This is a genomic window from Anaerolinea thermolimosa (genome assembly GCF_001050195.2).
In the GTDB taxonomy this organism is placed as follows: Bacteria; Chloroflexota; Anaerolineae; order Anaerolineales; family Anaerolineaceae; genus Anaerolinea; species Anaerolinea thermolimosa.
Map to the genome: position 1 here is coordinate 1,789,178 of NZ_DF967965.1, position 181,782 is coordinate 1,970,959.

Here is a 181,782-nt window from a genome sequence, read left to right on the forward strand (position 1 = left end):
GCGTCCCAAAATCTCAAACCTGGCTGGCCAGAAAACGGATGAGAATCCATCTGAAATGGCTCGCTCGTGAATTTCAATCCCTTGCGCCCGAGCCACTTGCAAAGCCGCAAAAGCTGTAGCCGCATTCTGCACCTGATGATATCCGAGCAATGGAATATGCAACCTCATCGGTTGCCAGGGATGGTTACCGCCACTCTCAATGAATTGATCCACGAGCATTTGTTCATCCCTTCGCCAGATCCAAAAAGTTTGCCCCTCCAATGAACGTGACCTCAAAGCAAAGAGATAATCCTGCCCCACTTCTACTACCGGAGACTTCCGTTCCTCAGCGATGCCTCTCACAACCAGTCGGGCTTCTTCCCGTTGTGGGGCTAATACTAACGGCTTACCTGGCTTGACAATCCCTGCTTTCTCCGCAGCGATCTTACCCAGTGTATCTCCTAAAACGTTCATGTGATCCATCGAGAGCGAGGTAATCACACTTACCAGCGGGTCGACCACATTCGTGGCATCCAATCGTCCTCCGAGCCCCACTTCTATGACACCAATATCACACTTGTTCCTGGCAAAGTAAAGAAAAGCCAGGGCAGTGGTGATTTCAAATGTGGTTAACCGCTCGACCTGCATCACCTTAGGTTTAATCTCTTCTACCAGTAAAGTAAACTCATCATGGTCGATGGGTTGTCGATTGATTTGAATACGTTCAGCATAATCCTGTAAATGAGGAGACGTATATAGCCCCACCCGATAGCCTGCCGATTGGAGCACAGAGGCGATCATCGCCGCCGTTGAGCCCTTTCCCTTTGTGCCAGCCACATGAATAACCGGATATTGCAGGTGAGCATCTCCCAGCAAGTGCATTAACTGGTGCATCCGGCCAAGGTCGAATTTTTCCGGAGTATAGCGGAAGTTACGCGTCAGGCTATAATCAACAAAACGGTACAGGTAATCCAGGGCTTCCTGGTAAGCAATTTCATCAACCATGCTTCGTTGCTCTCTATTCATGAACGTCTAACGAGTGGCATTGTAACCGTGCAAATAAGATTATGCAAGAGGAAATTATTGTCCCTGACCTCAGATCATCTCTATTTTTCTTTGGTACAATAATCAGACTGAACTTGGATGAATTGGCATGAAAATTGGCGTACTTACCCTTCATCTTCACCTGCCCGGGTGTACCTCTCTCAAAGAAAAACGCGGCAGGATAAAGCCCGTGTTATCGAGATTGCATCGAGAATACAACCTGGCCACTGCCGAAATTGACCTGCAAGATCAATGGCAGAATGCAGTGATCGCTGCAGTTACCGTCAGCAATGACGCCACTCATGTTCGACAAATGCTGCAAACCGTGGTAGATTTTATGCTTGTTCATTCGGCAGATCTGGAAGTGGTCGATAACCAGATCGAATTGATCTAGGGAGAACACTGTGGATTTAGGACTAAAGAATAAAGTTGCTCTGGTCACTGGTGCAAGCCGCGGGTTGGGATTTGCAACCGCCCACCTTCTGGCACAGGAAGGAGCCGAAGTGGTGATCAACGGTCGCGACCCATACCGTTTGGAACAGGCACGCCAATCTATTGCATCCCATACCGGAGTCAGGGTGCTTGCCCTTCCGGGTGATGTAACCCTGCCTGAAACGCCTGCCACCCTTCTCGATCAAATCACCCGCCAAGTAGGGAGGCTCGATATCCTCATTACCAACACGGGTGGCCCTCGACCCGGGAGTTTTGAATCTCTCGAAGAAACCGACTGGCAACAAGGGATTGACCTTTGTCTGATGGCTCACGTGCGCCTGATCAAGGCGGCATTACCCCTTTTAAAACAATCCCAAACAGGGTCGATTCTCACAATCACTTCCATTTCGGTTAAACAGCCCATTCAGAACCTCATTCTTTCAAACAGCATTCGTGCTGCCACCGTCGGGTTAACCAAGTCACTGGCCCTCGAACTTGGGGCCCAGGGCATACGGGTGAATTCCATCCTACCCGCCTGGACCGAAACGGAACGAATCCGCGAGTTGCTGGAAAACCGGGCCAGGATAAATGGCACCACGTTCAAAGAAGAGTTAGACAAACAATCCAGAGAAAGCCCTCTGGGACGAATTTCAACCCCGGACGAATTTGCCCGTGCCGCCGTTTTTCTGGTCAGCCCGGCAGCATCTTATCTTACCGGAGTTATGTTACCAGTGGATGGTGGCATGTATAAAGGAACTTTTTAATGTTAACGCCCGAACAAATTGAACAGCATCTTCACCGTATTTTATTAAAAGTTCAAAAACCAGGTCGATACGTCGGGGGAGAACTCAACCAGACGCTCAAAGACTGGCAGAGCGTATCTACTCACATCGCTTTAATCTTCCCGGATATTTACGATCTGGGGTTACCGAATCTGGGGCTGGCAATCCTTTATGATCAGATCAACCAGCGCCCCGATGCCCTGGCCGAACGGGCATACGCTCCCTGGACCGATATGGAAGCCGAGATGCGTAAAGCAGGTCTGCCCATTTACAGCCTGGAAAGCAAACATCCGCTCTCGGCTTTCGACATTCTGGGATTTAGCCTGCCCTATGAAAGCCTGTACACCAACGTCCTTACCATTCTGGATCTTGCTGGAATTCCTCTCCTTGCTAACGAACGAGATGAGTCTTCTCCCTTGATCATTGCTGGAGGACACGCGGCCTTCAACCCTGAACCAATGTCCCGCTTCATCGATGCCTTTGTGATCGGCGAAGGTGAAGAAGTCATTCATGAAATAATCAACGTTCATCAGGCATGGAAGGAAAGTGGCACCTCACGAAATGATCTCTTCGTTAGACTTTCGGCTATTCCTGGGGTTTACATCCCAGCCCTTTATACGGTAGATTATCATCCCGATGGAACTGTTCAAGCGATCCGCCCTCTGATTGAGACCGCTCCCATCCCCATCGTCAAACGCATTGTCCCCACGCTCCCCCCTCCCCTTACCCGGTTCCTGGTACCATCCATTGATATTGTGCACAACCGAATTGCCATCGAAATCATGCGGGGATGTACCCGTGGGTGCCGATTCTGTCAGGCCGGCATGATCACCCGTCCGGTTCGCGAAAGGAGTGTGGATGAAATCATTCAGGCCATCGAGGAAGCCCTTGATCTGACCGGTTATGAAGAAGTTGGCCTGCTTTCTCTCTCTTCGTCTGACTACACGCATATTCGGGAGCTGGTCGATCGGGTGAGTCAACGCTTTGGTGACCGGAAATTAACCGTGACCCTGCCATCTCTGCGGATTGAGTCCTTCTCAGTACAACTCATGGATCAGCTCCACGACCTGAGGCCCGGGGGTGGTTTCACCCTTGCACCCGAGGCGGCCACAGAACGCATGCGCCAGATTATTAACAAAGGCATTTCTTCACATCAATTCCTTGAAACCATCCGCGCCGTTTTCGACCGTGGCTGGAACACAGTGAAACTATACTTTATGATCGGTCATCCTGAGGAAACCCTGGAAGACGTCCAGGCCATTGTAGACCTCTGCCACACAGTACTGGCTGAAGGGCACAAACGGGTTGGCGGCAGGGCTCGCGTTCATGTGGGAGTAAGCACCTTCATTCCTAAAGCACACACACCCTTTCAATGGGTGGCCGTAGATTCGATAGAGCAGATCCGTCTGAAACAGGATATCCTGCGGCGAGGGTTGCGCGCTCAGGGTTTCAAACTTACCTGGGTAGAACCAGAGGTTACCCTTCTGGAAGCTTGGCTTTCGCGAGGGGATCGCCGTCTTGGAGAAGTGATCCTTCGCGCCTGGCAATTGGGTGCCAAATTTGATGCTTGGCAGGATCATTTTAATATTCAGCTTTGGCTCCAGGCATTCAACGATTGTGGCCTGGACCCAACCTTTTATAGCCACCGTCAGCGTTCTCTGGATGAAATTCTTCCCTGGTCACACATCAGCACAGCCGTGCGTGCACAGTATCTAAAACAGGACTTCCTGTGGAGCAAAGAAGGCCGCCTGCGAAATGATTGTCGGGATCATTGTTATGCATGCGGAATTTTACCGGAATTTTCTGACCTGCGTTTAAAGACCCCCCCTGAAGCCTGGAAGTGCCCACCCGTGAAAGTGAAGAAACCACTCCAGCGTGAGGCAACCCTATGAACGGGTCTGCTCCTGAGACACTCCATCGATACCGTATAGTTTATGCTCGAGGCGAAGAACTGCGGTATGTTGGCCACCTCGATATGCAGACGGTCTGGGAGCGTACTCTGCGCAGGGCTCGTGTACCGATAGCCTTCAGCCAGGGATTCAATCCACGCCCCCGCTTCCATATTGCTGCCGCACTGCCATTAGGGTTTACATCGCTTTGCGAGATTGCGGATCTCTGGCTTATCGAGGAAATGCCCATACCGAATCTTCTGGAACGACTACAAAAAGCTTCTCCACCGGGGCTGTCCATTCAGTCCATCATGGAAGTTCCACTCGACTGGCCAGCTCTCCAAACCCAGGTATTACAAGCCGAGTACCGCGTTGATTTCTTCAATGACCTTCCTCTGGATGACCTGCAACAAAAGGTCCAGGGGATTCTTTCCCAGGCATCTCTCTCCAGAGTCTGGCGGAACAAATCCTATGATTTACGGCCTTTAATCCATGCAATTGAAATTATTCCCCCCTCTTCTTTAAAGCCATTCCCATCACTCAGGATGCTGCTCTCCGCGCGAGAAGGTGCTACCGGTCGGCCAGAGGAGGTTCTCTCAACCCTGGGCATAGATGCAACAGAAGTGCGGGTGGAGCGCACCCGCCTTCTTTTAAACTAGTTTTTGCCTCAAACCAGCATACCGGTATGGCCGGCTGTTATCTAATAGGCAGCCGATTGGCCTTTTCTCCAATAAATGGGAGCATTTTTACTCTCCCTAAAAGAGCATACACCATTCCCGTCAGCCATACCACTACTGCAACAAGCAGAGCACCGATCACCAGAGAAAAAAGCACCACCCCAAAAAGGAAACCGAAAGGAATCCATGTGAGGAGCCAGGTGATGACCACCCAGCCAACCCCTATACCCAGGATGAAAAGAAATAACCCAATCGATTGGCGCACGTGGAACATCACCAGAGAGCTCTTTCGCTGGAAAAACCAGGCATAAAGCCAGCTCACTACAGGGAGAAGATAAGCCAAGAAAGCCGTGATTCTTTGTGACAGCTCCATCGTTACTCTCCAATTCCCCTCAGTTTCAGCTCACTCGCAAAGTGACAGGCTACAAAATGACCCGGTTTGTTCTCCTCCAGGAGTGGCTCCTGCTGGGAACATACCGGCTTTGCATAATTACAACGTGGATGAAAAATACAACCCGAGGGTGGGTTTGCCGGACTGGGTACCTCACCCTGCAGACGTATCCGATTGGGACGAATGTCAGGATCTGCTGGTGGAACCGCCGAAAGAAGCGCTTCGGTATACGGATGTAAGGGGTTGCGCATGAGCTCGTCAGTATCAGCCAGTTCGACAATCTTTCCCACATACATCACGGCAATCCGATCTGAAATATGCTCAACCACCGAGAGGTCATGGGCCACAAAGATCATGGTCAGCCCCAGGTCTGTTTGTAATCCCTTCATCAGGTTGAGCACCTGCGCCTGAACTGAGACATCCAGTGCTGAAACAGGCTCATCAGCAATGATCAACCTCGGATTGAGTGAAAGCGCACGTGCCAGGCCAATCCGTTGTCGCTGACCTCCTGAAAACTCGTGCGGATACCGACGCATATAGGCCGGATTTAAACCCACCTCTCTCATTAACTGAGCTACCCTTTCCTCGGCTTCTTTTCCGTGAGCCACCCCATGAATCTCTAACGGCTCAGAAATGATATCTTTTACCGTCAAACGCGGGTTAAGGCTGCTAAACGGATCCTGAAAAACCATGCGCATTTCACGCCGCAAGGGCTTCATCTCTCGGAGGCTGATCTTCGCGACATCTACCCACTCACCTGTCTGCTTTCGAAAGCGAACCTCCCCAGAAGTGGGATCATAGAGGCGTAAAATGGTCCGGCCAACGGTGGTTTTACCACACCCACTTTCCCCGACCAGGCCGAGCACCTCCTGTTCCCGCAAAGAGAAGCTCACCCCGTCCACAGCTTTAACATGGCCTGCCACGCGTTGAAGCAAACCGCGGTAGATCGGGAAATACATTTTCAAATTTCTTACTTCCAGAATATTATTATCATCCATGGTTTTGCTTTCGCTCACTTCTCAATGGAGATGGTCGATTCTTCCATCAAAATGTCGGGGTCTGTAAACCCTTTTTCTTCAGCAAGCTTCTGGAATGTCCTGCGGAAAATCACCCTTACTCTCACCTGAGCCGCCTTTCCTGCAGGTAATTGGAAAGTAAACGTTTGAATATCCGTTGCCATCGCAGCTAGACGTGTATCTTCAACCAGAGTAACCGGCCTCCAGTAAGCGGCGGTTGGCATCTCGCCAGTCCACTCATCGCGTAAGACTTTCATGAAAGTTTTCCCAGGCTGTCCGGCATAATTACCCGCCCAGGCCGGATTCACGCTTCCACTGACCAGCTTTAACGGCTGATTGTTCTCGTCCAGCGCCTCGACCACCAGGATCATTTGCCGCATGGGAGCATCCGTAGGTACATGGTGACCCGTTAGATCATTCGTGATCCTCACCTCCACCTGAAGTTTCTCTCCGGTTCTCCTGGCCTGACTCTTGAGAGTAACTGAGTTTTGTAAAAGTTGCTCATCTGCAGCACCGGGCATGGTGTGATCATGAAATGGAACGTAATCCCGTTGAATGCCTCCCTGCTCCGGGAAAACCGTGTAATTCACATCCTTAACCGGCATGTGACATTCCTGACAGGTCTTCCCGGTTTTCGGATCACTGTAAGGGCTATCGAGCCACTCACCGTATGAATTATAGATGACCGTACCACCCGATACCTGCCCAACACCTACAACCCCGCCAAATACACCATAATGACAGGGGGCACAAAATTCACTCTTCGATTCAAGCGGCAGATAACTCACCCGACGATTTACATCCAACAGAGTTCCAAAGAACACCTGCTGCCCTTCTTCGGGACGATACAGGCGATACGAAAGGATCCCGGGCATATCGGGCTTGGGCAGGCCGGTCGTTGAATCCAGGTAAACATCGCCAATTTTATGGCAAAAATCACACGTGATTCCTTCCAGCCCATCTCCACTCAAACCAATGGGTAAGGTAGCCGGGCTAATTACTCCACGAGAGCGTTCAATAGTCAGGTCGGTATGGCATCCTGACCAGCCACAATTCTGGGTGTTCGGCACTTTGGAAGCCACCGGTGTGTGGCAGGTAGCACAATTCCCGGCGCGATTAGGATAATCCAGCCGGAAACCCGGACCGTAATACGGTTGCGATGGATCAGGGGCCTGAGCTTTTCCGTCTATTCCAAGGCGGGTAGGTTGCCCCTGCCGCCCCTGAACATCACTTCCCGTATAAATGGACAAAAAGCGCTGGTTCTTTGCGGCTTGAGAATGAGCATCGGCCTGCCATTCAACATACTCGCGATGACACAACCCGCAACTGGCCGACCCTTTTACCCCTTGAAACGAAAACCAGGGGTAATCAGCATTATCTTTTTCAGGGAGCGGCTTAAGGGTGATAACCAGATGATTTCCCCCTTTCCAGTCAGGGGCACTTGGATTGACTAAAACCCAGCCCACATAATGTCCTTCCGCCCAAGCAGTTATATTCACCGGTGAGGTTCCACTGAGCCCTCTCAAACGGAAAGTACCATCCGCCCCCGTTTTAACCTGGGTGGATGTTCCCTGAATTTGCACAAGAGCTCCTGCCACTGGTCCCTGGCTATTCTCGACCACGCCGGAGACCTCATTGGGCAACGGAGTCAGATTGACCAGGGTTGGTGTACTTGCAGGGGTAGATGTCGCGGTAACTGACATCGTTGCACTAACCCCGGTCGGTGTCGGCGGTGCAGCCGCCTGTCCAGCCTCAATACATGCGACCAACCCGAAAACAACCGCCAGGCTAATAAAGATCCACACCGAAATCCAGTGCTTCATCATCACTCCTACATTGCCGCATAAGGATCGGCAGCATCACGCAACCCATCCCCCAGGAAGTTGAACCCCAGCACTGCAACCACCATAAAACCAATCGGGGATAGAATCCATGCATTCTGACCCAGGGTTTGAATATCCTGGGTATTCCGCATCATTAATCCCCAGCTAATCAACGGCTCAGTAATGCCAATCCCAAGAAAGCTTAAGAAAGATTCTGCCAGGATCACACCGGGGATAGTCAGAGTGAGAATGACAATGATATGACTCAGGGTATTCGGATATAGATGCCGGAAAATGATGCGGGCATCCGACGCCCCCATTTCTTTCGCAGCCAGGATAAAATCGGTCTCTCGCAGCGACATAACCTTGGCTCGCACCTCCCTGGCAAGGGTTGTCCAGGAAAGGAGGGCAAAAATACACGCCATAATGATGAAAACAGTGAACGAGTCCGCAGTTTTGGGCACCAATGCCGCTAAAGCCATCCAGAGAGGAAGATTGGGAAAGGCGCTGATGAATTCGGTAAATCGCTGAAGGACACTGTCGATCCAACCCCCATAGTATCCTGAAGCCACCCCCAGAATTGACCCAACCGCAATACTTATAATAGTCCCGAACAGGCTCATACTCAAAGAAATACGTCCGGCTTCACAGGCCTTTCCCCATAAATCACGACCCATTTTGTCGGTGCCAAGAATATAAACCGTTCCCCCTTCTTCAACCCCATAAAGATGTAAATTGCTGGGAATCAATCCCAGAATCTTATATTCAGGGCCTTTTACAAAGAAGCGCAGGAAATAAGCCTTGGTGGTATCCTCCATCCATAAAACCTTGAAAGTCTTCGGATCTAAGGTGTAGACATAATTGTAAACAAAAGGTCTCAGGTGGAATTTTCCCTCATGGTCGATGAAACGGACCCGTTGCGGAGGAATAAACGACGCCTGCAAATTGATTTCGTAAATGCTGGTCGGAGAGAAAAAGTCAGCGAAGATGGCCAGAATCAGCAGTGTCAAAACCATGAGACTCCCAACAATGGAGACCTTGCTTCGCCTGAAACGCCGCCAGACGAGCTGGAAATAACCCTCATTATGTTCCTGCCCGATGACACCCTGATCGTCGAATAGTTTTTTTCCCAATTCGTCATTCATAATCGTGTCACCCTTTGTTTTAACTATAGCGAATTCGCGGATCAAGAACGGCCAGGAAAAGGTCGGCCAGAAGATTGCCAATCAAAATGAGTGCTCCGTACATCAAAAGGAGCGATCCAGAAATGTAAATATCCTGGTTAACCAGGGATTCGTAAAACAGAGGCCCCATCGTTGGCAGCCCAAGGACAATGGCCGCTTCCAATTCACCCTGCATCATGTACGGAAGAACCGTGCCCTGATAGGCAACAATGGTATGCAGTGCATTGGGCACTGCATGTTTCATAATGACTTCACTCTCCTTAAGCCCTTTTGCCCGGGCAGTAGTTACATACTGGCTATTCAGTACATCGAGTAAATTTCCTCGCATGACACGTAAGTTTCTGGCAACACCCCCCAGCCCGGCGATGAGAATGGCGGGCCAGATATGCTTCAACATATCTACTACTCTGGCCAGGCTCCATGGAGCCATAACAAATTCAGGAGAAAAGAAAGAAGAGATGCTTGGTTGTTTGAGCGTAATTACCAGGACATATAACAAAATAACTGCAATCGAAAAACGAGGCATGGATGTAAAAATAAAAGCCAGTACCGACCAGAAATTATCCCAGAAACCATATTTTCGAGGAGCAACAAAGATTCCCAAACCCACTCCGACGACGGTTGAGATCAGGTGGCAGATAACCGCCAATAACAACGTCTTCGGTAAGCGATCTGCGATTAACTGACCTACATCCTTTCGATAGGCAAAAGAATACCCGAACTTTCCTTCGGTGACGATCCCTTTGATCCAGATATAAAACTGTGTGGTCAGTGGTTTATCAAGGTCATACTGCTCACGGATGATCCTGGCAGCGTTGTCAGCTTCTTCCACCGGCGTTCCACGATCAATTAAATACTGGCGGTAGCGACTGGCAAAATCACCCGGGGGCAGTTTTATTACCACGAAAGAGACAATCCCAATGCCAATCAACATGAAAAAGGCAATAACCAGTCGGCGAATAATATAATTTAGCATGCCACCTCCAGCAAACTTCTTTTCGGCCCAAGAGGGTTGGGCTGAGAAATGGATCATTTCCCAACCCAACCCGTTTTACCAGCGAATTACTTGTAAACCGGAATGGTCTCCGGGCGATTCTGCTTCAACTGCTGATCCACTGGCGTCCAGAGGGTATCCAGCAGAATGGCATCTTCCACCCAAGTGTACATGAACACTGGCGTGCCATCCGGAACATTCTTGACGCGCTTGGCAAGGCCCAAACCATAGCGTCCAACGAAAACGCCAAGGTTGTACACATTTTTCGTGAAAATGTTGTTGTACTGGAACATGATCTTCTTGCGGCCTTCCGAGTCGAAGGTCTTTCGATACTCATTGACCAGGTCAACCAGGCTTTGTTCGAAATCCATCATCTGACGCGGCTGGTCACCTTCACGATGCCAGTTGAACGTCTTGGTGATCGGAGCCAAGGCCGTCACATTGGTAAAGGGCAGAGCAAAGGCTTGCCCACCGCGATCGGCAGACATATCCCAGGTACCAGCATTGTCCACGTCGGAGTGGGTCGCGCTATCGATCACTTTCATATTGATCTTAATCCCTACCGCTCCCCACTGGTTGACCAAAGCCTCGGCAACGCTCTGGGTTTCTTTGGCATCCTGCGAGGCAAGCAACTGTAACACCACGCTCTGACCTGCCATGGGGCCGCTCGTCCATTCCAGAACTCCATCATTATTGGTATCCTTCAGACCAATTTCAGCCAGCAGGATCTTGGCTGATTCAGGGTCGTAAGGATAATAAACCACCGACTCGCGGTCAAAATCTGGAGCACCCGGGTAGAGTCCACCAGCCCAGCCACGCAGGAATGGACCTTTCATAATCGACTGCGCGATACCGTCCCGATCCACCGCATAGCTCAGAGCCTGACGGAAGCGAAGATCACGGAACAGCTCACGTACAGCCTTATCGCGATCATTCTGGACGCCAACGCCGAGAGAGTAGTTGAAGGAAATATAATATCCCAGCGTCTCAGGCCCCCAGGTTACGGTGTATTTCGCATCCGGAGACTGCGCCTGGGTCATGGCCTCAACAAATGTGCTCGGATTTTCCAGGTTCATGTGGTCGCAGTCACCTGCAATGGTGCACAGATCACGGCCAATTCCACTGGGCCCCTTGCGATACTGGATTTCGTCAAAGTAGGGTAGCTGATTTCCTTCCTCATCCACCTTCCAGTAATAGGGATTCCGGCGCATGATCATCAACTCGTCGGTCTTGTATTCCGTGATGACCCACGGCCCCAGGGTGACGAGAGGAAGTTTATCGGGGGGCAGCGCATCCGCAAAATCCTTATAGGTCGGCTTGGGATCTTTCGTGCTCCACTTGGGATGCAATGGTTTCAGTTGGTGTGCCGGCATCACATGGAAGTTGTCTTCGTTCATCAGGTAGAACACATCCAGTGGCTTCTGCACCGGGAAGGTGATTTTCACCGTGTAGTCATCCACCTTCTCCATAGTGGCCGGTTTGCCCTCCCAGGACCAGGCATCCTGGTGACGCGGCGCATTCACGTTGTCATCCAGAATATACCCTTCCCAGGTGAACATCACATCATCCGCAGTGAAAGGCACACCATCCGACCATTTTGCGCCCTCAATCAGGTGCAGGGTTAACACATAGCCATCATCAGACCATTCCCAGCTCTTGGCTACCTCAGGCATCGGTTCGATATCCTGGTCGGCGCGGAATAACGGGCCTGTCTTCACCAGCGCGCCATACCGTGAGGTATAAGACTCGATCCCGAACCAGCCCATCGTCGTACCGGCCATATCGTTATACCCCGCAGTGGGACAGGCAGAGAACCCTCGCCAGAGATCGCCGTATACTCCGATCCCATCTTTCATGCCGGTTTTCATATAAACCGCTGGTTCTTTCGGTAGACGGTCCTTGACCGGTGGGAGTGTCCCATCGTTGACATATTTATCCAGCCAGGGGACTTGATGGTATTCCGGGAGAGCCTTGTAGGTAACGATCTGGCTGATGGGCAGACGCTTAACCTCGGCTCCTCCCACTTCGATCTTATTCGGTTCTGGATAGGGAATAGGAGGTTTCACCTCTGCCTTTGGTGCTGTGGTATCAGTCGGCTTCTCCGGGGCCTTGGTGGCAGTGGCTTCAACAGGTTTTGCCGTCTCTTTGGGAGCTTCGGTTGTGGCAGTTGGGGCTCCACAGGCGGTCAGGACGACTCCTGTGCCGGCTAAAGCGCTCAGCTTTAACCATTGGCGGCGAGACATCTTTTTCATTGGATACTTCTCCTTACTTGACTGGTTGAATGACTCGATTGATCTAATCCTTCATCAATCGTCACAATACAATCGATCCTACAAATAAGGCCGCTAACAATAAAAAGCTGTGATACCTTCCCTTTTCATCACCTCCTTTTCGGAATTCAATCTTCAGGGAACAGCCAGCAGGCCACTTTATGCCCTGGCTGGACCTCGTGAAACACAGGGGTTACTTCTCCGCAGATTTCCATTGCGTTCGGGCAGCGCGGTGCAAACGCACAACCGCGAATATCTTCTGAGGGGGTTGGCACCATACCTTTGATGGGAATGAGCTCCTTTTTACCCTTGCGCCCCAACACAGGAACCGAATTTAACAATCCAATCGTGTAGGGATGCAATGGATGGTGAAACAGCTCACGGGTTTCTGCAAATTCGACAATCTTTCCCAGATACATCACCGCCACCTGGGAAGCCATTTGCGAGACAACCCCCAGGTTGTGGGTGATCAAGATAATGGATGATCCAAAATCAGACTGTAACTGGTTCATCAGATCCAGAATTTGGGCCTGAACGGTCACATCCAGCGCGGTCGTTGGTTCATCTGCGATCAGAATTGCGGGATTGCACGAAAGGGCCATGGCGATCATCACCCGCTGGCGCATCCCACCGCTCAACTGGTGTGGATACTCATGTAAGCGTTGCTTCGGATCGCTTATTTGCACCTTGGTGAGCATTTCTAGCGCTCGATCAAGTGCAGCTTTCCGCCCAACTTTTTGATGAAGCATGACAGCTTCAGCAATTTGATCCCCGACGGTATACAACGGGTTCAATGAAGTCATCGGTTCCTGAAAGACAATCGCAATCTCACCACCACGAATATTGCGCATTTCTAATCCATGAGGATCCAATTTGGTAATATCCACCACGTTTTGAGTATGCTTTTGGCGGAGTAAAATCTGGCCATCTACAATTTTCCCCGGCGGCGATTGGATCAGGCGCATGATGGACATGGCAAGGATAGACTTGCCACATCCACTTTCACCAACCAGACCCAGAGTACTTTGCCTGGGCAGAGATAGATCCACTCCATTAAGAGCCCGAATCGTGGCTTTCTCCAGAAAGAAATACGTCTTTACATTTTTGACTTCAAGGATTGGCTCATTTTTAGTGGTAATTTGTTCATCGGGGATCATGGGTTGGGTTCTGCCCTCCGGTTAGATAGATTCGATCGAACCGCCAACACCTGCTGTACTGTAGTATGAAGCATTACAGGCAATACTGGTTTCACCAGAAAGACCTGAGCTCCCTGACTTAAACCCACCTTCCGCTCATCTTCAACGCTGCAGAGAATAACCGCCGGGGGAGCCACCAGGGCGAATATCTCCCTTAATAGGGTCCATCCTTCGTCTTCATTGCTGGCCGGCTCCAGAATTACTACATCAAATGACACCTCTTGCAGGAAGCGGCGGGTTTCTTCTACACTGGGAGTCGCAGTTACGGCGTAATCCGTTTCCAACTCACGCCTGTACAGCTCAAGCGCAAGTGGATCCTCATCGACCACCAGCACCCTCGGCCTCTCATCAGACATACTCGATGCTCCAAGGCATGATTACTCCTTATGTCAGCCAGGCCTTTTTAAAAATGCTCAATCGCCTGGAAGCCATTACACTGCTGAAAATTCACTTTTCAGCTGTTGACGCCATCCACATCAATATGGAATACTTTTCTAACTATACAGGGGAATTCAGCTTTCGTCTTGGACAAAAAAACGAGTCTTTTGGATTTTAGGGAGAAACCATCTTTCGGGTACTCTGTCTGAATACTCGCGGAGACATTCCCACTATCTTTGTAAATACCCGTGTGAAGTAAGCCGAGTCATTAAAACCAACCCGAATGGCAATTTCCGTAATGCTCTCACTCGAATGGGTGAGCATCTCCTTTGCTTTGACAATTCTCAATCTGCTCAAATAATCCCAGGGAGTCGTATGCATCTCGTTTCGGAATATCTGGCTGAGGTAATTCTCACTCACACAAACGGCTTCAGCAATCTCTTTCCGGCTGATGGTGTGATGAAAATTCTGATGGATGAAAGCCAGCGCTCTCCGTACCACTTCGCTGGTGTGAGATGGGAAGCCCGACTCACATACGGCTTCTGGCTCAAAAATTTTTAACAACTCCTCATCCTCCAGAATTCCCTTGGTTACCAGTCCTGCCTTCAGCCCATTGATACGCCCGATATCTTCAAAGGTTAATAACTTACCACTGCAAATCAGCACTGGAATGTTCTGTGTCCGCGGATTTTTCCGGACCTCATCAAGCACGGTGAAACCATCTACTTCCGGCATCATCAAGTCGAGCAAAATAAAAGCCGGAGCTTCACTCTCAAGCATTTCCAGGGCAATCCGTCCATTCGAAGCGAAGAGGATACGCCTGCCAGGGTATCGACGCTCAAGGAGTTTTTGGTAGTACTTTCGGGCATTCTCATCATCATCCACAACAAGAATAGGTTGTTGTGCTTCTTCAGCGGGAGCCATCTGGCTCACCCACTCGAGAACAGTATTACCCGACACAGGCTTATAAAGGATATTGGTAATCTGCTCGCCCTCAACAGATGATCGGTCTTCCCCGCCATCAAAAAGGATTACAGGCAGAGCTGTCCAATCCTGCTGTTTACTTAATTGTTGAATGATTTGCCAGTCTCGCCAGCACGAACCGTGAAGATCCCAGGCAATAGCCTGAGGCGCACCTTCAGCAAGCATGGCTGATAAATCGCTCATTCCCCGAATCTGCCTGGCGACCAACCCTCGTCGCTGGCATAAACGGATGATTCCAGCTGGAATCTGCTCCCGGGTAGATACCACTAATAGAATCGACGGCGCAGATGAGTTATCCTGACGCACTACTGGGCGAGAAATCCCTGGCAGCGGCAAGTACACATGAAAAGTACTCCCAACCCCGGGCTGGCTTTCAAGGGTTAACAACCCGTCATGCAGGGCTACCAGATGCCGCGTAATGCTTAACCCCAGGCCGATCCCCTCTGGCCGCCTTTTACGATTGACACTACCAAAAGGCTCAAATATCTTCTCCTGTAATTCCAAGGGAATGCCCGTTCCAGTGTCTTCCACCCAGATATGAAGGTACGGCGGTTCCACATCGGCCCCCAATCGGATGACCCCACGTGAAGTGAATTTACGGGCATTGACCAGCAAATTAGTCAACACCTGCCTGAGTCGAACAAGGTCAGCTCGGATGGTCGGTAAATCATCTGGTACTTCTATTTCCCATTGAACGTGAGGATTGGCCGGTTCCGATTGTTGTACTCCGGTAAAAACCTCCCTGAGAAAAGGCGCAGGTTGAATTACTTCAAAATAAAGGTTCAAAGCACCGATCTCCGCCCGCGAGAGGTCTAGAAGATCGTTAATCATATACATGAGGTGTTCACCGCTTTTATATACATTGCGGATATCACTCTGTAATTCTTGCGCATCCTGTTCAGAGGGTGGCGACTTTAAGCGTTGTTCAATGGACTGACTAAACCCAAGAATAGCGTTTAGTGGAGAACGCATTTCATGACCAACGTTCGCAATCAGCCGTGTTTTTAACTGGTTAGCTCGCTCGGCTGCCTCTCGGGCCTGCAGCGCTTCAAGGTACAGGTCGGCGTTTTGGATTGCGATGCCTAGCTGGCTGGAAAGCAACTTTAATCCCATGATTTCCAAAGAGGGTTGTCGTATGGGCTCAGAAGACTGCAAGTCGAGGACACCAATCACAGCCCCTCCGAGGAAAATGGGTAATACGGCCCGTGAACGCACCTTCTGCCACTCTTTACCGAAGCGCCACGAATGTGAGGTTCGCGTATCTGGAATAAAAATCGGCTGATGATGTTCGAAAACCTGTGTAATAAGCGGGTCTTCTGAAGCCGGGACAAGCCTTGCAGAAGGAGAAAGATCACCACCGTAAAAAATCAACCGTTTCTCTTGATCCGACCAGCGAAGGATTCTTACCCATTCGTAACCAAAATGATGCCTGACCGCAGAAGCGAAAACCTCCACCAATTTTTCTCTTTCCAGCAACGAGCCAATTTTCTGAGAAATATCGGTAATCGCTTCCAGTTGCACCAGTCGATCATGTTCCTGTTGCCGGCTATATCCGACAAGATAACTCGGGAGGTCTGCAATCAATGTTAATTTTCGCGTTGCCACATTAGCGACATTGTCCCGGGTAATCAACTGGAAAGTTTGCGGAAGGTGAGGTGGAAGATCTTCACCGTGAGCGGCCTTCCAGGCAAGGTCAACTGCTGCAACCCCCATATCTTCCGCAGCAATATCCACTGTTGCCGACAGAGAACCCTCAGCTACCCCTGAGAGGGCCAGAGGATCGCCATTGAGGCCGACAAGTATGGTTCGATCGTCAACCACACTGGTTTTTCGTCCGGCATCTCTAGCAGCCAGGATCAGAGCATCCGACACCCCAAAAATTGCATCATACCGCTGGCGAGCGTGAGAAAACTTGTCCAGGAGGACAGAATATGTTTGCTGGTAAGTCCAGAACGCGGATATCGCCTCGACCTCAACATTGGAATATTCCTTCAAGCCATCCTGAAATCCCTCTAACCGGCTTATACCCTTAATGGGAATGGCCTCCTGTCCGGCATAGACACAGAGGACTCGTTTTTTATTGCCTAACCTGCTCCCCACATATTCACCTGCCAGTTTTCCACCCGGATATAGATCGGTCATGGCAGTCATTAAAGAATGGATGGGTTGGATCTCAGCCAGACATATTACAGGAATACCTTCGCTAAACATACCGAGGAGAAATTCTTCGGTAGCCAGGGTACAAATCAAGGCATCGATCCCGTAAGCCAGCACCTGATCGACGAGAAAGTCTGAGGGAATCTCGAGTAATTCCTCAATAGTGGAAGCCGGATGAAGCACCACCAGATCTGCCCCTCGCCGTTGATTGGCGTGAATAACGGCCTCATACACCTGAACCCAGAAAGGATCAGTGGGAATGATAATCACCCCAACTCGCGGGATAAATTTCTGACTTTGAGAAAGGTGGTGGGAAAGTGAAACAGTCACAAAGGAATTATAACCACTTCTATGGCTGGTATGCTCTATTTAAAAATTATCGAGGGGGTGATTCCAAAAACCTTCTGCCAGAGACACTGAAAAGTATAAGATCAAATTTCATTAAATAAGAAAACTTTCATTTGAAAGGATAAGAAAGTAGAGTCTTAATTTACCCTATCGGGATTGATCTCAAATGATAGCTTACGTTAAAACCATGATAGCGTGCTGGCAATGCCAGAAAAAATTCGCTTCAAAGGACATCGTCCCCTTTCGGGGGTTCGAACCTCTGCAGGTTTAAAAAAAAGGCTGGGGGGCAAAGGACACCGTCCCCTTCCGGGGGTTCGAACCTCTGCAGGTTTAAAAAAAGAGGCTGGGGGCAAAGGACACCGTCCCCTTCCGGGGGTTCGAACCTCTGCAGGTTTAAAAAAAGAGGCTGGGGGCAAAGGACATCGTCCCCTTCCGGGGGTTCGAACCTCTGCAGGTTTAAAAAAAAGAGGCTGGGGGCAAAGGATTCGAACCTCTACAAACAGATCCAGAGTCTGCTGTCCTGCCATTAGACGAGCCCCCAGAACTCTGATCGGCACCTAGTTTACCACCGATCAGTTAATTCTTCAAGGTTTCCTCTCCCCTTAAAATTGCAATCGCCTTTTCTATCCTCTTCAAAACCTTATCATGCCCAATAATTTCCATACTTTCAAAAAGGGGTGGACTCACTTTTTGACCGGTCACAGCCACCCGAAGAATACCGAACACCTGTCCAGCAGTTAATCCCAGAGACTCCACCAGGGCCCGCATAGGAGGTTCCGCCTCTTCCACCGTCAAACGTGGTAACCCCTTTAACACCTGATAGCATCGTTCCGCCACATCCGCTGATTGTTCAGCGGTCAACCCCTTGGCGATGAGATCCTCTCGGAGAGGGTGAATCTCTTCCTCAAAGAAAAACCCGGCAAACTGCACCACTTCATCCAGAGTACTCAAACGTTCCTGGATTAATGGGATAATCCTCAACAGGAGACTGTCATCTACAAAATAACCTGCTCGCACCAGGAAAGGCTTTACCCTCCTCGCCAGGTCTTCCCGCTCCAGCCGACGGATATGGAGACCGTTAAAATGATCCAGCTTGGTAAAGTTAATCGCGGCTGGAGAAGGGTTAAACCGATCAACAGAGAATTTCTGGATTAAATCATCCATGGTAAAAAACTCTGTCTGATCATCATAACTCCATCCCATCAAAGCAATCCAATTCACCACCGCCTCAGGAAGATATCCCAGCTCCGCAAGGTCTTTAATATAAATTGAAAATCCGTCTTTCATCGCATCAGCGGCATCCCGCTTGCTCATCTTTCCTTTACCGCTCGGTTTAAGAAATACCGATAAGTGATAGAACCTGGGCATTTCCCATCCGAAAGCGCGAATAATTAAACCGTGTAAGGGAAACGTCGGCAACCATTCTGAGCCACGCAAAACATGCGTGATTTTCATGAGATGATCGTCAACCATGGCCGCCAGATGATAAAGGGCAAGCCCATCTGATTTCACGATAATATAATCATCAAGCAACCGGTTTTCAACCGTGATCTCCCCCCTGATTTCATCCATCACTGTGGTCGTTCCTTCTTTGGGGGTTTTAAAGCGAATGACGTGTTTTTCACCACGTGCAACTCTTTCTGCCGCCTCCTGAACATCCAGTGTTCGGCAGAGTCCGTCATAGTGGGGATTCTCTTTACGTTGTTGTTGCTCCTGGCGCAGCTTCTCAAGGCGCTGGGGAGAACAAAAACAATAATAGGCATGTCCACTCTCGATTAACTGCCTGGCATATTCCTGATAAATGGCTTTCCGCTCAGATTGGCGGTAGGGCCCGTAAGGCCCACCAACATCGGGGCCTTCATCCCATTGCAGTCCCAGCCAGTGCATTCCATCAATGAGCTCCTGCTCCGCTGTAGGTACGTAGCGTTTCTGGTCGGTATCTTCAATGCGCAGGATGAACTGGCCGCCAGTCTTTCGCGCCAGCAAATAGTTATACAGGGCCATTCGCCCGCTCGCCAGATGCATACGCCCCGTCGGAGAAGGCGCAAAACGCACCCTCACCGGTTGTTCAATACCTGTCATAACGCTCCGTTATTATTCAAAAGATTTTCTACGAAGGATTACGCTCTCCACGAGCCCAATACCAATGGCTAATGATACCATTGAACTGCCGCCGTAGCTGATAAAAGGCAAGGTTAAACCGGTCACCGGGATCACATTCAGGTTCACCCCAATATTGACCGCCATCTGAAAAAAGAGGAGAACCCCAAAACCATACGCAAGTAAAGCTCCAAAAGGATCCGCCGCCAGTGCCGCTGCCCGAAAACAGCGCAGAATAACAAAAACTAACAATAGAATGACTATCACTGTCCCCACAAACCCAAATTCTGAAGCCATTGCCGAAAAAATGAAATCGGTATGCCGTACTTTTAAAAATCGCAGCTGAACCTGAGTACTATTCCCGTACCCCTGGCCAAATAATCCCCCCGATCCAATCGAGACAAGAGCCTGCTCTACATTATAAGTATTTCCATGGCGTGCATTCGGGTCCGGAAATAGAAAAGTAGCGATTCGCTCCAGTTGATAGGGCTGAATGAAGGGAATTTTCGCCCCGGAAAAAAGCAGAGCCAGCAAGAGGATGACGAACACCGTCCCAACGCCGGCCAGAATCCAGAGATACTTCACTGGCAGGCCGCTCACCCATAACATCGACAACCAGATAACGATAATGACGATTGAGGTGCTCAGGTTGGGCTGAAGAAGAATCCAGAGCACCACCCCAAAAGTGAGCAGGAAGCTGCTGATTACCCATCGAAAGTTACGTGGCCGTTCGCGCGTCTGGGCAAAAAAATTAGCAAGCACGATAATCATAATAATTTTTGCCAGTTCCGACGGCTGAATCAGAATTAAACCGGTGTCTAGCCAGCGCGCCGATCCAAAAAGTGCCGTTCCAAAGATATAAATCATCAAAAGGGAAAAAATAGCCACCCCATACAACAATCTGGCCAATGATGACCAGTAACGGTAATCAATCAAGGAAAGGACAATAATTAATCCAAAGCTAATGAAAACATAAATCACCTGACGGGTCACCAGTTCAGCCAGCACCTCATTACCGGCAATTGCCGAACGAATCATCGCAACGCCGAAGATAGACAGGATGATGACCGCCCCAAATAATAAGAAATCAAACTGTTTCCAGGTTTCACGCCGAAGCATATACTACCGCTATTTTCCAGACCTCTGGATCAGAAACCACTTTATCGTTTGCGCACAGCAGGTTTCAAAGGAATGTCTGCCAGAAGTCGATGCTCGCGGCCATCCTGTGACATACTGATATTTACCCCCGCAGGATCAATAGGAACATATCGCGAGATTACCTCTAAAAGTTCGTTTTTCATCTCTTCCAACTGCATCGGGCTGAGATCAGTGCGATCATTGATCAATACCAGCTTTAACCGGTCTTTTGCCTGCCCGGCGCTGCGATTCTTTTGTCCGGTCAGCCATTCCAGCCAGCCTGCCATATCAATTTCCTCCTGAGCGCATCATCCGGGCTAACTTCTGGAAGAGACCCTCCTTATCATCCAGAGGCAGGAAGGGAACGGCCTCGCCGTTTAACCGACGTGCGATATTTTGAAATGCCTCTCCTGCCTTCGATTTTCCGTCCAGAGCCACTGGCTGTCCTTTATTGGTACTGATCACCACATTTTCATCTTCAGGGATAATCCCAATCAGCTCGATGGCCAGCAACTCAACGACATCCTCCGCCGACAGCATGTCTCCCCGTTTTACAAGCACGGGGTTGAGTCGGTTAATAATTAACCGCGCAGGACCCTTTTCCTCGGCTTCAATCAAACCAATGATACGATCGGCATCACGTACCGCCGACACCTCAGGGTTCGTCACTACGATGGCCAGATCTGCCGGTGCAAGAGCATTGCGAAATCCACGTTCAATCCCTGCTGGAGAATCGATCAGAATCCAGTCAAATTCTCCACGCAAGTCATCCGTCAGCCGAACCATATCACTGGGCGAAACGGCGTTTTTGTCACGCGTCTGAGCTGCAGGAATAAGGTACAGCTCAGGTAAGCGTTTATCTCGGATCATTGCCTGGCGCAACCTGCAACGGCCTTCCACAACATCAACCAGATCATAAACAATTCGGTTCTCCAACCCAAGCACCACATCCAGGTTTCGCAACCCGATGTCTCCATCCAGGCAGATCACCTTTTTTCCGATCCGTGCCAGTGCTACCGCCAGATTGGCCGTCGTGGTCGTCTTCCCGACGCCACCTTTTCCTGAGGTTACCGTGACCACTGTCGCTGACATTCTTTTTATTTACCCCTTCTTATCTTACTTTCGCCTTCCAGGTTTCAGTAACCACCCGGCCATCCTGAATTGAGACCATTTCAGGCTCTGGTTTTCCTCGCCGGGGTGGCAGGGTGAGTGTGTACCCGGCGATCCGTAATTGCATGGGATCCATTTCCATAGCACATACGACTGCCTTTTCATTCCCATCCATTCCGGCGTGGACCATACCTTTAAGACGCCCCCATACCACAACGCTACCCCCGGCATAAATTTCACCTCCAGGGTTGACATCCCCAATGACCACCACATGGCCATTGTGTGAGATTTTAAATCCCGAGCGTATCGTCCGGTGAACAAGAATAGCCGTTTCACCACCCAGGTTGGTATCAAGTGATCGTACGGTTCGTTCTGGCCGGGGGGTATGGATACGTGTCGCCAGCCCAAGGGCTTGAGCATTCTTTTCGGTTACCGGTGAGTTACTGAGAACAGCCCATAGAGCAATTCCCTTTTCGGAGAAACGATCACGAAGCACACCAACTTCAGCTGCCCGCAGGATATGGTTTCCGACGTCCAGTGCTACGCGCGCCCCATTTAAAAAACCGGCTCGTTCTTCAAGCATCTGATACAACGCAGATTCCAGCTCGGGCCACTCTCCTTCTCCCAGGGTAATCAACAGACCATCCCGAATACCTTTGATATTGACAGCCTGTTTATTCTGCATCACCATATCAAGATTGCTCCATCGGTCGATGAATTAAGGAGTACCTGTCTCCTGCCCTGAATCAAATGCTTTGAGCCGGAAATAACTCTCGATCACGTTTCGTACAATCGGAGCCGCTACACTCGCGCCTTCGCCACCATTATACACGAAAGCCACCACCGCAATTTCTGGATCATCATACGGAGCGTAACCAAAATACCACGAGTGAGTTGGCCAGCTTCCACGGTTGCAAAGGTTTTTCTCTCGGGCAATATTGTCACAGTATTCTGCTGTGCCGGTTTTCCCGGCAGAATTCTGCACAGGCGAATTTTCCCAGACCTTTTTCGCCGTACCCTCGGTCACCACCAGGCGCATCCCTTCCTTGGCTAACTGAACTACCCAGGGTTGCACAGTCTTTGTCTCACCGGTTAAAAGGTTATTTTCGTCATACACCTTGATTACCGGATCTTTAGTAATATCCCATTTGAGTTTTGGCTCAAAGGGTTTAACCACATTTCCTTCAGAATCGAGAATGTCATGAATTAAAGTGGGCTGCATGTACTTTCCGTCATTGGCAAGAATCGCCGCTGAAACAAGCACCTGGAGGGGCGTAGCCAGAATATATCCCTGTCCCATGGAAGCAATATAAGTATCGCCCGGCAGCCAGCTCTCCCCCAGGTTGCGGCGTTTCCAGTCCGGGTTAGGAATCAACCCGCTCGCTTCACCGGGCAGCTCAATGCCGGTCCGTTGACCGTACCCGAGCGCCATGGCATATTCAGCCAATCTCCAGGGTCCCAGACCACTCACCCCATCCGGGGCGTAACCGCCACCAATCTTATAAAAATACACATCACAGGAGTTTGCCACCCCTTCTAACCAGTTCATTTCCCCGTGACCTTCCGGTTTCCAGCACACATATGTAAATGGACGTACCGGTTCATTTAACAAATTCCGTTCAATCACCGTAATCTGGCCAGGATCGTTTAATTTTTGCTCCGGAGTGACTACACCTTCATTAAGTGCCCCAATAGCCGTGGGCATCTTAAATACCGAACCTGGCGGGTGCTCTGCCGAGATAGCATGATTGAATAGTGGCTTCCAGGGATCATTTACTAGCTGATTGTAATAATCCCCGGGTATAAACCTGGCCATCCGGTTATTTTCGTACGTGGGATAATTCACCAGAGCAAGGATCTCTCCAGTTTTCGGATTCATGGCAATCACGACACCATTGGATGACCGGGTTTCATGAAACCAGTTATTCCAAAAGTTAATCTCACCAACCAGTGCTTCCTGCGCGGCGTTTTGCAACCGGGTATCGATAGTCAAGCGAATATTATTCCCTGGCACAGGGTCAACCGGGGTGGTCAGATTACGCAGCTCCTTCCCTGAAACATCCACCTCCACCAGGCGTTCTCCGTTTTTTCCCCCCAGGATATCCTGCATGGTTGCTTCGATCCCTGCATAACCCACCTTATCTCTCCCGGGGACAAACCCTTTGTTTCGATAATAAGCCTCATCCACAGCTGGAATCGGGCCTAAAAAACCAATGATGGTGGAAGTAAGGGAACCTGTGGGATAATCGCGTACACTTTCCACTTCAATACCCACCCCGGGTAATTCTGACGAGCGGGCGCGAATCTTCATCGCCAGTTCAGGTTCGATATTGCACTTAATTCGCATGGGTGCATAAGGTGCGTTGGTATCGGCAATATAGACAATCTGCATGATCCCCAGTTCAGTTCGGCATGGAGAAAACAGACGAACGGTTTCTTCATTAATCTCTCCCGCGCTGACCGGTACCCCAATGAGCGCCGACAAACGCCGATACACTGCCTGAACATTTTCATCCAGATCGGTATTTAATTTTCTTGGATCTCCACCTGCTGAAGGATCACCAGGGAGTTCTGCTGGCGTAATCACAACGTTATAAGAAGCAATATTCCGCGCCAGCACATAATCATTACGATCATAGATGATGCCGCGTTGAGTTGGAACACTGATGCGAGTCGTTCGGTTTTCTTCAGCTTGCTCCAGGAATTTTGCCCCTTCAACCACCTGATAATCGAACAATTTATAAATGTAAAAACCAGCAATTAAAACTACCAGCACCATCACACTGATCAAACGCCAGTGTTCAAACCAGAATGAATCAGAACGGCGATATTCCATTAAGTCACCTCCTCAAGCGAAACCGACCGGGTCAGATCGGCCACCAGAGCATACACAGGTAAAGCCAGTAACAGGTTTAATAACAAACCTGGTAAGAGAACCAGGTTAATGCTCTCCACCATGGGCAGAGGTACTCCTTGAACACGTAAGGTTATCCATTGAAAACCTTCTGACAGAACAGTGCCAATCAAGGTTGTAAGAAACATGGCCAGAACAGGCGTCTGCCATACCTGAGAGCTTAAGAACCGCGCTAAAACGGCTACACCAAGATACGTTAACGGAAACACAAACCATGGCACCCCGGAAATGAAACCTACCATTAATCCGGCCATTAATGCCCATGCAATGGAAGTTGTATCATGACGCCGGATTGCCACAGCAATGATCACAAGCAATACCAGATCGGCTGTCCCATGGAGTAAAACCAGAGAACGGAAAACAGAAGTCTGGAAAATGACCACCAGAATCATCACCGGAATTCCAAGGATAACAGCCATATTAAAAATTCAATGTCCTGTTATGGTATGAGAGGGGTAATATCAACGGGATTGAAATCGGTTACCACCAGTACCGCCCGCAACGTGGCAAAGTTCACCGCTGGCTGCACAGATGCCGTCTGAAACAACTCAGTTTCCATCCGTCGTACCGACACCACCTGCCCAACAAGAATATTTTCAGGATAAATTCCCCCAAGAGCGGAAGTAAGAATCACATCACCCGGTTTCAGGGTTACATCCTGAGGAACCATCTCCAGAGAGATATCTCCCGTAAGCGAACCAGTCAACATCGCTTCAATAGCCCCCGAAGCCAATTTTACATTGACTGCTGAACCTGCATCATTGATCAACTGGACTCTTGCTGCATTGGCGATGACAGCATCGATGCGCCCCACCAATCCCTGTGCAGTGACAACGGGCATTCCTCGCCGAAGCCCGTCATCTGATCCCTTGTCAATAATAACGTAATGAAGAAATGGGCTGGGGTCTCTCCCAATCACCGCCGCCGCCACATAGGTATCTTCCGGGCGTGAGCGGGCAAATCGTAACAACTCATAAAGAAGCTCCGTATCTTTGAGCTGTTGCTGTAACTCAACCACCTGGCTTTGCAGGCGAGCATTCTCATTTTGAAGAATGTCCACCTGCTGCCGTAAAGCAGCCAGCTCCTGTGGAGAATTCAGCATCTGGTAGATCGCCGTGAACCGTATTGAAAGCCAGCGTTGTGTGGCGATCACCGGTGCAGAGGCCAGCGAAAAAACCGGCGTGAGGTAACCACCCAGTGCCAGAGCGAGAAGCCCCGCTCCCAGCAACACCAGCACTCCGGCCTTCCAGAACTTCTTAAGAACAAAAATCATAGGTCAACGGGGGAAAAGCGGCCAACATGGATCGACCATTAACCGCGTGAACCGTTACGATCGATACTCACCAGGAATTTTTCGTATCGTTCCAGATCTTCCAGAATCATTCCTGCACCGCGTGCCACACAAGTCATCGGGTCTTCCGCAACCCATACCCTCAAATGGAGTTCCTCGGTCAACCGATCGGCTAAACCCTGCAACTGGGCTCCACCCCCTGCCAGGCAAATACCTGTCTCTATCAAGTCAGCCACAATTTCAGGCGGGGCTTCATCCAGGGCATCTTTGATCGTATCCACAATCACCTGAACCGAACCCGCCATTGACTCACGAATCTCTACCGAGGAAATTTCCAGCGACTCAGGTAAGCCAGAAATCAGGTTACGGCCCCGAACCATCATTGTCTTCTCTTCAGGAAGCCGATATGCAGAGCCAATCTGGATCTTGACCTGTTCCGCCATGCGCTCTCCGATGAAGAGGTTGTACTTGTTGCGAATATAGTTAATAATATCCTGATCAAGCTCATCACCGGCTACGCGCAAAGACCGCGAGACCACAATTTCGCCAATAGACATCACCGCCACTTCGGTGGTACCTCCGCCAATATCCACAACCATGGTACCCCGTACATCTGAGACGGGCAACCCTGCTCCCAGGGCGGCCGCACGTGGCTCCTCGATGAGAAAAACCTCCCGCGCCCCGGCTGCACTGGCCGCATCCAGAACTGCGCGTTTTTCAACTTCCGTAGCCCCAGAAGGGATTCCAATCACCACTCGCGGACGAGGCATCGGGACAATGCTCTGTTGATGAGCCTTGCTGATGAAGTATTCCAGCATCGCGTGGGTAATTTCGAACTCCGAAATGACCCCGTCCCGCAGTGGACGGATTGCGATTACATTCGTTGGCGTTCGCCCCACCATCTCTTTCGCCTGTACACCGATAGCAATGGGTCGGCGGGTACGTTTATCGATCGTCACCCACGAAGGTTCGTTTATCACAATCCCCTTCCCGCGGACGTTTACCAATGTATTCGCTGTCCCAAGGTCAATGCCAATGTCCAGCGAGAATAAACCCAACAACCATCGAAAGGGATCAAACGCCAAGGGAATGTTCTCCAGTGATACTATTTAAGTTGGTTTTCAGGTACATACCTTCGCCCGAATTATACCATTTTTCGGGACTCCTATTTTTTAGTCCTCCTTTCTACCCCATCCATGATAAATGTCACTTGTTAAAGAGATAGGGGGGTCTTAGAATGGTATAGATTTTAACCGGATAAGATTACCTCTTTTATCAAAACCGTGCGGTTTAGCCATTTTTCCACGTGAGGAGTGTAAAAGACGCATGCTCAACGTAACCATCGATGGGAAATCTATTCAGGTTCCCGAAGGGACCACTGTACTGCGGGCTGCGGAACAGGCAGGGATCAAGGTGCCAGTTTTATGCGATCACCCTCATCTCGTTCCTTTCGGCGGTTGCCGCCTTTGTGTGGTAGAGGTCGAAGGAATGCGCACCCTCCAACCGGCATGTTCCTTACCTGTAAGCAATAACATGGTCGTGAAAACCAATTCGGATAAAGTTCAGGCGGCAAGAAAATTTGTCTTAACCCTGATCTTTAGTGACCGCAACCATTTTTGCCCTTATTGCCAGGTCTCCGGTGGAGATTGTGAACTGCAAAATGCCGCCCTTGAGATGGGTATGACTCACTGGGATTACCAGCCCAACTGGAAACCTTATCCGGTGGACGCTTCGCATCCTTACCTGGTCATCGATCATAACCGATGTATTCTTTGCCGTCGCTGCGTCCGTGCCTGCGGTGAACTGGTCGGGAATTTTACCCTTGGGATTGAGGAACGGGGAGCCAGCTCCATGCTCGTCTGTGATCTGGGCGTTCCCTTCGGAGAAAGCAGCTGTGTTTCCTGTGGTACATGCTCTCAGGTATGCCCAACCGGTGCTATTATCGACCGCCAGAGTGCCTATCAGGGGCTTGAGAAAAAAGTCGAACGCACGCCATCTATTTGCGTCGGTTGCTCAGTCGGTTGTGGCGTTGAAATCCTTACCCGAGATAATCGCCTGGTGCGCATTCTGGGGCTTTGGGATTCACCGGTCAATGGGGGCGTGCTCTGTAAAGTGGGTCGTTTCCTGCCGCTGGATGATGATCGCGAGCGAATCACTCGCCCCATGGTAAGGAAAGATGGAAAACTTCAGCCAGTGTCCTGGGATGAGGCGCTTAATGTCATCACCGCTCAGCTAAAACCATTGATCAACCAGAAAACACATGGCGTTGCCGCCATTGCCTCCCCACGGCTGCCTGTTGAAGCGCTGGCATCCTTTAAAAAGCTCTTCAAAGATGGCTTCAAGAGCGATCTGGTGACCAGCCTGGAAGAAGGTGCAACCACAACCTCTGCCTCTCTGGTTGCGCAAGAAATGGGCGCCTTTGAAACCAATCTCGAAGCCCTTCAATCCGCTGATTGTGTGGTAGTCGTTGGAGCCGATCTGTATCATGAGGAACAGGTTGTTGGCTTCATGATCAAGCGGAAACTGCCTGCCAATACTGCTCTCGTTGTCATTGACAGTGCAGATAACGAATTTACCCACCTTGCCCGCGCAACCCTTAACCCCGTTGCCGGTTCAGAATCCTACGTGTTACGAGGGCTTGGGGCAGCTCTGGTAAAACTTGATCTCGCTAAAGGAACTCCGGCAGGAATGAACGCCGAGGCCGAGCTCAAAACAGCCGCAGATAAAGCCGGAATTCGTTTAGAAGACCTCTCGCGGGTTGCCAGCCTCATCGGGATGGCCTCTCGCCCGGTTTTTGTATATGGGCGGAAGGTCAACGCAGACACCCTTAAGGCCCTGGTTGAGCTTTCTCGCCTGGCAGGTGCTGGTCAGAGCCTGATCGGAGTGCGTGGAGCAGCAAACAGCCTGGCAGCTGCCCAGTTAGGATTGGAACAGCCCTTCAAGCGCAACGGCCATCAGGCAGTTTATGTAGCCCTTGGTGACGATCAACCTTCTCAACGTCTCGTTCAAGAAATTGAAGGGGTGCCTTTCCTGGTAGTCCAGGCCAGCCATACCTCACGGCTTACAGCCATGGCTGATGTGGTTCTTCCGGTCGAAATGTGGGCCGAAACTTCCGGGCACTATCTCAACCTCGAGGGACGATTGCAGGCCTCAACACCTGCCCTTAAGCCCATGGAAGGGGTGTATTCGAATACCGCAGCCATTGAAGCAGTAGCAATGAGGCTGGGAATCGATGTGACCGTAGACTGGAAAGCCGAATTACAACAATCTCCCGCACCTGTAACGCTTGCCATCGCCTAAGCGCCCTTCTATTAACGGAGTATTTAGAGGAGATCTTCCATGTCGAAACCAAAAATTTCAACCGATTGGATGTGCGGATGCGCGGGTTGCCACATGTCTCTACTGGATATTGATGAGCGCATCTTGAAAATTGCTGAACTGGCTGACATCCGTGCAACCCCCATCACCGATCTGAAAGAGCCTGACGAGTCCGGAGTGGATGTAGGTATTCTGGAAGGCGGCATCAATAATACAGCCAATGAAGAAGTGGCTCATCGCATGCGTAAGCGTTGCAAAATCCTGGTAGCTCTTGGAGATTGCGCAGTATTTGGTGGTGTACCGGCCATGCGTAATTTCTTTACCCTGGAAGAGACCCTAAAGCGTGCCTACATAGAGACAGAAAGCACCGACTCTGAGGGAAAAATTCCCGATAACCCCGAATTGGCCCGGATGACCAGGGTTCGCGCCGTGCATGAGGTGGTTCCCGTAGATATCTTTGTGCCCGGGTGCCCGCCTGATCCTGATGTGATTTACTACGTCCTCAGTGAACTGGCACAGGGTCGCAAACCCGAGCTTAAAGGTGAACTACTGCACTGGCATTAGGAGGTATCAAGAATGGTCGCTGAAAAAATAACCATCGAACCCGTAACCCGAATTGAGGGGCATGCCAAAGTCACCATTCACATGGGAGACGATGGCCGGGTAAGCCGGGCATTTTTCCATGTCAACGAGTTCCGAGGATTTGAAAAATTCTGCGAAGGCCGAATGGTCTTCGAGATGCCCTTCATCACCCCGAGGATTTGCGGTATCTGCCCTGTCAGTCATCACCTGGCCGCCGCTAAAGCAGGTGATGTAGTTCTGGGTGCTCCCCCACCGCGTCCGGCATCTTTGTTACGCGAATTGATGCACATGGGGCAAATTGTTCAGAGCCATGGAATGCATTTCTTCGAGCTTGCCGGGCCAGACCTCTTGTTAGGTTTTGATGCCGACCCCGCCATCCGGAATGTGTTGGGGATCGTTCAGGCAAACCCCGATTTAGCGGTCAAAGCCGTTGGATTGCGCAAATGGGGGCAAACCATTATCGCCACGCTTGGTGGGAAACGTGTTCATCCCAATTTTGCCGTTCCGGGTGGTGTAAACAAAGCCCTGCACCCCTCTGAACGCGACGCCATTCTCCAGGGGCTGAGCAGTTCCATCGAAACCATCCAGGCGGGAATCGCAGTCATTCGCGATTGGGCCGAGAAGAATATGGAAGACATACAAAAATTCGCAGTCTTCCCCACAGGTTATATGGGTCTCATCACCCCTGATAATGGTCTGGAGCTCTATGATGGCCAGATTCGCCTGATCGATCGCAACGGAACCCAGCTTGAGAGATTCAGCGCTCAGAATTATCTGGATGTCATCGCAGAACACGTAGAAGATTGGTCTTACCTGAAATTCCCCTATTACAAAAAATTGGGGTGGCCTCAGGGAGTCTACCGCGTTGGGCCACTGGGGCGGTTGAATATCTCCGACAAAGTGGATACCCCTCTGGCCAGCGAAGAATTCAAACGCTTTAAAGCCCTGAACCAGGGAAAGCCGGTAGAAAATACCCTCTACTACCACTATGCCAGGATGATCGAATGCCTGTTCGCCGCTGAACGGGTTCAGGTTCTACTGGATGACCCCGATATTCTCAGTACAGACATTCTCAACACTCGCACCGAGATCAAGGGTGAAGGGGTAGGCGTCATCGAAGCTCCACGCGGTACTCTCCTGCACCACTACTGGACCGATGAACATGGCCAAATTAAGAAAGTCAACCTCATCGTTTCTACCGGACATAACAACTGGGCAATGAGCCAGGCGGTCGATTCGGTGGCAAAAACCTATATTCAAGGGCCCAAGGTAACTGAAGGCATGCTCAATCGCGTTGAAGCGGCCATTCGTGCCTATGACCCCTGCCTCTCATGCTCTACCCACGCTGTTGGCCAGATGCCCATGGTGGTAGACGTGTTCGATCCGCAGGGTAATCTCGTCCAGACCATCCATCGTGGCTTGTAAACGTGAAAAAAAGTTAGCCTCTTTGCGGGTGGCTTTCGAGCCACCCGCATTTCATGTGTAAAAGGGTAAAATCAAGCTATGCGAGCACTGGTGCTTGCCTACGGTAATACAGATCGCCAGGATGACGGAGTAGCCTGGCACATTTTACGTGAACTGGCCCAACAATTGGGTACATTTCTTCCCCTTTCCCCCGCGGAAGAATGTGAAAAAGAAATTGGCAATATTCACCTGCGATACATGCTCCAATTAATCCCTGAAGTTGCCGATGATTTTAAACAATATGACCGCGTCGTGTTCATTGACGCCCATACAGGGCACATCAAAGATGATCTTTATCTTGAAAATCTCACCCCGGTCTATCAACCCTCACCCTTAACTCATCACCTTACCCCTGCATCCTGCCTTGCCATCGCCGAAGCCCTCCACCACTCCGCCCCACAGGCTTTGCTTGTCTCGGTGCGAGGGTATGAATTCGGATTCTCATCCACCCTCTCAGAAAATTGTGCCCGATTGGTGCCGGTAGCAGTCAGGGCTATTTTGGAATGGCTTGGCTGAAACTGGTATAATTATGGGTTGCTTGATCACAATGAAAGAACTTCTTGAAAGAAAAGACACATGCTTGAAACAATAGCAGCCATTGAATCACGATACGACGAACTGGGTGAACTCATCGAGAAACACGTCGATGATTATCAAAAAGTAGCAGAACTGGCCAAAGAACGCTCCGATCTGGAAGAAATTGTCAACCGCGGACGCGAATATCGAACCATACTTCAGCAGATCGAAGAGGCCGAAAGCCTGTTGGAATCACCTGATGAAGAACTCCGCCAGCTGGCCGAGGCCGACCTTGAAACACTCAAACCTCGCGCTGAAGCTCTGGAAAAAGCCATAAAACTGCTTCTCGTCCCCAAAGACCCCCGGGATGACCGCAACGTCATCGTGGAAATCCGCGCTGGTACCGGTGGTGAAGAAGCAGCTCTTTTCGCCGGAGACCTTTTTCGCATGTATAGCCGGTACGCTGAAAAACGCCGCTGGCAGGTAGAGATTCTTTCTCAAAATGAAACGGGCATCGGGGGCTTTAAAGAGATTATCTTTCTTGTCAAAGGAAAGGGTGCTTACTCACGCTTGAAATACGAATCCGGTGTCCATCGAGTACAACGAATCCCGGTCACCGAATCCAGTGGCCGCATCCATACCTCAACCGCAACTGTTGCGGTCCTGGCTGAGGTGGACGACGTGGACATCGAGATCCCCGAATCGGATATTCGCATGGAAGTATTTCGTTCAGCCGGGGCCGGGGGCCAAAATGTTCAGAAAAACTCCACCGCCGTCCGCATCATTCATCTTCCAACCGGAATCGTGGTTTCCTGTCAGGACGAACGCTCGCAGTTGCAGAACCGTTTACGGGCTATGAGTATCCTTCGGGCAAAGTTGTATGAGATTGAGGCCAGCAAGCGTCAGCAGGAACTGGAAGAAACCCGCCGCTCTCAGGTAGGCAGTGCAGAGAGAGCAGAAAAGATTCGCACGTACAACTTCCCACAGTCCCGGGTAACAGATCATCGCATCGGGTTATCCTCCTATAATATCTCCGCCGTCCTCGATGGTGAAATTGATCAATTCATCGATGAACTGGCTTTACGCGACGAAGCCGAAAAGCTATCAGGTAATTCCTTTGATGATGACGAATGACCTGGGAAGCTGGCTCAAGAAAGCGAAATCTCTCCTTCAGGGTCAAAGCGACACACCCCTGTTAGAAGCTCAGGTGCTCGCCGCTCATATTCTTCAGAAACCGCGCTCCTGGGTCGTCAGTCATACCGAATGCCTTCTCGATCCGCCACAGCTCCAGGCTCTCGATGAAGCGCTCATGCATCTGTCGGCCGGTGTGCCGCTTCCCTACCTCACAGGAAACCAAGAATTTTATGGTATTCCACTGGAAGTATCTCCTGCAGTTTTAATCCCTCGACCCGAAACAGAGCTACTGGTTGAAACCGCTCTTGAATATCTCCGTTTGAACCCTTCAGCCCGCCGTGTGGTGGATTTCGGCACCGGTTCAGGGGCCATTGCGATTTGCATCGCCATGGAAATTACCGACACCAGCGTTATCGCTGTGGATATCTCCCCTGAGGCTTTACGAGTAGCTCGCAACAATGCCCGGCGCCACCAGGTCGACCAAAGGATTTCTTTTCTTCTGGCCGATCTTGCTGATCCGCTGGTTGGTACATTCGATCTTGTCACAGCAAATCTTCCTTATATCCCCTCCAGGGATGTGAGAAATCTGGCCGTCGCCAAATACGAGCCCGTTATTGCACTGGATGGTGGAGCTGATGGATTAAGCCTGATCACCCGTTTGCTCCATGACCTTCCACGGTTACTGGCTACCCCGGGCATGGCACTGTTTGAAATTGAGTATCGTCAGGGAGAGTCAGCCATTCAACTTGCAAAAGCCCTTTTCCCCATGGCCAGGATTGAAGTTCACCGGGATTACGCCGGAAACGATCGGTTGCTCCAGATCATCACCTGACCCCCCTTTATCTCGAATCGCTGGGTAATCCATTTCTCCTTAAGCTAAACCACAAAAACTGGATGTTTCTTATCTAATATTTAATTTGCTATCATCCATTTTTAAACCTGCATGGATATAGTGAGAGCGTATTCTCCTCTTACAAGTTCTCCCACGCAGATGTGAGTGGCAGCACACCGGCGCGGGAGAACTCTTTTTAGCCAGACTATCTCATCCAGCGTCTATAAAACCAAAAACCAGCCACGAGGATGAGCGGCAACATAATCGTGCTACAAAGGGCGAAAGTATTCTTGCCGGTCTGCTCCGGTGAAGATTTTGTCGGAGTGTAACCTGGAGAAACTCCCTCTTGACCTGCAGAAGGCGTGACAGATGGCGAAACTGTGGTCACAGCTCCGGGTTTATCCGCCATTTGCTCCACTCTGTAAGCCTTCCCGCCAATAACAACCAACACCCGCTCGCCCAGTGCCAGGGCTGGGCCGGCTTCTGGGTATGAATGAGCCAGCTCAAAATATCGGTCGGATAGAAACGGAATGGCCTCTAAAGTCATACTCTCGGGGTCATAGGCTGTATCCACCCAGATTCCATCTCTGAAAAGGAATGTGCGCGCACCCACAATACGGATCATCGCCTGATCCTCATTCCCTACTTCAGGAGCAACCTCCGCCGATTTTAACGCCCCTTCACTGGCCGCTCGTTGAACAGCACCCTCCCCTGACGGGGGCACGACAGTAGATTGTGCTGCCTGAAGAGCCTCAGCAGCAATTTGATTTTGGCTTTCAGCCCCCAGCGGCATAGGTTCTGTAACAAGATAGGAAGTATAAGGCGTCACAATGCCAAAACGGATGGACAGCCTTACAATTTGATCGATGCTTTCCTGATCGGCACCTTTCAGGCGAATCTGGTTGAGTAAATAACCAATTTTCCGGGTGGCCCATAAACGGGGAATTTCTCCAGATGAATCTTTAACCCCCGTAGAATCTTGTACCAGGTTCTGATCTGAATAAGTCAGCTGAGCAATCTCCCCGTTTATCATTCCACGCACCGTGACTGTTGCCTTTCCTCCCTGCCGGTACCGCCCGACAACAAGGATCTGCGTCCCCGCGAATAGATCGGGAAGAGGCTGTGGATAAACATCATAGACCCCGACTCCCTCAAAATGGAGGGATAAATCCGTCATCACAGGGGTTCCAATCCGCTCGTAGAATGCTGATACTGCTTCACCCAGAGATTCCCCCGGTTTCACATAGGTGCTTAACCCATGATGTTCACCACTCAGGGAATCCAGGAGCACCGTATCGACATCATACCCCACACCAAAAGTAAACAGCCTGACGTTCCCAGGTGCTACCCTGGCTACATTCTCTAAAATTTGTTGAGTATCGAGTTCACCAACCGTCGGAAGTCCATCCGTCAAAAAGATCAAATAGACCGGACGTTCCCGATCCGCTTGTGAGAGGGCTTCCAGTAAAGCCCGGTTGATGTCTGTGCTTCCAGCGGCGCTCAGTCCATCGATCCAGGCAATGGCATCCGCGGCTTCCTCCACCGTACGCATCCCTTCACGGAAAATTTCTACGCCGGTAGAAAAAGCAAGAAGGTGAAAACGATCCTCAGGATTCAATTTCCGAATCACATAGCGAAGAGCTTCCTGTGCCTGGCGGAATTTTTCCCCCTCCATGCTTCCCGAACGGTCGATGACGAAGATGACATCTTTTGGAACAATGCGATGGGTTGAACCAGGCCTGGCTGCCATTAATAACAGGAAATAACCATCTGCATCCTGTGGGTCTTCCGGATCTCGATAAGAAAAGAGATGAAAAGCTTCATCCTCCCCGGTCGAGAAATACAGGACAAAGTCATCCTCTGGAAGGACGTTCGTTGCCTCCCATCCGACCAGAGCCTGCCTATCTCCTGTACGGGTGACGTCTACAGGATGAGATGGAGAATAGAGAACGCGTATGGGTTGTTCGCTCCGAATAGTCACCCGCAAAGAGACTTCTTCCAGAGGCCGGGTTGAAAATTTCTCGGTACTGAGAGGGTACGCATATCTGACCAGCCCGTTTTCTGCAGTTAAAACCTGGCTATACTCAAGTTGAATCCGCCGTTCCCCATGGGCCGGGATCGGGAAGATACTCGCTTTCACCGCTCCCTGTCCGGCATACTCGAGGAGAGCCGGGTCACGTAATGAGAGAACAATATCATCATAGGTCTTTCGGGCTTCTTCTGCAGAAAGGACTTTGCCTTCCACGGGCTGGCCATCCACCCACAGTTTAAACTGGCTTACTACCGCATCCCTGGGTAACGGGAAGAGATATGTCCCTTCAATCGGATAGGAGTTCGGATTGAAAAAAACCTGGTCAACCCGGGTCACTGCAATTTGCCTGTCAATGGTTACCTCAACACGGTGATATCGGACTACCAGCTGAGATATGGGCCGTGGTAAATCTGGCGGGCAACGCTCGGGGATGCACGGGGGCGGGATGATAATGCCATCTGCATGAACCGGAAACCAGGTGGCACTAAGGCCAACCAGCAGGCTAATCAGAGCAATCCAAAGCTTCTTCATGGCAACCTCCTCCTGAGGTGTAGACGCAGGAGAAAGTCGCCTGGTTCCTGATTCTTAAAATACCCGTTTTTGGAGCAATAAAGCCTGCTGGTACCATCCCCCGGCCCTTACCAGTTCGGCAGGAGAACCTCTTTCAAGGATTCGTCCTTCACGCAAAACAAGAATTTCATCCATTTCCTCAAGTCCAATAAGATCGTGAGTGATCCATAAAATGGGTTTCCCTGCATAAGCCCCAAATAGGGTCCGTATGACAGACCGGGCAGATTTATTATCCAGATTGGAGGTGGGCTCGTCCATCAGTAATATATCCCCTGCCTTTAACAAAGCCCTCGCCACTGCTACCCGTCTTCGTTCTCCCTCACTCAACTGATCACCTTGAGCTCCTACCCAGCCCTGAAGCCCCCCCGGAAGTCTTCTTAAAAGGTCTTCCAGTCCGGCATCCAGAGCGGCCTTTTCGATTTCCCGATCACTGGCATTTGCCCTTCCAAGACGCAAATTTTCTGCCAGCGAACCGCTGAACAATGTAATTCGCTGGGGGATCACTGCGAATCGTTGACGGATATTTTCTGGAGAGTAATCGAGGAGATCTCTTCCGTTGAGCCAGATTGTGCCTGCTGGAGGATCCCACAGACGAAGAAGCAATTGAACCAGAGTAGATTTCCCGGAACCATTAGGGCCCAACAGAGCCAGGCGTTTCCCCGGGATTAACTCCAGACTCACCTCACTTAAAACCGGGGTAAATTCCCCAGGATAAGTAAATGTCAGTCCCGAAACATGCAATGCCCAATCAGAACCCGCGGATAAAATCGCAGAAGCACCGGGGAGTCGAACCCGAGGTTTTTTCTCCATAAGAGATAAAAGTCGTCTGGCCGATGCCAAAGCTTCTCCCAAAAAGGCAGCCCCCTGTTGTAAAGGTTGGATTGCCTCAAAAGCTGTCAATGCAACCAGGTATAAAACCGCCATAAAGACCCCGTCTATCTGACTCGAACGCACGAGATCAACAGACGACCTCAATACCAGCCACGCAGTCCCATATTGAAAGAGAAGACTTAACGCCGAACCAGTTGCCAGAATTGAGGCGCGTTTTTCCTGTTGCCGATCGTAGGCATGAAATTGTGAGAACAATTCCAGTTTACGCTCCTCATGTTTCCCATAGGCCATCCATTCCCCCAATCCCTGGATAGTTTCCACCAGGCGGCGCGAGGTTGTTTCTCGCATGGAGGCAATGGATATCCCAACAGGTCTTCCCGACAGGTAAAGGAGGGCAGGTAACCCCACCCCGGATAACAGCAAGCCACAGGTGATGATCATACCAAGCCACGGTGAAAAGGCTCCCGTAAACCACACCACGCCCGTTGTAACCAACCCGGCAACCACGGTCGGGGCAATCAATCGAACGTAAAAATTCTCCAACACCTCAACATCCGCAATCACCCGGTTGAGTAATTCACCCCCTGAATACCCGGTCAATCTGGCAGGAGCCATTTCCTCCAGGATGGAATAATATTGAATCCGAAGTTCCGTAAGCAATCGAAAATTCACTGAATGTGTGACCAATCGTTCCAGGTAACGCCACACACCCCGACTCAATCCAAGGAAACGCACCCCCACAATCGCCACCTGTAAGGTTTCAATTCCCGGGTGTAGAGCAGCCGCTGATATTAAATATGCCGAGGTACCCATGAGACCAATTCCACTGGCAATGGCCGCAGTACCTAATAAAACCGAAAGCACTGCCTCTTTCCAAAAAGGACGCAACCAGCTCAACAGGTGGAATAGAACCTTCATTTTTCCTGATTCGCTCCCCATAAGCCGGTAAACCTTCCGTTCCACCCGATCAAGTCGCCCCTGCTCCGCGTTTCTATCACTTTTCCATCTGATAGAACAATGATATGCTCCGCACGTTGAATGGTTTGCATACGGTGTGCAATGACCAGAGTGGTTCTTTGCTTTGAGAGATCTCGTACCACCTCATCAAGGATTGCCTCTTCTGGAGGATCAAGATAGACAGTAGGTTCATCCATTAACAACAGGGGGGAATTACGTAAAAAAGCACGCGCAAGTGCAAGTCTTTGCGCCTGCCCGCCCGATAACCTCACCCCACGTTCACCAACCGGAGTGTGTATTCCCTCTGGCAATGCTTCCACCCACTCTATGAGCTTAACCTTTTCGAGAGCATCGAAATAGGTCTCTGTACGCCCATCGTTTATTGCTATACGCAAATTGTCAAGGATACTTCCCCTGATAAGATAAGGACGTTGGGGTACCCATGTCACCCACTTCCGCCACGCTTCAGGTTCGAGCGTATTTAATGCCCTGTTCCCGACAAGAATTTCCCCTTCGTTTGGATCAACAAACCGGAGCAATAAAGCCAGTATGGTGCTTTTTCCGGCTCCACTCTCCCCAATCAGAGTCGTCATTACACCCGGGAGGATAGTGAAAGAGACCCTTTGCAGGGCGTCTTCTGCCCGATCTGGATATCGAAAAGTCACCTCGCGGAACTCAATTCTCATCGCCCGTGGGTCAAATCGGGGCAAAGATTCCAATCTCTGAGAAGAATTGGACGAGAGCACACTCCATTCAGGCTCTGCAAGCAGGTCATCCATTCGTTTTAAAGCACTTATTCCCCCGATGGCGGCATGAAACCGCATCCCCAGCATTCGCAAGGGCTGATAAAATTCCGGAGCGATCAGCAACAAAAAAAGTGCCACCTCGAAATCCATTTTTGCATACAGAAGACGTAAACCCACCTGTACAGCTATGATCGCCGTACTCAAAGTCGCCAGTAATTCCAGTGCCAGGGCTGAAAGAAAAGTTAACCGCAACACACTCATTGTAGTCTGCCGATAATGCTCGCTTTTCTCACGGACGCTCTCTACAAAGCCCCTGCTCTGACCCAACTCCTTCAAAGCTTGCAGCCCCTGCAGGGTATCCAGGAAAAAGGCGCTCAATTGCCGAAGTGCGTTAAATTGCCGGCGGGTCAGTCTTTCAGCAGAACTTCCAATCAGATACATAAAGAATGGGATCAACGGCCCGGTTACCGTAAGAATGATCCCTGATAGCCAATCCACAGGAAAGACAAAAAGCAACACGGCCAGAGGAACCGTAGCCGCGAGAATCGCTTGCGGGATAAATTGACTGAAATAAGCATCCAGCGTATCCACCCCCTGAAGCAAGACTGCCGAAAGCTCACCCGCTTCATGACGGCGCGTGTAAAGCGGCCCTAGCCGAATCAGCTTTGCCAGAATTTGCTCTCGCAGAATCGTTTTCACCTGCCTCGCTGCTGACGCGCTGAACCGTTCATTTGCAAAGATCCACCCCGATCTGATAACTATTACTCCCAGAATAATCCAAAGCGTTGGTAACACTTCATTTCTTCCACCCCCATGAACAAATACCTGCATTACAACCTGACTGACCAACTTTGCCTGGATTATCAAAAATATTCCTGCTGCAATACCCGCTAGAATACTCATTCCTATAGGCAGGAGTACCTTTCGCAGCAACCGAAGAAGATTTCTATCCAGGTACATGGGCTTAATTATATAATGAGGTCATGGCCACTCCGCCCCGGATTCCCTGGATCGTCAGACGCCCCCTCCTTCAACGCTCTCAACAAATCATTACCACCCTCACCCGTCATGGCCTTGGATGGCTCCTCACCCAGGCGGCCTCTGGAGAAGATGGACGCCTTCGTGGGCTTCGCCGGCTTCTTAAACAATCGGCTCGCACCCAGGCTGAAGAACTGGTTCAGGCGCTCATCGAATTGGGTCCAACGTTTATTAAATTTGGCCAGGCGCTCAGCGCCCGTGCCGATCTTCTCCCGCCAGCTTATATTACAGAGTTAAATAAATTACAGGATCTTGTTCCTCCCCTTCCATTTGACCAGATGGTTGCAGTCCTTCGCGATGAACTGGGTCGCTCCCCTGATGAAATCTTCGCCTATTTAGACCCAGAACCGATTGCTTCTGCTTCGATTGGTCAGGTATATTCCGCCCGATTGTGGGGTGGAGATGAGGTAGTGGTGAAAATTGTTCGCCCCGGTGCGGAACAAACCTTTGAACAGGACCTGGAAATTCTCAATGACCTGGTTGACTGGCTCACCCGTTATACTGCGCTGGGGCAGCTCTACGACCTGCATGCTCTGGTCGAGGAGTTTGCCCACACCGTCCGTAATGAGTTTAATTACATTCGTGAAGGCCGCAACGCGGATACTTTTCGTAAGAATTTTTCGGACGACTCACGCATTTACATACCGGTCGTCTACTGGGACTACACCACGCGAAGGGTCATTACCCTTGAAAAAGTCACAGGGTTGAAAATTAATGACCTTGCTGGTATGGACAGGGTTAAAATTGATCGCCGTGCTGTGGCTGAGAATTTAATGCACTTTGCCTTACGTCAAATTTTTGAGTTCCGCCTCTACCACGCCGATCCTCACCCGGGAAATTTCTTTGTCCAGCCCGATGCTTCATTAGCTGTGGTTGATTTTGGAATGGTAGGCCATATCAATGAACATACCCGGCGTACCTTCCTTGGCATTGCCCGGGCCATAGAACGCCGCGACTCCTTTATGCTGGTTGATGAGCTTCTCGAAGCAGGGATCTTCACCCGTGGAATCAACCGACGATCCTTCGCTCGTGACCTCGAACGATTATTAAATCAACTGAGCGGTATAGCCATCAAAGACCTTTCTGCGGCTGAAGTATTACGCGATTGGATGGATGTCATCCTTCGAAACGGGTTACAACTCCCGGGTGAGTTAGTCGCCATGACCCGCGCCATTGCGATCAGTGAGGGTACAGGCACGCTCTTATATCCCGACTTCAACCTCTTCGAATTTGCAGCGCCCTACCTGAAGTCCTTCTGGCAAGAAGAACAATCCCCATCCACCCTGCTACCTCGCCTTACCACGGCCGCATCTGACAGTTTAGAGCTTGGGCTCGATCTCCCTCGCCGGGCCATTCGCATCCTTTCGCAAATTGAACAGGGGAAACTAGAGGTGAATCTCAACCGGCAGGAGCTGGATGATCTGGTAGGAAAATTTCAAAAGATGACCAACCGCCTGACATTGGGCATGATTCTCTCTGCCGTGATCATTGCCCTGTCATTGATCATGGTCGTCTACCGGGCAGAGACATGGGAAACGCTGGGAAATTATATTTTTGGTTTCGCTCTGATCTCTTCGATCCTTTTTGGGGTCTGGTTGATCTGGTCTATCATTCGTACCGGCCGCACCTGATCCTTACACCACCGCAAAAATCCTTAAAAATCCAGCAAATAGAGCACATCTGCCAGGCAGGCAGCGAAAAGTTCATCCATCACTTCCATCGGCGCACTGTATGCTCCTCCAAATACCCCATCCCCGTAAGCCTCCCGGGTCTCACGGGCATTTAAGATGCCCTTCACATGCACCGAAAGTTTCTCTCCCGGCGGTAAATCAGCCACCCGGGTGAACGGGAAAGCCTCCATCCATGAAGCATGTTCCCGCGACAGCCCATATTTTCGGGCCACAGCTTCCACACTGTCGGATGTCCACCATGCATACCAGCTCAACCGTAGCCCTGACAATTCATTCGCCAGCTCTACGAGTCTGCCACGGGCAGGGTCATTCCCGCCGTGGCCGTTCAATACCAGAATCTTTCGAAACCCCTGCTGGTAAGCCGAACGAACGATATCCTCAACCACCTCCAGAAAAGTGGACAACCGCAGGCTAAAAGTGCCCGGGTAAGCTAAAAAATAGGGTGAAACGCCGTAGGGCACTGCAGGAGCCACTAAAACCCCCGTTTTCTTGCTGGCCGCATCTGCCAGAGCCATAGGGATTTGTACATCGGTAGCCAGGCTCAGATAACCATGCTGTTCGATAGCGCCAAGCACAAGAATGAGCCGATCATCTTGCTTCAGGTACGCTTCTACATCCATCCAGTTTAGATCTTCAATCCGCATGAGGTCTCCTTGTCCATATCCCTATCTTTTGTGTCGCTTTCCTGCCTAAAGGGTGGTCAGATTCCCTTTCAGGTTAATAAAAAGCCGAAAGCGCTGGTCAAGAGCACCAGCGCTTTCTTTTTCTTTATCCAACTATATTGACCAACCTGCCTGGCACATAGATTACCTGACGGGCTGTTCTCCCCTCCAGGAATTTCTGCACCGCAGGGTTTTCCAGCGCCAGACGTTTGGCGTCCTCTTCCTGAATATCAGCAGGTACAACAAGACGATCACGAACCTTCCCGTTAACCTGTAATACCAGGGTAATTTCTTCTTCTCGAGCGGCTTCGGCATCAAAGGAAGGCCATGCCTGAGTATGTACCGAATATGGCTTACCGAGTAATCCCCAGAGTTCTTCACTGATGTGTGGTGCAACTGGAGCCAGCATCTTTAAGTACATCTCAGTCACCTCATTCCAGATGGGCGACCCATACGCACCCGCTTGTTTAGCCTTTACCATTTCATTCATGAGCTCCATCAGGGCCGATACAATCGTATTGAACTCGAATTGTTCAAAGTCACGTGTAACCGATCGAAGAGTCTGATGAGCTTTCCGTCTGAGAGCTTTGAGCAGGGATTCTGAAGCTTTTCCCTCCCCTGGCTCTAACAACGTCAACCAGACACGGCGCAACCAGCGGTTCACACCCTGGATGCTCCCCGGGTCCCATGGCCCCCCTTCAGCCCAGCGGTAACCGAACATCATGAAAGCCCGCACTGTATCTGCCCCGTAGAGGCGTACCTGCTCATCCGGGTCAACGACATTCCCACGTGATTTACTCATCCGCTGGCCATCAGGCCCTAAGATTTGTCCCTGATTGCGCAACTGGAGCATGGGTTCGTTTCCCCGGGTGATTCCCAGATCTCGCAGAGCTTTATGGAAAAACCGGGTGTAGATCAGATGCATGGTAGCATGTTCTGCCCCACCTGTGTATGTATCCACCGGCATCCAGTAATCATATTCCTTCGGATCAAAGGGCCCCTGATCATAATGCGGGCTCAGATAACGGAGATGATACCAGGATGAACACATAAAAGTGTCCATCGTATCTGTTTCGCGTTCAGCTTTTGCACCGCATTGCGGGCAGGTAGTGAACCGCCACGTCGGATGCAATTTTAAGGGGCTTTCTCCAGTGGGTTTCCACTCCACATCGTCAGGCAATAACACCGGTAATTGATCTTCTGGCACGGGCACTGCACCGCAATGAGGGCAATAAATAATGGGGATGGGTGCCCCCCAGTAACGCTGGCGAGAAATTAACCAGTCACGCAGACGGTAATTGACTGTCGCCTTGCCTTTTCCCTGTTTCTCTAACCAGGTAGTGACCGCCCGCTTGGCTTCTGTGCCTGGGGTTCCGCTGAATTCACCTGAATGGATCATGGTGCCATATTCGGCATGGAAGAGCACGTCCTGATAAAACGGCAGGTGACTCAACATCTCCATGACCGTGCGATTCCCTTGAACGGGCGGGTAAAGTTTCTTACAACGCTCGAGAATCTCCCGGTCGGCTTCCACCGAGTCCAGTTCGATCACTCCATCATTGAATATAAATAGCCACTGCGTTCCTACAATCTCGTTCCAATTCTCAGGCTTCAGATATCGCCGCATCAGAGCCACATAAGGCTGCACCTGATCGCGTTGCAGAGTCACAAACAATCCCTCACCCGCTGAACCGACCGGGGCTTTGGTATACGAAATACCGGCTTGCTTTAACCCTGACTCGAAGGAATCATCCACCGATCCCGGGAAGACCAGACTTTTCGAAATCCCGTCCGGGCGCTCAATCACCGGAATTATGGGCAACCCGTATTTAATCGCAAAGGCAAAATCCCGTTCATCATGCGCTGGCACCGCCATAATTGCCCCGGTGCCGTAAGACATCAAAACATAATCCGCAATCCAGACGGGTATACGCCGCCCATTGACCGGATTAATCGCATATCCCCCGGTAAAGACCCCGGTCTTTTCTTTTTCGGTAGACTCTCGCTGGATATCTGTCTGCCGTACAGCCTGAGCAATGTAGGCCTCTACCTCTGCCCTGTGGTCAGGGGTGGTTAAGCCTTCCACCAGAGGATGCTCAGGAGCCAGCACCATGAAGGTGGCTCCCCATAAGGTATCCGGGCGAGTGGTAAAGACCTCGATCGGCTGTCCATCTTCGGTGGTAAAGATGACACTGGCTCCTTCTGATCGGCCGATCCAGTTGATTTGCATATCCCGAACTTTTTCTGGCCAGTCAATGCCATCATAGTTCAGCAATTCTTCAGCATAACGCGTCGTTCTAAAGAACCACTGTTCCAGGTCTTTTTTGATCACCGGGGTACCGCACCGCTCACAATGTCGATCTTCGCCCCATACCTGCTCCCGGGCCAGCGTAGTATTACAATTCGGGCACCAATCGACCGGGGACATTTTTCGATACGCCAGGTCATTCTTGAAAAATTGAACAAAAAACCACTGCGTCCAGCGATAGTATTCTGGATCAGAAGAGATGGCCTCGCGCCTCCAATCAAACATCGCTCCCATGCTTTTTAATTGCCGCCGCATGTTTGCGATATTTTTATACGTCCACTCCTTCGGATGAATATTCCTCTTGATAGCCGCATTTTCTGCTGGCAGCCCGAAGGCGTCGAATCCCATAGGGAAAAGCACGTTATAACCACACATTCGTTTAAAACGTGCCCGCGCATCGGAGGGGGTCATGGCATACCAGTGACCAATATGAAGATCACCAGAGGGATACGGCAGCATGGTCAAGGCATAGTGTTTGGGCCGTGTTGGATCAATATCCGCGTGATACAATCCATCCCGCTCCCATTTTTCCTGCCATCGGGGTTCGATTTCGGCCGGGTTATAAACCGGGATAATCTTCTCAGGCATCACTCCACCTCTTTTTCTCCAGGTAAAAAATAATAAAACCCTCGCCCACCAGGGACGAAGGTTTTCACTCCGCGGTACCACCCTGCTTGTTCATTGAACCAATGAACCGCCTTGGATCGCGATAACGGGCGAAACCCGTCCCTGACTACTTACATTTCACCAGGGCCGCGCCAACCTTTTGGTGCATCAGGCGAGTTCAGTCTCAGCGCTCCGTAGGCGCACTGCCGGGCTTCCACCTCACCCTCCCGGCTCGCTGACGGATGACTTACTACTCCTGATATGCGTTTGGTTGTTAAGTTGATCAGGGCAGGTTTCCTCTCAACCCGAAACCTCGGGTAAAGCTTTCCTGCCCCGGCGCATAAACCAGTGGACCCAGGGGGATTCGAACCCCCGACCTTCTCAATGCCATTGAGACGCGCTCCCAACTGCGCTATGGGCCCGGATTGTTTTGTTAAGCATTCGGTGCGCTCGGTCAGGGCAGATCACCTCTTGCCCAGTGGACCTGAGGGGATTCGAACCCCTGACCTCCTCAGTGCGATTGAGGCGCGCTCCCAACTGCGCTACAGGCCCTCGTTCGTACGAAGGGTAGCGTGATTTTAATCGAACCCCAGGGGATTGTCAAGCCAATGCAAGCCGCAGGAAACTCATCTGTTTCTCATTTCTTAATTCAGCCTCAACCTTGAGAGACTTTCCGACTGTCATTCCCCACTCGCGAAAAAACACGGGATATAATCTTATTATTCCATTCGTCGAGGTGAAATATGCAATATCGCTCTTTTGGTAAATTGGACTGGAAAGTTTCGGCCCTGGGTTTTGGCTGTATGCGCTTCCCAACCACTGATGGAACCCGTGGTGGCGCTTCCATCGATAAAGCTGAAGCCTCTCGTATGCTTTACTATGCCATTGAAAACGGGGTGAATTACCTGGACACCGCCTACCCGTACCATCGCCAACAAAGTGAGGTCTTCCTCGGCGAAGCCCTCAAAGGAGGTTGGCGTGAGAAAGTTCGCCTGGCGACCAAAATGCCTCACTGGTTAATGAGTGGACCCGATCAGTTCGACACGTTCTTCAACGAACAACTACAGAAACTTCAAACCGAATATGTCGATTTTTATCTTTTGCATGGCCTGGATAAAAACAGCTGGCAAAAACTGCAACAATGGAATGTATTCACCTGGGTAGAAAAACGTATCGCCGAAGGACGCATCCGCTATCTCGGTTTTTCTTTCCATGATGACCTGGATACCTTTAAGAAAATTGTGGATGGGTATGATTGGACCTTCTGCCAGATTCAACACAACTATATGGATATCGAAGAGCAGGCCGGTACAGCCGGATTGCGTTATGCAGCATCAAAAGGGCTGGCAGTTGTGATCATGGAGCCTTTACTTGGCGGAAAACTTGCCGCAACCCAGCCTGAGGTACAGGCCATCTGGGATACAGCACCTGTCAGGCGTTCACCCGCCGAGTGGGCACTTCAATGGCTCTGGAACCAACCCGAAGTCTCGGTGGTACTCAGCGGCATGTCCACCATGCAACAGGTTCAGGAAAATATCGCCGCCGCCGACCGTTCTAGAGTTGGTCTACTCACCGCAGATGAAATAGCCCTTGTAGACAGAGTGCGAGAGACTTACCGGAAGCTATGCCTGGTAGCCTGTACTGGTTGCCAGTACTGCCAACCCTGCCCGAACGAAATCAACATTCCACTCCTGTTTGAGCTTTATAACTCGGGACACATGTACGGGGTGTTGGAAGAGGTCCGCCGCGCTTATCGAGACTGGATTCCCCCTGAAAAACGGGCAGATCAATGTGCTCACTGTCACGAGTGTGAAGATAAATGCCCCCAGCATCTGCCTGTGTGTGATCTCCTGGAAAAGGTAGACCTGGTACTTTCTGGTAGTAAAACCTACGCCGAAGTTTTAGCCTGAGTTCATAACCGGACTGCTCGATTTATCTCCGAGCAGTCCGGTCTATTAAAGGGAATTCTATGTTCGTGTTCCTCTCTAAATTCATTCCCCCTCTAATCTATCCTCTCGGATTAGCCATCCTTCTCTTATTGATCAGCCTTTTCTTACAAAAACGCCCTCGCTTCCAGAAGGCCCTTGTAACCTGTGCCATGATCATTTTACTCCTCGGATCGAACCGATGGGTCGCTGTCACGCTCGCGCGATCGCTGGAGTGGCAATATCTTCCTCAGGGAGAGATTCCTTCCGCAGATTGTATCGTCGTGCTTGGCGGTAGTACCGACCCTGCCGAACCTCCGCGTCCAACCGTCGAGTTGAATGGAGCCGCTGACCGGGTTTTTTATACCGCATTGCTTTATCATCAAGGAAAAGCTCCGGTCATCCTCTCCAGTGGAGGCAACATTTCATGGCTGGACTCACGCTCTTCCACCCCGGCAGAGGAAATGGCCATCATTCTTACCCAATTAGGAGTGCCTGAAGAGGCCATTCTAAAGCAAAACCGCTCTCAAAACACCTACGAAGATGCCCTGTATTCAGCCGCCATCCTCAAGGAAAAAGGATTTTCCCGCGTGATTCTGGTCACATCCGCCATGCACATGCCCCGTTCGGTCGCTCTATTCCGAAAGCAAGGCATCGAAGTAATCCCCGCGCCGGCGGATTTCTCGGTGACAGAGACCTCCTGGGGTCAATTAATCCACGCCGACTTTCCCGGTCTGGTCGTATCTCTTCTTCCCAACGTTGGCAACTTGAGCCTGACAACCAACGCCCTCAAAGAATATATCGGCATTCTGGCTTACCATCTGCGAGGTTGGTTATAGCATTCACAATTACTGCGCCACGATTAGATACCAAGCTACCTTTTCATCTCCGAGCTTTCGCTGGTAATCCAGAGTTATAAACTCACCTGCCACTGGAACTTCCTTTTGTTGCAGCATTCGGCCATCCGGAGAGAAGGCCTGAATCAAAAGGTTTTGTTCATTCACCCACGCGGGTAAAGGCTTTATCCTGAGTGGGGTGTCCTTCCCTTTAGGCTGATAGATGGAAATCGCATCTCTTCCTCTTTCTTCAATAATGTAATGCTCCCCTGGGCTGAGCATCTCATCGTTATATCGGTTGAAAACACCTGCCACCAGGCTTCCATCCTTTTTCAGGAGTAAAAACCCATTCCCTGGCACACTGTATTCTCCCAAACTGTACGTTTTACTGGCATCCCAGTTGTAAAAAACCGTGGCGGTTTCGAAATCCGTTTGGGTAACATTGTCATTGAGACTGGTATATCCCCGAACCCTCTCACCTGCATACGAAGCAAAAGCACGAAATTGGAAAGCAGCGACTACCTCCAGCATTTCATCATCTATACCACCCCCGTACTGCGAACGAAACAGGTCATAACTTAACTGATACCCCATGGCAGCATTCCAACCGAGAGTGGCTTTATTATGGGTGAAGGTCTCAGGTGCCAGGTTGTGTTGATAGAAAAATACCCGATCACGAGCCACCTGGGTGACAAAAGGGTAATATCGCCAGTTACCCTCTCCCCACCAGGATGAGGTTTCTCCCCTTCGCTCTGAAAGCATAACACTTCCATGAAAACCCACTTCCGTTTCTACCAGCTGATCGAAACCCCCTTCCGTAGCCAGGTGCATCTCTTCGAAGGTACGGGTATGCTCTATCCACCCCTGCAAATAAGAGTCAGGAGAGGGAGCCGCCTTATTATAGTCATACACCGCCGCTCTTGCACCTATCTGGTCTTCGAAAAGAATATCGGCGATCTTCAAAGTTGAAAAATCATCCATTAATTGCTTTAACCGTTCCTGCACAAACGTTGCATAAGGAGAGACCACATACCCATAATGAGGATCTGCCGGGCATCCATAACATTCTTCCAGATGCATTCCCTGGTCGTTTACCACCACCACATCCAGCAAACGAACTTCTTTGGGTAAGGTGCGCATGGTAGGAGATTTTCCATCCCACCAGGTAGGGTTGGTGTATGGCATTAAAAGCAATCCGCGAGCCCGAATCTCTGCTGCAACTCGCGCCAAATCTTCTGTGGTTCCAAAGTGGGAATCGGGGGGCAGGAAGTCAGGATAGTTCCGATCAAAGCCTCCCTCTTCGAAAAGAATATCGGCGATCTTCAAAGTTGAAAAATCATCCATTAATTGCTTTAACCGTTCCTGCACAAACGTTGCATAAGGAGAGACCACATACCCATAATGAGGATCTGCCGGGCATCCATAACATTCTTCCAGATGCATTCCCTGGTCGTTTACCACCACCACATCCAGCAAACGAACTTCTTTGGGTAAGGTGCGCATGGTAGGAGATTTTCCATCCCACCAGGTAGGGTTGGTGTATGGCATTAAAAGCAATCCGCGAGCCCGAATCTCTGCTGCAACTCGCGCCAAATCTTCTGTGGTTCCAAAGTGGGAATCGGGGGGCAGGAAGTCAGGATAGTTCCGATCAAAGCCTCCCTCCCCATATCCTACCAGATGAATTAACCCCGCTCCAGGTAAACGGTCAAGGAGAGCCGGGTAATCGGCAAACGATAAACCCAATTGACTGGCATCTGCCTTAAGCAACGGAGCACGGCTGACCTTTTCAAACAACGGCCCAAGTTTTTCGCCCAGAGATTTGACCCGTTCGAGACCCGAATCTTTTCGATAGGCATCCGCCGCCTCCTCCCAGCTTCCCCCAATTCGAATATGGAGCACGGGGGAGACCCACGTTTTCTCCGGGGAAATTCTTGGCTTGAACACATGCATCCAGCAGATGGATGTCTGATCAGGACAACCATTCAATTTAACCCCATAAGTAATGGGGGTAAGGGGTGGATTTGCCGGTGTAGTATAAAGAACAACTTGCCCACCAGCAGAGCGAATACCTGTGAAGTCTGCGAATACACCAGGCCATCCCGGATAAACTACCACGGCATCCCTTCCTCCCTGGGCAAAGAATCCCTGGTTAAGGATCACTCCCGGCATAATGGGCAGGAGAACTTCACGGATGGATTCTCTTGAACCCATCCAGCCATCCGGGAATCGAACCTCTGTCACTTCATACCCCTGGTGATTCTGGAGAGTAAGTTGTAGATCAAACTGGCTTTCTCCCACCGGTTTAACCCTTACTTCTACAGAAATGCCTTTTTCTGTTGCTGGATCCGGAACATATTGAAGCAACAACTCGTTTTTCTCAGATAGCCATTGATACCGAAAGGATCTTGTTCCAGTCATTGAATAATCTGTAGATGCCACAGTCTGTGCGCTGTAATTGAAAGCCAGCCTCCAAAGCGCCCCCTGTTCCGAAGAAAAGATCAGCTTTTCTCCACTGCTCCGCTCAATTACAGCCAGCAGATTGCCGTTGGTTTGATCAAAAATAAGCTCTCCGTCTCGAGTTTGAAGCCTGAGCGTATTTTCTGTCGCATTATCCAACACAAGAGGAGACGGGGTTCTAGCTGGACCTGGCGTTTTAGTTTCTTCCATGCGTCTTGCCCGTAAAACCCCAAACACAACCACCACCAGCAGCGCAACGAGAATCCCGCCGACAAGTGCTCCAGCAATCCACCGTAACCTGTGCATACATCCTCCCTCAGTAATCATTGCTATACCTCAAATTCTACTATACCTGAATACAGCGTGTCCCAGAGGTCTATTTCTCCACGAAGGCTCTGACCTCTTGCATAATCAGATAAATATGGTATAATTTTTATTACCCCCCCCCGGTAGGGGGGGATTAAGGAGTATTCAAGATATGAGCGGAAGAGAAGAGGCTATCCAACGTCTAAAAATCGCTGAAGGGCACCTGCGAGGTGTCCAGCGGATGCTTGAAGAAGGCGCCTACTGCATCGATATCATTCGGCAGATCCAGGCCGTACAGGCATCCCTCAATAAAGTGAGTATTCAACTCCTCGATCATCACCTCAACTCCTGTGTCATCACAGCCATTCGGGGTGAAGACCCCAATGAACGTGAACGGGTGCTGAAAGAGATCAGCAGTGTATTCGAGGCCTCTTCTCGCCTGTAAACTTTTCTGGAATACTCTATCACTTTCTTTTTGGAGGTTTTTATGAAAACCGTTACCTATCGGATCCCCAACATTAGCTGTAACCACTGCGTTCACACCATCCAGTCTGAAATTTCAGAACTGGCGGGCGTTCAATCAGTAGTTGCCAATAAAGACACCCGGCAGGCCACCATTACTTTTGATACCCCCGCTACTGAGGAGCTGATCATCTCAACCCTCAAAGAGATTAATTACCCACCCGAACTATCCTGAACGGTAGGCTCCTCCTTTTTGTACCTTTTCGAAGATGCCTGTTTTAGGAAAGCCTGAACTGTACACCAGATCAGGCTTTCCTAAAAAGGAAGGAAAGCTATGCCTGAGACAAAGCAAGTAACCTTACCCATTACCGGTATGACCTGTGCCAATTGTGTGGCAACCGTTGAACGAAACCTCAAAAAGGTCAATGGAGTGCAAACCGCCATTGTAAACTTATCTTCTGAGAGAGCCACGGTGGAATTCAATCCCGCCCTGGTTCAACTCACTGATCTGATCGGACGGGTTGAACGCGCCGGTTATGGCGTGGCAACCGGAGAAGCGGACTTGCTCATCCGCCGCCTCAGTGACGATAACGATGCGCGTCGCCTGGAGAAAGTTCTTTCATCTATTGAGGGCGTAATCTCAGCCCAGGTCAATTTAGCCAGCGAACATGCGCGCGTTCGATACATTCCTACGGTGGTAAGTCAGGCCGACTTACGTAAGGCCATCTCCTCAGCCGGGTTCGAAACCGTTGAGACGGGTAACGAGGTCGATGATGCTGAAGCCCGCGCTCGGCAGGAAGAGATGAATCATCAGTGGCGATTGTTGACTATCGGTTTAATCTTCACCATCCCACTGTTCCTTTTCTCTATGGCTCGTGATTTCGGGTTACTGGGGATGTGGGCTCACGAGCGATGGACTCTCTGGGCCATGCTGGGGCTGGCGGCTCCGGTTCAGTTCATTGTGGGATGGCAATATTACGTTGGGGCTTATAAATCACTGCGGAATGGTTCGGCAAACATGGATGTCCTGGTCGCCATGGGATCTTCTGCAGCCTTCCTTTACTCTTTGGGTGTAACCTTTGGCTGGCTGCAAGGTCACGTTTATTACGAGACCGCTGCAGTCATTATTACCCTGATCCGGCTCGGTAAATTCCTTGAGGCACGCGCAAAGGGTCAAACCAGTGAAGCCATCAAAAAGCTGATGGGCCTCCGTGCCCGTACGGCCCGCATCATCCGCAACGGTGCAGAAATTGAAGTGCCCGCGGATGAGGTTCTGGTAGGCGATGTGGTTATCGTCCGCCCGGGAGAGAAAATTCCTGTGGATGGCGTGGTGATTGAGGGGCATTCCACCGTGGATGAGTCCATGCTCACCGGGGAATCCCTCCCTGTTCCCAAAGGCCCTGGCGATCCCGTAATCGGTGCCACGCTGAATAAAACCGGCCTGTTCCGCTTTGAGGCCACTCGTGTGGGTAAAGAAACCGCCCTGGCTCAAATCATTCGCCTGGTAGAAGAAGCTCAGGCCAGCAAAGCGCCCATCCAGAAACTGGCTGACCGCATCAGCGCGGTATTTGTGCCAGCGGTGATCTTCATTGCAATTGCCACCTTTCTTCTCTGGTATTTTGTAATTCCGGGCCCCACTTCTCCTGACCCCGACTCATTCACCCGTGCCCTCATTCACGCGGTAGCTGTGCTGGTGATTGCCTGTCCCTGTGCCATGGGGTTAGCCACCCCAACCGCCGTTATGGTCGGCACTGGCAAAGGCGCCGAAATGGGGATTTTGTTTAAAAACAGTGAGGCTCTCGAACGCGCGGGCCGAATTACAACCGTGGTTTTTGACAAAACTGGCACCCTCACACGAGGTCAACCCACAGTAACCGATATCGTGACTCTGCCAGACCGGTTTGACTCAAACGAGCTTCTGAGACTGGCGGCCTCGGTCGAGAAAGGGAGTGAACACCCCCTGGGTGAAGCCATACTGGCAGAAGCCAACGAACTTGGACTACCGCTTTCCGACCCGCTGAGATTTCAGGCCGAAGTAGGCCTTGGTGTCACTGCTCAAATCGATGGCAGGCAGGTAACGGTTGGAAATGTTCGCTTAATGCAAGAAAAAGGGTTTTCCCTCAATGGATTATCCAATGAAGCTCAGCGTTTACAAAAAGAAGCCAAAACCGTGATGGCAGTAGCGATTGATCAGCAAGTGCAAGGGTTGATCGCCGTTGCCGACGCGTTGAAAGAAGGCTCTTCTGAAACCGTCCAACAACTTCGACAGCTGGGTTTGCATGTGGTGATGATCACCGGAGATAACTGGCAAACTGCCCGCGCCATAGCACAAAAGGTTGGAGTCGACGACATCATGGCTGAAGTCCTCCCCGGCGAGAAAGCCGCCGCGGTCAAAAAGTTCCAGGGAGATCGAGAGGTGGTCGCCATGGTCGGAGATGGAATCAATGATGCCCCCGCTCTCGCTCAAGCTGATGTTGGGATTGCTATTGGCACCGGCACGGATGTCGCCATGGCTTCGGCGCCGGTTGTGCTGATCAGTGGTGACCTGCGCGCTGTAATCCGGGCAATCAAACTATCTCGACTTACCCTGCGCACCATTAAGCAAAATTTGTTCTGGGCGTTTTTCTACAACGTCATTCTGATCCCTGCCGCAGCTGCAGGCTTACTTAACCCGATGCTGGCCGCAGCTGCGATGGCTTTCAGCAGTGTTTTCGTAGTCACCAACAGCCTCCGCTTAAGGAAGAAGCTCATCTCATAAGGTTATTTTATTAAGTAATCCGGCAGGATGGGCAACGAACCTGCCGGATTCTTTTCTTTTTATAGAGTTATAATAAAAAAAGTGAACAATCATTGACATGGAAAGTGAGGAATACCATGTTCAAACGTATCCTTGTCGCTTATGATGGTTCAGAATGGTCAAAACGTGCCGCCGAATTGGCCGGGAAGCTTGCCCGTGAACAAAAGGATACCCAGGTATGGGTCGTTTGTGCCATTGGAGCTGTGCCCACCACCCTGGGACAAACGATCGCTGATCAGTGGATCGCTGAACAAACACTAACAGGAGGGAAACTTCTGGATGAAGCCGTTAATCTTCTGGGAGATGTTCCAGAAATTCACCGCGAATTACTTTTCGGGCCACCAGCCGAAAGCATCATTGACGTAGCCGAGACACGCTCCTGTGATCTGATCGTGATGGGATCCCGCGGGGTGGGCGCTCTCACCGGACTTCTCCTGGGAAGCCAGTCTCATAAAGTGATCAGTCTGGCCAAGTGTCCAGTCCTGGTGGTTAAATAAAGCTGTGCGAAAGCCAGGGTTTACGGTATAATCAGGGCAATTGCCCCCGTAGCTCAAGTGGACAGAGCGCCTGACTTCGAATCAGTAGGTTGTGGGTTCGAGTCCCGCCGGGGGCGCTGTTACCGCCGCAGGTACGGGTAAATAACCTGCCCTCAGCCTCCATAGTCATAAGACGGAGGCTGAATTTTATTACCTTCGGGCTTCATGACAGAATAGGATTTTAACAAATCTTTTAAAATTCCTCTTATAAAATTCTTACAAAATAGATGTAATAGAGATAACGAGGCAAACGGAAGATCACCGGTTCCATTTTAGCTTACTCACAATACCTGCCAGGATGGAAAGGAGGTGAGAGGCTATGTTGAACATGGACGTGGGAATCTTCGTTCTTCGGTTGCTGATCGGGTTGCTCTTTGTGGGCCATGGTGCTCGCAAACTCTTTGGTTGGTTTGGCGGCAAAGGGTTACAAGACACTACCCGGTGGATGGAATCCATGAACTTTAGACCACCCCGTTTTTGGGCTGTTATAGCGGGGCTGGGTGAATTTCTGGGAGGGCTCGGTCTAACCCTCGGCTTATACACACCCATCTCTTCGGCTCTAATCATCGGGGCTTTGCTGATGGCCATCCTCAAGGTTCACTGGTCTCATGGCCTCTGGGCTTCCAATAATGGATTTGAATATCCACTGGTGAACCTGGTGGTCACAGCCTTCTTAGGTCTGTGGGGGCCAGGGTTGTATGCCCTGGATAGGATCTTCAATCTGAGCTACCCAACGCCAACCACATTTGCTGTTGCGTTGCTGGTAGTGATCGCAGGGGTGATCATTGCACTCGCTACCACGGCCCACCAGGCAACCTCAGTTCGGCATCAAACATCATAAACGGATGATCTCCCCATTCCTCAGCCGGCTTTATAAAACGCCGGCTTTTTTTATTTCGCACCACTGGTCCCTCAGCGAGGCACTTCTTCTCACTTCCCATCATACGGTTGAACGGGAAGGATAAAACGAATGATTGTACCCTGCCCCTCTCGAGATTCGGCCCAGACCCGTCCTCCATGGGCTTCTATGATCGCTCGAACGATGGCCAGCCCTAATCCAGATTCACCAGCCTCGGTATGGCGCGAAGGGTCAGCTCGATAAAAACGCTCAAAGATCCTGGGCAATTCTTCCGCCGGAATCCCTTCTCCGGTATCTGCCACCGCATATTCCACCCCTTCCGGGGTTGGCCGGGCTGAAAGGGTAATGGTTCCTCCTTCAGGAGTATATCGGAGAGCATTACTGAGCAAGTTGTCCATCACCTGCATTAACCGGCCCTCATCCATTCTGACTGACGGAAGGGATGGAGGCAGTTCAACTTTCAGGGTGACTCCCCGTTGCCGGGCATGGTGTTCAAACAATACCGCCGACCTCTCAAGGAGATGACTCGCCGGGAAGAGCTGCATTTGAAGTGCCAGTTCACCGGCATCCGCTTGAGAGAGGGTACGCAGATCTTCTACCATTTTTTGAAGGCGTTCAATCTCGCCATAAATTAATGCAAAGCGTTCAGGCGTAGGAGATAACACCCCATCTCGCATGGATTCGATATATCCACCGATCACTGTCAGAGGGGTACGAAGGTCGTGGGCGATATCAGCGGTCATTTGCCGTCTGCTTTGATTGGCCAGAGAAACAGCCCGGCTCATATGATTGAACGCCTCAGCCAGTTGACCGATTTCATCCCTGGAATCGACCCGAACCTCCTGTTCCAGCGCACCGCCAGCGATTCGCCGAGAGGCCTCCATGAGGGCATTGATCGGTTGCACCAGCTTTCTGCCAAGCCATAACCCGATTATAACTGCCACTATTAGCCCCCCAAACATTGCGAGCAAGATGGCCTGATAGGTGCGGCGGAGGAAAAGAGTCTCTGCCGGGTTGAAATTGAAAATCCTCCCTGCCAGGAATACATATCCCACCGTACTGCCGTCAATGAGGATAGGCTCTGAATTTTTCAGCACATCATTCGGAAGCTTCGTGCCGGGAGGAAACCCCGGCTCAACCGAGACAACCACCACCCCATTCTGATCAGCCAGCCCGAACAAACCCCGTCTCTCGCGCTCGAACCCGGGGCGGCCATCCGGTTCCGGGATTCCTCCATTAGCGGCAGCCGGGGTAGGAGAAGTCAGCCACTGATAACTCCCCCATACCTCTGGAACCTGATCCCAGGAATGGTTTTCGCGATAATAATTGGCCAGCATCTGAGTAAGCGCATTTCTCTGTTGATCAATGATCAACCGGCTGAGCCGATCAGGACTGCTGGCTCGAATGATTAAAGCAACCAATCCCGAGGCAGTGAATGCCACAAGAACAAATGCCAGGATGATCTTCCAATAAAGAGAGATCTTCATTTTTACTCAGGCTTTCGAAAACGATACCCAACCCCAAAGACGGTTTCAATCCAGACGGGGTCTGATGGATTGAGCTCGATCTTTTTTCGCAGGTTACGAACATGAATGTTCAACGTGCTGTTGATTCCAGCGAATCCACTATCAGAAAGCCTCTCAGCCAGTTCTTCGCGGGTAAATACCCGCCCCGGAGAACGCATCAGGGTGGCCAGCAAATCAAATTCAAGTGGGGTTAAAGCGACCTCTTGACCTCGAACTTTCACAGTATGTTCACCGGTATCCAGCCACACCTCACCCACATGAAGAATTTCCGTTGGTTCTTTACCCTCCATGCTCCTGCGCAAAGTCGCCCGAATCCTGGCCGTCAGCTCACGCAAACGAAATGGTTTTACCACATAATCATCCGCCCCCAGGTCCAGACCCAACACGGCATCGGTTTCTTCTTCCCGGGCAGTAATAATAATGATGGGCGTCTGACGTTCCTGCCGGTAAACTCGTAAAAACTGGTAACCATCCATTTTAGGCATCATGATATCTAACAAAATTAAATCGGGTTCTTCGTGCCGGGCAGTGTAGAGGGCAGTTTGTCCATCAGATGCCGTAATGACCTTAAATCCCTGTTCGGTCAAATATTCCTGAAGAAGTTGTCTGACGCTGGATTGGTCATCCACTACCAAAATTGTGGCCGTCATAATTCTCCTGCTTTTTGAATTTTTCGCACTTAGCGTATCACAGGCTCATTTAATTTTAGTGTAGAAAGGGTACATTTTTATCGGTTTGTTTTAGAAAACCCCCGCAAAAATTCACTTCCTCTACACAGGAAATAAATACCTCTCCTATATGATGAGAACAAATTCTAATCTCTTCATGGGAGGAGTCTGGATACGATGGAAACAAATCATTCGGTTCGTAAAACCCCAAACAGAAAGTTCATCTGGATTTTCTTGGGTCTGGGGGTCGTCCTCGGATTAGGGGCCATTTTTGTCTTTTGGTACCAGCCTTCCAGACAGGCTGTAGCGGCTACCCCGACAGCTTACAAAACCACAGTGGTGAGGCGTGGCAACATTATCCTTTCAGCCACCGGCAGTGGTTCCCTGAGCGCCGGGCAGGAGATCAATTTGTCCTTTCCAGTTTCAGGGAAGGTAGCCAGCATCACCGTGCAGGTAGGTGACAGAGTCTCTGAAGGTCAGGTGCTGGCTGAGCTGGCAGATCAGGCTTCCCTGGAAGCAGCCGTGTCTTCAGCAAAGGTTGACCTGATGGTTGCCGAGCAGGAGCTTCAGGATCTGCAAGATAACGCACAGGCTGCACTGGCAGCTGCCAGGCAAGAATTGGTCAGTGCTCAGGAAGCCTATGACACCGCTAAAAATGAGGCCAAACAAAAGGGATGGAGACGCTGTGATGAAGATACCACCAAAGCATATTTAGGATCCTACGAAAAACTGACCGAAAGGTTGGATTGGTATACCAGACAATATGATGGAAACTTCGACCCTGACTATTACCTGAATGTAATTGAACCTCTTAAAAACCAGATCAACACGGCTTATGCCAATTACCTCTACTGTAGCACTTATACCGATGCCGAGATTGAGTCGTCCCAGGCAACTCTGGCAGTGGCTGAAGCCACTCTCAATCAGGCCAAAGCAAAATTACAGAAACTGGAAGCAAATCAGGGAATCGACCCGGTAGAACTGGCTCAGGCACAAAACAAGGTCGCTACCGCCAAACTTGCCCTTGAAACTGCCCAGAAGAACCTGGAAGGGGCCGTACTTCGAGCGCCATTTGCGGGAGTGATCATGGCAGTTAATGGTCAGGCGGGAGACACAGTTTCTGCCAACAGCACTTTGATTACTTTGGCTGATCTGGCCCACCCGATCGTCAACTTTTCCATCGATGAAACAGACATGGACAAAGTGGTAGTAGGGGGAACAGCCGAGGTAACCTTTGATGCCATTCCCGATGTAATTTTCAATGGCACAGTATCGCGCCTGAACCCAAGTCTTGAAACCGTAAGCGGCTACCAGGTACTGACCGGGGTTATTAAACTCGATCCCGGCGATCATGGAAATCAGCTTCTGGAAGGTCTGAATGCCACCGTAGAAATCATTGCCGGAAAAGCCGAGAATGTCCTGATCGTCCCCATCGAAGCCCTGCGTGACCTGGGAGATGGTCAATATGCTGTCTTTGTCGTTGGCCAGGATGGTAAACCCCGCTTGAAAACCGTGGAAATCGGGTTAAAAGATAGCAGTTTTGTGGAAATTAAAAACGGTCTTCAGCAGGGAGAAGTAGTAACCACAGGAAATGTGGAGACGCAATAATGGATACCCCGCTTATCATTCAAACCATCTCATTGAAGAAATTTTACGGTGCAGGAGAGACCCAGGTGATAGCACTGGCCGGAATCGACCTGGAAATTCATCAGGGCGAACTGGTAGCCGTCATGGGGCCCAGCGGCTCTGGGAAGAGTACACTTCTGAATATCCTGGCCTGCCTCGACCAGCCCAGTGAGGGTCACTACTATCTCAATGGCACCGATGTAAGCTCTTTAAATCGTACCGAGCTGGCTTTCATTCGAAGCAGTAAATTAGGCATGGTATTCCAGTCCTACAATCTTCTCCCACGCCTGACCGCCCTCGAAAATGTCATGCTTCCCTTGTTCTACCGCCGCGAGAACCGTTTGTCCCCGGCCCAAAATCGGGAACGTGCCATCGCTGCCCTGGATATTGTTGGGCTTTCTGGCCGCACTCATCATTATCCCAACCAGTTATCAGGCGGACAGCAACAAAGAGTGGCCATCGCCCGTGCGCTAATCAACAATCCGGTGCTGATTCTGGCCGATGAACCGACCGGTAATCTGGATTCGCACGCCTCTGCCGAAATTATGGAGCTCTTCCAACAATTACACGAACAGGGCCGCACTATTCTCATTGTCACCCATGAGCACGAAGTAGCCGATCAAACCGAGCGGATTTTAACCCTGCGCGACGGTGCTCTGGTATCCGATCATTCTAATGGGAAATCAAGGAAGTCGGAGCGTCCTTCATCTCAACCTGCTGTGGAGGTGCCACATGAACTTTCTTGAAATCTTCAAAGAGTCATGGCGGAGTTTAAAAGCTAATAAGCTCCGTTCATTACTCACCACCCTCGGAGTAATCATCGGGGTGGCTGCGGTCATCGTGATGATCGCCATCAGTGCCGGTACCGAAGCTACCATTGCCGAGTCCATTTACAGCCTGGGCTCGAATCTGGTGTTCATCTCCTCTTCCTTCAGCCGGGTGGGCCCCAACCAGGGGCCACAGCCTCAGCAGGGCGGTCTGGTATATGACGACGTGGCGGCAATCAGAGAGAAAGTGAAAGGGGTCACCGGTGCCACGGTTGACCAGCAGGCCAGTGTCACTGTGCGCTATAACTCCACCACCCTCGATGGTGTGACTCTCATCGGTACAACCCCCGATTACCCCACAGTCCGCGGTCTTGAAGTTGCTTCAGGACGCTACTTTAATGAGACCGAACTGGAACGTGCTCAAAAGGTGGCGGTTCTAGGAAAAACCATCGCCCAAAATTTGTTCGGTGAATCAGACCCTATCGGCCAAAGCATCATGGTTAACAAAACTCGACTCACGGTCATCGGTGTAATGGCCGAAAAAGGCCTTGTGGGAGGAACCGACTTTGACCAGTTGATTTACACCCCCATCAAGGTAGTCTTTCAAAAATTCACCCCATCTCAATTTGCCCGTTTCATGGGTGACCGCGTCAGGCAAATTACAGTTTCGGTAGACCCAAAAGCCAACCTCGATGATGTGGTACAACAGATCAACCTTTTACTTGCCACCCGCCACGGGGTTACCCTGGACAGCCCGGATTTCTCTATCCGCACCCAGGCAGATATTGTCAAAGCACGCGAAGAAACCACTCAAACCTTTCGAAACTTGCTCATCTGGGTGGCCAGTGTTTCGCTGATCGTTGGTGGGATCGGCATCATGAACATCATGCTGGTGAGTGTTTCTGAAAGGACCCGCGAGATTGGCCTGCGCCAGGCGCTTGGTGCGACCCCCTGGGATATTCATTTACAATTTCTAACCGAGGCGTTAATGCTCAGCCTGGTGGGTGGAGTAATAGGTATGCTTGCTGGCATTGGCGGCTCCTTCCTCTTTGGAAAACTCAGTGAAATGCGTACGGTCATCGTCCCTTCAGCCATCGGGCTGGCGTTTGGCTCGGCGGCTCTGGTGGGAATATTTTTCGGTTTCCTTCCCGCCCGGCGTGCTGCTATGCTAGACCCCATTGTTGCCTTACGACACGAATAACCCCAATGAATAAGGATCCCTATGAAAAAACTTTCCTTAACTCCTCTCTTAATCATCGTCTGGATATTAACCGCCTGTTCAGCAGGCAATACCACTGCCATGGCCAATAACAATACCTCTGGTGTAGCTGGAACACCTCAACCCTTCGATCCCACCAGCCTGCCTCTGGAATCCAAACTGGCTATGGGTACTCTTAAACTGGAAGGGACCGATCTGGCTGTCACCAGAGAACAGGCCACCAATCTCCTTCCTCTCTGGAAAGCTGTAAAGTCCCTGGCAACCAGTGATACAACCACTCAGGACGAAATTAACGCCCTGTATCAACAAATTGAGGAGACCCTCACCCCTGAACAGATTAATGCGATCAAAGCCATGACCTGGACCAGCCAGGAAATCCAGTCTCTCATGCAAAATTTCGGGATCGATACCTCTAATTTTGCTGGTACCCAGGGAGCAAACGGTCTTACCCAGGAACAACGGGCAACTCGAATTGCACAGTTTCAATCACAAGGCGGTGGAAACTTTCGGGGTGGCGAACCCGGCTTCCAGCCGCCAGCGGGGGGTGGTGAAGCGGGTTTTGCTCCACCTCCAGAATCCAGCGCTCAGCAAACCCCCGACCCCACCCGCATGGCCAGTCGGCGACGGACAAGTATGAATCAGCTCTTCATCGACCCACTGATCAAACTTCTCGAACAAAAAATCTCCGGTTAAAAAACAACCCGAACCATTCCCATCAGAACAGGCATGGTTGCCTGTTCTGATTTTTTAAGGGGAACACATGTATTTTTTCGATCCATCTTCTGGTCATTTTTCACACCCAAATAAAGAGAATGATTATCCGATATATCTCACGAATGAACCTTCTCTATATCAAAACTAAAGGTTCATTTCTGATAATCAGGCCATTGAATTCCTTCCAACAAGGAGATCCCCATGCATAAAATTAATCTTTTTCTGGATGGACTTCTGCTCACGGCATTCCTGGTCATCATGGAACCCCGTCTCACAGGTGTTCCATGGCACGAATGGCTTTCCATTGCCCTGGCCGTGGCTTCGGTGATCCACCTGCTTCTTCACTGGCAATGGATCGTCGAGGTTGGGAAATCCCTTTTCCGAAAATTCTTCCATCGCTCTCGCCTGAAATGGATCGTAGACAGCCTGTTATTCACATCCTTCACCATTACAATGTTTACCGGGCTTCTCATTTCCGAGAGCTTCCTGCCTGCCCTTGGCCTCAGAGGTTCACGTGATTTCCTCTGGAGAGGCCTTCACGGTACTACAGCCAACCTGACCCTTCTTCTGGTTGGATTGCATTTTGCCTTGAGTTGGGACTGGGTAGCTACCATGTTCAAACGGTACCTTCTCAACCCTATCCGGAAACGCTTCTCTCCTCGCAGACCGACTCCCATGCCGGCTCCATCCCAATCCATTCCTCCCCTCTCTAAATCTTCTTAACCGGGTGAGCAAAGATGGCTATAAAAGTTTCTCTAAAAGTTTTATTGAAGTCAGTCATCATTCTCCTGGTAGCAGGGATCATTGCAGGTGGTTTTTACCTTCTGGTAACCCGATCCCGGGCTTCCTCAGCCATACAAGGAAACAGCTCCATCCGCTTTGAACAACGCTCACAATACCCGGGTGAAGCCCCTTCCAGGTCGTCTCTATTGGGTAGGTCCGAAAGTGAGTTTGGTGACAGGGGCTTCGAAGGGCGGCATGGTCGAAATGGAAGCCTGGTTGCCTGGCTTGAGATAGCCCGTAACCTCGGGCTGATTGCTCTGATTACCTTCTTTGTGGTGGGCCTTCAGTGGGTCCTGAAGCGTTTGAGGCGACGGCCCATCCCATGATGAAACCAGGCTCCCGATCATAAATCGGGAGCTTTTCATGATTCCTCCTGCAAACAGGGAATCTGAAGCTCATCTCCCCGTAACCTGAGAGGACGTTTGACGACAAAGGAAGTGAAATGACTACTTTTCGTCGTATTTTACTCATTTTCACAGGTCTGATCGTATTATTGAGCAGTCCGGCACTGCCAGCCCGATCAGCACAGGCCATTTTGTCTGTTCCGTTTTCTCAGGTTTACCAGAGCGACACCACCAGAGTATTTCTCCCCCTCATTTCAAAGCCCGCCCCCATCGCCGCTGGCGAATGGACACAACATGCCCACGATGCCCTTCATACCAGCTACACCAGTCAGTCCGTTCCCACTCCCTGGCGCTGGAAGTGGTCATGGAATGGCCCCGACTCCCTGGGGCGGGTGAGCAGTGGAAAGTTCTCCCTTCCGCGGAACACCCAGCCGGTGACCGGTGGTGGGCGGGTGTACATCGCGGCTGGTAGCCGCGGTGTGTATGCACTCGATCAACAGAATGGAGGGCAATTGTGGAATAGAAATCCCGGGGGGGCGATTAACTCCACTCCAGCATACGACCCTTCCAGCGACTCGTTATTTGTGGTATCCAGCAATGGCCGTTTATACCGCCTGAATGCATCTACCGGACAAACTACCGGGGAATTTAACAGCGGCGCTGCCAGTGACCTGCCACTCCCCCCTGCTCTGTATGCTGGGCGGGTATATTTCAGCATGGGAACGCGCGTTTACGCGATTGATAGCAATTCCATGCAACCTTTTTGGAGCTATAACGCAGCCTCCAATGTCCATACGCCTCCTGCCTTTTCTCCCTCAACCGGCCTGGTGGTAGCCATCAGCGAAGACCTCTACGTTCATGCCATACGCGATGCCGATGGTTCCCGTGCCTGGCGATCAAAACCCACACCTTTGAACCCGGGAGAACCAGGGAGCAGTTCGAACAACGCCGAAGTAAAATATGGCTGGCCAGTGATCGCCGAAGGGCACGGGCTGGTTTTAATCAAACTCCGCCTCGACTGGCAAACCATGTGGACCTGGAGCCCCTGGCCCACTTCCAATGCCACCATGCGTTCCAACCTGTCCAGTCGTCCCGACGAACAGGCCCTCTTCGCCTTACGTCTTTCTGACGGCAATATTGCCTTCAGAACCAATGTAGGGCACGGTGGTTTCGGCGATGGAGGTTACATGCCCATGGGGCCTCAGCCAGTGGTGAAAAGATTCGATGACGGCACTGAGGTAGCTTACGTGGTCATGCGCGGCTCTCCCTGCCTGGTGAGCGGATGTGACGGGCGGGGGGACTCGCGCCTGGGTGAAATGCTGCTCGACGGGCAAACCATTACGGGCTTCCAGGCTGGCGATGTTCGTTTCATGCAGAATACCTACTTTCCCACCGATGAGCAGGCCAATTTATCCATGGCCGGAAACGACATTTTCGGCGGCCACTGGATGTTCGGCCTTGCCCATCGTATTCTCGACCGCTCCCCATCCCGTGGAAGTTCTGCAAATAACGCCATCACCGTGTCTAATTTGCCCCATATCATCACCTCCGCCAGCAACTGTGGATTCAGTTCCACCCATTACTGTTCGACCTCTCTGGTTCAGGATGGCGATCCTCGCAACATTCCCGCGGGTTTTTATATTTACTACAACCAGGGTAAGGTCTACGATCAATACTGGGGGGCCTATGCCGTCTGGGTAGTCAGTAACAACCTGGTCCTTTTCCGCTCCAATGACGGTGCCGTAGTTGCTCTGGAAACGGGAAATCCCACCTCGCTGGAGACCCTGGCTGAAACCAATTCTCTCCCATCTCTGGATAGCACCCCTCCAACGGATATTCCCCCTTCTTCGCAACCCGAGCTCATCAACGTTTCGCAGGCTCAGGAGTATGCTGGAAAGGTCGCCACCGTCGAAGGTGAAGTGAAGTACATCTTCAACAATGGCAAAAATTACCTTCTGGGTTTTGCCTATCCCCACCAGGGTGTATTTAAAGCACTGATCCCTATACCAGACTGGCAAAACTTTGACGCCCCTCCCGACACCCTTTTCACGGTTGGGCAGCAGATTCAGGTAAGCGGCCTGATCGAATGGTACCAGGGTGACCCGGTCATTTACGTTCACCGGCCAGATCAAATCCAAATCCTCCCCTAAAGTCCAGAACCATTTTCCTGTTCAACCAAAGACACCCACCAGGATCAATCTTCAGGGTTGGTGTCTTTTCAGCCTTGCATTCCTCAGTACCCATCGGTACAATTGCCACGCATACCCATCATGAATCCAGTCACCCGCATACTCACCATCTCCGAAAGAAACCCCGACCCCTCTATCATCGCTGTGGCCAGCCAGGCCATTTTAGAGGGGAAACTGGTGGCCTTCCCTACCGAAACCGTGTATGGCTTAGGGGCAAACGCCCTCAACCCCGAGGCAGTAGCCCGCATTTTCTCGGCTAAAGGGCGCCCGGCTGAAGATCCGCTGATCATCCATCTGGCATCTCCAAGCGATCTTCCCCGTGTAACGTTGGAAGTTCCCCCCATGGCATTACTTCTGGCACAGGAGTTCTGGCCAGGGCCGTTAACCCTGGTGTTACGGCGTCACCCGGCCGTTCCTCCCTCTGTCTCCGCAGGCCTCGACACAGTTGCTGTTCGAGTGCCCGCTCATCCAGTAGCCCTGGCCCTGATTCAAACAAGCGGTGTTCCCATTGCCGCCCCGTCAGCCAACCTGTTCGGTCATTCCAGCCCTACCACTGCCCGCCATGTATGGGAGGATCTTTCCGGACGGATCGACCTGATTTTAGATGGCGGCCCCACACCGGTGGGGGTTGAATCCACCGTTCTGGATCTCACCTCTTCCATACCCACCATCCTACGGCCTGGTGGAGTAACCCTGGAAGCCTTACAGGAAATCATCGGGGACGTACACACGCTCAAGAACTCCCCTCTTGACAGAGGGAAACCTCAGGCATCTCCCGGGTTACTCGGAAAACATTATGCTCCTCATGCCCGGCTTATCCTACTAAAAATGGTCAACCCCACCTCTCTGCATCAAACCTTAAGGCGCCTTGTGAGCGATGAAACCAGCAAGGGAAACCGGGTTGGGCTCCTCATTGCCTCAGAGGATCTCCCTTTTGTCCAGGATCTTCCTGCTAAACTGGCGGTGATTGGCTCTCTGGATGACCTGGCAACAGTTGCTCGGAATTTGTATGGCGGAATCCGCCAGCTGGATCAGGAAAACGTCGATCTCATCCTGGCACGTGATTTTGGGAATTTTGGTCTGGGAATGGCTATTCGAGACCGCCTTTCTCGCGCCTCATCTCAGCAAATAACGGACGATGAGCAACCCTGATCTACATCATGAGACACAAACGGGAGGGCACCTTTGGACATCGAAATCCTGCATCCTGAACGGCTGGCCTGCTGGTGTAATCGTCTTCAATTTCCTGGGCCGGTCATCGAAGATCTCCAGAAGCTGGCAGAGCAAATCCAATCCAGCCCGTTCCTTTTCGATAAATTCGCCTCTATCTATACGAAAACAGTCCTCAGGGGTGAATGGCACCGCGAGTGGACTCCTTTGCCCATGGATCCGGATGTGGAGACAGTCCTTGGCGAGGCCACTGTACGTTTCTATTTTCTGGCTTACCTGGCGGCTTTACCCCTGGCTCATCAAGAGTATCTCCGACGTGGCATTTCTGAAGCGATCTTTGATGCCACCATGGCTGATATACGCTTCTGGCTCTGCCAGGAAATTTCAGAAAATGGCACCTGGCGGTTTGACCAGTTTAACTGGATCTGGAGACACCTCTCCTGTGAACTCTTTCGTCTCGGGCGTCTGCAATACATGCTGATCCTGTTCGACTCAGGAATCACCGCTTTTCGCCATCGCCAGAGCCAGCGTATCCTGATACTCGCTGATCCAGACATGCTCCTTCGGGCAGATGGTTATGCGTTTGAAGCCGGTAAGTATCCTCCAGAGTTTAAACATCTTGAGCCAGAAAGGAAGCCGGAGGAACCCTGGCGACCTGACTTCAGAGAAGAACCCGATGGCTGGTTCGGATACCCTGTATCACCTTATGGGTTTGTCCTGCGCCATCCCAGGTTTTTAAACCGCACTGAATGGGAGCTAATGTTACAACGGGGAGATCCTGTATTGGATATTCACATTCCTCGGGGTGATCCTTTCCACCCCGAGGCTATTCGCGACTCGCTCTACCAGGCACAGGCTTTCTTTTCCGAGCAATACCCCCACAAACCCTATAAAGCCCTGTTCTGCCACACCTGGTTTTTCACCCCTCAGCTCCAAAAAATTCTACCTCCAACAAGTAATATTGTTCGTTTCCAGCGAGAGTTTTACCTTTACCCTCACGATGGAGGTCCGGGCTTTCTCTGGTCTTTTGTGTTTGGCGAGAAAAATACCGACCCCGCATCCGCACCACGAGACACCTCCCTGCGCAGAGCCGTGCTGGACTGGCTGGCGGAAGGAAAAGAGCTGTTCGACCTGCCCGGAGTGGCCTTTCATGGGCCACAAAAGTGGGGAGAGCAACCTTACATGCGGCAGTGGGATGAACACGATCCTGAAGTTTAAAGAACATTTTCTCCAAATGAATCCATTGGGGCTGCCTGGTTTTCAGGCAGCCCCAATTCTTCACTTACCAGAAGGCTTATGGTTGAACCGTAACCGCAATAGCCTCTTTCCCTTCAGGGTTGCCATTTTTAATACCCCCACGGGAGCCATCGAACATCAACAGCACACCAGACTGTGTCACCGGAGAGGTGACACCGGTATGCACAACAGTCAGGGAGCTGGAACCACCCGCAGGAATATCGTTAATCAACCCAATGTAACGCTCTCCACCCGGGACAACCACAATACCATCAATGTAGCTCATCACATTACCGGTAAAGTAGTTATCTTCAGATTGAACCAGAACATCCAAAGGCTGGCCAATTGAAGGTACCGGGATAGGCCCACCCAGGGCCGCCGGACGGGTTGGGTCAGAAAGCTGGCTGCCACAAATAGTCAACACCATATTGGCCGTATTGGAGCCATGATCGGTGAAGAAAAAGGCACTGGCACTTCCGGTGCGCAAGTTCACCACCCATGCCAGATTCCGACCATCGTTCAAAGTATTCAAGGTGAAATCGGCATTGACCACGGCGAAGTCAAAAACTCCGTCCCGATCAACGTCGATGTAAACCCATGCCTGGTAGGGTGTCTCTGGTGTGGTACTTCTCTGATAGGCATGAATGGCAAACTGCATCAGGAAGGTATTCCCCGGGCAAATTCCGGTGCCGTCATAGGTTATATAACCGACGTTTTTAAGCACCGTCACCGGTTGACCTTCGCCTGCGAACCCGCTTGCCAGGTTGAATGGATTCACGCCAACCAGCGCATAGGTATCAACCTGAGCCGTTGCCACCCCTTTATTGGTGAAAGTAACAGGTGTGTTGAGCTTCACGCTTGATACCCCTGTTACACTGGCTGCCTTTCGAGGTAACACATGCCAGGGCAGATTAATATTGTTGAAAGAACCCGAGTTGGGGGTCAGAACAAGGTAGCCATCATACTCAAAGGTCGTTAGCGTGGTTGCGTCACCTCCCTGAGACCCCAGGTTTATACCCCAATCGCGTAAGAGGGCGCCATTGATCGTAAGGGTCACAGTGAAGCTCTTGCTACTCCTTTTGGGAACATTGATCGACGGAGGCGCATCCACCGAGACCGCACCGGTTGCCTGATCATCCGCAAAGCGGAAGGTAGGAGTGATCGTGTATGTAACTGCTTTATCTGAGTAGTTCTTTACCATTACCGTGCGTTTGATCTTGGTAACCCCCGTTACATCTACAAAACCAAAGGAGAGTGCCCCAATTTGGCTAACGCTCTCCCAGGCTGCAGCTTTGGCCGCGGCTGCACGATCAACCCGCACCTCACCGCTACCGATCCGCGAGATCGGCGCCAGACCATCTCCAAAGAGAGCCGGCTTGTTCATGATATTGGTTTCTGCATTGTTCATCAACCAGGTTTTTATTTCCTGAGGAGAAAGGAAGGGGTTGACATCCTTGATGAGAGCAGCGGCACCTGCCACCATCGGTGAAGCCCCAGAGGTACCTCCGAAAGCTTCGGTTCCCGTGCCCGAACCCGCCACAGCGGAAACGGAGGCGCCCGGTGCGCCAATTTCCGGTTTAATCATCTGGCCGTACATTACAGCGTTCCCATAAAACATTTTCCCCATCGTCGGCCCACGGGAAGAGGAACCCACTACTGTACCCACCAGAGAAGGGCGGTTAGCCGGATCAAGTCTTGCGGTCACGCCCACAGCCAGCTGGCTTTTGATTCGGTTGGCATCTACCTGACGGATCATGTACCCCGGGACATTCGGTGTACCTCCACCAAAGCCCCCTTCAAAGGGGTCTCCAGGGGCAACCAGCCCGATGATCCCGGCAAGACCGCCTCCTGCCGCAATATTGCTGATTTTCACGCTAAAACCACAGGTACCCCGGTCAACCAGCACAATTTTACCGGCCAGCGAGCCAGGCGCAAAAGCCGAGCAACCAAGCAAATTACCGCCGGCCCCATCCCCGTACTGTACGGGCGCTTCAATAACCGCGGTCAATGGAGCTGACCATGGCTGGAATACCGCTCCATAGGTACCTGCAATCACAGGCGGGGTCAGAACCTCAAGCCCTTGAAGAGCCGCAGAAGGCACTTCCGTTTGAGCGACCGAAAGAGCAGTTCGTGCTCCACTGGGTGTGCCCACAATATACGGTTTATCTGCACTATTTCCTGCCGAAGATACGGTCAGAATTCCAATGGCTGTGGCATTATCTACGGCAATCGCAGTTGCATTATCGTAGTTCTGCCCGTATAACGCCCCCAGAGACATGTTGATGATATCCACATGATCTGTGGTATCCCCGTTCTGATCCGGATCAACTGACCAATCAATGCCCTGGAGGATGGCGACCCCACTGCAAGAACTGGATACAGCCGAACAGACCTTCACGGCATACAGACTCACCTCCGGGGCAACCCCCTTTTTCCCTCCAATAATATCCGCCACGTGGGTTCCATGCCCACCGGCGCACAACCCGCCAATTACCGCCGGCCCACAATCAATAGGGTCTTCATCCGGCGCCAGAGGGCCATTCGGCCAGACCTCGCCCACAAAATCATATCCACCTACCACACGAGCTGTTGGGAAGAGACCATCCCGGGTGGTGTTTTTCGGGTCATTGGTCGAGGTACCGTAAGCATCCAGATAAGCCTGGAGAGTACCCGGCCCGCCGAATGCCTCATGGGTGTAATCAATCCCACTATCCAGCACCGCCACCCTGACATCACGTCCACCATATCCAGCCGCCTGAACCGGAGCAGTCGCCCCAATATAAGGCACTGTTTCCGAAAGATCCACTTCATAAAGACCAACCGGATTAATGGCTATCACGCGCGCATCACGAACGATCTCTGCCAGTTTGGTGGCATCCACCTCCATCATCACCGCGTTCAACACCATTCGCGTCCGACCCAGAACCGTTGCCCCGGGATCAATTGCCTTAACCAGGTTGATTACCTCATTCTGCTGAGCGTCAATAGCCGCTGCCTGCCTTCTTTGTGAAGCAGGATCAGGAGCGAGGCCTGCTGGAGCAGCCGAGAGACGAATGACCACCTGACGATACCCTGCCTGTGTGGCAAGCCCTGGGTCCAGTCCCAGATACTCAGTTTCGGCTGGGGTCTGAAGCAGAAGATCGTCAGCACGGGTGAAAGATGGCAGTGGAACATCGGCTCGAGCTGGTGACACTGTCGAAAACCCAAGGCCGATGATAAACAGGGCCGCTATTACCCAACGGCCAACCAATTGAAGACCTTTCATAAGACTCCCTCCTAAGAAATCAAGAACAAAGAATAAGAAATCCTTTTTCAAGAAAATATCCCTATAACCACCCTCCTTTCCAGAAAACCTTCACGAAACCCTTTGGCGGCTGATGGATTAATTCCAAAAAACCTCGTTCAGGTAGAACCTGCCAGGGCACTATGGAAAAGTCGTAACACCCCTTTTTTCATCTAATCCAAAGAAAAAAGCCGCCAGATCGATAGTACAATTTTAGATATTAAATGTCAAGGAACAAGACAATTCATTCTGGAACAATGAAAACCTTTTTCCGAGTGGAACATTTCATAACCTAAACGCGTCTTTTCTATAAAGGTTAGAAAGAACAGCTTCTACTCGAATACCCATTGACCTTCTACCGGTATTTCCATGAAAGGATTGACCCATGAAAATCACTGCGATACTCTTCACAACTCTTCTGCTATTCATCCTGTTTGCCTGTTCTCCCCTCACCAACACCCCGCAACAGGCTTCTCCCACTTCAGTGAATACCTCAACTCTCCCCCCAGCTCCAACCCACACCCCTTCCCCGGAGGAACCAATCATGTCTCCCGTCACGAATGCGCCTGTTACTGGTGAAGCCCCTCAGGATGTACTGGATAAGGTTCTGACCGACCTTGAACAACGGCTTGGGCACAAACCATCCCGGATTGAAATTCTCCGCAGTGAATTTGTCACCTGGAATGATGGCTCGCTGGGTTGCCCAAAACCAGGGGTGTACTACACCCAGGCAACCGTCGATGGTTACTGGATCATTATCAAAGCTGATGAAAAGACCTATGATTACCGTGTGGCCAGCTCGCAATCCACGCCAGTCTTATGTTCTGAATCGTAAATAACCAATCAGGCGTATGGGGTTATGCTCCCATACGCCTGATTTTTCGGTCTGAGGTGTTATTTTCTTAAAATGGTTTCCAGAACATCCAGAGCCCGGGTTACCAGCTCCATATTTGCCTGGCTGCCCATGTGCCCCAATCGGAATACCTTGCCTGCCAGTGGGCCATAACTTCCCCCCACAACCAGTCCATGTTGACGGGCTCGCCGGTCTAGCGCTTCCCACGGGATAAACGGTGGCACTTTCACCGCCGTCACCGTTGGAGAAGGAATCGCCTGCGCAGCCGGAAATAATTCATAACCAATTTCCTGCAACCTTTGCCGGCAAAACCGCGCAACCTGGTCATGTCGGGTAAATACTGCATCCAATCCTTCTCTTAATATCAACTCAGTCGCTGTATGCAGCGCGGCCACTCCATGCCAGTAAGGCGTGTAGGGGAAGTAAAAATCACGTTGGGCGGTTGAGAACGGTTGCAGGGCATCATACCCGATATAACCCACTTCATGGATAACCTCCCAGGCTCGTTCGCTGACCACAACAAACGAGGTAGAGGGGGGAGCTGAAAGGGCTTTTTGTGAACCTCCCAGCAACAGATCAATCCCCCAGGCATCTACCTCTACGGGTGCACCAGCCACACTGGAAACCGCATCTACGTAAAGTAAGGGTACTCCATGTTTTTTCTTCAGCCTTCCCAGCTCTGCCAGCGGGTTGAGCGTCCCTGAAGGCGTCTCACAGTGAACTACGGTGATCATTTTGGGTTGAAACGTCTGGATGACCTGATCGATATCCTCCCAGTCTCGAATGGTTTCATCGTAAGGCAACCCAACCGTCTTCACTTGAGCCCCCAGGTTGCGGGCCATATCTGCGATCCCATACCCAAACACGCCGGTAGCAATGGAAAGTACCCGGTCTCCGGGCCTCAGAGTGCTTTTGAGCGCCCCCCAAAGAGCCAGCATTCCTTCACCGGTCATGATCACCACCCGATTCTGGGTCTGGAGAATCTTCTGAAGGTTGGCCTCCGTCTGGTTATACAAATCCAAAAATTCTGGTTCAAGATCCCCGGATCCATAATCCTTCAGGTAAACCTGCCTGATCTCTTCAGGCACACGAACGGGCCCGGGAACCATTGGAATAGGATATGTTTCCATTATCTATAATCTATCTCCTTTCTGGCGGAAAAACCTCAGCTTCTGCAGGATACCCGTGGTAATCCCCCAGAACCTGTACCGCAGATGCCCCCACCCTCGCCCCCGCTTTCAGGCAATCGATAACCGGTAGGCCGCGTAACCAGCCTGCTAAGAAGCCAGCATCAAAACCATCCCCTGCACCTACCGGGTCAACCACTTTCTCCACCGGATAAGCCGGAACATTCACAATTTCTCCGGCATCCAACACAAACGCACCTTCCTCCGCTTGTTTAAACACCACAATCGAAGGCCCCAGAACAGACGCAGCTCTCAGGCTCTCTTCTGCCCCTTCCACCTCCAACAACGCCCGTGCATCCTCGTGGCCCATCAGCAGAAAATCAGCCTGTTTCATCAAAGGGAGGAGGTTTTTTCGGGCGGTTTGTTCATCCCACAGGCGTGCCCGATAGTTAGGATCAAATGAAACCTTCATTCCTCGTTCCCTGGCCATCTCAATGGCTTTCTGACAGGCATCCGCACAGGAAGCACTTAATGCCGGGGTGATTCCGGTCAGGTGTAAAATTTTAGCCCCGGTAAACCACTCCTCCCGGAGATCCTCCACGTTTAACCGTGATGCCGCCGAGCCATTTCGATAATAATAGACTCGCCGCTGACCATCGAGAAAGTGTTCTCGAAAGAAAACACCCGTAGGAGCGTTTGGGTCTGTGCTTATCGCCCGGGTATCAACTCCTTCTTTCTGAAGCGTTTTGTAAATACGCGCCCCCAAAGGGTCAGCTCCAACCCGGCTAATAAACAAAGCACTGTGCCCCAACCTGGCCAGCCCGATACACAGGTTCGACTCAGCCCCGGCGATATCCATGCGCAAATCCGAACAGACCTCAAGGCTCACTGCTTCTGCCGGGTAGATTAACGCCATACATTCACCGAGCGTCACCACCTCAGCCATGATTCTCCCTCAAGTACCCTGCTGAGGGGTCCCTTCGGCTGAATTTTGGTGACCAACCGAGCAGGCGTTTTGCCTTGGTACAATCAACCAGGCTTCGATAGGGCTGACCGTTGAAATATTCCTCGCGGCTGATCCTCGACCAGGGCAGGGAAGCATAAAAGGTCTCTACCAATTCCTCCGATGGTCGGTCTGAGGTGGTGTCATCAGCTGTCAGCAAGAACGCCTCATGACCCGAAACAGGCGCAACCAGGCTGAGCAACACTGCCTCACACACATCACGTACATCTACATAAGAAAAGAAATCATTTTTTCCAATCTGTTCTTTCTGCTCAGGAGGTAGCCAGCTCCACCAGTGGTCCCTGGAAGAGCCCGGATGCCAGACCGCAGTAGGTCGCAGGCTTATCACAGTCATATTACTCCGTAAAGCGAAAGCCTGGCATAACTCTTCGCCGATATGCTTTGAAAGGAAGTACGAACGAGTCACAAAGTGGGGAATTTCATCGTCCAGGGGGAGATAAAGCCCGGTGTGATGTGGCTCGGCCTGTCCCAGGGCATTAATACTCGAAAAATTCACCACTCGCTGTACTCCAGCTTCGGCACATGCCAGAAGCACATTCCACGTACCACGAATATTAGTCTCTAATACCAGATCATCCCGGCCAGGAACATCATAAGCAATGGCCGCCAGATGCACCACCGCATCTACTCCCTGAACCAGACGCCGAACCAGAGTTAAGTCGGTAATATCACCAGGGTAGTGCTCACGGCCTTCTTCTGGTTTTTGAGCCTGTAAGTCGGTGGTGATTAAAGAATGCCCGGCTTCTAATAATCGTTTTGTCAACCAGCGTCCAATACCACCATTACTACCTGTGACAAGGATTTTCATACCCACAACCACCTCACCATTTGTCCACCAATCCCACCACGGAGCGCTTATTTCAAGACCAGCTCCACCACCGTATCCCACTCATCGGGTAACTCAGCGGTTGGGAAGGAAAGAAAGGCATCTTCTGGATATTCAGCCGCATTCCATGGACGCTCAAGGCGAATCTCAGAGTCATCGGCCAGAAGTCTGGCATAGGCAATCTTTCCTTCCAGACCACGCAGATTAATCGGGCCAATCCCCCGCTCCAAAATATGAGCGTAGAGCCTGTTTCCTTTACGCGTCCAGCGCCCCCACTCCGGGCGTTCTAATGTCGCATGCCCACAACCATAAATACTTTCCCCATTGCGGTGCATCCATTTTCCTACCTGATGGAGAATATCCACGCATTCTTCAGGGATTTCTCCCTTGGCAGTGGGCCCCACATTGAGCAATAAGTTGCCACCTTTTGATACACATTCCACCAGCGCCCTTACCACCGTACGGGGTGACTTCCAGTTTTTATCCCAGGCGGCGTACCCCCAGTGGTCGTTGAGAGTAATACACGCCTCCCACGGAATGGGCTCTCCGGCTTCGTTGGTTACTCCCTCAGGTGGGATAATTTGTTCTGGAGATGCAAAATCACCGGCATAAATCTCTGGCTCACGGGCTTTGATATTTCCACCCAGGCGGTTATCAATCACAATACCGGGTTGCAGCCGCCGCACCATCTGCACCAGCTCGGTAGCCCTCCAGGCTTCTCCTTGCATATCATCATAGGAAAAGTCGAACCAGATAATATCGATCTTCCCATAATTGGTCATTAATTCTTCCACCTGATGGTGCATATATTCCACATATCGCGGCAGATTCCCTCGATGATCCTGATATTCGGGGTTATTCCGATATGGGTGGATGCGATCTCCCGCAACCGGGTAATCAGGATGATGCCAGTCGAGCAGAGAATAATAGAAACCAACTTTCAGCCCTTCAGCTCTGAAAGCTTCCACATACTCCCGTATCAGGTCTCGTTTTGCAGGGGTGTTGGTCGCTTTATAATCAGTATACTGACTGTCAAACAGGCAAAATCCATCATGGTGTTTAGCCGTCATGACAGCATACTTCATTCCAGCCGTCCGAGCCAGGTGCGCCCATGCTGCCGGGTCATAATGGATGGGGTTAAAGGTGCCAAAATAAGATTGGTATTGCCACTCCGGAATACTTTCCTGTTGTTTCACCCATTCGCCCCGGGCAGGAATGGCATAAATCCCCCAGTGAATGAACATACCAAAGCGCGCCTCAAGAAACCATTTCAGATATTCTTTTTCCATGATCTCCTCCAGGTATTCAGGGATGATCGAAAACCCGACTATTGCTTATCCGAAAGTATTTATAGCATTAATCGATCCATCCAACCAATGAACCCCGTACCAGAATCCTGTGCACTCGTGTCCTGTAACGTACCTTGAAAAGCTTCCCGAGGGCTTTCAATGATTCAGATTATAATTGATACAAATATCACCCTGGCGATGAAGCTCGCCATAATTGTCCTCTGACTGATAGCTTCTACTTTATGACTCGAAAAAGTAGAGGCACATTTTTTATTCAGGATAAAGAAATGGCATTTGCCCTCTCCATCGTCACCCTTGAAGAAGCCCTGGAAAAACCCGGTTGCGCCATTTGCCGACTGGAGCATGAAGCCGCCATTCGATGGATCGACACCCTTCTTTGGGAAAATACCAACGACCCGGCAACCCGAAAACCAATCAATAATGCGTACGGCTTCTGCCCGGAACACACCCGAATGCTTGTTGCCATCGAAATATCCAATAGCGGTCCAGTTTTGGGCGTGAACATTATATATTCCCTCCTGGCAAAAATCGTCAGCCAGGACTTAAAGAAAGTCAGGAGCCAACCCCAAGCCCAAACACGGTTTTCTAAAGTCCTGCGAAAATGGGGAGAAAAATTTTTTCAGCGAAAAATCTCCATCATCCTTCAGCCCCAACAACGATGCCCCGTATGCGAAATGGTAGAACAATCCGGGAGAAATATCCTTTCCATTTTGTTTGAGGTCATTGAAGCTAAAGATCAAAAGTTAATCGAGGCTTATCAGCGTTCGAATGGCATCTGCCTCCAGCATTTACGCATCGGGCTGGAAAATTACATGGTTCGATATCCAAAATCAGCAGATTTCTTGATCCAGGACACGATTAACCGCCTTGACACCCAACAGCGCCAGATGTTGGAGTACATTCGAAAACATAACTGGGCTTATCGGGACGAGAAGCTAACTCCTCAAGAGCGTATAGCATGGCTCCGCACGCTCACTTTTTTTACAGGTTATCCGGCAGAAAAGTTTAATCACCGGATAGATGAGTTTTAAGGGAAATAGCTTAATCGAATACAGCAAAAACCCTGGGATTCCACATCTATCCGGTATGGCGATCCCATCGCTGTACATTAACGTGCCCTTCATTCAGGTCAACCAGCAACTCTTTTGCCAGATCAGAAACCAGTCGAGAAGGATGCTGGCTGGCCCGTTGCAAGATCTTGATCCGATCAGGATGAGGTATTTTTACCACCGCCAGTAAAACTGCACGAAGGAAAAAATAATCCTCCTCATTTCCCTCAATAATCTTTATAAATTCCGGTAAAGCGCGTTCGCTCTTTAAATTTCCGAGAATTTGGGCAGCCATGATCCTTCTCTCAGGCAATGTGTGATGCAATGCAGCCAACAGCTTATCCTCAAAAGCCTGCTGTCGAAATTCGTCAAGAGGGTATCCACAATGAGGGCAGACGCGTTCATTCGCGGCAACCTCCGACCAGCATTGAGGGCAGTAATAAGTCAACATCAGAACACTCTTCTAAAAGATAACCAGCATTCTATCATTTGCTCCCTATCATAACCCTAAACGAAATAAAAGAACAAGTTTGTTGATCAAATAGCGATTCATTACACGCCGGTTAAGAAGCATGACCGGTTAAACTCCTGCTCCATGAAGGCTTGACATCGAAATTAAGCCGTATACAATCAACATAGCGATGAGGCTCGCTGGAATTAAACGAACCGCCGACCACGGCTGATAGCCTCTGTCTTGAGAATTCACAGACAGAGGCTTTTTTAATATCCTGTCATACCCGTCACTTTATCTAAAAGGAGTAACCATGAATAGTATCATCGCTCGTGTCCACGCTCGAGAAATTCTTGACTCGCGCGGCAACCCAACAGTAGAGGTGGAAGTAACCCTGGAAAGTGGTACTTTCGCTCGTGCGGCAGTTCCATCAGGGGCCTCTACCGGCATTCATGAAGCGCTGGAAATGCGGGATGGAGATGCATCACGATTTGGCGGCAAGGGCGTACTTCAGGCCGTAGCTCACGTTAATCAAGATATCGCCGATGCTCTCTTGGGGCTGGATGCCCTGGATCAGGCCCTGATTGATAAAACCATGATTGATCTGGATGGAACTGCAAACAAAAGCCGTTTGGGTGCCAACGCCATTTTAGGCGTTAGCCTGGCTGTAGCCCGAGCCGCGGCAAATGAATTGCACCTTCCTCTTTACCGCTACCTGGGAGGTGTAAGTGCCAAAATTCTCCCGGTACCTATGTTTAACATCTTGAACGGGGGCGTGCATGCCAACTGGCAGGGAACCGATTTGCAAGAGTTCATGATCGCCCCTGTGGGCGCTCCAAACTTCCGTGAAGCTCTTCGCTGGGGAAGCGAAGTTTATCAAAACCTGAAGAGCGTAATCAAGAAAAAAGGTTATTCCACCGGCGTAGGCGACGAAGGAGGTTTTGCCCCTGCTTTGAAGTCCAATGCTGAAGCGATCGAGATCATTCTTATGGCCATCGAAAAAGCTGGTTATCGCCCCGGGGAGCAAATAGCCCTTGCCCTCGACCCGGCCTCCAGCAGTTTCTACGAAGATGGTGTTTATCATTTACGTACCGAAGGGAAAAAGGCTACCTCCGCTGAGATGGTAGCCATGTATGCCGAATGGATTGACAAATACCCTATCGTTGTCCTGGAGGATGGGCTGGCAGAAGATGATTGGAGTGGTTGGAAGCTCCTCAACCAGACGGTTGGCGAGAAAGTCGAGCTGGTTGGGGACGACCTTTTTGTGACCAATGTTGAACGCGTTTCCCGGGGCATCAACGAAAACGTTGCCAACGCTGTCCTCATCAAACTCAACCAGATTGGCACCCTCAGTGAGACCATTGCCACAATTGAGCTGGCCAGAAAAGCCGGTTGGGGAGCCATGGTTTCTCATCGATCCGGAGAAACGGTTGACAGCTTTATTGCCGATTTTACCGTTGCCATGGGCACTGGCCACCTCAAGACCGGCGCCCCCTGCCGCGGGGAACGGATCGAAAAATACAACCAGCTCTTGCGCATCGAGGAAGAACTTGGCGAAACTGCCGTTTATGCTGGCAGAAAAGCTTTTGTCAGGTAATAAACTTTGTCTCTTACCTGAGTGTTTCAGGGGCATCCAGCCATTGGGCTGGATGCCCTTTTAGTCCTCATTTCATATTGCCTCAGGTAGCAATTTCCTGAGTAGCTGACTCGGGTACCGGTGAAGTGTTTCCAAAGACGGAAGAATAGATATCCTCCCCAAAACTTGTTGGAAGCGGCTCTCCCTCGATCAGCTTAAATGTGCGCTTTCCACCCGACTTCCTTTCAGCTCGCAAAAACAAAAAGCGCTTATCTCGCTGAGTGTAGAAATTATGGGCAAACTCGTAGAAATGCGTCACAAAAAATACCTTGATCTGCCTCTCCAGAAACGCAGTAGTGATCTGCCTCCCAATTTCTGATCCTTCACGCTCATTGGTGGACGCAAAGGATTCATTGAATAACACGACGCTATGTGGAATGAGATGATCCACAATGTCACTCATTCTACTCAGCTCTTCATCCAGCTTTCCACTTTTCATCGAGGCATCTTCTTTACGCTTATAGTGTGTAAAAAGATGAGCGCATACATTCGCAGAAAATTCATCAGCCGGGACAAACATACCGCATTCCATCATCAGTTGAGCCAGACCAATGCTCCGTAAAAAAGTAGATTTTCCCCCCTGGTTGGCCCCCGTGATGATGAAAAGCTCCTTACCATCTCCCTTTCCATCATTTCCCACCACTTTCTGCTTCATAGTCAGGGCCAGACAAACATCATATAAGCCACGAAAGGAATGCTTCCGTTCGGTCATTGGCGCAGGAGAAGGGAATGTAACCGGGCATCCCATCTCATTTAGTTTTTCATATAAATTTAAGCACCCGATGTAGAAAGCCAGTTCGGTTTGCAGCATACGAAAGAAACTATCTACATGGTCAGCAGATTGAGCAAGGGCATTAGCCACCAGGTTAATCCCTCTGTCTTTTAATTCAGACAGGGCCCTGTTTCCTGCATCATCCCGTTCACTGATATAAAAACTGTAAACTGGCTTTCTCCGAAGAAGAATATCACTCACACTCCGCCTTTTCACAGGCATTTTCAACAAAACATAATCCATTCCCTCGTTACCCATTCCCAGTCTGGCACCCAGCAAAACACCTTGCCGAAACCTCAAAGCCTTTAGATGCTGAACAGCCTCCATGAAAAAACTATCGTCAAGCTCTTTTTGAATCATCTCAAAAAAGGCCTTAAAGCCTCTGGAAGCAAATACCGCCCCATGTTCTTCGGCGATATGACGTAATTTTCTTAACTCATCTAAAAACATCTCCATCATTTCAATAGAGCTACTCAAAATACCACTTGGGTAATAGGTAAATATACCCATCCAGTTCTTCCTTTTGTTTTCCATCGCCTCAATGGGAATTTGATATATTTCTCTGATCACCTCGGGATGGTTCAAACAATCTTGCAAAATTTCCTGGCGGTAACGAATTTCTTCTGGATCTTTTAAACCCGTCAGAACCACTTGCCTGGCTACTTTGTACAGAAATTTATCCCCTCTAGCCATAGCATTCCATAAAGTGTTCAATTCCAAATCCTGAACCAGGTCCTCCTCATTAAAAGGAAGAGGTTGTTCAAGGTCTAGATCTCTATCTGGGTACATTAAGTAAGCTTTCATCCTGGAATCCGCTCCTTAATCTGTTCATAGGTCAACCGATATTTCTTTGCAATATGAATGGCGAACGAAAGGCCATCGGCCGGTTTTCTTATCACCTTAAAGGTCCGAATCATAGGGTTATCTGGTAATACAGTGCTGACCATACTGACGGTTTTCTTGTGATAAGAAGTCAGTTCATCGATAAACGTTACCCAGACGCAAAATGCATCCAGCTGTACAATGGCCTCCATCACTCGCTTGCTTAAAAAGGTGGCATCCTTCAAGGAAGTCGAAGTAAAAATCTCGTTCATAATCAGGATGCTATCTGAGGTAGCATGTTTCAGGATTTCGTGAATCCTGACCAGGTCATCCTGCAACTTACCCCGAAGGTTGCGGATATCTTCCTCTTTTTCGAAATGGGTATAAATCTGGTCCCACAGGAATACATGGGCTTCCTCCCCGGGGACGGGAAGACCCAGGCTGGCCATATAGTGGATTTGCCCAAACATACGCGCAAAGGTGGTCTTTCCACCCTGGTTGGGCCCAGTGACCACAATGATCCTTTCATTTTCTCGGAGCTCAAAATCATTGGTGACAACGGGCAGTGCCCCGGTCACACATTGATTGGCCAGTGCAATATCGAAAGCTTCGTAAGCCCAAACCGTTTTCTCCGTGTTTGAAACCTGCGGGTAACAGAATTTCAGGCCAGCCTGTTTCAGCCTGGAAATGAATTCAAAATAAGCCAGATAAAACTGAACTTCACGGTCGAACACCCGAATCGTCTCATCCATAAAATCGAGATGATCCTGGCAAAACCGGTCTAAGGCACCAAAAATCTCCGGGTAGAGTTTCGCCACACAATCTAAAATCTGGGCCTCAACATAACTCATGCCAGCTCCACCGAGCTTAAGACGATAATCCTTCACCGCTCCTTGTTTAAATTTCAAGAAGGTCTGTTCTACCTCCTGACTGTAATCAGGTTCCGACTCATAAGCCCGAACTTGCACCCAATTCCCTTTGATGTGAACGCAATATTGAATAGTGGCCAGTTCATCTTTTATTTTTCTTGCTTCCGCCATCATGGCGGTGAACCGTTCCGATTCCACATAATGATGCAGATAATCACGCAGGGCCTTTAGTCCTCGTGATTGGAGATCTACCGATGAAATACCTGCAGCAAGTCCTTCCACAGCCTTACCATAGGCTAAAATCGACTCCAGGAACCACCCCTCTTTATGATTTTTGAAATAAAGCTGATCAATCAAACCCAGATATCGGCGTGCCAAAACCATTTGTTCAGCAAACGCCTGAACCTCTTTTATCAAGAGCGGGTTTTCCAGGTCTTTTCCCACCTCTTGTCGATAGAGAATCTGATCGATATCATGGAGAGGGGTATAGAAAAAAGGCTTAAGCCTGTAATCCTGCCGCCCAGATACAATTTCTTTAACTGCCTGATCCAGGTTTAAGTCCGGAAAGTAAACGGGTTGTCCAGCAGATTCTGCCTGTTCGGCAATTCCCCTGTCTAGAAAAAGAACACTTAGAAAAACTGTCATTTACTCTCACCTCAATAAAAAAGCCTCTACCGGCGTAAGCTCCAGTAGAGGCTATCAGTCTGCCACAGACATTGATCGCGAGCCTCATCGCTCTATTGGACTTCTTTCAAAAAAAATTATACCACCAATCTATGATAGAAAGGTTAGAAAATAGGTCGGGCAATGGTGTCACCAGCCATCATCCAGCATCTGGTTTTTACACAGAACTGATGGCGGGAAAACAATTTCATTGTCAGCGTCTCTATCCTTATCCTTGACAGTCCCTTTTTTAAGTGATAACCTTGCGGACGTGTAAGACGCTTGGAATTCGCCTCAAAATCGCTACAGCCTTGCCCGGGTGGGCATCTGCAAGAGGGTTTGTTGGCGGGACTGCGTCGCCGAATTCATTTCTAGATGGAGTGTGTAAGAATGTCTGATCGTTATGTTGGCACCGTCAAATGGTTCAATGCCACCAAAGGTTATGGCTTCATCGGCCGTGACGACAACAATGGAGATGACGTTTTCGTGCATTTCTCAGCCATTGAGATGGAAGGTTACCGTTCCCTCAAGCAGGGCCAGAAGGTAGAATTTGAGATCGAACAAGGTCCTAAAGGACTCCAGGCGGCTCACGTTACCCCCATCAGCTAATTCACAGCATTAACCACGTTCAGGGGCGTCTAAAAACGCCCCTGATTTATTTTAAAAAGCTCATCGTAGAGCATTCTTTGATTATTTATCCAGACCCAGCAAGGTGGCAAAAATTCTTAAATACTCTTGAAACATGGCCTTCCAACCTGCCCGGTGCAAAAACCAACCCCTGACGGTATACCAGTGCCCACGCACCGAATGCACCTGAACAGATAATCCGGAATCACGAAAGACATTCGAAAAAATAATCTGAGCCCGGCGGCTGTGGTAGGGATCTGTCACCACAATACACGAACGCCACCCGCGTTCTTCCATCAACTGACGAATAGCGGCAGCCTCTTCTCGGGTATTGGAAGCTGTGTGACGGGTAATATCTATTTGTGGAACAGCCAGCCCCCGGTTAGCAGCCTCGCTGAACAGATAATCTGTCATCCGACGTCCACTATCTGCCATTGCATCCGTATCGGTGAGGATTAAATAACGGGCATACCCTTTCTGGATTAACTGAACGGCCTCGTCAATCCGATCAATTTCTCCCCCGCTCAACACCGCTACCACATCCACCTGGCTCAAAGGAGGTTCAGAAATGATTAAAAATCGACCCGCGCCCCACAACCCGGCCAGGATAAGAAAAGCCACCAACGGCAATACTAAAATGCTAATCGCGAAAGCCCCTGCGCAATTCCGCAGAGTCCTTTTGTTCATTTTCTCTCCAGAGCCGCGCGCATCCTCTCCAGAGCCTCCAGGAGAACTGCCCGCCGGCACCCAAAATTTAACCTCACAAATCCATCTCCACCTTTTCCAAAAACCTCCCCATCGACAAGTGCCACCCGCGCCTCTTTTAAGAAAAATTCCCCTGGCTTTTCATGGATCCCTGCTGAACGACAATCAATCCATGCCAGATAAGTGCCCTCAGGCAAGGCCATCTTCAGATCAGGCATGGTCTCCCGGATGACATCATACAGAAGGTTACGGTTCACCTGTAAATAACGCAACACCTGGGCAAGCCACTCGTCCCCCTCCCGATAAGCTGCCTCTCCAGCCACCATACCCAGGATATTCCCATGCCCCACCAGACCACGCCTGGCTGCCTGAAAGCGCCTGCGTAGTTCGGGATTCTGAATGATCGCATAGGAGCAATATAAACCGGGAATATTGAAGGCTTTACTCGGCGACCCGAGAGTAATGGTCATTTGGCCAATTTCCGGGCTCAGGGAAGCAATGGGAACGTGTCGGTGTCCCTCAAAAACAAGTTCCCCATGAATTTCATCTGCACAGATTAAGACATTTCGCTTCAGGCAAATTTCTGCCATTGCCTGCAATTCTTCGCGCGTGAACACTCTACCCACCGGGTTGTGCGGATTGCACAACAGAAAGAGACAGGTAGTAGAATCCATCGCGGATTCAAACCGCTCAAAGTCGATTGTATACCGCCCATCAGGTTGGCGGCATAACTCCATTTCCTGGCGCAACGCCCCTGCATTGAGAGGAGCGCTCAAGAATGGCGGGTATACCGGCGTCTGAACGAGCACACCCTCTCCCGCTTTCGTAAATGCCTGGCAAGCCAGGTTGAAGCCCGAAATAACCCCCGGGAAGAGCACCACTTCGTCAGGATTTACCTTCCAGCCGTACAATCTTTCCATCCGTTCGCTTACTGCTTCACGCAGGCCCGGCCCATCTTTTCCATAACCAAACACCCCATGAGACAACCGATCGGATAAAGCGTGCACAATGGGTTTGGCCACGCGAAAATCCATATCTGCTACCCACAGGGGAAGCACATCCGATTCATATTGATTCCATTTTTCGCTATCGCTTGAGCGACGATCGATAACTTCGTCAAAGTCATATACCATATCGCCTCCACATGCGGAGGATTATACTCCAGCCTTTTCTTCTAAAAAACAATCCACCTCCGAAGGTGCCATGATATACTTCATCGATAGATGATCGCAAAACCCATCTCCCCCCCTCAAATTCTGCTGCTCCCTTCCCCCGATTGGGAAGATTACGAGTTACTTGATAGTGGAAACGGCGAGCGCCTGGAAAGATTTGGCCCGGTCACCTGCATTCGCCCAGATGTCGAAGCCATCTGGAAACCGGCCCTCCCCGAGACAGCCTGGCAAAAAGCTCAAGCCCGCTTTGTCTCTACCCCCGAAGAAAACGGTGGGCACTGGGAATGGCGGGTTCCCCCTCGCGAGCGCTGGGCGATGCAATACCGTAACCTGCGGTTTTGGGCCCAGGTGGGTGGCTCCAAACACCTGGGGGTTTTCCCGGAGCAGGCCAGTCAGTGGGATTGGATCACAGAGCAGGTTCAGAGTGCCAAAAGGCCGCTCCAGGTTTTAAATCTTTTCGGGTATACCGGCCTGGCGACCCTTGCCGCCGCTCAAGCCGGGGCACGGGTTACCCATATTGATGCCTCCCGAAAGGCCATTGCGTGGGCGCAAGAGAATCAACGCCAATCCGGTTTGACAGACGCCCCCATTCGCTGGCTGGTAGACGACGCCATGAAATTCGTCCGTCGCGAACAACGGAGAGGTTCCAAATATGATGGAGTTATTCTCGACCCCCCAAAATTCGGCCGGGGGCCTAAAGGTGAAGTTTGGGAATTCTTCAAACTCCTCCCTGAACTGCTTCAGGAGGTTGGGAGGATTCTTGGGCCTCATCCCCGGTTCATTTTACTCACGGCTTATGCAGTTAAGGCGTCAGCAGTTACGCTGTATTACGCCGTTCAAGAATTAATGCAAACCTGGCCCGGAGAAACTGAAGCCGGAGAAGTTGTGTTAATTGAAAAAAGCGCAGGACGATACCTTTCAACCGCAATTTTCGCCCGCTGGCACGCTAAAGGAGGAAAAACCTAACTATGAATCAGACCCCAATCATTGCATTGATCGGACCCGGCGCCATGGGTGAAGCCATCATTGGTGGCCTGCTTCGGAAAAACATCATTACACCGGAACGTATCCGCGCCTCTGGCCCGCTGGCCACCCGGGTAGAGGCCTTGCATGAGCGCTATGGCATTCAACCATACACCGATAATGCCCAGGCTGTGCAAGGCGCTGATATGGTGCTCCTGGCTGTAAAACCTCAGAAGCTTTCCCGCGTCATCTCTGGCCTGCGCGGAAAAATCTCTCCCAGTGCAGTGGTTCTCTCCATTATCGCAGGGGCAACCATCCAGATCATTTCAGAAGGGCTACAGCACCAGGCGGTCGTCCGCGCCATGCCCAATACCCCGGCCCAAATTGGCGAGGGTATTACCGTCTGGACAGTCTCTCGTTACGTAACCCCTGAACAGATGGAATTCTCTCGACAGGTATTGCTGGCTCTGGGCCAGGAAGTCTTCGTTGAAGAGGAAAATTACCTCGATATGGCAACTGCCCTATCGGGCACCGGGCCGGCTTATGTTTTCCTTTTCATGGAAGCCCTCATCGACGCCGGCGTTCATATGGGTTTCCCTCGACGTATCGCCGAGCAGCTGGTCAACCAAACGATCCTCGGATCTGTTTCATATTATCAAAAAATCGGAGGGCACCCTGCACAGTTACGCAATCAGGTTACTTCACCGGGTGGTACCTCTGCCGAAGCTTTGTATTACCTCGAGAAAGCCGGTTTTCGCACCGCTATCTCACGCGCCATCTGGGCAGCCTATGAACGGTCACTGGAGCTTGGGAAAGGCCTGAACAGTAAGCCACCGGAAGAATAACGATCTTATCCTTCCCCCTCTGTCTCTCTTCTCGCCGGGATGTACATCCTAAGACACCATCCCCTCGTTTATAAACAGGAGATGGTGTCTTTTTCATATCAAACCGAAAGCCTGTACAAGTCTAAACCAGTCGGTGTCAAAGATGATCGAGACCAAGAGAAGGATGAAAAGGATAAACAGGATTACCCCGCATCCACAACCCAGGCAAGAGCCGCTCTTCCAGCCGAAAGTCCGTTGTAATCCATCGTAGACCCAGCGAAGAAGCCCAATTTTCAACAACCCGATTAAACAACCGGGACGTTCGTTCATAAAGGACACTCCTTTCAAAAGTCTTTACGAAAACAGGAAAGAAAAGTTTCTCTGATTCCTCACCAGGATGAATAACCGCCGGGATGATTTCTTGCTTCTTCTTCCAGTTGGTTGTAAACCACCCATACAGTATAATGAGATAGATTTTCCTGACATTAAGGGGTTCTCTACGGGAGGACAGGCATGACCAGCAGCCTGAAATATACCCAGCCAGTCAATGCTCCCATATCCCAGCTCTTCCGCGCCTTTACCAATGCCACAGCTCTGCGCGAATGGCTGTGTGATATCGCTACGGTCGAACCTAAAGCCGGTGGGCGTTTTTACATCGCCTGGCACAATGGTTATTACGTATGCGGTGAATTTACTTCCATCGAACCCCAGCATCAGATATTCTGGACATGGCATGGCCGGAATGAGCCTGCACCGACCCGGGTTGAAATAACTCTCCAGAATTCAGGCGAGCGTTCCACCCTCCTCACCTTGGAGCATCTTGGTCTGGGCAACACAACGAAATGGGAAAAAGCCCGTGAAGAAATAGCTCGCGGATGGACCAATGCTATTAAAAACCTGGTTTCGGTTCTAGAACAGGGGCCAGATCTTCGGATTATCAATCGTCCCATGCTTGGTGTTTCCTTTGGTGAATTTGACGCTCGGCGGGCTGCCATGCTGGGTATACCTGTTGAGACCGGTATGCGAATCGAGGGAGTTTTTGAAGGGTTTTCGGCTCAGAAAGCCGGGCTGATGAAAAACGATGTTTTAATCACCCTGGGAGGACACCCCTGCAACGATTTTCCAGGTGTCCTCCGCATTCTTGAAAAATACCAGGCCGGTGATGCACTCGAAGTGGTTTTCTATCGAGGAGCCGAAAAAAAACAACTGCTCCTCGAGCTGTCTCGCCGTCCGCTCCCAAAAATCCCCTCCACCCCGCAAGCCTTAAGCCAGGCAGTTCAATCCCTTTATACCCGTGCCAATGACATGCTTGAAGAAGCCCTCCAGAATGTTTCAGAGTCAGAGGCTGAATTTAAACCCGCACCTGAGGAATGGTCGATTAAAGAAGTCATTGCCCACCTCATTCATGTCGAGCGCGACACTCAGGCTTATATCAACGATGTCGTCTTCAGCCAGGAGCGGGTCAGTGATGGTTACTCTGACAACCTGAATGCCAGGGTAGCTGCAACTGCCAGCGTTTTTCGAACCATCGCTTATCTTCTGGATGAGCTTAAAAGAGCAGAAGACGAAACGATCTTCCTCCTGCGCGAGCTTCCCGAGAATTTTGTGGCCAACAAAGGTAGCTTCTGGCGACTGGCCTTTCAACTCCTTCAACTGGAGTTTCCCGCTCACACCCAGGAGCATGTTGACCAAATTCGCGCGAACCTGAAAGCCGCCCGGACGGGTTAGTACACTTCCTCATCCCGCGAGCTCCCGCATCACCTTTAAGGCCTGCTGACTCTCTGGTTCAAAGTTTACATATCCTGCCTCCAGACTTACCCGGCCGGTATATCCACTCTGGATTAACGCCTCGAAAAAGGCTCGCCCCGTCTCATCAATAACAGCAGGGAAAGTTCTTCGGTTTGGTTCAGCAAAATGTGCATGAGCTACCCATTCGCGTGCTGTCCGAGCCACCCCAAAATCCTCATTCTCTTTTACCATGTGGTAAATATCAAGCAACAGGCGCACAGAAGGGTGATCAACCAGTCTGGCCAGGGCAAATCCCTCGGCCGCGGTATGAATAAGGTTCGTTTCATCTCGGTTAAGCGGTTCAATCGCAATCACAATTCCAAAACGCCGCGCAATTTCTCCCGCTGAGCGTAACATCTCCACCAGTTGAACCCAGGCCTGTTCTTTTGGAAACCCCTCAGGCACCCGGCGAGCGCCACCACTTCCAAACACTACCACCTGTACCCCCAACTGGCCAGCCCTGCCAAGTGCATGTTCCAGATAATCTTTTACCGCCTGACGATTCACTTCCGCACCTGTGAGCCTTAAAGTTCCGGGGAAGAAAAGGTTACAGGCCTCACACACCATTCCACTGCCCTTTAATTTCCTGACGGCCTCTGAAAAATCCTCTTCACTCAAGCCCGCCAGTGTGGAAAGCGGCCATTCTACATAATCAAATCCAACGTGTCTGGCCAGGGATAAAAAATCAAATTCGTGACCATTCGCATTTTTTCCACTCAAAAAACCACAAATTCCCAGTTTCATTTCCTCTCACCTCCTCCCGACTTGCTTCACTGACGCTTAATTCCCTGATAGTCTTTTTAGAGCATCCATTACTTCAGGCTGGTCGGGCTGAATTCGTAGAGAAACCAGATAAGCATTTCGCGCCAGATTCTTTTCGCCCCTTTCACTGCGCCACCCGGCCCAGGTGTTCAACTCCTCCTCAATCCGGGCAGTTTGTTTCAACACCTGTGCTGCTTCCACAGATTGACCATTCCAGGTATAAGCCAACCCCAGCGCCTTGATTATTGCCGGGTTTGCCGGGTCGGCTCTCACAGCGGCTTCAAATTCACTGACCGCTTCAGGAAAACGTTCTTCGTCTTCTAAAATCATTCCAAGATAAAAATGTGCGCTCCGTTGGTTCTCTCTCCGAAAGACTGAGTCTCTCAATAAGCGCTCGGCCTGGCTTTTCCAATTTACCCTTTCTACCTCCGATACCCCGGGTTGTAATTCAGCCCTCATATAACGCAACACCCCCATATTACCATCCCAGGTGGCACGATCCAGCGGTATAACCAAAGCCATGATGCCCCAGAAGAGAACAGGGAAGACGAAAGGAATCCACGTTCTCGATCTGGATACAGGTTCCAGGTTCTTCAAACGTCCGACGATTAATCCAGCCAGCAGGAAAAAGGGAAACCAGCACCACGCATCCACAAATGGTCTGGCATCGGTTACCCCGTGGATGAGAAAGGCAAGCCACCCCGCAAAAGCTCCTTCCAGCCATGGGTCATTCCGTGCTTTCAGAGCAGGAAATGCCACCCAAATCACCGCAAAAATCATCCAGACGAAAGCACCCAATCCCAGTATCCCTGTCTCTAACCATGTTTCAAGAAACAGATTATGCGAATAAGTGAGAAAAGGTACCTGAATGAGTAGCACGAAACGAGAATAAATCATCGCGAACTGGCCGCCCAGCCCAATACCGGTGAAAGGCACGTCCTGCAAAAGCGAGATACTCCCCTGGTAAACTTCTATCCGGTCAGGTCGCATCAATAAGGGCACCAGGGTTTCGTTAACCACCGGAACCTGCGCAAGAAATTGCCAGTCGTGCCGTACCAGGACAAGACCCAGGGAAAAGACCAGCAACACAATCCCACCCAGCAACCCCCATCGTGCCGCACGGTAATGCCAGGCCAGCCATAACACACTTACAAGCACAATGGCTACCCAGGAACCTCTTGACTGACTGACCAACAGTCCCAGACCGATCCATCCCGTAGCGACTCCTGCGGTAATTTTCCACCCCCTGGCTCTTTCAAACAGTACCCATCCCATTCCCAGAAAGAAGAGCCCTTCAAAAAACATCGCCGCGCTATTGGGAAAAGGCTGCCAGAATGGGAAAGGAGGCAGGAATCGCCCCAGCCTCTCGATGATTGTGGATAGAACCACCGCTTTATCCTCAGGTGGATGATGAGAAAGCCCCCATATAAAAAACAGGCTCATCACACCACCTGCCAGGGTTACCAACCTGAGAATCCACTCCCACCGCAGAGATGCTCCCGTCTTCCAGGATACCAGACCATAAATCCCACCGCTGATCCAAATCATACCCAAGAGATACCACGATTGACTGCGATCATAAGCCACCCATACACCCAATATTGTTGCTACCAGATACAGAATCAAAGGTGCATCTACGAGGGTTCGGCTCTTAAAAAACCGGGGAGGGATCATATTGAGAGTCCAATCGGGCTTCATAGAATTGTTGACATTTTACCAGAGCCCATCTAAACTTACCTCATGCTCGCTCGCATCTATTCTTGCGCGGTAGTTGGACTGGATGGCGTTTTGGTAGAAGTAGAAGTAGACACCAGCCCCGGGCTTCCAGGCATGGTCATTGTGGGTTTGCCTGATGCCGCCGTCCAGGAAAGCCGTGAACGAGTACAATCAGCTATTAAAAATACCGGGTTAGCTTATCCCCGTAAACGCGTGACCGTCAACCTTGCTCCGGCGTCGGTACGAAAGGAAGGCCCCGCCTATGATCTCCCCATCGCTCTCGGTGTGCTGGCGGCCAGTGAGCAAATTCCATCTCAGGCGCTTGAAAATAGCCTGGTAATCGGTGAATTATCTCTGGATGGAAGTGTTCGTCACGTACGTGGTGTGCTCCCCATGGCAGCAGTGGCTCGCGAACAGGGTATGAACCGGGTTTTCGTCCCTCAATCCGATGCTGCCGAAGCAGCACTAATCCCTCACCTTGAAGTCATCCCTGTAGCTTCTCTTTCCGATCTAATCGCTCATCTTAATCAAACCCGTCCTATCTCTCCATACCCACCTACCAACCCTGGCGATATCTCCGTAGAAGTCGTTACCGATTTCAGCGAAATCAAGGGACAGGAACACGTCAAACGGGCCCTGGAAGTGGCCGCCGCCGGAGGGCATAATGTTCTTATGGTCGGGCCACCCGGCTCTGGCAAGACCCTGCTTGCTCGCGCTCTCCCGGCCATTCTTCCACGAATGACGATCGATGAAGCGCTCGATGTCACCCGCATCTATTCGGTAGCAGACCAGCTTCCTCAGGATGTGCCGCTCATTCGCTCCCGACCATTCCGCGCCCCCCATCATACTATCAGTCATGCCGGGCTGGTTGGCGGAGGTAATCAGCCGCACCCGGGAGAAATCTCGCTGGCTCACCGTGGAGTACTTTTCCTTGACGAATTGCCCGAATTTGGCCAACGCGTCCTGGAGGTATTACGCCAGCCCATGGAAGACAAAATAGTAACCATTTCTCGGGCAAATGGGTCCCTTACTTTTCCGGCCAATTTTATGCTCGTGGGCGCAATGAATCCTTGCCCGTGCGGTTACTGGAATGATCCGGTGAGGGCCTGCACCTGTTCTCCAGGCACTGTGATCAAGTATCAAAAACGGATTTCCGGTCCCCTCCTGGATCGCATTGATATTCACATCCAGGTTCCCCGGGTGGAGTTCGAAAAACTCAACGATCGGCGTGCTGGAGAACCTTCTGAGAACATCCGTGAGCGCGTCGAAGCAGCCCGTGCTATCCAGAGAGAACGCTTTAATCGGTCCGATTCCATCCGCTGTAACGCTGATATGCGCCCGGCTGAAGTGCGGAAATTTTGCCAACTGGACGAAACCTGCGTCCGTCTCATGCGCGCCGCCATGAACCAGATGGAACTTTCAGCTCGTGCCTTTCATCGGACGTTGAAATTGGCCCGTACCATCGCCGATCTTGCCGGCAATGCTCAGATTACCCCTCAGCACCTGGCCGAGGCCCTTCAATACCGGTCTACTTTCACGTTGTAAAGACGAATAAATAAATCAAGGTGAACCTCAAACAGCCTGTTCGATAAGCCTTACGGCCACCTTAACGCCATCTGGTTCGCCAATGATGATTCCTTAGAAGTACTCTCCTCCGAACACACAAGGGCTTCTTCAGAAGCGATCAAACACCTTCGGGACCTTCCTGTTCATCCTCTAACCGATCAAGAATCTTGCGTAAACTCTCTTCCCATACATCATCCAGGGGAATAAAGGGCACTTCTTCGAACTCTGCAGAGAGACGGGCGAAGTAATCCCGAATACCTGCCTGAGGTGCCAGCCGATCCAGTTCCTCCACTTTTTTCTCCAGCGTATTGAGCAAGCGTTTACTCTTCTGCATTAAATCGGTGAGATTAACATCTATTTTGAACAGGTAATTTACCCGTCGCATGATCCCCAGCCATGCCATAAAATCATTCTCGATTTGAATGGAACGGCCAATCTGCGGGATAGAGGAAAAATCAAATAACGGCACCATGGCGTACATACCAATATATTCCATCCCCCTTTCGCCAGCCCGCTTACACAGGTATGATCCAATACTTACGCCCCCATGGTAATCGGTGGGGCTTAGCGCCAGTTCATTCATCCGACCCTGGATTTCAGGGAGACTGTAACTCCCGGATACGAGCCTTTCTTTTTCATAAGGAAATTCACCATACACCCCCCCAATTCCCACAATCAGCTTAACACGTAACTGCCGGGCAGCATCCAGGATTGCCATAATATACCTTTCAGCATCCAGATGCGGCTCATCACCGAGCAAGATCACCACTCCTCGTTGATTGCTTTCAAAATAATACAAGGGATTTTCTGGAGTCTGCAAAGATTCGGGGAAACCCTCCCGAAATTTAATCACCGGACGAATCAAATCATGCGTCCCGGGAATTTGAAACATATAAAAACCATCAGGACGAATCTGACCAATGCGGCGTGCCTTTTCTCTTTGAATGACATACTGCGGTAAACCTGAGGAAACCGAACCGGCATCAGCCCATTGCCGCCATCCCACCAGCATATAAACATCCCGGGTTCGCGGATGTTCCAGAATCTCAACGGCATCTGAGGCCATAATTCTTACCTCCTAACCTGGCTTGCCCACTTCTATCGCCTGGAAACAATACAACCCACAAACTCAGTATACTATAAGTTTGTTTCAACCCTGGATGAGCCACCCCGATCATGAAAACAGACCACTAACAGAGTCATATCATCAGTCTGCTCGGCTCCTCCTTGAAAATCCTCTAATATCTTCAGAGTAGCCTGACAAATCTGCCCCGCATAATTAACCGGTAGTCCGCGCCAGAAATGTGTTAACCGCTCAAGGCTAAATCGCTTCCCTTCTGGTGACTGCACATCGATCAGTCCGTCAGTATAGAGGATCAAACGGTCATCTGCCTGTAAGGGGACTTCCACCTCCGTGAGGTGAAAATCATCACCATCGGTCACCCCAAGGGCCATTCCCCCTCCAGATAGAAAAGTCATTTCGCCCTGATGCAACAACACTGGATAATCGTGACCAGCACGAGCATAGGTTATTTTCCATGAGTCACGATCTACCACGCCATAAAAGACGGTCACAAACATTCCCCCTTCGCCTAACTCTAATAAAAGGCGGTTCACGCTTCTTAAAACCCGGCAGGGTGATAACTCTCGATGGGCTTCTGCCAGAATCAAACTTCGTGCCAGCGCCATGTAAAAAGCCGCTGGTAATCCCTTATCTGAAACATCCGCGACCACTACCCCAAAATGATTTTCATCCAGGGAAATCACATCGTAAAAATCTCCGCCTACCTGACGGGCAGGTTGATTAAGGACGGCAAATTCCACCCCCGGAATAGATGGAAATTGGCGGGGAAGTATGCTCTGTTGCACCTGCCTGGCCAGTTCCAGTTCATGCTCCATCCGCTCTTTTTGAAGCAGGCTGACCTGCGCGGCTTCAAGTTCGGTAATTTTTGCCTGTAATTCCTCGATTAACCTTGCGCGCTGCATGGCAACTGCAACCTGATTGGCAAACATCCGCAGGGTTGAAATTTCCCCCGGGGTGAACATTACTTTTTGGGTAGACTGAACAATCATTCGTCCCACCAGCCGAGCATCTGCCAGAAGAGGAACGTCGTACCCAACATGAATCGGTGGAGGTTCACTCTCTTCAAGGATAATTCCCGGCGGAACTGCTCGCCAGGGCCGCATCTCTTCAGCCTGCTGCCAGCCCGCAAATAAGTTTGCTGGAACCTCTCTGGATAACTCAACCCCCTCCCATCCGCCACAAGCCAGCACAACCAGCTTCTCTTCATCCAGCTTTACATACACAATGCTGCGGTCTGCGCCACAAATATCTCTACTGTAACGACATACCCGTTGCGCCAGTTCGGCCAGGCTGGTCGATTGAATCAATGTGCGCGCAATCTCCTGAAACGAGATGATCGCCTCTGTACGCTGTACCAGAAGTCGATTCGAAACTTCCAGCTCCAGCACCTTTCGCTGAAGAGCCGCATTCGCCTCTTTTAATGCCTTTTCCTCGAGCTCAAGGATAGCGTAAGTATCATGCAGAAGTGCTGTATCAAAATCCAGCACATCCTCTGGGGCGAGTAATCCCTGTTTCATCAAATCCAGCAGGTATTCCTGAGCAGAGAGGAGACTGCGTTGAGATAACCAATCAGGCCGATTGGGATTCACACGAAAGAGGTCAAAAACAGTAAGTTCCCCTTGCCTGCCCGTAAAATGACATTGCTCACACCCTGCCGCGCGGAAGAGTTTCCATGTTGCCAGATCTGAACTCATCGAGTACAGAGCCGTTAATCGATCATCTGGCTCAACGGGTTGTTTACACACCGGGCACAGCATGGGTTGTCGGAAAACCGAGACTACCCAGGTTAATATTTTTAACTGGTCAGAGGTGAACCCAAGCGATTGTAAATGACGGATCACCGCAGAGCCACGAACCATGGTATTCGCCGGGCATAAAACCCGTACACCTTGCCGGACAGCTTCCACCACGAGCGGGATGTTTTCCGAAGTTAACTGGTCCAAAACCATAAGACCAGGCCGGCGTTGCACAGCATTTTGCAAGCGCCGCAACCGCACCTCGGGCAGAGTTGCCTGAATCCATTCACACCGTGAACGAAGTTCACGCGGCGCCCGAATAGGGTTCTCACCTTCCGTATAAAGTATGCAATGCATTTGGGGATAAAAAGTGAGGATTTCGCGCATCAGCAGGCGGAGAATGGTAGTTTTACCGCTCACCATGCGCCGGATATTCAACCCATCATTGGATATGGCGTTTGGTTCAAGCCCGGCGACCACAATCAACCCGGGAACATCCTGCACCAGAGAGTTAATGAGCTGATTTAATCTTGGAACATGAAAAAAATCTTTCAGGCTTAACAAAAATCACCCCTCTTCCAGAGGTGGAACCAATGGAAAATCAAGTATATCTAGATTGTATTCCGAAGAGGGAAAAAAAGAAACAGGTTGCGTTTTTTAGATTAGACCATTAATCATTCATGACGTGTTCCGTCGGGCATGATGGCCCCACTGAGTGATTTGGCCCGGAGTAATTTATAATCTGGTGCATTGGTACCCGTTAAATCAGCATCCGTGAGGTTAGCATTGGTCAGGTCCGCGGCACCCAGGTTGGCATCAATCAGGTTCGCATTGGTGAGGTTCGCTTCCGAAAGGTCAGCCTCTGCAAGATTGGCTTCTCGCAAGTCTGCTCCTCGTAAATCACAACCGCGCATGTGAGCCCGCCGCAAGTCTGCACCGATCAGGACCGCCCCCCGCAAATTAGCTCCCCCCAGGTTAACGTCCACCATCGTTGCTCCGCGCAAGTCCACACCGCTGAGATTGGCGCCTATCAGCGTGGCTCCGTTCAATAACACGCCACGCAAATCCATTCCGCTCAAATCGATATGGCTGAGCCAGAGAGGTTTAGGCTGGTTCAACAGGATGTATATTTCATATCGAGAAAACTCGGCCATAGGGTTTACTCCTGAACGCACATAATCTAATTATATTCACATCCGAATAGAAAATGCAGTCTGCACCTTACAACCGCTCTACTATTTCGCATCATCCTGTTCCAATCCGAGGTTCACCCCTGCGTTCCCATAGACCCGGCTCAACCTCTTTCCAGCCGGGTTCATCGGGCAGTAAAGGTAAATGGTCCCAACCGTTCTCTATCCGTCTGAGAGTCTCTTCCCACGAACGCACCCCACTCAGAGCATCCGCGGCCTCCACATTACATGCCCCCACGGCCACGCCAATTTTAACCGCTTCAGCAGGTGAAAAACCGCGTAAAAGAGCACTTAGAAACCCAGCAATGGTTGCGTCGCCCGCCCCCGTCGTTCCAACCACTCTGGTTTTATAGCACGCCGTCCATAATTCACGTTCGGCCCAGTCCAGAGGGTTGGTCGGCGCTGCCCTCCCCATTCTTTGGAGAGAAGAGAGATCGGCTGTGCGCAGATAAAGGCCCCGGTCGCCCAGTTTGATCACGGCTATTTTCACCCCCATTTGTAAGAGACACGCACTGAATTCAGCCAGCCGTTGGGATGTTATTTCTCCTTGCATGTTGCCATCCGGCGCCTTCTCGCGCAAACGGAGAAATTCTTCTCTCCTTAGCATAAAAAACAACTCGTCGAAACTGGGCAAGAACACATCCACATACGGCAACAATTGCTCGAAAATCTTCAACCAGTTAACCTGCCCCCCTTCAGTATCAGCATCCGGGTAAGTCATATCCAGAGAGGTCGTTACCCCGGTCTCTTTTGCGCGCTGGAATAGCTCAACCAGTTCTCTGCCTTCATTTTGATACATCCGCTTCATCACTGGCGGATATCCAAAATGCATCAATCTGGCGTTTTTCAGCAAGGCGTAATCTACATCTTTTACGCCAAAAGTATCATTCGCACCCGGGCAATGAAGAAAAACACGATCCACCCCCGGCGCAGATAAAATGATGGAATATGAAGTGGGAGATTTCTCATCCACCACCAAACCCGCTGATAACCTTGGATCAAAGCGGTCGATAATTTCCCGAACGATTCTCCCCAGGGGATCTTGGCCTATTTTCGCAATCAATCGCGTAGGGATACCCAGCCTGTGAAGCGCCAGACCTGTATTGGAAACTGGCCCTCCTGTGCTGAATGTTGCCGGCCCGGTGATCAATAAATGCCCCGGTTGAAGTAACTTACTCAATTTGCCTTCTGGAAGGTGATCCATGGTAGGGATAATATCCAGGCAAATATGCCCGACCACTACTGTGAGACACGTTTCCATTCAAAACCCCTCGGGATAGGATAGAATCATTATAAAACAGCTCTTTTTTAAGGCGTGCTATAATTCTGGGGATGAATCTCGATATCCACAGTGGTGTCATCGTCGCTACTTTTCTGGCTCTGGTCACCGGTCTACTCGCACTGATCTCCGGAATTCGTTCCATTCGTTCCGGCTCACGATTGAATTACTTTCGCAAACGGAGAGAACGCCTGGTGCGTGGCTGGCGGCTCATTCTGTTCTTCGTTTTCATGCTGGCTACAGCAGGAATGATCAATCGTTTTGCCGAGCCGGTAGCCTATCAATTTTTTCCCCCTTCCCCCACAGTAACCCCTACCCCTACCATCACCCTCACACCCACAATCACCCTGACTCCTACCATTACCCTCACACCTACCATTACCGAAACCCCGTCTATCACCAATACCCCATCACTGCCGGGGGATATCGAATCAAAATTCGAGTCGACCATCACACCTAATCCTTCAGCGGTCTTCAGCCCGCTGGTTTTTGCCACCCGGTTGGATAAAAACTTTCAACCCATCGATCCAGCAGTTGAATTTAAAAACCCTCTCTCCACTGTCTATGGCGTTTTCTCGTATGATCAGATGACCGTTGGCGCTCAGTGGAGTGCTCTCTGGTACCGGGGAAACGAGCTGGTGTGTTATGAAACTCTCCCCTGGAACGGAGGCACAGGTGGGTTCGGTTACACGGAATGCAGCACACCTGTAGGCGGCTGGTTACCAGGCGAATATGAAGTTCAAATTTTTACCGGCTCAAGCTGGAAGATATCCGGGCGTTTCACCATCACCGGTGAACCACCCACCCCCACAGCCACCGCAACGGCTACCCGCACTCCCATCCCCAGCCCAACTACAGGGCCATCGCCTACGCAGCCATCTCCTACCCCTTCACCTACTTTGAGCCCAACCTCTACACCGACCATTACACGCACACCCCTTCCCACCCAGACTCGCCGCCCGACGGATACCCGCCAGCCCACAGCTACTGAACTACCAACCGGTTGAAGCCAGGCAGTAATCTCTACCCGCCCAGGTTACCTCCAATCAAATAGCCAATACCAAATGTGACTGCCGCGGCTACCACACCAAAGATAACCATTCGCATTCCCGAATAAAGTACCGTCCGGCCGGTAAACAGTGTAATAGCCGCCCCCAACCCGAACAGTCCCACCACGCTGAATGCAACACTGACTATCACGGCTGTCAACCCACTTAAGAAGGTGAATGGAATCACCGGGATAACCGCTCCAAGCATGAACAATAAAAAGGATGTGATAGCAGCCTCCCAGGCCGACCCGCCCAGTTCTTCTGGGTCCACCCCCAGTTCTTCACGTGCCAGGGTTTGAATGGCGCTGTCTTTGTTTTCCAGGATTTGCCGCGCCAACTGGCGCGCCTGATGCGGTTGCAGGCCTCTTGCCTCATAGATCAGAGCCAGTTCCTCTGCTTCCTCTTCTGGAGCATTCTCAATTTCTTCTTTCTCCACCTCGATCTGATGTCCGAAAGATTCGCGCGCGCTCTGCACCGAGAGCCATTCGCCCAGCGCCATCGAGATCGCCCCGGCAAGCATCCCCGCCAGACCGGTAATCAGAATACTGCGATTGGCCACGCCAGCCCCGGCCACCCCCATCACCAGGCTAAGGTTCGAAACCAGCCCATCATTGGCCCCCAGAACCGCCGCCCGCAGCGCATTTCCACCTCCGCTTCGATGTCGTCCCTCCAGCTGGGCCAACACGCCTCCTTCCACCCCTCCACGAATACTGAGTTTTAACTGGCTCATTAAAAATGCATGCGAATTTTCTTCTTGTTGCATTGAACTCGCATCTTGAAATCCGGCATAACCAGCGCTCCCCTGTCTTTCCATATTTTGAATACTGGGCAAAATAAGCCCCGTACCGAATCTATGCGCCAGCCAGATTAACATCCGGGTTCGCAAAGACGGCTTAAATTCCGGCACAGGTAACCCTGCGTCGCGCATACGCTTTTCCCAGACCTGCGCATGCCGGGTTTCAGTCTCAGCAATCCTTTGAAACACCTTGACCAGGCGTTCATCTTTCTCAACTTCCGCCATACATTGATAAAGGAGAGCGCTGTTCATCTCATCGAGGTAGAATTTTATAAATTTATCTTCAGTGGCCATTTTAAAAACCTCTCCATTCTTTTCCCGGTCGTTATGAATCTATATGTTCCAGGCTTAATATACACCACCTGGGAAAAAACACCTTACAACGCGGGGTGAAAGAAGAGATTTCTATCACCCATTTGCTCTTCTGGAAAACCGAAGACTCTGTATAATAGAGAGAACTTTGCATCTCATCAGGAGAATTCCATTCATGTCCCCAGCTGATTATCTCAATCCCGATTTACCCATTCCGCAACGTGTTCAGGATTTACTTTCACGTATGACGCTGGAAGAAAAAATCAGCCAGACTCGTAACAATTGCTCAGCAATACCTCGACTTGGCATACCAGCCTACGATTACTGGTCAGAAGCACTCCACGGAGTGGCGCGTAATGGCCGGGCTACCGTGTTTCCCCAGGCAATTGGGATGGCAGCTACCTGGGATCGAGCGTTAATTCAACAGGTTGCTTCCGCCATTGCCGACGAAGGCCGCGCTAAATACCATGAAACCCTTCGAAAGAATGGTGGGAATCAAATTTACCAGGGGCTGACTTTTTGGTCACCCAATGTGAATATCTTTCGCGATCCTCGCTGGGGGCGCGGGCAGGAGACCTGGGGTGAAGATCCATTCCTGACCGGCGAAATGGGGTCAGCATTTGTTAGAGGGTTACAGGGAGATCATCCCCGCTATCTTAAAGCCGCAGCCTGTGCCAAGCATTATGCAGTTCATAGTGGCCCCGAGAAACTACGCCATACCTTCAACGCCATAGTCAATCAGCGTGACCTTCGAACCACCTATCTGCCTGCCTTTAAAAAGCTGGTCACCGAAGCAAAAGTTGAGGCCGTTATGGGAGCCTATAACCGCACCCTCGGCGAGCCCTGTAACGCCAGTAAGCTCCTCCTCGAAGATATCCTGCGCGGTGAATGGAAGTTTGAAGGGCATGTCGTCTCTGACTGCGGTGCTCTTCAGGATATTCACGCCCATCACCACTTTACCAACAGCGCTGTAGAAACCGCCGCTCTGGCTCTAAAACGGGGATGTGACATTGGCTGCGACTGCGTTTATTATGATCACCTGATGGAAGCAGTTCAGCTTGGATTGGTATCCGAAGCCGATATCGACCGTGCCCTGGCACGCACCTTAACCACCCGGTTTAAACTGGGTATGTTCGATCCTCCCGAAATGGTGCCTTTCGCTTCCACTCCGATGAGTGTGGTTGGCTGTGAACAGCATCGGCAACTTGCTTACGAAACTGCGGTTAAATCGGTAGTTCTCCTGAAAAACAAGAACCACATCCTTCCCATCCAGGATTCCGTAAGAAGCATCCTGGTGGTTGGCCCCAATGCCGGCACTACAGACGTCTTGCTCGGTAATTATTACGGTCTGAACAACACCATGACCACTTTCCTGGAAGGTATCGTAGGCAGGCTACCCGAAGGCGTACGGTTAGAATTCAGGCCTGGCAGTTTACTCGCCCATCCAAAGCGCGTCGAAAATGATTGGTCCATTCCTACTGCTGGATCCGTGGATCTGACTATTGCTTTTATGGGGCTTTCACCCCTGCTCGAAGGCGAAGAAGGAGAAGCCATCCTTTCGGACAACGGCGACCGAACTGACATTCGCCTGCCACAAAACCAGTTGGATTATTTGCGGCGCCTGGCTTCATCAGGCGGCAAGATCATCCTCGTCCTGACAGGAGGAAGCCCCATTGCTCTGGAAGGGATTGAAGAGCTGGTGGACGCTATTTTATTCGTCTGGTATCCTGGCCAGGAAGGTGGTCGGGCTGTGGCTGAGGTGCTCTTTGGTGACCATGCCCCGTCTGGAAAACTCCCACTCACCTTCCCCCGTTCACTGGATGACCTTCCTCCCTTTGAAGATTACGACATGGCAGGCCGCACTTACCGTTACGCCACTGCTGAACCCCTCTTTCCTTTCGGGTTTGGCCTCAGCTACACCACCTTTGCCTATACCCATCCCGAAATTTCAGAAAACGAAGTTTCATCAGGCAAACCCGTCCAGGTGGCTGTGACCGTTACCAATACTGGAACTCGCGCCGGAGAGGAGATTGTTCAGTGTTATCTGCGCGATGAGGAAGCCAGTGTACCTGTTCCTCAACAAAGCCTGGTGGGATTCGAACGGATTGCCCTGAAACCCGGCGAATCACGGCGCGTTGAATTTACGATTTCTCCTGAACAAATGCTCGTTTATGATGATGACGGACTTCCTCGTCTGGAAAGCGGGCGCTTTACGGTAACCCTGGGTGGTTGTTCTCCATCCCATCGCGGGGAGGTTCTTGGTGCACCCCGGCCAGCGACCCTGTCCTTTGACCTCAAATAACTCGCGCTTGCTTTCTTCCGGGTGATCCATGATCATCGACGCCGATACTCATATTTCACCAACCGGCGAAGATGCCCATACTATTACCTACGACGAATTGATCCGTCGCATGGATGATGCCGGAGTCGACCGCGCTCTTACCTGGCTCAGGCCTCCCTATATGCGCGACATAACCCCATCCAACCGTTATGTTTTTGAAGCTGTTCGTGCTCATCCCGATCGGTTGCTGGGGTTTGGCTGGGTAGATCCCCACTTCGGTCTGGAGCGCGCCCGCGATGAGATCAAGCGCTGCCTTGAAGAATTCCAATTTTTTGGCGTGAAATTGAATGGAGCACAAAATTCTTTTTGTATAGATGATCCCCACCTGTCGATCCCGCTCATTGAAACCATCGCCCGTTATGGCAAATGCGTCGCCTTCCATGTTGGCGCTGATGCCTTTGAATACACTCACCCTTTTAGGGTGGGGAAAATTGCCTCAATGTTCCCGGAATTGACCATTCTGATGGTTCACATGGGCGGGGTCGGCTTCGCCGATCTGACTTCGGCCGCTATTGAGATCGCCGCACAGCACCCCAATCTTGTCTTAATTGGATCAGGGGTGCGATTTGAGGCCGTATTGAAAGCCATTCGACAATTAGGGGCCGAGCGGGTTTGCTTTGGCAGTGATACCCCCTTCAGCCTGATGCACGTATGCGTTGCCGCGTATCAGGCCCTTCTGCGAGACCTCACGCCTGCTGAACAAGCCCTGGTGATGGGCGGAAACCTGGCAAGAGTTCTCGGAGTAAACTTTTAATCACCGGCGAATCGCTCAACTCGTTCAAGGATCTCAAAGCACATCCGGCTGTTATGATAGGGGCACTTCCAGAAACCAGCGAGCTCTCGCTGGAGGGGGTTCCCCTTTTGATCGGTTCCCCACCACCATTCACCGGTTGGGTGCCTTAGTTTTGTTTGGATCCAATTCCATGAGCGCATGGACTGCTCCAGATATTTTTCTTCTCCGCTAAGCTGATAAGCATTAAAGAAGCCCACCACAGCCTCAGCCTGAGGCCACCAGTCCTTATTCGTTTGAACCCATCCGTGAGAGTCTGCTTCATACACCAGCGCCCCATCAGAATCGAGGCCGCCTTTCATCACTGCCTCCACCATTAGAAGGGAACGTTTATGCGCTTCTCGGAGAATTTCAACGTTCCCTAATAACTCGGCAGCCTCAACAAGCAACCAGCTGGCCTCGATATCATGGCCAAAAGATATGATCTCACTCAACGGTGTCCAGTCCCGATCCAGGAACAAAATCAACTGATGTCGGCTGGAGTGAATGATATGCTCCAAAAAGAGCCTTAACATTTCAGCCTGCCGAGTCTCCAGGAGGGGGTCTCTCCATACTCGCAACAGGTTGGTCATAGCCTCCATCCAGTGGAGATGTGTATTCATCGATTTGGGAGCATTGTGTTCCCCTTCAGCCAGCCGGGAATCAGCCAGCGGAGACCAGTCTCGTTCGAATGATTCCAACCACCCGAGGTGCTCAGAGTCATGGGCAAATTGTTCCACCAGCCGGAAAATTTCCTTCGCCTTTTCCAGGGCTTCCTGATTACCTGTTGCCCGATGATACTCTACCAGAGCATACATAGAAAAGGCATTGGAATAGAGGTGTTTTTTCGTGTCCAGAGGAATCCCCCGCCAATCGACTAACCAGTACGTTCCTCCATACTCTGGATCCCAAAAATAATCCATTAAAAAACGAAAGGCTTCATCAGCTGCTTTCTTATAAATATCATCATGGAACAACATCCATGCATGAGAAAACGTCCATAAAATACGCGCTGTCAGAATCCCCCCCTTGGGAGCCTGATGCAGTGAATTGCCCTTTGAGTCAACTTCTCCTGCAAAAGTATGGTTTTCAATATCCATCACGCGGTTCAACCAGAACGGAGCGATATACTGGCGAAATTCCACCTCAAACGTACGGCTCCATGCCAACAGATTCATTTTCCCTCCCATCCTCTCACCTCGTTTCTTAAAAATGCCGCACAAGGGTCACCTTGTGCGGCAAACAATCATCACAAATCAAGAAAGCGAATGCAAACCGGGCTCGGCACGGTGGCTAATTCACCTGTTGGGGTTAAATCGCCAGTGCGTTGACTGACCTCAAACCCAACCAGGGAATCACTATACTGGTTGGCAACAATTAAGAAACGGCCCTCAGGATCGAGGCTGAAGTTTCGCGGCCACTTTCCCAGGGTCTCCTGATGCCTCAGGAAGGTCAATTGCCCGCTGATCGAGTCAATCTCGTAAATAGCCAGAGAATGGTGACCCCGGTTTGAGACGTAAACCAGCCTTCCATTGGGATGAATATGGATATCCGCCACGATATTTTCCCCCTTAAAGCTCTCCGGCAGGGTGGAAAGCGTCTGAAAGGCGGTCAGGACTCCCGCATTTCCATCCCATCGGCAGGCCGTAATCGTACTATCCAATTCATTGGCAATGTAAACGAGCCGCCCATTCGGGTGAAAATCGAAATGACGAGGCCCCGAACCGGGATGGGTGGAAAGCTTGCTGTGAAGCTGAAGCTTTCCCGTCCGCGTATCCTGAGAATACACACGCACTTCATCCAGGCCAAGGTCTGCCGCCAGAATAAAATGCCCTTCGGGGGCAAACCGGATGGAATGGGCATGAGCTCTTTCCTGACGCATCGGGTTTGGACCCTTCCCTTCGTGCTGGATGAAATCCGCCATAGGTCCAATCTGACCGTCGTGGATTGGATATACCGCCAGGCTACCGCTGGAGTAATTGGCCACCAGCAGCCATTGCCCACCCGCATCCGTACTCACATAGCATGGAGCAGCCCCCTTCGTAGGCTGCCGGCTCAGGAAAGTTAGCTCGCCGGTTTTGGGTTGAATGGAAAAAGAACTCACCTCACCTTCCTGAAGTTCATTGACCGCAAAGAGGTATTTCCCGGTCGGATGGATTGCCAGGAAAGAAGGGTTCTTCCCCCCATCAAAAGCCTGCTGAAAAGTCAACTGGCCTGAAACCGCATCCACGGAATAGAGAAATATCCCCTCCTGCCGATGCGCTTCGTGGCCGCTCTGAGTATACGTGCCAGTATATAGGTAACGTGTCATGGTCTTGCAGGGCTCCCATCAGGTAGTCTTGTCTGCGTCCACCAGTCCACCTCGTCTTTAGGTGGATATTTGGACGCAAGATTCTCGTCAAAATCAATCCCCAAACCGGGGCGGTCATTCGGATACATGTATCCATTTCGCACTACCGGCAAACCAGGGAACATATCATACACCAGGTTATCAAACCGGCACCACTCCTGAATGCCAAAGTTAGGTGCCCACAGGTCTAAATGCAGGTTGGCAGCATGCCCAACAGGTGAGGTATCTCCCGGGCCGTGCCAGGCTGTGCGAATACCGTAAATCTGGGCATGGATAGCCGCGTTACGGGCGGCAGTAATTCCGCCCATCTGGCTGACATGCATACGTATAAAATCGATCAACCGTTCCTCGATCAAGAGACGCCACTCCCTCGGGTTGTTGAACAACTCTCCCATGGCAAGGGGTGTGGCGCACACTTTTCGAATATGCCTGAACCATTCGATATCTTCGGGGGCAAGGGAGTCTTCCAGGAAAAAGAGATTATATGGCTCTAAATCTTTAGCGAATTTAACCGTGTCAATCGGTGAGAGGCGCTCGTGTACATCGTGTAACAACTCCACCTCATCCCCAACATGACTGCGGACATACTCAATCATCCGAAGCATATTGCGAGTATACGCTCGCGGATCAAAGTACGCCCCCGGAAGCGCCCCCTCTGGGCGGTGCATGGTGTCCTGTTTACCACCGTACCCGCCCATTTGCACTCGAATATAGCTCGCCGGTTTTGGGTTGAATGGAAAAAGAACTCACCTCACCTTCCTGAAGTTCATTGACCGCAAAGAGGTATTTCCCGGTCGGATGGATTGCCAGGAAAGAAGGGTTCTTCCCCCCATCAAAAGCCTGCTGAAAAGTCAACTGGCCTGAAACCGCATCCACGGAATAGAGAAATATCCCCTCCTGCCGATGCGCTTCGTGGCCGCTCTGAGTATACGTGCCAGTATATAGGTAACGTGTCATGGTCTTGCAGGGCTCCCATCAGGTAGTCTTGTCTGCGTCCACCAGTCCACCTCGTCTTTAGGTGGATATTTGGACGCAAGATTCTCGTCAAAATCAATCCCCAAACCGGGGCGGTCATTCGGATACATGTATCCATTTCGCACTACCGGCAAACCAGGGAACATATCATACACCAGGTTATCAAACCGGCACCACTCCTGAATGCCAAAGTTAGGTGCCCACAGGTCTAAATGCAGGTTGGCAGCATGCCCAACAGGTGAGGTATCTCCCGGGCCGTGCCAGGCTGTGCGAATACCGTAAATCTGGGCATGGATAGCCGCGTTACGGGCGGCAGTAATTCCGCCCATCTGGCTGACATGCATACGTATAAAATCGATCAACCGTTCCTCGATCAAGAGACGCCACTCCCTCGGGTTGTTGAACAACTCTCCCATGGCAAGGGGTGTGGCGCACACTTTTCGAATATGCCTGAACCATTCGATATCTTCGGGGGCAAGGGAGTCTTCCAGGAAAAAGAGATTATATGGCTCTAAATCTTTAGCGAATTTAACCGTGTCAATCGGTGAGAGGCGCTCGTGTACATCGTGTAACAACTCCACCTCATCCCCAACATGACTGCGGACATACTCAATCATCCGAAGCATATTGCGAGTATACGCTCGCGGATCAAAGTACGCCCCCGGAAGCGCCCCCTCTGGGCGGTGCATGGTGTCCTGTTTACCACCGTACCCGCCCATTTGCACTCGAATATAGTGGTATCCCTGTTCCTGGAATTTCCGCACATTATCCAGAACTTCTTGAGGATCTCTTCCGTCGGCATGAGCATACACCGCGGCAGCCTCGCGTGTCTTTCCTCCAAGGAGATCATAAACGGGCATATTGGCCATTTTCCCCTTGATATCCCACAGCGCCTCATCGATTCCAGAAATCGCGTTGTTGAGAACCGGCCCATTTCGCCAGTAACCATTCACCAGGTTCATCTGGAACAATTCTTCGATCCTGGAAACGTCTTTTCCGATCACGAAGGGTTTGACATGGTGCTCAATGGCCGCATAAACAGCGCGGAAACGTTGTGTGAATGTGGCGCATCCCAGCCCATACAGGCCCGGTTCAGACGTGATCACCTTGACGATGATGAACCGCGTTCCCGGACCGGCCGTCTGAACGAGGAAAGTTTTCACATCCTCAATTACCACCGGTTTTGCCATACAAACCTCCATAAAAAATTGAAATTGGCAGTTATCCAAAGATCGACTGCACCAGCGCCCCAACTCCGAAGACACATAACCCGACGACAAAGCCCTGAATTCGCCCGTCGAATCGGGATTCCACCTGCTGACGCACAGTTATATTAAATTCGATGAGATCATTCACGTGAGCTGACCGAACAAAAGCCCCCGGTAATTCATAATCTCTACCACCAACCGTTGACCCAAAAACAAGAAAGCCCGAAATCAAAGTAATAATCAATCCACTCCAGACAAGGCGCTCACTCAAAACAGGAATAGTGAACCCACCGGTTACAGGAAAAGAAGCGCACACCAACCCGCAGATAATCACAACAAAGAGCAAAATACGCCTGAAGAGAATGCGTAAAAAAGCGATCAGGTAAGCACGCACCTTCTGCCAGGTGGTCATCTCTTCCTCCTAGGGAATGAGAGCAGTTAAAATCGGTTCATTCCAGGATTGTTTCTCTCGATTATAAACTCCAAACCCGGCGCAGAATTCCCAGTACGCCCAGCTAAATCCCCTCTCTTCTGCCGCACGCGCCACCGCGTTCGTCCATAAATGCCTGGAGGTATCATCCGCTTTGGAGTAAGCCCCAAACTCTCCCAGGAAAATAGGGCGTTGATTTTTTTCACTCCATTGTTTCACGATGTCAAAGTCACGCCGGATCTTCCCAATCGAAGCCTCATCGTCACTCCATTTCGTGCCCAACCATGGGGTTGAATTCTCCACCCACTCTGCTCCCTGATGGGTGAATTGGAAGGGCTCGTAGTAATGAAAGGTAACAATTAAATTTCGATCCTCTTCAGGCAACTGCAATTCGTTCAATTTCCACAAAGAGTTCCAGTCCCCAGGCCCAACGATGATTGTCCTCCGTGCATTCGTTCGCCGAATGGTGCGAATGGCTTCTTGAGCGTAGTCGTTCCAGTATAACGCTGAAAGAGTATTGTTAGGCTCGTTGAGCAGTTCAAAGTACACCGAATCGGGTGCCTGCCGGTAATGGTCTGCAATTTGCTCCCACAGCGCCAGAAATCGTTCTTTATGAGGGCGCGGCTCTTCCATCAATTCATTGTAATGATGAATATTGAGAATAACATTGAGGTTTCGCGCCAGGGCCTGATCCACCACCCAATCCACCCGGGCAAAAAAATCAGCATCAATGGTATAAGGCGGTTTTTCCAGTGCGTGGGCGTTCCAGCGGATCGGTACTCTGACGGTATCAAAACCCGCCTGTTTGATCAGATCAAAATATCCTTCCTCCAGCACCACCCCCCATTCACCCTCATTCGGGGCTTCCAGCGCATTCCCAAGATTAACCCCTCGGCCAAGTCGGGCCGCCTGCTCAAAAGCGAACTGGTTTTCTAAGGAAATCGGCCCTGGAGTGAGAGTCGGGGTCGGGGTTGGTTTCACAGGTAACGTGGAAGTAGGAAGTTCGGAGATAGGAATTTCGATAGTGGCCGTTGGCAACTCGACTGTGGGAGTTGGAATGGAAATACTTCCCCCACACCCGGCCAGAAACAGGCAAAGCCCTAATACAAGCCAGCAGCGGCGGATTCCTGAGCCGATCATCTCGATCTCCTTCTCGGAAGTCTTTATTCCCACGGGGAAAATCTCGAATCATTATACTTTACAAAAGTAAGTACCGCTGTAATAAATCACGGCTGTGGTCATCGAGCAGCCTCCAGTCATAAATTTCATAACGAGTCTGATTAATATCGATGACCAGCCAGCGCCCTTCAGCGACCCGTCGGACCGAGCCAATGATACTATCGCGCATGATAAATTCTTTCTCCCCGCGGTCTGTGATCACCTTCCAGTACAGGAATCCGAATTCTTCGTGAATGTGCTGAATTCTCAAGATCCTTGGAACGAAGTAGTGCTGGCGCAGTTCCCGTTCCACTGCCTCTCGCGACTCCTGATCCAGGGCATTAAGGTCTCGGAGGACGCCAATCTCCCGCCCACGCTCCACTTCTGAGTCGGGAGTGCGAACCAGAATGTAATGGTTTTCAAGAGAGAGCGGGAACGCCCTGCGCAATGTAACCCTCGGGTAAAACTCGCCCTGCTCATTGGTAAAAGTTAAATTTTCACCTCGATACTTGAAATGAACCTTTCCCGCTTCCAGGTAAACGGTTTCAAACACTTCAGGCATAGATGGAATTCCATCACCGTACATCGTTTCCTCCTCAAACCGCCACCACACCGTCAAGACGAGCAAATTGAGACTGAATTTGAACCAGGTTGTAGAAAAGCCCCCGGTGCTCCATCAACTCCTGAGGCGATCCCATCTCAGCAATGCGTCCATGATCCAGTGCAATGATTCGGTCCGCGTTGTACAGCGTAGAAAGCCGATGGGCAATGGCAATAGTAGTTCGTCCTTGAACCAGTGTATCCAGGGCTTTTTGAATTTGCCGTTCGGTTTCAGTATCAACTGAAGATGTCGCTTCATCAAGAATGAGAATTTTTGGATCCAGAAGAATCGCCCGCGCGATCGAGATTCGCTGGCGTTCACCGCCCGAAAGACCGGTTCCTCCCTCGCCAACAATCGTGTCGTATCCTTCAGGGAGGTTAGATATAAATTCATGAGCATTGGCCGCCTTGGCTGCCCGGATCACATCTTCCATGCTGGCCTGTGGTCTGGCATAGGCAATATTTTCTGTAATGGTTCCCGAGAAGAGGAACGGTTGTTGTAATACAATACCTACATTCTTTCGGAGATCTTCAATCGCCAGGTCACGCACATCGACGCCATCAATCAGGATGTTGCCTGCTGTCGGATCGTAGAAGCGGCAGATCAGATTCACCAGAGTCGTTTTACCGGCTCCGCTTGGCCCAACAACCCCGATCAGTTCCCCCGGTTCAATTGAAAAAGATACGTCCTTGAGCACCGGGAAGTAGGGATTATAACCAAAAGTCACATTTTGAAATTCGATACGCCCCATAGCCGGGCGGATCCGTTTTTTCTCGGCCTTTTCCTGAACACGCGGTTGTTCATCTAAAAATTCAAACGTGCGCTGGGATATGGTAGTGAAGCGATTGAGCGCCTGGCTAATTTGCGCCATATTGGAGAGCGGCCCGTAGAACATACCCAGGTAACTCAGAAAAGCCATTAAAGTACCCAGTGAAATCCGGTGTTCCAGCACAGCTCTCCCCCCGGCATACCAGATGAGCAACCCACCGGCGGAAAAAGCAAACGAGATCATCGGAAAAAATCTACCCCATGCCTGATCCACCCTCAAACGCGCATTCAAAGAATGGGTGTTCAATGCGCGGTAGCGATCCTCTTCCTGATCATCCTGTCCAAAAGCCTTGACAACCTGAATACCCGAAAGAAAGGTATTAAGCATGGAATTTAATCGCCAGCGGGTGATCCAATATCGCCGGAAGTGAGGGTTCATGCGACGGTGATACATCAAGGTAGCCACCATAACAAATGGCGCAGGGATTAATACAAATAACCCGAGTGTAGGCGCCATCGAGAAGAGCACAACACCAATCCCAATGACCAGCACAGCATACAGCAGGAAGCTTGCCATCTGGTTAATCAACCCTTGTAATTCTTCTGTATCCTGATTGATCCGGGTCAGCAACCTTCCTGTCTCGTTACGATCGAAAAACTCCTGCGAAAGCTCCTTTAAATGGGCAAACATTTTCTCACGTACACCTGCCGCAAAACGGCTGCTGATACGATTGGTCAGGAGTGCATCCGTAATCGTAATGACGACCCGAATGACCTGCAACCCTAACAAACCGCCCACCAGCCATCCCAGCCAGTTGGTGTGAATCTGAGAAGTAAGCACATCATCGATCAAGACACGCGTCAGATAAGGGGGCATTAAATCAACCACCACACCGGCCAGCATCAACAAACCGTGAACCAGGCCAGCTCCCCAGTATGGGCGTGCCAGTTGCAACAATCGTCTCATCACCTGCCCACGTTTTATACAACTGGGACACACCTTCAAAGAGGGATCAAGCAACCGTTTACCACAAGAAAGGCAACGTTGCCCTTCTGATTCAAAATCCGGAGCCGGAACATCCTCCCCCTTTTCAATACGCAACCGTAGATAATGCGCCACAAGCGCAAATCGTTCCGTCAGTTCGTTGCTGAAATGAATCAGAACCAGTGGTTGCTCCTGGACCGTGACCCTCAACAGGGCATTTCCAACGCAGGGCTCAACCTGAGCGTCCGAAATGTCCTCGAGAGCAAGTCTGGTCAGGCAATGGGGTCTTCCCTTCTCCAGAGCCACCACCGCCAGAAGGGTACGATCAATCAAGAGCCACTGTTCACCGAAAGACCCATCCTCTGCCATATCACTCGCAAGAGCTACCTTGAGCTCATCGCTGTGACCACTCTGTTTTTCAAATTCCTCCAGCACCGGCAGGGGAACCGAATCAAAAAGAGCGGTTGGATCTGGATGAGAATCCGCCTGTTTCATAACACCCGTCCTCTACCTGTACTCGCAAACCTGTTGAAGCAATATCTTTAACCACCCGGACTGCTCCGAGTGTACCCATTGTCTTCAACGCCTGCGAGGTTAGTTGACGGGCTCGAACCGAAGACTGGCTCTACAGGATTTCTGGCCTGGATTCGCCCCAGAAGGAAAATCCCCCGCTCCGCAGATTCGGCGCTTTTTTATGCAATTAAAAATGATTATACAACAAATCGACAATCATGAGCATCCACACCGCCATTCATTCTTTCCGCAGTAGAGCTCCTCCTCACGGATTCGGCATACGTACTTCTTTGATCTGTCCATCTCCCAGCTCAAACACGATGTGCGCATATTCCTCAACCATCGGGTCATGCGTTGCCATCAGGATTGTAATCCCTTCTTTGACAGCAATATACCGAAAGAGGGCCATAATTTGCCGTCCGGTTGAGCTGTCTAATTCTCCAGTTGGCTCATCGGCAATAATCAATTCAGGATGCGTCGAAAGTGCACGGGCAATGGCTACCCGTTGCTGCTGGCCACCTGAAAGCTCCCACGGACGATGGTGCGCCCACGGCCCCAGCCCCACAATTTCAAGTGCGCGCATCGCCAGTTGGCGACGGTTTTCAGTGTACCCGGCGATGCGCAACATCAATTCAACATTCTCAACCGCCGAGAACATCGGCATGATCGCAAAGGATTGAAATACAAACCCTATTTTTTTTCTTCTCAGTTCGATTAATTCTTCGTTGGCCATCTCCGAAATTTTATGACCGAAAAGGAAAACCTCACCCTCTGTCGGCTTATCCAACCCCCCGATGATGTTCAGCAGAGTCGTTTTCCCTGAACCTGAACGGCCTTTCAATGCCGCCAGTACACCGTTTGGTACCGAAAGGGTGACCCCACGCAAAGCCATCACGCGACTGGCGCCCACCTCATAGATTCTCTTCACATTTTTTACTTCTACTGTTGGCGGGGTGGTCACCGCTGACTCTGCCACGGCGGTCAACTTTGTTTCACTAGATTCCTGGTCTGACATTCCAACCTCTACTTCTACTTCCAACCGGGAAGTTTGAGCTTTTTTACACTTCCTGGTTTCTTCTGGGGAACATGTTCACTGGCAAACAACAGGTTGATTTGTTCCTCAAGGGTCAGATGTTTTGCCATCTGCTCCTCTTCTTCTGTAGGCCGAATGATGATGCACCCATCGCCGGCTTCAAGGTACGCCCGCTTCCCAATACCCAATTTTTCTCTAAGCTCTTTAGGGATCTGCAGTCGCCCTGCCGAATCAAGCACTACATATTCCTTAAAGGAGATCTGATGGCCTACGGTTTTATTGGTAATTTCAGGCTTTTCTCCGTCTTTTGGCTCACCGGCCATCACATGTTCAAGCTGGTTCACCTGACGAATGGTTTCAGTGCTGATCTTGCCATCCCGAATGGCCACTACCCGGTCTACCTGCTCTGCAATCCGCGGGTCATGGGTCACAATAATGATGGTCAGGTCCAACCGCTCACGTAACGAACGGAAGGTGTCCATAATCGTCTGGGCGGTTACCGAGTCCACTTCACCGGTAGGTTCATCACCCAGGAGCAACACAGGTTTATTCGCCAGAGCCACTGCAATGGCTACCCGTTGCTGTTCCCCGCCCGAGAGCTCGGTTAACTTATGGTGTCGGCGTTCATATAATCCCACCGCCGAGAGCAACTCCTCAGCCCATTTACGCCTATTCCGCCTGTCGGTAATGAATGCCATCGTCATCGGCAATTCAACATTTTCAAGGGCCGTCAGATAAGGGATCAGGTTTCGAGAAGTTTGTTGCCAGACAAACCCCACCTTTGATCGTTGATATTGGTTGAGTGCAGCGTCAGATAGACTGAGAAGGTCGATCCCATCCACAAACACTTTCCCTGCTGATGGGCGATCCATCCCCCCCAGAATATTCATCAGGGTAGTTTTTCCGGAACCGGATGTACCGACAATTCCCAGCATCTCTCCACGGTTTACAATAAGATCTAACCCCTGGAGAGCCACCACTTCGAGCTCGGCCACCTTATATATTTTGACCAGGTTCTCACACGAGATGATCGGTTCGTTTATAGCAGCCATGGTTGTCCTTATAACGTTTCGCCCATCTTAACCGCCTGGAATACTTTCATACGGGCCAGGTACCAGATTGTGCCCAACATGGTCAGGAAAAGCACCACAGCAAAACCCAGGCTTAACCAGGCGGATTCAGACCAGCCAATCAACACTTCAAAGGGTGGAATGGGTTTGCCGGGTGAAGCCCCGATCTGCAGGAAAGGCACGAAAAGGTTGCTGGTAACCAGGCCAATCAACGCGCCTGACCCGATAGCCAACCCCATCAAAAGCGATTGTTCCAGCGCCAGATAACCGATGAGTTGGCGAACAGACATCCCCACTGCCTGAAGGATCCCCAGTTGAATGAACCTCCGGCGTAAAGAAGCATATGAATAAAGCACAAACCCAATTCCGGGCATTAAACCTGTGGCTATAAATCCCACATTCAACACCCCAAAGAGGCCTACACGCTCTGGCTGATCCATCGATTTGCGCACCTCTTCCAGAGCATTTCCCTGCACTTTGACCACGGCTCTTTCCTGCCCGATCAACTTCCTTAACTGGAGAAGGAGAATATTCACATCGGCATCGGGCCGCAATTTCAGCCAGATGTCATATCCTAACACTGCATCAGGGATATCAAACAGCGATTCAAGGTTAACAATCAGAGTGGGATCCTGGCCCGGGAAGACGGTAGGGAAATAATCATACGTTCCCACAATAACCAGATCTCGCTCAACAGCTTGATCGAGAATAGATACACTCGAAAGCAAGTGATCGCCAGTTCGAAGCCCTACTTTTTCCGCTAAATCTCTCGGGACAATCACCCCCATCGGTTCCAGGGCGAGAGCATTCATCAACTCTCCCATAGATTGTCTGGCGAAATCATCCCGTAGAAACGCTACTTTCGGAAAATCAAGACGATCGATCCCCATGAAGATTGCACGCTGTTCCCCGACCCCGTAGGAAAAGGTGCCGGGGTACTTCCCCACCCTGGTTACTGCTTCAACACTGGGCAGGCGTAAATGTTCTTCCATACTGATGTAATTGTCTACATTCAAATCCAGCTCGGAGAGCGTTGTCGATGAGGATTGTCCGCTAAACACATTTTGCTCCCCACCTTGGACCACATACTCGTGAACCGCAAGATCAGAACCGGCTTTGTAATATTGAGAGTCGTGCAGCCACTGGTCGAGCGTTTTGGCAGAAGATGCCGAGAAAATCGCCAGGCTGAGCGAAATCATGATCAATAAAAGGGCACTGGCATGATCCTGCGGACGACGGGCGATTTGCTGAATAGAAAGATAAGCCCATACTCCAGGAATGCGGTCGAAAGCTATGGCCAGCAACCGGGTTATTAAGGGAAGCACCCGCAGAGAGATCATGCACAGAGCCATCGCAAACAGTGCTGGCGCCACAAACAGGAGCATGTCCCGATATTGTTCTCCACCTGCGGTTTCCAGATTGGAGAGGAATTTCACCGGTTTTGCAATGCCGCTCTGAGTCAGATAGGCATAAATCCCTGGAAGGAGGAGGGCAAAATCAAGATAGAAACGTTCCCAGAGGGGTTTTCGCGCCCCGCGGGCCTGTTCCTGCTTCAAGCGAACGATAGTGGTGCGTGAGATACCCAGCATCGGCATAAAACGCGCCACAAGGATCAGCAATCCTGCCAGGAATAACCAGAGGAAATTAACCCCCTGAAAGGTTAATCGCAATTCATGCCGGGTGGTGAACCTCAGGAAAGACAGCGTGCTCCCCATAATCCCCGCCGCCAGCCAGCCCACCAGGAGCGAAGGAAGAATAGCCGCCACAATCAGAATGACACTTTCGATGATGTTCAAACCGGCTACCTGCCCCCAGCTGGTACCCCGCCCACGCATGGTAGCAATTTCCTGCTCATATTGCTGCATCGAAATACTTGCAGTAAGGGAGATGAAAAGCAGTGCCAGCACTACCATTGGCCCCCCGACGGCGTAGAAGAGGGTGGTAAGAGCATCTGCTCTCTGCTGGTATGTAACCAGTGCCTCCTGGGGAGAATAATCCGTAGTGATTCCGGGAAGTACGCGCACCAGTTCATTATTCAGCTGTACAATTCCACGAGCATACTTTGGCGCATGAGTAAACTGGACTTTCTTCTCGTCAATGACCACATACCAGGAGGCATAAAAGATAGGCCGCTCAAACAGGGCACTAAGCCTCGTTTGATACGTTTCTTCCGGAATCCACATGCCATTGGCAAACCCCGTCGTAGGCAATTCAAACCATTCAGGGTTGTTCGGGTCAATCGGCCGCCAGATTCCTGCAATCTCAACTTCCACCGGCCCATACCGGAAACGATCACCAATGTTCAGGAAATACTCGTCCGCTGTGCTCTCCATCACCGCCACACGGATAGGGCCGCTCGTCGATGTGTCAGGGGCGGGCCATTCCCCCTCCACGATCTCCGCCAGTTTCGGCACGTTCTCCTGAGTGATGAAGGACATCACCATCCACGGATCATCGGGTGAGGCATTTCCTCTTGGCTTGACCGAACGAAGCCCAAGTGTGCCCGATTGCACTTTGATGATCATCTTCTCAACTGGCAAGCCCATCAGGCTGCGAGTCTTATCCTCGATGAATCGTGCGATGGAATGCACTTTTTCGATATCTGAACGGGGAGCAGACCGCGACTCGATGTAATACATGTGCATGCTGAACAAATAACGGCGTGTGGTGAGCGCTTTCTGCTCCAGTTGCTGGCGTAACACCTGGCCTGATACCGAGTGTGAAAAGATAGGCACACAGACCACCATCCCAAGTACTGCCACAATTCCAAGGATGGCGCTGATGCTTAAACCGAGGTTGTGCCTGAGGCGTTTGACCACCACCAGCATCATCGAGACGGAAATCAAGGCATAATCCACCAGCCGGTTAGCCAACCCCGCAAGCAGTACGGGAGAGGCAATGATAAAAACTCCTGCTGTATGCAGAAACCTTCTAAAGGCCCGCACCGTGTGGTGGGGCAAAGAGCGAAGAGCCTGTATCAACCGTCCAGGTAATTCCCTGATTTTCCCGCCTGACCGGAGACCATTCTGAACCGCATGGAAACTTTGTCTGAGCCAGCCCGTTATCTCGGGGAGGTTTACCTTCGATTGGAGCACCCCGCGAATGGCCTGGAGGGCTTGTTTCAGCTTTTCTGCCAGCCTTTTCATCATGGCGGTCTCCCCTATGGCCCCACAACTTTATCACCAGGTTTGAGATCGGCTACGATCTCCCATTTATCGGTGCCTTTCAAACCAATCTCATTAACTTCAACGCGACGCCTTTTTTCTCCATCCTGCACAATGACAAACCGCAGTCCTTTGTACTCTCGAATGGCAGAAGGCGGCAGAAGTAACGCTTTTTCTTTACGGCCAAGAATCACTTTAAGGAAAACTGTCCTCCCCACCTTTAAATCCTGTTGTTGGATTTCTTTCGGCAGGCTGAAGTAAAAATAATCGCCAGAACTGCGGGTAGTAGTGGCTTCTTTGTTGGTCGTCACCGGGAGGAAATTGGGTAAATAACTCACGGTATACCCTTTCTCATCCTTAGAGTCGAAATATAGATTCACCTCGATCTTATCGGTCATCTTGCTGGCCAGGTCAAAATCGTAGGGGCTGCGTACAATCAACTCCGATGGGTCTCCGACCACAAAGACCACAAAAAATGCATCCACCTGTTGCCCCGGACGAATGATCGCGCGCAATACCACGCAATCGAAAGGTGCCACGATCTGACGTTCGGCCAGTAACCCCTCCAGGCGTTCCACCGCCAGTTGACTGCGTTTAACCGCCTGTTCCATATACGGATTGGTGTTCTCCTGCACCAGTTTGAGGGCTGCTTCAGCCAGCGCCAGGTTTTCTTTAGCAATATTCAAATTGAGCAACGCTTTTTCTTTCTGGATACCCACCGCACGATCGTAATCAAGCTGGGCATCGGCTACGCGCATTTTCCAGATTGTTACTTCTGCAGTTGCTTTCTGAATGTCATATTCTCGCTGAGCCTTATCCTTGGCCAGGTTCGCCTGCGCTACCTCCAGGTCAATGCGCGCCTGTTGCAGCTGGTTGAGTAAATCATCCACCTGCATTTCCGCCAGCACCGTGCCTTTCTTTACCACGTCCCCCTGTTTCACCGACACTCGCGTCACAAAACCAGAAGCGCGGAAAAACAATTCTTCCTGTCTGGAGGGAACAATCTCACCCATGAGCTGCTTTTCTTCCACAATTGGCCCCTCTTCGACAGTAAAAATGGATTTTTCATAACTGGAAACGGGGGGTAATGGTGTTGGGGTTGGTGAACCTCCTGAACCCGGAGCACACGCTACCATAACGAACATGGCACAGAGAACGCTCACAATAACCCAGATTTTCGACTTCTCCATTCGATCTCCTCATTTCATTGGATTGAATCTGCCATAGGTTGAGGAATCAGCCCATTCCTGAAACAAACAGCACCTCTACCAGGGCGCCAATTCCAATCAAACTCATCCCGGTCAACCAGATTAACAGAGCTGCGTCATATCTTTTTTCGAGCTTCTCTCGAATTTCGAGATTGTTCTCCATCAGACGCCGCGCTTCGGCCGGGCTTCGCACCATACTGCTTACCCCGAACTCTTTTCCCGTAGACATTTGCGCCATCAGAATGATCAAAGCTACCATGTTCAGCGCAATTCCGGCCCACACCAACCGTTCACTGAAGGCCACCCAGGTAAATCCGCGAGTGAATAAAAAACTTACCCCTACCCCCCCAATGGCAATTCCAAGACTGATCGACAACCGTCGATACAGGTATCGCACCCCATCCTGAAATAACTCCAAAAGTACTTTAAGCAAATGCAAACGTGACATCTTTATAATTTTACCAGCTTGGTGGAATGGGCCACCAGCTGATTTCTTTTCCTGTCCTTTCGCGATCCCACCGATTGGCCATCGCTTCCACCGAGCGATCTCCCGGCTCATCGAGTACAAACCCACGGTAAAGGTCAGTTCGGGCTGCCGGATCGCTGAATTGGGTGTTGAAACAATAAAGATAATAATCTTTAAAGGATTTCATAGAAGATTGTATCCCAAATTTTTCGGCGTTCACATTCATTGGCGCCAGAGGGTCAATAGTATGCACCGTATTTAATATTTTCAAAAGTGAATTCGGGTAAAACTCATACACTGCCTGAGCCAGCTCAACCGTCTCTTCAAACGTTTCCCGGGTTTCTCCCGGAAGGTTTAGCGAGAAATACACAAACAAATAAATCCGATTGCGGCTTAAAACCTCCAGTAAATCGAATAGCTCCTGGTTGGAATAATGTTTCCCATTTAACCGCCGAACTTTCTCATTACCCGAAAGCGGACTCACGGCCAGGCAGGAATGTTCTCTGGGTACCGTTTTGGCAAATTCGTCAACAAAGGCTACATCGGGCATCTGGAAGAATTCATTGTAAATTCCAATCCTTACCCCGCTGTGGCGGATTCGATCAAACAATTCACGCCAGTAATCATCGCTGATTTCAGCAATATCGTACGTCATCGAAGCCTGAATCACCCCCATTTTTTCCAAACGGCTCAGGTCTTCCACCACCTTTTCAGGCGACCGCACCACCAGACCCACGCGGTTAGCCAGTCGTTTATGAGCTGACCGGCCACCTCCGCAATAGGAGCAATTGAACTTACAACCGCGCGCTGTTGTAATCCAACGGCCAAGGTAAGGAGATGTATCGATCTTCTCTCTTGCCTTTGCCAGGTCAGTTACGATGTATTCATGCACAAAATAGGCCCGATGATGTTCAAGAAAACTCAGGTCAACAAAATCCAGAGAATCCAGGTCTTCGCTTGTAGCAGTATAGGTGAGTGGGTTTTCAATGATCTCATTTTGGTCCCGATACGTCAGGTTTGGAATCTCCCTCAAATATGCCCGTAAAGCTTCCCGGTCCTGTACATCAAGCAATAATCGCACCAGAGAGGTTAATGGTTTTTCTGCATCTCCCCGTACAACGAAATCCACAACCTCAAATTGCTCCATAATTTCTCTGGCAAACCCTGAGGCAGACAACCCGCCAAGGATTGTCCAGGCTTCAGGGAGTGCTGCCTTCACGGCCCTGGCTGTATCCACAGCACCAAAGCAATGCTCGTACCAGTGCATATCAATCAGCACCACTTTAGCGCGTCGGTGCGAGGCCAGCCACTTTTTCAAATTAAAAGAGGGATTCAATTGAACTTCCAGTGGATGGCTCACACCGCGAACGGGAATTCCCTGTTGCCGTAAGAGGTTAACCAGAGCAGGCAATCCTACCGGTATGAGACCGTATGGGCGCCCCATGCCGCTATTCGCAGTAAAATTCAAACCCTGCTTGGATGGATGAACGTATAAAACTTCTACCTCGGCCTCAGGCTGACTCCCTTTTCCGGCGACCTTTTTGGTTCGCTGTTCTATCATCATACCGATATTCTCCCATAAACCATCCCCTCCGCAGCCACGGAGGGGATGGCAACCACAAACTGGCCTTCATTCAGTAAACCTCAATCACACCAGTTGAGCCACCCGCCAGCCCGGCAGCATCATTTCTTGATAAACAGCGTTCCCAGATCTTTCCGCTCCAGTTTATCATTACTTTGATACAGGAAACACGCTGCTACCTGTGATCCATTGGTGCGATAGAGCTCTGGCTTTTCTTTCCAGCACAGATCAAATGCATGAGGACAACGGTCCGCAAACCGGCAACCTGCCAGGACGGCCGTTCCGGCTCGTTTGGCTTCAGCAGCCTCACCCCATAGATGATTGGGATCTGGCCAGGGAATCGAATTCACCAGAAGTTGCGTATAAGGATGTTTCGGATCGCGGATCACCCGCTCCACATCCCCTGCTTCCATTACTCCACCCCGGTAAAGCACCACAATGTAATCACTGACATGATAGGCTGTCGTCAGGTCATGGGTAATGTAGAGGATGGGAATGCGCAGCTCCTGATTCATATCGCGGATATGCTGAAGCAGGGTCGCCCGCAACGAAGCATCCACCATCGAAACTGGTTCATCGGCGATCAACAGCTTGGGTTGCAAAATTAACGCCCGGGCTACCGCAATCCTCTGGCGTTGCCCACCGCTTAACTGGTGTGGATACCGCCCCAGGGTCTCTTCCGGCCGCAGCCCCACCCGGCGTAACGCACTTTCCATGAGTGCCTGGGTTTCATCCTTGGTCCTCGCCAGCCGGAAGTTCTTAATCGGGATGCTCAGCAGATTGTCCACCTTGTAAAAGGGGTTATATACCGCAAAAGGATCCTGGAAGACGGCCTGCACATTTCGCCGGTAATCCATCGTTTCCTGGCGTGACATCTTTTTCCAGATATCTTTGCCGTTATAGAGAATCTGTCCGGCTGATGGCTCATAGAAAGCCAGGATCAGCATCATCATCGTGGTCTTACCACTCCCCGATTCCCCGGCGATTGTGATGATGTGGGGGAAGTCCGAGTCCACCGCAAAACTGAAATCATCCAGGGCCACAGTTGCCTTGGGACTACCGATTGGACCTCCAAACACCTTGGTTACATTGCGCATTTCGATAATCGGGGCCATGTTAGTTCACTCCCTCGTAAAGGTGGCAGGCTACCCACCGACCGGGTTTAATTTCTCGGAACGGCGGCATCTTTTGAATGCACAATCCCTCAATCACTTTTGGACAGCGATCGTTGAAGGGGCAACCAGGTCCAGGGTTGATCACCGATGGAGGCACACCCGGAATGCCATTGAATACACCACGTTTCCCAAGCACCGGTAAGCTATTGATGAGCGCCTGTGTGTACGGGTGAAGAGGCTCGGCAAAGATATCACGAACATCTCCCACTTCCATGAGCTTCCCGGGATACATCACTGCAATTCGGTCCACGCTTTGTGCCATCAACCCCATATCATGACCAATTAAGATCATCGAGAGGTTCAGATTCTTCACCAGACGGGTGATCGTTTCCATCACCTGACGTTGAATCACCACATCCAGCGCACTGGTCGGCTCATCTGCGATGAGAACCTTCGGCCTCATTGAAATGGCAATGGCCACGCACACCCGTTGTTTCATACCACCCGAGAGCTCGTGTGGATACATGCGAGCCACCTTCTTGGGGAGCTCAACAATATCCAGCAGTTCTTCAACCTTCTGGTTGGCCTCCGACCGGCTCATTCGCACCCCATGATCGATCATTCCATCCAAAATCTGATCGCGGATACGCATCACCGGATTGAGTGAATTCATTGCACCCTGGGGGATCATTGCCAGCTCGCTCAATCGCACCCGGCGCATTTCTTCTTCACTCAACTTCAAAATGTCTACTCCATCGAGAAACAACTCACCCTCGATCGTGGCCGGAGGTCGTACCATACGCATCAACGCCAGGGCCATGGTGGTCTTTCCGGAGCCCGATTCTCCCACCAGACCGAGCTTAACCCCGGGTTCTATCGCCAGGGTAACTCCATCTACCGCTTTAACCGTCCCGGCCTTGACGTAGAAATACACTTTAAGATTGCGAATATCGATGACAGGTTTGACGTTCGTGTTCACGCTTTCCTCCGCGCTCTGGGATTGGCGATCTCATCCAGGCCAAAGGATGTCAACACCAGGGAAGTCAGCACAAGGACAATCACAATCACCGGCTCGATAATCCACCACCACATCCCCACCATGAAGGCCGAATAGTACTGCACATAATAGAGCGTCATTCCCATGGTCGGTTCACGGCGGCTACCGATCCCAAGCGCCTCCAGCCCCAGAGAAGACATGATTCCACCATAGACCGATTGCGATAGGCTCATGACCAGGAACGGCAACAGGTTCGGCACCAGTTCTTTCATCACGATTTCAAAGTTGCCCATCCCGTTTAATTTGGCCATCATCACGAAGGGGCGTTCACGCATTGACAGTACCTGAGCACGGATCGATCGCGCTGGCCCTGCCCAGGAGACGATGGCCACAATTAACCCCATTTCAGTCACCCCCAGTTTCACATTTCTGAATGTGGAAGCAACCAGTACCAGAATCAGAAACCCTGGAATGCTCATGTAAATGTCAATGAAGGAGGTGATGATCGTATCAATCATGGTGCCGCCATAGTAGCCAGCCACAAAGCCCAGCACAATCCCAACCGAAAGGCCAATGGCTCCAGCGATGGCACCAATTTGCAGGGTCATTCCGGTGCCCACTACCATCACTGCTAAAAGATCACGCCCCTGGCGGTCAGTACCGAAGGGATATTGCGGGTTGGGCGGCAGGTTGGCCGGCACTGATAGAGGGTAGGCATGTTGCGGGTTGACGAACAATCTCCCTACTGAGGTAAAAAGGAGCAGGAAGATTAGAATACCGATGCCAGCCCCAAAGGCCGGATTCCGTTTGACGTAAGCGAAGAATCCCCTCATCTCACTCACCCTCTCTGTCCACGGTAAGCGATACGCGGATCAAGCAGTGGATAAATCATATCCATGATAAAGGTCGCCAGTGCGATGCTCACGACCATGATCAGACAAATGCCGTATAGCAAGAAGTAGTCGAAGGTACTGATCGCGGTGCTGAGCGTACTCCCAATACCTGAGTAGTTGAAGAACGTCTCAGTTACTGCGGCACCGGTGATGATGAACCCGAGCCGTAACGCCAGCCCTGTTAGAGAAGGCAGCAAGGCATTACGCATGAGGTAGCGGAAGAAAATACGGCTATTCTTCAACCCTTTGGCTTCGGCAAAAGTGGCATAATCTTCCCCTTCGACGGTCACCATCATTGCTCGCATTCCCAGCGCCCAACCCGAAGCTTCCACGATGACCACAGATAGAATGGGCAGTACTGCATGATAGGCATATTTGGCCAGGAAAGCCGGGTTGCTCCAGTCCTCAATCATCGTCTTCGGGTATGGATCGCCCAGAGGGAAAAGTTTGGCCCGAAATGCCACAAAATAAATCAATACCAATGCCACCAGGAATTGTGGAACAGATGAAAAAACCATTAACGGGGGGACAACAATGGCACTGATCCACTTGGGAGTTTTATTCCACCCCAGTAATGCTCCAAGGAGAATCCCCGTTACGAATGCAATGAAGATAGCCACCGACAAAAATGGCAGGGTCAATCTTCCTCGGGCGATAATAATTTCCATTACCGTTCGGGGATATGAGTTAATCGAGTAACCAAAATCTAGCCGAGCGACCGAAGACATATAAGATAAATATTGTTGCCAGAGAGGCTTATCCAGACCGAATAGATCGTTGTACTTTCTCCACATCTGTTCGGCGTCTTCCGGTTTTCGGCCTGCACTCGCTATTTGTTGCATGAGTTGCTCTTTGATAGGATCACGTCCGGTCAGGCGGGGCAAGACAAAGTTAATCGTCGCCGCCGTCCAGATGACCATAAACACAAAGAACACCCGACGAATTACATAACTTAACCTCATGGAAAACCTCCCACACCCACGATAGCTATATCCCTAATTGTTAATATTTCTGGCCAAGAATACTCATCGTATGGAAAAACCCTGCCAGGGGGCCTTGGGTATCGGCCCCCTGGCGACGTCTCATTCCATTACAGGACGAATACTCATCAATCCCAGCCGGATGAGGAGGTTATGCGTTGGTGGCCTTCAGGCCGAGTACCACCTGCAGCATGGTGAGATGCCACAGAGCGGAGTTCATGTAGGGGTTCTCTTCAGTCGGCCAGTTCGTCCAGTAGGTGGTGTTGACCGGGATACGATGGAACCACTGAACCAGCGGGCAGTCCGGCAGTTCGCGGTACCAGATCTCCATCGCCTTGCGGAAGAGCTCCTTCATCTTCGGATCGTCCATGGCTGTGTTGTTCATCTCATCTGTGATGGCGGTGAACTCATCATTGTACCAGCGGGTGATGTTCCCCCAGCTCTGCTGCCCCATAGGGAGGGCATTTTCTTTGCGGTAGAGCATGAAAGTGTCCCACGGGTCAATCGTCGCGCCACCATGGCCGAAGAGGAAGAGTGAGGCACGCCCATCTACCTTTGCCGCCCATACATCCTGCGGGGCTTTGTGCTCGCATTGGAAGCCCGCCGCGCGTAATTGCTCAGCAATTACAGGAGCCAGATCGGCAAACAGCGGTACACCAGCATAAAGATCAGCGTCGGGGCGCACACCCTGAGCATCGACCCAGAAGCCTTCCGCATCCTTGGTGAAGCCGGCTTCGGTCATCAACTGAGCACTCTTCTCCAGGTTGTACTCAAGGACATTGTACTTTTCAGTAATATCCTTGATGCTATCCATGTACTCGTTCAGCTTGGCGAATTCAGGGAAGGGTGAGTAAGCCACCTTTCCGATACCACCCCAACCTACATCCACCACCTGCTGCTGGTTAATCGCATAGGCGATCGCCCAGCGCACCTTCGGGTTATCGAATGGGGGTTTCGCGGTGCAGAACTGAACCGAAATCGGCCACCAGTCCGTATAGCCGAAGGGGGGTTTCTTTGTCCAGGAAATGATGTGATCTGACTGCGCCAGCAGGCTGGTAATCATCAAGGGGCGCATATCCAGCGGTTGGTCAATTTCGTTATTGATCAACTGCTGAGCGGCCAGCGTGTCATTCTGGAACGGAATCCACAGCAGGCGTTCCACGTCCGGATATTTCTCGACAAAACCGGTTTCAACGGCCCACCAGGTGGGGCGCAGGTCAAAGTAGGTTGTCTGATCCGTCGAATTGCTCACCCCGTAGGGGCCGGTGGTTACAGGCCAGGCCTTCTCTTTATCGAAGAATTTGAAGGAGACAAGCTGGTCTTCCGGAACATCCTTGAAGATATGCTGTGGCAGAATGGCGGTATCATCACCCAGATCAAAGCGGAAGGTCAGGCTCTTGAAGAAGAAGCGCCAGTCAGTCTGATTCAGCTTGATCTTGATGGTATTGTCATCCACGACCTCGGTGCTGTTCAATTCCGTCTTGTAGGTGGAAGACCGCGGCAGGCCATCGACTCGCTTGAGCAAATCCATCGAGAATGCCACATCTTTGGCGGTGAAGGGAGTGCCGTCACTCCATTTGATGCCCTTGCGGAAGGTGATCGTGCACTCTGTGGCATCATCGTTGTATTTGTAGCTTTCGGCCAGCCACATGTAGGTTTTATCGGCATGGGCTGCATAGAAAGCGCACGGTTCCCACAGAATGGCGTAACCAAGTTGATGGTTGTAACCACTCACCAGCGGGCTGCACAGCTCGGGTGCAGCGGCACCGTAAGAATAGATCAGGGTCTTATTTCGGGGCACTTCTCCAAGAGGCCAGGTTCGAACGACTTCTGGAGCCTTGGTGGGCTCTTCGGCCTTACCAGTCTCCGGGGCTTTGGTGGGCTCTGCAGGTTTGGTGGGCTGTTCCTGAGCAGGAGCGGTTGTAGGCGTAGCCGTGGTTGGCTGGCAGGCTGTCAGGACGGCACCGGCAGCCACCGCACCAGACACAAACAGGAATTCCCGACGAGAAATCTTTGACATTTTCTTCTCCTTTTACACATGCGCTATAGAAGGATGGATTGCATAAATGAAATTTATCCAGATTGAGCAGATTGTACTTCTGACAGAGCGCCTCCTTTCTCTTGCGTTCCGCTGAATGAGAAGGGTAACACGGGCAATAGTGTTCTCACCTCTTTCTCGACGGGTTGTGTCGAGCCAATCTGGATTCGGTTGTGATGACATCATTGCTGGGAGAACACCTGTTTTTTTATAGCATAGCTATTTAAGCACGGCAATATACGTTTGATACTCTTTCATGTAATTTTGTAGCCTTTCTTTCGTTCAATTTTCGTAGTTATTACGTTTTAGCGCTGCAAAATTAACAACCAGCACCTTTATTCGAAATTTAACCGCAGGATCATTCCTTCATATTGAATATCGATCATGCCCGCTCCTTGTTGAGCAGTACAGTAGCGGTTTTCAATTAAGTAATCTCCATAAAGAGGCTGAGCAACCCCATTCACCAGGAGATCACCCTCCCAGCCAAACGATATCTCATCACCAGTCGGTGCATAAAAGCTTACCCCCAGACCATTTCGCCATTCCAAACGGCCTTTGAGGGTCTTTTTCTGGAAACCTCGAAAGTCCTGGAAGTCCGCTTTACGTCCCAGCACACATATCCACATATTTTCGACGCCATGCGAACGTAACTCTCGATACGCTCCTCTTCCATGGCGGATCAATTCAATACCCTGCCTGGCTGTGATCGCCAGGTATCCATCACCTTTGCGAGCAAAAGCCCATCCTCCCTCAAAGCGTGTTTCATCAAACTCACTCACCGGGAAATAAGCATGAGTCCAGGGCATCCAGTCATCTTCGGGCAGGCGATAAGCCGCAAAAAGGATGTTCTGGTATTGAGCCACTCTGGGTAATACCCCATTACCCAGCCAGAACCCTGGACGATGAGCATCATCGTCATACGCACTGGCCGGATGGTTGGTGTACACAATCGCTTCACTTCCCAGAACCGCCTGCCAGACCCGCTCGGCATTTCCAGGGTCTCCAGGACGGTAATCCTGCACAGAAGAAAGAGTGTAATCAGGAGTTCGATACATCAGAAGGTGAGCAGTCTTCCCATTCTCGTCGTGGCCTTCTCGTGAAAGAATCGTCTCCTCTGTCCTGACAGCTAAATCGGCAAAGAAAGATGGGAACTCATATTCCGAGCAGGCCAGGCTGACCACTCCCATAATGTGTTGCTGTAACACACCCATACCCCAGAGAAGATACTGGACACCTGAGATGGCCTGAAGCTGGCCACTCTTCAGAGCCCATACACTGGTGTTCTGCGCCGGTAAAGCCAATACACCATGATGCTGGTGAAGCGCCAGCGAAAAGAGAATTCGATCCAGGAGCACCGCAGACAACTCCGCCAGATTCTCATTCTCTGCCAGGCCAACCAGGTGAGACAGAAGGACAATCCATCGCTCAAGAGCAACATCACTCCCCCATTCCGCAAACCCATGTTTTCCTTTTTCTCTTAGAAGAGTTAGCAAGGAGGATTCGCCTCTCTCCCGTACCGACTTTCCACTCTCGCCTGAAGCAAAGGCACCCTCTGGCCACAATTGCCCTGCCAGCACCGCACAAGCCTGACGCGCTGCCCAATAACTTTCGCCAGAGATCTCCTTGTCAGAATAAGGGAAGCTGAATGCAACCGTAGAAAGTCTATCTGTAAAGGCTTGCGGAAAATCAATCTTTTCCCGGTATCTTTTAACCATCCCGAGCAGCCCAAGGAAGGTCAGTTCACTCCCTTCGACCCCCAATGCAACCTCTTCACAGGCCTGCTGAACGGCTTTCCAGTCTACCTCATCCACCCTTCCCAGTTCAAGGCGGGCAATTTCAGCAAAGAGATGGGGACTGCGCCGGGCAGCATCTTCCAGGGCTTCCTTACGCCGCGTGGAATAATCTCCCTTCGGAGCATCACTATATGCATTATCCAGGATATACAGGGGAATTTCGGCCTGATATCGGAGCCCCATATCGTAATACTCGCGGTTGGGCGCACGCAATACCACGCGGTACGGGCGTTCAAAAATACGAATCGGGTGACCAATATCCACCTTCTCCTCGGGATGAATCTCTGCACTACCCTCCACATAAATCCGCTCTTCGGTATCTTGAATCTGGTAGGCAAAGCGCAAATCCGCCGGGGCGTCTTCTGCCCAGCCAAGATGAATGCGTGTACCGCGATAGCTAATGGGTGATTCCAGGTAGGCTTTTTCAAAAGCCTCTTCCAGCGTCTGTTGACGTTTGGGGTATTTCGCCTGGGTTTTCAACCGAATGATTCCCTCAGGAGCGCTTCCCTCAGAGGATTCGAGATCCAGCCTCACAGCCATGGCATGGGCATACAGGCCGGAAGAAATCCATTCCATACGAACCAGTAAATCATTGGATTGTTCCAACTGCACTGGAATACGCTGACCCCTGTATGCTGAGTTATCGGTCCTTCCAAGCCATTGCCCATTCCACCACACTGTGACAGGTACGTCCGAATAAATGGTCAGTCCACCTTCTCCTCCTTGAGAGAATTCCAGGTGGGTATACGCCCACAGGAACCCTTCCTCAGCCCTCGCAGAGCGATGAGTCACGTCTACCCGATGGTCTTCCAGGCACCGAAAATAACGCCAGCGTCCTTCAAATTCACCCACCCGCATTGTTGCTCGGTCTGCAATATCTTCTGGATGCGGTAAACCAGATACCTGATTTTCCTCAGATGGCCATGTCACCTCGGTGACCGGCTTTGTAAAAGGCCCGGCTACCAACCAGTGATGAATAAAACCACCCTTCAAAGCGTATTCTAAATTTTGGAAAGCCATTGCGACAAATCACTCCTCTTCTCTGCGACTTGGTACCTCATTAATAAAAGAGCCCTCTTCTATTAATCGAAGGGTACTTTACCCCCACCCTTCTGCCGGCAAGACTCTATCCACCTTCCCTGAGCCTTGAAGTGAGAGCGAATAGAGCCTTTCAGCTAATCGGCCAGGGCAAAAACCGGGCAAACTGGGGTTTAGAAAGCTGACCCCAAACACAACCTGCCGTTAAAAAGATTGTAGCAGCGTTAACAATTTTCGGTCCAACGCGTGACCATGCCAGTCCTCATAGGCTACATCGCTGCGTTCCGAATCCAGCACGCCAAAAGGCCCGCGGAAGTTCCATAATGCATATCCGATGTTACTCGCGGTGAGAATTTCCAGTACATCGCGGAACCAGGCCAGGAAAGCATGGTGAGGAGTATAGCAATACGCCCCGCCTTCTCCACAATGAACCCCCACCCCACGCTCCGCCAGATCAATCCAGGGTTGATAAAATGCTTCCAGAGAAGTCCGATCCCACGGTTTTCCATCCTGAAGGGCGCCCGGCCATGTGGGTTCGGGCCAGTCCTCTCCTCCGACCCAGCTCGCTTTATAATGGCTGATCCCCATGGGTGCATAAGCCCTGCAACTCTGGGCTACTCCCAGATCTACTAAATCTGTCAACGGTTCAGTCCCCCAGCTCAAACCATCCAGAATAATCAAACGCTCTGCATCCACTTCACGGATGGCTGCAACTGCGCGTCGCATGACCCGGGCGTGATCTTCACGAGTCATCACGGCTGGGTCCGGGCGGGTAGGTTCATTCACCAGGTTAAAACTCAACCGCTCGGATGGAATCCCTTGATAACGTCTGGCAAAGGTCGTCCAATGAAACAGAAAAGCCTCAACAGCTTCCTCATCTTTCCATAAGTTAAAAGGCTCTTTTCGTTCAGGGTTAACCGAAAAACCCGGCGCACGGTGAAAATTTAAGCACACATGGATACCGTATTTTTCACCCAGTCTCACCACCCGGTCTACCTTTTCCAGCATGGCTTCTTTCAACCGGTAAACATCCTCTCCTTCAATCCAGAGGGTATAACAGGCAGGAATACGTACAAAATTAAAGCCCCACTCAGAAATCCAGCGGAAATCATCTTCCTGAAAATCACCACTGCTTTGCGTGGTAAACATCTCCAGGAGATTAAAACCCCGCCATCGTGGTAATACACTCTGTGCCATTGCCTTTCCTCCTCATAAAATACTCACGCACGAGAGATCATCCCCCGTGAGTGAGCGTCATTTATTGCCAGGGCTTTTCATTTCCCGGCTTTCCGGGATTCACCGGATGCCTGCCCTTTTCCTGAATGATCTACGCTTTGCATCCGGGTTGATCGATTTGCCGCTTGTAATTGATCCCGGCCTTCCGAGCCACGAACCTGATAATGCACCCCCGCTTTAGCAAGCGCATCTACAAATGCTTCATAGGTGATCGGCTCTTGTAAATAACCGGTAATATCTCCAATGATATCGTCCAACCGCTCCTGCGCTCTCCAGGAAAAGGCGAACACAGGTATTTGAGCCGTGGCAGAATTCCGCTTAAGTAATTTGAGGACTTCTTGCCCCATTACCTGACCCGGAAGATCGATCTGCAAAAAAACAATCGCTGGTTTCTCCTGGAGAGCTAACGGTAATACATCTTGCCCTTCAAACGCCTGAACCACGCGGACACCACTTTCTTCGGAAAAAATCCGCAATAGTTGGATAAACCAGGGATCGTGGGCAGCGATCAGGCAGGTATGGGGCATACAACTCGGCTAGCCGATGGCAAGAACCATCTTTTCCAGATAGAGAATGTCACGCACCGCTTTATTTTTACCTGCTTTTTCCTCAAGTGTCATACACTGAGGAAACCAAACTGTGCACTTTTGTAACCTGTTATTTCAGGAAAGATCTTTGAACGGATGGCGCATATAGGCGGTAGGGGTCTGACCGGTCTCCTGTTGAAAAATCCGGCTGAAGTAAGACTGGCTGGAAAAGCCCACCTCGAGAGCCACCTGGGTGACCGAAAACCGCCCTTCGGAAAGTAATTTTTTCGCCTGATGAATCCGATATCGTCCAAGATAGGTCATCGGCCCAATGCCAACCTCTTTATGGAAACACCGCGAGAGATATTGCTCATTAACATTCAAATAACCTGCGATGTCTGCCCGGGAAATCGGCTCTTTATAATGCTCGTGAATATAAACCATGGCTTGCCGCACCAACCGCTGGCCTTCACTCACCGATTTCATGCTTTGCGTTAGAGCATGCTCGATACGCTGTATGATCTCCTGGCGTCGAAATACCCCTTTCGATAATACTGTGGCTACCCCTTTGTTCAATCGTTTCATGTCCTCTCTGGTTAAAACCTGCGCGGTAAGAACAATCACCGGAATGGAACAAAGAGATGGGTCTTCCTGCATTCTTTGAATCACATTGAAACCATCCACTTCAGGCATCATTAGATCCAGTAAGACCAGATCAGGGTGTTCTCTGCGCATGATCTCCAGCCCTTTTTTCCCTTCCGAGGCTGTCAGAACCTGAGCATCCGGAAGTTCGGTCTCAATCAATTCCGCATGGAGCTTGAGAATACCGGGCTCATCATCGACCACCAGGATCACTTTTTGCCGATCGTGATGCCCTCCCTTCAGCCCGTAGCGCTCCAGGGCTCTGACCAGCTGATCGGCATCCAGCGGTTTCAACATAAAATCTAACGTCAAAACTGACCCGGCATCGCTTTCGGCAAAGAGTTTATAAAAGAGCACCGGCACATCCTGGGTGGCAGAATTTTCTTTTAAGCCCTTAATCAATTTCCATCCAAGTTCTGCATCGGGTGCAAGATCGAGTACCACAGCCCCAGGCGGAGACATAGAGAGGGATTCCACCAGCAATGGCACTGGAGAAAGGGGGCGCACATCGATGTCAAAACCATTCCGCTTGAGATATTTAATCAAATCGTGGGATTCATCAGGCCGATCAGTGAGAATAATAACCTGACCTTCGCGGGAAGAGGGCAGCGTCAGCGATGGCGCCGCAGTCTCTGACATCGCTGGCAGAGTTATATGGAAGGTAGATCCACTCCCTTCCTGTCCATTCGATTCGACCCAGATTTTTCCCCCGTGCATTTCCACCAGCTTTCGGGTAATCGCCAACCCCAAACCGATCCCTCCGTACCCGCGCACCATTGTCCGATTGGTCTGGTGGAATTCGTCGAAAATGGCGCGCTGCTCTTCTGGTGCAATGCCCAGCCCGGTATCGCTGACTGCTATGTGAATCTGGCTCTCTTCTTGCGCAGCCGAAAGACGAATATACCCATGGGCAGTAAATTTCACCGCATTACTCAACAGGTTGAGAAGCACCTGCCGCAGACGCGTTTTATCTCCCCAAACCTGAGGGAGTGGCCTTTCCAGATCAGTTATAAACTCAAGATTCTTCTGTTCTGCCAGCTGACGCCCCATCACGGCAACATCTTCCAGCACCTGAATCATGTCTACCGGTTGGTGAATAATATTCATCTGCCCTACCTGACTGCTGGCCAAGTCAAGAACATCGCGAATCAAACGATCAAGATGTTGCCCACTGACATAAATTTGTTCGAGGTAACGTGAAAGAATCGCCAGTGACTTTCGCCTTCCCCTCGACTGCTGGCGCATGGCCATTTCACTCAACCCGACAATTAAGTTGATGGGAGTGCGTAACTCATGGCTCACCATCGACAGGAAACGGCTCTTCAACTGGTTAGCCTCTTCAGCCGCACGTACTGCTTCATGCAACTGCAATCGTAACTGAAAGTTATGGATAGCGCTGGAAATCTCACCCTTTAAAGCATTGAAAAGATCGCTTGATACCGGATCAACAGGGGGTTGAGAGGCAATTACAAGATACCCAAGCTGTTCAGCACCCAGATGAAGAGCCTCCATGATCAAGCACGTTTCTTCCTCAATCTCTTTCATGCAGGATGGTGGCAGGATCGTCTCCAGAGAGAAAACCATCTCTTCTGGCGGCACTTTAACTCGTCCCCCTTTTCGGTATCCAAAGAAAAGTCGCCCTTTTTCCTTTTCTTCCGGTTGATTTTCATAAAGCACAAGGAACAGGCTCTCAAAGTTTAGTTTCACCAACCCTGCTTCCAGGGCGGAAAGAAAGTCTTCCTCGTTCATGGCCACCAATAAATGAGCAACCATCTCGCGCACCAGGTTGACGCTCCGCGTCGAATGCCAGTTTCGGTGGACCTCCGCGCGAATAGCCAGCGTTCCAACCAGTATGCGAGCCTGTTGGGTTCGATCCTCAAAGCAAAAACGCTGTTCAGGGTTAAGATGCGGTAATACATACCGACGCAGGATCGAAATGGCTTCGTTCCAACGGTTAATATTGACTCCTTCGTCAATGGCCTGCTGTAAAAGAGACTGCAGGCTGTTCAGGAACAACCGCGAGCGTTCTTGAACATAGGCACCACCCTGTTCACAGGGTCGCAATTCATCCGTGAGAATATGAAAAAGTCGTTCCGCCCATTCCATAGCATGGTTTTCGAGGGGAGTTCCCATACTTCTGGCCATTTGAGCCAGTAAATCCTCGTAACCATCTAAAAATAGTTCTTCCAGCGATTGCCGGGATACTGTAAACGAATCGACCATCGCCGACTCCGCCAGGGGTTCAAGACAGCCGCAGGAACTGCGCAGAACCAGTTGCATGGGTAGAGTAACAATGTTCCCCCCCGGGCGCCCTAAAAGCTGGTCGTAGAGCAACTCCACCGCAGTACGCCCCATTCTGCGGAAGGGTAAGCGCATCGTTGTAAGCGCCGGCATGGCACTGCGTGCCTCATGCCCATCGTTGAAACCAACCACGGCTACATCTTCCGCAATCCGGATTCCCCGCCTTCGTAATGCCTCGACAATCTCGATGGCATTAAAATCAGAATGGGCCACTACAGCAGTGTAGTCTATCCCGGGGATCATCCCCCGACGGTCAAGTTGTTCGAGCGTACCCACCAGAGACGGATCGAAATAACCGTATTCCTGCATCACCTGCTCAAACGCCGCACGTCTGACTGACATGACCGGATTTTCTGGTAGAGAAACAAAGGCTATCCGGCTATGTCCGTGACGCACAACCAGGTGTTGGACCAGGTCTCGCATCCCCTGTAAGTTATCCACCAGAACCGCTGAGACACCCGGCAATCGTTGTTCAATTAAAACCACCGGCAATGGGGAGAATTTTTCAAGATATTGATAAACTTCATCTTCCGTAGCATTAAAGTTTAAGAAGGAATGCCAGGCAATGATCCCGGCCACGTTATTTTTCCCGATCCGTTCATACAACGCTGCCTGAGGAGATGCTGAAAAATCATCTCCAGCCACATAAAGCAGGCGCAGGCCCAGGGTTTTTACCCCTTCCATAACCCCCCGCCAGAGGTTCCATTTCTCCTGGCTATAAGGCCCACCCAGAGAACTGCCAAAAAAAGCGATCGTTGGGCGTTTTACAGTTTGCATGGGGCGAACATCAATTCAGTAAGAAAATGGGAATACATACAAAAATCGCTAACTTTCAATGAACGCAATTATACAGACAAACCCGTCAGATAGGGTATATTTGTCACTTCATCCCCCCTCTAATTCGTGCTACAATTTTCCAAAAGTTTTCTTTGCCACTGGAGGTATGGATGAATTACAGGAGAAAATACCACACTCTTACCCGGCGTGAGTTCTTGCAGAGCCTTGGGTTAGCCGCCGCAGGGCTTGCACTGGCAGGATGCCAGCCAGGCTCGCAACCGCAGGGAAACCAATCTCCTATCGTGGCAATTGGAAAAGCCAAAACTTACGAACCAAAACTGGTACGGAATCAACTGGAAAAAATGCTGGATAGCATCGGTGGTATTGCCGATGTCCTGGCTCACGGGAATCGCGTGGCCATTAAGACAAACCTGACGGGTGGGTTAAGCTCCAAACCACTTCCAGGAACCACCGAAATAGAAACCTATCTGACGCACCCCGAGGTGGTCAAGGCCATGGTCGAACTTCTTCGTGATGCGGGAGCCAAAGATATTTTTATTGTCGAAGCGGTTTATGAAAAAGAGTCCTGGCCGGCTTATGGTTACACCGAGATGGCCAAGCAGGTTGGTGCCACCCTCGTAGACTTGAATTATCCTGAACCGTATCCGGATTTCACCGAAACATCTCCCGGAAGTAATCCTTTCATCTACGAAAAGTTTCTCTTCAACCCCATTCTGAACGAAGTGGATGCCTTTGTCTCCATTTCTAAGATGAAATGCCATAACTCTCTGGGGGTAACCCACACCATGAAAAACCTGGTTGGCCTGGTGCCCTTCCGCTCTTACCGGCTGAACACCACAGATAATTACCGTTCTGCTTTTCACGGTAAGCCTGCCGAAATGCGCAAACGCCTGCCGCGAGTGGTCATGGACCTTAACCGCGCCCGCCCGGTCAACCTGGGGATCATCGACGGCATCATGACCGTTGAAGGAGGAGAAGGCCCCTGGATCACCGCCATGACCCCCATTCAACCGGGTCTCCTGTTTGCCGGTAAGGATCCGGTGGCTACCGACGCAGTGGCAACAGCCGCAATGGGGTTTGACCCCACCGCAGAATACCCCAATGAACCCTTTGTGAACGGTGAAAACCACCTCAACCTTGCTGCCAGCCTCGGGCTTGGCACCAACCATCTGGATCAGATCAAAGTCGTCGGCGCGAAAATCGAAGAAGTGATGATGAAATTTGCCGTGAGCTATTAGATTCTACTCCTCCGCTCCGCATGCAAAGCTCTGAGGAAGATCGCCCCCTCAGGGCTTTTTTGAAAGATCATCTTCATCTTACCGGGAGAGACGCGTATGAAAGCCATGGTTTTGACTGAAATCGGCGACCTGAGCACAAACCCCTCCCCCCTTTCCTTACAGGACCTGCCTCTTCCTCCGCTGAAACCGGATGAGGTGTTGATCAAAGTATCCGTATGCGGGGTTTGTCATACAGAACTGGATGAGATCGAAGGCCGCACCCCGCCAGCCTTTTTACCCATCGTACCCGGGCATCAAGTGGTAGGCACGGTAATCGATCGTGGGTCTGAGGCTCATACCCCCATCGGAACCCGGGTGGGAGTGGCCTGGATTTTTGACTCCTGTGGAGAGTGTATCTATTGCCTGTCAGGAAGGGAAAACCTTTGTCCACAATTCCGGGCAACGGGGCGCGATGCTCATGGAGGGTATGCTGAAACCATGATTGCCCGTGAAGCCTTTATTCATACCATTCCTGAGAACCTGAGCGATTCCGCCGCCGCTCCCATGCTGTGTGCAGGTGCCATTGGCTACCGTTCTCTCCGACTGGCTGAGGTTTCCTCTGGAAAGGTACTTGGACTGGCAGGTTTTGGCGCTTCAGCCCATCTGGTACTCAAGCTGGTTCGTTATCGGTGGCCCGATGTACGTGTCATCGTATTCGCCCGCAATCCTGCTGAACAGGAATTTGCCCGCTCCCTGGGGGCGGTCTGGGCTGGCGGTTTTTCAGATCTTCCACCCGAACCAGTGGACAGCATCATCGATACCACCCCCGTTTGGAAACCCGTTGTATCCGTTCTTCCTCATCTCAAGCCAGGAGGGCGGCTGGTCATCAACGCGATTCGTAAAGAAAATACTGATCGCTCAGCTTTACTTGACCTGGATTATGCTTGCCACCTCTGGATGGAAAAAGAAATAAAAAGCGTGGCCAATGTAACCCGCACCGATGTGCGCGAGTTTCTCAAACTGGCGGCAGAAGCCTCCATTGTGCCAGAAATTCGAGAATTCTCCCTGGCTGATGCCAACCACGCCCTGCAAGAAATGAAACAGGGAGGCGTTCCCGGTGCAAAAGTATTACGTATTGGCTAAAAGAATTTCCAGGTTCGGTTAAAATCAACTCATCTCAAAAACGGGAGGGTATTCATGACCACTACAGTCGTAACCTTTGGTGAAATTATGTTGCGGCTTCAGCCGCCCTCTTTCCAACGCTTTATTCAGGCGCGCTCTCTGGATGTGATTTACGGAGGCGGCGAAGCCAACGTTGCAGTTACCCTGGCGAATTTTGGCGCCCGCGCCCGGTTTGTCACCCGCTTGCCCGCTCATGATATTGGTGAAGCCTGTCTGGCTTATCTGCGCCAATTCAATGTCGATTGTTCGCATATCATTCGCGGTGGTGACCGGCTTGGGATTTACTTCATTGAGGCCGGAGCGGCACAACGTGGTTCAAAAGTGATTTACGATCGCGCCAATTCAAGCTTTGCCACTATCAAGCCTGGAATGATCAACTGGGGCTCGGTGTTTACTGATGTTGACTGGTTCCACTTTACCGGTATCACCCCGGCTGTATCTCAGGGGGCCGCAGAAACCTGCCTTGAGGCGGTAAAGGCCGCCAAGGCCCAGGGGATCACGATTTCTTGCGACTTAAATTATCGAAAGAACCTCTGGAAGTGGGGTAAAACCGCCAGCGAAGTCATGCCAGAACTGGTGGAGAATTGCGACATCGCCATCGGGAACGAAGAAGACGCCGAGAAAGTTTTCGGCATCAAAGCCCCGGAAGTAGATGTTCAGGCAGGGAAAGTGTCTGCTGAATCTTACCAGTATGTGGCAGAGAAGCTCGCCGAACGCTTCCCCAACCTGAAAACCATCGCCATCACCCTGCGTGGATCGCGTTCAGCCAGCCACAACACCTGGTCAGGCGTCCTCTGGCAGCGCAATGGGGGATTCTTTACCGCCCCCACGTTTGACATACTTCCCATCATTGATCGCGTGGGTGGAGGAGATGCCTTTGCAGGTGGGTTAATCTACGCATTACGCGAGAAATCCTCCGATCCTGCTTATGCTCTTCGTTTTGCTGTGGCGGCTTCTTGCCTCAAACACAGCATCATCGGCGATTTCAACCTGGTGAGCAAGTCGGAGGTTGAAGCTATCCTGGCTGGTGATACATCAGGGCGGGTCTCTCGATAACCCCCCTTTCCTGACAGAACCCCTTACCCCTGAAGCGATTTGCTTCAGGGGTTTTTTAACCCTTCCTTCACGAGGCTCGTTCTAAAAATTCATGCTAACATCATTCTGAGAACGTTCAACTTTTTTAGTAGCCACTTGACCTGTAAATTTGGAATCGATCTCATTTTATCCTCTCCGATAATCTGGAGGTGCAAAATGCGCATTGTTATTATTGGAGGAACAGGGCATATCGGTACATACCTGGTACCGCGCCTGGTCAGAAGCGGCCATGAGGTCATCGTGATTACACGCGGGCAGAGTCAGCCATACCAGCTTCACGAAGCCTGGCACGATGTCCGGAAGGTGACACTCGATCGCACTGCCACCGAAGCGGATGGAAGCTTTGGCCCAACTATCCGCTCACTGAAACCTGATGTGGTCATGGATCTGCTTTGCTTTACACCTGAAAGTGCGCGTCACCTGGTTGACTCTCTTCGGGGTCACATCCAGTTACTGGTTCACTGCGGAACGGTCTGGGTGCGCGGATATGGGAGTGAAGTTCCTGCCACTGAAGACCACCCTCGCAACCCCCTTACCGAATACGGTTCCAGGAAAAACCAGATCGAAGCATTACTGTTGGAGCAGGCCCGAATTCACGGCTTCCCCGCCAGCATCCTCCATCCTGGCCACATCGTTGGGCCTGGCTGGGTGCCTGTTGGGCCAACCGCCTGCCACGACCCTGCGGCTATTGGCCGTCTGTTGCGCGGTGAAGAGGTGGTACTGCCTCATCTCGGCATGGAGACACTTCATCATGTCCATGCGGATGATGTGGCTCAGGCATTTGAAAAAACCATATCTCACTGGCGAAATGCTGTGGGCGAAAGCTTCTTTGTGGTCTCTCCTGCCGCTCTGACCCTGCGTGGGTTTGCTGAGTCGCTGGCAGCGCGTTTCCAGATTCAACCCAATCTCCGCTTCGCCTCGCTGGAAGAGTGGCTGAAAACCATTCCAGAAGAATTCCACGAGAGTGCACTGGCCCACATTCGTCACAGTTCCAATTGCTCAATCGAAAAAGCCCGCAAATTACTGGATTATCAGCCCCGTTATTCATCTCTGGATGCTGTCGAAGAATCGGTACGCTGGCTGATCGAACACGGTCAAATCTGCATGTAATCCACAGGGAGGTTCTCATGGCCCCGACGAGAGTCAAAATCGGTTTCGTTCCTACCCTCCGCGGGGGCTGGGGGCCAGTTTCAGACTGGTGTGCCCGAATGCGTGAGGATGGTATTCGGTTCCTCCAACAGATCGACGGCCTCGAACTGGTTTACCCCCGCCCACACCCCGAAGATCCATCAGCCATTGTTCCCGAGGGCGGTTATGTTCCTGATGGCGTTGTATGTAATCTTGATCATGCCGAAGCGGTTGCAGCATACTTTGCCCGTGAGAAAGTAGATGGCATCGTTATCGGAGCACTCAATTTTGGTGATGAACGCAGCGCATCGAAGATTGCCGAGTTATTGAAGGTGCCTGTGATGTTATATGCCACCAAAGAGCCTCCCGTTCCTGAAGGCCCCAGCCTTGCACGTGTCTCCGACTCTTACTGCGGAACGCTTTCGATTGCCGCAGGTTTATACCGTCGTAAGCTTCCCTTCCATTTCGCCGGGATCCTTCTGGCTGATGAACCTGCCTTTCGGCATGAAGCCGAGGTCTTCCTGCGTGCTGTGGCAGTGGTAAAGTCTCTGAGGAATGCACGCATCGGGCAAATCGGTTTGCGGCCCTCCGGGTTCGAAACGGTGGCCTATGATGAAAAAGCCATGATTCAGAAGTTCGGCCAGAACGTCATTTATCTTGACCTGGCCGACCTGGTGCATCGCGCCCAAGAATACCTTGATGAAGACCCAAGGCTTGCGGAGATCACCCGGCGCACCCGGCAGAGTGTCGCACAGATTACTGTTGCTGAAGAATGGCTTCAAAAAGCCGCCCGCCTGGAACTGTCCATTCGCGAATTCTGGCAGAATGCTCGACTTTCCGCCATGGCCATGTCATGCTGGCCATCGATTCAGCGCATGTATGGAATCTCTGTGTGCGCCATTTTCGGAAAACTTACCGGTGATGGTCTCTTAACCGCGTGTGAAGCCGATGTCATCGGCGCCCTTTCCATGTTGACTCAGCACGCCGCCTCGCTTCACCAGGCAATTCCTCATTTCATCGATTGGACCATTCAACACCGAGACCATCCCAACCGTTTTCTAGCCTGGCATTGCGGAAACGCCCCAACCTGCCTTGCCGCCGATCCTTCTCGAACAGCCCTCCGAAGCCGTCAGGATATGCTCGGAGTCCTGCCACCTGATCCCTGCGATGATCAGGCCGGCCTTTATCAATTCCAGCTGCGCCCGGGCCCGGTGACTCTTTGCCGCCTGGCCGAATATGATGGTCAATGGAAAATGCTCATTGCTTCTGGAGAAATCATCCCTTCGGATGAAACCCTCACCGGCACGTGGGCATGGGTACAGGTTCGAGACCATCATCTTCTTTACCGCACGCTCGTGGAAGAAGGGTTCATCCACCATGCCAGCCTCATCCATGGCAACCAGAGGGATTCTCTTTTACTCGCCTGTAAGTTTCTGGATATCAGACCTGTATTGATAGAATGAACGCTTCCTCTCCTCGTCCATTACAAATTGTTGGCCTCGGAATGGCCACCATCGATGTATTGGTCAGGCTTACCGAAATGCCCACCTGGGAGAAGAATACCCGGATCGAGGAGTTAATTCTGGATGGCGGCGGTCCGGTCGGCACAGCCCTGGTGGCTGCCGCCCGCCTCGGCGCCCGAACAGGATTTTACGGTACCGCAGGGAATGACCCCACTGCCGATTTTAAATTGCACCTTTTTGAGAAAGAAGGTATAGACATCTCGCATGTGCTTCGTCGGCCCCTGCCTGAACCTCAAATTATCCTGGTTTGTGTCCATTCCCAAACCGGAGAGCGCACCTTTTTTGGAACCCCCTCTACCGGGGCTTTCCCGCTGCAACCTGAAGAACTGGACCGCTCTTATATCACCCAGGCGGAGATCCTCCATCTGGATGGCTTCCACCCCCGGGCCGCCATTCAAGCGGCCCGCTGGATGCGAGAAGAAGGTAAGCTCGTCGTCCTGGATGCCGGAAAAACCGAAGCCGAAGTCTCGCCCTCCATTCGCGAATTGATACCCTTTGTCCATGTTCTCATCAGTGGAGACGGCTTTTCTCGTGCCCTTACCGGGATCAACGACCTCCATCAGGCTGGCCAGTGTATTCTTTTGATGGGACCGCGAATATATGTGGAGACTCTTGGTGAGCGCGGAAGTTTTACCATTTCCTGCGATGAAGCCTTTTTCACTCCGGCTTATCCAGTTAAAGTAGTCGATACAACTGGCGCTGGAGATGTCTTTCACGGAGCCTTTCTGGTTGGCCTTCTCAAACGATGGCCTCTGCGCGAGATCGCCCGATTTGCCTCTGCCGTCGCCGCCATCAAATGTACCAGCCTGGGAGGAAGACGTGGAATTCCGTCTCTTCCTGAGGTTGAGGAATTTCTAAACCGAGATTACCTGCCCAAGGAGAATGAAGATGCCTCTTGTATCCATTGTTCCTGAACTGATTCGGGCCCGCAATATGGGCTATGCCATTCCTTCCTTCAATGTGTTTGAACCCCATGCAGTGGATGGTTTGATTTCGGCTTTACAAAAGAGTGCGGCCCCCTGTATTTTTGGGGTCTACTCCGGCTGCCTGAAAGAAGCCAACATCCGCGCGTTCGCCGCTTATTTACGCGAACGGGTCAATCAATTAGAGGTTCCTGCCTCGATCATGCTCGACCATGGCGAAAACCTGGAACAGGTGCAACTCGCCCTCGACCTTGGCTTCACCGATGTGATGATCGATGCTTCCCGGCTACCTTTCGAAGAGAATATTGCAAAAACCCGTGAAGTGGTGCAACTCGCCAGGCATTACGGCGCCGGGATCGAAGCCGAACTGGGCCACGTTGGGCTGGGAGATCAATACAATCAGTTTGGTGGCGCTCGTAAAGGCTTCACCGACCCGCGCCTGGTGGCGGAATTCTTAGAAAAAACCGGCGTCGATTTTCTCGCCATTGCCTTTGGAAATGCCCACGGAGAGTATCAGAGCGAGCCCCGGCTCGACCTGGATTTGGTGCGCGAGGTTCGCGATAAAGTATCCATTCCACTGGTCATGCACGGTGGAACCGGTTTAACCGATGACCAGTACCGCGAAGTCATTCGGGCGGGAATTTCAAAGATTAATTATTTCACCGGGTTAAATAAAGCCGCTACCGCGCGGATGATCCGCGCGGCTGCGGAACCTGGGGCTACCATGTTTGGCATCCTCTCAGCATTGCGTGAGGCTTATGAGGAAACCTGCATCCATTACCTGGAGGTATTCGGGGCAGCCGGCCAGGCTTCCTCTACGTCTCAAGCCAGGTGAGCGCCTGAAGCATTAATCGTTGGTAGGCCGGGTTTAGCCATACTTCAGCCGAGTGCCCCATCGCAATATAGGCCACCCGGCCTTTTCCTTCGGTTTTACTCCAAACCATCGGGAACGCCACTCCGCGGTCAATGGCCACCATGTGTAAGTCAACCGGCGAAACCATTTCCTGGATATAAAACTCATCCAGCACACTGAAAGCTCCTACATCCTGAATAATGGGATGGGGTTTGGCCAGAGGATACACAGTAAAATGGAATGCCGGGGGGTGAGAAACAAAAACACCCCCTATCAGCTGACCAAGCTCCGGGCTTGAATCCGCCAGAACGGTAGCCGCGTGAACCGCCAGGAGACCACCGCCATTCTTCAACCAGGATGACAGGGCTTTCACCTGTTCATCTTCCATCTTTTCGGGGCCTGTATCGTTGTAGCCCTCCCGGTGAGGGCCCAGGCAGGTGTAACTGACCACGGTTGTGATTTCATCTTCCTTCAGGCGGAGCAAACGGTTCAGATCATAAGTGGCTTCAACCTGCCAGCCTTCTTTCTCAAAAAAAGGTTGGAATACCGCTCGAAACCCTTCGAAATCGTGCCAGATTCCCCCCAGAATAAAGAGTAACTTACCTTTCATACCTCATCCTTTAACCTGTTCTCTGGCACCTTGCACAGCCCGGACAAACTCCGCCGCCTTTTGGGTAATTTCAGTAAACCGCCCCTCTTTGGCCAGGTTCGGGGGACAAAGCTCGCTCCCCGCCCCCACCCCAAAAACGCCCGCGGCGAACCATTCACCTACGTTGGCGGCGCTTACCCCGCCTGTGGGCATGATAGGGATATACGGAAACGGTCCTTTGAGGGCCTTAACGTACGCCGGGCCAGTGAGCGAACCCGGGAATAGCTTAACCACATCCGAGCCCATTTGATACGCCGCAAAAATTTCAGTGGGCGTAAGAGCACCGATCATGGTTGGAACGCCAGACTCAACCATGGCTTTACACAATGCTGGTTCACCCATCGGGCTAACCAGGAACTTCGCTCCCGCGCCCAGAGCTTCTTCTACCTGCTCTGGCCTGGTTAATGTTCCCATTCCAAGGACGATCTTATCGCCAAACGTCACGTTCAATTGCCGCACAACTTCAGCTGCATTTGGGGTGGAGTAGGTAATCTCAATTCCCAGAACCCCTCCGGCTACCAGCGCATCTACCATTTTCAAAGTAAGTTCTGGTGAAGGCCCCCGGATAACCGCGACCAGCCCCAGTGCTTTCAACTTTTCAAGGGTTTGCTTCTTGTCCATGGCTACTACTCCATCTTGAGTCAAAATAAGATGGGAAGGAAAAGCTCCAGCATCCTTCCTCTCAACATTATATAGCAAGTTCCGAGAAACACAGGCGGGGCCTGTTCGTTTTTTAAATCAACCAGCCTTTCCTTCCAATAAGCCTCCAGGTTGGAGTACAATACCCCCGGTACAGGAGGTGAAGGTATGAAGGTCATCATTGTTCATTCCAGTCCCAACACCGATGGTCTGACCGCTGCCTGCGCAACTGCTTCACAGGATGGGATTTCTCACGCCGGCCACGAAGCCCAAATTCTCGTGCTTAACCAAATGAACATCGGCCTTTGCCAGGCGTGTAACGATGGCTGGGGTACCTGCCGTACGCTTCACACCTGCCAGGTAGAAGACGGCTTCCAGGCACTCCATCAGCAAACCCTTCAGGCCGATGCTTTGGTTCTGGTTACCCCTGTCTACTGGGGAGAGATGAGCGAATCGGCTAAGGCATTTACTGACCGGCTTCGACGGTGCGAAGCTACACTCGGTAAAGAAAGCCGTATGGCGGGGAAACCCATCCTGTTAATTGCGGCTGCCGGGGGAAGCGGCAACGGAACCGTAACCTGTCTGCTGAGTCTGGAACGCTGGGCACAACACATTCAGGCCCGCGTTTTTGACCTGATTACTGTCAATCGGTGGAGCCGCGATTATAAACTGCAAACGATCCAGGCGGCCTCTCATGCGTTGGTCGCCAGAGGATTCCCCGATTAACTTACATCTTACTAAAACAATCCTGTTAGAATTGACCGGGTATCACTGTCCCTTTGAGGAATTCCTCTGAATGTCTTCCAACCCGAAAACCATCCATCACGCTCACATCGAAATGCCAGCTCTAATCTCCAGGTTGCCTGGCCTGTTAAACCTGATTCTGCAACGCCGACTTTACCACAGTGGGCTGACCATTTTAGCCCTGTTTGGCGTGATCCTGGCAGTTGGTCTGGTTACCAGTGCTTCTTTCTTTTCTGAAGCCGTTGATCGTGCCATTCTTTTCCAGGAACTGGATGCCCTGACCAGTGTAACCGGGCGCCCCCCATTTTCCACCTCAGTATATGTATTCCCTTCCAGCCGGCTTCCGGTTCCCATGGATCAGGCAGAACGGCTGGCGGCCCAGGTTGAAAACATCCTGACTGCCCAGGTGGGGTTACCTGCCAGGCAGGTGGGGCTACTTCTCTCCAGTGGCGGGATGATGCTACGACCGCGTCCCGGTTCTCAACTGTACAGCGGTTCTGAAATGATCGGGAATGCCCGTATCGTCTACATCAAAGACATCTCCCCTCACCTTACAATCCTCGCTGGCGACCCCATGAATGATTCCTCGGGTAGCCCCGACGTTTTAAACGTCTGGGTCCATGATAAACTCGCCCAGGAAATGAACTTGCAGCCCGGCGATGAACTTTCCATCAGTGTGACATTGTCCGAACAACCAGTGCCACTGCGAATTGCGGGCATCTGGAAAGCCGCTGACCCCGCCTCTGATTTCTGGTTCTCCGACCCAGATGTTACCCTTAAAGATGCTTTCCTTGTTCGCCGCGAAGATTATATCCGTTATGTACAACCCATGATCCCGTCCGGCTCCAGGGAAGCGAGCTGGTATATCATTCTGGACGAGTCCAGAGTCATCCCCAGGAATGCTTCTCAATACATTGCCGGTTTCAGCAACGCCCTGAAAGAAATTAACCGCTACCTTCCAGGCGCTCGCCTCAATTCTCCTCCGCTCGATGCCCTTAAGACCTTTGTCACCCGAAGCGCAACCCTCACCGTCATTTTGCTGGCCTATAATTTGCCTGCTTTTGGTATTCTGCTTTACTTCCTGATGATCACGGCTACCATCATGGCTCAATGGCAGCGCCGTGAAACAGCGATACTGGCCAGCCGTGGGATGAACCCACTGGGTTTATTGAACCTCACCCTGCTGGAACAGCTGCTTCTTTTTATAATCGGTTTTCCACTTGGGGTGGGTTTCGGAATGCTCATGGCCCGCTTAATGAGCTATACCACCAGCTTTCTTTCCTTCACCATTCGCCCCCCGCTTACGGTAACCCTGCACGGAATTAATTTTGCCCTCGTCTTTCTGGCCTTCGGCTTTATCCTGCTTTCTCGACTCATCCCCACCCTGCAAGCTGCGCGGAGCACTGTGATAACCGAAGAGCGCGAATGGTCACGCCCCATGCGCACTCCCTTCTGGTACCGCTATTACCTGGATTTTCTGCTCATCCTCCCCACCTGGTACGCTTATATCCAGATGAGTAAGCGCGGTTCACTGGCCGGGTTGATTACCAAAGCTCCCACCGACCTGCTCAACGATCCTCTCCTTATCCTGGTGCCTGCGCTTTTCGTCCTGGTCGCCGCCCTGATCACCATGCGCCTTTTCGGTTTGATTATGCGCCTGATCGATCTCCTTGCCAGCCAGACTCCATGGGTTACACTCCATCTCGCACTACGTCAACTCGGGCGCCAGAGTCAGGATTACATTCGCCCTCTGCTCCTGGTAATTATCTCTCTTGCCATTGGGGTTTATACCATTTCTATGGCAGCCAGCCTCGATCGCTGGCTGGTGGACCGAATGTCATACCAGGCGGGAGCTGATCTGAGCTTCACTCCCCAGCCCCTCGATTTAAGCCTTTCACCCAGTGATGGGAACTGGATTCCAGTCCCCGGGGATTTTGAACAACTCCCCGGTATCCGAAAAGCCACCCGCGTCGGCGAATATCTTGGTAGAGTAACCCCTCCAGGCGGATACGAACAACGTACCCGCCTGATGGCCATCGACCGCCTTGAGTTTCCTCAGGTATCATGGTGGCGAAAGGATTTTGCCCCTGAGCCCCTGGGGGCATTGATGAACCGGCTGGCACTGGCACCCAATGCTGCCCTGGTTTCCCGTACCTTCCTGGAAAATAATCACCTCAATGTTGGTGATAAAATCTCGGTCCTTGTTTCTATCGACTACACCGTTTCCATCCGAACCGAACTCACCATCGCGGGCATCTATGATTATTTTCCAACCGCCTACGAAGACACCGACGGCGTTACGGTAGTCACCAACATGGACTATCTGGTCGATTTGTTAGGATATATCCCAATGCACCGCATCTGGCTCAGTCTAACCCCCGGAACTCAGGGAAAAGATGTTATGAAAGAGATGCTGGATATATTGAAAATCCACACCCTGCGAGAGTATGATCGAGCAGCCATGATCGCCGCTGAAAAAGAGAAGCTCGAGCGGATCGGGGTTTTTGGCACACTCACCACCGGTTTTCTCGCCACTGCAGTCATGGCGGTCATGGGACTGCTTGTTTACAGTTACGCCTCATTGCGCGAAAGGGTGTACCGGTTTGCGGTGCTTAACGCATTGGGCTTGCTCCGCCAGCAGATTATCCAGCAAGTAATTACCGAATATACCTTTTTATCCATTTTCGGGGCGGCAGCCGGCGCATGGATCGGCATCAATATTTCCCGCCTTTTTGTGCCATTCTTCCGATATACCGGCGAGAAAGGCGTCCCCATGCCCCCCATCCTGCCAGTGATTGCAGAAAATCAGGTGCTTGTGCTTGCCGCCGCCTTCACACTCGTTATCCTTGCAGCAGAGATGATCACCATCCTGACTATTTTCCGCCAGCAACTGGCTCGGCTTATCAAAACCATCCATCAATGAATCGGGGGCAGTCTGAAAACTGAAAGAATTTTCGCATTCCCCACCCAGATGGTGACAACCTCATCCGAATACGGGTAGTCAGCAGGGTGCCAGCGGTAATTACCAATAAAATAATCTGCTTCGCCAGGGTCATCCACAAAATCCAGCCGGTGTTCCTCTGAGGTAGCCAGTATGGCAGCATTTCGAACCCCGGCGGGGGTATCTGCAAACACTTTGATTCGCCCGCGCGCATCCAGTCTCAAAAGTGATTCCAACCCCTCACGGTAGGCCAGCCCCCAGTAATCCAGGTCGAAGCGCATTTTCACGGTTTGCATATCACGCCCGGCCAGACGGTTGAAATACACATTCTGATAGGGATGAAAGGCTATCATCCATACTGTAACCGGTATGAAGACCACCCCCAGAAGGCCCCCGAGTAAACCTTTCTGGAAGATGGGGGAGAAGTTAATCCTGACGATCATTTTATGGAGATGTTCCCATCCCTGCACTGAGAAAAGGACGACCGCCGGATAGAGAAAATACATCTGGCGCCACCCATCATAAAGTGCAGAATGAAGTAAAAGTACTGCCATCCAGGGGGTAAACAACCATAAAGCGGCCAACACCCAGGGCGTACTGGCTTCGTGGTATACACTTCTCGGGTGATTCACCCACTTCCACAGGGTAACACTTCCCCCGATCATCGCCAGGGCGAGATAAGGAATGGGTACAGTAATTGCCATCCATACAGGCAGATAATGCCAGGGTAAGTTTTGGGGAGAGAGAAATTGACCCAGATACAACACCGGCAAGTATTGCGGGAATCTGGCCATTGTTTCAAACGCCCGGCCCAGTTCGCCCAGGGGATCATGCCAGAGAACCGGATAAAAAGCGAAAATCAAGCCCGCTGATAGAATGAGGTAAACCAGCCCATCCCGTACCCCGCCCAGGAAGGATAACCGATGGGCCATCATTTCTCTCCCGATCAGTACCAGAACCACCCCGGTTAAAAAAATCCCCGGCAATCGAATCCCGACCATAATGGCTGAAGCCAGCGATAAAAACCCCACCCGCAAGAGACCCGGCTTCTGCAGGTACAGAATCAAAGCCAGCATCCCCCAGATAGTTGCAGATAAAAACGGAATATCCTTGCTGTTATAAAAAGCATCCGCGAAAATCCGCGGCGTTAAAACCAGAAACAAACACCCCAAAAACACAAACCAGCGGCGCGGGTAAATTCTTTCGAGCAATATGGCAAACCCGGCCACCCCCGCAAAAAAGGCTATAAAATTCCACCAGTGCCGGCTCAGGTACATCTCCCTTGAAGGCACCTGCACCATAACTCGAACCAGAAATATTTCAAAGAGCGGACCGTAGTACCGATCCCTCATCTCGAGCAGCGACGGGTCTCCCTTAACCAGATAACGATAATTGGCTTTTCCGATCTCCAGTTGGGTAGGCTCATCCCAGGAAATGCCATAATCATCGTACACCTGCTGACCGACCAGAAAAAAGGCGGCGAAAAAAAGGAAAACAGCCAGGCGCTGAGGTTGGAAAAACTCACCCAGGATCTTTCGAAGAGCCATCTTCACCGACCCAACAACAAGTGGAATCCATCGCGAAGCTGACTAAAAAGAGCTGGATTGTTAAGCTCAAACCTTTCTTCGCCAGCCCCAAAACCTCCCATCAACCCTGCTCCTATACTATACAGAGCCAGGCCGGTCACCAATCCGCGGAAGAAAAGACGATACCAGCGATGCCCTTCCAATTTACTATCCAGGTTGCGGATAAGGAGCACCGCCGCAAGGGAAAAAATGGGCACATACTCCAGTTGAAAACGCATGGCTGAGAAAAAATAGAAGAGGATGAGACTCATCTGAAGAAAACCCACCCCCAGCAAAGACACAACCAACCATTTGTCTGGTTGCAACCCCCAGGATCTGCATGCCTGCCAGAAACCTGAACGCCGCCAGCTCTCCACCCACCTCACCATGGTATAAACAAGGCCAACGGGAATGACCAGCAGGAGCGGGAAAACCAGCAGTATACCTCCCTGGGGCTCGTGATACAGATAATGATCGGGCAACCGAATGAACCAGGGCCAGCTGCTTTCTTTAATGAATGGGAAGCGAACAAACGGAAAAACTGCTTGAAACGACGGCTCACGGAAAAAATACTGGAAAGAGTTCGGAACAATGTACTTCGCTGAAAACAACCACGATCTCTCCGGAGGATATTCCGGAATACTCAATTGATAACTCAAGCCTGTTTCAAAAAGGTTCCCAAACCGGGCGGCGTTGTACCATAGAAGCAGGCCTCCCCCAAGGAGAATCGGGAACAGGAATGCTCCTGCTTTCCTGAATGCAATGCCAGGTTCCCGCTGAACCATAGACCAGCTTCGCCATACTACCATCAGAGTCAACCAGCCAACCGACAACACCAGAGGCATCCTTGAACCCATTGCCAGAGCAAGACACACCCCGGCCACTCCATACCAGCCATACGATGGGGTATGGGTAGTCATCGCCTTGAGAAGACAGGCCATAGAAAGTAAAAGAAAGAATTGTCCCCCCAGGATTGCCGCCTCATAAACGCCGGGGCGGCCCGTTGGCCAGAGCAGGTAAAGGTTCAGCCCCAGCGCCGGGAAAAGGAATACGGGCAGCCATGAAGAACCATGATGACCATACCATCTCCAGAGAGAGTACCCCAGCCCCACCAGCAATCCCGCCACTCCCAGCAGAAAACCCACGACCAGAACCTGGTCTTCAATCACCCGGTGCACCACGAGTTTTAAACCTGCGAGCAGGAGGGCAGGAGTTGGCCCCCAGTACAGGTAAAATTTTCCATTGTAGAAAGAAACATCCCAGAGATACTTTGCACCCGCCCGATTTTCATACGGATATGGATTCGAAAGCGCCAGCAGGCTTGGGTCGGGTTTTTCCAGAAGATGGATTTGCCCATTCAGAAACGCCTCAGCCAGGCGGTCATAATAGGTATGGTAATACGGATACCACTTCAGAAAGGTTCCTGCGGTAGTGTACCACCAGAACACAGCTAAAACCCCCACCAGAGTCACACCGAGCGCCCATCGGGTACGTTTTTCTCTGGTGGCAAGCCACGGGATTCGTTCGACTTTCCGTTGCAACCCAATAATTACTCGATATAACCAGCTCTTTCTCAGACGCTCATACCACTGTATCGCCCATTGATCCCCCTTAACGAACCATGGTCGAAAAATAGGCCAGAACCACACCATCACCCCAATGGTCAGGCAAAACAACCCCATGCCAAGCAAGGCATATCGCCCTTTTCCCCATCCAGGGTCATTGTCAATGCCCAGCTCAACCGCCCAATTGGCCACAACAAGGAAAGTGAACCCTAACCCGGCATTGAAAATTGCAGCGAGACGACGCACGAATCCAATCCCTGCCTTAAATCTTGTTTCCACAACCCCGCCGCCAAGTATATCATGCTCTATACCTCTCCAAATCTGACTTTACCACCCCGGGAGACCCGATGGATGGCCCCGGAACCCCCTGTAAATCGCTTGATTTTTTCAGAAAGTGTGTATATAACGGCATGGAGCCATTTAACTAATTTTTAAACTACTATTGGGAGGAAGCCATTATGACCAGAACAGTGCGTGTCGGTGTGATTGGCGTTGGCCAGATCGGTAAATCTCATCTGAACAATTACACTCAAAAATGCAAGGGGGGGGTAGAAATTGTCGCAATTGCCGATATCAATGAGGCTGAAGCCAGGCGAGTAGCTGAACAGTTCGGCATTCCCAATATCTACACCGATTTTCATGACCTTCTCAAGCGGGATGATATCGAAGCCGTCGACGTTTGCCTGCACAATAACCTTCACATGCCCGTTACTGTGGCCGCTTTGCAGGCCGGGAAGCATGTTTACTGTGAAAAGCCCATGGCCGGTGCATACATAGACGCTCTGACAATGTATAAAACAGCCCGGGAAACCGGTAAAATGCTTTCGATCCAGTTAAATACGCTCTTCGCCAACGAAACCAAAGCAGCAAAGGCCCTCATTGATCAGGGTCTGCTTGGCCATATCTACCATGCCCGTTCCACTGGATTTAGGCGTCGGGGCCGCCCCTATGTGGATGGATACGGAACAGCCCAGTTCGTTCAAAAGGAAATTTGCTCCGGTGGTGCCCTGTATGATATGGGAGTTTATCATATAGCCATGATGCTCTGGCTGCTTGGGAACCCTCAAGTAGAGCGCATTTCTGGCAAAATTTACCAGGAAATGGATATGGACGAGGAACGCCGCGCTAAAAGTCATTACAACGTTGAAGAACTGGGGCTGGGTTTCGTAAAGTTTTCGGAAGGCCTCACCATGGACATCATCGAAGCCTGGGCAATCAACCTCGATAAACTGGATGGCTCGGTTGTGCTGGGCTCCAAGGCCGGTATCCGCCTTGATCCGTTTGGATTCTTCCAGAGCATCGGCGATCTCGACCTGAACGCCACCGCTGACATGGAGGGTTTCAGCTGGCGACTGCATTCGTTGCGTGAGAATGCTGACGCCTACGATAGCGCCATTCAACACTGGGCCGCAGTACTTCAAGGGCGCGTTCCCCTCTTACCTACCGCGGAATTGGCACTGAAAACCATGCTCATCTCCGAAGGTATTTATCTTTCGGATAAGCTTGGGCGTGAGGTCAGCGCTGACGAAGTGGAGGCCATGTCCGTCTCAACAGCAGTTAAGCTTTAGCCAGTTGCAGTTCCCTTTTTGCAAGTTTATTTTTTAGGAGGAACAATGAACCTGTCTGTGGCTTCCTATTCCTTTCATGGACTGCTCGATCGAGGAATGATTGATCTTTTCGGATACCTCGAATCGTGTCGATACCGTTACCATCTCGATACCGCTGACATCTGGAATGGCATGATTTCCACCCTGGATGAAGATTTTCTCAAAAAAGTCAAAGAGGGCCTTCAGGAAAGAGAGTTGACCCTGGTAAACCTTTGTGTCGACGGGCCGCACATCTGGGAAGATGATCCCGCGCTTCGAGAAAAACATTATCAGGAGGCCCTGGCCTACTTACGGGCTGCCGAGTTCCTGGGAGCAAAAACCCTTCGCATCGATGCTGGTGGGCAGGGAGAAAGCTTTAGCAATGAACAATTTGACCTCATTGTTACCCGTTACCGTGAGTATGCACAATGGGCTTATGATCATGGCTTTAAAGTGGGCCCGGAAAACCACTGGGGGCCTGAAGCTGTGCCCGAAAACATGAAAAAAATCTGTGAGGCCGTCAACCACCCTGGTTTTGGGGTTCTCCTTCATTTTCGCGGGAACCCGGGCGATGCACTCATGGCTCCCTGGGCGATGCACACTCACATCTCCTGGGATATTGTCCACCGCTGCCTGGATGAAACCATGTCCATGCTTCGCGCTGCAGGGTATCAGGGATGTTGGAGCGTTGAACATCATTCCGGTTCTCAAGAATATGTAGAAGTTGCCATTCAGCTGGCCTCGGTTCGCCGCCTGTTGGAAAAATGGGCTGAGTGAGCCATCATGGCATTGAAGCGGAAGATTATTTCGACCCTTTTAACCCTCATTCTGGGCGGCGCGCTCGTTGGAGCGTGCGCGCCGCCTGCTCCAACCTTCGAACCCGTTTCGATTCAATTTGGGGTTCCGCTCGCCGATCAGACGTATTATGAGTCGCTCATTCCCCTGTTTAATGAAAAGTTCCCTTATATTAGCGTTGAACTGAAACCTTATACCGATAACCCATCCGATGAAGTCGATGCCTTTGTCTTACCCTGGTACATCACCCTCAACCCTACATTGAACGGGTTAAAGCTCCTCCCGCTCAACGATTATCTTGCCCGGGAAACTGACTTTGGCGCCGAAAACTTTTACCCCAATGCACTGGAAGCATTTCGCCAGAAAGACCCTCAGAGTGGAGCCGAGACGCAAATGGCCATTCCGCTGGGGATCGACCCCTGGGTGATGTATTACAACAAAGACCTTTTAGAGGCCCGTGAACTCCCGAATCCCCGGTCAGACTGGACTCTTTCAGATTTTACCGACCTCGCTCGCGCCCTGCGTGACCCCAATGAGCGAGTATATGGATACGCACCCGTTACCTTTGGGTATATAGACAGCCTGCTCTTTTTATATGCTTATGGTGGTGGGCTTTTTGATGCAAAGGGTGTGCCTGCCCTCAATACCCCAATCAATGCCCAGGCCGTAAAATGGTATATCGATTTATACAAAGAGGAAGGCGTCGCCCCAACCCGTGCCCAGATCGAAGCGGATTATGGTATAGGGCAAAACCCGGTGATGATTGCTTTTAACGAGGGTAGAATCGGACTGTTTGTAGCCCCTTTTTCGGCCAGAGGAGGCTCCAGTTTCTTTCGTGACTCGTGGAGTTTCGCATGGGGGATGGCACCTATGCCGGAAGGAGAAACCCGGTTCACCCTGGCATTTTACGAAGGAGCGGCGGTTTCTGCGCGCTCTCTCCATCCATCCGAGGCCTGGAATTGGATTGCCTTTGTGAGCCGTCAAATCCCTCCACGCCTCGTTCCGGCCCGTCTTTCTCTGGCCAAATCTGAGACTTTTGACCAGCAAACCGGTAAAGAGGTTGCCGAGGTTGCCCGCCAGGCAATGGAGGGAGCGCTTTTGCTCACCCGGGAATCTCTGGAAGATTTTAATATCGGCATCGACATTTTTATCAGCATGATTGATTCGCTGGTCAATGGAGACTTCGATCTCAACCGTGAACTCGAAAAAGCTCAGCGAAATGCCGAGTTGCGCCTGCCGTAATACTTCGAAAGAGCCCCAGAACCCATGAAGCGTCCCATCTTTCTTTTTCTACCCATGATTTTCCTCATCCTCGCCGGGTGCACTGCTCTTTTACCAACCGTGCAACCGGTGACAATCACCTTTTCCTGTCCGGCACCTGATCAGGCTTATTACGAATCACTCCTTCCCGAATTTAAAAATAATCACCCCAACATCACTATTAACATCCTTCCATTTACCGAAAATCCTTCGCAAGAAGCCGATGTCATGATTCTCCCCTGGATGTACACCATCGGACTGGATGAAAGCAGATTGAGTGCCTTACCCCTGGATGCATATCTCTCTAAAGAAAAGGATTTTACTTCTGACGCTTTCTATCCTGGAGCCCTGGAAGCATTCAGGTTGTCTGGTAAGCAAATCGCCATCCCAACCGGCATCGATCCCTGGGTCATGTACTTTAATAAAAATCTTTTTGACACTTATGGCGTCCCCTATCCTCAGCCAGGTTGGACATGGTCGGACTTTCTCGCCTACGCCGAGGCCTTGCGTGACCCCCAGGAAAAAACCTGGGGCTATACCCACGAAAGCGCCCAGTACATTGACGCCATGATCTTTGTATATCAGCACGGGGGAACACTCGTCGATACCAGCGGGAAGCCCACCTTCACGGATCCTCTTACCATGGAAGCTATTCAGTGGTACGTCGATCTCTTCAGAGAATTTGAGGTAGCCCCCACGCGCAGCCAGGCATTGAGTGATTTTGGCGCCACAGGCGCTCCTGCTCTGCGTGGTATTTCCATGGGGAAAATCGGCATGTTCATGATGGCACTTTCAGCCCGTGGTGGAAAGGGCTACTTTCCAACCGAATGGTCGTTCCCCTGGGGAGTCATTGAACCTCCACGTGACTCCTCCTCATTTACACTCGCCTTTTTTGAAGGGGCCGCCATCTCAAAAGATTCCGCCAACCCTGATGCAGCCTGGGAATGGATTGCCTTTATCAGCCGTAAACCCCATAACCGATTGGTGCCCGCCCGGGTTGCCCTGGCTGAATCCCTGGCTTATGCTCACCTGGTAGGTGAAGACATAGCTCGCGTTGGCCGCACAGCCGTCAACTCTGCCATGTTCGTGTCCGGTAAAACAGTCACCGACATGAGCCAGAGCATTGACCTGTTTTTTGAAACCGTCGATGCTCTGGTCAACCGTGATCTAAATGTCAGCGAGGAATTACAAAAAGCGCAACAGCGAGCTGAAAGCCGTTAGCTAACAGGCCTCACTTGCGTTCAGCCAGAATTTTCTTTTCGTAGGAGCGTATTACATCCAGATAAGCCTCCCCGACCGGAACCCCTGCTTGAAGGCAGTAATAGTCCCACACAGCTCCGAAGGGAAGCCCTTTTAATTCCTCCATGAGGGCCAGCCTGCCGGTAAAATCGCCGTTTAGTTCCATGGCGCGCAGGGTATCTGCGGGTTCAAGCAGGGCCATCAGAAGCGCTTTCAAGGTGTTTCTGGCGCCAATTACCCAGGCGGCCACCCGGTTGATGCTGGCGTCGAAATAGTCTAATCCAATATGCACCCGTTCAAGGAAGTTCCCTCGCACCACTTCCTGACAAATGGCCTGGAGATCGTCCGTAAAGGTAACCACGTGATCACTATCCCAGCGCACCCCCCGGCTTACATGTAACAGCACCTCAGGAACGTAGAGCAAAACTGCCGAAAGCTTATCCGCAATGGTTTCTGTAGGGTGAAAATGCCCGGAGTCCAGTGTCAACAACACCTGCCGTGAAACAGCATAGCCAAGGTAAAACTCATGTGAACCGGTAGTGTAACTTTCCGCACCAATGCCAAAAAGTTTTCCCTCCACCGCGTCCAGATTGAAATGAGAAGGGATTTTCTCGGACAAAATCCGATCCAGAGAGTCAAGCAGGCGCTCACGCGGAGATTTTCGATCAAACGGGTTATCTTTAAAGCCATCCGGAATCCAGATATTCGTCACACACGGGCTTCCAAGAGATTCCCCAAAATAAGCCCCAATTTTCCGACAGGCAATACAATGATCAATCCAGTATTGCCTGATTCCCTCGTCTGGATGAGAGAGCGTCAATCCGTCAGCCGCCTTGGGATGAGAAAACAGCGAAGGGTTAAAATCAAGCCCATGGTGGTTCGCCCTGGCCCAATCAACCCACCCTTTAAAATGCTCTGGAAGCAATTTTGCCCGGTCTACGGGCTTTCCACCGGTTTCGGCATACATAGCATGTAAATTCAGGCGGTGTTTTCCGGGCAACAACCGATACACCATATCCAGATCGTCCCGCAATTCCTGCGGGGTTCGCGCCTTTCCAGGGTAATTTCCCGTGGCGGCCAATCCGCCTCCCAGAGCCTCCCCTGTGCTTTCAAATCCGCCCACATCATCTCCCTGCCAGCAATGCAGGCTGATTGAAACCCGGGAAAGCTTTTGAATGGCACGTTCGGTATCAACCCCCAACAAGGCATATCGTTCGCTGGCCAGCCGGTAAGCATCTTCGATTTGCTTTTCACCCATCATGTTCTCCCGCTCCTTTTTTGAAATTCACAAGGTTCCACCAGTTTATAGTAGAATGCAGCTATGACCATCGGTGCCCTTTCCACATCCAATCAGGCCCGGCACCTCGCCACGATTCGCCTGCTTTTCTTTCTGATATACGCCGGTATCGGTGTTAATTTTACATTCATCAATGTTTTTTATGCCAGTAAAGGCCTCACGGGAACCCAGATTGGTCTCATTACCATGGTAGCCGCACTGGTTGGTATGGTTGGGGCTGCGCTCTGGGGATATCTGGCAGATCGAACCGGGCAGGCACGCTTGATCATGGCCGGAGGTGCAATTGGGACAGGCATTCTCGCCCTCCTTTACCCTCTGGTCACCAACTTTTACCAGTATTTGCCACTGGCGGGGCTTTTCGCTCTGGGAAACTCTGCCATGTTCACCCTGATTGACTCCACTACATTGACCATTCTCGGCGACCAGCGTGAAGAATATGGGCGTTACCGGTTGGGCGGATCTTTCGGTTACATTCTGACCACCTTCAGTGCAGGCTTTATTTATGAAAAATTTGGCCTGGTATGGATGTTCCCCGCATATACGGTGATCATGCTCGCCTTTACTCTTTCCGTGCTCCGTTTGCCAGTCCTTTCGGTACCCCAGACCACTCATGAAAAAGGCGGCCTTAAAGCCATGGTTCGCCAACCCGTCTGGATCATTTTCACGCTGTGTGTCTTCCTGGTCTGGACAGCCGCCAGTGGATCCATCAATTTTCTCGGTGTTGCCATAAAAACTATGGGTGGGAGCGACAGTCTGATCGGTGTTGCAGCCACCATGGCCGCAGTAGCCGAGATTCCCTTTATGTTTTTTAGTGGAATGATCATGCGGCGCCTGGGACAGGAGAAAATGTTCTGGATCTCTTTGCTTGGGTTTACTGCTCGCATCGGGCTTTACGGGCTGATGCCTGCCCCTCAGTGGGCAATCGGGATTAATCTCCTCAATGGCCCCTCCTACGTGTTTTTCTGGAACAGTGCGGTTAATTATGCCAATACTATTGCCCCTGACGCCCACAAAGCCACTGCTCAGGGGTTCTTTCAGGCCACCACCAACCTGGCCAGTGTGGCTAGTGCCATACTGGCCGGTTGGATGTTCGATTCTCTCGGCCCCTCAGGATTATTTCAGGTGCTGGCCCTGGCATGCCTGGCAGCTTTCATCATCTTTGGCATTAGTCGGTATACCAGAAAGCCTTCTCCAGCTACCGGGACTTTGGATTAAGCTCCTTTCTGCCCAACCCTGAGGACGTAATCCACCATGCGTGCGGGTATATTCACCCCGGTGGTGGTAATGCTGTTGCGAAACTCCATCGTATGATTCACTTCATTGACGGTCAGCCCCTCCTGAGTCTCAAAAAGGTCAATGGCAAGCAGCCCGCCCCCCAGGGTTTGGGCGGTCTTCCGGCAAAGATCTGAAATTTCCTCAGTGAGAGGACAATTACTGGCCTTTCCACCCCGCGCCGTGTTGGTAATCCAGTTCTCCGAGCTGCGATAAATAGCGGCAATGGGTTCTTCACCGATGACAAAAGCGCGGATATCTCTGCCGGGTTTTTGTACATATTCCTGAATGTAGAAAATTTGATGATTGACCCCTCCCAGTGTGGCTTTGTGTTCAATAAACGCCTCAGCCGTTACCCGGTCATCCGCCTTGGCAAGCAACCGCCCCCACGAGCCCACGACTGGCTTAAGCACGCAGGGATAGCCCAGAGAATCACATGCCGCCAGGGCCGATTCCTCTGTAAAAGCCATCATTACCCGCGGGGTTGGAATGCCCGCATTCACCAGCAGTTGACTGGTGAGGTATTTATCCCCACACCGTTCGGCCACTTCAGGAGGATTGACCACTGGCACACCGTGTGCTGAAAAAATACGTGAAATATAGAGCCCGCGGGAATAAGACACCGACCGTTCGAAAAGCACATCGATCTCAACCGGCAAGCGGCGGATATCGAAATACATATCCCCATCACTGATCGGCACCACCTCCACCCCGGTGCGCTTTTCCAGTTCTTCAAGCAGAAGCTTCTCTTCCACACGCATCCGTGTATACAGGAAACCAACCCGCACCATACACCTCCTGTTATTTTCTCACCTGACCAATGACCGCCAAAGCCGCGGCCCTTGTACCCAGCTTTCCGCCGAGATCTTCTGTTACCTGGCCCAGCTCAATCACACGCCAGACAGCCTGTTCCACCTGTTCTGCCAGGGTCTTCTCGCCCAGATAATCTAAAAGCATCGCTGCGCTGAGAATTGCGGCCAGCGGGTTAGCGCGATCTTTGCCTGCCAGGCCAGGAGCACTGCCATGAACAGGCTCAAATACACCCATCCGATCGCCGATATTCCCAGACGCCGCAAGCCCCAACCCTCCAACGAGCATGGAGGCTTCGTCCGATAAAATATCCCCGAAAAGATTAGTGGTCACAATCACCTGAAATTGCTCCGGCGCCCGGATCAACTCCATGGCACAGGTATCCACCAGCATCTCATTACATTGAACTCGCGGGTATTCATCTGCTACACGCAGTACGCTGCGCCGGAACAACCCGCTCGTTTCGCGTAATACATTTGCCTTGTGAACCACGGTCACCTTTGTAAACCCCCGCCGGATCGCCAGTTCAAAAGCTACCCGCCCAATGCGTTCAGATGCCTCACGCGTGATCACCATCTCCCCCACAGCCCGCGTACCTTCCCCTTCCACCCGTTCTCGCCCCACATACAGATCTTCAGTATTTTCCCGTACGATGACCAGATTAATCCCCGGTCGAGAGATTGGATGAGGAATGGATCGGCAAGGCCGTAGATTGGCGTAAAGGTTCAATTCCTGGCGTAATCTCAACACAGGGGATCGGTAATTGGCGACATCAGGGGGAGTGGTTACGGCTCCGAATAGTGTGGCATCACAGGAGCGAATCTTCTCCAGTGTTTCATCGGGTAAAGGGGTTCCCAGCCGTTGATAAGCCCCCCAGCCAATATCCCCTTCCACCCAATGCCAGTTCACAGGAAGGACCTGCAGAACCATCTGTGCCGCAGCAATCACCTCCGGGCCAATGCCATCTCCCGGTAGGAGACAGATACGATATTCACTCATTCGGTCAGCTCCTCAATGTCGTGTTCTCGCAGGAACTTCACCAACCCACCCGCCTGTACAATCTTCAATACAAACGCGGGCAATGGTCTTGCCTGAAAGCGGGTTCCCTTCGACCGGTTGAAGATCAGCCCTTCTTCCAGGTTTACTTCCACTTCGTCCCCATCCTCAATCCCTTCTACCGCTTCCGGGCATTCCAGAATGGGCAATCCTATATTGATCGCATTTCGGAAAAATATCCGCGCAAAGGAAGGGGCGATCACACAGGCCGCTCCTGAGCCTCGGATGGCCACCGGCGCATGTTCTCTGGAAGAACCGCACCCAAAATTCCATCCACCTATAATGACATCACCTGCCCGAACATTGGGGGCATAGTCGGGCCTCACCTCGCAAAACACTTTACTGGCCAGCTCTTTCTCATCAATGGTGATATTGTACCGGGCCGGCATAATTTCATCGGTATTGAGGTTATCACCGAATTTCCAGGCTCTACCCATCTTCCACCTCACTTTCAACCCATGTATTTACGAGGATCGGCAATCTTTCCCTCAATCGCCGTTGCCGCTGCTGCCGCAGGGCTTCCAAGATAGATTTCCGCTTCGGGGCTCCCCATACGGCCGATAAAATTACGGTTCATCGTGGTAAACGCTCGTTCCCCTGGTGCAAGGATTCCTCCATGCCGCCCAATGCACGCCCCACATCCCGGCGCATTGACTGTGCAACCCGCCTGAAGAAATACCTCGATGAGCCCATTCGCCAGTGCCTTCTCGTATACCGTCTGACTCGCCGGGGTGACCAGCACACGGGTAAATGGATGCACCTGTCTGCCTTTAAGGATGCTGGCCGCCATAGCCAGATCTTCATACCGCGCATTGGTGCACGTCCCAATATACACCTGGTCAATCGGCAGCCCCTCTACTTCACGTAATGGCCTCACCTGATCTACATCCGGGTGACACGCCACCAGAGGTTCCAGACTCGAGACATCCAGCTCTATTACTCTTTCATAACGAGGATGGATTGGCTCAAGGCTTTCAAGAGGTGGGCTGGCTTTGGTTTCCTGCATCAGGTAGGCCTCAGTCACTTCATCGGGGGCAATCAGACCACATTTTGCCCCCAGCTCCACTGACATGTTCGAAAACACAATACGTTCATGCATGGGAAGATGAGCAATATACGAACCTCCAAACTCCAGAGACTTATAAGTGGCTCCGTCCTGGTGCAAGGATTCCTCCATGCCGCCCAATGCACGCCCCACATCCCGGCGCATTGACTGTGCAACCCGCCTGAAGAAATACCTCGATGAGCCCATTCGCCAGTGCCTTCTCGTATACCGTCTGACTCGCCGGGGTGACCAGCACACGGGTAAATGGATGCACCTGTCTGCCTTTAAGGATGCTGGCCGCCATAGCCAGATCTTCATACCGCGCATTGGTGCACGTCCCAATATACACCTGGTCAATCGGCAGCCCCTCTACTTCACGTAATGGCCTCACCTGATCTACATCCGGGTGACACGCCACCAGAGGTTCCAGACTCGAGACATCCAGCTCTATTACTCTTTCATAACGAGGATGGATTGGCTCAAGGCTTTCAAGAGGTGGGCTGGCTTTGGTTTCCTGCATCAGGTAGGCCTCAGTCACTTCATCGGGGGCAATCAGACCACATTTTGCCCCCAGCTCCACTGACATGTTCGAAAACACAATACGTTCATGCATGGGAAGATGAGCAATATACGAACCTCCAAACTCCAGAGACTTATAAGTGGCTCCGTCCATCCCCAGCATACCTGCCAGGTGTAACATGACATCTTTCGAGAACACCCCCGGCCTGGCCTCTCCCTCAAGCCGAACAAAAATAGTCTCCGGGACTTTGAACCAGGTCTTCCCGGTCACCCAGGCAGCGCCAATTTCACTCGAACCCAGCCCGGTTGAAAAACATCCCAGCGCACCGTAAGTCACCGTGTGTGAATCGGCCCCAATCACCACCCCGCCTGGCCGGACAAACCCTTCTTCGATCATTACCTGATGACATACCCCTCGTTTGTAAAAATGGGTAATCCCTTCAGCCTGAATAAAACGAACAATTTTCTGCTGATTCTCAGCCGCCAGCAAATTGGGCGCCGGATAGGCATGATCAAAGTGAATTACAATCTTTCCTGGATCTTTAATCGGCTTGCCAATCTCTCGAAACGCCTTAATCGCCAGAGGCGTGGTGTTATCGTGAGACATCATATAGTCTACATCCAGCAATACAATTTCACCCGCTTGCACCGTTCTCCCTGCACGACGGGAAAGAATTTCCTCAACCAGTGTACCCATGATCCGCCTCCATAGATGAGCCCAAGAAATCCGGTTTACCAGCCATTTTCGGCATGCTTCTTCAATACGATTCGCGTATCGGTCAACTTAACACCCGGCATCGAGCGGAGTTCTTCGATAAAGTTATTCAAATCTGAGACATTCGAGACTTTGACATAAGCACTGATGTCATATTCCCCGGTGATCTCATACACATTGGCCACCTGTTTAAGGTTCTTCAGTCGGCGAACCACCGCACCCGTATACACATGGGATTCCACAGCGATCATCACAATGGCATTCAAGTCTCGAGGAAACACATCAATCATGCGGCCTGTTACCCGTTCCGCCAGCTCAACAATATCTGCGTCGTGTAAAATTTTATGCTCATCACCGAAGCGTTTAATTTCCTCAACGATTGCCTCCAGCTCCTCCGGAGATACTTCCACCCCGTACTCAGAAAGGCGCATAGCAACGGCTCGTTTGCCGGTATATTTATCAATGACGATCCGCCGCTCCCGGCCCAGAATGGCAGGGTCAAAGTTTTCGTAAGTGCGAGGATCTTTGAGAACTCCATTGGTATGCACTCCCGATTTGTGAGAAAAAGCGTTCATGCCGGTAACCGGTTTGTTGGGAGCAATAAAAAAGCCTGAAATCCGTTCGACGTAACTGGAGAGCTCAGTTAAGTGGCGTAATTCATATTTGTTCACCCCCATGAATTGGTGCAACGCCAGAACCGTTTCAGAGAGGTCAGGGATACCAGTTCGCTCACCCATTCCGTTCACCGTGGTGTGAATACAATCGGCCCCGGCGCGCAAACCTGCAAGCGCGTTTGCCAGTGCCAGACCATAATCGTTATGACAGTGAAGGTCAATCTTACAGGGTAATAACCGCTCACGTAATGCCTTTACCCGCTCATACATTTCATGCGGTTGGAGGATTCCCAGGGTATCTGCAAAGCTAATCCGGTCAGCCCCGGCCTCAATAGCACGGTTGCAGACCCGCACAAGGAATTCAAAATCAGTCCGTGATGCATCTTCAGGGGTATACCGCACTTTTAAGCCCAGCTCTCGAGCGTAGCGAATATGCTCACAAACATATTCGATCGCTTCATCCTCCCCCTTATTCATTTTGGCTTCCAGATGGATTTTCGAGGTCGGGTAGAACACCACCACACGCCCAACGCCGCACTCCTTCGCTTTAGCAATCCCACTCCGGGTGGCCAGTGAGTGTGCTACAATCTCCGCTTTCAATCCCAGGCTGGCAATTTCTTTGACTGCCTGAAATACTTTTGGAGAAACACTGGGGTCGCCCGCTTCGATCATATCCACTCCAATATGATCGAGCTTCCGGGCAATTTCGAGCTTTTCGTCAACTAAAAAATTGACGTACGGTGTCTGTTCCCCCTCCCGTAAAGTACTATCAAGAATTTCAACCATGGTCAATACCTCCCGGCGTAATGAAATCAAAAAAGCTCCCCGGGTTTGGGGAGCTTCCTGGCTAAGCAAACTGGCAATCAGACCTGCTTAAACCACTGAGAACCCACGCACCCGGAAGGTGGGGGGGGAATGGCGCTTAACGCGCTTATCCGCCAGGTGGATCAGGTCAAGCCAGAGATTCATTGATGCGAAAGTTTACCCGTTTGTGATCCTGTGTCAAGGGTTGAAAAGGATGATTTTATCGATCAATTTCTATGCAAGAAGAGCCGCCCTTTCGCGAGTAATCTCATAAGCCAGGGGGCGTCCTTCCAGGTATCTTTCCAATTCTTCCACCATCAATTGTCCCATTCGCTGGCACTCTGCCCCCATTGAACCGGCAATATGGGGGGTGAGGAAAACATTGGGCAGGGTAAACAGAGGCGAGTCGGGAGCCGCTGGCTCTGGCCAGGTCACATCCAGAACCGCAAACAGGTCTGGGCGCTGCCTGAGAACGGCGATCATTTCATCCTCACGAACCACTGCTCCGCGAGACGTGTTGATGAAAGCCGCCCCTTCTTTCATCCAGGATAAATGCTCTCCCCGAATCATCCCCCGCGTGGTTTCCAGCAGGGGTGTATGGAGAGATACCACATCGCCCCGCCGGAAAACCTCTTCCAGGGACACCATTTCCACATTGAGGTGATTTGCCTCTTCCTGGCTAACATACGGATCATAAGCGATGACGTGAACCTCAAAGGATTTCAGTTTCTCAGCAAGTAGCCGACCGATCATCCCCAGGGAGATCAATCCGACGGTTGAATGATAGGCCCCTGCAACTGGAAGGCGTACCCACTGCCGCTTGGCCCGGTACTCAGCCGCATGTTGATAGGCTTTTTTCAGGCACAAGAGGATATTCGCCAGGATAAATTCAACCACTGGAACAGCATTTGCAGCCCAGGCGCTGGTAATGCGCACCCCCCTCTCCCAGGCCGCTTCGGTCATGACTCCGCGGATCGAGCCCGCTCCGTAAAAAATCATTTTTAGATCGGGTGCCGCATTAAGGACATCCGTTGTAAACTCCAGGCTACCCCAACCGGTGAAAATTAACTCAACCCCATCCAGAAGTGATAAATTCTTACGCACCTCATCACTACTCTGGCAGGGTAAACGTAGATCAACCAGCTCCTGAATCCGCGATACATGCTCCGGGCTGTAAATCAAACGAAAATTTTCTTCCGGTAAAACAAACATGCCTCTTGGCTTCATGGGTCAACCTTCTCCTCCCTTGCATGGATAGAATCCTCCTCATTTTATATGATCTTACGTTCGGACGGGCCCAATCCACACTGGAAAGTCATTTTTTACAGAACGATCATCTCCTATTGATCAAGCGTTAAACTGAGCGGGGTACACTCAGGCAAGTACCCATCCTTCAAAATATCAGGGATAACATGCACATTCTCGTCACCAATGATGATGGAATTACCTCCCCGGGACTTCTGGCCCTCGCCCGGGCAGTTCAAAATCTTGGAAAGGTCAGTATTCTGGCGCCCGACCGTAACTGGTCTGCTTCGGGGCACGTTCGAACACTTGACCGCCCCTTACGCGTTAAAAAAGTCCATCTCTCCGATGCATTCACTGCCTACGCATCTGATGGAGCACCATCCGATTGCGTTGCCCTGGCAACCGCAGGATTCTTTGAGGAAAAAATTGATCTGGTGGTCTCTGGGATTAATAATTCGGCAAACCTGGGTCACGATGTCACTTATTCTGGCACCGTCACTGCTGCCATGGAAGCGGCCATCTGGGGAATACCTGCGCTGGCTTTTTCCCTTGATACACCAGAAAATGGCACCCTACTGGATTACAGCGCCGCCAGTTTTTATGCCCGGATCATCACTACTACCGCCCTGGCGAACCATTTATCTCCTCCGATTTTTCTAAACGTAAACCTGCCAGGCTTACCTGTAGATCAGATCAAAGGCATTCAGATTACCCGCATGGGATTACGGGTCTACCACGATCAGCTCGACCGCCGCGAAGATCCGCGTGGAAAACCCTATTACTGGACCATCGGAAGCCTGCCCACGGGTATCCACGAACGAGGAACCGATGTTGGTGCTATCGCCGACGGGTATGTCAGCGTTACCCCTCTTCAGCTGGATCTGACCGCTCATCACGTTCTGCCTGAATTGAAAACCTGGCGTTGGGATTTCCCGCTTGAGGCAACATCAGCTATCACCGTAGACCGAGAGCCGTCCCCTGAGGTATCTCAACCAGAGCCAGGATGAAAACTCGATAAATCCCCGCTTTGCCCACACATCCGCTTCACACGTCAGCATGGATGTGTGATGACGGCCCGGGCAGACCACCTGTTAATGTTCTCGCACCACGCTCTCCACGTCCATACCCATCGGGCCTATCGACTCTTTATCACGAAATCTATTGACACATCGGCACCCTGTGCTATAATCTGCCCCATGATGATGCTGGACCTCAAGCTCCGACGAAAGCTAACCCTTTCCTACACCTACCAGGGAACGGTTGGCTTGTCGTTGCATATCCAGTAATCACATTTGAACCAAACAGGATGTCCAAGCCCTCCATAACCTGGAGGGCTTTTCTATATTAGATCATCTTTCGGTATTTGCCAAAGGAGGATTACATGCCAAAGAATGGAAACAAACCCCAGATCAAGAAAGTCGTTCTCGCCTATTCTGGCGGACTCGACACATCCGTCATCGTGCCATGGCTCAAAGAAAACTACGGTTGTGAAGTCATCTGCTACACGGCGGATATTGGGCAGGGTGAGGAACTCTCAGGCCTTCCTGCCAAAGCCGAAGCCACCGGCGCCAGCAAAATTTACATCGAAGATCTCACCGAAGAGTTTGCCAGCCAGTATCTGTTTAAGTTATTGAAGTCCGGTGCCATTTATGAACGCAATTATCTTCTTGGCACTTCCATTGCCCGCCCATTGATCGCCAAACACATGGTCGATGTAGCCCACATGGAAGGTGCTGACGCTGTGGCTCACGGTTGCACCGGAAAAGGGAACGACCAGGTACGCTTTGAGTTAACGGTTATGGCTCTCGACCCACGCCTCAAGGTCATTGCTCCCTGGCGTGAATGGGATATCCAATCGCGTGAAGATGCTCTCGCTTATGCCGCCGCCCACCATGTTCCAGTCTCTTCGACCCTCAAATCCATCTACAGCCGCGACCGCAACTTATGGCACCTTTCTCACGAGGGTGGGTTGCTGGAAGACCCATGGCAGGAACCGGACGAATCCATGTATCAGCTAACCGTCTCACCCGAACAAGCCCCCGACCAGCCAGAATACGTTGAAATTTCTTTCGAACACGGCATTCCCGTCAGGGTAAACGGGAAAGCCTACTCTCCAGCCACTCTCATCCAAACGCTAAACGAAATTGGCGGGAAACACGCTATCGGGCGGGTAGACATGGTGGAAAACCGTCTGGTGGGAATGAAATCTCGCGGGGTTTACGAAACTCCCGGGGGCACCATTCTGGTCAAAGCACACAGCGAACTGGAACAGATTACCCTCGACCGCGAGGTTCTGCACTATAAAGATGTGGTAGCTCAGCGGTACGCCGAGCTAATATACAACGGACAATGGTTCACTCCCCTGCGCGAGGCGTTGGATGCCTTCTTTGATGTCACCCAGCAACACGTCAACGGTACCGTACGCCTGAAACTTTACAAAGGGCAGGTCATCCCGGCTGGAAAAAAGAGCATCGATTCGCTTTACCGTGAAGATTTCGCCACTTTCGGCAAAGACAGTGTATACGATCAGAGCGATGCTGCCGGGTTTATCACCCTCTTCGGCCTCCCTCTCAAGGTTGCGGCCATGCGTGACATCGCCAACGGGCAAAAGGTCGAATACGACGCCCCGGATTATTCCACATTCAAACGCGATTAATTGGAACAGATCGGTTAAAATGTTCACTTAATCGATCACATCGCTCTGGTATGCATTCAGGAGGAGATCATGTCGAAACTTTGGGGAGGGCGCTTCGCCGGCGGGTTAGATCCTATCGCCTGGGAATTCAACGCTTCATTATCCTTCGACTGGCGGCTGGCTGAGGTTGATATCCGTGGCTCCATTGCCTGGTCCAAGGCTCTGATGAAAGCCGGGGTGATCACCCTCGACGAACAACACCAGATCAGCAAAGGGCTAACCGATATCCTTGCCGAGGTACGCGCCGGGAAGTTCACTCATGCCCCGACCGACGAAGATGTACACACAGCCATTGAACGGCGGTTAATCGAGCTGGTGGGGCCGGTGGGGGGCAAATTGCACACCGGGCGCAGCCGCAATGACCAGGTGGCCACCGATTTTGCCCTCTGGATTGTCGATGCCATTGATCGGGTAGATGCGTTCGTAAAACTTGTCCAGACGGCCCTGGTAGAACGTGCCGAAAGAGACATGGGGATCATTTTGCCAGGCTACACGCACTTCCAGCAATCTCAGCCCATTCTTCTCAGTCACTGGTGGCTCTCTCATTTCTGGCCCCTTGCTCGCGATCGGCAGCGCCTTGCTCAATTGCGCGAACGGGCAGCAGTACTCCCCCTCGGTTCAGGTGCACTGGCCGGCACGCCCTTCCCCATTGATCGAAAATTCCTGGCCAATCAACTGGGCTTCAAAACCTTCTCTCCCAACAGCATCGATGCCGTCTCCAACCGAGATTCAGCCGCTGAATTCCTTTTTACCGCGGTGATGATCGCCATTCATCTCTCTCGCCTGGCTGAAATGCTCATCCTTTATACATCCGCCGAGTTTGGCTTTATTGAGCTTTCCGATGCCTACTCCACAGGTTCCAGCCTGATGCCTCAAAAGAAGAACCCCGACACCCTCGAACTCACCCGCGGGAAAGCCGGGACGATGATCGGGCGGCTCACCGGCCTGCTGGCAGTGCTCAAAGGGTTGCCATCCGCTTACGACAAAGACCTTCAGGAAGACAAGGTGCCGGTATTTGAGGCAACCGATACCCTCTGCCTGATGCTGCCTGTGGTGGCAGGTGTACTACAAACCCTGATCATTCGTCCTGAGAAAATGGAAGCTGCCCTTAATCCAGCCATGCTTGCCACCGACCTGGCTGACTACCTGGTGAACAAAGGGATCCCCTTCCGCGAAGCCCACCGCCTGGTAGGTTTAGCTGTCAGACGGGCGGCAGCACTGGAAATTCCCCTCAGCCAGCTCCCCCTGGCAGAATTTCAGAGCATCAGCCCGGCTTTTGAAAAGGATATTGCCGAAGTATTCAACTTCCAGGCCTCCATCGCCCGGCGGAACTCCCCCGGTGGCACCAGCCCGGCAGCCGTCCAGGTTCAACTCCAGCAGGCACGGGCGTTTCTCGATGATCATAAAACGCGCAGTTCCATCCCCGCTTCGCAAACTCCTCGCGGCGGCGATGGTAGTTAATCAGTCACACCATTTTTTAGGAGGTAATCCAATGTCTACTGCTCATTGCCCTGAATGTGATGCCGAAATTACCCTGGATGGGGTTGTTATCGGCGAAATTGTTGTCTGCTCTGATTGCGGTGTAGATCTCGAGGTCACCAGCCTTGAGCCCCCCACCCTCGAGCTCGCCCCTATGGAAGAAGAAGACTGGGGCGAGTAACCAAAACGGTTCTTTACTGGCTCCTGAGGAGGCGGAATGAAGGTTGGCCTTTTACTATCTCGGGTTCGGATCGAAGAAAAATGGCTGATCGAAGCCCTCGAAAAAGCCGAAGTCGATTTTGACCGCATTGACGACCGCGATATTACCTTTGATGTGGATCAGCCGGGTAACTGGAAAAACTACGATGTGGTGCTGGAACGCAGTATTTCCTTTGCCCGCGGCCTTTATGCTACCCAGATACTAAACTCATGGGGTATCCCAACCGTGAATATGGCTTACGTGGCTTCGGCCTGCGGTGATAAGCTGATCACGTCTTCCATCCTTGCCCGGGCTGGAATCCCTCAGCCGCGTACAAAGGTTGCCTTTACCCCCGAAGCCGCCCTGGCCGCCATTGAAGAACTGGGGTATCCGGTGGTGTTGAAGCCCGTGGTGGGATCGTGGGGAAGGTTACTTTCTAAAATCAACGACCGTGATGCCGCAGAGGCGGTTCTTGAGCACAAGGAAACCCTGGGGTCTTATCAACACTCCATTTATTACATCCAGGAGTTCATCCGCAAACCCGGGCGTGACATCCGGGCTTTTGTCGTTGGGGATCAAACCGTTTGTGCCATTTACCGCTCCTCCTCCCACTGGATCACCAACACCGCCCGTGATGGGCAGGGCAGCAATTGCCCTGTCACCCCGGAATTACACCAGCTGTGTGTGCGGGCAGCACGGGCGGTGGGTGGCGGGGTACTCGCCGTGGATGTTCTGGAAGACCCCCAGCGCGGATATCTGGTCAACGAGGTCAATCACACCATGGAATTCCACACCCTGGCCCCGGCCACCGGGATCGATGTCGCCCGCGTCATCGTAGATTACACCCTGCGGGTTGCCCAGGGGAAAGTTAAATTACAACCCCCGAACATGCTTGATACCCGCCCGGCTATTACCAGACTCACGGTCTACACTTTCAACCCTATTGATCTCACCTCACAAGAAACTACATCTATCGCACCCGGAAACGGACACACAGGAGATCCATTATGACGGAAATTTCCGTTTCAATTATTGGAGCATCAGGCTATACTGGCGGAGAATTACTCCGTTTGCTTCTGAATCACCCGGGGGTAAGCGTACATCAGGCCACATCAGGAAGCCACCTGGGCGAGTATGTCTATCAGCAGCACCCCAATCTGCGCAAACGCACGCAGTTAAAATTTTCGGCTCCCGATCAGGTTGAGCCGGTTGACGTCCTTTTCCTGGCTATGCCCCATGGTGAAAGCCAGTCAAAAATCGAGCACTTTGCGACTCTTGCTCCCAGGATCATCGATCTGGCAGCCGATTTTCGGCTTCGCGACCCGGCATTATACGCAAAATACTACGGAGAACCCCACAAAGCCCCCGCCTGGCTGGAAAAATTTGTCTATGGCTTACCCGAACTTCACCGGGAAGAAATGAAAACGGCCTCCTATATCAGCGGGGTTGGTTGTAATGCTACTGCCGCGAATCTGGCCCTTTACCCCCTGGTGAAAGCAGGTGTCCTGGACAGATCTCGCCCGGTCATTGTGGAAATAAAGGTGGGCTCTTCCGAGGGAGGAGCTTCTCCGAACCCGGGTTCTCATCACCCTGAGCGAACCGGGGTGATTCGCACCTTTTCGGCGTATGGCCACCGCCACACAGCTGAGGTCATTCAAGAACTTGGTATCTCTGATGTGCACCTCACCATGACTTCCGTCGATCTGGTGCGGGGGGCACTGGCTGCTGCCCATGCCTTTGTTCAACCGGGAGTGTCCGAAAAAGACCTCTGGCGCATTTTCCGCGACTGGGCCAATGGAGAGCCTTTCATTCGTCTGGTTAAAGATCGGCGGGGAATCTACCGGGTTCCCGAGCCAAAAATTCTCGCCGGGAGCAATTATGCTGATGTAGGCTTTGACTTTGACCCCGAAACCGGTCATGTAGTGGCCATGGCCGCCATCGATAATCTGATGAAAGGCGCATCAGGCTCTGCAGTACAGGCCATGAACCTGATGTGCGGTTTTCCAGAAACTACCGGCCTGGAATTTCCCGGGCTTCACCCCATTTAAAACCAGGGAGCGACCATGATTGTTGTTAAAATCGGTGGCGCACAGGGCGTCAACCTCACTACCATTTGCGCCGATGCCGCGGAATTAATCCGTCAGGGGCAAGACATTATTCTGGTGCATGGCGGCTCAGCCGAAACCAATGAAATTTCCACCAGGCTTGGCCATCCACCGCGTTTTGTGACCAATGAAACAGGTTTCACAAGCCGGTACACCGACCGAACCACCCTGGAAATTTTTGCCATGGTCACTGCCGGGAAGATCAACACCATTCTTGTTGAGAAAATGCAACAGGCCGGGGTGAATGCCATCGGTCTCACCGGACTGGACGGAAAACTCATGCAGGCGCATCGAAAAGAAGCCATCAGGATTGTAGAAAATGGCCGTAAGCTTATCCTGAGAGACGATTACACGGGGAAAATCGAGCAGGTGAACACCAGCCTGTTATCCATGCTCATCGAAGCCGGTTATACGCCGGTCATTGCTCCTCTTGCACTTTCCGCCAAAGGGGAAGCTCTTAACGTAGATGCTGACCGTGCTGCCGCTATGGTTGCTGGAGCTGTGAAAGCCGAAAAATTGATTATCCTTACCAATGTGCCAGGACTGATGCGCCACTTTCCAGACGAAAGCTCGGTGATTGCTCACCTGCCAAGGGTTGGGCTTGAACAGGCACTATCCTTTGCCGAAGGCAGGATGAAGAAAAAAGTTCTCGGAGCCAGCGAAGCCATTGATCTCGGGGTTCCTCAGGTTATTTTTGCCGATGGCCGCACCGGGCATCCCCTGCTGGATGCACTGGCTGGAAAAGGCACCGTCATTTCTTAAGCCTCCACACGCGGCTTTTTCAACCATTCGTTCGGGAGAACCATGAACAGTATCGAGATAGAATCTCAGTTTACTTCGGGTCTCTACACCAAGCGCCCGATTGCCATTGTACGTGGCAAAGGGGCACGCCTGTGGGACTCAGAGGGGCGGGAATACATTGACTGTGTTGGAGGTCAGGGAGCGGCCAACATTGGGCATGCCAACCCTCAAGTGGTACAGGCCATTTTTGAACAGGCGGCAACGCTTATTTCCTGTCCTGAAATGTTTTACAATGATCGCCGCGCCGCACTCGAAGAACGCCTCTGCCGCTTAACCGGATTACCGCGTGTGTTTTTATGCAACTCGGGTACCGAAGCCGTCGAGGCAGCGATTAAATTTTCACGGCTCGCCACGGGCAGGCAGGAAATCGTGGCCTGCATGCGCGCTTTTCATGGGCGCACCTTTGGCGCACTCTCAGCCACCTGGGAAAAGAAATACCGTGAGCCTTTCGAACCGCTCGTTCCAGGTTTCAGACACGTCCCATATAACAACTTGGAAGCACTGGATGCCGCGGTCGGACCTTCTACTGCTGCAGTGATCCTTGAGGTGGTTCAAGGCGAGGGCGGAGTCAACCCCGCGTCCACGGAATTCTTACGCGGAGCGCAGCAGCTCTGTCGTCAGCGTGGTTCTCTGCTAATCATTGATGAAGTACAGACCGGTTTCGGGCGTACAGGGCGCATGTTTGCCTTCCAGCACCACAACCTCCAGCCCGATCTGCTTTGCCTGGCAAAATCCATTGCAGGAGGGATACCGATGGGCGCTGTTTTGATGGGTGATCGGGTGGGCGAGCTCCCCCCCCAAACCCATGGCTCTACCTTCGGAGGTAACCCGCTGGCCTGCGCGGCTTCTTTAGCTACCATTGATTTCATCGAAACCAACCACCTTCCTGAGCGTGCAGCCGAACTGGGCGAGTGGTTCCTTGGCGCCCTGATGCGCCTTGAATCACCGCTTATTCGGGATGTTCGCGGCCTTGGCCTGATGGTCGGTATAGAATTACGGCAGAAAGTCACTCCATACCTCCAATCCCTGATGAACGAAGGGATACTTGCACTGCCAGCTGGTCTGACAGTCATTCGTTTTCTTCCTCCTCTCGTAATCGATAAGGAAGATTTAGAGGTAGTTGTGGAGAAAACCCGCAAAGTTCTGGATGCTTAACGCATGGATGATTTATCGATCCTGATCGGTTTATTAAACCATTACAGCCCGACCGGAAGTGAAAGTTCCGCCGTGAATTATCTGGTCGATCTCATGAATCAGCTCGGGTTTCAGGCCCATGTTGATCGCACCGGCAATGCTGTGGGCATTCTGGGAGAAGGTCCGCGCGAGTTGGTTCTACTCGGTCATATTGACACCGTTCCCGGGGAGATTCCCGTGCAAACCATTGGCGACCGTCTGTACGGGAGAGGAGCGGTAGATGCCAAAGGTCCATTAGCCTGTTTTACCGCCGCCGCCGCCAGAGTCGGCGCCCGGGCCGGTTGGCGTATAGTGGTCATTGGTGCGCTTGCCGAAGAAGGCGATTCGCGCGGTGCCCGGGGAATCCTTGCCGATTACCATCCCGATGGTGTCCTCATCGGAGAACCAAGCGGATGGGACCACGTAACCCTGGGATATAAAGGGAGCGCCTGGGTTCGCCTGCGAATAGACAAACCTGTGGCCCACACTGCGGCTCAATTAGAAAGCGCCTGTGAAGCTGCCGTAGAAGCCTGGAATCTGGTGAAAGGGTACACTTCCAGGAAAAATGCAGGCAAAAACCGCATCTTCGACCAGCTCACCCCCTCGCTCCGAGATATGAAATCCTCAACCAACGGATTCGTCCATTCGGCCCAGTTGGAAATGAATTTCCGCCTGCCTCCTGATCTTTCTTCTGATGACTTGATCTCCGAGCTTCAGGCTCTCGCCCCTGATGCAAAGCTCGACCTTGTAGATTGGATCCCTTCTTATCGGGCCGAAAAAAACACACCCCTGGTACGCGCCATGCTCGCAGGTATCCGTTCACTGGGTGGGGCTCCCACGTTCAGTCTCAAAACAGGAACTGCCGATCTGAATATCGTGGCTCCGGCATGGAAATGCCAGGCAGTTGCGTACGGCCCGGGCGATTCATCCCTCGATCATACTCCCGAGGAGCACATTCTGATCAGTGAGTACCACCAAAGCATCGCTGTGCTTTCGCAGGCGCTGTTACAGCTTACCAGCTGACAGGAAGAGAGGATTAAACATCAAGAAGCCAGTCAGAATTTGGTTGACTGGTTTTTCGCGTTTCATTTTTCACCCTGAAAACCAGGCCAGAGGTGAATCTCCCGGCAAAACCTTTCAGGGTTGGCTGTTCCGTACTATACTATTCCCTACAAGGATGATTAATCTGTGAGTACTGAGCCATCTTCATCGAATTCCCCCCACCAGATGCCCGTTAACCCGGGCCGCACCGGAATCATTTTTCAGGTACTTCGCACATTCTGGTTGACCGAGGTGACCCTGATTTTGGTAGCTATTTACGGCCTGTATTCGGGTTGGTCCACCCCACGCCAGTGGAGCGATGGGTTATTTCTTGCTGCCGCTGCTCAATTGATGATTGGTGGAATATCCTTTTTAGGCTCCTCGCGGGATTACTCATACGCATTCCTTGCACGCTATGTCACAAAGGGTGACGTCACTGAAACCCAGAAACAGCTGGGGGTTGAAATGTTGCGCCAGCAGTCCTTCGGAAAAAGGGCGTTCCTTGGGGGATTACTGACCTTGCTGATCGCGTGGCTTGCACTGCGGTTCTAAGGGAATTTTCTACACATTACCCGCAACGGGGTTACCGGTAATAAAAAAACGATCCCTGAAGTGGATCGTTCAGGTGGCGAGGGTGGGATTCGAACCCACAACCAATGGCTTATGAGTCCACTGCTCCACCGTTGAGCTACCTCGCCGAGCGGGCATATCTTACTATGATCTTCCCAAAATGTCAATCGAGACGACCCCGGAATTTCTTGGGTCAACCTGTTAGTCGGCGAGAATTAACCAGTTGAAGGGCAATCTTAGCACCCAGCCTTGCGTTGTTCTTCAGTAATGCCAGGTTGGCCTGCAGGCTTTCTCCACCGCTCAATTCGCTTACCCTGGCCAACAAGAATGGCGTCACTGCAGATCCACGTATCCCCTTCTTTTGCGCTTCTTGAAGAGCCTCCTGAATGATTCCCTCCATCTGATCGTAGGGAATAGCCACCTCCTCAGGTGGAGCCTGCACGACCAGAACAGCACCCGTTAATCCAAGCTGCCAATGTCGGAGGGCAATATCAACCACCTCCTCTACAGAATCCACCATAATGTCCACCGGGAGGCCGCTATCCCCGGAATAAAAAGCCGGGAAGGAGTGCGTTCGGAATCCAATCACGGGGACTCCCAGAGTTTCAAGCATCTCAACCGTAGCTTCTAAATCCAGAATGGCTTTCGCCCCGGAACATACTACCACCAGAGGGCTTCGAGCGAGCTCTTCAAGATCTGCTGAGACATCCCAACGCGAACCCCGATGAACTCCGCCAATACCACCCGTAGAGAACACCTGAATACCTGCCATTCTCGCGATAAGCAGAGTACCTGCTACCGTTGTACCTCCCGAAAGCCTGCGAGATAAAGCGATGGCCAGGTCGCGCCGGCTCATTTTTCGATCAGGAGTCATGGTGGCAAGTCGTTCCAATGCGTTTTCATCCAGGCCAACACGGACGGCCCCATCCATAATCGCAATGGTGGCTGGTGTCACCCCCACCCCGCGAACCTCATCTTCAAGCAAACGCGCCAGTTCCAGATTGATGGGGTGTGGTAGACCATGGGTAATGACAGCCGACTCCAGGGCTAAAACAGCCTGCCCGGCCTGCCTGGCACGGGCTACTTCAGATGAAAAATGAAGCGGAATGTTCACACTCAAATCCCTTACAGGGCAAGTTCATCATACAGGCGTTCAAGAGAAAGTCCCGGGAAGACGGTTCCCTTGTGTTTAAGCACCAGCGAGGCCGCTGTAACCCCCAGGCGAATACATTCGTCCAGAGGGATCTGATTGGTCAAACCGAACAACACCGACGCAGTCAGGGCGTCTCCCGCCCCGGTCGGATCGATAATTTTTGTCCGCACTGCTGGAACATGACCGCTCACTTCGGGAGTGGCGTAACACACCCCAAACTGAGCCAGGGTAATAATGGCAATTTCTGTATCTCGATCCACCAGGCAGCGGGCCGCCTCCAGTGCAGAAGATCGCTCAGTGACTTCAGGATCATGACCGCATAATACTGAGGCTTCCGCGCTATTGGCAGTGAGGAGAAACAAACTCGACAGGTATGGTAATAATCGCTCAGCCAGAGCCGGTGAGGTGGTATCAGCGCAGACGGGAATCCGGGCCTTTTTCGCCAGAGAAAAAACCGTTTTCAACGCCGCCGGAGACAAATTAGCATCAACAAACACTAAACTGGCTTCTTCAAAGCGATGCGCATTGGCCTTGAGAATGGCCGGGGTAATCGCCCGTAACACCTCCATATCCTCAACCGCCATTTCCAGCTTCCCTGATGAGTCGTAGATCGCCAGATAAGAGGCGGTCGAATATCCTTGCACCTGCAAAGAGCCAGAAATATCCACCCCACAGGCCCGCGTGTATTCGAGCATTTCCTTACCCAGGTGATCTCCCCCGGCAGCCGTAATGAGACTGACGGGTTGCCCCAGCCTGGCAAGGTTCTCAGCCACATTTCGGGCAACACCCCCGTAGGAAAAACGGTTGCGCGCCAGGTTCGATTTACCTTTCTCCGCAGGCTGAGTGAGTACACCCACCATGTCTACACCGGCCGCACCGATCACCAGTACAGGCCTTTCCGAAGCATCGGATGGAATCTGAGGAAACATAATTTCATTTTACCCGAAAGATCGAGAATTTACAGTTTTGTAAGCCCGACTTTACCTCCTGTAAGGCCACGGAAAATCCGAATCCTGTATAATGCCAGAAGGAATATCCATTCATGAACGAATCTTCCACTTCGATTCTACGCCGTTTAATCCCCGGCTTTGTCCTTGGCCTGCTGGTATTCATTGGACTGGCCCTGCTCGGTGATCTGCAACGCGTCAGCCTCACCCTGCTCCGTTTTGAATGGAAATACTTCCTCATTGCCCTTGCCTTTACCCTGGGTAACTACACCCTGAGGTTTATTAAGTGGCATTTTTATCTGAACCAGATCGGCATTCGAAAAATCTCCCTGAAAAACAGTATCCGTCTGTTCATGGCTGGTTTTCCTCTCGCTGTCACCCCGGGAAAAGTGGGAGAAGTCCTTAAAGGTGTCTGGCTCATGCGGCAAACAGGTGTGCCGGTTGGGCGCGGGGTTTCTGTGGTGGTGGCCGAGAGGATCAGCGACGGATTGGCTGTGCTGGCACTCTCTCTGCTGGGTGTCATGACCTATCCGCAATACTGGCCAGTGTTTCTTGGGGTGCTGGGATTGCTTGTTTTCATCATCCTTCTTTTCCAGATCCGCCCGGCAGCCAACTGGCTTCTCGATCAGGGTGAGAAGGTCTCCATCCTCCGCCGGTTGGTTCAATCAGCTCGCGAGTTTTATGAGGGGAGTTTCATGCTATTCCGCCCTGCGCCCACCCTCTTTGCTGTGGCGCTGGGAACTCTTTCGTGGTTGGGAGAAGGGATAGGTTTTTACTTTATCCTCCTCGGTTTAGGACTGAAGCCCGACCAGCACCTGATGGCAATGGCCGTTTTTGTCCTTGCCTTCTCTACCGTTATCGGTGCCGCCTCTGCCCTTCCCGGGGGACTGGGAGCGGCGGAGGTCTCCATTGCTGGGTTGTTGACCCTCATCTTGCGCGAAAATCCCGCCATTGCTTCTACAGCCACCGTGCTCATCCGCCTCGCCACACTCTGGTTTGGCGTTTTCCTGGGGCTGGGTGTCTGGTCTTTCTCACCTGATCTGTTCGGGTATGGCACTCCTCAGAAATCATTCACGGAATACTAGGCCGGTTTGATATCAACTTCATTGCGCATACCCGATAACTCATGTAGAATACATTCGGATCGGTTTTTCCATCGGATATCGACATGCCACTTGCTCCGGGCACACTTCTTAATCATCGGTACCGGATTGTCTCCATCCTGGGTCAGGGAGGAATGGGGGCAGTTTATCGTGCCACCGATATCCATCTGGATATTTCTGTAGCGGTTAAAGAAAACCTTTTTCTGACGGATGAATACAGCCGCCAGTTTCAACGTGAAGCCAGCATCCTCGCCAGCCTGCGCCATCCAGGATTACCTCACGTCACCGATTATTTCATTCTTGAGAATCAGGGGCAATACCTGGTCATGGATTACATCGAAGGAGAAGACCTTCGCCAGCGGCTGGAACGTACCGGGCCACTTCCGGAAAAAGAAGCTATTTTGATCGGCATCTCTGTATGCGAGGCATTGGATTACCTTCATACTCGCACCCCCCCGATCATTCATCGAGACCTTAAACCGGGTAATATCAAAGTAACTGCCGATGGTCAGGCAGTGCTGGTGGATTTCGGTTTGGCAAAAATCCTTCAGGGAGGCCAGGCCACCCTTACCGGTGCCCGCGCTATGACCCCCGGTTATTCTCCACCGGAACAATACGGAACCGCCAGTACTGATGCACGTAGCGACATTTATTCTCTCGGAGCCACGCTCTACGCGGCACTGACCGGAGTCATCCCCGAAGACGGATTAAATCGGATGACCGGTAAGGCCGAGATGACGGATCTGCGCGTGCTCAACCCCAAGGTTTCACGCCGGCTGGCAGAGGTTATTCATCGCGCTCTGGAAGTTGACCCCGAAGATCGTTTTCAGTCAGCCAGAGAATTCCGCGAAGCCCTGATCGCCTGCAGTGAAATGGCAGCTCTCTTTCGCGAACGCCCCACTATCTCACCTCCTCCCCCCGACTTTTTCGGTTCACCTGAAGGAGAAATGGCCGGGAACGGAGGCCAGGGAATGCGCTTAAAATCTCGGCCTTCGTCCAGAAGGCGGCGGAAATCTTCTCCATGGCTGATGTTCCCTCTGATGGCATTGATTGTCGCCGGAGCTTATATTGCTCTTCAGCTCCAACCCAACCTCCCTCAGACAGTGCTGGCTTACTTCACCGCCCCAACAGCCTACCTTCCAGTCATTCCATCTGAAACCCCCTTCTCTCCGCCAGAGAGCCCCACCTCACAACCTTCGTCCGAACCCACCCCCTCTTTTGAGCCAACTTCCAACCCGGTTGTGCAGCCTCAAATTACCCCCTCACCAACCGAGACTGCTGTCCCCTCCCTTACTCCAACTGCCACACCGCTGGGTGGAGGTATATCAGAGATCGCCTTTGCTTCCAAACGGACTGGAATGATGCAAATCTGGTCGATCGGGGCTAATGGGAAAGGCCTCAGGCAAATTACAAATATGCAAGATGGCGCCTGTCAACCGGCATGGTCACCTGATGGTCAACGTCTGGCGTTCATCTCTCCCTGCTTGAATAAGCGTGAAATTTACGACGGAAGTTCCATCTACATTATCAATGCAGACGGAACTGGCCTCACTCCTCTGCCCGCCAGCCCTGAAGGCGATTTTGATCCTGCCTGGTCGCCTGACGGAACCAGAATTGCCTTTACCTCGCTTCGCACCGGCCGGGCAAGTATCTTCACCATTGATTTAAAAACCCTGGCAGTCAAAGAAATTTCTCAATCACGCTTCGCTGATGTCCAACCCTCCTGGTCGCCTAACAGCCATCAGATCGCCTTTGTCCGGAAAATCGTCTTTGGGCAGATCTGGATTATGGATGATGAAGGGAACAGCCAGGTGCAATTCAGCCCCAACGGGGAGTTCAACAACTTCTCACCGGTCTGGAGCAGGGATGGGCAGGTCATCTTTTACAATCAAATCGTCGGGGGTTCGAAAGTGCCAAACCTGGTGGGTATGCGTTACGAAGACCGCCTTACTTACCGCGAATTTCGCATCCCGGCCAATCCTGAGGTGAATATCGGCCCGGTAGGTAGCGTCAGCGTTTCTCCCGATGGTTTCTGGCTGGCGTATGAGGGCTGGCCTGATGGAGACAACCACGACATCTATTTGATGACCATCAACGGAGCAAACATCACCCGCCTGACCACCGACCCGGCGTTTGAGTTTGGCCCCTCATGGCGGCCTTCTCCCCAGTCAGTTCCTTGACCTTCCACAGGGTTAATTTCTCATGCCGCTCCAACCCGGCTCTCTTTTAAATCAACGTTATCGCATCGATGAAGTCATTGCTCAGGGAGGCATGGGAGCCATCTATGCCGCTCACGACCTGACTTTAAACCTCAAGGTGGCAATCAAAGAAAATTTCCTCCCTGGAGAAGAGCACGTTCGTCAGTTTTCCCTAGAAGCCAATATTCTGGCCACCCTCCGACACCCTAACCTGCCACGGGTTACGGATCATTTCACCGTCCCTGGTTCAGGCCAGTATCTGGTGATGGATTACATCGAAGGTACTGACCTCCGGCAATGGATGAAAAACAAAGGGGCGCTTGAGGAGGTAGAGGTTCTCAAAATTGGCATTGAGATCTGCAATGCGCTCATCTATCTTCATACCCGTCAACCTCCTATCCTCCACCGCGACATAAAGCCAGGCAACGTCCGGCTTACGCCAACCGGCCGGGTGTTTCTGGTCGATTTTGGCCTGGCCAAACGAAGCCTGCAGGGAGAGAAAACCACAACCGGCGCCCAGGCTCTTACTCCTGGGTATGCCCCACCCGAGCAGTATGGCCAGGGCACAGATCCTCGCTCCGATATTTACGCTCTCGGCGCAACTCTTTACGCCGCACTGACAGGAATGATCCCCGAAGATGGGCTGGGCCGGGCTATGGGGAGTGTTGAGCTCACTCCAATCCTCCACCATAAACCGCACATCTCCCCTGCAACTGCACGGGTGATCGAAAAAGCCATGGCCGTTTTACCCGGGGATCGTTACCCTTCAGCCCAGGCCTTCCAGCTCGAGTTAAAAAGAGCACTCGAAATGACATCGCAGGGAGCAGTTATCTCGCCGCCATCACAATTACCTGAACAAAACATCCCTGCGAAGAACCCACCATTATCAACCTCAGGACCTGCCCGAAAAAAAGCCGGACTCCTTTTGAGCCTGGTCGGGATCATTGCCTTTGGGTTAACCATCGCCGGGCTTTTTACCAGAAAACCACTCCCCACCCCCC

The 181,782-nt window shown here is 51.4% G+C and carries 149 protein-coding genes, 5 tRNA genes and 3 riboswitches (1 of these 157 running past the window's edge); of the genes, 66 read left to right on the top strand and 88 right to left on the bottom strand.

Annotation, left to right across the window (positions count from 1 at the left end; genetic code table 11):
• Positions 1-984: the 5' portion of a bifunctional folylpolyglutamate synthase/dihydrofolate synthase gene (locus ATHL_RS08120; protein WP_062191948.1), read on the bottom strand. 411 nt of this gene lie to the left of the window's left edge; the window shows 984 of its 1,395 coding nt (coding positions 1-984); it begins with the start codon at positions 982-984; its stop codon lies beyond the left edge, outside the window.
• Positions 985-1,132: 148 nt separating this feature from the next.
• Here ATHL_RS08120 and ATHL_RS08125 point away from each other — a divergent pair, with 148 nt between their 5' ends.
• From ATHL_RS08125 to ATHL_RS08140, 4 genes are read left to right on the top strand one after another with little or no spacing between them, the layout of a single operon-like run.
• Positions 1,133-1,417 carry a DUF503 domain-containing protein gene (locus ATHL_RS08125; RefSeq protein ID WP_062191951.1) on the top strand — a complete coding sequence of 95 codons (285 nt, stop codon included), beginning with the start codon at positions 1,133-1,135 and terminating at the stop codon, positions 1,415-1,417.
• Between the two features lie 10 nt (positions 1,418-1,427).
• Positions 1,428-2,219: an SDR family oxidoreductase gene (locus ATHL_RS08130; RefSeq protein WP_062191953.1), complete on the top strand. Its 792-nt coding sequence runs from the start codon at positions 1,428-1,430 to the stop codon at positions 2,217-2,219.
• The gene (locus ATHL_RS08135) at positions 2,219-4,129 is read left to right on the top strand and encodes a TIGR03960 family B12-binding radical SAM protein (RefSeq protein ID WP_062191956.1); all 1,911 of its coding nucleotides are present in this window, start codon (positions 2,219-2,221) and stop codon (positions 4,127-4,129) included. Before ATHL_RS08130 ends, ATHL_RS08135 begins: the two co-directional genes overlap by 1 nt.
• A complete protein-coding gene (locus ATHL_RS08140) occupies positions 4,126-4,785 on the top strand; it encodes a TIGR03936 family radical SAM-associated protein (protein WP_062191959.1) in 660 nt (219 codons plus the stop codon). Before ATHL_RS08135 ends, ATHL_RS08140 begins: the two co-directional genes overlap by 4 nt.
• Before the next feature lie 37 nt (positions 4,786-4,822).
• On the opposite strand, the gene ATHL_RS08145 is transcribed toward ATHL_RS08140, so the two are convergent.
• From ATHL_RS08145 to ATHL_RS08180, 8 genes are all read right to left on the bottom strand, one after another.
• Positions 4,823-5,176: a hypothetical protein gene (locus ATHL_RS08145; protein ID WP_062191962.1), complete on the bottom strand. Its 354-nt coding sequence runs from the start codon at positions 5,174-5,176 to the stop codon at positions 4,823-4,825.
• Between the two features lie 2 nt (positions 5,177-5,178).
• Entirely contained in the window at positions 5,179-6,192 is a 1,014-nt protein-coding gene (locus ATHL_RS08150; protein ID WP_062192385.1) for an ABC transporter ATP-binding protein, read from the bottom strand.
• Positions 6,193-6,206: 14 nt separating this feature from the next.
• The gene (locus ATHL_RS08155; protein ID WP_062191965.1) at positions 6,207-8,033 is read right to left on the bottom strand and encodes a carboxypeptidase-like regulatory domain-containing protein; all 1,827 of its coding nucleotides are present in this window, start codon (positions 8,031-8,033) and stop codon (positions 6,207-6,209) included.
• 8 nt (positions 8,034-8,041) lie between these two features.
• On the bottom strand, positions 8,042-9,178 hold the full coding sequence (locus ATHL_RS08160) for an ABC transporter permease (RefSeq protein ID WP_062191967.1): 1,137 nt from the start codon (positions 9,176-9,178) through the stop codon (positions 8,042-8,044).
• A 19-nt stretch (positions 9,179-9,197) separates the two neighbouring features.
• Positions 9,198-10,193, bottom strand: coding sequence for an ABC transporter permease (locus ATHL_RS08165; protein WP_062191970.1), 996 nt, complete (start codon positions 10,191-10,193; stop codon positions 9,198-9,200).
• Between the two features lie 86 nt (positions 10,194-10,279).
• The gene (locus tag ATHL_RS08170; RefSeq protein WP_084001280.1) at positions 10,280-12,463 is read right to left on the bottom strand and encodes an ABC transporter substrate-binding protein; all 2,184 of its coding nucleotides are present in this window, start codon (positions 12,461-12,463) and stop codon (positions 10,280-10,282) included.
• Between the two features lie 146 nt (positions 12,464-12,609).
• Positions 12,610-13,638, bottom strand: a complete 1,029-nt coding sequence (locus ATHL_RS08175; RefSeq protein ID WP_062191972.1) for an ABC transporter ATP-binding protein — start codon at positions 13,636-13,638, stop codon at positions 12,610-12,612.
• On the bottom strand, positions 13,635-14,033 hold the full coding sequence (locus ATHL_RS08180) for a response regulator (RefSeq protein WP_062191975.1): 399 nt from the start codon (positions 14,031-14,033) through the stop codon (positions 13,635-13,637). The genes ATHL_RS08175 and ATHL_RS08180 overlap by 4 nt, the downstream gene beginning before the upstream one ends.
• Positions 14,034-14,038: 5 nt before the next feature.
• On the opposite strand from ATHL_RS08180, the gene ATHL_RS08185 reads away from it, so the two are divergent.
• Positions 14,039-14,233 carry a hypothetical protein gene (locus ATHL_RS08185; RefSeq protein ID WP_114679481.1) on the top strand — a complete coding sequence of 65 codons (195 nt, stop codon included), beginning with the start codon at positions 14,039-14,041 and terminating at the stop codon, positions 14,231-14,233.
• Here the strand turns inward: ATHL_RS08185 and ATHL_RS08190 are convergent.
• From ATHL_RS08190 to mreB, 11 genes are all read right to left on the bottom strand, one after another.
• Positions 14,230-17,526, bottom strand: coding sequence for an ATP-binding protein (locus ATHL_RS08190; protein WP_062191982.1), 3,297 nt, complete (start codon positions 17,524-17,526; stop codon positions 14,230-14,232). The two genes, ATHL_RS08185 and ATHL_RS08190, sit on opposite strands and share 4 nt — an antisense overlap.
• 488 nt (positions 17,527-18,014) lie before the next feature.
• Positions 18,015-18,085: transfer RNA gene (locus ATHL_RS08195), tRNA-Gln, on the bottom strand.
• Between the two features lie 35 nt (positions 18,086-18,120).
• Positions 18,121-19,626: a glutamate--tRNA ligase gene (gene gltX, locus ATHL_RS08200; RefSeq protein WP_062191984.1), complete on the bottom strand. Its 1,506-nt coding sequence runs from the start codon at positions 19,624-19,626 to the stop codon at positions 18,121-18,123.
• A 12-nt stretch (positions 19,627-19,638) separates the two neighbouring features.
• Positions 19,639-20,763, bottom strand: a complete 1,125-nt coding sequence (locus ATHL_RS08205; protein WP_062191987.1) for an FtsW/RodA/SpoVE family cell cycle protein — start codon at positions 20,761-20,763, stop codon at positions 19,639-19,641.
• A gap of 41 nt (positions 20,764-20,804) precedes the next feature.
• Positions 20,805-21,068 (bottom strand): cell division topological specificity factor MinE, encoded by a 264-nt coding sequence (minE, locus tag ATHL_RS08210; protein ID WP_062191990.1) that lies wholly within the window; start codon positions 21,066-21,068, stop codon positions 20,805-20,807.
• A gap of 1 nt (position 21,069) precedes the next feature.
• Positions 21,070-21,873, bottom strand: a complete 804-nt coding sequence (gene minD / locus ATHL_RS08215) for a septum site-determining protein MinD (protein ID WP_062191992.1) — start codon at positions 21,871-21,873, stop codon at positions 21,070-21,072.
• A gap of 19 nt (positions 21,874-21,892) precedes the next feature.
• Positions 21,893-22,576, bottom strand: coding sequence for a septum site-determining protein MinC (minC, locus tag ATHL_RS08220; protein WP_236822355.1), 684 nt, complete (start codon positions 22,574-22,576; stop codon positions 21,893-21,895).
• Between the two features lie 33 nt (positions 22,577-22,609).
• Positions 22,610-24,727, bottom strand: a complete 2,118-nt coding sequence (mrdA, locus tag ATHL_RS08225) for a penicillin-binding protein 2 (protein WP_062191998.1) — start codon at positions 24,725-24,727, stop codon at positions 22,610-22,612.
• On the bottom strand, positions 24,727-25,224 hold the full coding sequence (locus ATHL_RS08230; RefSeq protein WP_062192000.1) for a hypothetical protein: 498 nt from the start codon (positions 25,222-25,224) through the stop codon (positions 24,727-24,729). The genes mrdA and ATHL_RS08230 overlap by 1 nt, the downstream gene beginning before the upstream one ends.
• A gap of 20 nt (positions 25,225-25,244) precedes the next feature.
• Positions 25,245-26,078: a rod shape-determining protein MreC gene (mreC, locus tag ATHL_RS08235; protein ID WP_084001281.1), complete on the bottom strand. Its 834-nt coding sequence runs from the start codon at positions 26,076-26,078 to the stop codon at positions 25,245-25,247.
• Between the two features lie 38 nt (positions 26,079-26,116).
• Positions 26,117-27,181, bottom strand: a complete 1,065-nt coding sequence (gene mreB / locus ATHL_RS08240; protein ID WP_062192005.1) for a rod shape-determining protein — start codon at positions 27,179-27,181, stop codon at positions 26,117-26,119.
• A 241-nt stretch (positions 27,182-27,422) separates the two neighbouring features.
• Here mreB and ATHL_RS08245 point away from each other — a divergent pair, with 241 nt between their 5' ends.
• The 6 genes from ATHL_RS08245 to prmC all read left to right on the top strand — a co-directional run bounded on the left by ATHL_RS08245 (position 27,423) and on the right by prmC (position 33,942).
• Positions 27,423-29,396, top strand: coding sequence for a molybdopterin-dependent oxidoreductase (locus tag ATHL_RS08245; protein ID WP_062192008.1), 1,974 nt, complete (start codon positions 27,423-27,425; stop codon positions 29,394-29,396).
• Between the two features lie 39 nt (positions 29,397-29,435).
• On the top strand, positions 29,436-29,978 hold the full coding sequence (locus ATHL_RS08250; protein WP_062192011.1) for an NADH-quinone oxidoreductase subunit B family protein: 543 nt from the start codon (positions 29,436-29,438) through the stop codon (positions 29,976-29,978).
• A 12-nt stretch (positions 29,979-29,990) separates the two neighbouring features.
• The gene (locus ATHL_RS08255) at positions 29,991-31,421 is read left to right on the top strand and encodes a Ni/Fe hydrogenase subunit alpha (protein ID WP_062192013.1); all 1,431 of its coding nucleotides are present in this window, start codon (positions 29,991-29,993) and stop codon (positions 31,419-31,421) included.
• Positions 31,422-31,499: 78 nt separating this feature from the next.
• A complete protein-coding gene (locus ATHL_RS08260) occupies positions 31,500-31,976 on the top strand; it encodes a hydrogenase maturation protease (protein ID WP_062192016.1) in 477 nt (158 codons plus the stop codon).
• Between the two features lie 60 nt (positions 31,977-32,036).
• Positions 32,037-33,110 (top strand): peptide chain release factor 1, encoded by a 1,074-nt coding sequence (gene prfA, locus ATHL_RS08265; protein ID WP_062192018.1) that lies wholly within the window; start codon positions 32,037-32,039, stop codon positions 33,108-33,110.
• Positions 33,097-33,942, top strand: coding sequence for a peptide chain release factor N(5)-glutamine methyltransferase (prmC, locus tag ATHL_RS08270; protein WP_062192021.1), 846 nt, complete (start codon positions 33,097-33,099; stop codon positions 33,940-33,942). The genes prfA and prmC overlap by 14 nt, the downstream gene beginning before the upstream one ends.
• Positions 33,943-34,147: 205 nt before the next feature.
• On the opposite strand, the gene ATHL_RS08275 is transcribed toward prmC, so the two are convergent.
• From ATHL_RS08275 to cydD, 3 genes are read right to left on the bottom strand one after another with little or no spacing between them, the layout of a single operon-like run.
• Positions 34,148-36,505 (bottom strand): VIT domain-containing protein, encoded by a 2,358-nt coding sequence (locus ATHL_RS08275; RefSeq protein WP_062192024.1) that lies wholly within the window; start codon positions 36,503-36,505, stop codon positions 34,148-34,150.
• Positions 36,506-36,559: 54 nt separating this feature from the next.
• Positions 36,560-38,293, bottom strand: a complete 1,734-nt coding sequence (gene cydC / locus ATHL_RS08280; RefSeq protein ID WP_062192027.1) for a thiol reductant ABC exporter subunit CydC — start codon at positions 38,291-38,293, stop codon at positions 36,560-36,562.
• Entirely contained in the window at positions 38,290-40,038 is a 1,749-nt protein-coding gene (cydD, locus tag ATHL_RS08285; protein ID WP_062192029.1) for a thiol reductant ABC exporter subunit CydD, read from the bottom strand. The genes cydC and cydD overlap by 4 nt, the downstream gene beginning before the upstream one ends.
• 23 nt (positions 40,039-40,061) lie before the next feature.
• On the opposite strand from cydD, the gene ATHL_RS08290 reads away from it, so the two are divergent.
• Complete coding sequence (locus tag ATHL_RS08290; protein WP_062192032.1) at positions 40,062-41,747, top strand: ABC1 kinase family protein; 1,686 nt, start codon at positions 40,062-40,064, stop codon at positions 41,745-41,747.
• A gap of 23 nt (positions 41,748-41,770) precedes the next feature.
• Here ATHL_RS08290 and ATHL_RS08295 read toward each other — a convergent pair whose 3' ends face one another.
• The 4 genes from ATHL_RS08295 to ATHL_RS08310 all read right to left on the bottom strand — a co-directional run bounded on the left by ATHL_RS08295 (position 41,771) and on the right by ATHL_RS08310 (position 45,935).
• Positions 41,771-42,451: a creatininase family protein gene (locus ATHL_RS08295; RefSeq protein ID WP_062192035.1), complete on the bottom strand. Its 681-nt coding sequence runs from the start codon at positions 42,449-42,451 to the stop codon at positions 41,771-41,773.
• Positions 42,452-42,575: 124 nt separating this feature from the next.
• A complete protein-coding gene (locus tag ATHL_RS19300) occupies positions 42,576-45,365 on the bottom strand; it encodes a leucine--tRNA ligase (protein WP_084001284.1) in 2,790 nt (929 codons plus the stop codon).
• 367 nt (positions 45,366-45,732) lie between these two features.
• Positions 45,733-45,805 (bottom strand) — tRNA-Ala (locus ATHL_RS08305).
• A 57-nt stretch (positions 45,806-45,862) separates the two neighbouring features.
• A tRNA-Ala gene (locus tag ATHL_RS08310) sits at positions 45,863-45,935 on the bottom strand.
• Between the two features lie 191 nt (positions 45,936-46,126).
• Here ATHL_RS08310 and ATHL_RS08315 point away from each other — a divergent pair.
• Both ATHL_RS08315 and ATHL_RS08320 read left to right on the top strand, forming a co-directional pair.
• The gene (locus ATHL_RS08315) at positions 46,127-47,293 is read left to right on the top strand and encodes an aldo/keto reductase (RefSeq protein ID WP_062192038.1); all 1,167 of its coding nucleotides are present in this window, start codon (positions 46,127-46,129) and stop codon (positions 47,291-47,293) included.
• A gap of 188 nt (positions 47,294-47,481) precedes the next feature.
• Positions 47,482-48,147: a YdcF family protein gene (locus ATHL_RS08320; RefSeq protein ID WP_236822356.1), complete on the top strand. Its 666-nt coding sequence runs from the start codon at positions 47,482-47,484 to the stop codon at positions 48,145-48,147.
• Between the two features lie 9 nt (positions 48,148-48,156).
• Here the strand turns inward: ATHL_RS08320 and ATHL_RS08325 are convergent, their stop codons facing one another.
• Positions 48,157-50,907 (bottom strand): DUF6259 domain-containing protein, encoded by a 2,751-nt coding sequence (locus ATHL_RS08325; protein ID WP_062192043.1) that lies wholly within the window; start codon positions 50,905-50,907, stop codon positions 48,157-48,159.
• A gap of 172 nt (positions 50,908-51,079) precedes the next feature.
• On the opposite strand from ATHL_RS08325, the gene ATHL_RS08330 reads away from it, so the two are divergent.
• The 6 genes from ATHL_RS08330 to ATHL_RS08355 all read left to right on the top strand — a co-directional run bounded on the left by ATHL_RS08330 (position 51,080) and on the right by ATHL_RS08355 (position 55,543).
• Entirely contained in the window at positions 51,080-51,352 is a 273-nt protein-coding gene (locus ATHL_RS08330; protein ID WP_062192045.1) for a metal-sensitive transcriptional regulator, read from the top strand.
• Between the two features lie 42 nt (positions 51,353-51,394).
• A complete protein-coding gene (locus tag ATHL_RS08335; protein WP_062192048.1) occupies positions 51,395-51,604 on the top strand; it encodes a heavy-metal-associated domain-containing protein in 210 nt (69 codons plus the stop codon).
• Positions 51,605-51,703: 99 nt separating this feature from the next.
• The gene (locus tag ATHL_RS08340; RefSeq protein WP_062192051.1) at positions 51,704-54,127 is read left to right on the top strand and encodes a heavy metal translocating P-type ATPase; all 2,424 of its coding nucleotides are present in this window, start codon (positions 51,704-51,706) and stop codon (positions 54,125-54,127) included.
• 116 nt (positions 54,128-54,243) lie between these two features.
• Positions 54,244-54,663 (top strand): universal stress protein, encoded by a 420-nt coding sequence (locus tag ATHL_RS08345; protein WP_062192054.1) that lies wholly within the window; start codon positions 54,244-54,246, stop codon positions 54,661-54,663.
• 42 nt (positions 54,664-54,705) lie between these two features.
• Positions 54,706-54,779, top strand: a tRNA-Arg gene (locus ATHL_RS08350).
• A gap of 242 nt (positions 54,780-55,021) precedes the next feature.
• Positions 55,022-55,543, top strand: a complete 522-nt coding sequence (locus ATHL_RS08355) for a DoxX family protein (RefSeq protein ID WP_062192056.1) — start codon at positions 55,022-55,024, stop codon at positions 55,541-55,543.
• 89 nt (positions 55,544-55,632) lie between these two features.
• Here ATHL_RS08355 and ATHL_RS08360 read toward each other — a convergent pair whose 3' ends face one another.
• On the bottom strand, positions 55,633-57,048 hold the full coding sequence (locus ATHL_RS08360; RefSeq protein ID WP_062192059.1) for a sensor histidine kinase: 1,416 nt from the start codon (positions 57,046-57,048) through the stop codon (positions 55,633-55,635).
• Positions 57,049-57,050: 2 nt separating this feature from the next.
• Positions 57,051-57,737, bottom strand: a complete 687-nt coding sequence (locus ATHL_RS08365; RefSeq protein WP_062192062.1) for a response regulator transcription factor — start codon at positions 57,735-57,737, stop codon at positions 57,051-57,053.
• A 195-nt stretch (positions 57,738-57,932) separates the two neighbouring features.
• Here ATHL_RS08365 and ATHL_RS08370 point away from each other — a divergent pair, with 195 nt between their 5' ends.
• From ATHL_RS08370 to ATHL_RS08390, 5 genes are all read left to right on the top strand, one after another.
• The gene (locus tag ATHL_RS08370; protein WP_062192065.1) at positions 57,933-59,363 is read left to right on the top strand and encodes an efflux RND transporter periplasmic adaptor subunit; all 1,431 of its coding nucleotides are present in this window, start codon (positions 57,933-57,935) and stop codon (positions 59,361-59,363) included.
• On the top strand, positions 59,363-60,127 hold the full coding sequence (locus ATHL_RS08375) for an ABC transporter ATP-binding protein (protein ID WP_062192068.1): 765 nt from the start codon (positions 59,363-59,365) through the stop codon (positions 60,125-60,127). The genes ATHL_RS08370 and ATHL_RS08375 overlap by 1 nt, the downstream gene beginning before the upstream one ends.
• A complete protein-coding gene (locus tag ATHL_RS08380; protein ID WP_062192071.1) occupies positions 60,114-61,349 on the top strand; it encodes an ABC transporter permease in 1,236 nt (411 codons plus the stop codon). Before ATHL_RS08375 ends, ATHL_RS08380 begins: the two co-directional genes overlap by 14 nt.
• 21 nt (positions 61,350-61,370) lie before the next feature.
• Positions 61,371-62,060: a hypothetical protein gene (locus ATHL_RS08385; RefSeq protein ID WP_062192074.1), complete on the top strand. Its 690-nt coding sequence runs from the start codon at positions 61,371-61,373 to the stop codon at positions 62,058-62,060.
• Between the two features lie 222 nt (positions 62,061-62,282).
• On the top strand, positions 62,283-62,804 hold the full coding sequence (locus ATHL_RS08390; RefSeq protein ID WP_062192077.1) for a DUF4405 domain-containing protein: 522 nt from the start codon (positions 62,283-62,285) through the stop codon (positions 62,802-62,804).
• Between the two features lie 203 nt (positions 62,805-63,007).
• Here the strand turns inward: ATHL_RS08390 and ATHL_RS08395 are convergent, their stop codons facing one another.
• Positions 63,008-63,229 (bottom strand): hypothetical protein, encoded by a 222-nt coding sequence (locus ATHL_RS08395; protein ID WP_062192079.1) that lies wholly within the window; start codon positions 63,227-63,229, stop codon positions 63,008-63,010.
• A 77-nt stretch (positions 63,230-63,306) separates the two neighbouring features.
• Here ATHL_RS08395 and ATHL_RS08400 point away from each other — a divergent pair, with 77 nt between their 5' ends.
• From ATHL_RS08400 to ATHL_RS08410, 3 genes are all read left to right on the top strand, one after another.
• A complete protein-coding gene (locus tag ATHL_RS08400; protein WP_062192082.1) occupies positions 63,307-65,358 on the top strand; it encodes an outer membrane protein assembly factor BamB family protein in 2,052 nt (683 codons plus the stop codon).
• A gap of 120 nt (positions 65,359-65,478) precedes the next feature.
• Positions 65,479-66,549 (top strand): L-threonylcarbamoyladenylate synthase, encoded by a 1,071-nt coding sequence (locus ATHL_RS08405; protein WP_062192085.1) that lies wholly within the window; start codon positions 65,479-65,481, stop codon positions 66,547-66,549.
• A 33-nt stretch (positions 66,550-66,582) separates the two neighbouring features.
• The gene (locus ATHL_RS08410) at positions 66,583-67,785 is read left to right on the top strand and encodes an acyltransferase domain-containing protein (protein WP_062192087.1); all 1,203 of its coding nucleotides are present in this window, start codon (positions 66,583-66,585) and stop codon (positions 67,783-67,785) included.
• A gap of 76 nt (positions 67,786-67,861) precedes the next feature.
• On the opposite strand, the gene ATHL_RS08415 is transcribed toward ATHL_RS08410, so the two are convergent.
• A complete protein-coding gene (locus tag ATHL_RS08415) occupies positions 67,862-71,068 on the bottom strand; it encodes a S8 family peptidase (protein ID WP_062192089.1) in 3,207 nt (1,068 codons plus the stop codon).
• Between the two features lie 562 nt (positions 71,069-71,630).
• Here ATHL_RS08415 and ATHL_RS18855 point away from each other — a divergent pair.
• Entirely contained in the window at positions 71,631-71,921 is a 291-nt protein-coding gene (locus ATHL_RS18855; protein WP_162787647.1) for a hypothetical protein, read from the top strand.
• Positions 71,922-71,980: 59 nt separating this feature from the next.
• Here ATHL_RS18855 and ATHL_RS08425 read toward each other — a convergent pair whose 3' ends face one another.
• Genes ATHL_RS08425 through ATHL_RS08440 form a run of 4 tightly spaced genes read right to left on the bottom strand, consistent with a single transcriptional unit; the run spans position 71,981 to position 76,205 of the window.
• Positions 71,981-73,069, bottom strand: coding sequence for a pyridoxal-phosphate-dependent aminotransferase family protein (locus ATHL_RS08425; RefSeq protein ID WP_062192094.1), 1,089 nt, complete (start codon positions 73,067-73,069; stop codon positions 71,981-71,983).
• Between the two features lie 10 nt (positions 73,070-73,079).
• The gene (locus tag ATHL_RS08430) at positions 73,080-74,012 is read right to left on the bottom strand and encodes a sugar kinase (RefSeq protein ID WP_062192097.1); all 933 of its coding nucleotides are present in this window, start codon (positions 74,010-74,012) and stop codon (positions 73,080-73,082) included.
• Positions 74,005-74,898, bottom strand: a complete 894-nt coding sequence (locus ATHL_RS08435) for an NAD-dependent epimerase/dehydratase family protein (RefSeq protein ID WP_062192099.1) — start codon at positions 74,896-74,898, stop codon at positions 74,005-74,007. The genes ATHL_RS08430 and ATHL_RS08435 overlap by 8 nt, the downstream gene beginning before the upstream one ends.
• A 47-nt stretch (positions 74,899-74,945) precedes the next feature.
• A complete protein-coding gene (locus ATHL_RS08440; RefSeq protein ID WP_062192101.1) occupies positions 74,946-76,205 on the bottom strand; it encodes an alpha-L-fucosidase in 1,260 nt (419 codons plus the stop codon).
• 185 nt (positions 76,206-76,390) lie between these two features.
• Positions 76,391-76,450, top strand: a riboswitch (Fluoride riboswitch).
• Positions 76,451-76,492: 42 nt separating this feature from the next.
• Here ATHL_RS08440 and ATHL_RS08445 point away from each other — a divergent pair.
• Positions 76,493-77,257, top strand: coding sequence for a DUF6062 family protein (locus tag ATHL_RS08445; RefSeq protein WP_062192104.1), 765 nt, complete (start codon positions 76,493-76,495; stop codon positions 77,255-77,257).
• Positions 77,258-77,303: 46 nt separating this feature from the next.
• Here ATHL_RS08445 and ATHL_RS19505 read toward each other — a convergent pair whose 3' ends face one another.
• Complete coding sequence (locus tag ATHL_RS19505; RefSeq protein ID WP_084001286.1) at positions 77,304-77,726, bottom strand: HEAT repeat domain-containing protein; 423 nt, start codon at positions 77,724-77,726, stop codon at positions 77,304-77,306.
• 177 nt (positions 77,727-77,903) lie between these two features.
• A riboswitch (Fluoride riboswitch) is annotated at positions 77,904-77,974 on the top strand.
• Positions 77,975-78,039: 65 nt separating this feature from the next.
• Here ATHL_RS19505 and eno point away from each other — a divergent pair.
• Positions 78,040-79,323 (top strand): phosphopyruvate hydratase, encoded by a 1,284-nt coding sequence (gene eno / locus ATHL_RS08455; RefSeq protein WP_062192109.1) that lies wholly within the window; start codon positions 78,040-78,042, stop codon positions 79,321-79,323.
• 82 nt (positions 79,324-79,405) lie between these two features.
• On the opposite strand, the gene ATHL_RS08460 is transcribed toward eno, so the two are convergent.
• A complete protein-coding gene (locus tag ATHL_RS08460) occupies positions 79,406-80,938 on the bottom strand; it encodes a MutS-related protein (protein ID WP_062192112.1) in 1,533 nt (510 codons plus the stop codon).
• A complete protein-coding gene (locus ATHL_RS08465; protein ID WP_062192114.1) occupies positions 80,935-82,470 on the bottom strand; it encodes a MutS-related protein in 1,536 nt (511 codons plus the stop codon). The genes ATHL_RS08460 and ATHL_RS08465 overlap by 4 nt, the downstream gene beginning before the upstream one ends.
• A gap of 408 nt (positions 82,471-82,878) precedes the next feature.
• On the opposite strand from ATHL_RS08465, the gene ATHL_RS08470 reads away from it, so the two are divergent.
• Positions 82,879-83,097, top strand: a complete 219-nt coding sequence (locus tag ATHL_RS08470) for a cold-shock protein (RefSeq protein WP_062192117.1) — start codon at positions 82,879-82,881, stop codon at positions 83,095-83,097.
• A gap of 81 nt (positions 83,098-83,178) precedes the next feature.
• Here ATHL_RS08470 and ATHL_RS08475 read toward each other — a convergent pair whose 3' ends face one another.
• The gene (locus ATHL_RS08475; RefSeq protein ID WP_062192120.1) at positions 83,179-83,802 is read right to left on the bottom strand and encodes a YdcF family protein; all 624 of its coding nucleotides are present in this window, start codon (positions 83,800-83,802) and stop codon (positions 83,179-83,181) included.
• A complete protein-coding gene (locus ATHL_RS08480) occupies positions 83,799-84,953 on the bottom strand; it encodes a MalY/PatB family protein (RefSeq protein ID WP_062192124.1) in 1,155 nt (384 codons plus the stop codon). Before ATHL_RS08480 ends, ATHL_RS08475 begins: the two co-directional genes overlap by 4 nt.
• 90 nt (positions 84,954-85,043) lie before the next feature.
• On the opposite strand from ATHL_RS08480, the gene ATHL_RS08485 reads away from it, so the two are divergent.
• Complete coding sequence (locus ATHL_RS08485; protein WP_062192127.1) at positions 85,044-85,958, top strand: class I SAM-dependent methyltransferase; 915 nt, start codon at positions 85,044-85,046, stop codon at positions 85,956-85,958.
• Between the two features lie 2 nt (positions 85,959-85,960).
• Complete coding sequence (proC, locus tag ATHL_RS08490; RefSeq protein WP_062192130.1) at positions 85,961-86,800, top strand: pyrroline-5-carboxylate reductase; 840 nt, start codon at positions 85,961-85,963, stop codon at positions 86,798-86,800.
• 93 nt (positions 86,801-86,893) lie between these two features.
• Here proC and ATHL_RS08495 read toward each other — a convergent pair whose 3' ends face one another.
• Complete coding sequence (locus ATHL_RS08495; protein ID WP_062192133.1) at positions 86,894-87,109, bottom strand: hypothetical protein; 216 nt, start codon at positions 87,107-87,109, stop codon at positions 86,894-86,896.
• A gap of 183 nt (positions 87,110-87,292) precedes the next feature.
• On the opposite strand from ATHL_RS08495, the gene ATHL_RS08500 reads away from it, so the two are divergent.
• Complete coding sequence (locus ATHL_RS08500) at positions 87,293-88,507, top strand: SRPBCC domain-containing protein (RefSeq protein ID WP_062192136.1); 1,215 nt, start codon at positions 87,293-87,295, stop codon at positions 88,505-88,507.
• A gap of 9 nt (positions 88,508-88,516) precedes the next feature.
• Here the strand turns inward: ATHL_RS08500 and ATHL_RS08505 are convergent, their stop codons facing one another.
• Positions 88,517-89,311, bottom strand: coding sequence for a sugar phosphate isomerase/epimerase family protein (locus tag ATHL_RS08505; protein WP_062192139.1), 795 nt, complete (start codon positions 89,309-89,311; stop codon positions 88,517-88,519).
• Positions 89,312-89,347: 36 nt separating this feature from the next.
• Positions 89,348-91,027, bottom strand: coding sequence for an O-antigen ligase family protein (locus ATHL_RS08510; RefSeq protein ID WP_084001287.1), 1,680 nt, complete (start codon positions 91,025-91,027; stop codon positions 89,348-89,350).
• Between the two features lie 42 nt (positions 91,028-91,069).
• On the opposite strand from ATHL_RS08510, the gene ATHL_RS08515 reads away from it, so the two are divergent.
• Complete coding sequence (locus ATHL_RS08515; RefSeq protein WP_062192153.1) at positions 91,070-92,590, top strand: YifB family Mg chelatase-like AAA ATPase; 1,521 nt, start codon at positions 91,070-91,072, stop codon at positions 92,588-92,590.
• Between the two features lie 139 nt (positions 92,591-92,729).
• On the opposite strand, the gene ATHL_RS08520 is transcribed toward ATHL_RS08515, so the two are convergent.
• The 4 genes from ATHL_RS08520 to ATHL_RS08535 form a co-directional block, all read right to left on the bottom strand.
• Positions 92,730-93,677: a PAC2 family protein gene (locus tag ATHL_RS08520; protein ID WP_062192156.1), complete on the bottom strand. Its 948-nt coding sequence runs from the start codon at positions 93,675-93,677 to the stop codon at positions 92,730-92,732.
• A gap of 71 nt (positions 93,678-93,748) precedes the next feature.
• Positions 93,749-95,995 carry a PP2C family protein-serine/threonine phosphatase gene (locus tag ATHL_RS08525; protein ID WP_062192159.1) on the bottom strand — a complete coding sequence of 749 codons (2,247 nt, stop codon included), beginning with the start codon at positions 95,993-95,995 and terminating at the stop codon, positions 93,749-93,751.
• 110 nt (positions 95,996-96,105) lie between these two features.
• Positions 96,106-96,585: a pentapeptide repeat-containing protein gene (locus ATHL_RS08530; RefSeq protein ID WP_062192161.1), complete on the bottom strand. Its 480-nt coding sequence runs from the start codon at positions 96,583-96,585 to the stop codon at positions 96,106-96,108.
• A gap of 91 nt (positions 96,586-96,676) precedes the next feature.
• Positions 96,677-97,882 carry a carbohydrate kinase family protein gene (locus tag ATHL_RS08535; protein ID WP_084001288.1) on the bottom strand — a complete coding sequence of 402 codons (1,206 nt, stop codon included), beginning with the start codon at positions 97,880-97,882 and terminating at the stop codon, positions 96,677-96,679.
• A 71-nt stretch (positions 97,883-97,953) separates the two neighbouring features.
• Between ATHL_RS08535 and ATHL_RS19140 the strand changes: the two genes are divergently transcribed.
• Positions 97,954-98,907, top strand: coding sequence for a hypothetical protein (locus tag ATHL_RS19140; protein ID WP_062192167.1), 954 nt, complete (start codon positions 97,954-97,956; stop codon positions 98,905-98,907).
• A gap of 16 nt (positions 98,908-98,923) precedes the next feature.
• On the opposite strand, the gene ATHL_RS08545 is transcribed toward ATHL_RS19140, so the two are convergent.
• Positions 98,924-100,039 carry a VIT1/CCC1 transporter family protein gene (locus ATHL_RS08545; protein WP_062192169.1) on the bottom strand — a complete coding sequence of 372 codons (1,116 nt, stop codon included), beginning with the start codon at positions 100,037-100,039 and terminating at the stop codon, positions 98,924-98,926.
• A gap of 193 nt (positions 100,040-100,232) precedes the next feature.
• Here ATHL_RS08545 and ATHL_RS08550 point away from each other — a divergent pair, with 193 nt between their 5' ends.
• Both ATHL_RS08550 and ATHL_RS08555 read left to right on the top strand, forming a co-directional pair.
• On the top strand, positions 100,233-102,359 hold the full coding sequence (locus ATHL_RS08550) for a glycoside hydrolase family 3 C-terminal domain-containing protein (protein ID WP_062192172.1): 2,127 nt from the start codon (positions 100,233-100,235) through the stop codon (positions 102,357-102,359).
• A gap of 28 nt (positions 102,360-102,387) precedes the next feature.
• Positions 102,388-103,152 (top strand): amidohydrolase family protein, encoded by a 765-nt coding sequence (locus ATHL_RS08555; RefSeq protein ID WP_062192175.1) that lies wholly within the window; start codon positions 102,388-102,390, stop codon positions 103,150-103,152.
• Here ATHL_RS08555 and ATHL_RS08560 read toward each other — a convergent pair.
• From ATHL_RS08560 to ATHL_RS08675, 24 genes are all read right to left on the bottom strand, one after another.
• The gene (locus tag ATHL_RS08560) at positions 103,149-104,345 is read right to left on the bottom strand and encodes an AGE family epimerase/isomerase (protein ID WP_062192177.1); all 1,197 of its coding nucleotides are present in this window, start codon (positions 104,343-104,345) and stop codon (positions 103,149-103,151) included. The genes ATHL_RS08555 and ATHL_RS08560 overlap by 4 nt on opposite strands.
• Before the next feature lie 71 nt (positions 104,346-104,416).
• Positions 104,417-105,478 carry a lactonase family protein gene (locus tag ATHL_RS08565; RefSeq protein ID WP_084001291.1) on the bottom strand — a complete coding sequence of 354 codons (1,062 nt, stop codon included), beginning with the start codon at positions 105,476-105,478 and terminating at the stop codon, positions 104,417-104,419.
• Positions 105,475-106,122: an enolase C-terminal domain-like protein gene (locus ATHL_RS08570; protein ID WP_201797956.1), complete on the bottom strand. Its 648-nt coding sequence runs from the start codon at positions 106,120-106,122 to the stop codon at positions 105,475-105,477. The genes ATHL_RS08565 and ATHL_RS08570 overlap by 4 nt, the downstream gene beginning before the upstream one ends.
• Before the next feature lie 73 nt (positions 106,123-106,195).
• Complete coding sequence (locus ATHL_RS08575) at positions 106,196-106,474, bottom strand: lactonase family protein (protein WP_062192186.1); 279 nt, start codon at positions 106,472-106,474, stop codon at positions 106,196-106,198.
• The gene (locus ATHL_RS08580) at positions 106,471-107,682 is read right to left on the bottom strand and encodes an enolase C-terminal domain-like protein (protein WP_062192189.1); all 1,212 of its coding nucleotides are present in this window, start codon (positions 107,680-107,682) and stop codon (positions 106,471-106,473) included. Before ATHL_RS08580 ends, ATHL_RS08575 begins: the two co-directional genes overlap by 4 nt.
• 31 nt (positions 107,683-107,713) lie before the next feature.
• The gene (locus ATHL_RS08585; protein ID WP_062192191.1) at positions 107,714-108,112 is read right to left on the bottom strand and encodes a hypothetical protein; all 399 of its coding nucleotides are present in this window, start codon (positions 108,110-108,112) and stop codon (positions 107,714-107,716) included.
• A 9-nt stretch (positions 108,113-108,121) separates the two neighbouring features.
• On the bottom strand, positions 108,122-109,270 hold the full coding sequence (locus ATHL_RS08590; protein ID WP_084001292.1) for a glycoside hydrolase family 5 protein: 1,149 nt from the start codon (positions 109,268-109,270) through the stop codon (positions 108,122-108,124).
• Positions 109,271-109,328: 58 nt separating this feature from the next.
• Positions 109,329-109,874 (bottom strand): DUF1854 domain-containing protein, encoded by a 546-nt coding sequence (locus tag ATHL_RS08595; protein ID WP_062192194.1) that lies wholly within the window; start codon positions 109,872-109,874, stop codon positions 109,329-109,331.
• A gap of 10 nt (positions 109,875-109,884) precedes the next feature.
• Positions 109,885-112,137, bottom strand: coding sequence for an ABC transporter ATP-binding protein (locus ATHL_RS08600; RefSeq protein ID WP_062192196.1), 2,253 nt, complete (start codon positions 112,135-112,137; stop codon positions 109,885-109,887).
• Between the two features lie 73 nt (positions 112,138-112,210).
• Positions 112,211-112,339, bottom strand: a riboswitch (cyclic di-AMP (ydaO/yuaA leader).
• An 81-nt stretch (positions 112,340-112,420) separates the two neighbouring features.
• Entirely contained in the window at positions 112,421-113,170 is a 750-nt protein-coding gene (locus tag ATHL_RS08605; RefSeq protein WP_084001293.1) for an ABC transporter ATP-binding protein, read from the bottom strand.
• A gap of 14 nt (positions 113,171-113,184) precedes the next feature.
• Positions 113,185-114,240, bottom strand: coding sequence for an ATP-binding cassette domain-containing protein (locus tag ATHL_RS08610; protein WP_062192199.1), 1,056 nt, complete (start codon positions 114,238-114,240; stop codon positions 113,185-113,187).
• A gap of 8 nt (positions 114,241-114,248) precedes the next feature.
• Positions 114,249-117,407, bottom strand: a complete 3,159-nt coding sequence (locus tag ATHL_RS08615; RefSeq protein ID WP_062192203.1) for an ABC transporter permease — start codon at positions 117,405-117,407, stop codon at positions 114,249-114,251.
• Positions 117,408-117,418: 11 nt separating this feature from the next.
• A complete protein-coding gene (locus ATHL_RS08620) occupies positions 117,419-118,612 on the bottom strand; it encodes an efflux RND transporter periplasmic adaptor subunit (protein ID WP_062192205.1) in 1,194 nt (397 codons plus the stop codon).
• 46 nt (positions 118,613-118,658) lie between these two features.
• Positions 118,659-119,078 carry a hypothetical protein gene (locus tag ATHL_RS08625; protein WP_062192209.1) on the bottom strand — a complete coding sequence of 140 codons (420 nt, stop codon included), beginning with the start codon at positions 119,076-119,078 and terminating at the stop codon, positions 118,659-118,661.
• Between the two features lie 10 nt (positions 119,079-119,088).
• On the bottom strand, positions 119,089-120,660 hold the full coding sequence (locus ATHL_RS08630) for a radical SAM protein (RefSeq protein ID WP_062192210.1): 1,572 nt from the start codon (positions 120,658-120,660) through the stop codon (positions 119,089-119,091).
• A 119-nt stretch (positions 120,661-120,779) separates the two neighbouring features.
• Positions 120,780-121,793, bottom strand: a complete 1,014-nt coding sequence (locus ATHL_RS08635) for an ABC transporter ATP-binding protein (protein WP_062192213.1) — start codon at positions 121,791-121,793, stop codon at positions 120,780-120,782.
• 1 nt (position 121,794) lies between these two features.
• Positions 121,795-122,772, bottom strand: a complete 978-nt coding sequence (locus tag ATHL_RS08640; protein ID WP_062192215.1) for an ABC transporter ATP-binding protein — start codon at positions 122,770-122,772, stop codon at positions 121,795-121,797.
• A complete protein-coding gene (locus tag ATHL_RS08645; RefSeq protein WP_062192218.1) occupies positions 122,769-123,623 on the bottom strand; it encodes an ABC transporter permease in 855 nt (284 codons plus the stop codon). Before ATHL_RS08645 ends, ATHL_RS08640 begins: the two co-directional genes overlap by 4 nt.
• A gap of 5 nt (positions 123,624-123,628) precedes the next feature.
• On the bottom strand, positions 123,629-124,645 hold the full coding sequence (locus ATHL_RS08650) for an ABC transporter permease (protein WP_062192220.1): 1,017 nt from the start codon (positions 124,643-124,645) through the stop codon (positions 123,629-123,631).
• 169 nt (positions 124,646-124,814) lie between these two features.
• Positions 124,815-126,683, bottom strand: a complete 1,869-nt coding sequence (locus tag ATHL_RS08655) for an ABC transporter substrate-binding protein (protein WP_062192223.1) — start codon at positions 126,681-126,683, stop codon at positions 124,815-124,817.
• A gap of 353 nt (positions 126,684-127,036) precedes the next feature.
• Entirely contained in the window at positions 127,037-129,514 is a 2,478-nt protein-coding gene (locus ATHL_RS08660) for a hypothetical protein (protein ID WP_062192226.1), read from the bottom strand.
• 222 nt (positions 129,515-129,736) lie between these two features.
• On the bottom strand, positions 129,737-130,729 hold the full coding sequence (locus ATHL_RS08665; protein WP_062192228.1) for a glycoside hydrolase family 5 protein: 993 nt from the start codon (positions 130,727-130,729) through the stop codon (positions 129,737-129,739).
• Between the two features lie 77 nt (positions 130,730-130,806).
• Entirely contained in the window at positions 130,807-131,295 is a 489-nt protein-coding gene (locus tag ATHL_RS08670) for a response regulator (protein ID WP_062192231.1), read from the bottom strand.
• A gap of 135 nt (positions 131,296-131,430) precedes the next feature.
• On the bottom strand, positions 131,431-135,015 hold the full coding sequence (locus ATHL_RS08675; RefSeq protein ID WP_062192234.1) for an ATP-binding protein: 3,585 nt from the start codon (positions 135,013-135,015) through the stop codon (positions 131,431-131,433).
• Between the two features lie 170 nt (positions 135,016-135,185).
• On the opposite strand from ATHL_RS08675, the gene ATHL_RS08680 reads away from it, so the two are divergent.
• The 7 genes from ATHL_RS08680 (at position 135,186) to ATHL_RS08710 (ending at position 142,939) form a co-directional block, all read left to right on the top strand.
• Positions 135,186-136,274, top strand: a complete 1,089-nt coding sequence (locus ATHL_RS08680) for a DUF362 domain-containing protein (RefSeq protein WP_062192235.1) — start codon at positions 135,186-135,188, stop codon at positions 136,272-136,274.
• A 96-nt stretch (positions 136,275-136,370) separates the two neighbouring features.
• Positions 136,371-137,396 carry a zinc-dependent alcohol dehydrogenase family protein gene (locus ATHL_RS08685; RefSeq protein WP_062192238.1) on the top strand — a complete coding sequence of 342 codons (1,026 nt, stop codon included), beginning with the start codon at positions 136,371-136,373 and terminating at the stop codon, positions 137,394-137,396.
• 54 nt (positions 137,397-137,450) lie between these two features.
• Complete coding sequence (locus ATHL_RS08690) at positions 137,451-138,491, top strand: sugar kinase (protein WP_062192239.1); 1,041 nt, start codon at positions 137,451-137,453, stop codon at positions 138,489-138,491.
• Positions 138,492-138,686: 195 nt separating this feature from the next.
• Positions 138,687-139,640 (top strand): NAD-dependent epimerase/dehydratase family protein, encoded by a 954-nt coding sequence (locus ATHL_RS08695; RefSeq protein ID WP_062192242.1) that lies wholly within the window; start codon positions 138,687-138,689, stop codon positions 139,638-139,640.
• Between the two features lie 17 nt (positions 139,641-139,657).
• Entirely contained in the window at positions 139,658-141,121 is a 1,464-nt protein-coding gene (locus ATHL_RS08700; RefSeq protein ID WP_062192245.1) for an L-fucose/L-arabinose isomerase family protein, read from the top strand.
• The gene (locus ATHL_RS08705; RefSeq protein ID WP_062192248.1) at positions 141,118-142,095 is read left to right on the top strand and encodes a carbohydrate kinase family protein; all 978 of its coding nucleotides are present in this window, start codon (positions 141,118-141,120) and stop codon (positions 142,093-142,095) included. The genes ATHL_RS08700 and ATHL_RS08705 overlap by 4 nt, the downstream gene beginning before the upstream one ends.
• Positions 142,070-142,939, top strand: coding sequence for a class II fructose-bisphosphate aldolase (locus tag ATHL_RS08710; RefSeq protein WP_062192251.1), 870 nt, complete (start codon positions 142,070-142,072; stop codon positions 142,937-142,939). Before ATHL_RS08705 ends, ATHL_RS08710 begins: the two co-directional genes overlap by 26 nt.
• On the opposite strand, the gene ATHL_RS08715 is transcribed toward ATHL_RS08710, so the two are convergent.
• A complete protein-coding gene (locus ATHL_RS08715) occupies positions 142,920-143,567 on the bottom strand; it encodes a ThuA domain-containing protein (protein WP_062192253.1) in 648 nt (215 codons plus the stop codon). The genes ATHL_RS08710 and ATHL_RS08715 overlap by 20 nt on opposite strands.
• Positions 143,568-143,570: 3 nt before the next feature.
• Positions 143,571-144,227 carry a bifunctional 4-hydroxy-2-oxoglutarate aldolase/2-dehydro-3-deoxy-phosphogluconate aldolase gene (locus tag ATHL_RS08720; protein ID WP_062192256.1) on the bottom strand — a complete coding sequence of 219 codons (657 nt, stop codon included), beginning with the start codon at positions 144,225-144,227 and terminating at the stop codon, positions 143,571-143,573.
• A gap of 186 nt (positions 144,228-144,413) precedes the next feature.
• Here ATHL_RS08720 and ATHL_RS08725 point away from each other — a divergent pair, with 186 nt between their 5' ends.
• Positions 144,414-144,971 carry a flavodoxin family protein gene (locus ATHL_RS08725; RefSeq protein WP_062192258.1) on the top strand — a complete coding sequence of 186 codons (558 nt, stop codon included), beginning with the start codon at positions 144,414-144,416 and terminating at the stop codon, positions 144,969-144,971.
• 70 nt (positions 144,972-145,041) lie between these two features.
• Positions 145,042-147,912, top strand: a complete 2,871-nt coding sequence (locus tag ATHL_RS08730; RefSeq protein WP_062192261.1) for an ABC transporter permease — start codon at positions 145,042-145,044, stop codon at positions 147,910-147,912.
• Here ATHL_RS08730 and ATHL_RS08735 read toward each other — a convergent pair.
• Both ATHL_RS08735 and ATHL_RS08740 read right to left on the bottom strand, forming a co-directional pair.
• Positions 147,906-149,477: a hypothetical protein gene (locus tag ATHL_RS08735; protein ID WP_062192264.1), complete on the bottom strand. Its 1,572-nt coding sequence runs from the start codon at positions 149,475-149,477 to the stop codon at positions 147,906-147,908. The two genes, ATHL_RS08730 and ATHL_RS08735, sit on opposite strands and share 7 nt — an antisense overlap.
• A 2-nt stretch (positions 149,478-149,479) precedes the next feature.
• Positions 149,480-151,339, bottom strand: a complete 1,860-nt coding sequence (locus tag ATHL_RS08740; protein WP_062192267.1) for a hypothetical protein — start codon at positions 151,337-151,339, stop codon at positions 149,480-149,482.
• Positions 151,340-151,518: 179 nt separating this feature from the next.
• Here ATHL_RS08740 and ATHL_RS08745 point away from each other — a divergent pair, with 179 nt between their 5' ends.
• Genes ATHL_RS08745 through ATHL_RS08760 form a run of 4 tightly spaced genes read left to right on the top strand, consistent with a single transcriptional unit; the run spans position 151,519 to position 155,922 of the window.
• Positions 151,519-152,628 (top strand): Gfo/Idh/MocA family protein, encoded by a 1,110-nt coding sequence (locus ATHL_RS08745; RefSeq protein WP_062192270.1) that lies wholly within the window; start codon positions 151,519-151,521, stop codon positions 152,626-152,628.
• 45 nt (positions 152,629-152,673) lie between these two features.
• Positions 152,674-153,423, top strand: a complete 750-nt coding sequence (locus tag ATHL_RS08750; protein ID WP_062192272.1) for a sugar phosphate isomerase/epimerase family protein — start codon at positions 152,674-152,676, stop codon at positions 153,421-153,423.
• A gap of 6 nt (positions 153,424-153,429) precedes the next feature.
• Positions 153,430-154,683, top strand: coding sequence for an ABC transporter substrate-binding protein (locus ATHL_RS08755; protein WP_062192275.1), 1,254 nt, complete (start codon positions 153,430-153,432; stop codon positions 154,681-154,683).
• A 24-nt stretch (positions 154,684-154,707) separates the two neighbouring features.
• On the top strand, positions 154,708-155,922 hold the full coding sequence (locus ATHL_RS08760; protein WP_062192278.1) for an ABC transporter substrate-binding protein: 1,215 nt from the start codon (positions 154,708-154,710) through the stop codon (positions 155,920-155,922).
• Positions 155,923-155,932: 10 nt separating this feature from the next.
• Here ATHL_RS08760 and ATHL_RS08765 read toward each other — a convergent pair whose 3' ends face one another.
• The gene (locus tag ATHL_RS08765; protein WP_062192280.1) at positions 155,933-157,201 is read right to left on the bottom strand and encodes an L-rhamnose isomerase; all 1,269 of its coding nucleotides are present in this window, start codon (positions 157,199-157,201) and stop codon (positions 155,933-155,935) included.
• 60 nt (positions 157,202-157,261) lie between these two features.
• Here ATHL_RS08765 and ATHL_RS08770 point away from each other — a divergent pair, with 60 nt between their 5' ends.
• Positions 157,262-158,452, top strand: coding sequence for an MFS transporter (locus ATHL_RS08770; protein ID WP_062192283.1), 1,191 nt, complete (start codon positions 157,262-157,264; stop codon positions 158,450-158,452).
• Here the strand turns inward: ATHL_RS08770 and lysX (ATHL_RS08775) are convergent.
• The 7 genes from lysX (ATHL_RS08775) to ATHL_RS08805 form a co-directional block, all read right to left on the bottom strand.
• Entirely contained in the window at positions 158,449-159,297 is an 849-nt protein-coding gene (gene lysX, locus ATHL_RS08775) for a lysine biosynthesis protein LysX (RefSeq protein ID WP_062192396.1), read from the bottom strand. The two genes, ATHL_RS08770 and lysX (ATHL_RS08775), sit on opposite strands and share 4 nt — an antisense overlap.
• A 13-nt stretch (positions 159,298-159,310) precedes the next feature.
• Positions 159,311-160,318, bottom strand: a complete 1,008-nt coding sequence (locus ATHL_RS08780; RefSeq protein WP_062192286.1) for an isocitrate/isopropylmalate dehydrogenase family protein — start codon at positions 160,316-160,318, stop codon at positions 159,311-159,313.
• Positions 160,315-160,812, bottom strand: coding sequence for a 3-isopropylmalate dehydratase small subunit (locus ATHL_RS08785; RefSeq protein ID WP_062192288.1), 498 nt, complete (start codon positions 160,810-160,812; stop codon positions 160,315-160,317). Before ATHL_RS08785 ends, ATHL_RS08780 begins: the two co-directional genes overlap by 4 nt.
• Before the next feature lie 14 nt (positions 160,813-160,826).
• The gene (locus tag ATHL_RS08790; RefSeq protein WP_062192291.1) at positions 160,827-161,540 is read right to left on the bottom strand and encodes an aconitase family protein; all 714 of its coding nucleotides are present in this window, start codon (positions 161,538-161,540) and stop codon (positions 160,827-160,829) included.
• Positions 161,515-162,636 carry a 3-isopropylmalate dehydratase large subunit gene (locus ATHL_RS08795; protein WP_084001296.1) on the bottom strand — a complete coding sequence of 374 codons (1,122 nt, stop codon included), beginning with the start codon at positions 162,634-162,636 and terminating at the stop codon, positions 161,515-161,517. The genes ATHL_RS08790 and ATHL_RS08795 overlap by 26 nt, the downstream gene beginning before the upstream one ends.
• A 35-nt stretch (positions 162,637-162,671) precedes the next feature.
• Positions 162,672-164,054, bottom strand: a complete 1,383-nt coding sequence (locus ATHL_RS08800) for a homocitrate synthase/isopropylmalate synthase family protein (RefSeq protein ID WP_062192294.1) — start codon at positions 164,052-164,054, stop codon at positions 162,672-162,674.
• A 252-nt stretch (positions 164,055-164,306) separates the two neighbouring features.
• A complete protein-coding gene (locus ATHL_RS08805; RefSeq protein WP_062192296.1) occupies positions 164,307-165,299 on the bottom strand; it encodes a hydroxyacid dehydrogenase in 993 nt (330 codons plus the stop codon).
• 185 nt (positions 165,300-165,484) lie between these two features.
• On the opposite strand from ATHL_RS08805, the gene surE reads away from it, so the two are divergent.
• The 10 genes from surE to ATHL_RS08860 all read left to right on the top strand — a co-directional run bounded on the left by surE (position 165,485) and on the right by ATHL_RS08860 (position 175,362).
• Entirely contained in the window at positions 165,485-166,324 is an 840-nt protein-coding gene (surE, locus tag ATHL_RS08810) for a 5'/3'-nucleotidase SurE (protein ID WP_084001297.1), read from the top strand.
• 374 nt (positions 166,325-166,698) lie between these two features.
• Entirely contained in the window at positions 166,699-167,973 is a 1,275-nt protein-coding gene (locus tag ATHL_RS08820) for an argininosuccinate synthase (RefSeq protein ID WP_062192302.1), read from the top strand.
• A 66-nt stretch (positions 167,974-168,039) separates the two neighbouring features.
• Positions 168,040-169,473 carry an argininosuccinate lyase gene (gene argH, locus ATHL_RS08825; RefSeq protein WP_162787756.1) on the top strand — a complete coding sequence of 478 codons (1,434 nt, stop codon included), beginning with the start codon at positions 168,040-168,042 and terminating at the stop codon, positions 169,471-169,473.
• A 31-nt stretch (positions 169,474-169,504) separates the two neighbouring features.
• Positions 169,505-169,672: a lysine biosynthesis protein LysW gene (lysW, locus tag ATHL_RS08830; RefSeq protein WP_062192309.1), complete on the top strand. Its 168-nt coding sequence runs from the start codon at positions 169,505-169,507 to the stop codon at positions 169,670-169,672.
• Positions 169,673-169,708: 36 nt separating this feature from the next.
• Positions 169,709-170,701: a lysine biosynthesis protein LysX gene (lysX, locus tag ATHL_RS08835; protein WP_084001298.1), complete on the top strand. Its 993-nt coding sequence runs from the start codon at positions 169,709-169,711 to the stop codon at positions 170,699-170,701.
• Entirely contained in the window at positions 170,698-171,738 is a 1,041-nt protein-coding gene (gene argC / locus ATHL_RS08840; protein ID WP_062192311.1) for an N-acetyl-gamma-glutamyl-phosphate reductase, read from the top strand. Before lysX (ATHL_RS08835) ends, argC begins: the two co-directional genes overlap by 4 nt.
• Positions 171,739-171,753: 15 nt before the next feature.
• Complete coding sequence (locus tag ATHL_RS08845) at positions 171,754-172,557, top strand: [LysW]-aminoadipate kinase (RefSeq protein WP_062192314.1); 804 nt, start codon at positions 171,754-171,756, stop codon at positions 172,555-172,557.
• A 42-nt stretch (positions 172,558-172,599) separates the two neighbouring features.
• Complete coding sequence (locus tag ATHL_RS08850; protein ID WP_062192316.1) at positions 172,600-173,751, top strand: aspartate aminotransferase family protein; 1,152 nt, start codon at positions 172,600-172,602, stop codon at positions 173,749-173,751.
• A gap of 3 nt (positions 173,752-173,754) precedes the next feature.
• Positions 173,755-174,792: a [LysW]-lysine hydrolase gene (locus tag ATHL_RS08855; RefSeq protein WP_062192319.1), complete on the top strand. Its 1,038-nt coding sequence runs from the start codon at positions 173,755-173,757 to the stop codon at positions 174,790-174,792.
• A gap of 204 nt (positions 174,793-174,996) precedes the next feature.
• Complete coding sequence (locus ATHL_RS08860; RefSeq protein WP_062192322.1) at positions 174,997-175,362, top strand: hypothetical protein; 366 nt, start codon at positions 174,997-174,999, stop codon at positions 175,360-175,362.
• A gap of 74 nt (positions 175,363-175,436) precedes the next feature.
• On the opposite strand, the gene ATHL_RS08865 is transcribed toward ATHL_RS08860, so the two are convergent.
• The 3 genes from ATHL_RS08865 to ATHL_RS08875 form a co-directional block, all read right to left on the bottom strand.
• A tRNA-Met gene (locus tag ATHL_RS08865) sits at positions 175,437-175,508 on the bottom strand.
• A 65-nt stretch (positions 175,509-175,573) separates the two neighbouring features.
• The gene (locus tag ATHL_RS08870; protein WP_062192325.1) at positions 175,574-176,494 is read right to left on the bottom strand and encodes a pseudouridine-5'-phosphate glycosidase; all 921 of its coding nucleotides are present in this window, start codon (positions 176,492-176,494) and stop codon (positions 175,574-175,576) included.
• 11 nt (positions 176,495-176,505) lie between these two features.
• On the bottom strand, positions 176,506-177,462 hold the full coding sequence (locus ATHL_RS08875) for a PfkB family carbohydrate kinase (RefSeq protein ID WP_062192327.1): 957 nt from the start codon (positions 177,460-177,462) through the stop codon (positions 176,506-176,508).
• A gap of 113 nt (positions 177,463-177,575) precedes the next feature.
• Between ATHL_RS08875 and ATHL_RS08880 the strand changes: the two genes are divergently transcribed.
• The 3 genes from ATHL_RS08880 to ATHL_RS08890 all read left to right on the top strand — a co-directional run.
• Positions 177,576-178,565 (top strand): lysylphosphatidylglycerol synthase transmembrane domain-containing protein, encoded by a 990-nt coding sequence (locus ATHL_RS08880; RefSeq protein ID WP_062192330.1) that lies wholly within the window; start codon positions 177,576-177,578, stop codon positions 178,563-178,565.
• Between the two features lie 83 nt (positions 178,566-178,648).
• Complete coding sequence (locus tag ATHL_RS08885; protein WP_062192333.1) at positions 178,649-180,763, top strand: protein kinase domain-containing protein; 2,115 nt, start codon at positions 178,649-178,651, stop codon at positions 180,761-180,763.
• Between the two features lie 22 nt (positions 180,764-180,785).
• A partial coding sequence (locus ATHL_RS08890; protein ID WP_084001299.1) for a serine/threonine-protein kinase occupies positions 180,786-181,782 on the top strand: 997 nt, incomplete at its 3' end.

Excerpts from the sequence above, each read along its gene's own strand:
- ATHL_RS08125 (WP_062191951.1), top strand. The coding sequence starts at position 1,133 with ATGAAAATTGGCGTACTTACCCTTCATCTTCACCTGCCCGGGTGTACC.
- ATHL_RS08135 (WP_062191956.1), top strand. The coding sequence starts at position 2,219 with ATGTTAACGCCCGAACAAATTGAACAGCATCTTCACCGTATTTTATTA.
- ATHL_RS08140 (WP_062191959.1), top strand. The coding sequence starts at position 4,126 with ATGAACGGGTCTGCTCCTGAGACACTCCATCGATACCGTATAGTTTAT.
- ATHL_RS08145 (WP_062191962.1), bottom strand. The coding sequence starts at position 5,176 with ATGGAGCTGTCACAAAGAATCACGGCTTTCTTGGCTTATCTTCTCCCT.
- ATHL_RS08150 (WP_062192385.1), bottom strand. The coding sequence starts at position 6,192 with ATGGATGATAATAATATTCTGGAAGTAAGAAATTTGAAAATGTATTTC.
- ATHL_RS08155 (WP_062191965.1), bottom strand. The coding sequence starts at position 8,033 with ATGAAGCACTGGATTTCGGTGTGGATCTTTATTAGCCTGGCGGTTGTT.
- ATHL_RS08160 (WP_062191967.1), bottom strand. The coding sequence starts at position 9,178 with ATGAATGACGAATTGGGAAAAAAACTATTCGACGATCAGGGTGTCATC.
- ATHL_RS08165 (WP_062191970.1), bottom strand. The coding sequence starts at position 10,193 with ATGCTAAATTATATTATTCGCCGACTGGTTATTGCCTTTTTCATGTTG.
- ATHL_RS08170 (WP_084001280.1), bottom strand. The coding sequence starts at position 12,463 with ATGAAAAAGATGTCTCGCCGCCAATGGTTAAAGCTGAGCGCTTTAGCC.
- ATHL_RS08175 (WP_062191972.1), bottom strand. The coding sequence starts at position 13,638 with ATGATCCCCGATGAACAAATTACCACTAAAAATGAGCCAATCCTTGAA.
- ATHL_RS08180 (WP_062191975.1), bottom strand. The coding sequence starts at position 14,033 with ATGTCTGATGAGAGGCCGAGGGTGCTGGTGGTCGATGAGGATCCACTT.
- ATHL_RS08185 (WP_114679481.1), top strand. The coding sequence starts at position 14,039 with ATGCTCCAAGGCATGATTACTCCTTATGTCAGCCAGGCCTTTTTAAAA.
- gltX (WP_062191984.1), bottom strand. The coding sequence starts at position 19,626 with ATGACAGGTATTGAACAACCGGTGAGGGTGCGTTTTGCGCCTTCTCCG.
- ATHL_RS08205 (WP_062191987.1), bottom strand. The coding sequence starts at position 20,763 with ATGCTTCGGCGTGAAACCTGGAAACAGTTTGATTTCTTATTATTTGGG.
- minE (WP_062191990.1), bottom strand. The coding sequence starts at position 21,068 with ATGGCAGGCTGGCTGGAATGGCTGACCGGACAAAAGAATCGCAGCGCC.
- minD (WP_062191992.1), bottom strand. The coding sequence starts at position 21,873 with ATGTCAGCGACAGTGGTCACGGTAACCTCAGGAAAAGGTGGCGTCGGG.
- minC (WP_236822355.1), bottom strand. The coding sequence starts at position 22,576 with ATGCAGAATAAACAGGCTGTCAATATCAAAGGTATTCGGGATGGTCTG.
- mrdA (WP_062191998.1), bottom strand. The coding sequence starts at position 24,727 with ATGGAATATCGCCGTTCTGATTCATTCTGGTTTGAACACTGGCGTTTG.
- ATHL_RS08230 (WP_062192000.1), bottom strand. The coding sequence starts at position 25,224 with ATGGCTGTTATCCTTGGAATTCCGGTGATGATTCTGGTGGTCATTTTC.
- mreC (WP_084001281.1), bottom strand. The coding sequence starts at position 26,078 with ATGATTTTTGTTCTTAAGAAGTTCTGGAAGGCCGGAGTGCTGGTGTTG.
- ATHL_RS08245 (WP_062192008.1), top strand. The coding sequence starts at position 27,423 with ATGCTCAACGTAACCATCGATGGGAAATCTATTCAGGTTCCCGAAGGG.
- ATHL_RS08250 (WP_062192011.1), top strand. The coding sequence starts at position 29,436 with ATGTCGAAACCAAAAATTTCAACCGATTGGATGTGCGGATGCGCGGGT.
- ATHL_RS08255 (WP_062192013.1), top strand. The coding sequence starts at position 29,991 with ATGGTCGCTGAAAAAATAACCATCGAACCCGTAACCCGAATTGAGGGG.
- ATHL_RS08260 (WP_062192016.1), top strand. The coding sequence starts at position 31,500 with ATGCGAGCACTGGTGCTTGCCTACGGTAATACAGATCGCCAGGATGAC.
- prfA (WP_062192018.1), top strand. The coding sequence starts at position 32,037 with ATGCTTGAAACAATAGCAGCCATTGAATCACGATACGACGAACTGGGT.
- prmC (WP_062192021.1), top strand. The coding sequence starts at position 33,097 with ATGATGACGAATGACCTGGGAAGCTGGCTCAAGAAAGCGAAATCTCTC.
- ATHL_RS08275 (WP_062192024.1), bottom strand. The coding sequence starts at position 36,505 with ATGAAGAAGCTTTGGATTGCTCTGATTAGCCTGCTGGTTGGCCTTAGT.
- cydC (WP_062192027.1), bottom strand. The coding sequence starts at position 38,293 with ATGAAGGTTCTATTCCACCTGTTGAGCTGGTTGCGTCCTTTTTGGAAA.
- cydD (WP_062192029.1), bottom strand. The coding sequence starts at position 40,038 with ATGTACCTGGATAGAAATCTTCTTCGGTTGCTGCGAAAGGTACTCCTG.
- ATHL_RS08290 (WP_062192032.1), top strand. The coding sequence starts at position 40,062 with ATGGCCACTCCGCCCCGGATTCCCTGGATCGTCAGACGCCCCCTCCTT.
- ATHL_RS08295 (WP_062192035.1), bottom strand. The coding sequence starts at position 42,451 with ATGCGGATTGAAGATCTAAACTGGATGGATGTAGAAGCGTACCTGAAG.
- ATHL_RS19300 (WP_084001284.1), bottom strand. The coding sequence starts at position 45,365 with ATGCCTGAGAAGATTATCCCGGTTTATAACCCGGCCGAAATCGAACCC.
- ATHL_RS08315 (WP_062192038.1), top strand. The coding sequence starts at position 46,127 with ATGCAATATCGCTCTTTTGGTAAATTGGACTGGAAAGTTTCGGCCCTG.
- ATHL_RS08320 (WP_236822356.1), top strand. The coding sequence starts at position 47,482 with ATGATCATTTTACTCCTCGGATCGAACCGATGGGTCGCTGTCACGCTC.
- ATHL_RS08325 (WP_062192043.1), bottom strand. The coding sequence starts at position 50,907 with ATGCACAGGTTACGGTGGATTGCTGGAGCACTTGTCGGCGGGATTCTC.
- ATHL_RS08330 (WP_062192045.1), top strand. The coding sequence starts at position 51,080 with ATGAGCGGAAGAGAAGAGGCTATCCAACGTCTAAAAATCGCTGAAGGG.
- ATHL_RS08335 (WP_062192048.1), top strand. The coding sequence starts at position 51,395 with ATGAAAACCGTTACCTATCGGATCCCCAACATTAGCTGTAACCACTGC.
- ATHL_RS08340 (WP_062192051.1), top strand. The coding sequence starts at position 51,704 with ATGCCTGAGACAAAGCAAGTAACCTTACCCATTACCGGTATGACCTGT.
- ATHL_RS08345 (WP_062192054.1), top strand. The coding sequence starts at position 54,244 with ATGTTCAAACGTATCCTTGTCGCTTATGATGGTTCAGAATGGTCAAAA.
- ATHL_RS08355 (WP_062192056.1), top strand. The coding sequence starts at position 55,022 with ATGTTGAACATGGACGTGGGAATCTTCGTTCTTCGGTTGCTGATCGGG.
- ATHL_RS08360 (WP_062192059.1), bottom strand. The coding sequence starts at position 57,048 with ATGAAGATCTCTCTTTATTGGAAGATCATCCTGGCATTTGTTCTTGTG.
- ATHL_RS08365 (WP_062192062.1), bottom strand. The coding sequence starts at position 57,737 with ATGACGGCCACAATTTTGGTAGTGGATGACCAATCCAGCGTCAGACAA.
- ATHL_RS08370 (WP_062192065.1), top strand. The coding sequence starts at position 57,933 with ATGGAAACAAATCATTCGGTTCGTAAAACCCCAAACAGAAAGTTCATC.
- ATHL_RS08375 (WP_062192068.1), top strand. The coding sequence starts at position 59,363 with ATGGATACCCCGCTTATCATTCAAACCATCTCATTGAAGAAATTTTAC.
- ATHL_RS08380 (WP_062192071.1), top strand. The coding sequence starts at position 60,114 with ATGAACTTTCTTGAAATCTTCAAAGAGTCATGGCGGAGTTTAAAAGCT.
- ATHL_RS08385 (WP_062192074.1), top strand. The coding sequence starts at position 61,371 with ATGAAAAAACTTTCCTTAACTCCTCTCTTAATCATCGTCTGGATATTA.
- ATHL_RS08390 (WP_062192077.1), top strand. The coding sequence starts at position 62,283 with ATGCATAAAATTAATCTTTTTCTGGATGGACTTCTGCTCACGGCATTC.
- ATHL_RS08395 (WP_062192079.1), bottom strand. The coding sequence starts at position 63,229 with ATGAAAAGCTCCCGATTTATGATCGGGAGCCTGGTTTCATCATGGGAT.
- ATHL_RS08400 (WP_062192082.1), top strand. The coding sequence starts at position 63,307 with ATGACTACTTTTCGTCGTATTTTACTCATTTTCACAGGTCTGATCGTA.
- ATHL_RS08405 (WP_062192085.1), top strand. The coding sequence starts at position 65,479 with ATGAATCCAGTCACCCGCATACTCACCATCTCCGAAAGAAACCCCGAC.
- ATHL_RS08415 (WP_062192089.1), bottom strand. The coding sequence starts at position 71,068 with ATGAAAGGTCTTCAATTGGTTGGCCGTTGGGTAATAGCGGCCCTGTTT.
- ATHL_RS18855 (WP_162787647.1), top strand. The coding sequence starts at position 71,631 with ATGTCTCCCGTCACGAATGCGCCTGTTACTGGTGAAGCCCCTCAGGAT.
- ATHL_RS08425 (WP_062192094.1), bottom strand. The coding sequence starts at position 73,069 with ATGGAAACATATCCTATTCCAATGGTTCCCGGGCCCGTTCGTGTGCCT.
- ATHL_RS08430 (WP_062192097.1), bottom strand. The coding sequence starts at position 74,012 with ATGGCTGAGGTGGTGACGCTCGGTGAATGTATGGCGTTAATCTACCCG.
- ATHL_RS08435 (WP_062192099.1), bottom strand. The coding sequence starts at position 74,898 with ATGAAAATCCTTGTCACAGGTAGTAATGGTGGTATTGGACGCTGGTTG.
- ATHL_RS08440 (WP_062192101.1), bottom strand. The coding sequence starts at position 76,205 with ATGGAAAAAGAATATCTGAAATGGTTTCTTGAGGCGCGCTTTGGTATG.
- ATHL_RS08445 (WP_062192104.1), top strand. The coding sequence starts at position 76,493 with ATGGCATTTGCCCTCTCCATCGTCACCCTTGAAGAAGCCCTGGAAAAA.
- ATHL_RS19505 (WP_084001286.1), bottom strand. The coding sequence starts at position 77,726 with ATGTTGACTTATTACTGCCCTCAATGCTGGTCGGAGGTTGCCGCGAAT.
- eno (WP_062192109.1), top strand. The coding sequence starts at position 78,040 with ATGAATAGTATCATCGCTCGTGTCCACGCTCGAGAAATTCTTGACTCG.
- ATHL_RS08460 (WP_062192112.1), bottom strand. The coding sequence starts at position 80,938 with ATGAAAGCTTACTTAATGTACCCAGATAGAGATCTAGACCTTGAACAA.
- ATHL_RS08465 (WP_062192114.1), bottom strand. The coding sequence starts at position 82,470 with ATGACAGTTTTTCTAAGTGTTCTTTTTCTAGACAGGGGAATTGCCGAA.
- ATHL_RS08470 (WP_062192117.1), top strand. The coding sequence starts at position 82,879 with ATGTCTGATCGTTATGTTGGCACCGTCAAATGGTTCAATGCCACCAAA.
- ATHL_RS08475 (WP_062192120.1), bottom strand. The coding sequence starts at position 83,802 with ATGAACAAAAGGACTCTGCGGAATTGCGCAGGGGCTTTCGCGATTAGC.
- ATHL_RS08480 (WP_062192124.1), bottom strand. The coding sequence starts at position 84,953 with ATGGTATATGACTTTGACGAAGTTATCGATCGTCGCTCAAGCGATAGC.
- ATHL_RS08485 (WP_062192127.1), top strand. The coding sequence starts at position 85,044 with ATGATCGCAAAACCCATCTCCCCCCCTCAAATTCTGCTGCTCCCTTCC.
- proC (WP_062192130.1), top strand. The coding sequence starts at position 85,961 with ATGAATCAGACCCCAATCATTGCATTGATCGGACCCGGCGCCATGGGT.
- ATHL_RS08495 (WP_062192133.1), bottom strand. The coding sequence starts at position 87,109 with ATGAACGAACGTCCCGGTTGTTTAATCGGGTTGTTGAAAATTGGGCTT.
- ATHL_RS08500 (WP_062192136.1), top strand. The coding sequence starts at position 87,293 with ATGACCAGCAGCCTGAAATATACCCAGCCAGTCAATGCTCCCATATCC.
- ATHL_RS08505 (WP_062192139.1), bottom strand. The coding sequence starts at position 89,311 with ATGAAACTGGGAATTTGTGGTTTTTTGAGTGGAAAAAATGCGAATGGT.
- ATHL_RS08510 (WP_084001287.1), bottom strand. The coding sequence starts at position 91,027 with ATGAAGCCCGATTGGACTCTCAATATGATCCCTCCCCGGTTTTTTAAG.
- ATHL_RS08515 (WP_062192153.1), top strand. The coding sequence starts at position 91,070 with ATGCTCGCTCGCATCTATTCTTGCGCGGTAGTTGGACTGGATGGCGTT.
- ATHL_RS08520 (WP_062192156.1), bottom strand. The coding sequence starts at position 93,677 with ATGGCCTCAGATGCCGTTGAGATTCTGGAACATCCGCGAACCCGGGAT.
- ATHL_RS08530 (WP_062192161.1), bottom strand. The coding sequence starts at position 96,585 with ATGGCCGAGTTTTCTCGATATGAAATATACATCCTGTTGAACCAGCCT.
- ATHL_RS08535 (WP_084001288.1), bottom strand. The coding sequence starts at position 97,882 with ATGGAAACGTGTCTCACAGTAGTGGTCGGGCATATTTGCCTGGATATT.
- ATHL_RS19140 (WP_062192167.1), top strand. The coding sequence starts at position 97,954 with ATGAATCTCGATATCCACAGTGGTGTCATCGTCGCTACTTTTCTGGCT.
- ATHL_RS08545 (WP_062192169.1), bottom strand. The coding sequence starts at position 100,039 with ATGGCCACTGAAGATAAATTTATAAAATTCTACCTCGATGAGATGAAC.
- ATHL_RS08550 (WP_062192172.1), top strand. The coding sequence starts at position 100,233 with ATGTCCCCAGCTGATTATCTCAATCCCGATTTACCCATTCCGCAACGT.
- ATHL_RS08555 (WP_062192175.1), top strand. The coding sequence starts at position 102,388 with ATGATCATCGACGCCGATACTCATATTTCACCAACCGGCGAAGATGCC.
- ATHL_RS08560 (WP_062192177.1), bottom strand. The coding sequence starts at position 104,345 with ATGAATCTGTTGGCATGGAGCCGTACGTTTGAGGTGGAATTTCGCCAG.
- ATHL_RS08565 (WP_084001291.1), bottom strand. The coding sequence starts at position 105,478 with ATGACACGTTACCTATATACTGGCACGTATACTCAGAGCGGCCACGAA.
- ATHL_RS08570 (WP_201797956.1), bottom strand. The coding sequence starts at position 106,122 with ATGCTTCGGATGATTGAGTATGTCCGCAGTCATGTTGGGGATGAGGTG.
- ATHL_RS08575 (WP_062192186.1), bottom strand. The coding sequence starts at position 106,474 with ATGACACGTTACCTATATACTGGCACGTATACTCAGAGCGGCCACGAA.
- ATHL_RS08580 (WP_062192189.1), bottom strand. The coding sequence starts at position 107,682 with ATGGCAAAACCGGTGGTAATTGAGGATGTGAAAACTTTCCTCGTTCAG.
- ATHL_RS08585 (WP_062192191.1), bottom strand. The coding sequence starts at position 108,112 with ATGACCACCTGGCAGAAGGTGCGTGCTTACCTGATCGCTTTTTTACGC.
- ATHL_RS08590 (WP_084001292.1), bottom strand. The coding sequence starts at position 109,270 with ATGATCGGCTCAGGAATCCGCCGCTGCTGGCTTGTATTAGGGCTTTGC.
- ATHL_RS08595 (WP_062192194.1), bottom strand. The coding sequence starts at position 109,874 with ATGTACGGTGATGGAATTCCATCTATGCCTGAAGTGTTTGAAACCGTT.
- ATHL_RS08600 (WP_062192196.1), bottom strand. The coding sequence starts at position 112,137 with ATGAAACAGGCGGATTCTCATCCAGATCCAACCGCTCTTTTTGATTCG.
- ATHL_RS08605 (WP_084001293.1), bottom strand. The coding sequence starts at position 113,170 with ATGTCAGACCAGGAATCTAGTGAAACAAAGTTGACCGCCGTGGCAGAG.
- ATHL_RS08610 (WP_062192199.1), bottom strand. The coding sequence starts at position 114,240 with ATGGCTGCTATAAACGAACCGATCATCTCGTGTGAGAACCTGGTCAAA.
- ATHL_RS08615 (WP_062192203.1), bottom strand. The coding sequence starts at position 117,407 with ATGATGAAAAGGCTGGCAGAAAAGCTGAAACAAGCCCTCCAGGCCATT.
- ATHL_RS08620 (WP_062192205.1), bottom strand. The coding sequence starts at position 118,612 with ATGGAGAAGTCGAAAATCTGGGTTATTGTGAGCGTTCTCTGTGCCATG.
- ATHL_RS08625 (WP_062192209.1), bottom strand. The coding sequence starts at position 119,078 with ATGTCACGTTTGCATTTGCTTAAAGTACTTTTGGAGTTATTTCAGGAT.
- ATHL_RS08630 (WP_062192210.1), bottom strand. The coding sequence starts at position 120,660 with ATGATGATAGAACAGCGAACCAAAAAGGTCGCCGGAAAAGGGAGTCAG.
- ATHL_RS08635 (WP_062192213.1), bottom strand. The coding sequence starts at position 121,793 with ATGGCCCCGATTATCGAAATGCGCAATGTAACCAAGGTGTTTGGAGGT.
- ATHL_RS08645 (WP_062192218.1), bottom strand. The coding sequence starts at position 123,623 with ATGAGGGGATTCTTCGCTTACGTCAAACGGAATCCGGCCTTTGGGGCT.
- ATHL_RS08650 (WP_062192220.1), bottom strand. The coding sequence starts at position 124,645 with ATGAGGTTAAGTTATGTAATTCGTCGGGTGTTCTTTGTGTTTATGGTC.
- ATHL_RS08655 (WP_062192223.1), bottom strand. The coding sequence starts at position 126,683 with ATGTCAAAGATTTCTCGTCGGGAATTCCTGTTTGTGTCTGGTGCGGTG.
- ATHL_RS08660 (WP_062192226.1), bottom strand. The coding sequence starts at position 129,514 with ATGGCTTTCCAAAATTTAGAATACGCTTTGAAGGGTGGTTTTATTCAT.
- ATHL_RS08665 (WP_062192228.1), bottom strand. The coding sequence starts at position 130,729 with ATGGCACAGAGTGTATTACCACGATGGCGGGGTTTTAATCTCCTGGAG.
- ATHL_RS08670 (WP_062192231.1), bottom strand. The coding sequence starts at position 131,295 with ATGCCCCATACCTGCCTGATCGCTGCCCACGATCCCTGGTTTATCCAA.
- ATHL_RS08675 (WP_062192234.1), bottom strand. The coding sequence starts at position 135,015 with ATGCAAACTGTAAAACGCCCAACGATCGCTTTTTTTGGCAGTTCTCTG.
- ATHL_RS08680 (WP_062192235.1), top strand. The coding sequence starts at position 135,186 with ATGAATTACAGGAGAAAATACCACACTCTTACCCGGCGTGAGTTCTTG.
- ATHL_RS08685 (WP_062192238.1), top strand. The coding sequence starts at position 136,371 with ATGAAAGCCATGGTTTTGACTGAAATCGGCGACCTGAGCACAAACCCC.
- ATHL_RS08690 (WP_062192239.1), top strand. The coding sequence starts at position 137,451 with ATGACCACTACAGTCGTAACCTTTGGTGAAATTATGTTGCGGCTTCAG.
- ATHL_RS08695 (WP_062192242.1), top strand. The coding sequence starts at position 138,687 with ATGCGCATTGTTATTATTGGAGGAACAGGGCATATCGGTACATACCTG.
- ATHL_RS08700 (WP_062192245.1), top strand. The coding sequence starts at position 139,658 with ATGGCCCCGACGAGAGTCAAAATCGGTTTCGTTCCTACCCTCCGCGGG.
- ATHL_RS08705 (WP_062192248.1), top strand. The coding sequence starts at position 141,118 with ATGAACGCTTCCTCTCCTCGTCCATTACAAATTGTTGGCCTCGGAATG.
- ATHL_RS08710 (WP_062192251.1), top strand. The coding sequence starts at position 142,070 with ATGCCTCTTGTATCCATTGTTCCTGAACTGATTCGGGCCCGCAATATG.
- ATHL_RS08715 (WP_062192253.1), bottom strand. The coding sequence starts at position 143,567 with ATGAAAGGTAAGTTACTCTTTATTCTGGGGGGAATCTGGCACGATTTC.
- ATHL_RS08720 (WP_062192256.1), bottom strand. The coding sequence starts at position 144,227 with ATGGACAAGAAGCAAACCCTTGAAAAGTTGAAAGCACTGGGGCTGGTC.
- ATHL_RS08725 (WP_062192258.1), top strand. The coding sequence starts at position 144,414 with ATGAAGGTCATCATTGTTCATTCCAGTCCCAACACCGATGGTCTGACC.
- ATHL_RS08730 (WP_062192261.1), top strand. The coding sequence starts at position 145,042 with ATGTCTTCCAACCCGAAAACCATCCATCACGCTCACATCGAAATGCCA.
- ATHL_RS08735 (WP_062192264.1), bottom strand. The coding sequence starts at position 149,477 with ATGGCTCTTCGAAAGATCCTGGGTGAGTTTTTCCAACCTCAGCGCCTG.
- ATHL_RS08745 (WP_062192270.1), top strand. The coding sequence starts at position 151,519 with ATGACCAGAACAGTGCGTGTCGGTGTGATTGGCGTTGGCCAGATCGGT.
- ATHL_RS08750 (WP_062192272.1), top strand. The coding sequence starts at position 152,674 with ATGAACCTGTCTGTGGCTTCCTATTCCTTTCATGGACTGCTCGATCGA.
- ATHL_RS08755 (WP_062192275.1), top strand. The coding sequence starts at position 153,430 with ATGGCATTGAAGCGGAAGATTATTTCGACCCTTTTAACCCTCATTCTG.
- ATHL_RS08760 (WP_062192278.1), top strand. The coding sequence starts at position 154,708 with ATGAAGCGTCCCATCTTTCTTTTTCTACCCATGATTTTCCTCATCCTC.
- ATHL_RS08765 (WP_062192280.1), bottom strand. The coding sequence starts at position 157,201 with ATGATGGGTGAAAAGCAAATCGAAGATGCTTACCGGCTGGCCAGCGAA.
- ATHL_RS08770 (WP_062192283.1), top strand. The coding sequence starts at position 157,262 with ATGACCATCGGTGCCCTTTCCACATCCAATCAGGCCCGGCACCTCGCC.
- ATHL_RS08780 (WP_062192286.1), bottom strand. The coding sequence starts at position 160,318 with ATGAGTGAATATCGTATCTGTCTCCTACCGGGAGATGGCATTGGCCCG.
- ATHL_RS08785 (WP_062192288.1), bottom strand. The coding sequence starts at position 160,812 with ATGGGTAGAGCCTGGAAATTCGGTGATAACCTCAATACCGATGAAATT.
- ATHL_RS08795 (WP_084001296.1), bottom strand. The coding sequence starts at position 162,636 with ATGGGTACACTGGTTGAGGAAATTCTTTCCCGTCGTGCAGGGAGAACG.
- ATHL_RS08800 (WP_062192294.1), bottom strand. The coding sequence starts at position 164,054 with ATGGTTGAAATTCTTGATAGTACTTTACGGGAGGGGGAACAGACACCG.
- ATHL_RS08805 (WP_062192296.1), bottom strand. The coding sequence starts at position 165,299 with ATGAAGCCAAGAGGCATGTTTGTTTTACCGGAAGAAAATTTTCGTTTG.
- surE (WP_084001297.1), top strand. The coding sequence starts at position 165,485 with ATGCACATTCTCGTCACCAATGATGATGGAATTACCTCCCCGGGACTT.
- ATHL_RS08820 (WP_062192302.1), top strand. The coding sequence starts at position 166,699 with ATGCCAAAGAATGGAAACAAACCCCAGATCAAGAAAGTCGTTCTCGCC.
- lysW (WP_062192309.1), top strand. The coding sequence starts at position 169,505 with ATGTCTACTGCTCATTGCCCTGAATGTGATGCCGAAATTACCCTGGAT.
- lysX (WP_084001298.1), top strand. The coding sequence starts at position 169,709 with ATGAAGGTTGGCCTTTTACTATCTCGGGTTCGGATCGAAGAAAAATGG.
- argC (WP_062192311.1), top strand. The coding sequence starts at position 170,698 with ATGACGGAAATTTCCGTTTCAATTATTGGAGCATCAGGCTATACTGGC.
- ATHL_RS08845 (WP_062192314.1), top strand. The coding sequence starts at position 171,754 with ATGATTGTTGTTAAAATCGGTGGCGCACAGGGCGTCAACCTCACTACC.
- ATHL_RS08850 (WP_062192316.1), top strand. The coding sequence starts at position 172,600 with ATGAACAGTATCGAGATAGAATCTCAGTTTACTTCGGGTCTCTACACC.
- ATHL_RS08855 (WP_062192319.1), top strand. The coding sequence starts at position 173,755 with ATGGATGATTTATCGATCCTGATCGGTTTATTAAACCATTACAGCCCG.
- ATHL_RS08860 (WP_062192322.1), top strand. The coding sequence starts at position 174,997 with ATGCCCGTTAACCCGGGCCGCACCGGAATCATTTTTCAGGTACTTCGC.
- ATHL_RS08875 (WP_062192327.1), bottom strand. The coding sequence starts at position 177,462 with ATGTTTCCTCAGATTCCATCCGATGCTTCGGAAAGGCCTGTACTGGTG.
- ATHL_RS08880 (WP_062192330.1), top strand. The coding sequence starts at position 177,576 with ATGAACGAATCTTCCACTTCGATTCTACGCCGTTTAATCCCCGGCTTT.
- ATHL_RS08885 (WP_062192333.1), top strand. The coding sequence starts at position 178,649 with ATGCCACTTGCTCCGGGCACACTTCTTAATCATCGGTACCGGATTGTC.